Source organism: Raineyella fluvialis (assembly GCF_009646095.1).
In the GTDB taxonomy this organism is placed as follows: Bacteria; Actinomycetota; Actinomycetes; order Propionibacteriales; family Propionibacteriaceae; genus Raineyella; species Raineyella fluvialis.
Map to the genome: position 1 here is coordinate 458,208 of NZ_CP045725.1, position 226,780 is coordinate 684,987.

Below are 226,780 nucleotides of genomic sequence, written 5' to 3' on the forward strand. Positions count from 1 at the left end.
AGACGCTCCGCACGGTGATGACCCGCCTGATGGGCATGATCCTGGCCGCCATCAGCGTCGCGATGATCATCGCCGGCCTCCAGCAGCTCATCCCCGCCCTGCGCTGAGGCGCATCCGCCGCAGCCCATGCCATGGAGTGACCGGCCATAGGTTTGCCCTATGGTCGCTCAGTCGTACCCTGCCTGCGCCACGGTTCAGCCCCTGGCGGCGTGCCGACGGACCGCATCGCTCGGCTCAGAGCCGCCCGTGTGGCCCACGCCGCCCCACCACCATCGCCCACACCAGCGGCAGGACCGACAGACCCATCAGCCACCGGCCGAGCATCGGGTCGGTCCCCATCACCAGGGCCCCGGCGACCAGCACGGCCGCGAAGACGAGGATCCCGTTGGTGCGGTTGATGGTCCGCTCGAGCCGGCGCACCTGCCGGGTCAGCAGCGGCGTCTGGAGGCTCAGTTCGCCGCGTTCGGCCATCGTGAGGACGCGATCCGTACGCCCCGGCAGGCCCAGCGCCAGCGTGAAGATCTTGCCCGCCTCGGCGAGCACCGTCTGGGCGGCCGAGCCACCCTCCGCCGCCACGAGCTCACTGGCGTACGGAGTGATGGTCTCCCAGATGTTGAAGTCGGGATCCAGCCCCGTACACATCCCCGACAGGATCCCGATCGAGCGCCCCAGCATCAGCAGGTTCTCCGGCAGCTGGAAGGGCAGGTCGAGCATCAGCTCACGGAACTGCAGGCCGAACCGCATCATCTCCGCGTGGTCGATCCCGCGCAACTGGTTCATGCTCATCCCGCCGAAGCGTTCGAAGACCTGCAGCGTCGCACGTTCGATCAGTGGCAGGTCCGCGCCGGGCAGCAGTACGTCGAGGGTCTGCATGCTGTGCACCAGACGAGCGCCGTCCCGCGTCCCGACGGCGATGAGCGCCTCGGTCAGTCCCTCCCGCAGGGCGTCGGGCACGTGGCCGACCATTCCGAAGTCGACGAACGTCAGCGTCCAGTCCGGCTCCCCCGCCACTGCGTACGGTCGCGGGGTGACGAACAGGTTGCCCGGGTGCGGGTCGGCGTGGAAAAACCCGTCGACGAAGATCTGCTGCAAGTAGGTGTCGGCCAGTACGGTGGCCACCTCGCCGCGCTCGATGCCGGCGGCGGTGATGGCGTCGTGGTCGCCGATCCGGATCGCGCTGACGTCCTCGAGGGTGAGCACGCGGCGGGCCGTGAGTTCCCAGACCACCCGGGGCACTGACACCTGGGGGTGCTCGGCGAAGTTGGCGGCGAACGTCTCGGCGTTGCTCGCCTCCGCCAGGTAGTCGACCTCCGCCAGCGTGGTAGTGGCGAACTCCTCGACCAGCCCTCGTACGTCGGTCCGGGAGGCGACCGGCCTGTAGTGCGTCAGCCATCCCGCCACGCGCCGCAGCGCGGACAGATCGACCTCGATCACCCGCTGGATGTGCGGGCGCTGGACCTTGACGACGACGTCACCGAAGCCCAGCTCGGCGGCGTCGGCCTCTTTCAGCCGCGCCCGGTGCACCTGGCCCAGCGAGGCCGCGGCGAGCGGCTCCTCGTCGAACCAGGCGTAGTGCTCCGCGAGCGGCAGCGGGAGCTCGGCCGAGGCCACCTCGCGGATGGCCGCGAAGTCCTCGGCCGGCACCTGGTCCTGCAACCCGGACAGTTCCTGGGTGATCTCGACCGGCAGGACGTCCAGGCGGGCGGACAGGAACTGGCCGACCTTGATCATCAGGCCACCCATGGCGATGGCGAGCAGCCGGAACCGCGCGGCTGTCCGGGCGTTGCGCCGGGTCCTCGTACGATCCGCGAGCCGCCCCAGCCCGAGCCGCCGCACGACGATCTCCCACCAGATGAAGCTCGCCGTCACCCGGGCGAAGAACCACACGATGCGCCGATAACGGGCGCGCAGGACCGACTCCTTCATGCGACCTCCGGACGTGGCGGGACAGGACTGGGCGCGGGCGTCGGTCAGTCCTGGGAGAGGATGCCGTAGAGCTGCTTGCGCGCGGACTCCATGATCTCCTGTGCGGCGGCCCGCTGGGCCTCCGACCCGGTGGTGCCGACCTGGAAGACGGCCTGGGCCAGGTGTGCGGCGGCCTGGCGGTACTCGTTCAGCGCGGCGGCCGGGGATCCACCGAGCGGGCCGGTGTCCTCCCACGGAGCCCGCTTGCCCTCGTACTCGGCGGCGGCCGTCCGACCGGCGTCGGTCAGGTGGTAGACCTTCTTGCCTCCCGACTCCTCCGCGTCGACGAGTCCCTCGTCGGCCAGCATCTGCAGGGTCGGGTACACCGAGCCCGCGCTGGCCTTCCAGGCACCCTCGCTGCGGTCGGAGAGCTCGCGGATGATCTGGTAGCCGTGCATCGGCTCTTCCGCCAGCAGGCGCAGGATGGCCGAACGGACGTCGCCGCGGCGGCGGGCGCGACCGGCGCCGGGGAAGGAACCCGGACCCGGGCCGGCGAACCCCTCCCAGCGAGCGGCCATGTCGAAGAGAGGCTGGAAGCCGGGGCCCTTGGGGCCGGGGTGATGATGGCGATACATGACGTTCCCCTTTGATCGCGTCGCGACATATCGCGACCTGTCGTTACCGCCAGGGTAGATCGCCGGGCAAGGACACGGAAGGGCCGACCCGAGCACGGGCCGGCCCTCGCGACGACGGCGTCGCTCACGCGGTGACCGTCTGCAGGTCGTACTCCTCGGCCCTCTCCACCAGGGTGCTGCGGAGGAAGTCCGCCGCCGCGAGACGCTGCTCCACGCACCGGAACACCGCGCCGGAGAGCAGGAACGCGTCGTGGGTCATCCCGTCGAAGCGCTCCACGCTCGTCTCCACCCCTGCGGCGAGGAGCTGTTCGGCGAACTGCTCGGCCTCGTCGCGCAGCGTGTCGTACTCACTGGCGAGGATCAGGGTCGGCGGCAGACCGGTCAGGTCGGCGGCGTCGAGGGCGAGCCGCGGGTCGGCCACCTCCTCGGGACCGTTGAGGTACTGCGCGCCGAACCACGCCAGGTCGGCCAGTTCGATCACGTACCCCTCGGCGTACTCCCGCCGCGATGCGGTGTCGGCGACAGGGTTGATCAGGGGGTTCACCAGCAACAGGGCCGACAGCTCCGGTCCTTCCTGCTGCGCCCGGATCGCCGCGGCAGCCGCGAGCAGCCCACCGGCGGAGTCACCGGCGATCCCGAGCCGGCCGGGGTCGCCCCCGTACGCCTCGATGTTGGCCGCGGTCCAGGCGAGGGCGGCGTACGCGTCGTCGTGGGCGGCCGGGAAGCGATGTTCGGGAGCGCGACGATAGGTCGGGGCGACCACCATGACACCCGCCCGCGAGGCCAGGTCACGGGCCGGCTCGTCGACCACCTCAATGCTGCCGGTGACAAAGCCGCCGCCGTGCACGTAGACCAGCACCGGGAACGGTCCCTCGCCCTCGGGCACGAAGATCCGCAAGTGCTGCTCGGGATCAGCGCCGTACGACCGGTCGATCACCGCCCCGACCTCCTTGCGCGGCGCCTGCAGGTCCACGAAGCCCTCGACGGCGGCGCGGCTGCCCTCCACACCGGCGTTCGGGAAGCCGGTGAAGCCCTGCGCCCGCAGCGCCTCCACGATGAACATCAGGCAGGGGTCGAGCGCCGGCGAGGAGGTGGCGGCCGCCAGCCCTGCGCTCGTGGCGGCGAAGGCGAAGCCGCGGTAGTCGTTGCGCTGCACGTTGTCACAGATGGCCCGGTAGCGCGGGGCGCCACCGAGGTAGACCAGCACCCGGCGGGGCTTGCCCGGGATGTTGGCACCCATGTACCAGGACGAGGCGGACTCGGGGAGCAGGGTGAACTCGCACAGCGCGTTCGTCTCCGCCACCCACTGCTCCTGGGCCTGCGCGGTGGCCTCCATCACGGCGTGCCCATGCTCCTTCATGTACGCGATCGCGTCGCCGATGAAGTCGATGTGGTCCTCGATGGCCAGCGGCATGTTGTAGAGCACCGAGGGGCTCTGCGGACCGGTCACGGCGAAGAAGTTCGGGAAGCCGGCCATCGTCAGCCCGAGGTAGGTCTGCGGGCCGTCAGCCCACTCGTCGGCCAGCGTCACCCCGCCGCGGCCGGTGACGTTCATCGCGAGCAGCGGTCCGGTGCAGGCGTCGAAGCCGGTCGCGAGGATCAGTACGTCGAACGCGTACTCGGTGCCGTCGGACAGCCGCAGGCCGGTGGGTGTGACGGCCGCGATCGGGTTCGACTTCACGTCCACCAGGTGGGTGGACGGGCGGTTGTACGCCTCGTAGTAGTCGATCTCCAGCGGCGGGCGCTTGGTGCCGTACGGGTAGTCGGTCGGCGAGAGCAGCTCGGCCGTCGCCGGGTCGACCACGCGCTGCCGGATCTTCTCGCGGATGTAGTCCGCGGCGGTGTCGTTCGCCTCCTTGTTGCTCAGGATGTCCCCGAAGGAGTCGATGAAGAAGCGGAAGCCGCCCTTGTTCCACCGATCGTCGAAGACTTCCCGGCGCTCCTCGGGCGAGGCCGCCAGCGCGGACGGCTGGACGTCGGCGTACGGGACGCCGAGGAAGTGGTTCCGCGAGGCCTGGCGCAGCTCGGCGTAGCGCGCCTTGTCCGCCGCCTCTTCGACGGGGTCGGTCGGGTGGTTGCCGATCGGGGTGGCGTAGTTGGGGGTGCGCTGGAAGACGAAGAGTTCCTCGGCGAGCTTGCTGATCGTGCTGATCGCCTGGATGCCCGACGAACCGACGCCGATGATGCCGATGCGCTTGCCCGCCAGGTCGTGGTCCTCGCGCCAGTTACCGGTCAGCAGCACCTCGCCCGCGAAGTTCTCGATGCCGGGGAACTCGGGGGTCTTCGGCACCGAGAGGGTGCCCGCGCCGGAGACGAACCAGCGGGCGGTGTGCGTCTCGCCCTTGTCGGTGGTGACGCGCCAGTGACTGGCCTCCTCGTCCCAACTCACCGCGACCACGCGGGTGCCGAACCGGAAGCTGCGCCGGACGTCGTAGCGGTCGGCGCAGTGGTTGAGGTAGCGCAGGATCTCCGGCTGGGCGGCGAACTTCTCGGTCCAGTGCCACTCCTGCTGCAACTGCGGGTCGAAGGAGTAGGAGTAGTGCACGCTCTCGATGTCGACCCGCGCACCCGGGTAGCGGTTCCAGTACCAGGTGCCGCCGACGTCGTCGGCGGCGTCGAAGCCGAGGACGTCCAGCCCCATCTGGTCGCGGAACGTGTGGACGCCGTAAATACCGGCGAAGCCGGCCCCGACGATGATGACGTCGTGGTCGGCGCTTGCGGTGCGCCCGGAGGCGGTGGTACGGCCGGTGGCCTGGCGATCGGTCATGTGGGTGGTCCCTTTCTTCGGCTCGACGACTCTGTCGATGTGACCAGCCTCACGCCCGGGTATGGCCCCGCACACGCGTAGAACTACGCCATCACCCCGGCACGGCTACGTGTCCGCCGGCAGCGTGCCCGTCGTCCCGGCGCTCGGGTGGTCGCGGTGCCAGGCCGGCACCTCGGCGCGGGAGGACAGGCCCAGCTTGGTGAGGATCCGCTGGACGTGGCCCTCCACCGTCCGGGGGACACGACGAGGTCCTCGGCGATCGCCTTGTTGCTCTGGCCCTCCAGCAGGCGCCGATAGACCTCGTTCTCCCGTGGGGAGAGCCCCGCGATCGCCACCGGAGCGGCCGTGGGATCCGCGTCGCCCGCCAGCAGGTCGAGACCCAAGCGCACCGCGGCGAGCTTGCTCGAGGCGGGACGCCGGTCGTCGGGGCGTACGGCGGGGGTCCAGCGTGCGGCTTCCGCGGCCAAGTGGGGGCCGAACGCCTCGACCCGGGTGCCGAGCAGCGCCCACACCTGCTCGGCGGCCGCCGCGGCCCGGCCGGCTTCGTCGGGACGGGCCTGCTTGCCGCGGATCCACGCGATCAGCAGCAGGACGAGCGCGATGCAGATGCCGTCCTCGAAGGACCGCTGGATCCGCAGGGCCTCCGCGGCCGCCTGCTCGGCGCGGTCGAACCGGCCCAGGTGCCACTCGCACACACCGGTGACCCATTCCGCGTAGGCCCGGTCCCACAGCTCGCCGCGCGGCAGGCCGATCGCCATCTCGCGTCGGCAGGTGTCCAGTGCCTCCCCGTGGCGTCCGAGGTAGGTCTGCGCCATCGCCAACTGGAACAGCGCGGTCTGTGCGGCCGCCTGTTCGCCGGCGTCGAGGAAGACGGGGATGCAGCGCAGGTAGCCGGCGACGGCCTGCTCCAACTCGCCGCCGAACATCTGCAGCAGGGCACCGTACGAGTCGAGGTAGGCGTGCAGCACCGGATCGGCCGCCCGAGCGGCGAGGTCCTGGGCCTCGGTCAGGTGGCGGGCCGCCACGTCCCGATCGCCCTGGATCAGGCACACCCAGGAGGCCACCGCCAGGACGTGACCCCGGCGGGCGGGCGACAGGCCCGCCAGGCCCAGGATCCGGTCGGCCCAGCGCCGGCCGTCGCTCAGCTGACCGCCCGCGATCCAGTGGTAGCGCAGCAGGCTGAACAGCTCCGCCGCCGCGTCGACCATCGCAGGGCGCGCCAGGGCCCACGCGAAGGCCGCCAGCAGTGTCGGGTGTTCGAGTCGCCAGATCGCCAGAGACTCCGCCTGCTCCGGACCGCACCAGTCCTCGACCATCTCCCGGCTGCGGGTCATGCAGAAGTCGAGGAGGTAGGCCATCGTCGCCTCGGTCTCGCCGCGCTGCGCCAGCAACGCCGCACCGTAGTCGCGCAGCGTGGCGAGCTGCCGGTAGCGGACCTGCTCACCGACCCGCTCCACCACGACGATCGACCGTTCCACCAGCCCGGCCAGCACGTCGAGCACCCGCTCCCGGGCCAGGTCGCCGTAGGCGCCCACCGCCTCCACGGCTTCGAGTCGGAACGACCCGGGAAAAACCGACAGTCGCGCCCACAGCGTCCGCTCCTCGTCGGAGCAGCGCTCGTAGCTCCAGTCGACCAGGGCACGCAGCGTCCGGTGCCGCTCGGGCCCCTGCGCGCTGCCGCCGGTGAGGACGGCGAACCGGTCGTCGAGACGCCGGTTCAGGTCGGCGACGGACAGCACCCTCAGTCGCAGCGCCGCCAGCTCGATCGCCAGCGGGATGCCATCGAGCCGGCGGCACAGGTGCCGTACGTCGTCGACGGAGGCCGCGGTGACCGTGAACTCCGGCACCAGCTGCCGGGCCCGGTCGACGAGCAGGCGGACGGACGGTGACCCCAGCAGCTCGTCCACCCCGCCGCTGTCGTCCGGCACCGCGAGCGGTGCCAGGTCGTAGAGGCACTCCCCCGGCACGTCAAGTCGTACGGTGCTGGTGGCGAGCACCGCCACGTTCGGGCAGGCGCGCAGCACGGCGACGACGAGGTCTCGGACCGCGTCGCGGACATGTTCGCAGTTGTCGACGTAGAGCACCTGGGCGCGCTCGCCCAGGTGGCCGATCACCTGGTCCTGGGCGGATCGCGCGGACTGCTCCGCCACGCGCAGGACGCGGGCGACCAAGGCTGCCACCTCGTCACCGTCGCTGATCGTCGCGAGATCGATCGCGGCGATCGGGCGGCTCTCCCCCAGCAGGACCTGGCCGGCCAGGCTGGTCTTGCCCAGGCCGCCGGGCCCACTGATCGTCACGAGGCGATGTCCGGCGAGGAGGTCGGCGACCGCGCGTACGTCCGACTCCCGCCCGACGAAGCTCGTCAGCCGCGGGGCGAGCAACTCGGTCATGGACGACAGTCTTGCGGAACGGTCACGTCCCGAGCGCGAACTTCTGCAGATCGAGGCCGACCGTGGCCTTGCCCAGCGTGTAGCCGCCGGTCGCGTACCGCGGAGGCGAACACCGACGCCCGAGTCCGAAGCGCCTGCCGCCCCCTTCGGGTCCCTGCCACCATGGAGTCCAGCAGCACCCGCTGAGGAGCGACCGATGTCGGATCAGACGCAGCAGCACACGAAGCCCGGAGCAGATCCCTGGGCAGTGCGGTACGAGGGCTACGACCCCGACGACGAGGGCCGCCGGGAGTCACTGTGCACCGTGGGCAACGGATACCTGGCGACCCGCGGGGCCGCCGCGGAGTCCGTCGCCGACGGCATCCACTATCCGGGGACGTACGGCGCCGGGATCTACAACCGGCTCGAGGACCGGATCGACGACCGGGTCGTCGAGAACGAGAGCCTGGTGAACCTGCCGAACTGGTTGTCGACGAGCTTCCGGATCGAGGGCGGCCCGTGGTTCGACCTCGCCGCGGTCGAGATCCTCGACTACCAGCAGAAGCTCGATCTGCGCCGTGCCGTCCTCACCCGTCGGTTCCGGGTCCGTGACGAGGCGGGCCACACCACCGCCATCATCGAACGCCGCCTCGTGAGCATGGACGACAAGCACGCCTGCGCGCTGGAGGTCACGTACGTTCCGGAGGACTGGTCCGGCCGCCTCGAGATCCGCTCGGTGCTGGACGGCACCGTCACCAACGCACTGGTCGAGCGCTACCGGGCCCTGTCCGGGGATCACCTCGATCTCCTCCGCACCGCCGAGCTCTCCCCCGACTCCGTGCTGCTGGAGATGGTCACCAACCAGTCCGGCATCCGGGTGGCGATGGCCGCCCGGATCGAGGTCTGGGGCAACGGTTATCGCGTCGGGACCGAGCGCCACCTCGTGGAGGAGGGCGAGGTCGTCGGCTACCAGCTGGCCCTCGAGGCGCGGCAATCGGTGCCGGTGACGCTGGAGAAGATCGTCACGGTGTTCACCAGCCGGGACCAGGCCGTCTCCGAGCCCGCGGCGGAAGCCGCCACCTGGCTGCCTCGGCTCAGTCGGTTCGATGACCTCCTGGAACGCCACGTGCTGGTGTGGGCACACCTGTGGGAACGCTTCCACCTCGACCTGGCCGACGACGGCCCGGTGACACAGATCCTGCGGCTGCACCTGCTGCACCTGTTGCAGTCGGTCTCCCCCAACTCCGTCGATCTCGACGTCGGGGTGCCGGCCCGCGGCCTGCACGGCGAGGCCTACCGCGGCCACATCTTCTGGGACGAGCTGTTCATCTTCCCGGTGCTCAACCTCCGGCTTCCGCTGCTGACCCGGTCCCTGCTGCGGTACCGCTACCGCCGCCTGCCGGAGGCCCGGGTGGCCGCCCACCAGGCCGGCTATGCCGGTGCGATGTTCCCGTGGCAGTCCGGCAGCGACGGGCGGGAGGAGAACCAGCGCCTGCACCTCAATCCGATCTCCGGGCGGTGGCTGCCCGATCCCACCCTGCGCCAGCGGCACGTGGGGATCGCCATCGCCTACAACGTGTGGCAGTACTACCAGGTCACCGGCGACCGGGAGTTCCTCGTCCACTACGGGGCGGAGATGCTGCTGGAGATCGCGCGCTTCTGGGCCAGCATCGCCAGCTACGACCGGGCACGAGGCCGCTACGTCATCCGCGGGGTGATGGGACCCGACGAGTTCCACACCGGCTATCCGGGTCACGAGCAGGACGGCATCGACAACAACGCGTACACCAACGTGATGGCCTCCTGGGTGCTGCGGAAGGGACTGGAGACCCTGCGTCTGCTGCCGGCGCAGGAACGCCACGAGCTGGTGGAGCGTCTGGCGCTGCGACGCGAGGAGCTCCAGCGGTGGGAGGAGGTGGCGCGCCGGCTCTACGTGCCCTTCCACGACGGTGTCATCAGCCAGTTCGAGGGCTACGAGGACCTCGAGGAGTTCGACTGGGAGGGCTACCGGCACAAGTACGCAGACATCCAGCGTCTGGATCGCATCCTCGAGGCGGAGAACGACTCGGTGAACCGCTACAAGGTGTCGAAACAGGCCGATGCCCTGATGCTCTTCTACCTGCTCTCGGCCGACGAACTCCGGGAGCTCCTCGGACACCTCGGCTACCGGCTCGCCCCCGAGGACATCCCCCGGACGATCCACTACTACCTCGATCGGACCTCGCACGGGTCCACTTTGTCGGCCGTCGTCCACGGCTGGGTGCTGGCCCGCTCCGAGCGTCTGCGGGCCCTGGAGTTCGTGGGCCAGGCACTCGAGTCCGACGTGGCCGATCTCCAGGGCGGCACGACGCGCGAAGGCATCCACCTCGCCTCGATGGCCGGCAGCGTCGATCTCCTCCAGCGCTGCTTCTCCGGGCTGGAGCTGCGGCAGGACCAGCTGCACCTCACCCCGTTCTGGCCCGAGTCCCTCGGCACGATGGAGTTCACCATCCGTTACCGGGAGCACCCCCTGACCGTACGGGTCCGCGGGAGCTGTGCGGAGGTCCTGGCGGGCCCCGGCAGGCAGCGACCGATCGAGGTGGTCTGCCGCGGGCAGGTCGCCGAAGTCGCGCCGGGAGCACGGGTCAGCTTCCCGCTGTGATCGGGACCGGCGTCAGCCTCCCGCCCCGACCTCCTGGCCCTGTTCCACCACCGCCTGGGTGGCCATCTCGTGGCGACGCCGCATGGTCCGCCGGCCCAGCCACCGGGAGACGCCGAGGATCGCGATCAGCAGGACACCCCAGGCGAAGTCGGAGGCGAAGGACGCTCCGCTCCAGCCGCCGAGCACCATGTTCAGCCCGGTCTGCAGTTCCTGCGCGGCGATGGCCGCCAGGATCACCATCCCGATCCGGCCGGAGCCGCCGTACGGGTTCATGCCGGCGATGACGGCGATCAGCAGCGCCTGGGTCAGGTAGGACGACCCGAACGAGACGTTCGCCGCGTTCACCCCCGAGAAGAGCAGCAGTCCGGCGACGGCGGCCAGCAGGCCCGAGATCACGTACGTGACGACCTGGTCGCGCTCGACGGACATCCGGGCGAACCGGGCCACCTTTGTGGACTCACCGATCGCGTAGAGCCGGAAGCCGAGCTTGGTGCGCTGGGTGAGCACCAGAAGCAGCGCCACCGCGATCAGGAAGACCCAGAACGACAGCGGGAGGAGGACGAGGGTCTTCGTCGACACCCAACCCAGCGTGCCCTGGCCGAAGACGGTGCTGCCCTTCGTGATGCCGGTGAAGATGCCCAGGAAGACCGCTGACGTGCCCAGCGTCGTGGGGATCGGATGCACCCGCAGCACCGCGATCGCCACGCCGTTGGCGAGGCCCGCGACGGCGCCGACCAGCAGGCCGAGCAGCAGCGCGACGGACGTGGCGCCAGCGGGCCCCATCGATCCGGCCAGCGTGTTCATCGTCAGCGCGGCGACGATCGCGGAGCCGTTCGCCACATTCACGCACGAGAGGTCGATCCCCCGATCAGGAAGGTGATCGCGATGCACAACGCCAGGAGTCCCAGCGGCGCGATCTGCACCGCCATCGACTGGAGGTTGGTGATCGTCGGGAAGATGTGCGGCGCGAGGGCGCTGAGCAGGACGGTGAGCACCACCACCAGGCCGACCAGCGACCAGATGTGGGCCTTCGGGCCGAAGCGGGATTCCATCAGTCCGCCACCACCATTCCGCGCTTGATCCTCTGGCGCCGGTCCCTGACTGCGGGCATCACCACGCCGAAGAGCAGGAAGGCACCGACGAAGACCTGTTGCCACGCCGACGGGATGCCGACCAGCACGAGCGAGTTGCCCACGATCGTGATCAGCAGTACGCCCAGGACGGTGCCGAGCACCGTGCCGCGCCCGCCGGTGACGTTGGCCCCGCCCAGCACCACGGCGGCGAGGACGGACATCTCGAAGCCGACCAGGGTCGAGGGGTCGGCGGCTCGGTTCATCGAGGCGTAGTAGATGCCGGCCAGCCCCGCCAGCAGGCCGGACAGCACGAAGGCGGAGATCCGCACCCGGTCGGGTCGTACGCCCATCCGCTCGGCCGCCTCCTGGTTGTCACCGATGGCGTAGAGGTAGCGCCCCCACCAGCTGTGCGTCAGGACGATGCCGAGCACGACCGCCAGCACGAGCCAGACCAGCACGGCCATGTTCAGTGACGCGGTACGTCCTCCGGTCTCCACGGAGATGAGGGAGGCCTGCCCGAACTCGGCCATGTGCGCGGGGAGCACGCGGATGCGTTCGGTGCCGACGAAGGCCAGCAGACCACCACGGTAGAGGGTCAGCGTGCCGATGGTGACGATCAGCGCCGGCAGCTTCAGCCAGGCCACCAGGACGCCGTTGACGAGACCCAGGAACGCCCCGATCAGGCAGCCCACCAGGATCGCCACCAGGACGGTCCCCTGGAAGTTCACGGCATTGAGCGTGACGGTGGTGAGGTACATCGCCACCACGGCGGTCGCCGAGATCGAGATGTCGATGCCGTTGGTGACCAGGACCGTCATCACGCCCAACGCCATCAGCCCCAGCACCACGGCACTGCGGGCGATGCCGAAGACGTGGGCGGGCAGCAGGAAGCTCGGGTTGAGGGCGGCGAAGATGATGATCGTCACGACGATGACCCCGACCAGCAGGGATTCCCGTCGCGCCAGCAGAGACTTCACGATGCCGCCACCCCGCTCTGGTTGATGTCGATCACGCGTTCCTCGGTCAGTTCGGTCGCGGGATGGGTGGCCACCAGTCGGCCGTCGACGACGAACGCGACGTCGTCGCTGACCGACAGCACCTCGGCGGGCTCATCGGAGACCAACAGCACGGCCGCGCCGTCGTCCGCCACGGACCTGATCAGGTCGTGGATCGCCGCCCGGGAGCCGACGTCGACGCCGACGGTCGGGTTGTTGAAGATCACGACCACCGGCGCGGGCGCGAACGAGCGGGCCAGCAGCACCCGCTGCTGGTTGCCTCCCGACAGCGAGCTGACCGGCGCTTCGACGGTGGGGGTCTTGATGGCCAGGCGACCGCGCCAGGTGTCGGCCAGCTCCCGTTGCCGCGACGGGCTCTGCAATCCCGCCCTGCCCGCGTCTCCCGCAGGTCGTTCGGGATCACGTTCTCGGCGATCGACCAGTCGAGGAACAGCCCCTCGGTGAGCCGGTCGTCCGGCACGTACTGCAGTTCCGGGCGGCCGCGCATCGAGTCGACCCTTTCGCCCCGGAAGCGGATCTCGCCGCTGTCGACCGGGATCAGGCCGGCGATCGCCAGCCCGATCGACGTCTTGCCGCAACCGACGAGCCCGGAGAGGCCGAGGACCCGGCCGACGTGGAGGTCGAGGGAGACATCGGCGAAGGTGTCACCGAGGGAGATGCCGCGGGCGGCCAGGACCGGCCGTCCGGTCGGCTCGGGGACGTGCGCGCGCCGGACGTTGACCACGTGGCTGCCGGTCATCAGGTAGCTGATCCGATCGGTGTCGAAGTCGCTCGCCCGGCCGGTGGCGATGAGGGCGCCGTCGCGGATCACCGACACGTCGTCGGCGATCTCGACGACCTCCCGCAGCTTGTGCGAGATGAAGATGAAGGACACGCCGGTGGCGGCGAGGTTGCGCACCGAGGAGAGCAGGGAGTCGATCTCGTCCTGGGTGAGGGCGGCGGTCGGCTCATCCATCAGGATGATGTCGCCCTCGCTGGAGACGGCTCGGGCGATGGCGACCAGTTGGCGCTCAGCCGTGGACAGGTCGCCGAGCCGGATGTCCGGGTCGATCCGGCTGCCCAACCGACCCAGCGCCTCCTCCGCCGCCGCCCGGGCCCGCTGGCGCGGGACGCGCCCCAGGACGGATCTGCCGCCCTCGAACCCGATGTTCTCGGCCACCGTCATGTTCGGGAACAGGGCCAGGTCCTGGTAGATCACCCGCACGCCGTGCTCGATCGCGACGCGCGGAGTGAGGTGGGTCAGTTCGACGCCGTCGATCCACACCGACCCGGAGTCGGGGGCGTACGCGCCGGCGATGATCTTGGTCAGGGTCGACTTGCCCGACCCGTTCTCGCCCACCAGCGCGTGGACGGTGCCCCGCCGCAGGACCAGATCGACGGCGTCCAGCGCCTTCACGCTGCCGAAGGTCTTCGAGATCTGCACGCAGCGGATGGCGGGTGCCGACCCGTCGTCGGCACGGGGGTCCGGTGGGGGTGCAGGGGTACCCTCGGCCGAGCCGGCCGCGGGCACCCCAGCCTCCGCATCGCGATCAGAAGTCATACTCGTTCGCGTTGTCCTTGGTGACGTTGATCCAGGCGTTGTCACCGACGATCACCTTGCCGTCGATGGTGATCTTGCTGTAGCCCTTGGCCTTCAGCGACATTCCCGCCTCGATCTTCTGCTTGTCGAGCAGCATCTTGGCCGCGACGTTCTGGGCGTACGCCGCCATGCCGGGATCCCAGAACTGGATCAGGTCGATCGCCCCGCTCTGCAGGAGGGCCTTGGTGTCCTTCGGCGTCGACGTGCCGCAGACGACGACCTTGTCCTGCAACTTGGCCTCTTCGACGGCCTGCCCGACACCCACCACGTCGGTCGACGCGGAGCCCTGCACACCGGCCAGGTTGGGGAAGGCCGACAGCGCCTCCTGCATCTTCTGGTAGGCCTTCTGCGCGTCGTCGGACGTCTCGATCCGGTCCCCCACCCGCTTCATGTTGGGGAAGTTCGCCTTCTGGTACTCTTCGGCGGCATCCACCCACGCGACGTGCGTCGACGAACTGAGGGAACCCACCATCTGGATGTAATTACCCGTCTGGTTCATCCGCTTGGCGAGTTCCTTCATCAGGTTGATGCCGTAGTCCTTGTTCTGGAAGGCCTCCAGGTCATAGTGGGCGTTCTTGATATTCGGCGCCTCATGGGTGATGACGATGATGCCGGCATCCATGGCCTGCTTGAGCACCTGCTCGACGGCGTCGGGCTGGAAGGGGGTCACCAGCAGGGCCGCCACCTTGGACGCGATCAGGTCCTGGATGACCTTCACCTGGGCATTCGCATCGGCCTGGCTGGACCCCTGGTAGTAGGCGTTGTTGCCGGTGTCCTTGGCGTACTGCTGGACGCCCTGTTCCATCCGGTTGAACCAGGCGATGCCGGTCAGCTTCGGGACGGTGACCATCGCGCCGGCCTTCGAGGCGGCGCTGCCGGAGCTGGAGCTGCTGGCCCCCGGGCTGGCGCCGCTCTGGCCGCCGGTCGTGCCGCAGGCCGAGAGAGCACCGATGGCCGCCACTCCGGCCCCGACATGGATGAACTGGCGACGGCTGAATTGCCTTGACATGGGTAGTGCTTCCTTCCGGGGGGACGGGCCGACGGAGTAGCCGGCTCAGGAGACTGCTGCCTTGATCTGTTCGAGAAGTCGCAGGAATGCGACGGAGCCCGGATCGCGATGACCCACGGAGCGCTCCCCCACCCAGGCGGCGCGACCACGCTGGGACGTCTGGCCGGCCTGCCGCTCCACCACCCGCTCGGCCACCTGCACGGCTCCCGCCGCGAGGGCCGCGGCGTCGGCGGTGTCCGCCTCGTCCAGGTAGGTCGCGACGGCGTCGATGACGTCGACCACGGTCTTGTCGCCGATCTCGGCGCCGCCGCGGGTCCTGATGCGGTCCACCATCACGTGAGCCGCTTGCGCCAGACCGGCCAGGTCGACCGTGTCACCCAGCGCCGACGAGGCCCCGATCAGCCCGCCTCCGACCAGCGCGGCGTACGTCGAGGGATTGGCTGACGAGAACGCGACGCCCGCCGCCTTGAGCACCTCACCCGGCGCGGCGTTGTCCGGCAGGGCGGCGACGGCCTCGTGGGCGGCCTTCGCGCCCGCACCGACTGTGATGCCGAGGTCGCCGTCGCCGAGGGCGGCGTCCAGCTCCCGCAGCTCCTCGCTGTGGCGCGGCATGGCCTCGGTCACCGTCAGGGCCACCGCGCGGAGGGGCCCGGGGGAGGGCACCGTACGGACGCCTCCGCCGGTCGTCTCGCCGGTCGCCTCCTGGGCCGACTCGGCATGCTCGGCGGTCCGGCGGGTTCCGGCGCCGAGCTGGACCGCGCCGCGCTGGAAGAACGGCGACAGGGCCGGCGCGTCGAGCAGCTCGGCCAGTTCGTCGTCGAGCTGGCACAGCGACAGCGAAGCACCCGCCATCTCCAGTGAGGTGGCGAACTCCCCGATGAAGACCGCGCGGACCGTGGCGCCGCGCTCGGTGATGACCTGGTGGACCCGCCGGTAGATGACGTAGAGCTCCTCCAGGGGCGTGGCACCCAGCCCATTCACCAGCACCGCCACCTGGCGGCCGGCCGAGAGGTCGATCTCCTTCTCGAGCTCGCCGAGGAAGCGATCGGTGATCTGGTCGGCGGTCTCCAGGGGCCCGCGGAACTGGCCGGGCTCGCCATGGATACCGATGCCTATCTCCATCTCGCCCTCGTCGAGGGTGAAGGTCGGTTCGCCCGCGGCCGGCAGGATCGTCGGCGACAGCCCGACACCCATCGTCCGGGTGGCATCGCAGGTGCGCTGAGCGATCTGGGTCACCCGGTCGAGGTCGTACCCCTTCTCCGCTGCGGCACCGGCCGTTTTGTAGGCGAAGAAGAGTCCGGCGACACCGCGGCGGGTGTCCGCCTTGTCCTGCGGTGCGGAGAGGATGTCGTCGCGTCCCAGCACCGTGGTCGTACGGATCCCCTCGGCCGCCGACAGGTCCGCGGCGATGTCGAAGTTGAAGACGTCACCGCCGTAGTTGCCGTAGAGGTAGAGAACGCCGGCCCCGTCATCCGAGGCGGCGGTGGCGGCGTGGATCTGTTGGGGGACGGAGAGCTGAAGACGTTGCCCACCGCGCAGCCGGAGGCCAGACCGCGGCCGACGTAACCGAGGAAGAGCGGCAGGTGGCCGGAGCCACCCCCGGTGACGATCCCGACGCGGCCGTCGGTTCCCGCATCCGTCCGTACGAGGGCCCGGCGATCGGGATCGACCGCCTTGAGCTGATCGGGGTGGGCCCACAGGATCGCTTCCACCACTTCGTCGACGAAGCGATCCGGATCATTGATGATCTTGCGCACCCTGTTCCCCTTTGAACGCGGAGGGCCCGAACAATGGTGAGCCTAGGCTTCCCCATTGGTGTTTCGCCAGCGGTTGAGAGGATTTTCAGCAGCGGCCCATCACTATTGGTCGCCATGCCTGGAGCGTTCAGGACGCGGCATTCAGGCCAGCATTCCGCACGGCTTTTGAGAAAGCCGAATAAGCGCAGAGGTATATCGGAAAGCGTCCGGACTTCATCGCGTCGAACACTTCCCTCCTACTGTGGGCCGAGTCTAGCCACCGCGAGCCCCTGCCGGAGGGAGAATCGCGGGATCGCGGCGCGCGCGATGAGGCTCGCCAGATCGCGCCTCGCTCACAGATCCAGTGGCTCACCCTCGTCGAGATCGACGTCCGGCGGCGGGTCAGGCGGATTCTTCTTGCGCAGGATCCCCACGGCGACCGTCGCCAGCACGGCCAGGGCCAGCACGACCCACCACCAGGCCCAGCAGAAGCGACGGGCGGCACACCGCGGGATGGGCAGGGAATAGGGGCCCGGGCTGGTCTCGCTGGCGGAGACGAACCCCTCCGCGGCCGTGGGGCTGAAGCTCACCGGGTTGAGCAGTTTGTACCAGTCGCGGCACTCCCAGGCCCGCAGGATGCAGGTCACGTTCGTGTGGGGGGATTCGTACGGGGACGGGCCGAGCCGGCCGATCGGCCGGTGGAGCTCGTCGTAGACGGTGGCATGGCCGTGCTCGAGGTCATTGATGCCGACGTAGGGGTAGGCAGGATCCAGTCCCATGCTTGATTGTCACCCAGGTCACACCGCCCGGTCCGCTGAACGAAGCAGCGACGAGAGTCTGCTTGCCCTCTGCGCTGTGACCGCGCTAACATACAACCAAATGGTTGTATATCAAGTCATGAGCGACGACCTGGATCGCCTGTTCCACGCCCTGTCCGACGCGACGCGCCGGGACATCGTGGCGCGGGTGATGCTCCAGGAGCAGTCCGTCTCCGCTCTGGCCGCGCGCTATGCGATGAGCTTCGCCGCGGTGCAGAAGCACGTGACGGTCCTGGAGAAGGCGACGCTCGTGTCCAAACAGCGACGCGGACGGGAGCAGATCGTGTCCGGCAACCCGCACAGCATCCTCCGCGCCCGCGAGGCGCTCGAGACGTACGAGGAGATCTGGCGGGGCCGTACGGAGCGGATGCGCGATCTCCTCACCGACGACACACCCCCAGCACAAGCACCAGCAGCTACCAGCGATCCGGAAGGACCCACATCATGACCGTCACCACCACCCAGAAGGATCTCGAGGGCCTCACCCTCACCTTCGTGACCGAATTCGATGCGCCGGTCGAGCGCGTCTGGCAGCTCTGGGCCGATCCCCGCAAGCTCGAGCGCTGGTGGGGCCCGCCGTCCTGGCCCGCGACCTTCACCCAGTACGACTTCGTCGAGGGCGGCGCGGCGAGCTACTTCATGACCGGCCCGGACGGGTCGAAGCCTGCCGGCTGGTGGACCATCAGCTTCATCGACGCCCCGCACCGACTGGAGTTCGACGACGGTTTCGCCGACGAGGACGGCTATCCGGTCGAGGCGATGGGCGCCGTCCATGGCGTCGTGACCTTCGAGACCGTCGGGTCCGGCACTCGGATGACCGTCACCAGCCACTTCCAGTCCCGCGAGCAGTTCGACCAGATGGCCCAGATGGGTATGGAGGAGGGGATGCGCGAGGCCCTCGGCCAGATGGACGCGATCCTGGCGGACGTCGCCGTCTGAGGCAGGACGCGGCGGCCCGGCGGCGATCAGATCCCCAACCGGCGGGCCACCGCGTCCCCACCCATCGCCCGGACCACCTCGGGATCCCCCACGACGACCAGCCGGTCCGTCGCCCGGGACAGCCCCACGTACAGCCGCTCCTTGGCGCGATCCCGGGAGCCGTGCTCGTTGAGGCAGAGGATCACCGCGCGCCGCTCGAGCCCCTTGCAGCCGAGCACGTGCCCGTAGAAGACGTCGTCGCCCTCCCAGAACGTCCGCCAGTACCCCTCCTGGCCGTACTCCCGCTGCCGCTCCTCCTGCACCGGGTGCCGCTTGCCGGTGGCGAGCAGCATCACGTGCGCCGGGTCCCAGCCCTCGTCCAGCAGTCGCTCGACCTGGTCGTCGGCCGCCTCGATCGCGTCCTCGGTACGGGCGGGGATGAACTCGACCTGCGGCCCGTCATCGCCGCGCAGCTCCATCCGGGCGCCGGCCAGCGGCAGGAAGGTCTCGGCGATCTGCTTGGTGTTGCGCAGGTTGTGGTCCAGGACCAACGGCACCAACGTCACCGGAGGGCGCCCGAACCGCTGGAACACCCGCTGCTGCTCGTCGCTGTAGACGTGCAGCCGACCGGTCTCCTCGTCCCGCAGGGCAGCGAGCAACGACGGCCACCACGAGTCGGCGAAGTCCTGCCCTTCGTCGACGATGATCGCGTCGTACTTCTCGTGCCACGGAAGTCCCTCGGCCAGCTCCAGCATCTGTTCGGGCAGCCGGTGCTCCCAGAAGTCGCTGTCCTCGCGCGTGCCGTCCGGTGCGCCCCACTGCCGGCCGAGGGCGTGGAAGGTGCCGACGAAGTCCGGCCGGTGCTTGCGGCCGACCCGGCCCAGCTCGCGCTTGAAGTACTCGGCCAGTCCGATCGAGTAGCAGACCAGCGCCACGCGTTGCGGACCCAGGTCGCCGTGACCACGCGCCAGCTGCTTGGCCTGGGTGAGCGCGAGGATGGTCTTACCCGACCCTGCGCAGCCGCGCACCTCGGTGCGGGGGACGAAACGGGTGATGTCCAGGAGCATGGCCTGTTCCTTGGTGAGTCGATCGGCGCGGCCCTCCCGTTCCTCGGCGTCCGCCTCGACGTCCTCGACCGGGTGATGGCGACCCCGCAGGATCGACCGTACGACGTCGATGTCGTCGTCGGTGGGGATGCGGCCGCCGCCCCGGAGGGCGCACAGCTCGGTGAGCCGCGCACCGAGACGGCCCATCTCCCGCTTGCCGATCACCTGCCATCGCTCCAGCCCCGGGGCATGGAAGTCGTCCGGCCAGTCGGTGTGCGGGGTGACAAGGACGTGCTCGATCCGCAGCCGGGTCCGGCCACGCCACCGCTCGTCACACTCGAGGTAGTCCCGGACGGCGTACTTGTTGCGCAGGCCCTGCTCGATGTCGAAAGTCCGCCGCGTGGCCCCCGCCCCGACGAACCAGTCGCCGTGCGCGTGGTAGACACTGCCGCCCTTGACCTCGACCACCACCAGCCCGCTGCCCGGGATCAGGCAGAGAAAGTCGACCTCATGGTCGTACGGGCCGGTGAAGCGCAGCCCCGCGAAGACGACCGACCCGTCCGGCAGTTGCTCGACCAGCCGGCGACCCACCAGACGCTCCGATTCCGTGACGTACGTCGGCGACTCCGGGACGAGCTGGGCGGTCATGTCCGCACCGTAGCGGCTCATGGGCCCTCAGTCCTCCGCCTTCGAGCAGGCCGCCAGGATGGCGTCGCTCACTCGCTGCATGTGGGCCATGTCCCGATCGGGCCGGGTCATCGCCGCGGTCACGTAGCCGACCGCCAGTCCGCGATCCGGATCGGCCCAACCCAGGCAGACGTGGCTGCCGTTGTGTCCGAAGGTCCGGGGGCTGCTGGTGTTGCCCAGCGGGATCGGCAGGTGGCCCGGTCGTGGCCCGCCCAACTGGAAGCCCTGGGCCCACCGGATGTGGAGGTGCGCGAACCGGTCGAGTTCGATCTCGGTGGTGGGGCGGGTGGCCTCGGTGAGTGAGGGGAGGTCGAGCAGTCGCGGGCCTGAGGTGACCGAGGGGTCAGCCGCGACCAGAAGAGCGGCGTAGAACCGGGCCAGGTCCCGCGCCGTCGTCGAGATCCCTCCGGCCGGGATCACCGCCTCCCGGACGGCCCGACGATTGACCCACCTGCCGACCAGCACCCCGGCATCGCGCGTCACCATCCGCTGCGCCCGTCCGAGCAGATCGGCATCCAGGTTGGCGTACGTGTCCCGTAGCCCGGCCGGCCGGCAGACCTCATCCTCCAGCAGTGCGGGGAACCTCGCCCCGGTGACCCGCTGGGCCAGTTCGCCCAGCAGGAATCCGTACACGAGGTACTGGTACGCAGGCGTCGAGCCCGGTTCGTAGCGACAGGTTGCCCGCTCCAACCGCCGGACAGAGGCGTCCCAATCGGTCATCGCCAGGACGTCCGCCAGCCAGGATCCGGTGGTCGGGAGCCCCGAGCGGTGCTGCAGCACATGGCGTACCGTGACCCGCTCCTTCCCGCCGCCGACGAAGGCGGGCCAGTAGGTGTGGATCGGCGCGTCGAGGCTCAGCAGGCCGCGTTCCACCAGTCGCCAGACGATGACGCTCGTCATCGGCTTGCCCGCGGAGAAGGACCAGAACAGCCGGTCGGGCGTGGTCCTGGTGCACCGGTGCAGGACGACGTCGCCGCCCCGGATCACGCACAACTGCGCGGGCGCCCCACGGGCTTCCACGAGGTCCCACGCCGCTTCCGGCGCACGCTCGTCCATGACTCTTCCTCTCCCCTCCCCATGGTCCAGCAGACCGGGGGCACCATGGGAGCGGTGACAGGAGACAGCGATGACCGACTACGTGGTGGGGCTCGAGCAGCTCGACGCGACGATGCTCGCGACGGCCGGCGGCAAGGGCGCCAATCTGGGGGAACTGTCACGGATCGGCGGCGTTCGGGTGCCCGCCGGGTTCTGTGTCACCACCGGTGCCTATGAGCAGGCGGTCAGCGGTGACCCGGCCCTGGGAGAGCTACTGGAGGGGCTGTCCCGGGTCGCGGTGGACGACACCACCGGCATCCGGGTGGCCGGGATGCGGATCCGGGACACCATCGAGGGCATCACGGTCCCGACCGACATCGCCGAGGAGATCGGCCGACGCCTCACCGCCCTCGGCGCGGACGAGGCGTACGCGGTCCGGTCCAGTGCGACGGCCGAGGACCTGCCGACGGCGTCCTTCGCCGGACAACAGGACACGTACCTCAACGTGGCGGGGCGCGATGCGGTGCTGCAGCATGTAAGGCGGTGCTGGGCCTCGCTCTTCGCCGACCGCGCGATCACCTACCGGGTGCAGCACGGCATCGACCACCGCCACGTACGGCTCGCGGTGGTCGTCCAGCGGATGGTCGTCCCCGAGGTGGCGGGCATCATGTTCACCGCCGACCCCCTCACGTCCGACCGGAAGACGATCGCGATCGAGGCGGGCCTCGGACTGGGTGAGGCGCTCGTCTCCGGGCTCGCGAACCCCGACCGCTACACCGTCCGGGAGGGCCGGATCCTCAACCGCACGGTGTCGGCACAGGGGATCGCGGTCCGCCCGGCGCCGGAGGGCGGGACACGCGAAGAGCATCTCGACGCCGTCCAGGGCAGCGCCCAGAAGCTGCCGGATACCGCCATCCTGCACCTGGCCGGCCTCGGGCGGACCATCGAGGCCCACTTCGGTGGCCCGCAGGACATCGAGTGGGCATTCGCGGAGGGAGCGTTCTCCGTCGTCCAGAGCCGCCCGATCACCACCCTCTTCCCCGTCCCCGGCCCGCAGGACGGCGCGAACCATGTGTACATGTCCTTCGGGCACCAGCAGATGATGACCGACGCGATGACGCCGTTGGGGATGTCGTTCTTCCAGACCCAGCTGGGCCCGACCCCTCTGGTCGAAGCCGGCGGCCGGTTCTTCATCGACATGGCACCGGATCTGGCCGCACCAGTGGGGCGGCGGGTGGTGATGGCCTCTCTGCGCCGGATCGACCCGTTGATCGACAGTGCCGTCCGGGACCTGGCGCGCCGCCCGGGTTACCTGAAAGGGCTGTCGAAGGGGGGTCCACGATTCTTCAGCCTCACCAACAACGCGGGCTACTTCACCTGGCGGCTCCCGGTCGAGGCGGTCCGGCTCTACCGCCGCAACGACCCGGGCACGATCCCAGCCCTGGTCGCGGGTCACGATGCCACCCTCGAGGAGCTCAGGCGTCGGCTCGCGCGGCTGTCCGGGGACGCGGTGTTCGAGGCCGTCCTCGACGACGTCAAGGAGTTGGGAGTCGCTGTCACCGCCCCGGAGAGCATGGCCGTGGTCTATGTCGGGATGTACGCGCTGAGCTGGCTCAACCGGAAGATGGCGAAGTGGCTGGGGAGGAAGGGCGCCGGGGACGCCTTCGCCCAGTCGGTGGGCAACAGTGTCACCTCGTCGATGGGGATGGCCCTGCTCGACGTCGCCGATGCCGTCCGGAGCCGTCCTGCGGTGATGGCCGCGCTGCCCGATCTCCCGGATGCGACCTTCTTCGACGCGTTAGCGTCCGTGGCGGGCGGCGATGCTGTTGCCCAGGTGCTCCGCGACTTCCTCGAGGCGTACGGCATGCGGTGCTCCGGCGAGATCGACATCACGCGGCCCCGCTGGAGCGAAGCGCCCTCGACGCTCGTCCCGGTGCTCCTCAGCACGCTCAGGAACCTGGAGCCCGACGCCCGGACGACCCGCACGGAACAGGCCCGGCGCGAAGCGGACGCGTTGCAGCGCACCCTTATCGACGCCCTGCGCCGGCGTCCGGGGGACGACGGAAGGCGGCTCGGACCGTACGGATGATCGGTCGGCTGCGGAACTTCGTCGGCTACCGCGAGTACCCCAAGCACCTGATGATGCGTCACTACTAGGTGATCAAGCAGGCCCTGCTGACCGAAGCCCACGACCTCGTCGAGAAGGGAGTCCTGGCACGACCCGACGACGCCTATTTCCTGACCTTCGAGGAGTTCCGGGCGGCGGTCCGCACCAGCCAGGTGGATCGCGACCTGATCGCGCGACGGCGCGCGGAGGTCGACGCGTGGTCGCGGCTGACCCCACCGCGGGTGATCACCTCGGACGGCGAGGTCCCGCCCGCCACGTACGGCACCGGCGGTGGCCCGGCGGGAGCACTGGCCGGCATCCCGGCGTCGGCCGGCACGGTCGAAGGGCGCGCGCGAGTCATCCTGGACCTGACGGACGCCGACCTGCAGGAGGGCGACATCCTGGTCACGACGTTCACCGACCCGAGCTGGACCCCGGTCTTCCTGTCCGTCAAGGGGGTCGTCACCGAGGTCGGCGGAGCGATGACCCACGGCTCGGTCGTGGCACGAGAGTACGGACTGCCCGCCGTGGTCGGCGTCGAGGGCGCCACCCGGCGGATCCAGGACGGTCAACTGATCCGCGTCAACGGCACGGACGGCTACGTCGAACTCCTCCCAGGGGGACGCCCGCCCAGGGTCAGACGGCCTCGACCCGATGCTTGAGCGTCGCCAGGTCGGCGGCCACCGCGTCGGCGTCCGCCTCGAACTGCGCCTCGCTCATGCCCTCACGACGGCGGACGGTGAACACCACCTCGCACCCGGAGCGGCCGTCGGCGCCGCCGGGCAGGACCCGCATCGGGTTGTAGACCTGCTCCCCCGACGGCAGCGTCACGACGTGGTCGAGCACGCCGAGTTGGTTGCCCGGCGTGAAGGCGATCCGTACTCGGCCCATCGCCGAATCGGTGGCCCAGGCCTCGCCCTCAGGCTCGACGCTCGCACCGGCCAGGCCGGCCGCCCATTCCGGAAGGCGCCGCGGATCCGCGGCGTACGCGTACACCACCTCGGGCGCCTGGTCGATCCACAGACTGACGTGGCGGGACATCTCGGACGTGTCGGTCATCGCGGCCTCCTTCGGCGCTGGCCCTGTGGGTCGTACGCGCCTCGTTGCTCGTGTCGTTCTCGTGCTCGTCCTCCTACCACCGTAGGCGGCTGGATCGGCCGGGAAAACCCCGAGGCCTGAGTGGGCGTCCGGAGACGGGGCAAACCAGCGGACGGCGACGGGGACGGGTGGAAGACTCGATCCATGAGTGTCCTCGTGATCTACGAGTCCATGTTCGGCCACACGAAAGCCATCGCCGAAGCGGCCGCTGACGGCCTGAGCGACGCCCTCGCCCGAGGCGGTGCTCACGAGACCGTGACCCTCGTCCCGGTCACCGACGCCCCTGAGACGCTGCCGGACGACATCACCCTGCTCGTCCTCGGCGGGCCGACCCACGCGTTCTCGATGAGCCGGGAGAGCACCCGCGAGGACGCCCTGCAGCAGGCCCACGTCGAGGACGCCGCCCGCCAGTCGACCGGACTGCGGGAGTGGATCGAGGGTGCGACCACCAGCGGGTCCGTCGCGGTGGTGACGTTCGACACCAGGGTCAAGAAGCCGTTCATTCCCGGTTCCGCCGCGAAGGCCGCGGCGAAGGCACTGGCCGCGAAGGGATTCGCGGATGTGGAGCGGGGTGAGACGTTCTGGGTCGTCGACACCCCCGGACCTCTGGTCGACGGTGAACTGGAGCGGGCACGGGAGTGGGGAGCGAGCCTGGCCGATCACGTCTGACAGGCGGTCGCTACGACGGATCGTCGGACAACGGCACGCGGATCGCGGGACAATTCAAGCACTTCCCATTGCCCGATGAGGGTGGCCATCATGACGACCTCGTACACCCCTCAGGCCGCTCCCGCGACGGCCACGGCCCGGCTGCTCCTCTGGCTGGGCGTCGCCCTGGTGAGCCTCCCGCCACTGATGGGCCTGTCCACCGCTGTGTCGGCCCTCTCACTACCGATCGACGGCGCCCTCACCCAGGCGCTCACTGCCCTATGGTTCATCCCCGAAGAGGTCTTCCCGCTGGGCCTCGCCGGCGTCGTCCTCGTGCTCATCGCCGTCCGGCATGACGAGCGGGCCTGGCGGCTGGCCTGGGTCGGCACGGCGGCGGTCGTCATCGGCCTGGCCGGGACCTCGATCCTGGCCACAGCCACTGGCATCAACCGCAGCCAGGAGGCACTCACCGGGCCCGCGAGGACCGCCGTCGAGTCGGGCATGGCGGCTTTCGGTCTTCTGTACGTGCTCGGACTGGTCGGCCTGTTGGTGCTGGGACTGCGCCAGCTCCGACCCTCGACCGTCGCACTCGCCCGCCTGGCGATCGTGTTGGTGGCCGTCGCCCTGGTGATGGCGGCGTTCCAAAGCCTCGCGGGTTTCCTCCTCCGCCGCGCGAACTCCCGGGCGGGTGTCACCGGCGGAGCGCCGGTCGTGATGTCCGGGGTCGGCGACGCCCTGATCTGGGCCGCCCTCGGTCTGGTCGTGCTGGCGGTCCTGGCCGCCCGGCTGCGGATGATGCGCACCCTCGTCGCGGTCGCAGGGGCCGTGATGCTCGGCGCGATGATCGTCCTGAAGGTCCTCGGCGCGCTGTCCTTCCGGCTCCTCAACGGGCCCGAGACCACCGGTCCCGTCTCCATCCCCGCCGGCTTCACCACGGCGATGACCGTCTGCACCGTTCTCGGCCTGCTGGGCACGATCGCGCTCCTCATCGGCGCCATCAGGATCAGTGCCCGAGCCCGGGACGGACTCGCCCCCGTCTGATCCCCGCGTCAGTCCCCCGGCCACTCCTCGGCGTCCGCCGCGCCGAGCACGCCGTCGGAGGGGAACCAGGCGGGCGCCGCCTCCGCCGCGAGGCGTAGCCAGCCCTTCGCCCGCGCCACGTCCCGCGCCGTGTCGACGAAGGCGAGCACCTCCGAGCGCGTCTCGTCGGCCCGCCACAGCAGTGACCAAGCGAAGTACGGCTGGACGTCCTCGAACCATTGGAAGGTGAAGCCCTCGGCGCCCGGATAGTCCCGCAGGCCCTGCAACGCCACGACCGCCGGGTAGTCGCCGCGGATCTGTCCCTGGCCGATCGCCTCAAGCATCGTGATGTCGTGCGGGACGTGCTCGAAGACGACGTTCAACTCGTCCTGCACCACCGCACAGAACGCCTGCCAGCCGCGGAACCGCTCCCGGGAGGTGAACGCCTCCCCCAGCCGGGTGCTGCGCAGCGTCGGATGCTCGATCTCCCGTACGGTCATCACCATCAGCGGGTCGAACCGCAGCGGGGTCTGGGCGATCCCGGGCAACTGCGCGGTGAGCCGGTCCATGGCGATGTCGAGATGGCCGGCGAGGAGCGCCTCGACCTGTTCCTCACCGGTGAGGTCCTGGATGCTGACGATGTCCTGGGGCCGGTGCTTGCGATGGCTGGCCCAGACCTCCTGCATCATGTGCCGGCCGCGGATCTCCCCGACGCGGATGACGCCCTCGGCCCCCGTGCCCGCCGGAACAGCACATCGGTCGCCCGCACCAGCGCCTCCGCCTGGGGCCGCAGGTCGAACCCCTTGGCGGTCAGCGCCACACCCGCGCCGTGGCGGACGAAGAGCCGTTGGCCGAGCAGGTCCTCCAGCCGGCGGACCTGCTGGCTCACCGCCTGTTGGCTGACGCCGAGCACCCCGGCGGCCCGGGTGAACGTGCCGTGCTGGGCCACTGCCAGGAACGCCCGGACCAGCCGCGTGTCCACGTCGTCGCCGTCCATCGCCCGCTCCTTCCGCAGCCTCCACGACCCACCCACAACAATATCTTGTGAGCTGACAAGGCGTCCTTGTTCCTCGTGCCGGAACGCGACACAGGTCACACCCTGTGACTCACCTCACCCCACTATGGAGCTCATTCCCCTCAACGATGAAGGAGTCTCCCGATGACTGTGACCACTGACGTCCTCATCGCCGGCGCCGGCCCCGTGGGCCTGACCCTGGCGAACTTCCTCGGCAAGTACGGCGTGCGTGCGATCGTCGTCGAGCAGCTGCCCTCGCTGATCGACTACCCCCGCGGTGTCGGCCTGGACGACGAGTCGTTCCGTACGATCCAGTCCCTCGGCCTGGCCGAGGAGGTGCTCCCCTTCACCGTCCCCCAGCACGTGATGCGGCTGGTCAACGGCCACGGCGACGTCATCCTCACCAACGATCCCAAGGGCGAGCCGTACGGCTGGACCCGCAAGCACGGCTTCCTCCAGCCCGAGGTCGACAACGCCCTGTACGAGGGCCTGGCCCGTTACCAGGGTGTCGAGGTGCGTTTCGCCCACACCCTCACCGACATCGCTGAGGACGCCGACAGCGTCACGGCCACGGTCGAGCACACGCTCGAGGACGGCAGCACCGAGACCTTCGAGATCGTGGCGAAGTACCTGGTCGGCTGTGAGGGCGGCAAGTCCCCGACCCGCAAGTGGATGGGCGTGAACTTCGAGGGGAAGTCCCCGTCCACCCGCTGGGTCGTCGTCGACGTGAACAACGACCCGCTGGGCACGCCGAACGTCTACCTGGGCGCCGACCCCGCCCGTCCGTACGTCTCCATCGGCCTGCCGCACGCCGTGCGTCGCTGGGAGTTCATGCTCTTCGACGACGAGCCGTCGGAGAAGGTCGAGGACGACGCGTTCGTCGCCGAACTGCTCAAGGACCACGTCCCCGACTCCACCAAGCTCGATGTCATCCGCCGACGCGTCTTCACCCACCATGGCCGGATCGCCTCGTCGTTCCGTAAGGGCCGGGTGCTGATCGCCGGCGACGCCGCGCACCTGATGCCGGTGTGGATGGGCCAGGGCTGGAACTCCGGCGTCCGCGACGCCACCAACCTCGGCTGGAAGCTCGCCTCGGTACTCAAGGGCCACAGCGACGACCGGCTGCTCGACACGTACACCACCGAGCGCACCGACCACGCCAAGGCGATGATCGACCTGTCGATGACGTTCGGTTCCATCATCAAGCCGACCGACCGGAAGATCGCCTTCCTCCGCGACACCGCCGCCTCGGCGATGAACGTGCTGCCGCAGGTGAAGGAGTACTTCACCGACATGAAGTTCAAGCCCATCCCGCGCTACTCCAGCGGCGTCGTCGTCGACCAGAAGACGCTGGCCCCGGGCCGCGCGGATGCCAAGGTCGGCGGCGGACGGTTCATCCCCTTCCGCAACACCGTCGAGAAGAACTCCCCGGTCGGCCTGCAGATCATCCAGCCGCGGGTCAACACGGCGACGGCGACGAACGTACGACTCGACGACGTGATGGGCGACTGGTGGACCATCGCCGCCTGGGGCAACGACCCGACCCGGCTGCTCGACCCCGAGGACGTCAAGCTCTTCCGTCGTCTCGGCGGCACCTTCGTCACCTTCATCTCCGAGACCCAGCGGCCGTGGGCCGAGCAGGAGTTCGGCTACTCGTCGACCGTCGTCGGCGACACCACCAACGCACTGAAGACGTGGTTCGACGTGCGCTCCGTCGGCGCGGTGATCCTGCGTCCCGACCACTTCGTCGCCGCCGCCTGCCTGGCCCAGGACCTGCCGAAGGCCTTCCACGCCACACTGGAGGCCGCTCACGCCACCCTGGCGACCGTCTCCTCGGCCACCCCGACGGCGCCGGTCGAGACCACCCCGAGCACCACCGCGAGGGCCTGAACCATGTCGCTGTCCCTGCTGTGCATGTCGCACACGCCGCTGATGGGGTTCAACGACCCCGGCGCCGAGACGCGTGCCGACGTCGATGCGCTGTTCGACCGGGCCCGGGCCTTCGTCGAGGAGGTCGACCCGACCCTGGTCGTGTCGTTCGGCCCGGATCACTACAACGGCTTCTTCTACGAGCTGATGCCGCCCTTCGCGATCTGCTACGCGGGTCGCGGGGTCGGGGACTTCGACACGGCCGCTGACCCTTTCACGGTTCCCGAGGAGATCGCGGCGGGGATGGCGCAGTACGCCGCTGACGCCGGGATCGACATGACGATCAGCCGTGGGGCCGAGCTGGACCACGGCGCGGTGCAGATCCCCGAGCTGGTGCTCGGCGGCCTGGACCGCTACCCGACCGTGCCGGTCTTCGTGAACGGTGTCGCGGAGCCCTTCGTCCCGATGAGCCGGATCCGGCAGATGGGTGAGGCCCTCGGCCGCTACCTCGCCGGTCTCGACGAGCGGGTGCTGCTGATCGGCTCCGGCGGGCTGTCCCATGATCCGCCGGTGCCGCGCTGGGCCGAGGCGACCGAAGCACAGCGGGCGTTCCTGCTCAACGCCCGTCACCCGACGCCGGAGGCCCGGGCCGCGCGCCAGGAGAGGACCATCAGCACCGGTCTGGCCTTCGCCGCCGGTGAGGCCACGATCCAGGACCTCAACCCGGAGTGGGACAACGCGTTCCTCGACGTGGCCGCCTCCGGGCGGGTCGAGGACTTCGACAGCTACACCGCGGCGCAGATGACCCTCGACGCCGGGCACTCGAGCCACGAGGTCCGCTGCTGGGTCGCCGCCGCCGCGGCGATGCGCGCCGCCGGACCGTACGTGGTCCGGGAGCGCTACTACCGCGCGATCCCCGAGTGGATCGCCGGCTTCGGCGCCCTGTTCGCCACCACTGCCTGACACACCTCACGCCTGACACACCTACCGCCTGACACACCTACCGCCTGACACCCCCCACCCGACCCCCCAGACGACAACGCAGTCCACCCCCGTGGCCCGGCCCAGAAACCCGGGCCACGGAGATCCTGAGGAGCCACTCATGTCCACCGCCATCCCGTCGACGACGACCGGCGCCACCGGTTCGTCCGGCCAGTCCTTCCGCGCCCGTGCGTCGAGCTTCATCGGCTCGGCCGTTGAGTACTACGACTTCCTGCTCTACGGCGCGGCCGCCGGCCTCGTCTTCCCCAAGCTGTTCTTCGCGAACCTCGATCCGGCGCTCGGCACCACGCTGTCGTACGTCATCCTCTTCACCGGCTACGCGGCGCGTCCGCTGGGCGGTCTGCTCTTCGGGCACTACGGCGACAAGTTCGGCCGCAAGCGGATGCTCTTCATCACCCTGCTGGTGATGGGCCTGGTCTCGATCTCCATCGGCCTGATGCCGGGCTCGGCGATGATCGGGGCGGCGGCGCCGATCATCCTCGTGGTCCTGCGGGTCATCCAGGGCATCGCTGTCGGCGGTGAATGGGCCGGCGCCACGCTGATGTCGATGGAGCACTCGAAGCAGGGATCGAAGGGTCTCGGCGCCTCGCTCGCCGTCGCCGGTGCCCCGATGGGCGCGGTGCTCGCCACCCTGGTGCTCGCGCTCTTCTCCGGCCGCCATGACTTCATCGTCACGGACGCCTGGTGGGCCTCCTGGCGCATCCCGTTCCTGCTGTCCTTCGTCGTCGTGCTGGTCGGCCTCTACCTGCGCTCGCAGATCCACGAGTCGCCGGAGTTCGAGGAGGCCCGTCGCCGCGGCGAGGTGCACACCAACGTCCCGATCGTCGAGATGTGGACGAAGTACCGCAAGGAGGTCGTCCTCGGCACGCTGGCCGTCGGCGCCCCGCTCTTCCTTCAGGGCCTGCTGGCCGTCTGGGCAGTGCCGTACGTCGTCGCCGGCCACGCCGTCTCCCGGCAGGACGCGCTGATGATGCTCACGCTCTCCAACGCGTTGCACGTGTTCGCCATCCCGGCCTCGGCGTGGCTGTCGGACCGCCTCGGCCGTCGCCCGGTGATGATCGGTGGGGCGATCCTGTCCGCGGTGGGCCTGTGGGGGATGTTCGCCCTGTTCAACACGAACCAGCCGGTGCTGATCGCCCTCGCCTTCATCGTCGGCAACCCGATCCTGCAGGCCTCCATGTACGGCCCGATCGGCGCCTTCCTCGGCGAGAAGTTCGACGCCAACGCCCGCTACACCGGCGTCTCGCTGACCTACCAGTTCGGCTCGCTCATCGGTGGTGGCCTCGCCCCGCTGATCGCCGACCAGTTTGTCCGCCACCCCGGCCAGACGCAGAACCTGGCGCTCTACATGTCGGTCTTCTACGTGATCAGCGGCATCGCGGTGCTGCTGTCGCGGGAGACGCGGCACAAGCAGACCCACGCGGAGCGCTTTATCGAGGCGAACCTGGTGGACTGAGCCCCCGCGGCGCGGACCGCTGCTCAGCAGTCTCCTCGGCCAGGGCCGGCGGCATCTCACGGTGCCGTCGGCCCTGGCGTCGGTCCTGGGCGCTACGCTGGCGGCGGCCACGTACGCCCCGTCCGAGGAGGCCCCATGGCAGGCCACGCCGTCCGCGTCACCGGCACGATCGACGCCCCGCCGCAGGCCGTCTGGCGCGTGCTCACCGATCTGGACCGGGCCGCTGAGGTCCTCACCAGCGTCCACGAGATCGTCCGCCTGACGGACGGCCCGTACGACGTGGGGACCCGCTGGCGGGAGACGCGGACCATGCTGGGGCGTACGGAGAGCCATGAGCTGACCGTCACCGAATCGCTGCCCTGTGTGCGGACCGTGATCACCACCGAGGCGGGCGGCGTCACGTACGCCACGCGGATGGAACTGGAGGCGGTGGAGCCCGCCCCCGCGAAGGGCCGGACCCGGCTGACTGTCACCTTCGAGGCTCGCCACCCCCGGCCGACGACGCGCCAGCGGATCGCCTGGACGGTGATGGGGCCCGCCGGGACGCTGCTCACCAGGGCGATGTTGCGTCGCCAGGTCGCCGAGATCTCCGCGGCGGCCGGCGACGGGCGCCGCCGTGCGCGGACGTTCACGGCCGCGTCGATCCCCGACCTGACCGGGAGCGTCGCGGTCGTCACCGGCGCGAACGGCGGGCTCGGCCTCGAGTCGGCCCGCGCGCTCGCCGCGAAGGGCGCGCAGGTGGTGATGGCCGTCCGCAACACCGCCAAGGCCGAGGCGGCGGCCGACGCCATCCGGGCGGCCGTGCCAGGCGCCTCACTGGAGATCGTGCCGCTCGACCTCGGTTCGCAGGCGTCGGTGCGCCACGCCGCCCAGACCATCCTCGCCGCCCATCCGGTCATCGACCTGCTCCTCAACAACGCCGGGGTGATGGCCACCGCCGAAGGGCGGACCGTCGATGGGTACGAGACCCAGTTCGGCGTCGATCACCTCGGCCACTGGACCCTGACGTCACTCCTGCTCCCCGGTCTGCTGGCCGCGCCGGCCGCGCGGGTGGTGACGACGACGAGCATGGCCCGACTGCAGGCAGGCGGCCGCCTCGACCCCTCCGATCCGCTGCTCGAGCGGGGATATGACCCGTGGGCCGCGTACTCCCGGGCGAAACGCGCCAACTACCACTTCGCGCTCGGGCTGGATCGGGAGTTCCGCCGGGCCGGGGTGGGCGCGCAGAGCCTGGCGGCGCACCCGGGACTCGCCTACACCGACCTGCAGCCCACGGCCGTCCGCGGCGGTGGAGCGGGCCGGATGGGGCCGTTATGGGCGGGCCTCGCTCGGCTGATCGGGATGTCCGCCGCCGACGGTGCCCTGCCCCAGCTGCGCGCGGCCACCGATCCCGACGCCTCGGGCGGGGAGTTCTACGGCCCGCGGTGGAGCAGCCGCGGACCTGCCGTCCGGCTGCGCGTCGACCGGCGCGGGCTGGACCGGGCCATCGACGATCTGTGGGCGGTGTCGGAGCGGCAGACCGGCGTCCGTCTCGACCTGCGGCCGCGATGAGCGCTGGGGGCGTTCCCGGTGTCGGTGCCCCCGGCTAGGCTCAGAGGGACGCTGAACTCGAGGAAGGACAACGGCATGACCGACTCCGGACCGGCCCCGTACGTGGTGGACATCGAAGCCGCCACCCTCGCCAACACCTACTTCCGGGACACCTTGTGGACCGGCACATTCCTGCAGATGACCGTGATGGCGATCGAGCCCGGCGGCGAGGTCGGTGGGGAGATCCACGACGACCACGACCAGTTCATCCGGATCGAGGAGGGCCGCGCCCGCGTGGTGATGGGCCCGGCCAAGGACGTCTTCACCCTGGACCAGGAGGTCGAGGAGGACTGGGTGATCCTCATCCCGGCCGGCAGCTACCACAACGTCATCAACGTCGGCGACGGGCCGCTCAAGCTCTACTCGCTCTATGCGCCGCCGGAGCACAGGCCCGGCACCCGGCACGAGACCGCTGAGGACGCCCGGGAGGACCCCCAGGAGACCGACCTGGTGGACTGACATATGGCCACCACCTCCCCACGGGACTGGGACGCAGCCACGTACGGGGCGCTGCCGCTCCCCCACGTCGGCTGGGGCCGCGGCGTCCTCGACCGGCTCCACCCGGTCGACGGCGAGACCGTCCTCGAACTGGGCTGCGGCACTGGACGCGACGCCGCCGTACTGCTGAGCGAGCATCCGGGCTGCCGGGTGATCGCCCTGGATGCCTCCCCGCGGATGCTGACCGCCGCTGCCGAGACGCTGGCACCGTACGCGGACCGGGTGCGGCTCCGCGAGGCCGACCTGCGTGACGGTTTCGCTCTCGAGGAGCCGGTGGATGCGGCGATGAGCGTCGCCACCTTGCACTGGCTGCCCGACCATCCGGCGGTCTTCGCCTCGGTGGCCCGTGCGCTGCGGCACGGCGGGCGCTTCGTCGCGGACGCAGGCGGCGCCGGGCAACTCGAGCGCGTCCACCGGGCCCGCCGGCGCGTCGAGGGCGTGGCGGATCCCGCTGACGCCACCCACTTCGCCGGCATCGAGGAGACGCGGACGGCCCTGGTGGCGGCCGGCTTCGTGGACGTCGACGTACGGCTCCGACCGGATCCACTGGTGCTGGACGCGGAGACCCTTCGGCCGTACCTGGCCACGGTCATCCTCGGGCGGTCCTGCGCGGACTGCCCGAGGCGGACCGGGACGCGTACGTCGATGCCGTCGCGCGGGCGATGGACGAACCGGTGATCGACTACGTACGACTCGAGTTCGAGGCTCGCCGGGCCTGAGCGAGCCGGACCCGACAGGCGTCGTCAGGCGAGCATCAGGTCGTCGAGCTTCGCGAAGGTGTATCCGGCCGAGACCAGCTTCGGCAGTGCCACGGCGTACCCCTCGGCGGTCATGCCCTTGGGCTGGTTCATGTGACTGATGATGATCGACCCGTGCTTGGCGGTGCCGACGGCCTGGATGACCTGGTCCTTGGTGAAGGTGGCGCCGGCGTCCCCGTTGACGTCGAAGTTGACCGGGATCTCGCCGAGGTCACGGACGATTTTCACGGCGACGTCGTCGTAGTAGGCGGTGCCGGGGCGGAAGTAGCGGGGCTCCTTGCCGGTCAGCCGCGCCAGCACGTCGTGGTTGCCGGCCACCTCGTCGACGACCTCCTGGACACTGGTGGTGCCCTTGATCCCGTACGCCGACCGGCCGCTGACCGACAGCGGGAGGTGGCGGGTGCCGTGGTTGCCGATCTCGAACAGATCGTCGGCGGCGAGTTGCTCGGCGAGGGCGCGATTGGCCTCGATCCAGCGCGAGTTGAGGAACAGAGTGGCGGGGATCCGCTGGGAGTGCAGCAGTGCGATCAGGTCGGTGTCGACGCCGGCCCCACCCGGGCCGCCGCAGGCGTCGAAGGTCAGCGCGACGGCCGGCTTCGTGCTCCGCAGGACGACGCCGTCCACCTCCAGGCCCCAGGCCTTCGGCGTACGACCCTGGTAGCGCTGGGCCACCTCGGTGAGACGCTGCGGCGACAGGGCGGCGGCGGTCGGTGACGGCGTGGGCGCACTGGGCGGAGTCGTCGCCGCCGCAGTGGACGCGGCCGACCCCGCAGCCGCCCCACTGCTCGTCGCCCCCGGCGAACCGCCAGTCGGCCCAGCGCAGGCTGCCAGCACCGCAGCGGCTCCGACGGCCAGCGCCCCGCCGAGCACGGCCCGCCGGGACATCCCGAAGGATCGGCGGCGTCGGGGCGGGAGCGGTCGCGGGACGTCATGGTGACATCATCCGGTACCGAGCGTCAGAGAGCCCTTGGAGAGTGCCATCCGGACCAAGGACCGCCCGTCACTCCCGCAACGGCTCCAGGAGTTGCTCCGGAACCTCGAGCATCCCCTGTAGCAACTGGGCGGAGCGGACCGCGTAGAACCCCTCCGTTGCGCGCTCGTCGAGGGTGTGGACGATGTTCACGCACCGGCGGACGACCACCCGATCCGCGTCGTCGACGATGGCCTCCTTGCGGATCGCCCCGATGGCGACGAAAGCGCTGGCGGTCCCCTGCTGGTAGAGGTGGTGGAACGGCGCCTCAGCACCCAGGGAGCCGAGATTGACGAGGTAAGCGCTCGCATACAGCGGAATCGCCTCGCGAAGGAACCGCGGCAGCAGGTTGTGGAAGTCGAGGAAGAACGCGAACCACGCCACCGCCGCCAGAGCCGGACCCGGCCACGCGGCGAAGACATCGATGAGGCGATCGCTCCCGCTCGCTTCCTTGCCGCGGGCACGCGCGAGTTCGGCGTTAATCCGATCCCGGACCTCCACCACCGTCTCCCGGCCCGTGAAGGACACCTGCACCTGGGTCTCCGGCGCCTCGTCAGTCATCGCCTTCTTGACCACGAACGAGAAGCTGATGTCCTTGTGTACGTAGGTCCGACGCCCGGAGATGAACCGGTTGAGTTCCGGGCGGAGGTGGAACGTCCGGGCGAGCGCGGTCAGGAACACATGGAAGAAGGTGATCCGCTCGGCAGCGGGACGACCCTGGTTGTAGTCGGCCAGCCAGTCGAGCAAGTGGTCGACGTCGACCCGTTGCGGGTAGTAGACCATCGAGTCGATCCGTGTCGACGTCAGGAACGGCACCACGCGCCGCAGCGGCGGGATGTCGTCCACCCGGATGCCGTCGGCACGCCGAAAGAGGACCATGGCAACCTCCTGCGCCTGAGCGTACGATCGCCGGCGCCTGCCCGTCCCGTGCTCGGCGGAGTCCCTTCGATTGTCAGAGGGATTCCCTAGCGTGGGAACCATGAAGAGAAGCGGGTCGATCGGGCCGATCGGGTCGATCAGGCCGGATCCGAGCGGTGTGGCCGATTCCACCCCGTCGATGCTGGCGCGCGCCGTGGGAGAGGTCGCCACCTTCCTCGAGCGCGGGACGGTGTGCCTCACCGACCGGCAACTGCTCGCCGCGTCGACGGCCCTCCAGGGCCTCCTCTCCCGGGTGACGGCTGCGGAACTGGTCGTGGTCCAGGAGCTGGAGACCCGAGGGACGACGCTCGCACTGCTCGGTGTGTCCACGCCGGCATGGCTACGCAGTGCGAACCGGCGGACGGCTCGCCAGGCTCATCAGACCGTCCGCACGGCCGCCGAGCTGGCGGCTCACCCCGCCGTGGCCCAGGCCTTGGGAGCAGGCGAGGCCTCACCTGAGCAGGCCCGCGGCATACTGGCCGGTCTGGCCGTCCTGCCGCCCGATCTCGACCCGGTCACCGCCTCGACGATCGATCAGGACGTGGTCGAGCACGCCGCCCGTTTCGACCCTGACCAGTTGCGTCAGTTGGCGAATCACGCGGTGGAGGTGCACGCCCCCGAGGTCGCGGAGGAGTGGCTGCGGAAGTTGCTGGAGCAGCAGGAGGCCGAGGCACGCAAGAAGCGGAAGCTGGACTGGAGCCGCGACGGGCAGGGGGCCACCTTCTTCCGAGCGAAGTTGCCCACCGTCGAGGGGGACGAGTTCATCGCCCTGATCGAGGCGTACGTGTCGAAGGCCTATCGCAGTCAGGAAATCGAGGCGCTCGACCCTGCCTACACCGCCCCGACCGCGTCGCAGTTGCGCGCCGATGCCCTGATGAGCCTGGTCGACCAGTGCGCGGCGGAGGCTGCGGCACCCGTGCAGGGCGGGGACCGTCCGCGGATCACCGTCGTGATCGACGAGGCGCGGCTCCGCAGCAGGATGGGGACCGCCGAACTCCTCGACTCCGGCGAGACCGTCTCGGCGGGGGCTCTGCGCCGGCTGGCGTGCGACGCGGACATCCTTCCTGCCGTCCTCGGCGGGTCGAGTCAACTGCTCGACGTGGGCCGGACGATGCGCCTGGTGTCGGGCGATCTGCGCCAGGCCGTCCACCTCCGCGACCGCGGCTGCGCCTTCCCCGCTTGCGATCGTCAGGCCCGGTTCTGCGAGGTCCACCACATCGTCCCCTGGGCGTGCGGCGGTGTCTCGGCGCTGCCCAACCTGGTACTGCTGTGCCGCCACCATCACGCCATGGTTGAGCCGGATCCCCGGTCGGTTCCGGGGGCTCGCTGGGAGGTGCGGATGGCGGCAGACGGCATCCCCGAGTTCCTGCCACCGCAAGCTCGCGGCTTCGCCCGGACGCCGCAGCGCAACGCCCGCTACGAGTTGCGAGATCCAGGCCCGCCGTGATCCGCCCCGCCCCGGGCGGCGCCGGGGATCTCGTCGTCCACGTACGCCGGTCGCGCAAGCCGGAGGCCGGCGAGCGTCATCACGACGGCGGTGCCGATCAACAAGGCCAGGACCTGCGCCCACCCGCCGGTCACCTGGTGGAGCACGCCGACGAGCAGCGGCCCGAGACCCGCGAGCACGTAACCGACCGGCTGGATGAAGCCGGAGACGCGCGCGGTCACGTGCGGGTTGTGGGTGCGGGCGGTGATCATGGCGATGGCCGCCGTGAAGGCCCACCCGCCGAGACCCAGCAGCCCCGCCCACAGCCACGGCACGACAGCGGGGGCCAGCCACAGACCGACATAACCTCCGGCGGTGAGGACGCCGAAGACCACGATCCCCACGGTGAGGTCGCGCGCACGGGCGACCCAGACCGGCATCAGGAAGCCCCCGACAATCCCGAGCAGGGAAATCAGTCCCAGCAAGCCACCCGCGGCGGTCGCCGAGAGCCCGGCGTCGCGGTAGATCTGCGGCAGCCAACCGAACTGGGCATACGCGTTGAGAGCCTGCATCCCGAAGAACAGCGACAGCGCCACCGCCGTGGGCGAGCGGAGCAGTGATCCACTCGGCGCCAGGATCGGCGCCCCGGCCCGGTCGGCCCGGTCCCGGCGCTCCCGGATCGTCAGGACGGTCCACGGCACCAGGCCGACGCCGGCGGCGAGCCCCCACATGCCGAGGGCAGCACGCCATCCGCCGGGAGCGATGGCCGCGATCGGCGAGGCCAACATGGAAGCTGCTGCCGCCCCGACCAACAAGGTGACGCTGTAGGCGGTCATCAGCCGGGTGACGTACGTGCCGCCGTGCCTCTTGATCCAGGCGGGCACCAGCACGTTGCCGAGCGCCATCCCGGACAAGCCGACCAGCGTGGCGAGGAGGAAGGTGAGGGCCGAGGCAGTGAAAGTCCGCGCCAGGAATCCGACGGTGATGAGAACGAGACCGGTGAGGACGCCCGCGGTGAGGCCGATGCGACGTGACAGGGCCACCGCCGCCGCACCGATCGCCCCGAACGTCAGGCCCGGAAGCGCGGTGAGCATACCCGCGACGCCGCCTCCGAGGCCGAACTGCTGGCGGAGTTCGGCCATCACCGGCCCGACGGACGTCGCGCCCGGACGCAGCGCCGCAGCCACCAGGATCACGGCCACCAGGGCCAGGGCCGGGCCGACGAGTCCGACCTGCGTACGCATGGGCGAGGGGCTTGGGGCCGACGGACGGCCTCCCCGTGTGTTCTCACTCACAGGGGGAGGCTAGTCGTCGAACTGGTCGACCGCCGCACCGTACGGTCAGGCGTCTCGGACGATCGTGAGATCTTCGAGCGGCCGGCGGGTCCGCGGAGCGGCGTCGCGCTCACGGATGAGGTCAGGCAGGTCATCGGCCTCGGCGAGCTTGCCGACTGCCACGACGCTGACCGGCTCCAGTACCGGCGCGAGGTCGAACGCTGCCCGCAGCGCGTCCACGTGGAAGCCGCCCATCTGGCGCACATGCAGGCCGCGGGACGTGGCCTCGATGCTGAGGTGGGCGACGGCCTGGCCGAGGTCGTACTCGGCCCATCGCAGGCGCTTGCCGTCACGCTCACGTTCCGCCACGGCCACGATGAGGAGGGAGGCGCGAGGGGTCCAGGCGGAGTTGAAGTCCATCAAGGTGCCAAGGATGGCCTCGAACGTCTCGGTCCCCCGCGCCGCGACGATGAACCGGGTCGGCTGCAGGTTGCTCGCGGACGGCGCCCAGCGGGCCGCCTCGCCGAGGGCCTTCAGGTCCTCAGCGGCGACGACGTACTCGGCGTCGTAACCACGGGGGCTCCAGCGCTGGGCGAGGGCCTCGTGGATCGGCACCGAGGTCTCGTTGCGCTGCTCGTTGAGTGTCGTGCTCATGCTGTGTTGTCCGCCTCAAGAGTCGTTGAAATTGTGATCATTGACGTGATGAGGGTAGCAACCTTCCGCAAGCCGCTCGACCACGAGGGCCCGGGCGCCCTCAGGCGTCGGGGTAAGCAGCAGCGTGGCCGCCTCCGGACCTTCGGGCCGCAGCCGACGTCGCAATGTCGCCGGATCGATGTCGATGCCCCGCTTCTTGATCTCCAGTCGGCCGATCCGGCGGTCCCGGACCCAGGCACGCAGCACCTTCTCCTTCACCGCCATCACCTCGAGCACCTGGAAGGCCGTGGCGTACGGCGTTGGTCCTGCCCCGTCACTGACCAGGTAGGCGATTTCCGGCGCCACCCGCCCGGCGTCGAGCAGCCCCGCCAGAGTGTCGACCGCTCCGGCGCGGATGACGGCCGGGTCCGGCTCCCACAGCACGGTGCCAACGCCCGGCATCCGCAACGGCCGGGTGGCATCGTCGGCGACCAGTCGGTGCGCGGGCCCGGACTCTGCTCCCCCGAGCAGGGTGGCGCTTCGCGATCCGGCGCCCGGCAGCGCCCGGGCAGCCTCCGGGGTCGCCGGCCCGGCCCACAGGGCCACCTCGACCAGATCGCCGCGGTGACTGACCCATTCGGCCGCGACGTCCTCGGGGATCAGCCGGTACGGCAGACCCGGTCCGAGTTTGAGACACCCGACACCCCCGCCCCGACGGCCCGGTCCAGCAGCCCGAGGGCCCAGTCCCATGGCGGGGTGAAGTCCGACGGATTCCAGGTCCGACCCGCTCCCGTCCGGCGCGCCGGATCGGCGAAGACGGATACGCCCGGTAACCACAGCTCGTCGAGCAGCAGGGTGGCGTCGCCCTGCACCACGCGCGCCCGCCCGGAGGCCACGGCGGGGGCGAGGTTGGCAGCGGCGACCGAGGCCGTGAACGGGTCGATCTCCACCGCCACCACGTCGAGCCCGGCATCGAGGAACGCCCAGGCGTCCGTCCCGATGCCGCAACCCAGGTCGAGCACACGCGCCGCCCCCGCCGCCGCATAGGTCGCGGCCCGGTGGGCGGCGACGGCTGGCCGCGTCGCCTGCTCGAGCCCCGAGCGCGTGTAGAACCAGCGGTCTGCCTGCGCACCGAACTTCACCCGGGCGGCACGCCGCAACGCCACCTGGGTCAGCACGGCCGCGGCCCGCTCGCCGTAGCGGTCCCGCATCCGGGTGACGGTGCCCGGGGCCTCGGTGTCGGGCAGGCCATCCGCCTCCGCCAACGCCTGACGTCCCTCCGAGGTGCCCAGCCACGCGATGTCGTCCACCGGTCCATTGTGCTGCGGCCCCGTCCGCAACCCCCGCCGATTACTAGACTGAAGAGGTGGCCACGGATGCCCACCCCGCCTCCGCCCGTCCCGCACGAGAGTCCGCGCCGCGGTTGGGCGATCCCACGCTGCGGCCCGCCGAGGATCTGACCGCCGCCCTGGGAGTCCTCCCCGAGCACGGCCTGTCCGCCACCGAGGTGGCCACGCGCGCGGCGACGTATGGGCCGAACGAACTCGAGGGCAGCGCACCGGAGCCGGCCTGGCGCAGGTTCCTGCGGCAGTTCCAGGACCCGTTGGTCTACCTGCTGCTGGTGGCGGTGGGGATCTCCCTGCTCGCCTGGGTGGTCGAAGGTGCCGACGGGCTGCCGGTCGACGCCCTCGTCATCGTCACCATCCTCATCCTCAACGCGGCCATCGGCTACATCCAGGAACGCAAGGCCGTCGACGCCGTCGCGGCGTTGCGGACGATGACGGCGGCCCGGTCCACGGTGCTGCGCGACGGGCGACACGAGACGATCCCCTCGGCCGCTCTCGTCCCCGGTGACATCATGCTGCTCGCCGAGGGGACGCGGTCGGGGCCGACGCACGGCTGTTGTCCGCGGCCGCGCTGCACGTCCAGGAATCCTCCCTCACCGGGGAATCGCACGCCGTCGAGAAGCACGCCGCCGTCCTCGCCGCCCCGGTCCCGCTCGGCGACCGGGCCAACATGGTCTTCAAGGGCACCGCGGTCGCCCGCGGCGTCGGCAGAGCCGTCGTCGTCGCCACCGGCATGGACACCGAGATGGGCGCCGTCGCCGGGATGCTCAACCGGACGCAGGACACCGAGACCCCGCTCGACCGGGAGATCGCCCACGTCTCGCGGACCCTCGGCTGGATCGTGATCGCCATCGCGTTGGTGGTGATGGCCACGATCGTGCTCGTCAACGGCGTTCGCTCCCCGGCCGCCCTCGTCGACGTCCTGCTGCTCGGGGTCTCGCTCGCGGTCGCGGCCGTCCCGGAGGGGCTGCCCGCGATCCTGTCGGTGGTGCTGGCGATCGGCGTCCAGCAGCTCGCCCGGCACCGGGCGGTGGTCAAGCAGCTGTCATCGGTGGAGACCCTGGGCTCGGCATCGGTGATCTGCTCCGACAAGACCGGCACCCTGACGAAGAACGAGATGACCATCCAGAAGCTGGTCACCGCCTCGGGGACCGTCGACCTGTCCGGGACCGGCTACCACCCGCAGGGAGAGGCCAGCCACGACGGCAGACCGTTCGGCACGCCCGCCGCAGACACGTACGCCGCCGACACGGCCCTGCTGCATGAGGCGCGTACGTTGCTGCGGCAGGGGTCCCTGGCGAACAACGCCCAGCTCACCGAACGGGACGGCACCTGGACCATCCAGGGCGACCCCACCGAGGCGGCGTTCCTGGTCGCGGCCCGCAAGCTGGAGGGCGCCGACACGCTCGACGGCTATCACCGGCTGGCCGAGGTCCCCTTCACCTCCGAACGCAAGATGATGTCCACCCTCCACTCCCACCAGGAGCGCCGGCTGCTGCTGACCAAGGGAGCCCCCGACGTCCTGCTCGAGCACTGCGACAGCCGGCTGGTCGGGGAGGACGTCCGACCGCTCGACGAGGCCGCGCGACGACACATCCTCGACGAGGTCGAGGCGCTGTCGGCCCAGGCGTACCGGACGCTCGCGGTCGCCTTCAGGGCGGCCCCCGACGTCGCCGCCGAGCATCTCGACGAGGCGGACGAGCAAGGCCTGACGTACGTCGGCCTGGTCGCGATCATCGACCCCCCGCGACCCGAGGCCGAGGCCGCCATCCGGCAGGCGCATCGGGCGGGGATCCGGACGATCATGATCACCGGCGACCACCCGAGCACGGCGGCCCGGATCGGAGCCGATCTCGGCATCGTCGAGCCGGACGGGCCGGCGATCAGCGGCGCCCAGCTCGATGCGCTCTCGGAGCCCGAGTTCCGGGAGGCGGTCCGTCAGGTGTCCGTGTACGCAAGGGTGGCGCCCGAGCACAAACTGCGGATCGTCGACGCGCTCCACGCCGACGGCCGGATCGTGGCGATGACCGGCGACGGCGTGAACGACGCACCGGCCCTCAAAGCCGCCGACATCGGCATCGCGATGGGCCGGGCCGGGACCGAGGTCACCAAGGACGCCGCCCGGATGATCCTTGCCGACGACAACTTCGCCACGATCGTCGAGGCGGTGGAACAGGGCCGGGTGATCTTCGCCAACATCAAGAAGTTTCTGCGCTACCTGCTCAGCTCCAACATGGGCGAGGTCTTCACCATCTTCCTCGGCGTGGCCCTGGCCAGGCCGATCGGCCTCTACGCGGAGACGCCGGGAGAGATGGCCTTGCCGCTGCTGGCCACCCAGATCCTCTGGATCAACCTGGTCACCGACTCCGCGCCCGCCCTGGCGATGGGGGTCGACCCGCAGATCGACGACGTGATGGCTCTGCCACCCCGAGACCCGCGCGAGCGGGTGATCGATCGACGGATGTGGCTCGGGATCGGTCTGGTCGGGCTGGTGATGGGCGCGGTGACCCTCCTGACGATCGACCTCTGGCGCCCCGGCGGCCTCATCGAGGGCCACCACAGCTACGCCGAGGCACAGACCGCCGCCTTCACGACCTTGGTGCTGGCGCAACTGTTCAACGCGCTGAGCTCCCGGTCGGAGACGACGTCGGCGTTCCACCGGCTGTTCGTCAACCGGTGGCTGTGGGCCTCGATCGGGGTGGTCGTGGTGCTGCAGGTGATGGTCGTGCACGTGCCTTTCCTGCAGGCCGCGTTCAGCACCACCCCGATGACACCCGAGCAATGGCTGGTGTGCGCGGGGATGTCGTCGGTGGTGCTGTGGTTCAACGAGGTGCGCAAGGTGGTGTTGCGGGCCCGGGACCGGCGTCCACGCCAACCCATTTAACATGGGAGCGCCGAATCAATGAAAGGGTCAGTGTGAGCCGAGACTGGGACCCCTCCTCCCGCGATGTCCTCAGCGACCAGCGGGTGGCGTACGACCGGATGCGCGAGGCCTGTCCCGTGGCTCACGACGGCGCCGGCACCTGGACCCTGTTTCGGCACGCCGATGTCGTGGCTGCGGCGCACGACCCGGCCACGTTCTCCAGCCAGGTCTCCCACCACCTCACCCTGCCCAACGGGCTGGACGGCGCGGAGCACGCCACGTACCGTGCGATCGTCGAGCGCTACATGACCCCGCAGCGGGTCGAGGCCCTCGCCCCGGCCTGCCATGCGATCGCCGCCGAGGTCATCGCCTCCACCCCGCGGCACGAGACGTTCCGCGCGGTCGCGCTCGGCACGCGCTACGCCGTCCGCGCCCAGAGCGCCTGGCTGGGCTGGCCACCTCAACTGGAGGACACCCTGATCCAGTGGATGGCCGACAACCACGCCGCGACCCGGTCGGGCGACCACGAACTCACCGCGCAGGTGGCCGAGCGGTTCGACACCATCATCCGCGCCCTCCTCAGCCATGCCCGCCACACTCCCGGCCCTGGTGTCACCACCGAACTGCTGGCCGAACGCCTCGCCGGTCGCCCCCTGCACGAGGAGGAGATCGTCTCCATCCTCCGCAACTGGACCGCCGGCGACCTGGGGTCGATCGCTGTCTCCTTCGGCGTCGTCGTGCATTTCCTGGCCAGTCATCCGACGGTGCAGGGGGACCTGCGGGCGGCGGCCCGAGCCGGCGACCGCGGTGCGATCGCGACGGCTGTGGAGGAGATGCTGCGGATCGACGATCCGTTCGTCGCCAACCGTCGCGTCATCACCCGCGACGTCGAGGTCCGGGGCCGTACGATCCCCGCCAGCGACCGCGTGGTGCTCAACTGGACCGCCGCGAACCGGGACCCGAGGGCGTTCTCCGACCCGGAGGCGTTCCGGCCGCAGGTCAACGCCGCCCACAACCTGGTCTTCGGCACCGGCCCTCACGCCTGTCCCGGTCGGGCACTGTCCCTGATGGAGCTCGCCGTGATCACCATCGAACTGCTGATCGCGACCACCCGGATCGACCACGCACCGGGGCACTCCCCGGTCCGGGAGACGCCGCCCGTCGGTGGCTGGAGCTTCGTGCCGGTGCTGCTGTCCTAGCGCACCTCCGAAACCACCGTCCCGATCGTCAGCGCCCCGGCCTCCCGCGCGGCAGCGGCCACCGCCGCCACGTCCGCCAGGGTTCCCTCGACCAGCACCGGCTCGCCCGCCGCCGAGTCTCCCGACCACACGACGTCCAGCCCCGGCGGCGGCCGGAAGCCCACGCCGTACGGCATCCGGACCACCCCGGCGGCCCGGGCACCCGGGTCGTCGAAGGGGCGCAGCACCAGGGACTGGACGACGGTGAGGCGTTCGGCGGCCCGCCGCAACACCTGGCACTGTCGCGCCGTCGCGTCGAAGGTCAGCGCGATCGCGCCCGGCCGACCGTCGAGCGCCCCGGTCGCCAGCGAGGTGAAGTTGATCCCGCGCTCGGCGAACACCGAGGCCAGCGCCATCAGCGCCCCCGGCTGGTCGAGGCACTGGACGAGTGCCACCCAGGGACGCGGCGCGAACGGGTCGGTCATGCTTGCGTTCCTTCCGTGACGTACGGCTCGACGGTGGCAGCGATCCGCCGGGCCGACCGCGCCAGCAGGGCGTCCTCGTCGGGCGGAAGTTCGCCGAGCAGCACCTCGGTCCAGCCTTCCGGTCCCAGCACCACCGGGACGCCGAGCACTCCATGCACCGGCGCACCCGCCAACTGCGCCTCACCGGCCAGCGCCACCTGTCCGGCCATCACGATCTCGCGACCCTCGGCGATCGCCCGGATCAGGTCGACAGTGGCGTTGGCGGTGCCGACGGCCGTCCGGGCGCCCGACTGGTGCGTCAGCCACGGCCTGGTGACCGTGCGCAGATCGGGAGGCCATCCCTCGACCATCGCGAAGGCCCGGCCGGTGTCCCGCTCCGCCAGCAGCCGGGCCTGGGCAGCAGCGATCTCGTCGGGGAAGCCGGCCAGGGCACGCCCCGCACGCAGGGACGCCACGGTCCGCCGACGCTCCCCCGCGACCAGGCCCCGGACGCGGACCGTCGACCACAGCGGAACGGCATCGTCACCGTGCTGACCCGCGATAAAGCCGCCGACCCGCTGGCGTCGTACGCCCAGGCTGTGGGCGATCTCGCGCCGGAACCGTAGCGTGTCGAGCCAGGCGCCCATCCCGATCACCCGGTGACGGCCGAGCCGGGCGGCCATGGTGGCGACGCCGAGTTCGACGGGGTTGGTGACCACGATGACGACCTCGTCGCCCGAGCCGTGCTCCGCCAGCGCGTCCGCGTACGCGGCGAACATCGCGTGGTTGGCCTGGGCCAGCGCTGCCCGATCGACCGGCTGCCCGGGCCTGGTCCCGATCGTGGCGCCCGAGGCGACCACGATCACGTCGGCGACGACCTCATCGGGGCCAGCGCGACGTCGAAGAGCGGGGCGATCTCGTCGTAGGCGTCGATGAGGTCGGCCCGGTAGCCGTGCGTCGCCGCCTCGGAGCCGCCACCACGCCGGCCCACCAGCTGCAGCCGGGCGGTGGTGGGCAGCGCCCGGCGCTCGACCAGCTGGGTGCAGACCTGTCGGCCGACGGCACCCGTCGCCCCGATCACCGCGACATCCATGCCCCGAGCCTACGGACCGGTGGTGTCGAACGTGTTGCGGTCGGGCCGAACAGCCCCGGTCCGCAACCCACGAGCCCGACAATGGGTCCCACAGGGGTGCCAGGGCAGGGGGTGAGGTCGGTGTCCCGCAGTCCCGCATCCGCGGCCTTCGCGATCCCCAGGATCGCCAGGCTGAGTGCCAACGACCTGGTGTCCCTCGCCGAGGATGCCGGCAGCAGCGTCCCCTTGCAGGTCGGGCTCGTCGTGATGTTGCGGACGGAGCCGGGCTTCTCCGCCCAGGACGTCGTCCGGGCCCTCGATACCCGCCTGCCGAGCGTCCCGCGGATGCGCCAGCGCCTGGTACGGACGGCCTTCTGGCAGGGGCGCAGTTACTGGGCCGACGACCCCGACTTCCGACTCGACCGGCACGTCCGGGTGGTCGAGGCCAGGGGTGGGCGGGAGGCGGCCCTCGCGGTCGCCGATGAGCTCGTGACCACCCCAATGCCCGCGGATCACCCGTTGTGGGCGGCTCGCGTCGTCTCGGGCCTCGATGAGGGCCGGTCGGCCGCCGTGGTCTTCGCCTCGCACCACGTGATGGCCGACGGCGTCGCCGGGATGGCGCTGCTGCGCGGATTGACCGACGGTCCACCGCCCACCGTCGACCCGGCGCTCCCCGCGTTCCCACGTCCCGCCCCCTCCCGGTGGCAGCTCCTCGCGGACGCTGTCCGAGGCCTGCTGCAGTCGATGCGGTCGCTGCCCGCCACACTGCACGACGGCCTGCGCGAACTCGCCAGCCTGCTGCGGGCCCGACGCCCCCTGGTGGCGGCCAGCTCATTGACCCGTCCGACCGGACCACACCGGCGCTCGGCGGCGGTGAGCTGTGATCTCGAGGCCGCCCGTGCTGCCGCCCACGCCGCCGGAGCGAGCGTGAACGACCTGCTGCTGACCGCGATCGTGGTGGCGCTGGGCGACCTGCTCGCCTCCCGCGGGGAGCGGGCCGAGGACTTCTCGGTCGGTGTCCTGGTCTCCGGCCGGCCCCCTATCCTCCCGACCCACGACGGCCACTCGGGGTCCGGCAACCGGTCGGGCACGGTCCCGATCACCCTGCCGGCCACGGGCGCCCCGTACGATCGGCTGCGCCTCGTCGCGCAACGGACCGCAGCCGCCAAGAGCCGCCGACGAACCGCGGTGAACGCCTGGCTCGGTCCCGCCACCCGCCTGTTGGCCGGACTGGGACTGTTCGCGTGGGTGGCACGGCGGCAACGCTTCCTGCACACCTTCGCCAGCTCCCTGCGCATCCAGGGCGACCCGCTCACCATGGCCGGCTGCCCGGTGACCGAGATCATCCCGCTGTCGGTGGCCACCGGCAACATCACCGTGGTCTTCGCGAGCGTGTCGTACGCTGGCCGGCTGACGGCCTCGATCATGGCCGACGCGGTCGCCTGCCCGGACCTCGACGTCCTGCGCGACCGGCTGCAGGCCGCGCTCGAGGAGCTGCTGGAGGGGGCGGCTGGCCCCGCGATCCCCTACCGTTGACGCCATGCCCGGCTTCGAGATCCTGTTCGTCATCATCGTCGTGCTGCTGGTGGCCGGTCTGCTGTTCGGTGGCCTGCGCACCAGCATCTTCTTCACCGTGCACACCCAGGAGAACGTGCTGGTCGAGCGGTTCGGCAAGTTCCAGAAGGTCGCCGGCCCCGGCCTGAACATGAAGATCCCCTTCATCGAGACCACCACCAAGCCGATCTCGCTGCGGGTCAAGCAGCTCGAGGTCAACATCGAGACTAAGACCAAGGACAACGTCTTCGTGACGATCCCGGTCGCGGTGCAGTACGTGATCGACCAGCACGCCGTCGTCGACGCGTACTACAAGCTCTCCGACCCCGAGGACCAGATCCGCTCCTACGTCTTCGACACCGTCCGCTCCGCCCTGTCCGGGCTGACCCTGGACACCGCGTTCGAGTCGAAGGACGACATCGCCACGACGGTCGAGCAGCGGCTGTCGCAGTCGATGGCCGAGTACGGCTTCCGGATCGTCAACACCCTGGTCACCGACATCTCCCCCGACCCACGGGTCCGCGACTCGATGAACTCGATCAACGCCGCCCAGCGCGAGCGGGACGCCGCCCAGTCCCTGGCGGAGGCCGACAAGATCAAGCGGGTCACCCAGGCCCAGGCCGAGGCGGAGTCCAAGCGGCTGCAGGGCGAGGGGGTCGCGGCCCAGCGCAAGGCGATCGCCATGGGCATTGCCGAGCAGTACGAGATGCTGCGGGCCGCCGGCATCGAGGACACCGCCGAACAACTGCTGCTGATGACGCAGTACTTCGACACGCTGCAGGACGTCGCCCGCAACGGGCGGTCCAACGTCCTGCTGCTGCCCTCCAACCCCGGGGCCCTCGGGACCTGTCGCAGGAGATCCGTACGTCGCTGCTGACCGGCTACGAGTCGGAGCACGCCCGTCGTGACGGCGATGCCCGAGCCGAACGGGCGGCCGCCGAGCAGCGGGCCGCCGAGCAGCAGGCGGCCGCCCGGGCCGCGCAGCAGGAGGCGGCCTACCGGGCACGTGCCGCGGCGGCCCAGGTGCCGGGAGAGGACATCCCGGCGCCGGCGGAGCAGCTCACCAGCCGTCTCCCGCAACGCCTGCAGGACCAGGTCAACCAGTTCCTGCAGCAGCGCCCACCGCAGGTCTGATCACTGGCACCTCCAGGGTCAGCGCACGTCGGGGAGGACCATGACACGCGCGGATGGGCGGCTTGCGGCCTTATCGGGTGATAATCTCGCCCGCGGAGTGCCGGATCGGTGCACCGCTGAACGGGGGAACAGCATGGCATCCGCATCTCAGGACAAGGTCATCGAGAGGTACGGCCGACGTCCGGCCCGCTATGAGGCCGACGAGCACCGAACGACGACGTTGTCGGGCACCTGCTCCTGAACGCACCCTCGTTCACGAGAGAGTAGAGCCATCATGGTGGGCTTCTATGCGGTGCTGTCGTACGTCATCCTGGCTGCGGCGCTGCTGTTCATGGTCAAGGTCGCGCGTGGGAGCAACGGACCCGCGAAGTCGTGGGCGGACCTCCGCTCCTACGACCTCGAGGGCCAGATGTGGGCGGTCGTCCTGATCTCAGGCATGGCCGTCGGTGCGATCGTCCAGGCGGTAGGGGGTGGGGTCACCTCGTTCTCCGCGGTCGCTCTCGGGGTGGGGATCTGGTGCGGAGTGTTCCGGAAGCCGGATCGATTCTCCGGTCTGGTGCCCGGAACAGTGGGTGCAGTGGCTTCGGTGTACGGATCGATCGACTTCGTGACCCGTGCCTCCAGCGACGCGGACCGCATCATCCGAGGTGGGATCATGTTCTGCCTGGCTGCCCTTTTCGTGCTTGCCGCAGTGACGCGCGTCCAACCGCTCCGGGGATTGACGTGGTTCGCGGCACTCGATGTGATCGCCTTCCTGGCCGGACCCGGAGGAGCAAGTTGGGTGGAGAGCCACGGCTGGCACGTGGGTGCACTCTCACTGATCGGGATCGGTGCGGCGGTGACGCTCGCCCTCATGCCGACGTTCGTGATCGCCTTGGCCGCTCTGGCCGTGGCCGGGATCCAAGTGCTCGGCTCGGCCTTCGGCTACCTCCCCGGGGACCTGACCTATTCGTTCGGGCCCATTGTGATGGCGCTCGTCGGATTCTGGATCACCCGAGCGGCAAGGACCCGCATCGGCGTGTGAGGGTCGCCGCGATCAGTACCTGCCCGCGTTGTCTCTCGTCGGCTCCTACTCCCCGCCCATGATCCGGTGGATGTCGAGGCCGTAGCGGCGCACCAGGGTGTGCTTCGCCTGGTTGTATGCCCGGGTGCTGCCCTTGTCCTGGGTCCGGTCGACGTAGCGTCGGGCCAGCTCCCCGGCGATGACGTCCAGCAGGAGCTCGGCCAGTAGCAGCCGCGCTCCGTCGCGGAAGTGGCCGCGCCCGTCGATGTACATCCGGACGGTGGGCGCCTCGGTGTTGATCAGCACCAGCCGTTCGTCCGGGCTGTAGACCGCGCGGTCGATGTCGTTGTTGAGGTTGCGCAACTCGTACCCGACGAACATGTCGGTGGAGTTGTCCTGGTCCCAGGTATGAGGTGCCACCCCCGGGTGGCTCGGGCCGCGGCCCAGCCCGTGGCCCGAGCCGTGTTCGGCGATCACCACCTCGCAGGTGGCGCGCCACGGGCCGCAGCCGGCGGACAGGCGCCCGTCCGCGCCGATCTCGTGACCCGTCATCGCCCAGGAGAAACGACCGTCGGACGGGAGTTCGGCGACCGCGATCGAGCCCGCCGCCGGATCGACGGCGACCGACCCCGGCAGGTCGTACTGGAACTCCAGCAGTTCCTGGTCGAGCACCTGCTCGCGGTCGACAACGAGGGTGACGTGGAAGGGACGGCCCACCGTCCGGTAGTAGAACGGCGTGGTGAAGCGCAGCACCGCCGGGCGGCCGGTGGGGAACGGACCGTACGTCCCTGATCCGGGCCCGGGGGGCAGCACGATGCCGAGGTCGTCGACGGCCACCTCGTTCATCCGCGCGAGCACCAGCTCGATCAGTCCCTGGGTCCGCTTCGACGTCGACGCGTGGTCGACGTGGCTCAGCCGCAACCGCTCGCTGTGCACGGCTGGCGCGATCGCCTCACTCACCGCGGCCGCGAACGCCGCGACGAAGGGGTCCTTGGCGTTGAGCCCCTCCCGTTCGTCGCTGATCACCGGGTGTCCGCGCGCCAACATCAACGCCAGGCCAGGACACTCGACGGTCCCGAAGAGGTACTCGGTGCCGAGTTGGTTCTCGAATCGGAAGAACTGGCAGTCCAGCACCGCGGTGCCCGACAGCACCAGGAGCCCGTTGGTGCGCTCGTCGCCCTTGAGGACGAGTTCGGTCGCCAGGGCGCGGCGCAGGGTGAGCGTGAACACGTAGGAGGCTCCCCCGTACATGAACGTACGGGGGTCAGCCGGGCCGATCAGGACTTCGGAGGGAGGTGGCTCGTAGCCGAGGCGCAGCGGCGTGGCGGTCCGGCTCTCGTTGCGGTTCACCAGCTCGACCTGGCGGCGGCGTAGGACGTCGCGCAGGTAGACGTTGTGGCCGAGGGCGGTGACCAGCGTCCGGAAGTACGGCATGACGACGTCGCCGTTGTCGACGACGATGGTCACCAGGGTGCCGTTCGTGCCGGCCGGCACGCCGAGGCGAGTACGGTCCCGGGGAGTGGCCGGGCGGTCGGTGTCCCAGTCGTCGAAGACGTAGCCACCGAGTTCGGTGCGGAAGAGGTCGACCCGGGCGAAACGGCCGTCATGGATGGACTCGACCCAGCCGTGCCCCAGCCCGTAGACGGCCTGTTTGAGTCCCCGCCCGAAGTACCCGCGGCCCACTGCCTGGCCCCGCGACAACAGGCTGTGGGCACCCCCGTAGGACAGCACCGAACGGAGCCGGTCCAGTGACATCCCCTCGGAGCAGTCCGCCACGGTCAGCACGGCGCCGTTCAGGTGACGTTCGTAGCTGACGGTGATCCGGCCGCTGACCGGCAATCCGCGCTGCTCAAGACGGGTATAGCTGTCATCGGAGTTGGTGATCAGCTCGACGAGGGCCTTCTCGACCGAGGCGAAGCGGCGCGAATCGATGTCGATGATCCGTTGGTCGACCGGCAACGCATGGATCCCCATCGCCCTCGCCCCTCTGACGGCGTCGCTACATCCTCGTCTCCCGAGAATACGCCGGTCTGCGAGGGATCAGCCGACGATCGCGTCGGAGGTCAGGCCGCCGGCGCGACGTACGCCTGCGAGACCGGCATACCGGAATCCGCCCCGACCAGGATCGGTGACGGCGCGGCGCCCGCTTCGATGATCTGTGCCCCCAGGACGGCGATCATGGCGCCATTGTCCGTGCACAGCCCCGGACGCGGACGGCGCAGCGTGATGCCGGCCGCCGCCGTACGCTCCTCCAGCAACCCGCGCAGGCGTGAGTTGGCCGCGACACCACCGCCGAGCAGCAGGGTCTCGGCACCGAAGTGCTGGCAGGCGGCGACAGCCTTGGCGGTGAGCACGTCGCAGACCGCCTCCTGGAACGATGCGGCGACGTCGTTCACCGGGATCTCGCGTCCGGCGGCCTGTTCGGTCTCCACCCAGCGCGAGACCGCGGTCTTGAGGCCGGAGAAGGAGAAGTCGAAGGGGTGCTTCACCAGGTCGTGCTTCGCCGTCAGCCCCCGCGGGAAGTGGATCGCCGCCGGGTCGCCCAGCTGGGCCGCCTTGTCGATCACCGGACCGCCGGGGTAGGCCAGGCCGAGCACGCGGGCGACCTTGTCGTACGCCTCGCCGGCAGCGTCGTCGATGGTGGTGCCGACCTCCTCGATGTCGTCGGTGAGGTTGCCGATCCGCAGCAGCGAGGTGTGGCCACCGGAGACCAACAGCGCCATCGTCGGCGAGGCGGGATCCAGCGGACCGTGCTCCAACAGGTCGACGGCGACGTGGCCGACCAGGTGGTTCACCCCGTAGAGGGGCTTGTCCCAGGCCAGCGACAGGGCTTTCGCCGCGGAGATGCCGACCGCCAGCGCGCCCATCAGGCCGGGGCCGGAGGTGACGGCGATGCCGTCGAGATCGTCGGGCGTCACCCCGGCCGCCTCGAAGGCGCGCTGCAGGGCCGGGACGATCGCCTGGAGGTGCGCCCGGGAGGCGACCTCGGGGACGACGCCACCGAAGCGGACGTGTTCCTCGACCGAGCTGGCGACCTCGTTGGCCAGCAACTCGGTGCCGCGGACGATGCCGACGCCCGTCTCGTCGCAGGACGACTCGATCCCCAGGACCAGCGGTGCGCTCATGCGTTCATTCCTTTCAGGGCGGGCCCCGCGAGGGGCGGGAGGTCGGCCTCCACGGGGGCGCTCATCACCAGGGCGTCCGCGCCGGGGCCGTAGTAGCCGGGACGGGTGTGCAGGGTGGCGAAGCCGCAATGGGTGTACAGGGCGATCGCGGGGTCGTTGTCGTGACGGACCTCGAGCAGCACGGTGTCCACCCCTCGGGTCCGCAGGTGCAGCATGCCGGTGCGGACGAGGCCGCGACCGACCCGGCGGCCCCGCGACGCCGGCGCGACGACCACCCGCATCAGGTCCGCGGTGTCCGGACCCACCAGGAAGGTGATCACCCCGAGGAGTGCCGCCTCCTCCGGCTCGGTGGCGACGAGGACCAAGCGGTCGGCCCCCTCGACCTCGGAGCGCCAGGATGCCTCGCTCCACTGCTCTCGCTGGGGGAATCCGGCCCGCTCCAGCTGCATGATCGCGGGCAGGTCGAGCGCGGTGGCGCGGCGCAGGATCATGCCCGCCCGATCGTCAGGCGCTTGTGGCTGACCAGGGCCGACTTGCGCGTCGTCGGCGCGACCGCGTCGGGACGGCGCAGGTACAGCGGCTGGTCGCCCGCCGAGGGTAGGCCGAGGCCGACCCGGGCGAGCAGCCCGGGATCGAGCGCGCGGGGGCCGGCGTCGACGCGGCCGTGGTGGACGAGTGGGTAGAGGTCGGCCCCGGGGCCGACGACGACCAGGTCGGGCAGCGCGGCGGGGACACTCACCTGCGGCTCGCCGACCCGCGAGCCGTCGGCGGCGTAGCGAGCCCAGTAGAGCTCTTTACGGCGGGCATCCGCGGCGACGACGAAGTCGGCCTCCGGCTGGTGTTCGTGGGCGTGCTCGTACGCCACCACGTCGAGGCTGCAGACGCCGTGCAGCCGGACGTTCCCGGCCCAGGCGAGCGTCTCGGCGGTGGCGATCCCGACCCGCAGCCCGGTGAAGGGCCCCGGCCCGAGGCCCACCACGATGTCAGTGAGGTCACCCAGCGACGCCCCCGCCTCGGCCAGCACCTCGCGGATCCGGGCGGCAAGGTGCTCGACGTGGGCCCGCCGGTCGTCGTCCCGCCGGGTCGCCAGCACGGTGTCACCCGACGCGACGCCCACGCACATGTCGGTGGACGTGTCGATGGCCAGGACGAGAGGGGTGTCAGTCATGGAGTGGGCCTCCGGTGGGTGCGACGGATTCGATCTGGCGGTGCAGCTGCTCCCAGCGCTCGCCCTCACCGCGGAAGAAGACGAAGCGGGTGTCGTCGGCGGGGTCACCGGAGCGTTCGATGCTCATCAGCAGTCGGTCGCTGTTCAGCCGCTCGGCGATGCCTTCACCCCACTCGACCAGGGTGACCGCCCCGGCGGCGGTCTCGTCGAGGTCGATGTCGTCGAGCTCGTCGCCGTCGCCGAGGCGGTAGGCGTCGACGTGGACGAGGGTCGGGCGGCCCTCCGCGGCGCGGTGCACCCGGGACAGCACGAACGTCGGGGAGACCACGGGGCCCTCCACGCCGAGGCCCCGCCCGAGGCCCTGGGTGAAGGTCGTCTTGCCGGCACCGAGCTCGCCCTTGGCGATGACCAGATCGCCGGCGCGCACGACGCGGGCCAGCCACTCCCCCAGCCGGGTCATGTCCTCGGCGGTGGGCACCTCGAAGGCGACGGGCAGCTCACGGCCGACCTGCAGCAGGAGGTCGCCACGCGAGAGGATCTCGTAGCCCAGCCGACGCCACCACTCGAGCAGTTCGGGGAACTCGATCCGGACGCCGAGCTGGGCGAAGGAGCAGCCGCGCAAGGCGGCGAGTTCCTCGGCCAGGCCGATCATCGAGGTCGCGATCCCGTGCCGCTGGAAGTCGGGGTGCACGCTGACCCGGTGCCAGTGGGCCACGGCGGCCGGCAGGTCGGTCGAGGCATCCATCCCGATGCCCACGAGCACGGCGCCGGCCGGGCGGCCACCGACCCGGGCGATGATCCCGAACCCGTCCCGCAGTGCCTTGGCGACGGAGGCCTCCGTCTCGGACAGTCCGGCCGGGGGCGGCCCGACGACCCGGCGGGCGCCGAACGCCGCGTGGATGACCTCCACCAGGGCGGGGGCGTCGGCCTCCACGGCGAGGGCGAGGTCGAGCTGGGGCTCAGCACTCATTCAAGACTCCTCTCGGTGCACCGGGCATCCGGCACGACCGACCAACCATGCTAGCCGTGGCGGGAGAACGCGGGAATGGCTCGATCCGACGTCAGTCCCGACGGCGCCGATCACCACGGGGCCCGCGGTCGCCGCGGGGCCCCCGGTCACCGTACGATCCGCGACCGCCACCGAACCGCCGTCCGCCGCGGCGCTCCGGCTGCTTCGGCGCGATGAGCTGCTCGTACGCGGCGTCCTCGATCGGCTCGGCGGAGGGCTTGCGGGCGCCGGTGGCGCGGTACAGCCACTCCTCGTCCGGGGCCGCCTCCAGCGGCTTCGCCTGGACGCCGGCCTGGTGGGCCAGCCGGACCATCGCACGACGCTGGTGGGGCAGGATCAGCGTGACGACGACACCGTCGGTGCCGGCCCGGGCCGTACGTCCGGAGCGGTGGGTGTAGTCGCGGGGGTCGGCCGGCGGGTCGACCTGGAGGACCAGGCCGATGTCGTCGACGTGGATACCGCGGGCTGCCACGTCAGTGGCGACCAGGACCGGTACGGTCCCCTCCTTGAAGGCGGCCATCACCCGGGCGCGGGCGCCCTGGGTGAGCCCACCGTGCAGGGCACCGGCCATCACACCCGCGTCGCGGAGCTGGCCGGAGATCCGGTCGGCACCCTTCTGCGTCCGGGCGAAGACGATGGTCCGGCCGGGCCGGTTGGCCAGTTCGGCGGTGACGGTGGCCTTGTGCTCAGGCTTGACCAGCACCAGGTGGTGCTCCATCGTCGAGACCGTCGCCTGGCCCGAATCGACCTCGTGGACGGTCGGGTCGTGCAGGTAGCGCTTCACCAGACCGTCGACACCCTTGTCCAGGGTGGCCGAGAAGAGCAGCCGCTGACCGTCGGTGGGGGTCTCGTCGAGGATCCGGGTGACCTCGGGCAGGAAGCCCATGTCGGCCATCTCGTCGGCCTCGTCGAGGACCGTGACGCGGATGTCGGACAGGTCGGCGGCGCCCTGCTCGATCAGGTCGATCAGCCGGCCGGGGGTCGCGACGATGACGTCGACGCCCCGCGACAGGGCGCGGCGCTGCGGATCGTACGACATGCCACCGGCCACCAGCAGCGACCGCATGCCCAGGGCCCGCGCGAGCGGGGACAGCACGTCGGCCACCTGCATGGCGAGTTCACGGGTCGGTTCGAGGATGATCGCCTGCGGCTTGCGCATGCTGCCGTCGGGCAGCACGCTGCTCTGCAGCCGGGTCAGCAGCGGCAGCGTGAAGCCCAGCGTCTTGCCCGAGCCGGTGCGCCCACGGCCGAGCACGTCACGGCCGGCCATCGCGTCGGGGATCGAGGCCTTCTGGATCGGGAAGGGGTCGGTGATGCCCTTCTGGGCGAGCACGGCGACCAGGGCGGCCGGGACGCCCAACTGGGCGAATCCGTTCGCGCCGGTCACCGTCGAGGTGTCGACCTCGACGTCCTCGGCCTCCCGCCACTCCATCGTATCGAGCGGGGCGGCCGGTGCCTCGTCACGGTCGTGCCGGCGGTCGTTGCGACGGTCGTCGCGGCGGTCGTCGAACCGGCGCCGGCGCGGGGCGCTCTCGTCGTTCCAGCGCTGACCGTCGACATCGACGTCACGGCCCCACGCGGAGCTGCGGGGACGGTTCTCCTGGTAGGAGCTACCGCCGCGGCCGAAGCCACCCTGGGGCCGACGCTCGTCCCGGCTCCGGTCGTCACGGCTCCGGTCGTCACGGCGACGGTCGTCGCGGCCCCGGTCGTCACGGGCGTACGGCTTGCGGCCGAAGTCACGGTCCTCGCCCTCGCGGCGGCGACCCTGGGAGTCGTTGCGGGTGCGGCGCTGGGCCGCGGCGCGGCGGCGGTCCTCGCCGTAGGAACGGCCGTCTCCCTGGTACGCCTCCGGACCCCGGTCACGGTCGTAGCCACGGCCCTGGGGGCGGGAGTCCCGGTCGTACGATCCGCGACGCTCCTCGCGGGGCTCGCCGTCACGCTGGCCACCGCGGTGGCGCGGACCGTGGCCGCGCGCGGCGCGCTCCTCGGGGGACCAGCGCTTCTTGGGGGTGCCGTCGGCCTTCTGGCTCTTGGGCTTGCGGCCGGAGGGGCCGCCTGAGGACATGGAGGGGCGTCCGTTGTAGGGCACGGGGATGACTCGCTTCCGGACCTTCTGGTCCTGACCTGATAGGCGCGTCATCATGTTCGACAGTCGCCCGGCGGAAACGGGGCGCCCCGGTGTCCCGAGGTGGAGACGGCCCATGCGCCCGGCACTGGGCGACTACTTCCCGGACAACGCTGCGCTGCCGGGTGATTCATGCTACCTCGCGCGCGGCCCTCCCCACGAATCGTGATCCACCCCGGGGCACCACCCTGCGGAACACGTCCGCGACGCCTCCCGCACCCCTCCTCCTAGACTGGATCGCGAGGTGCACGTCGTTCGCCCACTCGTCACCCGATGTTGGGACGCTCGTCGACGTACGTCATCCTCCGGCCATCTGGTCCCCGCAGACTTGCCGGAGGTCAACGAAAGGGCATCACGTGCGGGTCGCGATCTTCACGGAATCCTTCCTCCCCGCCATCAACGGAGTCACCCACTCCGTGATGCGCGTGCTGGAGTACCTCCGCGACGAAGGCCACCAGGCCATGGTCATCGCGCCCGCCAGCGGGGGCCGCGAACCGTCCGAGTACGCCGGGTTCCCGGTGATCCCGGTCGCCGCCGTCGGCCTGCCGGGCTATCAGGACGTCCGGGTCTCCGGCACCACGCAGCTGCGGCTGGAACGCCTGCTGGAGGACTTCCACCCCGATGTCCTGCACCTCGCGGCGCCGATCGCGCTCGGCCACCGCGCCGCCCTGGCCGCGAATTGGCTCGGCATCCCCGTCGTCGCGATCTACCAGACCGACGTCCCCTCCTACGCCGCCCGGTACGGGTTCGCCGGCGCCGAGACCCTGCTCTGGTGGCGGGTCCGCCAGATCCACACGCAGGCCACGATGACTCTCGCCCCGTCCACGCACTCCCGGGCCCAGCTGCTCGAGCACAACATCCCGCGAGTCGGGCTGTGGGGGCGCGGCGTCGACTCGGTGCGGTTCGACCCGGCGAAGCGGGACGAGGACTGGCGACGCCGCGTCGCCCCGCACGGTGAGCGCATCATCGGCTGCGTCGGCCGCCTCGCTCCGGAGAAGCAGATCGGTGACCTGCAGGCGCTGGCCGATCTGCCGGACACGAAGCTGGTCATCGTCGGCGACGGTCCGCTGCGGGCCGACCTCGAAGCCTTCCTCCCGACCGCGCACTTCACCGGACAGCTGACCGGCACCGCCCTGCCCCGCGTGATGGCGAGCATGGACGTCTTCGTGCACCCGGGTGAGCTGGAGACCTTCGGCCAGTCGATCCAGGAGGCGATGGCCTCCGGTCTCCCGGTGGTGGCACCGGCCAAGGGTGGCCCGATCGACCTGGTCAACTCCTCGCGTACCGGCTGGCTCTACGCTCCCGGCGACCTGGCGACGATGCGTCGCCACGTCCGTGACCTGCTCGGCGACGACCGCAAACGGGCGGCCTTCTCGGTGGAGGCGCGTCTGTCGGTCAAGGACCGCACCTGGGGCCGGCTCTGCGATGACCTGATGGGGCACTACCGGGAGGCCATCGCCGAGGTGACGACCAGCCGGCAGCGGCTCAGCGCCTGAGCGTCAGCCGCGGAAGATCCGCGGCACCCGGTCACCGATGCGGGTGACGATCTCGTAGCCGATCGTCCCGCACCAGCGCGCCCAGTCGGAGGCCGTCGGCACGATCCCGTCGGCATCGGGGGCGCCGAACAGCACCACCTCGTCGCCGATCCGATCCTGCGCATCCTCGCCGAGGTCGACGATCAGCTGGTCCATACACACGCTGCCCCGCTGGAACACCCGGCGGCCCCCGGCCGCGAACTCCAGCCGCCCCGCCCCGTGCCGCGGGATCCCGTCGGCGTAGCCGAGCGGCACCAGGCCCAGGTCCGCCCCACCCTCGGGGGCCTGCCAGTGGAACCCGTACGACACCCCGGTGCCCGCCGCGACGTGCTTGCGGTTCACGAAGCGAGCCCGCAGCGTCATCACCGGCGTCAGCGCCACCCCGGCATCGGCGGCGATGGTGCCGTCCGCCGGATCGATGCCATAGCCGACGATCCCCAGCCGGACCAGGTCATAACGCGATCCCGGGATGCTGAGCGCGGCGGCGGACGCGGCGATGTGGCGGATCGGCACCCGCAGGCCCGCCGCCCGCGCCTGCTCGAGGGCCCACTCGAAGACCTCCAGCTGGGCGGTGTTGCCCGGATGGCCGACCTCGTCGGCGCAGGCGAAGTGCGACCAAACGCCGACCACCTCGAGGGCCCCGGTCTCCTCGGCCGCCTTCGCCGCGGCGAGTAGTGCCGGCCACTGCTCGGGCAGGCAGCCGTTGCGCGACAGGCCGGTGTCGATCTTGAGGTGGATCCGAGCCGTCCGCTCCACCCGGACGGCGCCCGCCAGCACCGCTTCGACCTGGTCGGGGCTCTGCACCGAGACGTCCACGTCCGCGGCGACCAGCGGCGTCAGGTCCTCACCCGGCCCGTACAACCAGCAGAACAGGCGCCCGGTGTCCCCCGCGGCGCGCAGCGCCAGCGCTTCCGCCGGCACGGCGACCCCGAGCCAGCTCGCCCCCGCCTCCCGCGCGGCCCTGGCGCACGGCAGCATGCCGTGGCCGTACGCGTCCGCCTTGACGACCATCATCACCTCGGCCGGAGCGACGAGGTCACGGATGGCGGCGATGTTGGCGCGCAGGGCGTCGAGGTCGATCAGGGCACTGGCGGTCTGGGGGTCGATGGTGGGCCCGGCGGAAGTCATGCCGGTCATTCTGCCCCGTTCGGATCACGGAGCCGTCAACGATCGCCCAGCAACCCCCGCAGCGTCACCCCGAACCGTTGTGCCAGGGCGTGGGGCGGCAGGGGCGGTTCGGCCGCCGCAGTGAGCGCCTGCAGGGACGCCCCGCAGACGGCCGCCTCCGCCGCCGGCAGTCCGGCCGCGAGGAGGCTGCCGCAGACCCCGGACAAGGTGTCGCCGGAGCCGGCCTGGGCGGTCCACCCCGGTCCGGGCACGGCGACGTCGACCGTACGTTCCCACGGCGTGGCGACGTACTGGGTCGCGCCCTTGAGCAGCACGGTGGCACCGAAGAGGTCCGCGGCCCGATGGATGTGGCCCAGCGGGTCCTCCTCCACCTCGGCGCGGGACACCTGGAGCAGGCGGGCCAACTCCCCCGCATGGGGGGTGAGCAGGTGCTCCGGCGACAACGTCACGTCGGGCACGTGGCGCAGCCCGTCCGCGTCGATCAGCACCGGCACCTCCTGGTCGAGGATCTCGGCCAGCCTGATCGCGCCGTCGTGGCGGTCCCCCCAGCCGGAGCCGACCACCCAGGCCTGCACCCGGCCCGGTGCCGTCACCACCGAAGGGATGGCAGCGAGCGTCGCCCGGGCCACCTCGGCGGCCCCGAGCGAACGGATCATCCCGGTCCCGGCGTAAGCGGCACCGTACGCCACCAGCACCCCGGCGCCCGGGTAGGTCGCCGATCCCGCATCCACGCCCACCACGCCGCGGGAGTACTTGTCCGAGCGGCAGGTCGGGACGGGCCAGCGGGCAGCCACGTCGGCCGCCTCCCACTGGCGCAGGATCGGCGCCCCCAGCTCCCCGATCGCCTCCCAGTGCAGGCCGATGTCCACCACGTCGATCTCGCCGCACCGCTCGGCGGCCGGCTGCAGCACCTGGCAGGCCTTGGCGCTGCCGAAGGTCACGGTCCGCTCGGCCCGGAAGGAGGGATGCGCGGCCGCACCGTCGGCGGCCAGACCGGACGGCAGGTCGACACTCGTCACCGGCGTCCCGGACCGCTCGGCCGCCTCCGCGAGTCGCAGACCCTCGCCCGTCAGTCCCGGATGGCCGCCGATGCCGAACACGCCGTCGACGATCCGGTCGACCCGGCCCATCAGGGAGATCGCTCCCTCCAGGTCCACGCTCGTCGCACCGGCCTCGGTGCAGGCGGCCCACCCGGCCGGATGCACCCGGCCCGGCACCACGGCATGGACCCAGACCCGCACGCCACGCCCCGCGAGCCGGGCCCCGGCCCAGAGCGCATCGCCGCCGTTGTTGCCCGGCCCGGCGAGGACGAGCAGAGTCGTCCCGTCGGTGTGGCCGAGGTCCCGCAGTAGGCTGGTGGCCAGCGCGTCGGAGGCGCGCTCCATCAGTTCGCCCGCCTCGGTGCGGGCGAACGCCTCCTCCTCGGCGGCGCGGATCGACTCCACGGAGTGGACGAGCAGCACGATGACCTCCTACGACTCCTGGCCGGCGTTCTCACAGACGACGAACGCGGTCGCGATGCCGCCGTCATGCGACATCGACAGATGGGTCCGGACGATGCCGAGGCGTTGCTCGAGCTCCGCGACGGTGCCGGTGGTGACGAAGTACGGCTGCCCGTCGGTCGTCTTGCGGACCTCGCAGTCGCGCCAGACCAGGCCGCCGGGTGAGCCGAGCGCCTTCGCGAACGCCTCCTTGGCGGCGAACCGGCCCGCCAGCGACGCCGGGCGGTGGCGGGCCTCCTCCGGGGAGAAGAGCCGCTCCACCAGCCCGGGCGTACGCAACAGCATCTCCTCGAAGCGGGAGATCTCGCAGACGTCGACCCCGATCCCGACGATGGTCATCCGGCGGTCCCGCCTTCGCTACTCGACCGTGACGGACTTGGCGAGGTTGCGCGGCTGGTCGACGTCGTGGCCGAGCACGGTGGCCAGTTCGCAGGCGAACAGCTGCAGCGGGATGACGGCGACGAGCGGCTGGAGGATCGTCGAGACCTTCGGCAGCCGGATCACCGTGGTGGAGAACTCCTCGACGGTCGCGTCGTCGGCCTCGGCGATCGCGATCGGCCGGGCGCCGCGGGCCCGGATCTCCTGGATGTTGGAGATGACCTTGTCGTGCAGCTGGTCGCGACCGCGCGGCGGCACCACGACGAACACCGGCATGCCGGGCTCGATGATGGCGATCGGGCCGTGCTTGAGCTCACCGGCGGCGAAGCCCTCGGCGTGCAGGTAGGCGATCTCCTTGAGCTTCAGCGCCCCCTCGAGTGCCACCGGGTAGCCGACGTGGCGGCCGAGGAAGAGCACCGACGGCTGGTCGACGAGGCGGGCGGCCAGGTCGAGCACCGGCTGGGCGTTGTCCAGCACCTGCTGCATCAGCGGCGGCAGGCTCTCCAGCTCCTTCACCACGGCGTGGATCTCGTCACCGTACATCGTGCCCTTCACCTGGGCGAGGTAGAGGCCGAGCAGGTAGCAGGCGGCCAGCTGGGTGGTGAAGCCCTTCGTCGAGGCGACACCGATCTCCGGGCCGGCGTGGGTGTAGATCACCGCGTCGGACTCGCGCGGGATGGTGGACCCGTTGGTGTTGCAGATGGCCAGCACCCGGGCGTGCTGCTCGCGCGCGTGCCGGATGGCCATCAGGGTGTCGGCGGTCTCGCCGGACTGGGAGATCGCGACGACCAGGGTGGTCGGGCCGACGATCGGGTCGCGGTAGCGGAACTCGGAGGCGAGTTCCACCTCGCAGGGGACCCGGCACCAGTGCTCGATGGCGTACTTCGCCACCATGCCGGCGTAGAAGGAGGTGCCGGCGGCGATGATGATGATCTTCGCGATGTTGCGCAGCTCGGTCTCGGAGATGCGGATCTCGTCGAGGGTGAGCGCGCCGTCGTCGGTGTGGCGGCCGAGCAGGGTGTCGGCGACCGCCTTCGGCTGCTCGTAGATCTCCTTGCGCATGAACCAGTCGAAGCCGCCCTTCTCCGCGGCGGACAGGTCCCAGTCGACGTGGAAGCGCGTCGCCTCGGCGGGCTGGCCGGTGAAGTCGGTGACCTTGACCTCGTGGTCGGTGATCTCGACGACCGAGTCCTGGCCGAGCTCGAGGGCCTCGCGGGTGTGCTCGATGAAGGCGGCGACGTCGGAGGCGAGGAAGTTCTCCCCCTCGCCGAGGCCGACGACCAGCGGCGAGTTGCGGCGTGCGGCGATGACCCGGCCGGGGGTCTGGGCGTCGGCGGCGACCAGGGTGAAGGCGCCCTCGAGTCGGTTGGCGACCGTGTGCATCGCCTCGGCGAGGTCGGCGCCCTTGGCCAGCTCGACGCCGAGCAGCTGGGCGGCCACCTCGGTGTCGGTCTCCGACCGGAAGGTGATGCCCTCGTTGGTCAGTTCGGCGCGCAGCTCGGCGAAGTTCTCGATGATGCCGTTGTGCACGACGGCGACCCGGCCGTCCTCGGACAGGTGCGGGTGGGCGTTGCTGTCGGTGGGGCCGCCGTGCGTGGCCCAGCGGGTGTGGCCGATGCCGGTGCCGGACTCCGGCAGCGGGTTCTCCGCCAGAGCCATCTCGAGGTTCAGCAGCTTGCCGGCCTTCTTCTCGGCGGCGATCCGCCCGTCCGCCACGATGGCCACGCCGGCCGAGTCGTAGCCGCGGTACTCGAGGCGCCGGAGACCCTCGACCACTACCTCACGGGCGCTGCGGGGCCCGACGTACCCAACGATTCCACACATGGGGACAGCCTAGCGGCCGACCGACCAGGGCCTCCTCAGGTCGCCCAACGTCCGGCCACGACCCGGCCGACTGGGTCATCGGCACGGGGAGCGGGCAGAATGGCGCCCATGCCAGACGCGACGCTGTCACCGGGCAATCCCGGCCCCGACCTGGGCGAGGCCGGCGGACCGTACGTGCACCGCAGCCGCGCCGACTGGGCGGAGCTGGCCAACGCGTTGCCCTCCCCGCTGAGCGAGGAGACCCTGGACCGGCTGCGTGGTCTGGGCGATCCGACGTCGATGCGTGACGTGATGGAGGTCTACCAGCCGCTGACCCGGCTGCTCAGCCTGCACTTCCGGCACCGGGGCAACCTCTACCGCTCGACGAACACCTTCCTGCGCCTCGACGTCAAGCGCACCCCCTTCGTCATCGGCATCGCCGGCTCGGTCGCGGTCGGGAAGTCGACCACCGCGCGACTGCTCACCGAGCTGCTGAGCAACTGGCCCGACCATCCGAACGTCGAGCTCGTCACCACCGACGGCTTCCTCTACCCGAACGAGGAGCTCAAACGCCGCGGCATCATGCACCGCAAGGGCTTCCCCGAGTCGTACGACCGCCGGGCGCTGCTGCGCTTCGTGATGGACGTGAAGTCGGGGCGGCCCGAGGTCACCGCACCGGTGTACTCGCACCTGTCGTACGACATCGTGCCCGGGGAGCGGCTGGTGGTGCGCCGGCCGGACATCGTGGTGGTGGAGGGCCTGAACGTCCTGCAGCCGGCCCGGGTGCACGCCGACGGGTCGACCGGGCTGACCCTGAGCGACTTCTTCGACTTCTCCGTGTACGTCGACGCCGCCTCGGAGGACATCCGTACCTGGTACCTGGAGCGGTTCATGTCGCTGCGGGAGACCGCGTTCCGCGATCCGCGTTCGTACTTCCGCCGCTACGCCGAGATGAGCCTGGAGGGCGCGACGCGGCAGGCGGCGAACATCTGGGACACCATCAACGGCCCCAACCTGGCGCTCAACATCCGCCCGACCCGCGGCCGGGCCACCGCCATCCTGCGCAAGGGCGCCAACCATGAGGTCAAGTGGGTCCGGATCCGCAAGATCTGACCTCTCGCACGATCCCCGATCCCCCGACCCTCCCAGGAGAAGCTCCATGACAGCCACCCCCGACGCGGACGTTCCCTCGGCCTCCGACCCGGTCGTCGCCAACGTCTGGTACGACCGCGACGAGGACGCGGTGCTCGGCCTGTTCGCCCCCGACGGGTCCGAACTCAGCGTCGCGGTCACCATCGGGGATCGCTGGCCGACCTTCGGCCGGCTGCTCACCCTGCTCGCACCGCACCTGGTCCGGTCGTCGGTCCGCGGTTTCCTGGAGCAGTTGGAGGGCGCCGGCATGCGCCTCGACGGCTACACCGCCCATGACCTGGCCGATTTCGAGCGGGGACGTACGTCCGGGTCCTGAGGCGCAGGCGAGCGGCCCGGTCAGCCGCGGGCGGTGCTGCGCGGGGTGGTGGTGCGCAGGGTGAGCCGTTCGGCGACGACGGCGGCCAGTCCCTCGGCGACGGCCCGGGACCGTTCGGCGTCCTCGCACTCGACCATGACGCGGACGACCTGCTCGGTGCCGGAGGGGCGCAGCAACACCCGGCCGCGGGCACCGAGGGCCGCGTTCGCCGCGGCGACCGCCGCCACCACGTCGGCGTCGGTCTCGACCCGGTGCTTGTCGACGTCGGGGACGTTGATCAGGACCTGCGGGATGCGCTGCACCACGGAGGCGAGCTCGGCGAGCGGCGCGCCGCTGTCGGACATCACGGCCATCAGCATCAGCGCGGTCAGGGCGCCGTCACCGGTCGTCGCGAGGTCCCGCAGGATCACGTGCCCGACCGGTTCGCCGCCCAGGTTGTAGCCGCCGTCGCGCATCGCCCGCATGACGTGCCGGTCCCCGACATCGGTCCGGATCACGTCGATGCCGCGGTCCTTGAGGGCGTGGTCCAACCCGAGGTTGCTCATCGAGGTGACCACGACGGCCCGGCCCTTGAGCAGACCTCGCTCCTGCATGGCGAGGGCGAGGATCGCGATCATCTGGTCGCCGTCGACGATCTCCCCGTCCGCGGCGACGGCGATGGCCCGGTCGGCGTCCCCGTCGAGGGCGATGCCGAGATCGGCACCGTGCTCGAGCACGGCCCGCTGGAGCTCCTCGGGGTGGGTCGACCCGCAGCGGTCGTTGATGTTGGTGCCGTCCGGCTTGCCGTTGATGACGACGACCTCGGCGCCGAGTTCACGGAAGGCGGCGGGGGCCGTACGATGCCCGGCACCGTTGGCGAGGTCGAGCACGACCTTCAGGCCGACCAGGGAGATGTTGTCCTGGGTGACGGTACGCAGGGTGGAGACGAGGTGGTGGACGTACTCCTCCACCAGCTGCGGGGCATCGGACACCCGTCCGACCGCCGCACCCATCGGGCGCTGCCACGGCTCGAGCAGCTGCGCCTCGATGGCGTCCTCCGCGGCGTCGTCCAGCTTCCAGCCGCCGGCGCGGAAGAACTTGATGCCGTTCTCCGGCATCGGGTTGTGACTCGCGGTGAGCATGACACCGAGGTCGGCGCCGCCGGCCCGCACGAGATGTGCGAGCCCGGGGGTCGGAATGACTCCGACCCTGACGACGTCGACCCCGGTGCTGGCAAGTCCGGCCACCACGGCGCACTCCAGGAACTGTCCGCTGATCCTGGGGTCGCGGCCCACGAGTGCCTTGAGGCGACGCTGGGCGCCGCTCTCGCCGAGGACGTGGGACGCCGCGACCGCCAGGTCGAGCGCCAATTCCGCAGTGAGGTCCTGGTTCGCGCGACCGCGAACACCGTCCGAACCGAAGAGTCGACCCATGGTGAGTCAGCCCCGAGGGGCAGTGATCAGCGCTTCGAGTACTGCGGAGCCTTGCGGGCCTTCTTCAGGCCGGCCTTCTTGCGCTCCACCGCACGGGAGTCACGGGTCAGCATGCCGGCCTTCTTCAGCGAAGCGCGGCTGGCCTCGGCGTCGACGGCGTTGAGCGCACGGGCGACACCCAGACGCATGGCGCCGGCCTGGCCGGAGGGGCCACCGCCGTGCACGCGGGCGATGACGTCGTAGGCGCCATCGACACCGGCGACGACGAAGGGCTCGTTCACCAGCTGCTGGTGGATCTTGCTCGGGAAGTAGTCCTCGAGCTTGCGCCCGTTGAGGGACCACTGACCGGTACCCGGGACGATGCGGACGCGGGCCACGGCCTCCTTGCGGCGGCCGGTGGCCATGCCGGGGGCGACGATGGCCTGGCGCTCACCCGGGGCGGAGGTGCCGGGGGCACCCTGTCCCTCGGAGCGGTAGGCGATCTCCCGATCACCCTCGGTGAAGGAGGAGTCGAGCTCCTCGGCGTTGTCGATCTCTGCGACGTTTTCAGACACTTGGTTGATCCTCGGCAATCAGTGGGTCACTGGGCGATCTGGACGATCTCGTACGGCTGCGGGTTCTGCGCCGCGTGCGGGTGCTCGGGGCCGCCGTAGACCTTGAGCTTGCCCATCAGCTTGCGGCTCAGGCGGTTCTTGGGGAGCATGCCCCAGACCGCCAGCTCCACGGCGCGACGCGGATCCTTCTGGAGGAGCTCGCCGTAGGCCACGGACTTCAGGCCACCCGGCTCACCACTGTGCCGGTGGGCCATCTTGTCGGTGGCCTTCTTGCCGGTCAGCCGGATCTGGGAAGCGTTCACGACCACCACGAAGTCACCACCGTCGATGTGGGGGGCGAAGGTTGCCTTGTGCTTTCCGCGCAGCAGGGTCGCGGCGGCGACGGCGAGGCGGCCAAGGGTCACACCCTCGGCATCAATGACATGCCAATGGCGCTCGATCTCGCCGGGCTTCGGGCTGTACGTAGACACGGTCGGGGACCACTTCCACTAGGTAGTTTTCGTTTCTCTGTACGCAGTGCGGCCGGGGAGCCGCGACCGCCACACCGGATCTCCGGGGCGACTGGCTCGCCGGCATGGCGTCGCCACGCGCAACATCGCAATAGATTACCGTCGCGGGAGGCCCCGGTCAAAACAGGCGGTCAAGCGCCCACGCCGGACGGCCCCTGATGTGTCGTGTCTACCACACCGCGTGATCATGGCCACGGTGCCCGGTAGGCTTTTCGGACCCTCGCGCACCCTATCGTGCCGCCATGGGAGAGACTCTGACCATTCGCGACAATCGCACCGGGGAGACGTACGAGCTTCCGGTCTCCGAGGGGACCATCCGGGCGAAGGATCTGTTCCAGATCCATGATGCCGAGGGCCGTGGCCTGGTGTCCTTCGATCCTGGCATGTTCAACACCGCCGTGTGCCACTCCTCCGTGGCCTACATCCACGGCGACAAGGGCATCCTCGACTACCGCGGCTATCCGATCGAGGAGCTCGCCGAGAAGTGCAGCTACCTCGAGGTGGCCTACCTGCTCACCTATGGCGAGCTCCCGGACAGCACCCAGCTGGCCGCCTGGGAGTACGACATCAACCACCACATGTTCATCCCGGAGAACGTCAAGAAGCTGATCGACGCGTTCCCCTACGATGCCCACCCGATGGCCAAGCTGATGTCAGCGGTCAGCTCGCTGCACGCCTTCTACCCGGAGTCCCGCGAGGCGGACCTGCACCTCAGCCCGCACCTGCAGATCCGCCGCCTGATCGCGAAGATGCCGACCCTGGCCGCCTTCTCCTACCGGCACTCCGCCGGCCTGCCGTTCGTCTATCCGCGCGACGACATCTCCTACGTCGAGAACTTCATGCGGATGCTCTTCATGATGGGCGAGCGGGACTACCGTCCCGACCCCCGGCTCGTCCACGCCCTCGAGGTGTTGTTCGTGCTGCACGCCGACCACGAGCAGAACTGCTCCACCACCACCGTGCGGACCGTCGCGTCCTCCGGCAACGGCCCCTACACCTGCGTGTCCGCCGGCATCGGGGCACTCTTCGGCCCGCTCCACGGCGGCGCCAACGAGGCGGTGCTGCGGATGCTGCGCGAGATCGGTGACGTGAGCAACGTGCCGGAGTTCATCGCGGGCGTGAAGTCGGGCCAGGCCCGGCTGATGGGCTTCGGGCACCGGGTCTACAAGAACTACGACCCCGGGCGCGGATCATCAAGTCCACCGCCCACGACGTCTTCGAGGTGACCGGCGTCAATCCCCTGCTCAAGATCGCCCTCGAGCTGGAGAAGATCGCCCTTGAGGACGAGTACTTCGTCAAGCGGCGTCTCTATCCGAACGTCGACTTCTACTCCGGGCTGATCTACGAGGCGCTGGGATTCAGCCCGCAGATGTTCACCGTACTGTTCGCCATCCCCCGCACCGCCGGCTGGCTGGCCCAGTGGCTGGAGGGCGCCAACGACCCGGAGCAGAAGATCTACCGGCCCAAGCAGATCTACACCGGGGCCCCCGCCGCCACTTCGTCCCGATGGACCAGCGCGGCTGACCGGCTACCCCTCCGGAACGCTCCGTCCGGGGTCCGCCGCAGATCCGCGGACCCCGGACGGCGCACCAGGCACGCGTACGGCCCCGTAAATTGGGCCCCATGTCCAGCGCACCCGACGACCGACCCCAGCGCAAGCGCCTCGGCGACCTCTCCCCCGCGGACCTCGTCGGGCGAGGCATCGACCGTGCCAAGCTCATCCGTGAGGTGGGCCTGTGGGTGGTCGCGCTCCTCTCGGCGGCGGCCGGCGCCCTCGCCCTCCAGTACACCGGGCAGTGGAGCTGGTCGATCGCGGCCTTCGCCGTCACGCTGACGGTGACGATGGTCGCGCGCTCGCTGCTCACCCGCCGCTGGACGGATCGCAGCCGGCAGCGAGCCGTCGACGCCATGGTCGCCGACCAGCTCGCCAAGGACGCCGAAGCAGCCCGGCGCCGCGAGGAACGTGCGGCCCACGAGCCCCGGTCCGCCCAGCCCGGTCGGCGCCGGCCCCGCGCCAATCCGTATCGGCGCCAGAGCCACCGATGACGCAGACCCCGGCCCGTCGCGACGTCGTCTCCTTCGTCCGGCGCAGCACCCGGATGAACGCGTCCCAGCAGCGCAACTGGGAGGCGCACCAGGCGCGGTGGGTGCTGCCCCTGGCGCACCGGGAGCTGTCGACCTCCGTGGCCCCGGGACAGCCGTTCGACGCGGAGGCGATCTGGGGGCGTACGGCGCCGCTGTGGCTCGAGATCGGCACCGGCAACGGTGAGGCCTGCGCCGCCATCGCCGGGCGCCATCCGGAGGTCAACTACCTCGGCTTCGAGGTCTTCCGGCCTGCCGTGGCCAGCGCCCTGGGCCTGGTCGCCCGCGAGGGGCTGACCAACGTCCGATTCGCCGAGGTGGACGGGGTCGAGGCCCTGGCCCACTGGATCCCTGCCGACAGCGTGGACCGGATCTTCACCTTCTTCCCCGATCCCTGGCACAAGGCGCGCCACCACAAGCGCCGGCTGGTCAACCCGGCCACCGCCGCCCTGATCGCCTCGCGGCTGCGTCCCGGCGGCAGCTGGCACCTGGCCACCGACTGGCCGGACTACGCCGAGCACATGCGCGAGGTGCTCGACGGCCGGACCGACCTCGTCAACGTGCACCTCAACGGCTCCGCGCATCGCGACGTCGATCCCGACGGCTGGGCGCCGCGACCGGAGGCGCGCCCGCTCACCCGCTTCGAACAGCGCGGCCTGGCCGCGGGGCGCGTCATCCGCGACCTGGTGTACGTCCGTCCGGCCGCCGGGCCGGCCCATGCCTGACACCCCGGCCCCAGCCACCACCCGGTGGCGGCTGGACATCGCCTACGACGGTGCGAGCTTCAGCGGGTGGGCGGCTCAGCCGGGGCGGCGTACGGTCCAGGGCGAGCTGGAGCACTGGATCGGCCAGGTGCTGCGGCTGGGCTCGGCCGCCACGCTGACCGTCGCCGGCCGGACCGACGCCGGGGTGCATGCCCGTGGCCAGGTGGCCCACGTCGACCTCCCCGACGACGCCCCGGTGGACACCCTGCTGCGGCGGCTGCGCCGGGTCCTCCCCGCGGACGTGGTCGTCCGTGACGTCCGTCCCGCCCCCGCTGGCTTCGACGCCCGCTTCGCAGCGCAGTGGCGCCGCTACGTCTACCGACTGGCCGACGCGCGCAGCTTCGCCGACCCCCTGCTCCGCGGCCATGTCGCCAGGATCCGTGGCACGCTGGATCTGGCCGCGCTCGACGCCGCCGGCCGGGAACTCCTCGGCCTGCGCGACTTCGCCGCCTTCTGCAAGCCGCGGGAGGGCGCCACCACGATCCGGACGCTGCTGGAGTGCTCGGCGGCCCGCCACGACGCCGCAGCGAGCGACGGGACCGTCGAGGTGACGGTGCGGGCCGACGCCTTCTGCCACTCGATGGTGCGCTCGCTGATCGGGGCGCTCACGGCCGTGGCGACCGGGCAGCGGGACCTCGACTGGCTGCGTGGCGTCCGCGACGCCACCAGCAGGCAGTCATCGATCCTGGTGATGCCGGCGCACGGGCTGACCCTGGAGGAGGTCGGCTACCCGGCCGACGACGAGCTGGCGGCCCGCGCGGAGCGGGCCCGGGCGGTGCGGGAACTCCCGCCCCCGACCACCCCCACCCCGGACGGAGACTGCGGCTGTGCCTGACGAACGCCTCGACCACTACTTCTCCACGCCCGACAGCGAGGAGCACCGCCGTACGATCCGGGTCTCGCTGCGCGGCCGGGAGGTGACGCTGCAGACGGCCAACGGCGTCTTCTCCGCCGGCCGGCTGGACCCGGCGACCGCGGTGCTGCTCAAGGAGGTGCCGCCGCCGGGACGCGACGTCCGCCGGGTGGCCGACGTCGGCTGCGGCTACGGCCCGATCGCCCTCAGTCTGGCCCTGGACTGCCCGTGGCTGAGCGTCGATGCGGTCGACACGAACGCGCGAGCGCTGGCGCTCACCCGCGACAACGCCGCCTCGCTCGGTCTGGGGGAGCGGGTGGCGACGTACGCTCCCGAGGAGGTGGACCCGTCGCAGGTCTACGACGAGATCTGGTCCAACCCGCCGATCCGGATCGGCAAGGAGGCCCTGCACGCGCTGCTGCTGACCTGGCTGGGACGCCTCGCCCCCGGTGGTCGCGCGGTGCTCGTGGTCGGCAAGAACCTCGGTGCCGACACCCTCCAGCGTTGGCTCGAGGAGCAGGGGTGGCCGACCCGTCGGCTGGCGAGCTCGAAGGGCTTCCGGGTGCTGGAGTCGCGGCGGGGTTAGCCCGCGGACGGGTGGGTATAGGTGTGCCTGTCCACACACCACGAGCTCAAGGAGATCATCATGGGCATCGGAGACAAGGCATCGAACAAGGCCGAGGAGCTGGGCGGCAAGGCCAAGAAGGTGACGGGTCGGGCGACCGACAACGAGGACCTCGAGGCCGAGGGCATGGCCCAGGAGACCAAGGCCAACGTCAAGCAGGCCGGCGAGGACGTCAAGGACGCCGCGAAGGACGTCGGTCACCACACGCGGAAGGCCAAGGACCGGTTCTGAGGCGGATCGCGTCCCACGACGCGCACCATCTTCAGGAAGAGTCATTGACCAGCTGGGCCACCTCGGTAGGGTGAGAAGAGACTGAAACTCGCCAACGAACGGCGTTCTGCCGCGTGAAGGAGTAGATCATGACCTACCAGCTGCCCGATCTCCCGTACGACTACAACGCTCTGGCCCCGGCCATCGTCCCGGAGATCATGGAGCTGCACCACGACAAGCACCACGCCACCTACGTCAAGGGCGCCAACACCGCCCTCGAGCAGCTGGCTGATGCGCGTGACAAGGGCAACTTCGGCGTCATCAACAAGCTGGAGAAGGACCTCGCCTTCAACCTGGGCGGGCACTTCAACCACTCGGTGTTCTGGACCAACATGGCACCCGGTGGCTCCGAGCCGACGGGCGACGTCAAGACGGCGCTGGAGACGAAGTTCGGCGGCCTGGACTCCTTCAAGAAGGAGTTCTCCGCGGTGGCCCTCGGCATCCAGGGCTCCGGCTGGGCGGTCCTCGGCTACGACGCGCTCTCGCAGGATCTGCGCGTCTACCAGGTCTTCGACCACCAGGGCAACCTGCCGGTCGGCCAGACCCCGCTGCTGCTGCTCGACATGTGGGAGCACGCGTTCTACCTGCAGTACAAGAACGTGAAGGCGGACTTCGTGAACGCGTGGTGGGACGTCGTCAACTGGGACAACGTCAACGAGCGCCTCACCAAGGCTGTCCAGGCCTGAGGCCAGCAGCCTGACGAACGCCACGAGGGCGGGTTCCCCTGGGGGAACCCGCCCTCGTGTATGTCCGGAGCAGACGGTCAGGCCCTGATCAGGCCTTCGTGGCCTTGCCGGCCTCGGGCTCCTCCGGGGTGGCGGCGGCGTCAAGGTCGGCCTGGGCGGCGTCGGCCTCAGTGACCTCGGCCTCCTCAGCGAGGTCCTCGTCCGTGGTCACGTTGGCGGTGTCGCCGGTGATGCCGGACTCGGGCTCGGACAGCTGGGTGGCGACGGCCTGGGACTCGTCCTCCTGCGGCCCGGAGGTGACGTCGGCGGCCTTGGCCGGGGCGGCCTCGCCCTTCGGGGTCACCTTCTCGGTGATGACCTCGATCTTCGCCATCGGGGCGTTGTCGCCCTGACGGTTGCCGATCTTGGTGATGCGGGTGTAGCCGCCGTCGCGCCCCTCCATCGCCGGGGCGATCTCGGTGAACAGCACGTGGACGACGCTGGGGTCGGTGATGGTCTTCAGCACCACGCGGCGGGCGTGCAGGTCGCCCCGCTTGGCCTTGGTGATCATCTTCTCGGCCAGCGGCCGGACCCGCTTGGCCTTGGCCTCCGTGGTCACGATGCTGCCGTGCTCGAACAGCTGGGTGGCCAGGTTGGCCAGGATGATCCGCTGGTGCGCAGCGGTGCCGCCCAGACGGGGGCCCTTGGTGGGGGTAGGCATTGTTGTCTCTCCAGTTCAATCAGAAGCGGTACCCGGGACTGCTCGTACGGAGCGGTGCTCAGTACTGCTCGGTCTCCGCGAAGTCGGTGTCCTCGTCCTCGTCCTCGCCACCCGCACCGGCGTAGGTGTAGGGGTCGAAGCCGGGAGCGCTGTCCTTGAGCGACAGGCCCATCGTGGCCAGCTGCTGCTTGACCTCGTCGATGGACTTGGAGCCGAAGTTGCGGATGTCGAGCAGGTCCTGCTCGGAACGCGAGATGAGCTCACCCACGGTGTGGATGCCCTCACGACGCAGGCAGTTGTAGGAACGCACGGACAGGTTGAGGTCCTCGACCGGCAGGGCCAGGTCGGTGGCGTACTGGTCGTCGACCGGCGACGGGCCGATCTCGACGCCCTCGGCCTCGACGTTGAGCTCCCGGAACAGGCCGAAGAGCTCGACGAGCGTCCGACCGGCGGAGGCGACCGCGTCACGCGGGGTGATCGACGGCTTGGTCTCCACGTCGACGACGAGGCGGTCGAAGTCCGTCCGCTGCTCGACGCGGGTGGCCTCCACCTTGTAGCTGACCTTCAGGACCGGGGAGTAGATCGAGTCGACCGGGATGCGGCCGATCTCGTGCTCCGTCTCCTTGTTCTGGTCGGACGACACGTAGCCACGGCCGCGCTCGACGACGAACTCCATGTCGATGGCGCCGTCGCGGTTGAGCGTGGCGATGTGCAGGTCGGGGTTGTGCACCTCGACACCAGCCGGCGGCTGGATATCGGCGGCGGTGACCTCACCGGCACCGGCCTTGCGCAGGTACATGACCACCGGCTCGTCCTCCTCCGAGGTGAGCACGAGGCCCTTGAGGTTGAGGATGATCTCGGTGACGTCCTCGACGACCCCGGGGAGGGTCGAGAACTCGTGCAGGTTCCCGTCGATCTTGATGCTGGTCAGGGCAGCACCGGGGATCGAGGACAGGAGCGTACGACGCAGCGAGTTGCCGAGGGTGTAACCGAAGCCGGGCTCGAGGGGCTCGATGACGAACCGCGAACGGTGCTCGTCGAGGACCTCTTCGCTCAGGGTCGGGCGCTGGGCGATCAGCATGGTGTGTTCCTTTCCGCGTCCACCACTATTTGAAGACGCGATTCCGAGTGGGGCGACGGCGAGGTGCCGTACGGCCCCGGGTGCGGGAGAGACGCCCGGGCAGGTGCTCCCCCAGGGTGAACCACCCGGCAGGAGAGGCGGCGGACCGCCCCTCCTGCCATCGGGATCACTTCGAGTAGAGCTCGACGATCAGCTGCTCCTGCACGTCGACCGTGATCTGCTCACGGACCGGCAGCTGGTGCACGAAGATCTTCATCTGGTTCGGGCGAGCCTCGAGCCATGCCGGCACGCGGCGCTCGGAATGGGTCTCGCGGGCGACCACGAACGGGTCGATGTTGAGCGACTTCTCCTTGACCTGGATGATGTCGTGCTCGGCGACGCGGTACGACGGGATGTTGACCTTCTTGCCGTTCACCAGGAAGTGCCCGTGGTTCACGAGCTGACGGGCCTGGCGACGGGTCGAGGCGAACCCCGCGCGGTACACCACGTTGTCGAGACGCGACTCGAGGATGCGCAGCAGGTTGTCACCAGTGCGGCCGGCCTGGCGGTTGGCCTCCTCGTAGTAGCGGGAGAACTGCTTCTCCAGCACGCCGTAGGCGAAACGCGCCTTCTGCTTCTCGCGCAGCTGCAGCGAGTACTCCGAGTCCTTGGTACGGCCGCGGCCGTGCACGCCCGGCGGGTAGGGCCGACGCTCGAAAGCCTTGTCGTTGCCGACGAGGTCAGTCCCGAGACGACGGGACTTCTTGGTCATGGGGCCGGTGTAACGGGCCATTCTTCTTCAGTCCTTTGCTAGTTCGTTCGGGGTCAGACGCGGCGGCGCTTGGGCGGGCGGCAGCCGTTGTGCGGGACGGGGGTCACGTCGGAGATCGGGCCGATCTCCAGACCGATGGCGCCCAGCGAGCGGATCGCGGTCTCACGACCGGAACCCGGACCCTTGACGAACACGTCGACGCGCTTCACGCCATGCTCCATGGCGCGACGACCGGCGGCCTCGGCGGCCATCTGCGCGGCGTACGGGGTGGACTTGCGGGATCCCTTGAAACCGACGGTGCCGGCGGACGCCCAGGCGAGGACCTGGCCGGTGGGATCGGTGATCGAGATGATCGTGTTGTTGAACGTGGACTTGATGTGCGCCTGGCCGGCGACCACATTCTTCTTTTCCTTGCGGCGCACCTTCTTGCCGGTGCTACGGCCTGCAGTAGCCATGAGTGTGTTTCTGCTCCTCGAAGAGTCTGTCAGTCAGTGAGCGGGGGAAGTGAGGGTCACTTCTTCTTGCCGGCGACGGCCTTGCGCTTGCCCTTGCGCTGACGCGCATTGGTGCGGGTGCGCTGGCCGTGGACCGGCAGACCGCTGCGGTGACGACGACCCTGGTAGGAGCCGATCTCGATCTTGCGGCGGATGTCGGCGGCGACCTCGCGGCGGAGGTCACCCTCGGTCTGGTAGTTGGCCTCGATGAAGTCACGCAGGGCGACCAGGTCGTCCTCGGTGAGTTCGTGGACCCGCTTGTCACCGGAGATGCCGGTGGCGGCGAGGGTCGCGAGAGCGCGGGTGTGGCCGATGCCGTAGATGTAGGTGAGGGCGACCTCGAGGCGCTTCTCGCGCGGCAGGTCGACACCGATCAGGCGTGCCATGTGGCGGGTTCCTTTCCCGTGGGACGGACGACGGAACGGGTCTCCCGACCCGCATGACCTCCGTGGTCCGCGAAGGTGTGTGGCGTGAAGCGTCCCTGGCCGCCTGGTGCTGGCTGCGGCAGGGCCTCGGCCTTCGTCCGAGGGTGGATCCGGGACGTACGTCCCGGGGTTGCGTTCACACTGTGTGCATGGTCCCCGTCACGTGGTGAGGGGATATTCAGTTGTGGAGCGGTGCGGCGAGGCGTCGAGCGTGGACCGGGGCGTCAGCCCTGGCGCTGCTTGTGGCGCGGGTTCTCGCAGATCACCATCACGCGACCGTGCCGTCGGATGACCTTGCACTTGTCGCAGATCTTCTTGACGCTCGGCTGAACCTTCATCGATCGTCTTTCTGAATCGGCGCAGGGCGTGGCCCGTCAACGGACCCCGCCCGACTGGATGGATGGGTGTGGGTGGGCCGGAACCCACCCGGGTGTCACTTGTGTCGGTAGACGATGCGCCCGCGGTTGAGGTCGTACGCGGAGACCTCGACAACGACACGGTCGGTCGGCAGGATACGGATGTAGTGCTGCCGCATCTTGCCGCTGATGGTGGCCAGCACCTTGTGGCCGTTGGACAACTCGACCCGGAACATCGCGTTCGGCAGCGCCTCCACGACAGTGCCCTCGAGTTCGAGAACGCCTTCCTTCTTTGCCATGACCCTCACATCGTCAGATCCGCCCCACCGGACGATGGGCGCGTTGGTGCACCGACACAGGTGACCAAGGAGTCACTCTACCCGGGTGGACACAATTGCCCAAATCCATGCACCGGCTGCCGCGGGCCGGATCAGAGCAGGACCAGCAGCAGGAGGATGAGCAGCACCACGGCCGCCGCACCAACCCCGAGCACCACCAGGCCGGCCCGACCAGGACCCTTGATCTCGGCGAGCTCGCCCGGCTTGGTCGTCCCGGTCGACCCGACGATCGCCGGGGTCTGGTAGCTGGGCACCGGCCCGACCGCCTCGATCACCGGCACCAACTCCCCCAGCGTCCGCGCCGCGAACACCCGGTCGAGCGTCGCGTGGTAGGCCTCGTCGTCCAGCCTGCCGTCGGTGTAGGCATCGTTGACCCGCGCGGCGAGATCCTCCCGCTCCTGGTCGGGCACCGGCGCGCCGGACTCCGTACGGTAGCGGCGCGGCACGGGCAGGTTGCTGCTCATGTGCCCAGCCTAGCCGGGCGGCGGGACATCGCCGCCGCTCCGGCTCTCCCCTGGCATGCTGGGCCGGTGCTGATCCTGCTTCCCCCGTCGGAGACCAAGACGCCGCGGACCAGCGGCCACCCCACCGACCTGGGCGGCCTGTCGTTCCCCAGCCTCACCGCCGCCCGACGCAGCGTTCTCACCGCGCTGGCGCAGGTGTCGGCCCGCCCCGATGCGCACGAGGTGCTCGGTGTCCCTGCCTCCCTCGCCGCCGAGGCGGCGGCCCACAACACCGGCGTGCTGGACAGCCCCGCCACGCCGGTCGCCGGCCTCTACACCGGTGTGCTCTACGACGCCCTCGACCTGGCGACCCTCAGCGGGGCGGCCCGGCGACGCGCGAACGCGTGGCTCGTGGTGGTCTCGGCCGCGTACGGCGCGCTGCGACCGACCGACCGGGTCGGCGCCTACCGGCTCGCGATGGACGTGGACCTGCCTGGGGTCGGCCGGCTCGGCGCCTGGTGGCGCGACCGGCTCGCCGACGAGTTGTCACTCGCCGCTGGCCAAGGCCTGATCGTGGACTGCCGGTCGACGACGTACGTCCCGGCCTGGCAACCCACCGGGGCGCAGGCGCGACGCTGGGTCCGGATCGTGGTGCCGGGCGCGAGCCACCACGCCAAGCACACCCGCGGCCTCCTCGCCCGGCACCTGTGCCTGCATGGCTGCGCCGCCCGGACCCCGATGGCGCTGGCCGACGAGCTCGCGACGGCCTTCCACGTCCGGCTGGACGCCCCGGTCCGACCGGGGCGTCCCTGGCAGCTCGGCGTCACCGCGCCGGTGCACTAGCCTCGGGGCCGCCCGGCTCGGACGCTCAGGCCAGTTCCGGCTGGAGGCCGAGCTCGCCCACCATCCCGCGGCGGTACTCGTCCGACGAGACGCGGGCCAGCTCGGCCCGGGCCCGGGCCAGTCGCTGCGTCAGGTCCAGCCGCTCGGTCACCTCGGCCGCGTCGGCGCCCCCGACGAACGTCTCGAGGTGGCGCACCGCGGCGGCGGCCCGGCGGATCCGCGCGGCCTGCTGGGCATCGAGGCGCGCGGCGTACCACTCGCTGGCCAGCACGTTCTCCCGGGTGAACAGCTCGCGCACCGAGGGGTCCTCGAGCGTACGACCGTCGGCGGTCGTCCCGTGCGCCATGATCTCCAGCACGGCCCGCAGCGGCGGGCAGGCCAGGTCGGCGGTCCCGTCGGCGAAGTAGGCGCTCGCCACCCGCTCGTGGGTCCGCACGATGGTGTCGACGCTCTCGGCGAAGACCTCGGGGTCCTGCAGTTCGGGCCGCAGCATCGCGTCGGTGAAGACGACGTCGGGGTGCATGAAGATGCGCCCGAAGTAGGCGGTGGCGAACCGCTTGGTCATCCGGTGGCCGAGCCGGCCAGCCCGCACCGTACGGCCCTCGAACTCGTAGTCCTCCACCTTCTCCAGGAAGCCGCCCTCCACCAGGGTCCGGGCGTCGCGCTCGGCCACGCTGATCCGGGAGAAGACCTCCGGCACCAGCAGGCTGATGTCGTGGTCGACCCGTACGTGCGGGCCGACGTAGCCGGCGCAGGACAACCAGCCGTCGTAGCCGGTGAGGACGTACGACAGCAGGGCGGCGTTCAGGTCGTAGACCGCCGGCAACGCGTTGAACGGCCCCTTGGTCAATGCCCCCTCGGAGCCGGCCCCGGTGGTGGACGGGGACTTGCCGGTCATCGAGCTGATGAACTCCATGAAGAGTTCGGGCAGCTCCAGGTAGTGCAGCGGATTGAATGCGCACAGCGGCGGGATGCCCGGCTCCGGCGGGTTGTTGCGCCGCCCGGCCGCGACGATGTCCACCGGCACCGGGGCCGGTCGGGAGGTGGGGATGCGGCGGTTGAGGTGGACGGTCAGGTCGGCCTCTGCGGTGGCCCGCGGGTCCGCGATGTCGGGCCGCACCTGGAGGTAACGCGGGTTCTTGGAGGGCTTGCCGTCGACCAGCCGGGGCTGCGCGGAGCAGACCCACCAGGCCGGCGACGCGTCGTCGGCCAGGTCGGCGACCCCGCTGGCGAGCTGCTGGACCGGCGCGCTGAAGGTGCTGAAGCCGACGGCGTCGTCGCGCAGGTCCCGGGCGTCCTGGTGGTCGAGCGGCTGGAAGTTCGACAGGAAGGTGTCCAGCCCGGCGATGTCGCGCTCCGCCTGCTTGTCGTAGCCGCGGTGGATGGCGTCGTCGGGCCGCTGGAAGAGCAGCCGCTCGCAGTTGGCGACGATCTTGCGCGACAGCTCACCGGGCAGGCCCAGCACGGCGGCGGGGACCACGGTGCTCGCGGTGATGTCGTCCTCGGTCTGTACCTTGACGGCGGGGCTGAAATCCGGGCGCAGGCTGAACAGCCGCCAGGAGCCGTCCTGGTCGAAACCGACCCGCAGCATGTTGACGATGACCTTGTCACCGTCGAGGCGCAGGGCATTGCCGGAGCGGCCGTTCATGATGCCGACACTGAAATGGCGGCGCCAGTCGGCGCCCCACTCGGGCCGGTGGAACCGCTTGACGACGAACACCAGTTCCTTGATGTGTTGCGGGATGGAGCGCAACCACTCGTTGTACTCCCAGGTGTAGTCGTCGGAAGGGGTGAGCAGCTTGATCACGCTGCCCATGCTGCGGCGGTCGCTCAGCACCTCGCGGTGGTCGGTGCCGTTGCGGGCCGGGTCGGCGAAGCGGTTGGCGAAGTCCCGGGCCAGGATCGAGGCGACCGTCTCCATGTCCTGGTCGAAGTCCTTGACGTACGCGTTGCCGTAGACGAACGCGTCGGTGAGGGCCTTGGAGATCTCCGACTTGCCCCCGCCCGACACCGTGCTCGGCTTGTGACAGGCCGTCGAGACCGCCGAGGTGCCGATCAGTGCCCACTGGGTGGGATCGGTCTCGGACTGCGCCATCCGGACCCGGTAGCCGTGCGGGCCGATGTAGGTCCGGTCGGCGCGCAACGGGATGGCGGCCCGGCCACCGTGGTCGTCGGCCCAGGAGACGGACCGCTCCCGCAGGCTGAAGAACGCCTTGCCCGGCACCAGGACGATGGTCGGGTCGGCCGGATCGAGGGCGTGTCCCTCGGGCTGGCGGACGAAGCGACCCTCCTCCCGGACGAGCACCTCCTCGAGGCTCCAGTCGTCCCCGGCGTACCTGTCGTAGAACTCCTGGCCCTCCAGGTAGCTCGGGAAGACGAGTGCGCCCCCGGAGTGCTCCTCCTCGGCGCCGCCGACGAGGTTGGCCGAATAGCCGATCTGGGTCTTCACTTCCTTTTTGCAGTACCCGAAGTAGTTGTCCGCGATGACCGTGACGATCACGCCGGCCGCGGTCCGGGCACAGATCTTGAAGGCCTTGCCCCCGTTGTAGCGCTCGTCCTCGCTCTGCCAGCACTGGCCGTCGCGACGCTCCCGGTCGGTGGCGTCGTTCCAGTGCGGCAGGCCCAGTTCGCGCTTGGTGAGGTGGATCAGGTGCGGGGCGAGGATCACGCAGCCCGTGGTGCCGGTCCAGTGCTCGGGGTCGAGGGCGGCGTCGTTCTCCGGCAGCTGGGGGTCCCCGGCGTTGCCGAAGATGCCCTCGACGAAGTCGAGGTTGCTGACCAGGCCGCCGGGGACGATGAAGCGGACCTCCATCGTCCGCTGCGGCGCGACGCCGGGCACCTCGGGCACCACGATCGGTCGCATCAGCAGGGAGACGAAGGTCCGGGCCGGCTCGTCGGAGCCAGCCGACCACGGCAGCTCGAGCGCGTCGGCCGGGGGCTGCAGGGCCTGGTCCAGGAGCCGGGCGAAGACGTCCTTGCGGACGCTGATCTTGTCGTCGGGGATCGGCAGGCCGCCCTGGGCGATGTGGAAGACGCCGGCGGTGGTACGCCGGTCGTTGACCGGGTTGTGCAGCACCCCGTTGGCCAGCCGGTAGCTGTGGACGTACGCCGACGTGAAGGAGTCCCCGAACTGCGGCAGCGAGAGCCCGCGGGCGAGCCCGGCGCGGTCCAGCACGAGGGTGGACGCGGGCAGGGCCGGGCGCAGCGGCGCATCGGCGAGGTACTCATCGAGGAAGGCCTGGATGCGGGAGTCGACCGGGCACAGCCGGTCGGTCAACCGGCGGCCGAGTTCACGCTGCCGGGCGAGCAGGGGCGCGACGAGCCGGGTCTCCGCGCCGCCAGCGCTGCCCTCGGCGACGGGGAGGCCGAGCAGCGCAAGGCGCACGTTGATCGCGGCATGCACGTCAGAATTCACCATACGACCATTGTTCTCGGGCTCCCTCACTCGATGATCGGGCACCCCGCCACTGGTCTGATCCACGCAGGGCGTAGGGTACGCCGCCCCTCACCGGAGTGTCAGGCGATCAGACCTACCCCAGCAGCGTACGGTCGCTCAGCGCCTCCGTGGCCCCACGGATCTTGCCGAACTCCTTCATCAGGTCGGGCACCGTCGCCTTGGCCTTGGCCTCGGCGTCGATCTCGAAGATGATGTCGCCCTCGTGCATCATGATGAGCCGATTGCCCAGGTGCAGCGCCTGCTCCATGTTGTGGGTGACCATCAGCGCGGTGAGCCCGTGGCGCCGGACGGCTTCCCCGGTGAGCCGGGTGACGAGCGCGGCCCGCTGCGGGTCGAGGGCGGCGGTGTGCTCGTCGAGCAGCAGGATCTCGGGTTCGGAGAAGGTGGCCATCAGCAGCGACAGGGCCTGCCGCTGGCCCCCTGACAGCATCCCGACGCGGACGCCGAGCCGATCCTCCAGGCCGAGCTCGAGCGTGGCGAGTTCCTCGCGGAAGCGGTCCCGCTTGCGGGCGGAGACGCCGCGGCGCAGCCCGCGCCGGCTACCGCGGGCCAGCGCCATCGCGAGGTTCTGCTCGATGGTGAGATGGGGGGAGGTGCCCGCCATCGGGTCCTGGAAGACCCGGCTGATGTAGCGGGCGCGCTGGAAATCGGCGTAGCGCGACACCTCGCGCCCGTCGATCCGGATGCTGCCGGCCTCCGGGCGGTGGACACCGGCGATGACGTTCAGCAGCGTCGACTTGCCGGCGCCGTTGGAACCGATGATGGTGACGAAGTCACCCTCCCTCAGCGAGAGGGACACCGCCTTCAGCGCGACGCGTTCGTTGACGGTGTGCGGATAGAAGACCTTGGTGACGTTGGTCAGGTCGAGCTTCGCCTGTGGGGTGCTCATCGCGCACTCTCCTCCCCGGCGGTGACCGCCTCGGCGGTGTGGTGTTCCTCGTACGGCTCGGTGAGCTTCTGCAGCCGCTCCTGGCGTCGGGCGGCGATCCGGCGCACCACGTCCCAGCGCGGCAGCAGCAGGGCGACGACGACGAGCACGGCGGAGATGAGCTTCATGTCGTTCGGGTTGAGGCCGATCATCAGCGCCAGTTGGATGACGAGGCGGTAGATGACCGACCCGGCGACCACCGCGACGGCGGCGATCAGGACCGTACGCTGCCCGAAGATCGCCTGACCGATGATCACCGAGGCCAGACCGGCGACGATCAGGCCGATGCCCATCCCGATGTCGGCGAACCCCTGGTACTGGGCGATCAGCGCTCCGCACAGCGCGACCAGGCCGTTGGAGAGGGCCAGGCCGATGATCTTCATCCGATCGGTGTTCACCCCCAGCGAGCGGATCATCGCCTGGTTGTCACCGGTGGCCTGCATCGCCAGCCCGAAGTCGGTCGAGAGCAGCCAGACCAGCACGGCGGTGAACAGGAGCGCCAGGCCGAGGAAGATCAGCGCCGAGACCGGCGTCCCCAGGAGCTTCGCCCCCCGCAGCGGCGTCATGATCGTGTCGGTGCGCAGCAGGGGCACGTTCGCGCGGCCCATGATCCGCAGGTTGATCGAGTAGAGAGCGATCTGGGTCAGGATGCCGGCGAGCAACGGGTTGATCCCGCCCTTGGCATGCAGCAGGCCGGTGATCGCACCGGCCACCAGGCCGACGACGATCGAGGCCCCGGTGGCGAGCCAGGGGTTGACCCCGGCGACGATCAGCGCCGCCGCGGTGGCGGCCCCGCTGGTGAACGACCCGTCGACCGTCAGGTCGGCGAAGTCGAGGATCCGGAAGGAGATATAGACCCCCAGCGCCATCACGGCGAAGACGAATCCCAGGTCCAGGGCGACGATCATCCGCCCTCCTCCTTCTCTCGTGGAACGGCGCCGCCGGTCGGCGGCCCCAGGGACGGCGGACCGGGAGCCGGTCCGCCGCCGCCAGGATCAGTTGTAGGTCTGGCCGGCCTGCTTGGCGACCGCATCGGGGATGGTGATCCCCATCCGGGCGGCCGCGGCGGTGTTGATCACCAGCTGGACGTCGGACTGGGACTCGACCGGCATGGTGCCCGGCTTCGCCCCGGTGGTGAGGATCTTCACGGCCATCTGGCCGGTCTGGTAGCCCAGCTTGGCGTAGTCGATGCCGTACGTCGCCACGGCGCCGCGCTTGACCGAGTCACCCTCACCCGCGATCACCGGGATCTTCTTGGTCTCACCGACCTGGATCACCGACTCCAGGGCGGACACGACGACATTGTCCGTCGGCACGTAGATCGCGTCCACGCCGCCCAGGCTCTGGGCGCCCTGCTGGACCTCCGAGGAGTTGGAGACCGCGGCCTCCTTGACGGTGAGTCCTTCCTTGGCGGCGGCTTCCTTGGCCATCTTCACCTGCACCTGGGAGTTGACCTCCCCGGAGCTGTAGATGATGCCCACGGAGGTGGCGCCCGGCTTGAGCTGCTTGACCAGCCCGATCTGCTTCGCGACGGGGTTGAGGTCGGTGGTCCCGGAGACGTTGCCACCCGGGGCGTCCAGGGACTTCACCAACTGGGCGGAGACCGGGTCGGTCACCGCGGTGAACAGGATCGGCGTGTCGGTGATCGACTGGGCGGCGGCCTGCGCCGTCGGCGTCGCGATCGCGAGCACGAGGTCCTTCTTGTCGGCGGCGAACTTGGTGGCGATCGACGTCGCGGTCGCCTGGTCACCCTGGGCGTTCTGCTCGTCGTAGGCCACCTTCACCCCGGCGTCCGCGAGGGCCTTCTTGAAGCCGTCCCGCGAGGCGTCGAGCGAGGGGTGCGCCACGATCTGCGTGATCCCGATCGTGTAGGTCTTGCTCGCCGACTGCTGCCCCCGGCGGTCGAGCCGGCGGAGCCGCCGCACGCGGCGAGGAACATCGAGGCGGCGGCGATGGCGCCGGCCACTCCGAAACGTGCTGCCTTCATCGGACTGAGTCCTTCCTCTGGGCACGTTCCCCCCGGAACGTGGTCACTGCCGGCTCATTCTGCCGCGCCGCCGACCCCTGATCGGGCCGGTAAGACGGTCAGAACGTACCAATCGGATGACGTCCGGCCCGTCTGAGGGTGCCCTCACCATCCTCCGACGTGCCACGGACCGGTCCGCCCCACCCTCGCCGCTATTGACTCTAATGAAGCAACCTATAAGCTTGCCGATAGTTCAAACCGATACTATCTCGAGGACCTGCCATGGCCACCACCGCCGCCCCGACCCGGACGTCAGCGCGGATCGACCCCCGCGGACCACGCTTCGGGGCCATCATCACCTCCGTCCTGCTCGCGGCCACCCTCGTGCTCGGGCCCGGGTGGGGACTGGTCACGCTGGGAGTCCAGACGCTTGCCTTCATCGGCGGCGCGGTCTTCGGTCTGTCCCGACAGCCCTGGGGCTGGATCTACAAGGCCTGGGTCCGGCCCCGGCTGGCTCCGCCGGCGGAACTGGAGGACGAGGCACCGCCGCGCTTCGCCCAGGTCGTGGGCCTCGTCTTCGCCGTGCTCGCGCTGGTCGGTGCCCTGAGCGGGCTCACGCCCCTCTTCTGGGTGGCCACCGGCTTCGCGCTCGTCGCGGCCTTCCTCAACGCCGCCTTCGACTTCTGCCTCGGCTGCGAGACGTACCTGCTCATCCAGCGCCTCCGGGCCGCCACGTCCCACCGCACCGCCTGACCCCGGGAGGATCCCCTGTGACCGGCCTCATCGTTCTCATCGTCGCCCTGGCGGCCGCGACCGCCATCGGCCTCTACCGCAAGGCCACCGACGGCCGCGCCCGCGCCGCCGCCGGACCCCGCGCGCCCCGCCTGACGGCGGCGACCCTCGGTGTCGGACTCGGCGCCACCCGGACCTTCGTCCAGTTCTCCTCGGCGGTCTGCACCCCCTGCCGCCGGACCCGTAGCCTGCTCGAGGCGGTCACCGCCGAGCGGTCCGACGTGGCGTACGTGGACCTCGACGCGGAGCACCGACTCGACCTCGTCGAGAAGTTCGGGATCCTGCGTACGCCCACCGTCCTGGTCCTCGATGCCGAGGGCACGCTCGTCCAGCGGATCGTCGGTCAGCCCCGACGCAGCGACGTCCTGGAGCTCCTCGACCCGGCCCAGCCGCTCACCTCCAGCGAGCCGGCCGAGCTGGGCGCGCGCTGACCCGGATCTAGTCGGGCGGGAGCGCCCCCAGCGCGCGCAGATCGAGCTCGATGTCCAGCAGCGTGAGATCAGTCTCCGGACGTCGGCCCGCCGCCAGGTCGAGCTCGCGCAGCTGGCGGTGCAGCGCGCGGAAGCAGCTCACCGCCTCCGCACGCCGTCCCACCTGGCTGGCCAACCGGGCGTACGCCAGGCCCACCTCGACCGCGATCTCGCCGTGCCGACCGCCGGGGCCGCCGGCCCAGTCGCACAGCTCGGACAGACCCGTCAGGATCTCCCGCCACATCTCCATCGGGCGTGCCCGGCTGACGCCGTGCCCCGTGAGCACCGGCACCAGCTCCCGGTAGATCCCCACGGCCCGCAACGGCCCGAACCGCGCGCGTTCCCCACCACAGCTGACCATCCAGAAGGCGAAACGCGACCTGATCGGCAGACCCCCCTCGTCCTCGGGTGACAGCCAGATGACGGCCGGCTCGAGCAGCTTCCCCAGCCGCCGTACGGACGCCCCGGTCTGGGCATGCCGACGGGCCACGTACCACAGCGCGGTGACCTCGGCGGCGTCGCGGATCGGTTTGTCCGCGACGAAGGCGGCCAGGGCCCAGCACGCCTCCCGGGCCAGCGGATCGGACGTGTCGATCTCGTACGGCGCCGTCGTGTGGGCCGCGACGAAGGCCCGTAGCCGCTCGGCCAGCTCTATCAGCTCGAGGGGCGACGGCTCGGCGGGAAGGTCGCGACCGAGGTGCTCGGCGCCCTTCCGGGGCTGTGGGACCCACGGCAGACCGACGGCCTCGCCGTGGTCCGGCTCGTGCGGATCAGGGTCATGCGGGTGGTGGGACACGGGGACCTCCCCGGGATCCGGCCCGCCCATCGTGCGACGGGCCTCGTCCCGCCAGTGTGCCAGCAGGGCGCGCCGGAAGCCAGCGTCGCCGGTGGCGCGGTCAGTCCGCCAGCGGACCGAACGGCACGCCGAGACGACCCAGCATCTCCTCGCCGCCGTCGGGCGCGGTGAGCACCCAGACCCCCTTCGGGGTGCAGGTGACGGTGTGCTCCCAGTGCGCGGCGGGGCTCCCGTCCACGGTGACGACCGTCCAGTCGTCGTCGAGCACCTGGTTGTCCGCCGATCCGAGGGTGACCATCGGTTCGACGCAGAAGGCCAGGCCCCGGCTGATCCGGGGGCCCTTGCCGGGGCGTCCGTAGTTGGGCACGTCCGGCGGCTGGTGCATCTCGGTACCGATGCCGTGCCCGACGTATTCGCGCACGATGCCGTACGGCCCGGCGTTCTCGACGTAGGCCTCGACGGCGGCGCCGACGTCCCCGATCCGGCCGTTGAGGCGCGCGGCGGCGATGCCGGCCCACATGGCCCCCTCGGTGACGTCGCTCAGCCTCTGCCGGGTCGGGTCGGCGGTGCCGACCTGGACCGTCCGCGCCGAGTCCCCGTGCCAGCCGCCGACGATGGCGCCCCCGTCGACGGAGAGGGTGTCACCGTCGGCCAGGACGTAGTCGTTGGGCATCCCGTGGACGATCACCTCGTTGACCGACAGGCAGACGACGCCCTTGAAGCCACCGTGGCCCCGGGAATCAGCGCCGTACTCGAGGAAGTTCGAGTCCGCCCCGTGCCGGGCGAGGGTGTCGCGCCCGATCTGGTCCAGCTCCCGCAGCGTCACCCCCGCCCGCGCCTCGGCGGTGATGGCGTCCAGCAGGTCGGCGACGACCAGCCCCGCCCGGCGCATCAGGCGGAGCTGGTCGTCGGTCTTGATCTCGATACCGCGGTTGCCTCGGAACACTCAGGCCCTCACGGCATCGAGCGCCGCGGCGATCCGCTGCCCGACCTCGTCGATCTCGCCCAGGCCGTCGACCTCGACCAGCAGCCCCCGCTGGGCGTACGTCGCCAGCAGCGGAGCGGTCTCCTCGTCGTAGACGCGCAAGCGGGTCCGGATGGTCTCCTCGTTGTCATCGGCGCGACCCTCGATCTCGGCCCGCTTGAGCAGCCGGGCGACGACCTCGTCGGTGTCCGCGGTGAGGGAGACGACGGCGTCCAGGGTGACGCCGAGCTCCTCGAGCATGCCGTCGAGGGCCTCCACCTGGGCCAGCGTGCGCGGGTAGCCGTCGAGCAGGAAGCCCTGCGCGGCGTCCTCCTCGGCGAGCCGGTTACGGACCAGGCCGTTGGTGATGTCGTCGCCGACGTAGCCGCCGGAGTTCATGATCTCCTTGACCTTCAGACCGAGCGGGGTCTCGTTCTTCACGTTGGTCCGGAAGATGTCGCCGGTGGAGATCGCCGGGATGCCGTAGCGGGCGGCGATGCCCTTGGCCTGCGTACCCTTGCCCGCGCCGGGCGGACCCATGATCAGAAGCCTCATCGGAGGAACCCTTCGTAGTTGTGCTGCTGGAGCTTGGACTCGATCTGCTTGATGGTGTCCAGGCCGACTCCCACGATGATCAGCAGCGAGGTGCCGCCGAAGGGGAAGTTCTGGTTGGCCTGGAAGAGGATGAACGCGATGGAGGGGATCAACGCGATCAGCGCCAGGTAGAGCGACCCGGGGGCGGTGAGTCGGCTGAGGACGTACGACAGGTACTTCTCCGTCGGTCTGCCCGCCCGGATGCCCGGGATGAACCCGCCGTACTTCTTCATGTTGTCGGCGATCTCCTCGGTGTTGAAGGTGATCGCGACATAGAAGTAGGCGAAGAAGATGATCAGCACCGCGTACGTCGCGACGTAGACGGGGTGGGACATCGAGCCGAAGTACTTGCTCACCCACTGCGCCGCCGCCCCGGTCGGCCGGAACGTCGAGAAGAGGACCGGCAGGTAGAGCATCGACGAGGCGAAGATGACCGGGATGACGCCGGCCTGGTTGACCTTCACCGGGATGTAGGTGGAGGTGCCGCCGCGCAGCTTACCGCCGATCATCTTCTTGGCGTACTGCACGCCGATGCGCCGCTGGCCCTGCTCGATGTAGACGACCGCGGCCATCACGGCGAGGCCGACCAGGATGACCAGCCCCATGATCACCCAGCCCTGCTGACCCGGACGCGACTGGCGCACGGAGGCCAGGCCGTTGGGGAACTGGGCGGCGACGGAGGTGAAGATCAGCACGGACATGCCGTTGCCGACGCCCTTCTCGGTGATCAGCTCGCCGAGCCACATCACCAGGCTGGTGCCGGCGGTCATCGTCAGGATCATCACGATGATCGGGAACAGGCCGGTGCCGTAGACCAGGCCGGTGCAGCCGGGGATCAGCTGGTCGTTCACCGCGAGCGTGACGAAGGCGGTGGACTGCATGACCGCCAGCAGGATGGTCAGGTAACGGGTGTACTGGGTGATCTTCTCCTGGCCCTGGCCACCCTCCTTGCGCAGCGTCTCCAGCCGCGGGATCACCACGGTGAGCAGCTGAAGGATGATCGAGGAGGTGATGTAGGGCATCACGCCGAGGGCGAAGATCGCCAGCTTCAGCAACGCCCCACCGGAGAACATGTTCAGCATCGACGCGAAGCCGGCCTGTCCGCCCGCCGCCAGCGCGCGACACGTGTCGACCTGCTGGACGTTGACGTTCGGGATCGGGATCGCCGATCCGAGCCGGAAGATGACGATGATCCCCAGTGAGAAGAGGATCTTGTTCCGAAGATCGGGCGTCCGGAAGGCATTGGTGAATGCGGAGAGCACCGTGCCCCTCTCTTGTACGACGACATCTGGTGCCGGGCCGACACGAATCGTACGACCGGCGCGTCGGACACGCTCCGGACGGAGCATGCCGCTCGACTCTATCAACTGTGGGCCCCGGCCAGCTCGGGACCAAATCCGGGGCACGCCGCTGGCGCTGGGCGGCACGGCCACTGCCCCGGAACGACCACAGGGGCGGCCCCCTTTTCGGGGACCGCCCTTGTCGTCAGTCAGGTGTGGATCAGAGGGACTCGGCGGTGCCGCCGGCGGCCTCGATCTTCTCCTTGGCGGATGCCGAGAACTTGTCGGCCTTGACCTGGAGCTTCACCGACAGTTCGCCGGCGCCCAGGACCTTGACCGGCCAACCGTCACGGACGGCGCCCTTGGCGACCAGGTCCTGGACAGTGACCTCGCCACCCTCCGGGAAGAGGGTCGCGAGCTTGTCCAGGTTCACGACCTGGTACTCGACGCGGAACGGGTTCTTGAAGCCTCGCAGCTTCGGGACCCGCATGTGCATCGGCATCTGGCCACCCTCGAAGTTCTCCGGGGTGTTCTTGCGAGCGCCGGTGCCCTTGGTGCCACGGCCCGAGGTCTTACCCTTGGAGCCCTCACCACGGCCGACACGGATCCGATCCCGCTTGGATCCGGGAGCCGGCTGGAGATCATGCAGCTTGATCGCCATGGTCAGTCAACCTCCTCAACGGTGACCAGGTGGCGGACCGTACGGACCATGCCACGGATGGCCGGGTTGTCGGGCTGCTCGACGGACTGGCCGATCTTCCGCAGGCCGAGACCCCGGAGGGTCTTGCCCATCTGCGGCTTCTCGCCGACGACGCCCTTGATCTGGGTGATCTGCAGCTTCGACATCAGGAAGCCACCTCCTGCTTGGCCTCTTCGCGAGCCCGCAGCAGCGCGGCCGGAGCCACGTCCGCCACCGGCTTCGTACGACGCTTGGCGACGTCCTCGGGCTCCTCCAGCATCTTCAGCGCGACCTCGGTGGCGTGCACCACATTGATCGCGTTCGACGAGCCGAGGGACTTGGCCAGAACGTCCTGGATACCGGCGCACTCGAGTACGGCGCGGACGGCACCACCGGCGATCACACCGGTACCGGGCGCGGCCGGGCGCAGCATGACCACGCCGGCGGCCTTCTCGCCCTGGACCGGGTGCGGGATCGTCTTCTGGATGCGGGGGACGCGGAAGAAGTTCTTCTTCGCCTCCTCGACACCCTTGGCGATCGCCGCCGGCACCTCCTTGGCCTTGCCGTAGCCGACACCGACCGTGCCGTCACCGTCGCCCACCACGACCAGCGCGGTGAAGCTGAAGCGACGGCCGCCCTTGACGACCTTGGCAACGCGGTTGATGGTCACCACGCGCTCGATGAACTGGTTCTTTTCCTCGGTGTTCCGGCCGCCTCGACGATCGTCACGGCCGCGACGCTCGCCACGGCCGCCGCTGCGGCCCTGGTTCTCACTCATCGCTTTCTATTCCTCTCGTCGTTGCTCAGAAGTCCAGACCGGCCTCGCGCGCGCCATCGGCGAGCGCAGCGACACGACCCTGGTACTTGTAGCCGGCGCGGTCGAAGACGACCTGCTCGACCCCTGCGGACTTCGCACGCTCGGCGACAAGTGCGCCGACCTTGCGAGCCTTGGCCGACTTGTCGCCCTCGAGAGAGCGCAGATCGGCTTCCATCGTCGACGCCGACGCGAGGGTACGACCCTGCGTGTCGTCGATCACCTGAACGAACATGTGCTTGGTCGAACGGGTGACGACGAGGCGCGGACGCTCCGCCGAACCGAAGATCTTCTTGCGACCGCGCACCTGGCGGCGCTGCTTCGAGGCAGCCTTCGGCGCGGCGTTCTTGTTGTGCGTCAGGGAGATACCCATCGTCACTTACCTGCCTTTCCGGCCTTGCGGCGGACGTGCTCGCCCTCGTACCGGACACCCTTGCCCTTGTACGGCTCGGGCTTGCGGATCTTGCGGATGTTCGCGGCGACCTCGCCGACCAGCTGCTTGTCGATGCCCTGCACCGCGAAGTGCGTCGGGTTCTCGACGGTGAAGGTGATGCCCTCGGGGGCGTCCACGATCACCGGGTGCGAGAAGCCGAGGTTGAACTCGAGCTGCTTGGGGCCCTTGGCCTGGACGCGGTAACCGACGCCCTGGATCTCGAGCTTCTTCTCGTAGCCCTGGGTCACACCGGTGACCATGTTGCTGACGAGGGTGCGGGTCAGGCCGTGCAGCGAGCGGTTCATCCGCTCGTCGTCCGGGCGCTCGACGATCAGCTCGCCGGCGTCGTTGCGGCCGACGGTGATCGGCTGGGCGACCTGGTGGGCGAGTTCGCCCTTCGGACCCTTGACCGTGACCTGCTGGCCGTCAAGGGTGACCTCAACGCCGGACGGGACGCTGATCGGGAGCCTTCCAATTCGGGACATGGTGTTCTCTCCTCTCGGTCTCGTCCGTCACCACACGTAGGCGAGGACTTCCCCACCCACGCTCTTGGCCTTGGCCTCGCGGTCGGTCAGCAGACCCTGCGAGGTGGAGATGATGGCGATGCCGAGGCCACCGAGGACCTTCGGCAGGTTGGTCGACTTGGCATAGACCCGCAGACCCGGCTTGGAGATACGGCGGACACCGGCGATGGAACGCTCGCGGTCCTCTCCGTACTTCAGGGTCACGGTCAGGGTCTTGCCGACCTCGCCTTCGGCGGGATCGGCGACCTTGTAGTCGTCGATGTAGCCCTCCTGCTTGAGGATCTCGGCGATACCGGCCTTGATCTTCGAGTGGGGCATGGACGCCTCGTCATGGAACGCCTGGTTGGCGTTACGCAGACGCGTCAGCATGTCTGCGATCGGATCGGTCATGCTCATGGCTCAGGAAGCCTCTTTCTCACTGCGGTTTCCGGAGCGGCGCTCCGGACCTGCGGCGTTGGAGTGTGAAATCGTGGGATGCGGTGCCGTACGGGCGGCTGCCCGCCAGTGGCCCGCGTACGCGGCGCGGGCCCGCTCCGGGGAGCGGGAGCACACCGCGTACGCGCGGCTCACCAGGACGACTTGGTGATGCCGGGAAGCTCGCCCTTGTGCGCCAGGTCGCGCAGGCAGATCCGGCACAGGCCGAACTTGCGGTACACGGAGTGCGAACGGCCGCACTTCTGGCAGCGGGTGTAGCCCTGGACGCCGAACTTCGGCTTGCGGGACTGCTTGACCTTCAGACCAGTCTTTGCCATCAGTTACTCACTTCTTCCCACGGGAGTAGCGCGGGCCCTTGGCCTTGGCCTTGGCCTTCTTCGGGGTGTCGTTGAAGGGGAAGCCGAGCTGCTTGAGCAGCGCGCGACCCTCCTCATCGTTGGTCGCCGAGGTGACGATCGTGATGTCCATGCCACGGGTGCGATCGATCCGGTCCTGGTCGATCTCGTGGAACATCACCTGCTCGGTGAGACCGAAGGTGTAGTTGCCCTTGCCGTCGAACTGCCACTGGTTCAGCCCGCGGAAGTCGCGGATACGCGGCAGTGCGAGGGTGAGCAGCCGGTCGAGGAACTCCCACATCCGGTCGCCGCGGAGGGTGACGTGCGCGCCGATGGCCTGGCCCTCGCGGAGCTTGAACTGGGCGATCGACTTGCGGGCGTTGGTGACCTGCGGCTTCTGACCGGTGATCGCGGTCAGGTCCTTCAGGGCACCGTCCATCACCTTGGAATCACGAGCGGCGTCGCCGACACCCATGTTCACGGTGATCTTCACCAGGCCCGGGATCAGCATCGGGTTGGCGTAGCTGTACTCCTGCTGGAGCGCCGGGGCGATCTGCTCGCGGTACTTCGTCTTCAGCCGGGGCACCTCACGGGTGACGGCTTCGGTCGTGGTGGCTTCGGTGGTCGACATCAGAACTCCTCCCCCGTGGCCTTGGCGATGCGCACGCTGCGGGTGCCCTCGTACGTCGTGCCGTCGGCGCGGGTCTTGGTGACCGTCTCGCGCTTGTGACCGACGCGGGTGACGACCTCGACACCGTCCTTCTTCACGACGGGCTGCACGTTCGAGACGTGGATCGGGGCCTCGGACGACACGATGCCGCCCTTCTCCACCCGCCCACCGGCCTGACGGTCGGTGAGGTGGCGCTTGACGATGTTGACACCCTGGACGGTGACGCGATCGTTGCTGGGATCGACGGCGATGATCTCGCCGACGGTGCCCTTGTCCTTGCCCGAGATGACCTTGACGCGGTCACCCTTCTTCACGTGGAGCTTCTTCTGGGCTGCCATGTCAGATCACCTCCGGAGCGAGCGAGATGATGCGCATGAACTTCTTGTCACGCAGCTCACGGCCGACAGGCCCGAAGATGCGGGTGCCGCGGGGCTCCCCGTCGTTCTTCAGGATGACGGCGGCGTTCTCGTCGAACTTGATGTACGAGCCGTCGGGGCGACGGGTCTCCTTGACGGTACGGACCACGACGGCCTTGACGACCTCACCCTTCTTGACGTTCCCACCGGGGATGGCGTCCTTCACGGTGCAGACGATGGTGTCGCCGAGGCCGGCGTAGCGACGACCGGAACCGCCGAGAACACGGATGCAAAGGAGTTCCTTCGCACCAGTGTTGTCGGCGACCTTCAGTCGCGACTCCTGCTGGATCATCTTCTATCTCCTGGTTGTCCCACCGGTTCCCCCGTTGCCGAGGGCCTGGTGGAACTCGATGTGGTTACTTGGCCTTCTCGACGATCTCGATGAGACGCCAACGCTTGTCACGCGAGGTGGGTCGGGTCTCCATGATGCGAACGCGGTCACCGATGCCGGCTTCGTTGTTCTCGTCGTGGGCCTTGTACCGCGCGGTCTGACGCATCACCTTGCCGTAGAGGGAGTGCTTCTTGCGCTCCTCGACGGTGACCACGATGGTCTTCTGCATCTTGTCGCTGACGACGTAACCGGTCAGCACCTTGCGGCGACCGCGCTCGACGGCGCCGGCCTCGTTCTGGGTCTGCTCGCTCATGCGTCTGCCTTCTCATCCTTCTCGGCCGCACCGGCGGCGACCGCCTGGTCCGGGTCGTCCACGATCCCGAGGTTGCGCTCCTGGAGCACGGTGTAGATCCGGGCGATGTCCTTGCGGACCTCACGCAGACGACCGTGCGACTCGAGCTGCCCGGTCGCATGCTGGAAGCGGAGGTTGAAGAGTTCCTTCTTCAGCTCCACGACCTTCTCGTTGAGGGCCTCGCGGCTCATCTGGCGCAGATCGGCTGCGCTGGTGGTCTTCGCCATCAGTTCTCACCTGCCTCGCGCTTGATGAAGCGCGCCTTCATCGGGAGCTTGTGGATCGCCAGGCGCATGGCCTCGCGAGCCACCTCCTCGGCAACACCGGAGATCTCGAACATCACGGCACCGGCCTTGACGTTCGCGATCCACCACTCCGGGGTGCCCTTACCGGAACCCATCCGGGACTCGGCGGGGTGCTTGGTCATCGGGCGGTCCGGGTAGATGTTGATCCAGACCTTGCCGCCACGCTTCATGTGACGGGTCATGGCGATACGAGCGGACTCGATCTGCCGGTTGGTGACGTAGGCGTTGGACAGTGCCTGGATGCCGTAGTCACCGAAAGCGAGCGCGGTGCCACCCTTGGCGGCGCCGGAGCGCCCCGGGTGGTGCTGCTTGCGGTACTTCACTCGACGGGGGATCAGCATGGCTATCAGGCTCCTGCGTTCTCGGTCGCGGAGGCAGCGTCCCCACCCTGGGCGGGAGCTGCCGCAGCATCCTGGCGACGACGGCCACCGCGGTCGGGGCGATCCCCACGGCCACGGCCACCGCGCGCCGGGCGCTGACGCTGGCTGGTGTTCTGACGGGCGGCCTTCTGGGCGGCGCGCTCGGCGCGGGTCCCGGAGACGTCACCCTTGTAGATCCAGACCTTCACGCCGATCCGGCCGAAGGTCGTCCGGGCCTCGTAGAAGCCGTAGTCGACATCGGCACGCAGGGTGTGCAGCGGCACGCGACCCTCGCGGTAGAACTCCGAGCGGCTCATCTCGGCGCCGCCGAGACGACCGGAGCACTGGATCCGGATGCCCTTGGCACCGGCGCGCATGGCCGACTGCTGGGCCTTGCGCATCGCGCGGCGGAAGGCCACGCGGGCGCCGAGCTGCTCGGCCACGCCCTGGGCGACCAGCTGAGCATCGGTGTCGGGGTCCTTGACCTCGAGGATGTTCAGCTGCACCTGCTTGCCGGTCAGCTTCTCCAGCTGGCCACGGACGCGCTCCGCCTCGGCGCCGTTACGGCCGATGACGATGCCCGGACGAGCGGCGTACAGGTAGATGGTCACCCGCTCGGAGCGACGCTCGATCTCCACATTGGAGATGCCGGCGCGCTCGAGGTTGGAGTGGATCCACTCGCGGATCTTGGTGTCCTCGCCGACGAACTCGGCGTACTGCTTGTCCGCGTACCAGCGGCTCACGTGATCGGTCGTGACACCGAGTCGGAAGCCGTTCGGGTTGATCTTCTGACCCATGCTCAGGCCTCCTTCTTCTTGGACTCGGTGCCGTTCGAGCGGGGCTCGACGACGACAGTGATGTGGCTGGAACGCTTCAGGATGCGGCTGGCCGACCCCTTGGCGCGGGGGCGGATCCGACGCATGGTCATGCCCTCGTCCACGAACGCCTGCGAGATGTACAGGTCGTTGCGGCGCAGACCATCGGTGTTCTCCGCGTTGGCGGCGGCCGAGGCCACCACCTTGGAGACCGGCAGTGCGGCCGCCTGCGGGGCGAACTTCAGGGTGTCCAGGGCGGTGTTGACGTCCATCCCGCGGACCATGTCCACCACGCGGCGGACCTTCTGGGCCGACATCCGGACCTGCTTGGCGATCGCGTAGTTACCGGGGCGATCGCCGAGCAGGGCCGCGCGACGGCTCGGCCGTGCCTTGTCAGTGTTGCTCATTGGCTCTCAACTTCCTCGGTCTCAGCGCCGACGCGACTTGCGGTCGTCCTTGATGTGGCCCTTGAACGTACGGGTGGGCGCGAACTCACCCAGCTTGTGGCCGACCATCGCGTCGGTGACGAACACCGGCACGTGCTTGCGACCGTCGTGCACCGCGATGGTGTGCCCGATCATGTCCGGCAGGATCATCGAGCGGCGCGACCAGGTCTTGATGACGTTCTTGGTGCCCTTCTCGTTCTGCGCGTCCACCTTCTTCCACAGGTGGTCGTCGACGAAGGGGCCCTTCTTCAGACTGCGAGGCATGTTCTACCTTCCCTTCCTCGATCAGCGCTTCTTGCCGGACTTGCGACGCCGCACGATGTCGCGGTTACTGGCCTTGTTCTTGTCACGCGTACGACCCTCGGGCTTGCCCCAGGGCGACACGGGGTGACGGCCACCGGACGTACGGCCCTCACCACCACCGTGCGGGTGGTCGATCGGGTTCATGACCACACCGCGGACGGTCGGGCGCTTGCCCTTCCAGCGGTTGCGGCCGGCCTTGCCCCAGTCGATGTTCGACTGCTCGGCGTTGCCGACCTCACCGACGGTGGCGCGGCAGCGGACGTCGACCATGCGCATCTCGCCCGAGGGCAGACGCAGCGTGGCCTTCTTGCCCTCACGGGCGACCAGCTGGACCGACGCGCCGGCGGAGCGGCCCATCTTGGCGCCGCCACCGGGACGCAGCTCCACGGCGTGAACCGTGGTGCCGACCGGGATGGAGCGCAGCGGCAGGTTGTTGCCGGGCTTGATGTCGGCGCCCTCACCGGCCACGACCTGGGCCCCCTGGAGGAGGTCCTTCGGTGCGATGATGTAGCGCTTCTCGCCGTCGGCGTAGTGCAGCAGTGCGATGCGGGCGGTGCGGTTCGGGTCGTACTCGATGTGAGCGACCTTGGCCGGCACGCCGTCCTTGTCGTAGCGCTTGAAGTCGATCAGGCGGTAGGCCTGCTTGTGCCCGCCACCGATGTGGCGGGTGGTGATCCGGCCGTTGTTGTTACGGCCGCCGGTCTTCGGCTTCGCGACGAGCAGCGACTTCTCCGGCGTCGACCGGGTCAGCTCGACGAAGTCGGCAACCGACGAGCCACGGCGGCCCGGCGTTGTCGGCTTGTACTTACGGATACCCATAGGATGCGTTCCTTGTCTCAGCGAGGAGCCCCGGTCAGTCGACCGAGCCTCCGAAGATGTCGATGCGCTGGCCGTCGGCGACCGTGACGATTGCACGCTTGGTGTCGGGGCGCTTGCCCACGCCGAACTTGTTCCGGCGCGTCTTGCCCTGGCGGTTGATGGTGTTCACCGCGACGACCTTGACGCCGAAGACCTTCTCGACCGCGATCTTGATCTCGGTCTTGTTGGCACCCGGGCTCACCAGGAACGTGTACTTGTTCTGGTCGATCAGGCCGTAGCTCTTCTCGGAGACCACCGGCTCGAGCAGCACGTCGTGGTGGTCACGGATCTTCAGGGGCTCGGTCACTTCTGCTCCTCTTCGACGTTGCGCGTGCCGACGAAGGACTCCAGGGCGGCCTGGGTGAAGACCACGTCGTCCGCGTTCAGCACGTCGTACGCGTTCAGCTGGTCGGGGACCAGCAGGTGCACGCTGGCGGCGTTGCGGAGGCTCAGCTGGGCCATCTCCTCGTCGCGGTTGACGACGACGAGCAGCTTGCGGGCCTGCGACACGGTGCCGAGGGACTCGACGGCGGTCTTGGTGGACGGCTTCTCGTCGAGGCCGAATCCGGTCACGACCAGCAGGTTGCCGTCACGGAAACGATCGGTCAGCGAGCCGTAGAGGGCCGCGGCGATCATCTTCTTGGGCGTCCGCTGGGCGTACGAGCGCGGCTGCGGGCCGTGCGCGACGCCACCACCGGTCCACTGGGGAGAGCGGATCGAGCCCTGGCGAGCGCGGCCGGTGCCCTTCTGGCGCCACGGCTTCTTGCCGCCGCCGGAGACCTCGGCGCGGGTCTTGACCTTGTGGGTGCCCTGGCGGGCAGCGGCCAGCTGGGCGGTCACGACCTGGTGGATCAGTGCGATGTTCGGCTCGACGTCGAAGATCTCGGCGGGGAGATCAGCGGTGCCGGCCTTCTTGCCCTGGGCGTCCAGGACGTCGATGGTCAGGGTGCTCATGCGGCCTTCCCTTCCGTGGCAGCCTTCTTGGCGGCGCTGCGGAGAACGACCAGACCACCCTTGGTGCCAGGGATCGCGCCCTTGACCAGGATGAGGCCCTTCTCGACGTCGACCGCGTGGACCTTGAGGTTCTGCACCGTCTTCTTGTCCACGCCCATCCGGCCGGCCATCCGCATGCCGCGGAACACGCGACCCGGGGTGGAGCAGCCACCGATGGAACCCGGCGAGCGGTGCTTGCGGTGGACACCGTGGCCGGCGCCGAGGCCCTTGAAGCCGTGGCGCTTCATCACACCGGCGGTGCCGTGACCGCGGGTGATGCCGGTGACATCGACGAACTCGCCGTCAGCGAAGACGTCGGCGGTCAGCTCCTGGCCGACCTCGTACTCGGCGGCGTCGACGGTGCGCAGCTCCATCAGGTGCCGGCGCGGCGTCACGCCGGCCTTCTCGAAGTGGCCAGCCATCGGCTTGGTGACCTTCTTGGCCTTGACCGCGCCGAAGCCGAGCTGGACGGCGGAGTAGCCGTCGCTCTCGGGCGTACGGACCTGGGTCACGACACAGGGGCCGGCCTGGATGACGGTCACGGGGACGATCTTGTTGTCGGCGTCCCAGACCTGGGTCATGCCGAGCTTGGTGCCCAGCAGGCCCTTCACCTTGCGTTCAGTGCTCATGATTCAGACGTCCTCAGAGCTTGATCTCGATGTCGACACCGGCGGGAAGGTCGAGGCGCATAAGCGAGTCGACCGTCTTCGGCGTCGGATCGATGATGTCGATGAGCCGCTTGTGCGTACGCATCTCGAAGTGCTCGCGGCTGTCCTTGTACTTGTGGGGCGAACGGATCACACAGAACACGTTCTTTTCCGTGGGCAGCGGCACCGGGCCGGCAACCTGGGCACCAGTTCGCGTCACCGTATCGACGATCTTGCGCGCCGAGGAGTCGATGACCTCATGGTCATAGGCCTTCAGCCTGATGCGGATCTTTTGTCCCGCCACAGTTCGTCCTTCTCTCGTGCTTCGGCGGCCACTCGGGTGAGCAGTACCGGTCTACGTTCCTCCACCGCCCTTTCCGGCCGGCGGATCCGCACGATCCGGACGATCGAGCGACCCACGCGGTCGGGCGTGTCGCGTATCCGGGACACAAAAGGGCACAGTTTCCTGGTTCCCAATGCATTTCCCGGGTCGGACGCCTCGATCATCGGAGCCGATGCCTGCGCATCTCCGATGCCCGAGCCGCACCCGCGAACGCGGCGGCCGGACAGCGTGCGCCATCACCCATTACCCTGGGCCCCTGAACGGGACCGACTCCCATGTCGCCCACCGAACCTTCGGTGCGGCGAACCTGCGTGGAGACCCTATGGAATGTAGATGACACCTGCTGCCCAACGGAGCAACCCCACTATGTTGTCATCTCTGGCCGAATGGGGCAAATTGCCCGGGTGGAGGTGGCACGCCACCGGCAACGGTATGGTCGCCCCGTGCAGCAGCGCCCCTCCGTGCCCCAGCGCCTGGCCCTCGTCACCGACACCGAGATCCCCGAGGCGGCCGTCGACGCCGCCCGGGCACTCTTCCCCGGAGGGACCACGCTACGTCATCGCGAGGAGGCGGTGTGGCGGGCCGTCTACCTCGAGGGTGAGGCCCCGGCGCCCGTCGACGTGCGTCCCGTCACCACCGCGTACGCCCTCTCCGGTGCCGTCGTGCACGGCCCCTGCTGGAGGGCCCCCAACTGGTCGTGATGGACGTGGACTCCACTTTCATCAGTTGCGAGGTGATCGAGGAGATCGCCGACGCCGCAGGCTCCCGCGAGGAGGTCACCCGGGTCACCGAACAGGCGATGCGCGGCGAGATCGACTTCGCCGAGAGCCTCGCCGCCCGGGTCGCCACCCTGGCCGGAGTGCCGGCCTCGGTGCTCGACGACGTCACCGCGCGGGTCTCCTACACCCCGGGGCCGAAGCGCTGGTCCGCACCGTGCAGGACGCCGGCGGTCACGTCGGGCTGGTCTCCGGGGGCTTCATCGAGATCGTCGCCCCCCTCGCCGCCCGGCTCGGTATCGACCTGGTCCGCGCGAACCGCCTCGAGGTCGACGACCACGGGCTGCTCACCGGCCGTACGGTCGGCGAGGTGGTCGACCGCAGGGTCAAGGAGCACCAGTTGGGCGTGTTCGCGCAGGCCGTCGGGGCCGACCCGCGTCGTACGGTCGCCATGGGTGACGGGGCCAACGACCTGGCGATGATCGCCGCCGCCGGGCTGGGGGTGGCTTTCTGCGCCAAGCCGGTGGTCCGGGAGCAGGCGCCGGCGCAGATCACCTTCCGTCGGCTCGACGCGCTCTGCGGGCTGCTCGACCTGTGAGGTCGGCCCACGGCTGCCGCCGTGGAGAAAATTCCTGTGTGTGATCTCGACCACCCTGCGAAGCCCAAGCGGCTGACCTAGAGTCCCCCCATGGACGCGGTCCCGTTTGATGCCATCATCCTCGCGGGCGGCCGGGCACGCCGCCTCGACGGCATCTCCAAGCCCGACCTGCTGCTGCGTGGGCACCGCCTGCTCGACCACTCGCTGCGGGCCACCGGCACCGCGCGCCGCCGGGTCGTGGTCGGACCGCCCGAGCTGACCCTGCCCCTCGACGTCCTCCGCACCCAGGAGAGCCCGCCGCACGGCGGCCCGGTGGCGGGGATCGATTCCGGGCTCGGCGTCCTGGATCGCAGCCGGCACCACTCCTCGGGCGCCGACGACCTTCCCGTGCTCGTGCTGGCCTGTGACATCCCACACATCTCCTCGGCCCTGCCGCGCCTCCTGGCGGCCTGCTGCGACGGCACCGACCTGCCGCCCGACGGCGCCCACCTGGTCGACGCCGACGGCCGGGCGCAGTGGCTCGCGGGCGTCTACCGCCCCGCCGCCCTACGCCGCGCGCTGGCCCTGCTGGCCTGCGACGGCGGCATCCGCGATGCCTCGGTCCGCCGGCTGACCGCACACCTCACCCTCACGGCGGTGCCGGTCGAGGGTTCCGAAGCCGCCGACGTCGACACCTGGGCCGACCACGCACACCTGGAGGCACTGGCCCGCGCCGCCGCCCCCGTTCTCCACGGAGTACCCACGGGGGACGCAGATCACACATTTGATTCGGATTTCGGCTGGTAAATACCCCGCCCGTGCCTCAGGATGTGACCCGAAGAAAGAACTCACCGCGTCGTACTACCCACCGTTGAGCAGCGTCGAGGGAGCAGCACCATGGCAATCGGCAGCACCACACTGGCCCCGGATCTCTCGAACTGGGATCCCAACAACGAGGAGACCTGGGACAGCCGGCTCGCTTGGCGCACCCTGTGGATCACCACCTACTCGATGATCCTGGCGTTCTGCACCTGGTACATCGTGTCGACCGTCGCCCCGCAGTTGAACAAGGTCGGTTTCCACCTCACCAAGGAACAGCTGTACTGGATGGTCGCCATGCCGGGTCTGGCCGCCGGCATCTTCCGGCTGATCTGGATGTTCCTCCCGCCGGTGCTGGGTACCCGCAAACTCATCACGCTCTCGTCCCTGCTGCTGCTCATCCCGATGGGCGGCTGGACGCTCGCGGTCCGTGACCAGACCACCCCGTACTCGACGCTGCTCCTGCTCGCCTTCGCCTGCGGCATCGGCGGCGGGATCTTCTCCGGCTACATGCCCTCGACCGGGTACTTCTTCCCCAAGTCCAAGGCCGGCACCGCACTGGGCATCCAGGCCGGCGTCGGCAACTTCGGCATGTCGATCATCCAGATCCTCGGCCCCTGGGTGATGGGCTTCGGCCTCTTCGGCACGGCCTTCCTCACCCCGCAGCAGGCCGCGGGTCACCCGATCTGGCTGCACAACGTGGGCCTGGTGCTCATCCCGTGGACGTTGCTCGCCGTCGTGCTGGCCTGGCTGTTCCTCAAGGACGTGCCGATCAAGGCGAACTTCCGCCAGCAGATCGACATCTTCGGCAACCGGAACACCTGGTTCATGATGCTCATCTACCTGATGACCTTCGGCACCTTCTCCGGTTTCGCCGCACAGTTCGTCCTGCTGATCAACAACACGTACGGCATCACGTCGAGGTTCGTCCCGGCCAGTGGTGACGTGAAGGGGCTGGTGGCCGGTGCCACGTACGCCTTCCTGCCGCCGATGATCGCCTCTGCCGTACGCGTCCTGTGGGGGCCCCTGTGCGACCGCTTCGGCGGGGCGATCTGGACCTTCGTCTCCGGCGTCGGCATGACGGTGTCGATCTTCGTCGCCGCCTCGTTCCTCAACCCGACCTCGCCCGACCAGTACAAGGGCTTCCTCTGGGCGATGTTCGCGATGTTCTTCTTCGCCGGCATCGGCAACGCCGGCACGTTCAAGCAGATGCCGATGATCATGGGGCCGCGCCAGGCGGGCGGCGCGATCGGCTTCACCGCCGCCATCGCCGCGTTCGGCCCGTTCATCGTCGGCGTGGCCCTGGCCAATATCGACAACCTGGCCTTCTTCATCGGCTGCGGCATCTACTTCGTCTTCTGCACCGTCCTGACCTGGGTGTTCTACGCCCGCCCGAAGGCCCCCTTCCCGGGCTGACGCTTTCCCCCTCCCCCGCGACTCCCGGATGATCCACGCATCCCGCGAAAGGATTCCCATGACGACCACCGCAGGTTCCCCAGGGTCGCGCGAGCGCGCGGGCGGCCCACCGAGTGACGACAACGGTCTGCTCGGCCTCGGCACCTTCTTCCGCCGTGGCACGGCCTCGTCCGACAAGCGCCAGTTGTTCCTCACCGGTGGGCGCGAGGGGGACGTCTTCTACCGGGACCGCTGGTCGCACGACAAGGTCGTCCGCTCCACCCACGGCGTCAACTGCACCGGATCCTGCTCCTGGAAGGTGTACGTCAAGGACGGCATCATCACCTGGGAGGCGCAGCAGACCGACTACCCGGACACCGGTCCGGACATGCCGGACTACGAGCCCCGGGGCTGCCCGCGCGGTGCGGCGTTCAGCTGGTACACCTACTCCCCCACTCGGGTCCGCTACCCGTACGCGCGCTCCGTGCTGCTCAGCCTCTGGCGCCGCGCCAAGGAGGAGCACCCCGACCCGGTCGACGCCTGGCAGTCGATCGTCGAAGACCCGCAGAAGGCCCACTCCTACAAGTCGCAGCGCGGCAAGGGCGGTCTGGTCCGGATCAGCTGGCAGACGGCGACCGAGATGGCGGCCGCCGCGCACGTCTACACGATCAAGCGCTACGGGCCCGACCGGCTCGCCGGGTTCTCGGTGATCCCCGCGATGAGCCAGGTCTCGTACGGCGCCGGCACCCGCTTCTACTCACTGCTCGGCGGCACGATCCTGTCGTTCTACGACTGGTACGCCGACCTGCCGATGGCCTCGCCGCAGGTCTTCGGTGACCAGACCGACGTGCCGGAGTCGGGCGACTGGTACAACAGCTCCTACCTGATGATGTGGGGCTCCAACGTCCCGGTCACCCGGACCCCGGACGCGCACTTCATGACGGAGGTGCGCTACCGCGGCACCAAGGTGGTCGCGGTCTCCCCCGACTATGCCGACAACACCAAGTTCGCCGACGAGTGGGTGGCGATCCACCCCGGCACCGACGGCGCCCTGGGTCTGGCGATGGGCCACGTCATCCTCCGCGACTTCCACGTCGCCGAGGGCACCCCGTACTTCCACGACTACATGAAGCGCTACACGGACGCGCCCTACCTGGTCTCGCTCGACGAGCACGCGGCTCCGGACGGCACCACCGCGTACGTTCCCGGCAAGTTCCTCACCGCCGAGGACCTGCCGGAGGAGGCCGGTCAGGAGAACGCGGCCTTCCGTACGGTCGTCCTCGACCGCTCGGGGGTCCCCCGGGTGCCGAACGGATCCCTCGGTCACCGCTTCGGCGAGTCGGGCGTCGGGAAGTGGAATCTGGAGCTGGGCGACATCGACCCGGTGCTGTCCGTGATGGACACCGGGTCCTACCGGAGCGCCGCGCTGTTGCTGCCCCGCTTCGATGTCGTCCCCGAGCCGGGTGACGAGGACTCGCAGCACCTCGGCGCCGCCGGCGTCCTCAGCCGGGGCGTCCCGGCCGTGCAGGTGGGCGACCGCCTGGTCACGACCGTCTACGACCTGATGCTCGCCCAGTACGGTGTCGAGCGGGCGGAACTGCCCGGCAGCTGGCCGCAGGGCGACGACGATGTCGATGCCGTCGGCACCCCGGCCTGGGCGGAGTCGATCACCGGTGTCCCGGCGGCCCAGATCACCCGGGTGGCCCGCGAGTTCGCGCGCAACGCCGCGGACAGCGGTGGCCGGTCGATGATCATCATGGGCGCCGGCACCAACCACTACTTCCACTCCGACACCATCTACCGCACGATGATCGCCCTGGTGATGATGTGCGGTTGCCAGGGGCGCAACGGTGGCGGCTGGGCGCACTACGTGGGCCAGGAGAAGGTCCGCCCGATCACCGGCTTCCAGCAGTACGCCTTCGCCCTGGACTGGCAGCGGCCGACCCGCCACATGACCACTGCCTCCTACTGGTACCTGGCCACCGACCAGTGGCGCTACGACGGGCTGCCCGCCGACGCGCTTCTCTCCCCGCTCGCCGGGGACCGGCTGCGCAACCGGACCACCGCCGACACGCTCATCGAAGCGAACAAGCGCGGCTGGATGCCCTCGTACCCGACCTTCGACCGCAGCTCCCTGCAGATCACCGACGACGCGGCCACCGCGGGCATGGAGGTGCCGGCCTACGTCATCGACCAGCTGGACAAGGGCACGCTGCACTACGCGTGCGAGGACCCGGACAACCCGGACAACTTCCCCCGGGTCGTCACCAACTGGCGGACGAACCTGCTCGGTTCCTCCGCGAAGGGCGCCGAATACTTCTACAAGCACCTCCTCGGCGCGACGAACGCTGTCCGGGGGGCCGAGTGCGGCCCGGAGCGGCGACCGAACGACATGGTCTGGCATGACGAGGCGGCCGTCGGCAAGGTCGACCTGTTCATGACGATGGACTTCCGGATGACGTCGACGACGCTGCATTCCGACCTCGTCCTGCCGGCCGCGACGTGGTACGAGAAGCACGACATCTCGACCACCGACATGCACCCGTTCATCCACTCGTTCAATCCGGCGATCGCCCCGCCGTGGGAGTCGCGCACCGACTACGAGGTCTTCCGCGACCTCGCCGGCGCCGTGTCCGCGATGGCGGTCACCCACCTGGGGACGCGCCGCGACCTGCTGGCGGCACCGCTGAACCACGACACGCCCGACGCCATGGGGATGCCCCACGGGGCGACGAAGCCGTTCGAGGAGACGCCCAAGATCCCCGGCGTGACGATGCCCAAGCTGATCACGATCGAGCGCGACTACACCGCGATCCGGGCGAAGTTCGACACCATCGGCCCGCTGCCCGAGAAGGCCGGGATGGGCATCAAGGGCGTCGTCCTGCACCCGGAGCAGGAGATCGCCGAGCTCCCGCGGATGAACGGCGTGGCCCGGTCCGGCCCGTGCGCCGGCCGGCCGCTGGTGGACACCGACGTCAAGGCCGCCGAGATGATCCTGCGGCTGTCGGGCACCTCCAACGGACACCTCGCCACCCAGGGCTTCCACACCCTGGAGAAGCGCACCGGCACCAAGTTGGCCGACCTCGCGGCGGAGAACGAGGGCCGCCGGATCACCGTCGCCGACACCCAGCAGCAGCCGCAGCCGGTGATCACCTCACCGGAGTGGTCCGGGTCGGAGACCGGCGGGCGCCGCTACTCGGCCTTCGTCCAGAACGTCGAGCGGGACAAGCCGTGGCACACCCTGACCGGGCGGATGCACTTCTTCCTCGACCATGACTGGATGGCCGATCTCGGCGAGAACATGCCGACCTTCAAGCCGCCGCTCGACATGCATCGCCTCTTCGGGGACGCCAAGCTCGGCTCCGGCACCACCGGTCATCCGAGCGCCGCGGTCGAGGTCGCCGTCCGCTTCCTCACCCCGCACAACAAGTGGTCCATCCACTCCGAATACCAGGACAACCTGTACATGCTCTCGTTGAGCCGTGGCGGCCCCAACATCTGGATGTCGCCGGCGGATGCCGCGAAGATCGGCGTCCAGGACAACGACTGGGTCGAGTCCTACAACCGCAACGGCGTCGTGGTCGCCCGGGCAGTGGTCTCGCACCGGATGCCCGAGGGAACGGTGTTCATGCACCACGCCACGGAACGTACGGTCGACGTGCCCCGCTCGGAGACCTCCGGCACGCGTGGCGGCATCCACAACGCGCTGACCAGGGTGCTGATGAAACCCAGCCACCTGATCGGCGGCTACGCCCAGCACGCCTACGGCTTCAACTATGTGGGCCCGACCGGAAACCAACGCGACGAGGTCACCGTCATCCGTCGCCGCAGCCAGGAGGTGCAGTACTGATGCGGATCATGGCCCAGATGGGGATGGTGATGAACCTCGACAAGTGCATCGGGTGCCACACCTGTTCGGTCACGTGCAAGCAGGCGTGGACGAACCGGAACGGCCTCGAGTACGTCTGGTTCAACAACGTCGAGACCCGCCCCGGGCTCGGCTACCCCCGCTCGTACGAGGACCAGGAGCGCTGGAAGGGCGGCTGGGTCCGGCTGCCGAACGGGCGGATCCGGCCGCGTGCCGGCGGACGCCTGCGCAAGCTGGCGACCATCTTCCACAACCCCGACCTGCCGACCATCGCGGACTACTACGAGCCGTGGACGTACGACTACGACATGCTGCTGAGGGCCCCCGCGGACTCCCCGCACGTGCCGGTCGCCCGGCCCCGCTCGCTGATCACCGGCGACGAGATGAAGATCTCCTGGTCGGCCAACTGGGACGACGACCTCGCCGGCTCCCAGGAGATCGCGGTCAACGACCCGATCCTGGCCAAGATGAACGAGCAGGTCCGGCTCGAGTACGAGAAGACCTTCATGTTCTACCTGCCGCGGATCTGCGAGCACTGCCTCAACCCGTCCTGCGTCGCGTCCTGCCCCTCGGGCGCGATGTACAAGCGGGTCGAGGACGGCATCGTGCTGGTCGACCAGGACCAGTGCCGAGGCTGGCGGATGTGCATCTCGGGCTGCCCCTACAAGAAGGTCTACTTCAACCACCGCACCGGCAAGGCGGAGAAGTGCACCCTCTGCTACCCGCGCCTCGAGGAGGGGCTGCCGACGGTCTGCTCCGAGACCTGCGTCGGGCGCCTGCGCTACCTCGGGATCGTGCTGTACGACGCCGACCTGGTCACCGAGGCCGCCTCGGTCGCCGATGAGAAGGAGCTCCTCGCGGCCCAGCGGCGCTGCTTCCTCGACCCCCGCGACCCGGCCGTGCAGACCGCGGCGGCCGCGGCGGGCATCCCCCACGACTGGATCGAGGCGGCCCAGCGCTCCCCGGTGTGGCGGCTGATCCACGACTACGAGGTCGCCCTGCCGCTGCACCCGGAGTTCCGTACGTTGCCGATGGTCTGGTACGTCCCGCCGCTGTCCCCCATCGTCGACGAGGTCTCCCGGACCGGCAACGACGCCGAAGACCACCAGGTGCTGCTGACCGCCCTGTCGACGATGCGGATCCCGCTGGAGTACATGGCGGAACTGTTCACCGCGGGTGACACCCGGCCGGTGGAGCTGGCCCTGCGCCGGATGGCCGCGATGCGGTCCTACATGCGCGACGTCAATCTCGGGGTCGAGCCCCAGGAGGAGATCGCGGCCGCGGTGGGGATGTCAGGTCAGGACATCGAGGACATGTACCGCCTGCTCGCCATCGCCGACTACGACGAGCGTTACGTCATCCCGACCACCCACGGTGAGATCGGGCGGGCGATGGCCGAGGTGGACCCGATGGGGTGCTCGCTGGACGAGCCCGGCGGCATCGGGATGAACGGTCCGGGCATCGGCGGGCGCGCCCCGACCCATGCGGAGTCCGGCGAGACGCCCGGCGTCGCGCACCGGGTGCGTCTCACTCTGAGCCGGCGCGACGACCTGGACGGCTATCCCGGCCAGCAACCGGGCCTGGCGGGAGGTGTGCTGTGAGCCTGCCAGGAATCGGCCGCGGCGGTTTCCTGGGGCGGCCACGACGCAAGCCCCGCCCGCCCGTCCCACACACCGCGCGGCAACGCGCCGTCACGCACATGGCGGCCTCGGTGCTGCTGGACTACCCCGACGAGGCCCATCTCGACCTGTACCCGAGCGTGGCGGCCGAGCTGGACGGTCTGCCCGGACCTATCGCCGACCGGATCGCCACCTTCCTTGCCCGCGCGCAGCACGTGGGCCCCGACGAACTCGCCCAGGAGTACGTCCGGACCTTCGACCTGAAGCGGAAGTGCTCGCTCTACCTGTCCTACTTCCTCACCGGCGACACCCGCCGACGGGGCACCGCACTGGTGACGTTCCTGGAGGCCTACCGGGCCTGCGGTTACGAGCTGGACGCGGCCGAACTGCCGGACTACCTCCCGGTCGTCCTGGAATTCTCGGCGGTCGGCGACCCCGAGGTGGCCGGCGTCCTGCTGGCCTCCCATCGCGAAGGGCTGGAGGTGCTCCGGGAGGCTCTGACGGAGATGGCCAGTCCCTGGGCGGGGATCGTCGAGGCCGTCACGCTCACGCTGCCGCACGTCGACGAGGCCACCCGCCAGCGCACCCTCGACCTGATCGCGGGCGGGCCGCCCGCCGAGATGGTCGGCGCCGACGTCCTCGGCCCGCACCCCGTCCCGCTCGGCGAACCAGGCTTCGCCGAGCCCCCCGCCGGACCCCAGGAGTAACGGATCATGAGCGCGCTGACAGTGTTGCTGTGGATCATCTTCCCCTACATCAGCCTGACGATGCTGGTCGTCGGCACCTTCTGGCGCTGGCGTCACGACAAGTTCGGCTGGACCACGAAGTCCTCCGAGCTGTACGAGAGCCCGATGCTGCGGCTCGGTTCGCCGCTCTTCCACTACGGCATCCTCGCCGTGGGGGCCGGGCACGTGATGGGCCTGCTGATCCCCAAGTCGTGGACCGAGGCGGTGGGCCTGCCCGAAAGCGGCTACCACCTGCTGGCGACGGTGGGGGGCGGCCTGGCCGGCGTCGCCGCCGTGGTCGGACTGGTCCTGCTGATCGTCCGGCGCCGACTCAACCACGGCGTGTTCCAGGCCACCTCCCCCAACGACAAGGTGATGTACGTACTGCTGGCGCTGCCCGTCGTTCTCGGCATCGTCGCGACGCTGCTGCACCAGGTCTTCGGCAGCGGGGACGGCTACGACTACCGCGACACCATCTCGCCGTGGCTGCGCTCCCTGTTCATCCTGCAGCCGCAGGCCCAGTTGATGGCCGACGTCCCGCTGTCCTTCCAGCTCCACGTCGTCGCGGCGTTCCTGCTCTTCGCGGTCTGGCCGTACACCCGGCTGGTCCACGCGTTCTCGGTGCCGCTGGGCTACCCGACCCGGCCCTACATCGTCTACCGCTCCCGGGCGGCCGACCACGTGATCCGCCGGCCCGACCGCGGCTGGGAACCGATCGTCGGTCCGGTCTCCCTCGACCGGTCGCGAGGCGGCACGGTGCGCCCCGAACCGGAACCGCAGGATTGAGCCCGGGGTACCCTGGGGGGTATGTCACGCCACCTGTACCTGATGCGCCACGGCGAGGCCGAGGCGCACTCCTCCGCCTCGGACAAGGATCGACCCCTCAGCGCCTTCGGCCGCCGCCAGGCCGCTGACGCCGGGCAGTTGCTGGCCGGACGAGGCATCGGCGTCGTGATGAGTTCCACCGCCGAGCGCTGCCGCCAGACCGTCGCCGGTCTGGACCTGCCCGGCGGGCCGCGGCTGGAGTTCCAGGAGGCGCTCTACCTGGCCGACAGTGACACCCTGCTCCAGCGCATCGGCGAGATCGAGGACGACGTCGACGCGCTGCTGGTGGTGGGCCATTCCCCCGGTCTGCCCACGCTCGCCTCGGAGTTGGCGTACGACGCCGGCCACGGCGACGCGGACGCCCAGCGGTGCGCCTTCCCGGTCTCGTCCGTCACCGAGATCGAGGTGCCGTGCACCTGGTCGGAGCTGGCGGACGGCGAGCGGGGTGGTGTCCGCATCGTCGGCACCGTCGGCTCCGACGAGCTACCGGCCGTCTGCTGACGCTGGCCTCCCCGCGCCGCGCTCCCTCAGGGGCGTGGCGCGGCCGGCTTCTCGGGCCGTGATTTCTCCGGCCGCGGCTTCTCCGGCAGTGGCTCCTCGGGCACGTCATGCGACTCGTGGGACTGGACATGGACGTAGACGTCACTGCGGCCCAACTGCGCGCCGATCGCGACCTTGACCTCCTCGGCCAGGGTCCGGGCCTGCCCCACAGTCCACTCGTCCGGGACACACATGAAGGAGTGCACCACCGCGAGCTGCCCCTGCTGGACGGTCTGATTGGCCAGGAAGTGGACCGGCTCCCGGGACGCGATGTCGGCCTCGACCGCGCGGATCCTGGCGACGTCGTCCGGGTCGAGGGAGGAACTCAGCAGCAGGGTCCCGGAGCGCCGCAGCAGCCCCCACCCGGTCCAGAGGATGTTGCCACCGACCAGGAGGGCGACGATCGGGTCGAGGGGCTGCCACTTGGTGAGCCAGACCAGTCCGATGCCGACGAGCACTCCCGCCGAAGTCCAGACGTCGGTCAGCAGGTGCTTGCCGTCCGCCTCGAGCGCGATCGATCGATGCCGACGACCGGCCCGCCGCAGCACGAGGGAGACGACGAGATTGATCAGCGAGGCACCGGTGGCCAGGATGAGGCCGAACTCGAGCTGTTCGACCGGCGCCGGAGTGATCAGGCGCTGCACCGCCGTGTAGATGATCAGGGTCGCGGCGACGAGGATCATCGCCCCCTCGGCGAGGGAGGAGAAGTACTCAGCTTTGCCGTGGCCGAACGGGTGCCCCTCGTCGGCGGGCTTGGCGGCCAGGCTCAGCGCCCACACCCCGATCAGCGCCGCGGCGAGGTTGACCATCGACTCCATCGCGTCCGAGAGCAGACCGACGGACCCCGTCATCAGGGCGGCACCGCCCTTGATGCCCATGGTGGCGAGGGCCGCCGCCACCGACAGCCACATGAAACGTCGCAGGTAGCGGGTGTCGACCGTCAGCCCTGCGGATTGTGGGGTGCTCATGTGGTTCGAGGGTAACCACTCGGGGGTCGCTCGGATAGCGAGGAAAGGCTAGCGAAACGCAGGTAAGGCTTGGGAAACCGACCCTCGTCCACGGGGTCAGTGCCCGAAGCGGAGCGGGTCCAGCAGGTCAGCAGCCGGGTCCTCCAGCGCGGCGATGGCCGCCATCTGCTCGTCGGTCAGGGAGAAGTCGAACACTGACAGGTTCTCCAGCTGGCGACGCGGATCACCTGACTTCGGGACCGCGACGATGTCCTGCTGGACCTCCCAGCGCAGCACGATCTGGGCCGGGGTCCGCCCCAGTTCGCGAGCGGCGTCGGCGACGGCCGGTGCGCTCACCAGGGCGTCGCGGTGGTCGCGCCCGAGCGGGCTCCACGCCTCGGTGACGATGCCGTGCTCGCGGCCCAGCACCACCAGCTCACGGCGCGGCCGGGTCGGGTCCAGCTCGATCTGGTTGACGTCCGGGGTGTAATCGTGGGCGAAGAGGTCGGTGAGGAACTGCTCGGTGAAGTTGGAGGTGCCGATGGCCCTGGCGAGGCCGGCCTCCTGGACGGCGAGCATGCCCTCGAAGGCCTCCAGGTAGCGACCCTGGTCAGGGTTGGGCCAGTGGATCAGCAGCAGGTCGACGTAGTCGAGGCCCATCCGCTCCAGCGCGGCCTCGAGGGCCGGGCGGACGAGGTCGCGGCCATGCCACTTCTTGTTGAACTTGGTGGTCACGAACACCTCGTCGCGCGGGACCGACGCCTGGCGGACGCCCGCCCCGACGGCGTCCTCGTTGTCGTAGTTCTCGGCGGTGTCGACCAGGCGATAGCCCGCTTCGATCGCCGTCGCGACGGCCTCGGTGCACTCCGCTCCGGTCATCGGCCACGTCCCGAGCCCGATCAAGGGGATGGCTCCGCCACTGCGCAGGGGAACGGTGGGAGCCAGCTGGGGGACGGTCATGGAATCCTCCTCGGTACGAACGCGTGGACTGCCGGGTCGGCGACTCCACCTTACGCAGGCTCCCACGGCGGATAGTCTGAGGCAGGCTCGACGGAAGGAAACCCTGTGCGAACCCCCAGCTCGACCTACCGGCTCCAGATCACCGGAGAGTTCACCCTCCGGGACGCCACGGCCATGATCGGCTACCTGCGGGACCTCGGCGTGGGCGCGCTCTACCTGTCGCCGGTGCTGCAGTCGAACGACGGCTCGGAGCACGGCTATGACTGCGTCGACCCGACCACGATCGACGCCCAGCGCGGCGGGGAAGAGGCCTGGGCCGAACTGGTCGAGGCGGCCCACGCGGCGGGCATCGGCATCGTCGTCGACATCGTCCCCAACCACCTGGGCGTCGCCGAACCCGACCAGAACCCCAGTTGGTGGAGCGTCCTCAAGGAGGGCAAGGACTCCCCGTACGCCTGCTGGTACGACATCGACTGGAGCCGCTACCCGATCCTGCTGCCGGTGCTCGGCGAGGACCGCGACGAGCACCTGACCCTGGTCGTCACCGACGGCGAGGCGCAGCTCGACTACTACGGCCACCGCTATCCCGTCGCGGACGGCACCTGGGAACCCGGTGATTCCGCGGCCGCGGTGCACGGTCGCCAGCACTACCGGCTGATCTCGTGGCGGCGCGGGGACACCGAGATCACCTACCGCCGCTTCTTCAGCGTCACGACCCTGGCCGGTCTACGCCAGGAGGACCCCCAGGTCTTCACCGCGACCCACGAGCGGATCGCCCGCTGGATCGCCGAGGGACAGGTCGACGGGCTGCGGGTCGACCATCCCGACGGCCTGCGCGACCCGGGCGGCTACTTCGTACGGCTGCGCGAACTCGCCCCGGACGCCTGGATCGTCGGGGAGAAGATCCTCGAGCGCGACGAGCAGCTGCCGACCTGGCCCATCCAGGGGACCAGCGGGTACGACGCGATGTTCGATGCCGGCGCGGTCTTCCTCGACCCCCAGGCCGAGAAGCAGTTCAGCCGGATCTACACCTCGATCACCGGTGACAAGGTCGGGATCGCGGACCACGTGCTCGAGGGCAAGCTCACCGCGGCCTACGACCTCCTCGAGGCGGAGCGGCGCCGGATCGCCCGGCTGGCGCCGGAGATCGAGCAGGAACCGCTCGAGTCCGCGCTGGCCGAGATCGCCGCCCGCTTCGAGGTGTACCGGTCCTACCTGCCGCATGGCGACGGTTACCTGGTCGCCGCCGAACGGGCCGCCGCCGAGGCCCGGCCCGACCTGGCCGAGACGATCGGCCAGATCAGCGGCCGCCTGCACGACCGCACCGACGAGGTGGCCTGCCGCTTCCAACAGCTGTGCGGTGCGGTGATGGCCAAGGGCGTCGAGGACACCGCCTACTACCGCTACTCCCGGTTCATCGCCCTCAACGAAGTGGGCGGCGACCCCGGCACCTTCGGGATCAGCACCGACGAGTTCCACCGGCGGCTGGCCACCCGGCAGGCCCACTGGCCGGACTCGATGACCTCCCTGTCGACGCATGACACGAAGCGCAGCGAGGACGTCCGCGCCAGGCTCAACGTCCTCTCCGAGATCGGCGACATCTGGGGTCCGTTCGCCCAGGGCGTGGTCGACCGGATGGACATCGCCAACCGTTCGCTGGCCTACCTGCTCGCCCAGACGTTCATCGGCGCGGCTCCGATCGCCCGGGAGCGGATGCACGCGTACGCCACGAAGGCCATGCGTGAGGCCTCCGACGAGACCAGCTGGACCGACCCGAACGTCGAGTTCGAGCACGAGGTGCACGCGGCCATCGACCGGGCCTACGACGACCCGGATACCGTCGAGCTCATGCGTACGGTCCTCGGGCTCGTCGCCCGCCCCGGATGGTCGAACTCCCTCAGTCAGAAGCTGGTCCAGCTCACCATGCCCGGGGTCCCCGACGTCTACCAGGGCACCGAGCTGTGGGACGAGTCGCTGGTCGACCCGGACAACCGCCGGCCGGTCGATTTCGCCGCCTGCGCCGAGCTGCTCCGCCGCAGTGACGCGCCGCCACTGGACGCCAGCGGGGCGGCCAAGCTGTGGGTGACCTCCCGTGCCCTGCGGCTGCGACGGGAACGGCCCGACCTCTTCACCGGGTACACGCCGCTGTACGCGGAGGGACCGGCCGCCGAGCACCTCGTCGCCTTCGACCGCGGCGGGGCGATCACCCTGGCGACGCGGCTGCCGTACGGACTCACGCACCAGGGCGGCTGGCGCGACACGGTGCTGCACCTCGACGGCACCTACCGCGGGCAGCTCCAGGGCCTGGAGTGGTCGGGTACGGTCGCCTTGTCGACGATCCTCGTCGACTACCCGGTGGGCCTGCTCGTCAGGCAGTGAGAGAGAAGGTCGCCATGACCCTGCGCGTGGACATCTGGTCGGACATCGCCTGCCCCTGGTGCTACATCGGCAAGCGACGTTTCGAGGCGGCGCTGGCGGACTTCGCGCATCGCGACGACGTCCGGGTGACCTGGCGTTCCTACCAGTTGGACCCGGAGCTGCCGGAGCGTTTCCAGGGCAGCGAAGCGGAGTACCTCGCGCAGGCCAAGGGGATCTCGGCCGAGCAGGCGGAGCAGATGATCGCGGTGGTCTGCGACCAGGCGGAGACCGTCGGCCTCACGTACGACTACGAGCACCTCGTCCCGGCCAACTCGCTGCGTGGCCATCAACTGCTGCACCTGGCCAGGCGGACCCCCGGCATCGATGTCGCGGCGGTGAAGGACGACCTCCTCGACGCTCACTTCGTCCGTGGCGAGGCGATCAGCGATCCTGACGTCCTGGTGGCCATCGGCGCACGGCACGGCCTCGACGAGGACGCGGTCCGCACGGCTCTGGAGGACGACGCGATCCGCGCGGAGGTGCTCGCCGACTTCCGCACGGCGCGCTCCATCGGCGTCACCGGGGTGCCGTTCTTCGTCCTGGAGGACAAGTACGCCATCTCGGGCGCGCAGCCGACCGAGCTCTTCGCCCAGGCGTTGCAGAAGGTCTGGGAGGAGACCGAGCCGGCGCCCCGCAACTTCATCACCATCGACGCCACCGACGCCCCGGCCTGCGGGCCGGAGGGCTGCGCCTGACCCTGCGCCCACCACGGCAACTGTTGGCATCAGCCGCCGCCCGCCCGACTCCTGACCGTACCGTGAATGTGTTCCCGCGCGAGACAGCGCTGACACAACGAGGAGTCAGAAGTGGTGGATCTGAGGGCCATTCCCTACAACCTGGATGATGACGGGGTCGCCTGGGTCGAGCGGACGCTGGCGTCCATGTCGCTGGACGAGAAGATCGGCCAGCTCTTCATCAACATGGGCTCGAGCCGGGACCCGGAATACCTCAAGGGTGTGCTCCGCGACTACCACATCGCCGGCGTGCGTTACCAGAAGGCCCCCGCCGCCGACATCTGGGAGCAGAACAAGGTCCTCCAGGACAACGCCACCATCCCGCTGCTGATCGCCGCGAACACCGAGGCCGGCGGCAACGGCGCGGCCAACGACGGCACCTACGTCGGCCACGAGATCAAGATCGCCGCGACCGGCGACGAGCGCTACGCCTACGAGATGGGCCGGATCTCCGGTGTCGAGGCGGCCGCCATCGGCTGCAACTGGTCCTTCGCGCCGATCGTCGACCTCAACAACAACTGGCGCAACCCGATCATCTCGGTCCGTACCTGGGACAGGACCCGGGCATGGTGCTGCGGATGAGCCTGGCATACATGAAGGGCATCCAGGAGGCCGGCATCATGCCCGCCGCCAAGCACTGGCCCGGTGACGGCATCGACGAGCGCGACCAGCATCTGTCCTCCGCCCCGAACTGGCTCTCCACCGAGGACTGGGACGCCACCTTCGGCACCGTCTACCAGGGCCTGATCGACGCCGGTCTGCCGTCGATCATGGCCGGCCACATCGCCCTGCCGAGCTACCAGAAGCACTTCGACCCGTCGATGACCGACGAGGACATCCTGCCGGCGACGCTCTGCAAGGAGATCACCACCGATCTGCTCCGCGGCAAGCTGGGCTTCAACGGTGTGGTCGTCACCGACGCCTCCCACATGGTCGCGATGAGCGGTGCGATGCCGCGCCGCGAGTTGCTGCCGGCCGCGATCAACGCCGGCTGTGACCTGTTCCTCTTCTTCAACGACCCCGACGAGGACATCGCCTGGATGAAGCAGGCCGTCGAGGACGGCACCCTCTCCCGGGAACGGCTCGACGAGGCCATCACCCGGACGCTCGGCCTGAAGGCCCGCATCGGCCTGCACCGCACCCCGCGCGAGCAGCTGCTGGCGCCGAAGGACGAGGCGCTCGCCAGCATCGGCCGCCCGGAGAACCGGGCCATCGCCGTGGAGGTCGCGGAGAAGGCGATCACGCTGGTCAAGGACCGGGACGAGCGCTTCCACCCGTTGCCCATCTCGCCGGAGAAGTACCGGCGGATCCTCGTCGTGCCCGTCGAGGGTGCCCCGAACCCGATGGCCTCCCTGGGCGGTGGCGCCGGACACCCCGCCGACCGACTGGCCGCCAAGCTCTGCGAGCGCGGCTACCAGGCGAGCGTCTACGAGTCGCTCAAGCGCAAGGCCGCCGGCAAGGGCGAGGAGGAGCTCGCGAAGCTGGTGATGAGCGCGTACGAGGGCAAGGCGCCGATCTCCGACCTGACCGACAACTACGACCTGGTCATCTCCGCCGCCAAGGTCGAGGGGCTGATGCAGCCGATCGAGCGGGTCTACTGGCCCTCCACCAAGGGGACCCTGGACATCCCGTGGTACGTGCACGAGATCCCGACGATCTTCGTCTCGTTCCACTCGCCCAACCACCTGCCGGACGTTCCCCAGGTGAAGACCTTCATCAACGCGTACGACGACAAGGACTTCACCCTGGACGCGGTGCTCGACAAGCTCGAGGGCCGCTCTGAGTTCACCGGGGTATCCCCGGTCGATGCCCTCGGCGGCCTGCGCGACAGCCTCATCTGACCTCCTTCTCCCCACCAGCGCTCGGACAGGACGACTCCCATGACCCCCAGGCCCATGCCCGGCACCGCACCCGCGGCCGCCCAGGTGCTGCTCGACTTCGTTCCCACCAAGGATTTCTTCGTCGGCATCGACTCCGACGGGTGCGCCATGGACGCCATGGACATCAAGCACCAGGAGTGCTTCACCCCTGCCTACATCAAGGCCTGGGACCTGCAGCCCATCTCCACCCTGGCGCGCCAGACCGCGCTGTTCGTCAACCTGGGCTCCATCACCCGCGGCCTCAACCGCTGGCTGGCCCTGCGGCAGGTGCTCGACCTGCTGCGGGACCGCACCGAGGTGGCCGAGCGGGGCGTGGTGATCCCCGAGTACCCGGAGCTGACCGCGTTCATCGAGTCGGACCACCCGCTGTCGGACAAGGGGTCGCCGCCTTCGCCGCCGAGCACCCCTCCCCCACCGTGGACCGGATGATCGCCTGGGGCAATGACGTGAACGCCCGGATCGCCGACATGGTGCACGGCTGTGGCCCGTTCCCCGGCGTCCGCGAGGCGATGGCGACGATGTTCGACAGCGTCGACGAGATGACCGTCTCCGCCACGCCGCTCGACGCCCTCAAGCGGGAGTGGACCGAGCACGGCCTGGCCCCGTACATGCACGTGATCGCGGGCCAGGAGATGGGCTCGAAGGCCGAGCACGTCGAGTACGCCGCGAAGGGCAAGTACGCCGACGACCACATCATGCTGATCGGGGACGCACCGGGCGACCGGGACGCCGCCGCCAAGGTGGGTGTGCAGTACTACCCGATCCTGCCGGGTCGGGAGAAGGAGTCCTGGCTCCGGTTCACCGCGGAGGCGCTGCCGCGATTCCTCGCCGGGACGTACGCCGGCGCCTACCAGCAGCAACTGATCGACGAGTTCAACGCGATGCTGCCCGCAGAGGTGCCGTGGGAGACGATCTCCGGCCATCGCGCCATCAGCATGCCGACGGTCAAGTAGTCCACCCGAACCACGAAGGGAACAGCCCATGCCCCGACTCGTCGACCTCACCGCCAAGCCCTATGCACTCGATGCCGACCAGATCGGATGGGTCGAGGACACCATCGCCTCGATGACCGACGAGGAGAAGGTCGGCCAGCTCTTCACCAATCTGTTCTTCTTCGGCGGGGACCCGTTCTCCGGCAACACTCTGAGCAACAAGGAGATCCTGGACCGCTACCACATCGGCGGCGCGCGCTACAACGGCGGCACGTCCGACCAGGTCCAGCAGCTACTCAACGAGCTGCAGCGCGACTCGAAGATCCCGCTGCTGATCGCGGCCAACTGTGACGCCGGGGGGAACGGCGCCTGCAAGGACGGCACGTACGTGGCCTCCGGCGCGCAGTGCGAAGCCTCCCGCGACACGGCCGTGGCCCGCGCCGCCGGCTACGTCTCGGGGCGCGAGGAGTCCGCGCTGGGGTCAACGTGAACTTCGACCCCTGCGTGGACATCCTGTCCAACTGGCGCAACACCATCGTCAACACCCGGGCGTACGGGACGAACGCCGAAGACGTGATCACCTACACCTCGGCATACATCGAGGGCCTGAAGCAGTCGGAGGTCATCTGCTGCATCAAGCACTTCCCGGGCGACGGCGACGAGGAGCGCGACCAGCACCTGGTGCTGGGCAACAACTCGCTGAGCGTCGACGAATGGGACGCCTCCTACGGGAAGGTCTACCGGCACCACATCGACAACGGCGTGGAGATGTTCATGGCCGGCCACATCGCCGTCCCCGCCTACCAGAAGGCCCTCGTGCCCGGTCTGCAGGACAAGGACATCCTGCCCGCCACCCTCGCCCCTGAGCTGGCCACCGGTCTGCTCAAGGAGAAGCTCGACTTCAACGGCATGCTGATCACCGACGCCTCGCACATGCTCGGCATGACGTCGGCCATGCGGCGCGAGGACTACGTGCCGGCCGCGATCGCGGCGGGCTGTGACATGTTCCTGTTCTTCAACGACATCGATGAGGACTGGAACTTCATGCTCAAGGGCTACCGCGACGGGGTGATCACCGAGGAGCGGATGACCGACGCGCTGCGCCGCATCCTCGGCCTGAAGGCCAAGCTGCGGCTGCACGAGAAGAAGGCGGCCGGCACACTGCTCAAGCAGCCCGAGGACCTCGCGGTCGTCGGCTGTGCGGAGCACCTGCAGCTGCGCGCCGAGGCCGCCGACAAGGGCATCACCCTGGTCAAGAACACCCTCGACCAGCTCCCGCTCAACCCGATCGACCACAAGCGGATCAGGCTCTACTACCTGAGCGGCGAGAAGGGCGGCATCATCGACGCCGGCGACGCGACGGTCGAAGCCGTCAAGGCCGAGCTGGAGTCCCGCGGCTACCAGGTCACCGTCAACGACGGCACCACCCGGATCAAGGGCCCCACGCTGACCTATCGGGCCGAGGTCGACGCAGCGCTCATCGTCGCCGAGGTGATCGGCTACGGAGCGCAGAACACCTACCGGATCCAGTGGAAGACCGCGATGAGCAACGAGTGCCCGTGGTACGTCCACGAGGTGCCGACCTTCATGGTGTCGTTCAACTACACCACGCATCTCCACGACGCGACGATGGTGAAGTGCTACGTCAACGCGTACGCCGCCAACGAGGAGACCATCCGCCAGACCCTCGACAAGCTCGAGGGGAAGTCGCCATTCAAGGGCACGCCGAACGAGCTGGTCTGGACCGACAAGTGGCAGGCCCGCGTCTGACCAGCCCTGAAACCCTTTAGGCTTCGGCTCATGAAGCCGACGCCTGATCTGTACGACGAGTACGGGGACACCCTCGCCAGCTGCTGGCTGCAGTTCCGCCAGTTCGGGCGGAGAAAGGCCTTCGAGGGCACCGTCACGACCGTCCGCTGCTTCCAGGACAATGTGCTGCTGAAGTCGGTCCTGGGTGAGCCCGGTCGCGGCAGGGTGCTCGTCGTCGACGGCGGTGGCTCCCTCGAGGCCGCGCTCGTCGGGGACGTCATCGCGGGCCTCGGGGCCGACAACGCATGGGAGGGCGTGATCGTCAACGGCGTCGTCCGGGACAGCCCGGCGCTTGCCGAGGTGGACCTCGGCATCAAAGCCCTCGGTACCAACCCTCGCAAGAGCCGCAAGGACGGCATCGGCGAACGTGACGTGCCGGTCACCTTCGGGGGCGTCACGTTCGCTCCGGGTGCTCATCTGGTCAGCGACGAGGACGGCATCGTCGTCTTCCGCTGACCGATCACGGTCAGTCGGCGATCAATCAGCGATCAGTCCGCGATCAGTTCGCGGTCCGGATGCGCCTGCTGCCAGCCGTCGATCGCCCGGGTCCAGTCCTGGCCGTCGAAGGTCACCACCGAGGCGGGGAACAGCGAGTCCTCCTCGCGCAGCATGTGCTCGTGCAACTCGAGCACCTCGTCGGCGAAGGCCTGGCGGTGGCTGGCGTCGGTGACGTCCAGGGTGGCGAGGAACGCGGCGAGAGCACGATGTTCCTCGACGAGCGGGCGGATGTAGTCGGCGAAGTCGTCGGGGTAGCGCTCGACCATCACCGCGAACAGGCCGCCCTCCTCCCCCTGCCAGTGGTCCTCCAACTCAACCGCCAGCCGGGCGACCTCCTCACGGGCCAGGTCGTACTCCCCCGCGTCCATCGCCCGCCTCGCGGCGTCGGCCAGATCACGGGAGCTGTTGTGCTCCGCGTAGTAGTCGCGGATCAGCGTCATGTCCTGGCAGCCGCAGTAGTTGCACATGCCGCGATCCTCACACGTCGATTTCTGACGGTCAAGGACGCAGTAATGGCGCGGCCCCCGAACGCCAGTAGGCCCGCCCCCTTGCGGGGACGGGCCTACTGTGCTGCGATCAGCGGTGCCTGATCAGCGCGACGAGTGCGCCAGGATCACTTGAGGATCTTGGTGACGTTGCCGGCGCCGACGGTGCGGCCACCCTCACGGATGGCGAACTTCAGGCCCTCTTCCATGGCGATGGGGTGAATGAGCTTCACCTTCATGTCGGTGTTGTCACCAGGCATGACCATGTCGACACCCTCGGGCAGCTCGATGGCCCCGGTGACGTCGGTGGTGCGGAAGTAGAACTGCGGGGAGTAGTGCGCGAAGAACGGCTTGTGACGGCCGCCCTCCTCCTTGTTCAGGATGTAGACGCGGCCCTCGAACTCGGTGTGCGGGGTGACCGAACCGGGCTTGCAGACGACCATGCCGCGCTGCACGTCTTCCTTCTTGGTGCCACGCAGCAGCAGACCGACGTTCTCGCCGGCCTCGCCGGTGTCGAGCAGCTTGCGGAACATCTCGACGCCGGTGACCGTGGTGGTCTGGGTGGCGTCGTGGATGCCGACGATCTCGACCTGCTCGTTGACCTTGATCACGCCGCGCTCGATACGACCGGTGACGACGGTGCCACGACCGGTGATCGTGAAGACGTCCTCGACGGGCATCAGGAAGGGCTTGTCGGTCTCACGGGCCGGGGTCGGGATGTAGTCGTCGACGGCCTCCATCAGGTCCTCGATGGACTTGGTCCACTTCGGGTCACCCTGCAGCGCCTGGTAGGCGGAGATCTGGACGACCGGGCAGTCCTCGTCGAACTCCTGGGACGCCAGCAGCTCGCGGACCTCCATCTCGACGAGCTCGATGAGCTCGGGGTCGTCGACCATGTCGCACTTGTTCAGCGCGACGACCATGGCCGGCACGCCCACCTGGCGGGCGAGCAGCACGTGCTCGCGCGTCTGCGGCATCGGGCCGTCGGTCGCGGCCACGACCAGGATGGCGCCGTCCATCTGGGCAGCACCGGTGATCATGTTCTTGACGTAGTCGGCGTGACCCGGGCAGTCAACGTGCGCGTAGTGCCGCTTCTCGGTCTGGTACTCGATGTGAGCGATCGAGATGGTGATACCGCGCTGACGCTCCTCGGGGCCTTGTCGATGGAGTCGAAGGGGGACTCCTCGTTCAGGTCCGGGTACTTGTCGTGGAGCACCTTCGAGATCGCCGCGGTCAGAGTGGTCTTGCCGTGGTCGATGTGCCCGATGGTGCCGATGTTGACGTGCGGCTTGGTCCGCTCGAACTTGGCCTTTGCCACTGGGGCTCCTTCTTGATGGTCGCCTCACTGGTTGCGAGGCGCGCGTTGATTTCTACCGGTCTGACGACTTGCCGGGTCCCCGGAGGGTGACCCGGACAAGTTTTCTGCACCGGCGCCGCATAGTCAAACCGCGGATATACTACCCGGTCAATCGTATGCGGCGCCGAACAGGAGCGCAGGCGATCACTCGCCGCCGCGGGCCTTCTGGACGATCTCGTCGGAGACGTTCTTCGGCGTCTCCGCGTAGGAGTTGAACTCCATGGAGTAGGACGCCTGGCCCGAGGTCTTGGAGCGCAGGTCACCGACGTAACCGAACATCTCCGACAGCGGGACGAGGGCGTGGACGACCTTGTTGCCGTGCTGGTCCTCCATCGACTGGACCTGGCCACGACGGGCGTTCAGGTCACCGATGACGGTGCCGAGGTAGTCCTCGGGAGTGGTCACGTCGACGGACATGACCGGCTCGAGCAGCACGGGGTTGGCCTTCTTCGCGGCCTCCTTGAAGGCCATCGAACCGGCGATCTTGAACGCGAGCTCCGAGGAGTCGACGTCGTGGTAAGCGCCGTCGACCAGGGTCACCTTGACGTCCTCGACGGGGTAGCCCGCGAGGACACCGAACTGCATGGCCTCCTGGACACCGGCGTCGACCGAGGGGATGTACTCCTTGGGGATGCGGCCACCGGTGACGGCGTTGACGAACTCGTAGCCCGAGCCCGGCTCCTGCGGCTCGAGGTTGATGATGACGCGACCGTACTGGCCCGAACCACCCGACTGCTTCTTGTGGGTGTACTCGAACTTCTCGACCGCCTTGCGGAGCGACTCGCGGTAGGCCACCTGCGGCTTGCCGATGTTGGCCTCGACGTGGAACTCACGCTTCATCCGGTCGATCAGCACGTCGAGGTGGAGCTCGCCCATGCCGGCGATGATGGTCTGGCCGGTCTCCTCGTCGGTGTGCACCTGGAAGGTCGGGTCCTCCTCGGCGAGACGCTGGATCGCGATGCCGAGCTTCTCCTGGTCGGCCTTCGACTTCGGCTCGATCGCCTGTTCGATGACCGGGGCCGGGAACGTCATGGACTCGAGCACGACCGGGTTGGCCGGATCGCAGAGGGTGTCGCCGGTGCCGGTGTCCTTCAGGCCCATCACGGCGACGATCTGACCGGCACCGATGGAGGCGATCTCCTCACGCTTGTTGGCGTGCATCTGGTAGATCTTGCCGATCCGCTCCTTCTTGCCCTTGACCGAGTTGAGCACGGTGGAGCCGGTGTCGAGACGACCGGAGTAGACCCGGATGTAGGTCAGACGGCCCAGGTGCGGGTCGGCGGCGATCTTGAAGGCCAGCATGGCCAGCGGCTCGCTGTCGGCCGGGTGACGCTCGATCACCACGGACTCGTCATTCGGCTTGAAGCCCTGGATCGCGGGGATGTCCAGCGGCGACGGCAGGTAGTCGACGACCGCGTCGAGCAGCGGCTGGACGCCCTTGTTCTTGAACGCGGTGCCGCAGAACACGGCGGTGATGGAGCTGGACAGCACGGCCCGACGGACGGCGGCCTTGAGCTCGGGGACGGTGAACTCCTCGCCGCCGAGGTACTTCTCCATGAACTCGTCGTCGTTCTCGGCGATGACCTCGAGCAGCTCGGCGTGAGCGGCGTCGGCCTTGTCCTTGAGGTCGGCCGGGATCTCCTCGACCTCGTAGTCCTCGCCGACCACGGTCTCGCCGCGCCACACGAGGGCGCGCATCTCGACCAGGTCGATGACGCCGTAGAAGCCACCCTCGGAGCCGAGCGGCAGCTGCATCACGGCGGCGGTCGCGCCCAGGCGGGTCCGGATGGTCTCGACGGCATGGTCGAAGTCGGCACCCGTACGGTCGAGCTTGTTGACGAAGCAGATGCGCGGGACACCGTACTTGTCGGCCTGACGCCACACGGTCATCGACTGAGGCTCGACACCGGCGACGCCGTCGAACACGGCCACCGCGCCGTCGAGGACGCGCAGCGAGCGCTCCACCTCGACGGTGAAGTCCACGTGGCCGGGAGTGTCGATGATGTTGATCTGGATGTCGTGCCAGTGGCAGGTGGTGGCGGCGGAGGTGATGGTGATGCCGCGCTCCTGCTCCTGCTCCATCCAGTCCATCGTGGCGCCGCCCTCGTGCACCTCACCGATCTTGTAGTTGATACCGGTGTAGAACAGAATGCGCTCGGTGGTGGTGGTCTTACCGGCGTCAATGTGCGCCATGATCCCGATGTTGCGGACCTTGGCGAGGTTGGTTTCAATCTCGACAGCCACGAAGGGTACCTCTCGTCATGTGTGCGGTCATCTCCCGGATTGACCGCACGTGGCGGCGCGACCGGTGGTCAGTGAAGTGGTGGCCGACGCACGTCTCGAGGACGACGCGGCCGGATAGGCGTGCGACACGCGACCCTGCACAGGGTACGACGACGGGCGCCGACGACCCAACCCGCGTGGTACGCGAGCGCTGCGTACCTCCGCTGTGGATCATCAGCGCCCGGCGCCGTGAAGCAGGGTGTGTCACCAACGGTAATGAGCGAAAGCCTTGTTGGCCTCGGCCATCTTGTGGGTGTCCTCGCGACGCTTCACCGAAGCGCCCAGGCCGTTGGAGGCGTCGAGGATCTCGTTCATCAGGCGCTCGGCCATGGTCTTCTCGCGGCGGTCGCGAGAGAACCCGACGAGCCAGCGCAGCGCGAGGGTGGTGGCACGGGCGGGCTTGACCTCGACCGGGACCTGGTAGGTGGCGCCACCGACACGGCGGGACTTGACCTCGAGGGCGGGCTTCACATTGTCCAGCGCGCGCTTCAGGGTCTGTACGGGGTCGACGCCGGACTTGGTCCGGGTGCCCTCCAGAGCGGTGTAGACGATGTTCTGCGCGACGGACTTCTTGCCGTCGACGAGCACCTTGCTGACCAGCTGGCTCACCAGGGGCGAGCCGTAGACCGGATCGGCGGGCATGGGGCGACGGGGCGCGGGACCCTTACGAGGCATTACTTCTCCTTCTTCGCACCGTAGCGGCTGCGGGCCTGCTTACGGTTCTTGACGCCCTGGGTGTCCAGCGAGCCGCGGATGATCTTGTAGCGAACGCCCGGGAGGTCCTTCACACGACCGCCACGCACGAGCACCATCGAGTGCTCCTGGAGGTTGTGGCCGACACCCGGGATGTACGCCGTCACCTCGACGCCGCTGGAGAGGCGCACACGGGCGACCTTCCGCAGGGCCGAGTTCGGCTTCTTCGGGTGGTGGTGTAGACGCGGGTGCAGACGCCACGACGCTGCGGAGAGCCCTTGAGGGCAGGCGTCTTGCTCTTCGTCGCCTTGTCGGTCCGGCCCTTGCGGACCAGCTGCTGGATAGTTGGCACCGGCTGGTATCTCTTTCCGTTGTCGGGCTCACCCGAAGCCCGGGCCCGCCCTGTGTCGTACGACCCCTGTGCGGGGGTCTGGATGACTCCTCTGCTGCGATCCCCTGCCCGGGAGAGCACGACCCGCGCGGGGTGGAAACCCACACGCGACGTCGGCTCCTGGAAGCGGGACGACCGCGGATCGCGGCTCTGCCAAGGGTGTTCCGGAGGGCCTACGGCGGCCGACACCGCGTACGACGCGATGCGGCTCCTCGCCGGGGTTCTTCCTCGATCGGCCTAGGTTCGGCCGACCACCTCATGTGCGGGCGCTGCGACTGGTCCGGTCATGCCGGACACAGGTACCAAGGTTACCGACTTCTACGGCTCTGGTCAAAACGTGTGTGCCGGTGCCCCTCAGCTTACCGGAAACGCCGTGGGGGCGCCCCTTTCAGGGCACCCCCACGGCGTTGTACTGCGTGACGCTTCAGCAGCGGATCAGCGGTAGCCACCCATGTCGAAGTCGTCCAGCGGCGGGACCGAGGTCCCGGCGCCCGACATGAGGTCGTAGTCGTACGCCTCGTAGCTCGCCATCGTGTAGGCCGCCGCCTTGGCCTCCGGGGTCGGCTCGACCCGGATGTTGCGGTAGCGGTCCAGACCGGTGCCGGCCGGGATGAGCTTGCCGAGGATCACGTTCTCCTTCAGGCCCACCAGCGAGTCCGACTTGCCGTGGATGGCGGCGTCGGTCAGGACCTTGGTGGTCTCCTGGAAGGAGGCCGCGGACAACCACGAGTCGGTGGCGAGCGAGGCCTTCGTGATGCCCATCAGGACCGGACGGCCCTGGGCCGGCTGGCCACCCTCGGCGACGACCTTGCGGTTGCGCGCGACGTACGACGGACGATCGACGAGCTCACCGGGGAGCAGATCGGTGTCGCCCGACTCGAGGACCGTCACCCGACGCAGCATCTGGCGGATGATGATCTCCAGGTGCTTGTCGTGGATCGGAGCGCCCTGGGTGCCGTACACCTTCTGGACCTCGTCCACGAGGTGCTGCTGCACCGCCGCGACACCGAGGACCTCGAGCACGTCCTGCGGGTCGAGCTGGCCGTTGCTCAGCTGCTGGCCGACGCCGACGTGGTCGCCGTCCTCCACCAGCAGACGGGCACGACGGCCGAGTGCGATCTCGATCTCCTCGGCGCCGTCGTCCGGCACGATGAACATCCGGCGGCCACGATCGGTCGTCTCCATCCGGATCCGGCCGGCCGACCCCGCGATGGGTGCCTTCGCCTTCGGGGACCGCGCCTCGAAGAGCTCCACGACACGCGGCAGACCCTGGGTGATGTCGTCCCCGGCCACACCACCGGTGTGGAAGGTACGCATCGTCAGCTGGGTGCCGGGCTCACCGATCGACTGCGCCGCGACGATACCCACGGCCTCGCCGACGTCGACGAGCTTGCCGGTGGCCAGCGAGCGGCCGTAGCACATCGCGCAGGTGCCGGAGGTGGACTCACAGGTGAGCACCGAACGGACCTTGACGTGCGTGATGCCGTTGTCGATCAGCATCTTGATGTTGACGTCGCCGAGGTCCACACCGGCCTGCAGCAGCACCTCGCCGTCGGCATCGGTGATGTCGGTGGCCAGGCACCGGGCGTACACCGCGGTCTCGATCGTCGGGTCCGCCACCAGGACGCCGTTCTTCTCCAGCGCGATCCGCTTGGTCAGGCCCGACTCGGTGCCACAGTCCTCCTCGCGGATGATGACGTCCTGGGAGACGTCGACCAGACGACGGGTCAGGTAACCCGAGTCGGCCGTCCGCAGGGCGGTGTCGGCCTGTCCCTTCCGGCCACCATGGGTGGAGATGAAGTACTCCAGCACGGTCAGGCCCTCACGGAAGTTGGACTTGATCGGCGAGGGGATGATGTCGCCCTTCGGGTTGGCCACCAGGCCTCGCATGGCGGCGATCTGACGCATCTGCGTCATGTTCCCTCGAGCACCGGAGTGCACCATCATGTAGATCGGGTTGGTGTGGGAGAAGTTCCGCTCCATCGCATCGGTCAGCTCGGCGGTCGCCTGCTGCCACAGCTCGATCAGGTTGGAACGACGCTCCTCGGCGGTGGACTTGCCGCGCTCGTACTGCTTGTCGATCGCGGTCGCCTTGGCCTCGTAGCGGGCGATCAGCTCGGGCTTGCTGTCCGGGGTCTGGATGTCGGAGACCGACACCGTCGCGCCCGACCGCGGGGCCCAGCCGAAGCCGAGGTCCTTCAGGTTGTCCAGGGCGGTCGCGACGTCGACCTTCGGGTAGCGCTCGGCCAGGTCGTTGACGATCCGGCCCAGCGGCTTCTTCGAGACCTCGTAGTTGACGAACGGGAAGTCCGCCGGCAGTGCCTCGTTGAAGATCGTCCGCCCGAGGGTGGTCTCCAGCATGATGGAGCCGTCCTCGCGCAGCTGCAGGCCCTCCGGCGGGACGATGTCCTTCATCCGGATGGTCACCTTGGAGCCGAGCTTGATCTGGCCGAGGTCGAAGGCCATCCGCGCCTCCGCCGGATCGCGGAACACGCGACCCTCCCCGATCAGGCCGTCGCGCTCCTGGGTGAGGAAGTACATGCCGATGATCATGTCCTGGGTCGGCAGGGTGACGGGGCGACCGTCGGCCGGCTTCAGGATGTTGTTCGTCGACAGCATGAGGATCCGGGCCTCGGCCTGGGCCTCCGCGCTCAGCGGGAGGTGGACGGCCATCTGGTCACCGTCGAAGTCGGCGTTGAAGGCCGTGCAGACGAGCGGGTGGAGCTGGATGGCCTTGCCCTCGATCAGCTGCGGCTCGAAGGCCTGGATGCCGAGGCGGTGCAGCGTAGGTGCACGGTTGAGCAGCACCGGATGCTCGGTGATGACCTCTTCGAGGACGTCCCAGACGCGCGGGTCCTTGCGCTCGACCATGCGCTTGGCCGCCTTGACGTTCTGCGCGTGGTTGAGGTCGGTCAGCCGCTTCATCACGAAGGGCTTGAACAGCTCCAGGGCCATCGTCTTGGGCAGACCGCACTGGTGCAGCTGCAGCTGCGGGCCGACCACGATGACCGAACGGCCCGAGTAGTCGACGCGCTTGCCCAGCAGGTTCTGGCGGAACCGGCCCTGCTTGCCCTTCAGCATGTCGGAGATCGACTTCAGCGGGCGGTTGCCCGGGCCGGTCACCGGCCGGCCGCGACGGCCGTTGTCGAACAGCGAGTCGACGGCCTCCTGCAGCATCCGCTTCTCGTTGTTGACGATGATCTCGGGCGCGCCGAGGTCAAGGAGTCGCTTGAGGCGGTTGTTGCGGTTGATGACGCGACGGTAGAGGTCGTTCAGGTCGGAGGTCGCGAAGCGGCCACCGTCGAGCTGCACCATCGGGCGCAGGTCCGGCGGGATGACCGGGACGGCATCCAGCACCATGCCCTCAGGCGAGTTGCCGGTCTGCAGGAACGCGGAGACGACCTTGAGGCGCTTCAGCGCGCGGGTCTTCCGCTGGCCCTTGCCGTTGCGGATGATGGTGCGCAGGTTCTCCGACTCCAGCTGGAGGTCGAAGTCACGCAGCCGCTGCTGGATCGCCGCGGCACCCATGGAGCCGGAGAAGTAGCGGCCGAAGCGCGTCTTCATCTCGCGGTAGAGCACCTCGTCACCCTCGAGGTCCTGGACCTTGAGGCCCTTGAACCGGTCCCAGACGGCGTCGAGCCGGTCGATCTCGCGCTGGCCGCGATCGCGCAGCAGCTTGATCTCCTTCTCGGCCTGGGCCCGGACCTTGCGGTTCATGTCGGCGGAGGCGCCCTCGGACTCCAGCTTCTCGAGGTCCTCCTCGAGCTTGCGCATCTTCTGCTCGATGGCGGAGTCGCGCTGCTTGCCGCGGTTGGCCTTCTCCTGGTTGATCTTCGCCTCGAGCGAGGGCAGGTCGCGGTGACGCGCCTCCTCGTCGACCTTCGTGATCATGTACGCGGCGAAGTAGATGACCTTCTCCAGGTCCTTCGGCGCGATGTCGAGGAGGTAGCCGAGCCGGCTCGGGACGCCCTTGAAGTACCAGATGTGCGTCACCGGGGCGGCCAGCTCGATGTGGCCCATCCGGTCGCGGCGGACGTTGGAGCGGGTGACCTCCACGCCACAGCGCTCACAGACGATGCCCTTGAACCGGACTCGCTTGTACTTGCCGCAGTAGCACTCCCAGTCCCGGGTGGGACCGAAGATCTTCTCGCAGAAAAGGCCGTCCCGCTCCGGCTTCAGGGTGCGGTAGTTGATGGTCTCCGGCTTCTTCACCTCGCCGTGGGACCAGCCGCGGATGTCCTCGGCCGTGGCCAGGCCGATCCGTAGTTCGTCGAAGGAGTTCGCGTCGTGCACGATGTATCTCTTCCTCCCGCCTCGTCAGACGGGCTGATAGTCCTGAAAGAGTTGCTGGTGGGTGAGGGAAGTCAGCCCTGGGCCATGACGTCCGGTCCCGGGCGGCGACGCAGGTCGACACCCAGGCCGTCGGGCACGCGGTAGCTCTCGTCCTCGGCGTCGCGCAGGTCCTGCACGACGCCGTCCGAGGAGAGGACCTCCACGTTCAGGCACAGCGACTTCATTTCCTTGATCAGGACCTTGAAGGACTCGGGGATGCCCGGCTCGGGGATGTTCTCGCCCTTGACGATGGCCTCGTAGACCTTCACACGACCCGACACGTCGTCGGACTTGATGGTGAGCAGCTCCTGCAGTGCCCAGGCGGCGCCGTACGCCTCCAGGGCCCACACCTCCATCTCACCGAAGCGCTGACCACCGAACTGCGCCTTACCACCCAGCGGCTGCTGGGTGATCATCGAGTACGGGCCGGTGGAGCGGGCGTGGATCTTGTCGTCCACCAGGTGGTGCAGCTTCAGCATGTACATGTAGCCGACGCCGATCGGCTCGGGGAACGGCTCGCCGGAGCGACCGTCGAAGAGCCGCGCCTTGCCGCTCCCCTGCATGACCTTGAGCCCGTCGCGGTTCGGCAGGCCGTACTCCAACAGGCCGGCGAGCTCCTTGTCGGTGGCGCCGTCGAAGACCGGGGTGGCGAGGCGCTGGTCGCCCTCCACCCGGCCCAGACCGACGGACCGCAGGCGCTCGGCCCACGGCTCCTCGACCTCGGTGACGTCCCAGCCGGTCTTGGCGATCCAGCCGAGGTGCAGCTCCATCACCTGACCGACGTTCATCCGGGAGGGAACGCCGAGCGGGTTGAGGATGATGTCGACCGGGGTACCGTCCTCGAGGAACGGCATGTCCTCGGCCGGCAGGATCTTGGAGATGACGCCCTTGTTGCCGTGACGGCCGGCGAGCTTGTCACCGATGGAGATCTTGCGCTTCTGGGCGACGTAGACGCGGACCATCTGGTTCACGCCGGGGGCCAGGTCGTCACCGTTGTCGCGGTCGAAGACCTGGATCCCGATGATGGTGCCGGACTCACCGTGCGGGACCTTCATCGAGGTGTCGCGGACCTCGCGGGCCTTCTCGCCGAAGATGGCGCGCAGCAGGCGCTCCTCGGAGGTCATCTCGGTCTCGCCCTTGGGCGTGACCTTGCCGACCAGGATGTCGCCCGTGGTGACCTCGGCGCCGATGCGGATGATGCCGCGCTCGTCGAGGTCGGCCAGCATCTCGTCGGAGACGTTGGGGATGTCGCGGGTGATCTCCTCGGCACCGAGCTTGGTGTCGCGGGCGTCGACCTCGTGCTCCTCGATGTGGATCGAGGTGAGCACGTCGTCCTGCACCAGGCGCTGGGACAGGATGATCGCGTCCTCGTAGTTCAGGCCGTTCCACGGCATGAACGCGACGAGCAGGTTGCGGCCCAGCGACAGCTCACCGTTGTCGGTGCAGGGGCCGTCGGCCAGCGGAGTGCCGACCTCGACGCGCTGCCCGACGGCCACCAGCGGGCGCTGGTTGACGCAGGTGCCGGCGTTGGAGCGGACGAACTTCTCCAGCTTGTACGCCGACAGGGTGCCGTCGTCGTTGGAGACCTCGATCACGTCGCCGGTGACGGAGGTGACCCCACCGGCCTTCTTGGCCAGGGTGACGTCGCCGGCGTCGACCGCGGCGCGGTACTCCATGCCGGTGCCGACGAACGGGGACTCCGAGCGGACCAGCGGCACCGCCTGGCGCTGCATGTTCGACCCCATCAGGGCCCGGGAGGCGTCGTCGTGCTCGAGGAACGGGATCAGGGCGGTGGCCACCGACACCATCTGGCGCGGGGACACGTCCATGTAGTCGATCTGCGAGCTGGTCAGGGTGTCGACGTCACCGTGACGCTTGCGGACCAGGATGCGCTCGTCGACGAAGGAACCGTCCTCGCGCAGCGGCGCGTTGGCCTGGGCGATGACGTAACGGTCCTCGACGTCCGCGGTCAGGTAGTCGATCTCCTCGGTCACCTTGCCGTCGACCACGCGACGGTACGGGGTCTCGATGAAGCCGAACGCGTTGACCCGGGCGAACGACGCGAGCGAGCCGATCAGGCCGATGTTCGGGCCTTCAGGGGTCTCGATCGGGCACATCCGGCCGTAGTGCGACGGGTGGACGTCACGGACCTCCATGCCGGCGCGGTCACGGGACAGACCACCCGGCCCCAGGGCGGACAGGCGCCGCTTGTGGGTCAGTCCGGCCAGCGGGTTGTTCTGGTCCATGAACTGCGACAGCTGCGAGGTGCCGAAGAACTCCTTCAGCGCCGCCACCACCGGACGGATGTTGATCAGCGTCTGCGGGGTGATCGCCTCGATGTCCTGGGTGGTCATCCGGTCCCGGACGACGCGCTCCATGCGGCCCAGGCCGGTGCGGAGCTGGTTCTGGATCAGCTCACCGACCGTACGCAGACGACGGTTGCCGAAGTGGTCGATGTCGTCCACCTCGACCAGGACGTCCTCGACCTCACCGTTGGCGTCGACGCCAGGCAGCGAGGTCTGGCCGTCGTGCAGCGCCACGACGTAGCGGATGGACGCGACGATGTCGTCGATCGTCAGCACCTGCTGGTCGAAGGCCAGGCCGACGCCGAGCTTCTTGTTGATCTTGTAGCGACCCACCTTGGCCAGGTCGTACCGCTTCGGGTTGAAGTAGTAGTTCTCCAGCAGGTTCTTGGCCGCCTCGACGGTCGGCGGCTCACCCGGACGCAGCTTGCGGTAGATGTCCAGCAGGGCATCGTCCTGGCCGGTGGTGTGGTCCTTCTCCAGCGTGTGCCGGATGGATTCGAACTGGCCGAACTCCTCGAGGATCCGCTCGTTCGTCCACCCGAGAGCCTTGAGCAGCACGGTCACCGACTGCTTGCGCTTGCGGTCGAGCCGGACGCCGACCTGGTCACGCTTGTCGACCTCGAACTCCAGCCACGCGCCGCGCGAGGGGATGATCTTGCAGGTGTAGATGTCCTTGTCGGACGTCTTGTCCGGGGTCTTCTCGAAGTAGACACCCGGGGAACGGACCAGCTGCGACACGACGACGCGCTCGGAACCGTTGATGATGAAGGTGCCCTTCTCCGTGACCAGGGGGAAGTCACCCATGAACACCGTCTGCGACTTGATCTCGCCGGTGTCGTTGTTCATGAACTCCGCGGTGACGAACAGCGGCGCGGAGTAGGTGGCGTCCTTCTCCTTGCACTCGTCGACCGAGTTCTTCGGGTCCTCGAAACGGTGGTCGCGGAACGACAGCGACATCGTCTCGGAGAAGTCCTCGATGGGCGAGATCTCCTCGAAGATCTCCTCCAGGCCGGACTTGGTGTTGATATCGGTGCGGCCCTGCTCGAGGGCCTCTTCCACCGACGCCTTCCAGGCGTCGTTACCGACCAACCAATCGAACGACTTGATCTGGAGATCAAGCAGGTGGGGCACCTGCAAGGGTTCGTGGATCTTCGCGAACGAGATACGTCCCGTCGAGGAGATGACGTCGGTGTTCTTCGAGGCAATGCGCGCGGCGGCCAACAGTTTGGTCCTTCCAGAACTGGCAGGCGATGTGGTGCCAGTGCCACGCAACCAGGGACAGCGCCGCCCACACACACTCCCTCGTGAACAGGGGAAGGTGCGGGGAAGGCTCTCTATGGCGGCAGGCGACAACAGGCAAACGCCGACACTACCCGCACATGCGGAAAAACGCAAACGCAAAAGCATAGCTCATGCTCGGTGCGTCGCCCAGACTACCCTCCAGCGTGTCGGCCTGCCAGCCGGACCAGAATGAACACCGGGCAACGCCTGAGGGACGACCCGCACAGCAGTCGCGCGGCCGGCCCCCGTACGACCCCTAGGGGGCCGTACGGGGGTCATGCTACGCCACCGGGCGACGCCGGGGACAGTCGATCATCGCTGCCGGACGCGTCACGGACCTGCTCGGGCCCGACTCGGAGCTGGCCTCGGCCACGGCCTCAGGCGTTGGGCGCGAGGTCGGTGCCGGCACCGCGGCGGCGGACCGTCGGGGCCGCCGCGGGCGCGACGTAGGCGGGGTCATCCTCCGCCCCGACCGGCACGAACCCGGCGTCGGCGATCATCTGCAGGTCGGCGGCGCCGGCCTGCCCCTCGGACGTCAGGTAGTCACCGAGGAAGATGGAGTTCGCCACCTCCAGGCCGAGCGGCTGGAGCGAGCGCAGATTGTCCTCGCGCCCGCCGGCGATCCGGACCTCCGTGTCCGGGTTGACGAAGCGGACCATGGCCAGGATCCGCAGGCAGTCCAGCGGCGTGAGGGCATGCGTCCCCGCCAGCGGCGTGCCCTCGAAGGGCATCAGGAAGTTGACCGGGACCGAGTCGGCATCCATCGCCCGCAGCGCGAACGCGACATCGACGAGCTCCTCAGGGGTCTCCCCCATCCCCGCGATCAGCCCCGAGCAGGGCGAGAGGCCGGCCTGGCGCGCCTTGCGGACGGTGTCCGCCCGGTCCTCGTACGTGTGGGTGGAGCAGATGTCGTCGTAGTGCGACTCCGCAGTGTTGAGGTTGTGGTTGTACGCATCGGTGCCGGCGGCCGCGAGCTTCTCGGCCTGGCCATCCTTGAGCAGGCCGAGGCAGGCACAGATCTCGAGGTCGGGATCCTCCTCCTTCAGGCCGTCGATGATGGCGCTGACGCGGTCGATGTCGCGGTTGGAGGGGCCCCGGCCGGAAGAGACCAGGCACACCCGGCGAGCGCCGGCATCCATGCCCGTCCTCGCCACCGCGACCGCCTCCTGTGTCGACAACCAGGAGTACGTCAGCACGTCCGCCTCGGAGCCCAGTCGCTGCGAGCAGTAGCCGCAATCCTCCGCACACAGGCCGGACTTGAGGTTGACCAGGTAGTTGAGCTTGACCGAGTTGCCGAACCAGTGCCGGCGCAGCCGCCCGGCGGCCTGGACAAGCCCCAGCACATCGCCGTCGGGAGTGCCGAGCAGAGCCAACGCCTCGCCCCTGGTGACCTTCCCTCCGGCGAGAATCCGGTCGGCGAGTGCCACCAGGTCGACGGTGTCGACGGTGCGCGCGGGCGTGAGCGTGTCCTGGGGTGCCATGGGATCTCCTCGTACGACAATGTCTCGACTTGAACGGCGTTCACTATACGGTGTTCAACTCGGGATCACTGCCGGGTTCACGAACGGGACGGATAGTCTCGTGGGGCGGCCCGCTCGGGCAGCGGTGGAAGCAGCCGGATGAGGAGGATCCATGGCACTGAGCCGGGCGGACGTGCTGGCCAAAGCCCTCGAGATCCTCGACACGTACGGCTTGGCCGACCTGACGATGCGTCGACTCGCGACCGCTCTCGCGGTGCAACCCGGGGCCCTTTACTGGCACTACGCGAACAAGCAGGAACTGCTCGCGGCGGTGACGGACAGCATCCTCGCCGAGGTCCCCGACCCCGGTCCCGATGCCGCCTGGAACGATGCGCTGCCTACGTGGGCACTGTCGCTGCGTTCTGTCCTGCTGGCCCACCGGGACGGTGCAGAGCTCACCTCATCGGCCGTAGCCCTGAGCCTCGGCACCCTCCGACCCCAGGAGCCACTCGTCCGGCTCCTGTCATCGGCCGGGGTGCCGCCCGCGGACGCCGAGGCCATCGCGGAAACGGCCCTGCACCTGACCCTGGGGCTGGCCCTGGACGAGCAGTCACGAGCCCAAGCGGTAGCACTGGGCGTGATCGGCGGGGATGCGCCCGACGACCAGGACCGGTTGGCGTTGGGCATCGACCTGGTGGCTCGTGGGGTATCGGCGCGTTTCGGCATCTGAGGCGCCGGACCCGCGCTCATGACGCGCGGCCAAGGGCGGCCTGCTCGTACTTCGCCCGCATCCTTCCCCGCGCCAGGGCGTGCCGGATGTGTGCCGCCAAGGCCTCGGGGTCGTCGAGATCTGCCCATCCCCACCGCACCATCTCCCAGCCCAGTCCTCGGATGGCATCCTCGCGCCGCTTCTCCTCGTAGACGATCCGTCCGGGATCGACGTCCCTCGTCGAGGCACCTCGGCGGTACTTGAGCGCTCCGTCGAACTCCCCCACCGTACGATCCTGCGGCCAGGCCATGTCCGTCCGCGCCACGAACTCCCCCGCCGGTGTCCTGATCTCGTACTGCAGGACCGGTTCCGGGATCCCCATCTCCTTCAGAACCGCACGGCTGACGGACTCGCCGCCCGATTCGGCCAGCGGCGAGGCGTACGCGGTCACCGCGCGGGCGACGGCGACCTGGTGGCGGCCCTTCTGGGCCAGCAGCGCGGAGTCCAGCTGCGCCAGGTGCTCGCGTCGACACGGCTCGGTGATGAGACTCCGCAGCGCACTGTCCGCGACCGCCAGGCCGGACCGGAAGCCCAGCAGCCTTGCGCAGTCCACCACGGTCCAGGCCAAGGAGGTGAGCCACAGGCCCTCGACCTCGACGATGTGTTGCGGGGGACAAGCGCCGTGTGACTGACCAGCCGCCGGCGCCGGCTGGCACCGCCCGAGGCCCGCGTCACGTGGATGCCCTCGCCCAGCTCCCTCCACGGCACCTCGAGGCCGTGCCACACGGCGGCCGAGATGTGGCTGATCAGGGTGCCGGCCGCCAGTTGATCGCGCGTCGCCTCGATCCTCAACCGGTGCTTCACAGCGGGATCGTCGGGCAGGCTCGTCACATAGAGGCCCCGTCGCAGGCGGATGAGCGAGCCAGCACGCACACGCCGCGTGATCTCCTGCACGGTCAGGCCCTGCGCCGTGAGTTCGGCGGTCGACACCAGGCGGGCGGGAGACGCCTCGTGAGGTTCCATGGTCTTCACGCCACCAGTGAAGCCGCCGCGGGGCGCACCGGGACACCGGACAACGAACCGGCCAACACCACCCGCGGAACGGACAACACCAGCTGGTCGGGGTCGGGGGGCGACTGAGCACGCGGGCCGACGATTCCCAGCCTCTGCTTCAGATCCAAGGCTCGCCGACGATTCTCAGCCTGGCCGACCTTGCGCACTGGGTGCAACGTCGGCGAGCTTCGGAAACGTCGGCCAACCTCAGAACCATCGGCCGCCTTCCGCCCGGCCCCAACCTCCACGCCGGCCCCCGTCCCGGTCCCAGGCCAGCCGTCGCCCATCACGCAGCAGGCGTAGACCGGCCACCACCCCACAACGCCCGAGGGGCGGGCCCCTGGTGGGACCCGCCCCTCGGGACGGATGTCAGCTCCTCGGGACCCGCGGGTCCCGAGGCCGTACTCACTTGACGGAGACGGACGCGCCGGCAGCCTCGAGCTTCTCCTTGGCGGCCGCAGCGGCCTCCTTGGTGGCCTTCTCCAGGACGGGCTTCGGGGCGGCCTCGACGAGCTCCTTGGCCTCCTTCAGGCCGAGGGAGGTGAGGGCGCGCACCTCCTTGATGACCTGGATCTTCTTGTCGCCGGCCGACTCGAGGATGACGTCGAACTCGGACTGCTCCTCCTCGGCCTCGGCGGCAGCGCCACCAGCGGCCGGGGCGGCAGCGGCGACGGCGACCGGGGCGGCGGCGGTGACCTCGAAGGTCTCCTCGAACAGCTTCACGAACTCGGAGAGCTCGATCAGCGACATCTCCTTGAACGCGGCAATCAGCTCGTCGTTGCTCAGCTTGGCCATGATTGGTTCCTCACTTCTTGATGTGTGATGCAGTCTGGCCGTACGGGCCACGCCTGCGGTGTGGTTGATCCGTACGGATCATTCGGCAGCAGGCGCTGCCTCGTCGGCCTCCGCAGCCGGGGCTGCATCGGTGGTCTCGGGCTCCGTGGTCGCCACCGCGGCCGGCGCCTCGCCGGCACCCGCGATGAGGGAGGGGTTCGCCTCGGCCGCGGTCTGCAGCGCGCCGAAGGCACGAGCAGCAGTCTGCAGCGGAGCGGCGAACAGTCCGGCGGCCTTGGAGAGGTTGCCCTTCATGGCGCCGGCGAGCTTGGCGAGGTAGACCTCGCGCGACTCGAGGTCGGCCAGCGCGCCGACCTGCTTGGCGTCGAGGAAGTTGCCCTCCATGACGCCGCCCTTGATGACCAGGAGCGGATTGTCCTTGGCAAAGTTCTTGAGGCCCTTGGCCACGGTCGCGATGTCGCCCTTGATGAAGGTCAGGGCGTTCGGGCCGGTCAGGATCTCGTCCAGCATGTCGATGCCGGCCTTGTTGGCCGCCAGCTTCATGAGGGTGTTCTTTGCCACGGCGTAGGTGGCGTCCTCGCCCAGCGCGCGCCGAAGGTTCTTCAGCTGCGCCACGGAGAGGCCGCGGTACTCGGTGAGCACAACAGCGTCAGAGCTCTCGAACTGCTCCGTGAGCTGGGCGACAGCTGCTGCCTTGTCCTCCCTCGCCATGGTTCTCCTTCCACTTCTGTCGTATGTACGTCCCGACGGGACGTACGCCTCGATCGCGGGGAGTTCCTGGCGGTGGCACGGGGCATGAAAAAAGCCCCGGTGCGCAGGCGCACGGGGCACATGATGACCCGCCACTCCCAGGACTGACCTGGGACGACGGAACGACATGGATCTCGTCTCACCTGCGCGGGCCTCCGGATGGAGCTTAGGGCGTACGACGGGCGTACGACCACCTGCGGTCTTCGGCGTCGACCAGTCTAGGACGACTCGACCGGGGAGTCCAATCGGGCCGGACGCGGCAGGGCCCCGCCCCCGTACGTACGGGAGCGGGGCCCTGCCGGCAGGACGTGCAGGCGGATCAGGCCGTCGCCTCGACCTCGACGGTTGATATCAGGCCGTCGCCTCGACCTCGGCCTTCACCTTGGCCGGGTCCATCAGGACACCCGGGCCCATGGTGGAGGACGCGGAGATCTTCTTCACGTAGCGACCCTTCGACGTGGTCGGCTTGAGACGCATGATCTCGTCGACGGCGGCGAAGTAGTTCTCCAGCAGCTGGTCGATCCCGAAGGACGCCTTGCCGATGATGAACTGCAGGTTCGAGTGACGGTCGACGCGGAACTCGATCTTGCCGCCCTTGATGTCGGTGACGGCCTTGGCGACGTCCATGGTCACCGTGCCCGTCTTCGGGTTCGGCATCAGGCCGCGCGGGCCGAGGACGCGACCGAGCTTGCCGACCTTACCCATCATGTCCGGGGTCGCGACGACCGCGTCGAAGTCCAGGTAGCCACCCTGGATCTTCTCGATCAGTTCGTCCGCGCCGACCTCGTCGGCGCCCGCGGCCGTGGCGGCCTCGGCGTTCGCACCGGTGGCGAAGACGAGGACCCTCGCCGTCTTACCGGTGCCATGGGGAAGGTTGACCGTGCCGCGGACCATCTGGTCGGCCTTGCGGGGGTCGACGCCGAGGCGCATCGCGACCTCGATCGTCTCGTCGAACTTGGCGGAGGCGTTGTCCTTGACCAGGGTCAGGGCCTCACGCGGGGAGTAGAGGGCCTGTTCGTCGCGATTGGCGGCGGCTGCCCGGTATGCCTTGCTGCGCTTCATGAGCTGGTTTCCTTGGTTGCTGATACCAGTGGTGGTACGGACCGCGCAGGTCCTCCCACATCCGGTGGATGGAGCCCCGATCCGTCACGTACGGACCGGAACGGGGTCAGTCCTCGACGGTGACACCCATGGAACGGGCGGTGCCGGCCACGATCTTCATGGCGGCCTCGACGTCGTTCGCGTTGAGGTCGGGGAGCTTGGTGGTGGCGATCTCGCGCACCTGGTCGGCGGTGAGCTTGGCGACCTTGTCCGTGTGCGGCTTGGACGAGCCCTTCTTGATGCCCGCGGCCTTCTTGATCAGCTCGGCGGCCGGCGGGGTCTTCGTGACGAAGGTGAAGGACCGGTCCTCGTAGATCGTGATCTCGACCGGGATGACGTTGCCACGCTGGGATTCCGTCGCAGCGTTGTACTGCTTGCAGAACTCCATGATGTTGACGCCGTGCGGGCCGAGGGCGGTGCCGACGGGCGGCGCGGGGTTCGCCGCACCGGCGTTGATGGCGATCTTGACGATCGCCGCGACCTTCTTCTTGGGAGGCATGCGGTGGGTCCTTTCAGTGCATGCTCAATGGGCGTACGCGGACGCGCGTCCATTTCTTCGAACGGCGGCACGAGGACGTGCGGCCGGTTTGGGCACGGCCGACGCGAGGAGCCTGGCTGGGGTACTCGGCGTGCGGCCGGCGTGCCGGATCTCCACCCCGAAGGGTGGTCGCGAGACGGCACAGTGTCAAAGCATAACCCGAGGACCCCTCCGCCGCGTAATCGCGGTCCGGAGGGGTCCTCGGGTTGCTGGCGTCCGACCCGAGGGTCAGGACTTCTGGATCTGCGGGAAGGTGAGGTCGACCGGGGTGTCGCGGCCCATGAACTCCACCGTCGCGATGAGGCGCTGGGTGTTCGGGTTGATCTCGGTGATGGTGCCCGGGACACCGGCGAAGGGTCCCTCGATGACCATGATCGAGTCGCCGACCCGGTAGTCCTGCACCTCGACCTTCTTGGCCGGGCGCTTGCCCTTGCCCACGGCCGAGGCCGCGACACGAGCCACCACGGAGGGGCGCATCATGTTCTCGACCTCGTCGAGGGTGAGCGGCGTCGGGTCGTTGGCGTTGCCGACGAAGCCGGTCACGGCCGGGGTGTGCCGGATGCAGCCCCACGACTCGTCGGTCAGGTCCATCCGGACCAGGACGTAGCCGGGCAGGTAGACCCGGGTGACTTCCTTCTTGTTGCCGTTCTTCATCTCGACGACCGTCTCGGTGGGGACGACGGTCTCGTAGATGTAGTCCTCCATGTTGAGGGAGGTGACGCGCTGCTCGATGTTCTGCTTGACGCGGTTCTCCATGCCGGCGTACGTGTGCACGACGTACCAGTCGCCGAACTTGCCCTCGAGGTCGTCACGCAGCTCGGCCATCGCGGTGGCGACGGCGGTCTCCGCGTCGAAGTCCATCACCGGCGCGGCGGGAGTCTCCTCCTCCTGGTCCGCGTCGAAGTTGAGGTTGATCTCGAAGTCGTCGTCCAGACCGCGGGCTGCGCCAGTGGGGGCGAAGACCTCGGCGGACTCGGCCTCGGGCTCCGCCTCGAGGTCCTCCTCCGCTGCGGCGTCCTCCTCGTCGAGGGCGGGCACCTCGCCCTCCTCCTCGGACGATTCGTCGCCGGTCTCCTCGACGGAAGGCTGGGCCGCGGACTGCTCGTCGGTGTCGCCACCGAACAGGTCGGCCGCGCTCAGCTCCTCATCGGTCGGCTCCGCGGCGTCGAGGTCGAAGTCCAGGTCGGGCTCGTCACCGACGGTGTCGTCCTCGAACGCGTCCAGGTCGATCTCCACCTCGGACTCGTCGAACTCGTCGTTGTCTGCCACGTTTCCCTCTCGGTCGTTGTCGTACGTCGTCATCCGCCGAACACCTTCAGCACCACCCAGCCGAGCCCGGTGTCGAGCAGGCTGACGAACACCATGATGAACGCGACGAAGAGGAGCACGGCGATGAACGAGCCACCCATCTCCTGACCGGTCGGCCAGGTGACCTTCTTGAGTTCGTCGACGGACTGGCCCACGAAGGCGACCGGACCGGACTTCTGCTCGTACGGGGGCAGGGCGGGACGCGAGGAGGCATCATGACTCCGCCGCACCGGGCGCCGGCCACCGAGGCCACGACCGGGGGTGCGCTCCTCGGCGGCGTCGACATCATCCGAATCGCGGGGATCCGTCAGGTCCTCTGCCACACATCGTCCTTCGTCTCGCCAGGTCAGCGACCTGTTCGGTCTGGGTGCCCCCCGGCGGTCGAGGCGTGCCTCGACAAGGCAGCGCGATGACCAGTTCGGCGATGGACCAGCACGGCCATCGACCGGCTCGGACGACATCACCGACTCTAGCGCCAGCGAGGACTGCTCGTCGCGCCCGTCGCGCCACGGCGTGAGCCGCAGCGTTCAGGACTCGCACGGCACGAGGGACTTGAACCCCCAACCTTCGGTTTTGGAGACCGATGCTCTGCCAGTTGAGCTAGTGCCGTCCGTCGCACGGTTCCCCGTCCGACAAGATCGGTAGTTTACGCAGATCCGCGATCGGATGTCGAACCGGGGTCGATCCGCCCCGTCCTGCGGCACGGCCCTCGGCGCTCAGGCCCGGTCGACGATCACCGCGGACCGGGCTCCCAGCCGCAGGCCCACGGCGGTCGGCTCCACCTCGCCGACCGCCAGCAGCAGCGTCCCCCAGACCGCGCTCAGCACCGCCTCGTCGCCGAGGTTGACCGCCACGACGATCCGTTCACCGCGTTCGACGACGAGCAGGTCACCGTCGGCGGCGAGCGACGCGTGGGTCCGGTCGAGCCGCGGGTCACCGAGGTCGGGCCAGGCCTTCCGCAGGGCGATCAGGTCCCGGACCAGGGCGAGGTGGGTGGCGTACGGCTCGGTGAGCGGCTCGGACCAGTCCAGTCTCGAGGCCGTGAACGTCGCCTCGGCCTGCGGGTCGGGCACCGCGTCGTCGTCCCAGCCCATCCGAGCGAACTCGGCCCGGCGCCCCTCGGTCACCGCCCGGGCGAGGTCGGGCTCCGGGTGGGAGGTGAAGAACGCCCACGGGGTCGATGCGCCCCACTCCTCCCCCATGAAGATCATCGGGGTGTAGGGCGAGGTCAGGGTGAGCACCGCCGCCAGAGCCAGGGTCCGGTCGTCGACCCTCGTGCGCAGTCGGTCCCCGGCCGCCCGGTTGCCGATCTGGTCATGGTTCGCGGCGCACACCACGAGCCGCCAGCCGGGCATGCCGGGAGGCAGCGGACGGCCGTGCGTACGTCCCCGGAAGGACGACCAGCGACCGTCGTGCAGGAACCCGTGGCCGATCACCCGGGCCAACGCCTCGGGGTCGGCGAAGTCCGCGAAGTAGCCGACGTCGTCGCCGCTCAGGGTGGCGACCACGGCGTGGTGGAAGTCGTCGGCCCATTGGGCGGTGAGCCCATAGCCGCCGGCTTCCCGGGGGTGAAGAGCCGGGGGTTGTTCTGGTCCGACTCGGCGATCAGGGTGAGCGGGCGGCCGAGGAAGGCGCTGAGGGCGTCGACCTCGGCGGAGAGCTCCTCGAGGATGTCGACGGCCCGGCCCGGATCGAACAGCGCGTGCACGGCGTCCAGCCGCAGCCCGTCCACGTGGTAGTCGCGCAGCCACAGCCGGGCGTTGTCCAGGATGTAGCGCCGGACCTCGTCGGAGTCGTGCCCGTCGAGGTTGACCGGGCTGCCCCAGGGCGTGTCGGTGGTGTCGTCCAGGTAGGGGCCGTAGCGCGGCAGGTAGTTCCCGGACGGCCCGAAGTGGTTGTAGACGACGTCCTGCACCACCGCCAGGCCGTGGGCGTGGCAGGCGTCGACGAAGGCCTGGTAGGCACGCGGGCCGCCGTACGCCTCGTGCACGCTGAACCAGTCGACCCCGTCGTACCCCCATCCCCGCGGCCCGTTGAACGCGGCGACGGGGAGCAGTTCGACGGTGTCGACCCCCAGTTCGACGAGGTGGTCGAGCCGCTCGATGGCGCTGGTGAGGGTGCCCTCGGGGGTGAAGGTGCCCAGATGGAGCTCGTAGAGGACCGCACCGGCGAGCTGGCGTCCGGTCCAACCCTCGTCGGTCCAGGCGAACGAGGCCGGATCGTACGTCCGCGACACGTCGTGCACGCCGTACGGCTGGCGCAGCGACCGGGGATCGGGCAGCGGCGTCGGGTCGTCGTCGAGCAGGTAGCCGTAGTCCAGCTCCCCGCCGTCCGGCACCGGGACGGGCGTCTCCGGATCCCACCACCCGTCCTGGTCGCGGACCATCGCCGTGATCAGGGGCTCGGGCGGCTCGACCTGCTCACCCGGCAGCGGCGGCTCGGCCGGTACGGGCCGGGTCCACAGTCGCACCCGCTCCGGCCGGGGCGCCCAGACGGAGAAATCGGGGCCCGGTCGGGCGACGGAGGTGTCGGGGACGGGGCTGTCGGTCACGGGACCTCCTCAGACGCGGACGTCGTCCAGGCTGCAGTTCACCAGGTTGGGTTCGGGCACCAGCGTGACGCCGTACGCCTCGCGAACGCCCTCGCGGACCGCACGGGCCAGCTCAAGGACGTCGGCGGTCGAGGCCGTGCCCCGGTTGGTGAGCGCCAGGGTGTGCTTGGTGGACAGGGCGGCCGGCGCCTCGGCGTCGGAGTGGCGCGGCAGGTGCCAGCCCTTGGCGAAGCCGGCATGCTCGATCAGCCAGGCGGCGGACGTCTTCACCTGGCCGGGACCGGCCGGGTAGCGCGGAGCGCCCGCCGGCAGCCCGGCCGCCAGGGCCTCGGGAACGATCGGATTGGTGAAGAACGACCCGGCACTCCAGGTGTCGTGGTCGGCGGGGTCGAGCACCATGCCCTTGCCTGCGCGCAACTCCAGGACGGCCGCCCGGACCTGGGCGGCGCGCGCCGGTTCACCGAGCCCGACGCCGAGCTTGTCGGCGAGCTGCTGATAGCGCACCGCCGGGGACAGGTCCCCGAGCAGGAACTGGAAGGCGACGTCGAGGATGATCCAGCGGCCCGGCTCCTGCTTGAACCGCGAGGTCCGGTAGCCGAAGCCGCACTCGAAGGGGAAGAACGTCTTCTGCGCCCGTTCCTTGCGGTCCCAGGTGCGCACCCTGACGATGTAGTGGCCGACCTCGCTGCCGTACGCCCCGACGTTCTGGATCGGGACGGCCCCGACCTGGCCGGGGATGCCGGACAGCGCCTCCAGACCCCGCCACTCGTGGGTGATGGCCTGCTGGACGAACCCATCCCACGACTCCCCAGCGGCGACCGTCACGTTGGCACCGGCGCAGCAGGACTCCTCCTCGATCGTCAGCCCCCGGGTGGCGACCTGGACGACGAGCCCGTCGAACCCTTCGTCGCCGACCAGCAGGTTGGAGCCACCGCCGAGGACGAGGACGGGCTCACCCTTCGCGTCGGCCTCGGTGACCAGGTCGATCAACGTACGGTCATCCCGGGCGACCTCGTAGCGGGCCGCCGGGCCGCCGAGGTGGAAGGTGGTGTGGTCGGCGAGCAGTTCAGCCACGGTCGACCTCCGCGACGGCCTGCCCGAGGACCTTGACGTCCTCGCCGTCGGGGCCGGTGATCACGGCGGAGATGGTCACGGTCGCCGTCTCGTCGGTGACGCCGGTGACAGTGGCGCTGATCCGCAGTTCCGTGCCGACCTCGTCATCGGGCACCGGGACGGGGCTGGTGAACCGGCAGGAGTAGCTGCGCACCTTCGCCGGGTCCCCCACCCACTCGGTGACGACGCGCAGGGCGGTCGCCATGGTGAGCATGCCGTGGGCGATGACGGAGGGCATGCCGACCCGCCGTGCCATCCGGTCGGACCAGTGGATCGGGTTGAAGTCGGTGGAGGCACCGGCGTAGCGGACGAGATCGGCGCGGGTCAGCGAGACCGTGAGCGGCGGCAGCGCCGTGCCGATGGTCAGCGGAGTGGGATCGGTCATCATCGGGCGGCCTCCTCGGCAGCGGCATCGGATGCGGTGCTCTTCGCCGATTCCTTCGCCGCCGGGTCCTTGGCGGCAGGGTCCTTGGCGGCCGCGACCTCGCGGTTGTGGATCAGGTTGGCGGTCACGGTGCACACCGGCTCACCGGCGACGGTTCGCACGGCGACCGAGGTGGTGATGAACTCCATCGGCCCCCGCAGCCGGATCTTGTCCAGTGTCAGCACGCCGACGACCTCGTCACCCGCACGCAGGGGCCGGTCGTAGGTGAAGCGCTGCTCGCCGTGGATGATCCGCTCCAGGCGCAGCTCCAGCTCGGGGTCGGCGAACATCGCTTCCCATGCCGTCGAGGCGATGACGAACGCGAAGGTCGGCGGGGCGATCGGATTGGGGCCACCGTACGAGGGGTTGTCGTCGCCGATCGCCCGGGCGAACTCGTGGATCTTGGCACGGGACACCTGGTAGGGCTCCGTGGCCGGGTAGGTCCTCCCGGCATGCTCAGACGTGATGGCCATGCCTCCACGCTACCGGGTCGGGCGAGGGGCAGGGGAGGCCAGACGCCGGGCGGTCCGGGAAACGCAGCAGGGCGCCACCTCGCGGTGGCGCCCTGCTGGGAAGACTGTGTCGTACGAGAGCTCAGCGGGTCTCGCGGTGTGCGGTGTGACGGCCGCACTTCGGGCAGAACTTGTTCATCTCCAGACGATCCGGGGTGTTGCGCCGGTTCTTCTTGGTGATGTAGTTCCGCTCCTTGCACTCGGTGCAGGCAAGCGTGATCTTCGGGCGAATATCAGCAGCCTTGGCCATGATCGATCCTCTGTCTGTTCAATGTCACTGGTCTGAATGGTAGCGAGGGCGGGATTCGAACCCGCGACCTCACGATTATGAGTCGTGCGCTCTCACCAACTGAGCTACCCCGCCATTGTTCCGGACCAGTCACCTGGCTGGCATCCACGGTGTCAACGACTGCGGTTGTCGTGGACCGTGGATCCGGAGTCCGAGCCCCCAAGCAGAATCGAACTGCTGACCTTCTCCTTACCATGGAGACGCTCTGCCTACTGAGCTATAGGGGCTTGCACCCTGTCCCGGACGGCGAGTTCCGGCACAGCTGCCGGGGAACTAACTTACACAACCTCGACCCTGTTGCCAAACCTTGGTTCGACGGGCCGTGCTGTGCAAATCGGAACTCCGACCGTGCGTGGCAGGTGCTGGATTCGAACCAGCGTAGGCGAAGCCGACGGTTTTACAGACCGCTCCCTTTGGCCGCTCGGGCAACCTGCCATGCCCTGATCCACCCGGTCTCCCGGGTTTCTTGGGGCGACGGAAACCTTAGCAAGCTTCCGCCACCGAGCGCAAAACGTCCCTCAGCAGCCTGTCCGGCCGGCCGTGGCACGGCAGAATGGTCGGACACCGGGGACCCGTCCCCGAGCAGAGTGGAGAGCATCGTGGCCAGTGAGAACTCGTTCGACGTCGTCAGCAAGGTCGACCACATGGAGGTGGCGAACGCGGTGAACCAGGCCGCCAAGGAGGTCGGCCAGCGGTTCGACTTCAAGGGCACCGACGCGAAGGTGGTCCTCAGCGGCGAGAGCGTCATCGACCTGGAGGCCTCCACCGAGGAACGGGTGACGGCGGTGCTGGACGTCCTGCAGTCCAAGCTCGTCCGCCGGGGTATCAACCTGAAGTCCCTGGACGCCGGCACCCCGCGGTCCTCGGGGAAGGTGTGGAAGATCACGGCCACCGTGCAGGAGGGGATCAGCCAGGACAACGCCAAGAAGGTCTCCAAGCTGATCCGCGACGAGGGCCCCAAGGGCGTGAAGGCCCAGATCCAGGGCGACGAACTCCGGGTCTCCTCCAAGAGCCGCGACGACCTTCAGACGGTCCAGTCACTGATCAAGGCGCAGGACTTCGACTTCGCGGTCCAGTTCACCAACTACCGGTGAGGGGCGCGCCGCGCCGGGCCGGCCGACACAAGGTCAGCCGACCCGGAACTCGGCCATGTCCGCTTCCCGCCACCGGATCCCGAGGCCCGGCTCGTCGCCGAGCACGAGCCTGCCGTCCTGGACCGCGGCGGCCGCGTCGAGCGCTGCCGCCTCGATCCTGACGTGGTCGTGGAACCACTCGAGGTGGCGCAGGTTGGGCACCGCAGCGGCCACGTGGGCGTGCAGGTGGGGGGCGCAGTGGCCGGAGATCTCCAGGCCGAAGGCAGCCGCCACCGCAGCCACCCGTAACCACTCGGTGATGCCCCCGCACCGGCTGACGTCGGCCTGCAGGCAGTCCACCGCCCCCTCCTCGCAGAGCCGGCGGAAGTAGACCAGGTCGTAGCCGTACTCCCCCGCCGCGACGTCGGCGCTGACGGCGTCGCGCACCTCCCGCAGTCCGGCTGGGTCATCGGAGGAGACGGGCTCCTCGAACCAGGCGACGTCGAGGTCGCCGACCCGTTCCATCACCCGGATGGCCTGTTTGCGGGTGTAGCCGCCGTTCGCGTCGACGAACAGTTCCCGGTCCGGGCCGAGCAGGGCCTTGGCCTGGCGCATCCGGAGGATGTCCCGGTCGACCCGGCGGCCCCTGTCCTCGCCGATCTTGATCTTGCCGGCCGTCATGCCCACGGCCAGCCACTCCTCGACCTGCTGGGACAGCCGGTCGTCCGAGTAGGTGGTGAAGCCCCCGCTGCCGTACAAGGGGACACTGTCGCGGCACGCGCCGATCAGCCGGTGGACGGGCAGCCCGACCACCTTGCCCTTGAGGTCCCACAGCGCCGTGTCGACGCCGGAGATCGCCTCCCCCACCAGACCGGGGCGACCGGCGTTGCGCCCCGCCCGGATCATTGCCTGGTTGGTGCCGCCGACGTCCAGCAGGTCGGTGCCGAGCACCACGTCGGCGAGGAACCCGGAGATCACCTCGCCCGTGGCCGCCGGGGCGTACGTCCACCCGAGCCCCACCTCGCCCCCGCCGGCGACCTCGACCCGGACCAGTGTCGTCGCGTTCCAGGCGTACGTGCCGTCGGCCTCCGGGCGGTCGGTCGGGATCCGGTACGCCGAGGCGCTCAACCGTGTGACCCGGGTGTCCCCGATGTCCCGGGTGCTGGTGGTCATCACTGGTGCCCGGGCTCGTCCCGGTCGGTGTGATGGGGCCTGACCTCGGCGGCCTTGGTCTTGATCCCTTCCCGCACCAGGCCCCAGGCGTCCTCGTCGCCCTGGACGAGGGCCTTGGTGACGCTCTTGACCTGCTCGAAGGTGGAGTGCGGCGGGACGGGCGGCACGTCCGGGTCGACGTGGACGTCGAGGACGGTCGGACGGTCCGCCGTCAGTGCCCGCTCCCACGCCTGGGCGAGCTCCTCCGGGCGGAGCACGGTGATGCCGAGCAGTCCGAGGTCGGTGGCGAAGCCCGCGTAGTCCACCTCGGGGATCGTCTGGGTCTGCGGGACCTTCGGCGAGTCGGTCATCGCCCGCAGTTCCCAGGTCACCTGATTGAGGTCGTTGTTGTGCAGCACGGCGACGACCAGGCGTGGATCGGCCCAGTCCCGCCAGTAGCGGTCGATGGTGATGAGCTCCGCCAGCCCGTTCATCTGCATCGCCCCGTCGCCCACGAACGCGACGGCCGGACGGTCCGGGTGCGCGAACTTCGCCCCGATCACGTACGGCACACCGGGACCCATCGTGGCCAGCGTGCCCGACAGCGAGCCGCGCATGGGGGCCGGAACCGGAGCTGGCGGGCGTACCAGTTCGCGGCCGAGCCCGAGTCGGCCGCCACCATGACGTTCGGCGGCAGCTTCTTCGACGCCGCATGGAACATCAACTGCGGGTTGATCGGGTTCGCGTCGACGTGGGCCTCCGCGTCCATCGACTCCCACCACTCGGCGACGTTCTTCTCGACATGGTGGCGCCATGACCCGTGGTCACGCTGCCGCAGCAGCGGGATCAGGGCCCGCAGGGTCGCGGCCGCGTCGCCCACGAGGTTGACCTCGTAGTCGTACCGCATCCCGATGAATCGCCCGTCGATGTCGATCTGGACGGCTCTGGCCTGGCCGCTCTCCGGCATGAACTGGGTGTAGGGGAAGTTCGAGCCGACAGTGAGCAGCATGTCGCAGTGCTTCATCATCTCGTAGCTGGCGCGGGTGCCGAGGAGACCGATGGAGCCGGTCACCCACGGCAGGTCGTCGGAGAGGACGTCCTTGCCGAGCAACGCCTTGGCGGCGCCGGCGCCGAGGAGGTCGGCGACCCGCTCGACCTCGACCCGTGCGCCACGGGCACCCTGGCCGATGAGGATGGCGGGACGTTCGCCGCTGTTGAGGACGTCGGCGGCACGCCGGATGGCGTCGTCGTCGGGCACCGGCGTGGCCCACTCGATCCCCAGACTGGACGGCACCATCTTGAAGGCGTGGGTGGGGGCGACGTACTCCAGTTCCTGGACGTCGGCCGGGATGATGATCGCGGTCGGGGCGCGCTGGGCGACGGCCACGCGGATGGCCCGGTCGAGGACGCCCGGCAGCTGTTGGGGCACGGTGACCATCTGTACGTAATCGGAGGCCACGTCCTTGAACAGGGTGATCAGGTCGATCTCCTGCTGGTAGGCACCGCCCATCGCCGACCGGTTCGTCTGCCCGACGATGGCGACGGTGGGGACGTGGTCCAGCTTGGCGTCGTACAGCCCGTTGAGCAGGTGGATGGCGCCGGGGCCCGAGGTGGCGAGGCAGACGCCGAAAGGTGCGTCGCCGTACTTGGCGTAGCCGACCGCTTCGAAGGCGGACATCTCCTCGTGCCGGGCCTGGACGAAGGTGGGATGGTCTTCGGAGCGCCCGAGGGCGGCGACGATCCCGTTGATGCCGTCACCGGGGTAGCCGAAGATGTGCGAGACCCCCCAGGCCCGCAGGCGCTCGAGGAGGTAGTCGGCAACCGTTTGCTTGGACATGCGTGTTCCTTTCTGGCCGTCACGGCGCGGCGGCTCCGCGCCTCAGCAGGTCGGCGGCGCGGGCGGCGATCGCCATGATGGTGAGCGCCGGATTCGCGCTGCCCTGGGTCGGCAGGACACTGCCGTCGGTGACGTAGAGGTTGGGCACGGCGAAGGTGCGGCAGGTGGCGTCGACGACGCCGGTCGTCTCGTCGGCGCCCATCCGGGCGCCCCCGACCAGGTGCGCGAAGCGTTCGAAGGTGGCGAGATCCTGGGCGCCTGCGCCCCGCAGGATGTCCTCCATCGTCAAGCGTGCGGCCCGCATCAGCTGCCGATCGTTCTCCCCCATCGAGTAGGTGAAGCGGGCGACCGGCAGTCCGTACGCATCCTTCTGCTCGTCGAGGGTGACCCGGTTGTCGGGCAGGGGAAGGAACTCGCACAGGGCGCCGAGGCAGGCCCAGTGCGGATAATCACTCATCACCCGGCGCAGATCGGCGCCGAAGTGCCCTTGCCCTGCCATGTGCTCCGCCCAGGTGATCGGCAGCGGGGACACGGTCTGGATCGAGAACCCCCGCTTCCAGGGCTTGCCCGGATCGGTCTCGTAGAACTGTTCGGTGCTCACCTCGGGAGGCGGGCCCTTCCACATCCGCACCTCGGACTCGAAACGTCCCGCGGTCTGGGGGGCGCCCTGCACCATCACGTAGCGCCCGACCAGGTCGTGGTCGTTGCCCAGGCCGTCCGGGAAGCGCCGCGTCGCGGAGTTGAGCAGCAGCCGGGGGGTCTCGATCGAGTAGCCGGCGACCGCGACCATCCGGGCCCGCTGGAACCGGTGGACGCCGTCGTGCACGTAGTGGACGCCGGTGGCCAGGCCGGTCCGGTCATCGACTCCGATCCGGGTGACCATGCTGTCCGCGCGGATCTCGGCCCCGTGGGCGAGTGCGTCCGGGACGTGGGTGATCAGCGGTGAGGCCTTCGCGTTGACCTTGCAGCCCTGCAGGCAGAAGCCGCGGTAGATGCAGTGCGCGCGGTGGCCGAAGCGGCCGTTGGAGATCGCCACCGGCCCCACCCGGGTCTCGATGCCGCAGGCGAGCGCGCCGCGCTGGAGGATCTCGCCGTTGCCCGAGACCGGGTGCGCGGACTGCGGATAGCGGTGCGGATCGCCCCAGGGCCAGTCCTGGCCGGCGACGGGCAACTCCGCCTCGATCGCCTGGTAGTAGGGCCGCAGGTCCAGGTAGTCGATCGGCCAGTCGTCACCGACCCCGTCGAGCGTACGGGTGGCGAAATCGCTGGGATGGAACCGCGGCGTGAAGCCGGCGAAGTGGATCATCGAGCCCCCGACGCCACGGCCCGAGTTGTTGGACCCGAGCGGCACGGGGGTCTCGCCGTCGACCACACGCGGCTCGGTCCAGTACAGGTGGTGCGAGCCCGCCTCGTCGCTGACCCAGTCCTTCTCCGGATCCCAGAAGGGACCGGCGTCGAAGGTGACGACGCGCCAGCCGGCCCGGGCGAGTCGCTGCATCAGCACCGATCCGCCGGCACCGCACCCGACGATGGCGAGATCGACCTCGTCCTCGTCGGCGAACCGGCGCATCTCCTCGCGCAGCCGGCCATCGACGGCGCCGTACGGGGTCAGCAGCCAGGCCGAGTCGTTGCGCGCACGGACGTCACCGTGGAAGCCCTTGATCACAACTCCGGCCTTCCCGGCCTCGCCATCGGGTCGTACTCCGGCCAGTGGTCGGCGACCTCGCGGGGATCCCTGGCGTCGAGGCCGAGGTTCTTGTACCCCTGGGGATAGGCGGGGCCGGCGAAGCCGATCTCCTCCCACGCCCAGGGGTGCGCATAGAAGGCGGTGCAGGCGTAGCGGGTCCACAGGCTCCAGACGTGCCCCGCCGGCAGTCCGTGCCAGTCGCCCGACGCCTGTCGCTGGATCCGGGAGAGCAGGTCGTCCTGCTGGTCGGGCTCGAGTCGGTGGAAGCGCCGACCGTGCTCGGCCTCGGCATCCGCGTCCAAGGCGGCAAGGCTGCGGCGCCAGGCGACGTCGTCGTGTGGCATGTCGTGGTAGTGCCAACCGTCGGTCAGTCCGTCGGCGAGACGCCCGTCGATGGGCTCCACCACCGGGACGCGCCGGCGGCTCTTCTTCCGGTCGGCCTCGTCCTGGTCCAGCAGCCGGTCGCAGAGGGCACGCGCCGTGTCGGCCTCCTCGGCGGTGAAGAACCTCAGCTCGCCCGGGGCGTCCAGCCTCGCGGCGACCGTCGCGGTGGTGGCGGCGTCCCAGTGGCGCGCCTGACCCATCACGTCGAACCCCGGGAACCGCTGTGGGGTGGGATTCCCCGTCGCCGGACGCGGAGTGTTCATCATTCCCTCCGCAGCAGCGCGGCGAGCAGTCCCATCCCGCCCACCATGGTCATCATCAGGGGAGCCAGCAGGGGTGGGCCCATCTCGAGGTTGTAGCGGGTGTTGCGCCACCCCCCGGGCTTCTGGGCGATCCCGCGGGCGTGCAGATAGGTGCCCTGGAGCCCGTTCGCCACGATGGTCGCGGAGGCCATCGGGAGCAGTGTCCGGGCCATCCGCCGGCTGAAGAAGCCGGCGATGCCGGCGGTGGCACCGACCGGCCCCAGGACCACGGGCGCCCACATCCAGGGGTTGCCGAAACTCGCCCGGTCGTGTTCGAAGTAGATCTCCCCGGCGGTGACGAGCGCTCCCGCGGCCGTCAGGGCCGCGAGGGTGCGCTCGAAACGGCCGGTGCGGATGTCCTGGGCGAAGCGCTCGACCTCGCGGACGGGACGGCGGAATCGAGGGGCCATCACGACCTCCTGCCTCGGCGCAGCGCCGGCAGGGCGCCGGCCAGGCCCAGGCCCGCGGCGAGGGCGCCGAGCAGACCGTGATGGTGCGAGGCCCACAGCTGCAGGGACCGGTCGCGGGATTGCGAGTCGAACTCCCCACGGGTGCCGAAATCGCGGTGCCGGTCGGCCGGTTCCCACAGGTTGACGGGCTGATCGGGGTCCTTGGGCTGCGACGTCTGCTGGGAGTCGAAGCCGGACCGGGCCAGATAGCGGTCGAGCAACCCGGGCACCACGGCGTTCGCGGCCAGGGTGAGGGCGGTGCTGCCGCCGACCCAGTACTCCCGTCGCTGCGGGTGATCGGCGGCGTACACCACGGCGCGACCGGCGACCTCGGGCTGGTAGATCGGCGGCACCGGCTGCGCGTGCCGAGGCAGGCGGGACAGCACCCAGGAGAACTGGGGGGTGTTGACCGCCGGCATCTGCACCATCGTCACCCGTACGGGGCTGCGGTCGTGCAGGAGCTCACAGCGCAGCGCCTCGTGGAAGCCCTGGATCGCGTGCTTGGACCCGCAGTAAGCCGTCTGCAAGGGGATCCCCCGGTAGGCCAAGGCCGAGCCCACCTGGACGATGGTCCCGTGCCCGCGGGCCTTCATCCGGGGCAGGACGGCCATCGTCGCGTAGACGAAGCCCAGATAGTTGACCTCGGTCACCCGGGCGAATTCCTCGGGTTTCACGTCGTCGAACCGGGCGAAGACGCTGGTGAAGGCGACGTTGACCCAGGTGTCGATCGGACCGAGTTCGGTCTCGATGCTTTCGACGGCGGCGGCCACCGCCTCGTGGTCGGCCATCTCCGTCGGCACGACGAGGGCCCGGCCCCCGCGCTCTCCACCTCCCGCGCCGCATCCTCCAGACCGGTGCGGCCACGGGCCAGCAGCGCGACGGTGGCGCCGCGGCGGCCGAACTCGATGGCCGTCGCGCGGCCGATCCCGGCACTGGCCCCGGTGACCGCGACGATGCGGTCACCGGACGCCGCTGTCTGCCGCGCGGCGCTCATCGGTCGTCGGACCGGCGAGGCCTCTCGCCACCGAAGTCGGATCCCGAAGGCGGCACCTCACCGGGGCGACCCGGGTCGACGCGGCGGGGGTCCGACTCGCGGTAGCCGGAGCCGCGGGGGTCCGACTCGCGGTAGCCGGACTCCTCCCGGCCGACGGTCGGCTCCGTACGACCGCTCCCGTACGCGCCGGCACCGCCGCCGGGCTCGACGTCGTTCCTGGGACCTACGTCGTAGGGCTCGGTCCGACCGGTCCGTGGATCAGCCTCCGCGCGGGGATCGTTGCCGCCCGCACGGGGGTCGAGATCGTCGGCGCGGCGCAGGTGCTCGTCCGCCCTGCTTCGCGCCTCACGTGCCTGGTCCGCCGCGCGACGCGCGGCGGCCTGCTGTTCTTCCGCCTCCACTCGCGCCTGCTCGGCGCGGGCATGGGCCAGCTCCGCTTCGGCCTGGCCGCGGTGCGCCTCCAGGGAATGTTCCCGGCCGCGTTCCCGCAGTTCCTCGGCCTTGGCGATCTTGCGCTCCTGCCCTGCGCGGGACCGTTGGGCCGCGAGAACGGCGATGACCACGACCACGATCACCACGACGGCGATGACTACCCAGATCCAGGTGCTCATAGCGAGACCTCTTCTGTCGGTGTTGGGACTTGACTTGTCAGCCTCTTACCCACTGCCGGCTCGGATCACACCGAAGTGACGCAGGTCACACCGCTTCCTCCGAGTCGAACACGGTCCTGTCCCCACTGTGCGGACGTCTAGTCTGGCTCCCGTGTTGCGCATCGCCACCTTCAACGTGAACGGCATCCGGGCCGCCGAACGGCGCGGTTTCCCGGGCTGGCTGGCCGAGCGCACCCCGGACGTCCTGGCGGTGCAGGAGATGCGCTGTCCCTCGGGTGAGGTGCCCGACGTCTTCGCGGGCTACCACCTCGTCCACGACGCCGGGATGATCGCCGGTCGCAACGGCGTCGCCCTCGCCACCCGTACGGCCCCCAGCGCGGTGCGGATCGGCTTCGGCAGCAAGGAGTTCGACCGCGAGGGCCGTTACGTCGAGGTCGACCTCGATCCCGCCGACGGCCCCCTACTGCGCGTCGCCTCGGTCTACGTCCCCAAGGGCGGCACCCCCTTCGAGGACGAGGCCTCGCTGGCGAAGATGCAGCGCAAGTTCCGCTTCCTGCGCTCGTTCGCCCGCCATCTGAGCGCCACCCGGCGGGAGGCGGCCCGCGAGGGCCGGGAGTTCGTCGTGATGGGCGACTGGAACATCGCCCCGACCGAGCTGGACCTGCGCAACTGGCGCACCAACCGCCGCTCGGAGGGATTCCTCCCCGAGGAGCGTGAGTGGATCGCCGGCATCCAGTCGCCGCGCACCCTCGTGGACGTCGTCCGTCACCATCGCCACGGCGAGGACGGCCCGTACTCATGGTGGTCCTGGCGCGGGAAGGCCTTCGACAACGACGCCGGCTGGCGGATCGACTACCAACTGGCGACCCCCAGGCTCGCCCGTTCGGCGATCGTCACCGGCACCGATCGTGATCTGTCGTACGACACCCGGATCTCCGACCACGCCCCGGTCGTGGTCGACTACGACGTGTGACCGTCCCTCCCCTCGACCGACCTGGAGGTAGCACCCCCATGGAGCTGACCAGCCGCACCACCGACGACGTGCTCTTCGGGACCGATGGGCCGGTGGCCCGGATCGTGCTCAACCGGCCCCGGGCCATCAACGCCCTCACCCTGGCCATGGTCGGCGACGTCCGGGACCAGCTCGAGGAGTGGGCCGCCGACGACGGCATCGGCGCCGTCGTCATGCAGGGCGCCGGGGAGCGGGGGCTGTGCTCCGGCGGGGACGTCCGGTCGGTCCGCACCCACGTCGTGCAGGACGGCGACGCGGGGCCGTTCTTCGCCACCGAGTACGCCATGAATGCCGCCATCGCCGACTTCCCCAAGCCGTACGTGGCGCTGATGGACGGGATCGTGATGGGCGGCGGCGTCGGCGTGTCCGGCCACGGCTCGATCCGCCTGACCACGGAGAACACCCGACTGGCCATGCCGGAGACCATCATCGGCTTCACTCCCGACGTCGGCGCCCAGTGGCTACTCGCCACGGCCCCCGGCCAGATCGGCGCCTGGATGGCGATGACCGGCACCACCATCGACGGCGCGGACGCCGTGGCGGCGGGCTTCGCCGACGCGATGGTCGCGGCCGATCGGATGGCCCAGATGGCGTCTCTGGACGGGCGGCGTGACCCTTGGTTGTACGCGCTCGCGGAGGGTGCCCCCTTCACCGGCGTGGAGATCTCCTATCCGGCCCTGTCCGCTCTGCACGACGGTGGCCCGTCGCGCGCCTGGATCGACGAGTGCTTCGAGGGGCGCGACGCCGCGGTCGTCGTCCGCCGGCTGCTGGACCACGAGGAGTCGGCCGCGCGTCAGGCCGGCGCGGACCTGCGAGCGCGCAGCCCGCTGTCCGTGGTGACCAGTCTCGAGGCGCTGCGGCGGGCGCAGGCGATGTCCGGGGTGCACGAGGTGCTCGACCAGGACCTGCGCGTCGCCTACCGGATGGCGCTGCTGCCGGACTTCGCCGAAGGGGTGCGCGCCCAACTGGTCGACAAGGACCGGGCGCCGCGCTGGAGCGACGCCTCGATCGAGGACGTGGACCCGGCGCAGGTGGCGGCGCTGTTCGCCGCCTGAGCGCACTGTCGTGCCTGACTAAGGCAGGGCTGACTCCGGCAGGGCTGACTCAGGCAGGGCTGGCTCAGGCCGGGAGGCTGATCCCGAAGGGCGTCCGCCACGCCGCCCGGTCGTGGCGGACCATCAGCGCCGCGTACGGCACGAGGGAGAGGACGGCGAGCCAGCCGGCCTGGTTACGGAAGGCGAGGTTGGTCGCGTAGTAGACGACCATGCCGACGGTGACCCAGACGGCCGCCCTGACCAGCCGCGGCGACGGACGGGTGGCGGGCAGCAGCAAGCCGCCCCAGAGCAGGTACCAACCATGCAGGGCCGCCCCACCGATGGCCGCGGCCAACAGACCCCAGGAGACGAAGCGGATCGGGCGATGCAGCGCGATCCGCGCGGCCATCCAGCTGATGAACGCGACGGTGCCGAGTCCGAAGACGGTCTCCACGGCCCCCGTGATCACACCACCCCACTCGTAGTAGCCCCACTGCAGCACCAGCGCGTTGACCCCCTGGGCGACCAGGCTGCTGGGCGCGATCGTGGGCACCGATCCCGGCACGGTCATCGCGTGCAGCCAGCCGAACCCGAGCCCGGTGAGCAGTGACACCGCGGCGAACGACGCCAGCGCGATCGCGGCGGTGAGAGCGGTCCGTCGCAGGATCTCCCGCCAGGCCGACCAGCGGCGGGCCTGGGACGGCAGGAACATGAACGCCACCGCCAGACCGGCGAGCGCCGCCGGCTGTTTGGCCGCGGTCGCGACACCGACCAGCACGGCGGCGGTGACGAAACGGCCCCGACCGGCGAACCACAGGGCGAGCACCATCAGTCCCACCATCAGCGCGTCGTTGTGGGCGCCACCGACGAAGTGGACGATCATCAGCGGGTTGGCGACGGCCAGCCACATGCCCCGCTCGTGCTCGGTCCCGGTGGCACCGACGTGCCGCATCAGGGCGGGCAGGCAGGCAGCGATCAGCACCACCCCGACCAGGGCCGGCAGACGCATGGCGACGGCCGCGACGTAGGCGTGCAGCGGGCTGCCGGCGACCGGCGCCAGGAGATGCCCACCGGTCGCGTCGACCAGTAGCCGCTGGATCTGCAGACTGAGAGGTCCGTACGGTGCGGGGGTGTAGAGCCAGACCCGGGACACGTTGTCGGCGAATGCCCCGGGCAGGGCGGCGGGGCCGACCTGGTAGGGATCGATCCCTCGCGACACCAGCCAGCCCTGGGCGGCGTACGAATACGCGTCCTGGCTGAAGACCGGCGGGGCGAGCAGGAAGGGCGTCGACCACAACGTCAGCACGGCCCGGAAGTCGTGGCGCCCGACACCCGTGGGCCGCAGCCGCAGCCAGGCGTCGAGGACGAGCCAGATCCCGGCGAGCGCGACGAGGGAGACGAAGGTGCTGCCGACCGTGGTCCGGAGGGCAGCGCTACCCGGCACCGACCACAGCGGCGCAGCGTCAGGCAGGAAGGCGGGGCTGAGCGACCCGGCGACGACGAGGACGAGTCCGAGCAGGCCCTGGCGGACCATCGGGTCATACCACTCGGCTCGTAGCGCCGCGACGGCGTCCGCGCCCCGTACGCGCAGCGGTCGGCGGGTGCGCGTGTCCGCCGGTAGCGTCACCACGGGCATCTGTTCACCTGCCATCCGGATCTTTCCCTTCACGCTGCCGCCGTCGGGGGAGCACCCCACTCTGCCAGGGTAGGCGCCGGGTCAGGTTCCGGGCCAATCTTCGGGCGCTCGGGGGCGCGTGTCACGCCGTCGGGCGGCCCCCCGGATCGGGGGCGAGCCGGTCGCGCTGGTGCACCAGATCGGGGAGCGACGCCCCGGGCGAGACGTGCTCGCCGTTCCACTCGAGGGCGTCGAAGGGGCACTCGTCGACGCAGATGCCGCAGTACATACAGACGGACCAGTCGATCGCGAAGCGGTCCAGCACGTTGTGCAGCCGGGGGCGACGGGAGGCCTCCGAGGCCGGATCCGGTTCGGTGTGGGCGTCGATGCTGATGCACCAGACGGGGCACTCGCGGGCGCAGATCATGCACGAGGTGCAGCGGTCCTCGATCAGCCGGATCCGGCCATGGGTTGCGGTCATCGCCCCGCTCCCCGGTCGCGGGACCGTCGCACCCGGCCACCGGAGGTGCTGGTGGCGACGTCCTCGGGATCGGCCTGCCCGTCGGAGGGGTCGCGCTCGCCCCAGATCGCCGGGTCGGGAACCCCGGGAGGGACCATCCGGCGGCGGGCGCGCGCCCCTTCCTCCGGCTCGTCGGCGCCGGGCCACGGCACGGCGGCGCGGGCCGCGAGCGGGTGGTCCTTCAGCAGTGGCGCCTCCGGAGCATCCGGCCCGAGCAGGAGTCGCCGGCCGTCCCCGCCACCGAAGTCGACGGCGTAGCCCTCCCCCGCCTCGCGCTCGCACCAGGCGGCCCCCGGGAAGACGCCGGCGAGACTCGCCAGCACGCCACCGCGGCGCGGTACGCGAGTGCGCAGGCGCACCGGCGCCCCGTCGCGGGCCCGCAGTTGGCAGACCACGCTCACCGTGTCGGTCCGGCCGATGTCGTCGGTCGCGTCGAGCCAGTCGAAGCGGTCGAAGCCTTCATCCCGAGCGGCGCTCACCGCCGCGACCCATGCGGCGGCCTCGACGCTGCGGGTCACCTCGTCACTCATCGTGCCTCCTCCAGGTCCGTGGCGAGACCGGCCAGGGCCTCCTCCAGCGAGCCGGGGGGTGGCGGGCACCCCGGCACGACGACGGAGACCGGGACGAACTGGGCGATGCCGTCGGCCACCGCGTACGAATCCCAGTAGGGGCCGCCCGAACTGGCGCAGGCACCGTAGGCGATCACCTGGGCAGGCCGACCGACGCGGTCCGCCAGGGCATCGATGGCCTCCCGGACCACCGGGACGAGGGCGTCCGGGACCGTGCCGGACACCACGACGGCCAACGCCTGCGGTGGTGCCGCGAGCGGGCCGGGACCGGGCGGGAGCTCGGCCTCACGGCGCGCCAGCACCGCCGCCTCGAACTCCAGGCTGCAACAGGCCAGACCGAGGTCGGCGACGAGCAATCGGCCGTCGCCGTACCAGTCGTAGACGCGTATGCCCTCTGCCATGACGGACAGCCTATCCGCCGGTCGCATTCCACCCCTCGGACCGCTCTGAGGCATAAGGACTTGCGCCTAGACTCATTAGAAGATCCAATAAGTGAGGCTCAGCTGACGCCGCACTAGACTTGACCGGCGGCCGGCCCCTCCTGGGCGGCCGGTACGACGAGAAACGAGGCATACCGACGTGGCAGACGTCCAGATGCTCAACCGAGTGGTCATCCGCTTCGCGGGCGACTCCGGCGACGGGATGCAGCTTACCGGTGACCGGTTCACTGCGGAGGCCGCGTCGTTCGGCAACGACATCTCCACCCTGCCGAACTTCCCGGCAGAGATCCGCGCCCCCCAGGGGACCATCCCCGGGGTGTCGAGCTTCCAGGTGCACTTCGCCGACTTCGACATCATGACCCCGGGCGACACCGCGGACGTGCTGGTGGCGATGAACCCGGCGGCCCTGAAGGCGAATCTCGCCCAGGTCAAGCGCGGCGGCCTGATCATCGCCGACACGGCGGAGTTCACCAAGCGCAACCTGGCGAAGGTCGCCTACCCGGCCAACCCGCTCGAGGACGGTTCGCTGGACGACTACCAGTTGCACGCCCTCGACCTCACCGGGATGACCGTCGCCGCCGTCCACGACTTCGGCCTGAGCCGCAAGGACGCCTCCCGCGCGAAGAACATGTACGCGCTGGGCCTGCTCAGCTGGCTGTACAACCGCGACACCGAGACCACGCTGAAGTTCCTCAGCGAGAAGTTCGCCGGCAAGCCGCAGCTGCGCGACGCCAACATCACCGCCTTCCGGACCGGCTACGCCTTCGGCGAGACGACCGAGACGTTCGGCGTCACCTACCAGGTCGCGCCGGCCCCGATGCCGGCCGGGCGCTACCGCCAGATCTCCGGCAACGTCGCACTGGCGTACGGCCTCGTCGCCGGGGCCCAGAAGGCCGGGCTCCAGCTCTTCTTCGGCGCCTACCCGATCACCCCGGCGTCCGATGTGCTGCACACGCTGTCGAAGCTGAAGCGGTTCGACGTGATGACCTTCCAGGCCGAGGACGAGATCGCCGCCGCCGGCTCCGCCCTCGGGGCCAGCTTCGCCGGCCGGCTCGGCGTCACCGCGTCCTCCGGCCCAGGCATCGCCCTGAAGTCGGAGACGATCTCGCTGGCCGTGATGACCGAGCTGCCAATGGTGATCTGCGACGTCCAGCGATCCGGCCCCTCGACAGGCATGCCGACGAAGACCGAGCAGGCCGACCTGCTGATGGCCCTGTACGGCCGCCACGGCGAGGCCCCGGTCCCGGTGATCGCCGCCCAGTCCCCCTCGGACTGCTTCAACGCGGCGATCGAGGCCGTCCGGGTCGCGGTCGAGTACCGTACGCCGGTCTTCGTCCTCACCGACGGCTACCTCGCCAACGGCGCCGAGCCGTGGAACGTCCCGCACCTGGACACGATCCCCGCGATCGACCCGGGCTTCGCCACCGAGCCGAACGGCCCCAAGGGTGAGTTCCTGCCCTACGTACGGGACGAGGAGACACTGGCCCGCCCGTGGGCCATCCCGGGCACGCCTGGCCTCGAGCACCGCCTCGGCGGCATCGAGAAGGACTCCCGCACCGGCAACATCTCCTACGACCCGGCCAACCACCAGCTGATGACCGACACCCGCCAGGCCAAGATCGACCGCGTCGGCCGGCTCGTCCCGCCGCTGCTGGTGGACGATCCCGGCCGCGAGGACGGCGAGGGTGCCCGCCTGCTGGTGCTGGGCTGGGGGTCGACGTACGGCCCCGCGCTCGCCGCGATCCGCCGGATGCGCAAGACCGGGGCCAAGGTCGCCCACGCCCAGCTGCGCTGGCTCAACCCGTTCCCGGACAACCTCGGCGACGTGTTGCGGTCGTACGACCGGGTCATCGTGCCCGAGATGAACCTCGGCCAGCTCGCCATGCTGCTCCGAGCCAAGTACCTCGTCGATGTCCGGAGCTACTCGCGGGTCCGCGGCCTGCCGATCTCCGTCGACGAATTCGAAGCCGACCTGTTCGAGGTCCTCCGCGAGCTCGGCAGCCGGGAAGGAGTCCTCCAGTGACCGCGACGCAGAACCCCACCGAGTCGCCGGCGGCGGCCGGGTCCCGAGCCATCGGACGCGGCCTGGCGCATGTCCCGCTGGCCATCGAGCCACTCAACCGCAAGGACTTCGTCTCCGACCAGGAGGTGCGCTGGTGCCCCGGCTGCGGTGACTACGCCGTGCTCGCCGCGTTCCAGGGCTTCATGCCGGAGCTCGGGATCAAGCGCGAGAACACCGTGATCATCTCGGGGATCGGCTGCTCGTCGCGCTTCCCGTACTACGTCGACTCGTACGGGATGCACTCGATCCACGGCCGTGCCCCGGCGATCGCCACCGGCGTCGCCGCGACCCGGGAGGACCTCGCGGTCTTCGTGATCACCGGCGACGGTGACGCCCTCTCGATCGGCGGCAACCACCTGCTGCATGCCCTGCGCCGCAACGTGAACATCACCGTCCTGCTCTTCAACAACCGGATCTACGGACTGACCAAGGGCCAGTACTCGCCCACGTCCGAGATGGGCAAGGTCACCAAGTCGACGCCGATGGGGTCGCTCGACCAGCCGCTCAACCCGGTGTCGCTGGCACTCGGATCCGAGGCCACCTTCGTCGCCCGCGCCATCGACTCCGACCGCAAGCACCTCAGCGAGGTGCTCAAGGCGGCGGCCGCCCACCGGGGCGCCTCGCTGGTCGAGATCTACCAGAACTGCCCCATCTTCAACGACGGCGCCTTCGACGCCCTCAAGGGCGGCGAGGAGTCGGCCGAGGCGATCATCCCGCTCGTCCACGGCGAGAAGATCATCTTCGGGGTCGGCGGTCACCTGGCCGTCGTCCGCGACCGGGCCGACGGTGCGCTGCGGATCGCCGAGCGGGACAGCGTGGCCGAGGACGACATCGTCGTCCACGACGCCCATGCCGACAACCCGTCGTACGCCTTCGCCCTGTCCCGCCTGAGCAGCGCAGGGCACCTGCAGCGCTCCCCGATCGGCGTCTTCCGCGATGTGCAGCGGCCGACGTACGACGACGAGGCCCGCGAGCAGGTCCGCACCGCCCGTGGGGACGGCGCGGACTCCGAGGCCTCCCTGCAGGACCTGCTGTACGGGCAGGACACCTGGGAAGTCACCGCCTGAGTGGCGGCGACCTGAGTCGCTTCTCAGCAACGACACGCCGCGGGCGGCACCGGATTCCGGGTTCGTCCGCGGCGCGCCTACGCTTGGGAGGACGCGCTCCGGAGGAAGTCTTCATGACCCACGTCCACTCGTCGTCCCGTCGTCCCGCACTGGCCCTCGTGCTGCCGCTGCTGGTCACCGCCGTGCTGGCGGCCTGCGCGCCGCCGCCAGGTGCCCACAACGCGAACTCTCCGGCGCTCAGCCCGACGCCCCCACCGACTCCCCATGTCGTCGCGGGGACGAACCACAACACGGCCGCGCAGGCGTACGCCTACCCGGCGGCGAAGGTGCACGACTGGCTGGAGAAGGGCAAGAACGCGCCCGACTACCCGCAGCAGAAGATCGCCTTCCTGACGTTCGACGACGGCCCCAGCAGCGACGCCACGCCGGCGGTGCTCGACGCCCTGAAGGCCAACAACGTACCGGCGACCTTCTTCCTGATCGCCGGTCCGCTGGGGATCGGGCGCACCGGTCCGGTCCTCGTGCAGCGGGAACTGGACGAGGGCAATGCCGTCTGCATCCATTCGTTCAGCCACGACTACGGCTACCTCTACCCCCAGCGCGTGGGCAACACCGACCACATCCTCGCCGACGAGGCCCGGGCCGCCGACATCGTCAAGGGCGCCGCGGGGCCCGGTTACACCGCCGACTGTTTCCGTTACCCCGGCGGCCACATGTCCTGGAAGGGCCTGGCCGACTCCGACACCCAGCTCGGTGCCCGGGGGCTGTCCTGGATCGACTGGAACGCCATGACCGGCGACGCGGAGGCCAAGAAGAAGGAGCCCAAGACCCCCGACGAGGCCGCCAAGAACGTCCGGGACGACATGGCCCTGGTGAAGAACCCCAACGTCGTCGTCATCCTGATGCACGACGCCACCGGCAAGAAGATCTCCACCGAGGCGCTGCCGCAGATCGTCTCCGACCTGCGGGGCGCGGGCTACTCGTTCGGCGTGATCGCCTGACCCTGGTCCACTGTGGCCCGGGTCTCCAGCCGGGCGGCGAGGCGGTCCAGAGCCTCGGTGAAAGCCGGGTCCGCCAGGGTCGGGATCACCGCCAGCGCCTCGCCGGACAGCGACGCCCGCACGTCCGGGTGACGGGTGACAGCGATCAGCGGGGCATCGGCCGCCCGCGCCGCCAGGAGATCGTGCGGGGTGTCCCCGACGACCACCAGGACGTCGTCACCGGAGAGCCCACGGGCTTGTCGGCCCAGGTCACGCCGGTCACTGACGAACCCCCGGACACCGACGTGGCCGGGTCGAACAGGTCCGGATCGATGCCCGCCGTCGCCAGCTTGGTCCGTATCCTCGTCGGCGTGTTGCCACTCATCACCGCCTGCCGCCAGCCGCGGCCGGCGACGTCCGCCACCGCCGCCAGCGCGCCGGGCATCTGCTCGCGCGGATGTTCGACGTAGTACGCGACCGACTGGCGGTCCAGCTCGGCCAGGAAGTCGTCGATCAGGGCCAGCGGCATGCCGGCCGCGTCGAGGTACAGCTCGCCGACACGACGGTCGGTGAGTCCGTCGCGCGGCTGGGACGGCAGCACCGGGGTGCCGCCGAGGCTCGCGATCGTGCTCCGGTAGAGATCCGCCCGACCGGGAGGCGAGAGCAGGAGGGTTCCGTCGATGTCCCAATAGACCGCGATGCGCATGTGACGACCCTAACCGCCGTCCCGACGGACGCCTCCGGCGCCTCGGGGAGTGATTGATAGATTGATGAGCGGCGGTGGGTCGCTGGGCAGCGCTCGCCCTCCCGGAGGTTCCCCGGTCGCGGTCCCCGACGTACGCCACTGACCGTGAGGAGACCCGATGCCCGAGCCGACCGCCACGACCGCCGCGCCCGGTCTGCGGCGCGGGCTCCTCGGCGGGCTGGCCGCCTACCTGCTGTGGGGATTCTTCCCGCTCTACTGGCCGTTGTTGTCCCGCGCGGGTGCCGTCGAGATCCTGGCCCAGCGGGTGGTCTGGTCCCTGGTCTTCGGCCTGCTCGGGTGCCTGCTGCTGCGCCGGAGGTTCTGGCGGGGGCTGGACGGGCCGCGCGCCTGGGCCACCCTGCTCGGCGCCGGGGTGCTGATCAGCGTCAACTGGGGCACCTACATCTGGGCGGTCAACAACGGCCATGTGCTCGACGCGGCGCTGGGCTACTACATCAACCCCATCCTGTCGATCCTGCTCGGCGTGGTGTTCCTGAAGGAACGGCTCTCCCGCCTGCAGTGGCTGGCGGTGGGCCTCGCTGCGATCGCCGTTATCGTTCTCACCATGGAGGTCGGCGGCCTGCCGTGGGCGGCGCTGGCCATCTCGGTCTCCTTCGGCCTCTACGGGCTGCTGAAGAAGTCCGTCCGGATCGACGCCCTCTCCGGGATGGTCGTCGAGGGCCTGGGTATCAGTGTCGTCGCCGTCGCCTTCCTCGGCTGGCTGCAGACGAGTGGGCACAGCAGTTTCACCGCGTACGGCCCCTGCACACCTTCCTCCTGGTCGCCTCGGGTCTGGTCACCCTGGTGCCGCTGCTGTTCTTCGCCGACGCCGCCCAGCGGCTACCGCTCACGGCGCTGGGGTTGCTCCAGTACCTGGCGCCGACGATGCAGTTCCTGATCGGCTGGCTGGTCCGCGGCGAGTCGATGTCCCCAGGCCGGTGGGCGGGCTTCCTGCTGGTCTGGATCTCGGTGGTGATCATCAGCACGGAGGCGCTGGTCGCCTGGCGTCGGCTCAACCGGGTACGCCGCAGGGCCGCGACTACGATCGGCTCATGACTGTTGAGGAGACGCCCGTCGTCCTGGACCTGACCGCTGTGGACGCCGCGGTCCCCGCCCGCACCGACTTCTACCGGCATGTGAACGGCAGTTGGCTCGACCAGGCGGTCATCCCCGATGACAAGCCGCTCACCGGCGCCTTCAGCGATCTGCGGGACCGCTCCGAGGAGGCCGTCCGCGACATCATCACCGGTCTGGGAGACGCTCTCGAGGACCATGAGGGTCCCCAGACCGACGCGGACCGGATCGCCGGCCTCTACGCGAGCTTCATGGACACGGCGACGATCGACCGGCTCGGCACCGACCCGTTGCAGGAGGAACTGGCGGCGATCGAGGCCGTGTCGGACGTCGACGATCTGGTCGACCTGCTCGGAAGCAACAGCCGCCGGGGGCTCGGCACCTTGCTGTACGGCGGGGTCGACGCCGACCCCGGGGATCCCGAGGCGTACGCCCTGTTCGTCGGTCAGGGCGGACTCGGACTGCCGGACGAGGAGTACTACCGGCTCGACCAGTACGCCGACATCCGCGCCGCGTACGTCGACCACATGGAACGGATGTTCGGGTTGGCCGAGTTGGCCGAGCCGCGTGTCCAGGCGGAGGCGGTGCTCGCGCTCGAGACGGCGATCGCGGCCTGCCACTGGGACAAGGTCCGGCGTCGCGAAATGGTCGCCTCGTACAACCCGATCGAGATCCGCTCCTTGGTAGACCGCGTCGCGGCGATCAACCCGTCCGTCGACCTGCGCCGCTACCTCGGTGCCCTGGGAGTCGACCTCGACAAGGTCACCACCCTGATCGAGTCGCAGCCGTCGTTCCTCGACGACGTCGCCCCGCTGCTGGTCACCGACCGGCTGCCCGCGTGGCGCTCCTGGGCCCGCTGGCGGCTGCTGCTCGGCACGGCTGCGTACCTGCCCGAGGCGTTCACGGCCGAGAACTTCGCCTTCTACGGCACCACCCTGTCCGGCACCCCGACGATCAAGCCCCGCTGGAAGCGCGGTGTCGCCCTCGTCGAGGGGTGCGTCGGTGAGGCGGTCGGGCGGCTGTACGTGGAGCAGTACTTCCCACCGGCGGCGAAGGAGCGCTGCGACGAACTCGTCGGCAACCTCCTCGAGGCCTACCGGCGCTCGATCAGTGCGCTGGACTGGATGACCGACTCGACCCGGACCGAAGCCCTGGCGAAGCTCGCCAAGTTCACCCCCAAGATCGGTTACCCGGGCAAGTGGATCGACTACTCCAAGCTCTCGATCCGCGCGGACGACCTGATCGGGAACGTACGGAGGACCGCCGAGTTCGAGACGCAGCGCGAGCTGGACAAGCTCGGGGCCCGATCGACCCCGAGGAGTGGTTCATGACTCCGCAGACGGTCAACGCCTACTACCACCCGCTGCGCAACGAGATCGTCTTCCCGGCCGCGATCCTGCAGCCGCCCTTCTTCCACCCGGAGGCGGACGATGCCGTCAACTACGGCGGCATCGGCGCGGTGATCGGCCACGAGATCGGCCACGGCTTCGATGACCAGGGCTCGACCTGTGACGGCGACGGGCGGCTGCGGAACTGGTGGACCGACGAGGACCGCGAGGCCTTCACCGACCGTACGAAGGCGCTGATCGAGCAGTACAACGGGCTCTCGCCGGAGGGAGCCGACGGGCTGACCGTCAACGGCGCCCTCACCATCGGGGAGAACATCGGCGATCTCGGCGGGGTGTCCATCGCGTACGCCGCCTGGCGCATCGCCCTGACCGATCCGGACACCGGCGACGTGGCGGAACCGTCGCCGATCGACGGGCTGACCGGTGCGGAGCGGTTCTTCATGAACTTCGCCCGGATCTGGCAGCAGAAGACCCGCCCCGAGATGGTCCGGCAGCGGCTGGCCACCGACCCGCACTCCCCCTCGGAGTTCCGCTGCAACCAGACCCTGAAGAACGTCGATGCCTTCCACGCGACGTTCGCCACGCAGGCCGGTGACGCGATGTGGCTCGCCCCCGAGGAGCGCGTCCGGATCTGGTGAGGTCCGCGGGCCCGGCGGGCCCTCTGCCGCATCGGCTCGGGGCCCCGGCCGATGTCTGACCCCTGTTCTAGCGTGGGGGTCATGGACGAGGGCAACGCACCACCGCTGCCGGGCCTGCCGGACTGGCCCGAGATGACGACCGTGCCGCCGGCGCGTCCGGTGGCCGAGGGCGCCACCCTGCTCACCGACGGCGTGATGGTCACCCTGGGCGGGACATCGATGGGGACCCGATCGCGGTCACCGCCGGCTACGGCCTGCCCGAGGACCCCTGCGACCACATCGGCCAACTCGCCGAGATCGAGGCCCTCGCCCGCTTCGCCGACATCCGCCGCCTCGCCCTGGTCGCCGACCTCGTCGAGGCCGCCCCGCCCGTCGGGCGCGAACGCCGCCTCCCCCTGGGCGGGGACGGCACCCCCGCGGTGCCCGAGTTCCTCCACCTCGAGGTCGGCGGCGCGCTCGCCCTCGCCCCCGACCGGGCCAAACTCCTGATCGGCGACGCCCTGGACCTGAAATGGCGCCACCCCCGCCTGTGGAACCAGATGATCCACGCCCGCCTACCCGTCTGGCGCGCCCAACACGTCGCCCGCCGCTGCCACCACCTGCCCGCCAGCACCGCCCTGTGGATCGACGACCGGATCGGTGACGTCCTGCCCGGCCTGTCCTGGGCCCGCGCCCAACGCCTCCTCGACGGCGAGATCACCGCCGCCGACCCCGCCACCGCCGAGAAGGACGCCGCCGCCCGCGACCGGCGCCGCGTCGACCTCTTCCCCCGCCCCGGCAGCGGCGCCGCCACCGGCATGTTCGCGATCCTCGACACCACCGACGCCGCCCAACTCGACCAGACCCTGGCCGTCATGGCCGCCCGCCTCGCCGAGACCGGCGACACCACCGACCTCGACACCCGCCGCGCCCGCGCGCTGGGCCTGCTCGCCCGCGGCCACCACCCCGACCAGACCCCGCTGGTCCACCTCTACGTCCACACCACCCCCGACGCGACCCTCGCCCGCGTCGAGGACCACGGACCCCTCGGCCCCACCGGCCTGGCCCACCTCCTCCAGGGCTGCCGGGTCCGCTACACCCGCGTCATCGACCACGCCGACACCCTGCCCGTCGACGCCTACGAGGTCCCCGACCGGATGCGCGAACAACTCATCCTCACCCAACCCGTCGACATCGCCCCCTACGGCACCCTCACCGCCCGCCGCGCCGACGCCGACCACACCATCCCCTGGGACCGCGGCGGCCCGACCGCCCTGCCCAACCTCGGCCCCCTCTCCCGCACCGCCCACCGCGCCCGCACCCACGGCGGCTACCACCTCACCCAACCCGTCCCCGGCCAATGGCACTGGCACACCCCCGCGGCCAACACTTCATCGTCACCAACCACGGCACCATCCGACTCCGACAATGAAGACGAAGACCCCCGCACCACCGAGCAGGTGATGGGGGTCTTCGGGGACGTCTCGTGGACTCGCGGCCGAGGGCTTCAGACCGAGCGGGTCACCACCGTGTCGCAGAGTTCGCTCAGCGCCTCGCGGGCCATGCCCTCGGGCAGGACGGCGAGATGGGCACGAGCCACCTCGGCGCGGCGCGCCACCTCGGCGCGGGCCTTCTCGATCACCTCGTGCTCACGCAGCCGCCGCAGGGTTTCGGCGAGAGTGGCGTCGTCGGTCAGGTCGCCCTCGACCAGCCTGAGCAGGTCGCGGGACTCCGCATCGTCGTAGTCGGCGAGCATCAGGGTCGGCAGGGTCGCCACCCCTTCGCGCAGATCGGTGCCGGGCGTCTTGCCGGTGGACTCCGAGGTGATGTCGATGATGTCGTCGCTGAGCTGGAAGACCACACCCAGTTCCTCACCGAAGCCGGCGAGGGCCTCGATCTGGTCGGCCGGCAGGCCGGCCACCATGCCGCCGAACATCGCCGATGAGGCGATCAGGGAACCCGTCTTGTCGGCCACCACCGCGAGGTAGGCCCCGACGGCGTCCTGGTCCTCGGCGGGGCCGAGGGTCTCCGCGATCTGTCCCTGCACCAGCCGGGAGAAGGTCCTGGCCTGCAACCGGACGAAATCGACGCCGAGATCGGCCACGATGTCGGAGGCCCGGGCGAACAGGTAGTCACCGACGAGGATCGCGACGCTGTTGTCCCAGACGCTGTTGGCACTGGGGGCGCCGCGGCGCATGTCCGCCTCGTCCATCACGTCGTCGTGGTAGAGGCTGGCCACGTGGGTCAGCTCCATGACGAGCGCGGCGCGCGTCAGGTCCTCCGCCGACCGGGGCGTGCCGAGGGCGGAGGCGAGGATGACGAGCAGCGGACGGAACCGCTTGCCGCCGGCGGCGATGACGTGCCGGGCCGCTTCGGTGACGAACGGCATCTTGCCGGTCGCAGCGGTGGCGAGAGCGGTCTCGATCACATCGAGCCGCTCCCGCACGTACGCTTCGAAAGCATCCCGGGTCTGCGGGGTGGAGATGGGGTCACAAGGCTCACATCATACTCACACGCAGGAACTCACCGGCACCGTGGAAGAAGCCCATCGCGGGCCGGGGATGATGCCCAGCACCACGGTCGCCACCAGCCCGAGGACGACCACGACCAGGGTGGCCGCGGAGGTGTCGGTGACCTCAGGTCCCTCGACGGGCTCGCGGAAGAACATGATCGCGATGACCCGCAGGTAGTAGACGGCCGCCACCAGGCTGAGCAGCACGCCGACCAGGGCCAGCCAGCCCCAGCCACCCTGGAAGGCGGCCGCGAAGGCCGCCCACTTGCCCATGAAGCCGGCGGTCAGCGGGATGCCCGCGAAGCTGAGCATGAACACCGCCATCACCGTCGCGAAGACCGGGTTCTTCCGGCCGATACCGGCCCATCCGGACAGCTGGGTCACCTCGGCGCCGTTGTCGCGGACCATGGTGACCATCGCGAAGGCGGGGATCGTCGCCACACCGTAGGTGAGCAGGTAGAACGAGGTGGCCGACACCGAGGTCAGCCCGCTCATCCCGTTCGCCGCCTGCGCGGCACCGGCCACGGCCACCAGGAGGTAGCCGGCGTGGGTGATCGACGAGTAGGCGAGCAGGCGCTTGATGTCGGTCTGGGCCAGGCCGATGACGGCACCGATCAGCATGGTGAGGATGGCCGCGACGGCCAGCACCGGCTGCCAGTCCCAGCGCTCGGCGCCGAGGCCCACGTACAGCACCCGCATCAGACCGCCGACGGCGGCGATCTTCGTGCAGACCGCCATGAAGGCGGTGACGGGCGTCGGTGCGCCGGTGTAGACGTCGGGGACCCAGCTCTGGAACGGCGCGATGCCGACCTTGAAGAGCAGGCCGACCAGCATCATCAGCAGACCGGCGATCAGCACCCCCTCCGACAGACTGCTCTGGCCGACCATGACGTCGATCACCGCCAACTGGAAGGACCCCGCGTACGCGAAGACCAGGGCGATGCCGAACAGGAAGAACGCCGAGGAGAGCGCGCCGAGCAGGAAGTACTTCATCGCGGCTTCCTGGCTGAGCAGCCGGCGCCGACGCGCCAGTCCCGAGAGCAGGTACAGCGGAAGGGACATGATCTCCAGCGCGACGAACATCATCATCAGGTTGTCCGCGGCGAGGAACAGCATCATGCCGGTGAGCGAGAACAGCAGGAGGGTGAAGACCTCACTGTGCTCGTGGCGCGCCTCACCCGCCGCCTTCTCGTCGAGCGAGCCGGGGATCGCGGCACCGGACGGGGTGAAGGCGCTCACCCCCCGGTACACCTCCCGCTCGGCGAAGAGCAGGACCGAGAGCACGCCGAACAGCGCCAGCAGCATCCACAGGCCGAGGGCCGGCCGGTCGACCATCACCATCAGGGTCTGGTCCCCGGCGAGCATGCCGGACGAGGGCGCGGCGTACATGACGACCGACGAGGCGAACGCCAGGGCGAGCACGACGATCGACAGCCCCAGCTGAGTCCCCCAGCGGGATCGCCGCGGGAGGACGGCCTCCGCGAGCAGGCTGAGCGAAGCGCCGGTGAAGACGATCACCACGGGAAGGATCGCGGTCAGCAGACCCGCGTAGTTGATGCTGGTGTTCATCAGTTCTTGCCCTCCGGGATCTGCGGCTTGGGTTCGGAGATCCCGACGCTCTGCATCGCCGTCACCGTCTGGGCCCCTTGGGGCTCAGCCAGCTTCAGCGCGGGGCGTGGGAAGAAACCGAGCACGAGGATGATCGCGAGCAGCGGGACGACGGCCACCCGCTCGCGCAGGGTGAGGTCGGCATGGACCGTACGGGTCACCTGTTCGGTCACCGGACCGGTCATCGTGCGCTGGTAGACCGCCATCACGTACACCGCGGACAGCAGCAGCGCCACAGCCGCGAAGGCGGCGAGCCAGCGGTACTTGCTGAACGTCCCGGCCAGCACCATGAACTCCGAGACGAAGCTCGACAGCCCCGGCAGGGCCAGCGCCGACAGACCGGAGACCAGCAGGAACCCGGCCATCACCGGGGCCACCTTCTGGACACCGCCGAACGCGGCGATATCCGCCGACCCACGCCGCTTCACCATGTAGCCGACGACGAGGAACAGCGCCGCCGTCGAGAGGCCGTGGTTGAACATGTAGAAGATCGACCCGGAGATGCCCGAGGTGGTCATCGCGAAGATGCCCAGCACCATGAAGCCGAAGTGGCTCACCGAGGTGAACGCGACGAACCGCATCAGGTTGCGCTGCCCGATCGCCGCGACGGCACCGTAGATGATCGAGATCAGCGCCAGCACCAGCACCAGGGGCGTCGCCCACACGCTGGCCTCCGGGAAGAGCCCGAGGCAGAAGCGCAGCATCCCGAAGGTGCCGATCTTGTCCAGCACCGACACCATCAGGGTCGCGCTGCCGGGGTTCGAGGCCTCGGCGGCGTCGGCCAGCCAGGTGTGCACCGGCACCATCGGCGCCTTCACCGCGAACGCGATGAAGAATCCGGCGAACAGCCACTTACCGACCGGCGTGTTGAACAGGCCGGAGGCGGCGGCCGGCTGCAGCGACTGCAGCGCGTACGTCGGCTGGCCGACCCCGGCCTGGACCGCGTAGACCCCGATCACGGAGACCAGCATGACCAGACCACCGGCGAGCGAGAACAGCAGGAACTTCATCGCCGCCGCGCTGCGCTTGTGGGCCCCGAAGCCGCCGATCAGGAAGTACATCGGGATCAGCGTGGCTTCGAAGAAGAGGTAGAAGAGCAGTACGTCGGTGGCCATGAACACATAGAGGGAGAGACCCTCCAGCAGCAGCGCGAGGCCGAAGAAGGACTGCGAGGTCCACCGGCCGGCGTTGGCATCCGGGTCGTCCCACACCGCGATCAGCACGACCGGGACGAGGATGGCGGTGAGCAGCACCATCAGCAGGCCCATGCCGTCGACGCCGAGGGAGTAGGAGGCCCCGATGGCCGGGATCCAGGACTGCGTCTCAACCAACTGCAGGCCGGCGGTGCCGGTGTCGAAGCGGAACGCGACCACCACGGCGACCACCAGGGTCACCAGGGCGAAGGCGAGCCCGACCGTACGGGCCAGCGGGCCCTTGATGAAGACCAGTGTGAGCGCACCGATCAGTGGCAGCACCGCGAGCACGGTGAGCCAGGGGAACGTCGTCATGTGATTTCTCCTCGTGTCAGGCCAGCCGGCCCAGGATCAGCACGACGGCGATGAGGACGGAGCCCGCCACCATCGTCAACGCGTACGAACGGACGTAGCCGGTCTGGACCCGCTTGAAGAGCTGGCCGAGGCCGCCGAAGGCGGTGCCGGTGCCGTTGGCGACGGCGTCGATGCCGTGGTCGTCGACAGCCATCACAGCCGTCACGACGCCGTTGCCGGTGTTGGTGAACGCGGCGGCGTTGATCGTGTCGCCGTAGAGGTCGTTGCGGCCGATCCGGGTCATGACGGACACGTTCTCCGGGGCGCGGTCGGGGACGTCCTCGCGGAACAGCCACCAGCCGAGGGCCACGCCCGCCGCGACCACCAGAATGGTCAGCCCGCCGATCAGGGTGAAGTGGAACAGCCCGGTGGGCTCCACCTCGCCGTTCACGGCCGGGGCCAGGAAGCGGCCGATCCAGTTGTTCATCAGCAGGCCGCCGATCACCGACAGCGCGGCGAGCACCACCAGCGGCACCCACATCACCATCGGCGACTCGTGCGGGTGCACCTCGTCACGCCAGCGCTTCTCGCCGAAGAAGGTCATCATCATCAGCCGGGTCATGTAGAAGCCGGTCACCCCGGCGCCGAACAGCGCCAGCACACCGACGACCGGGTTGAAGGCGAACGCCGCCTCGATGATGTGGTCCTTCGAGTAGAAGCCGGCGAAGAACGGGAAGCCGATGATCGCCAGGTAGCCCATCGCGAAGGTCAGGAAGGTGATCCGCATCGCCTTCGCCAGGCCACCGTAGTGGCGCATGTTGACGTCGTCGTTCATGCCGTGCATGACCGACCCCGCCCCGAGGAACATGTTGGCCTTGAAGAAGCCGTGGGTCAGCAGGTGGAAGATGGCGAACGCGTAGCCGGCCGGGCCGATACCCGCGGCGAGCATCATGTAGCCGATCTGCGACATCGTCGAGCCGGCCAGGACCTTCTTGATGTCGTCCTTCGCGCTACCGATCCAGGCACCCGCCAGCAGCGTGACGGTGCCGACGATCACCACGATCGTCGAGGCCACCTGTGACATCGCGTAGATGGAGCCGGAGCGGACGACCAGGTAGACACCGGCGGTGACCATCGTCGCGGCGTGGATCAGCGCGGAGACGGGGGTCGGGCCCTCCATGGCGTCCAGCAGCCAGGCCTGCAGCGGGACCTGCGCGGACTTCGCGCAGGCGCCGACCAGCAACAGGACCCCGAGCAGGGTCGCGATCGCCGGGGTCATCTTCGGCGAGCCGGCGTTCACCGCGTCGAACGAGGTCGACCCGAAGAGGGCGATCATCAGCATCAGCGCGATGGACATTCCGACGTCACCGACGCGGTTCATCACGAACGCCTTGGTCGCGGCCTTCGCGGCGCTCGGACGGTGCTGCCAGAAGCCGATCAGCAGGTAGGACGACAGGCCGACACCCTCCCAGCCGAAGAACAGCAACAGGTAGTTGTCCGCCAGCACCAGGATCAGCATCGCCGTGACGAAGAGGTTCAGGTAGGCGAAGAACCGGCGCCGGTTGGGATCGTGCGCCATGTAGCCGATCGAGTAGACGTGGATCAGCGACCCGACACCCGTGATCAACAGGGCGAACAGGATCGACAGTTGGTCGATCCGTAGCCCGAAGCTCGCGGTCCAGGAGCCGGCGTTGATCCACTCGTAGAACGGCGCGCTGACCACGCGCTGGTCCGTGGGCCGCAGCAGCATCTCGGCGAAGAGGCAGGCCGCGATCGCGAAGGACCAGATCGGCATCGCGGTCGCGAGGTAGTGGCCCCAGCGGTCGGTGACCCGACCGAGGACGAGCAGCAGCAGGGCACCGAGCGCGGGGGCGGCGATCATCGTCCAGCCCCAGGTGAACATGCCCACAGCCGGGACCGAGGCGATCACTTCTTGCGGAATCATCGGCGCGCCCCTCAGAACTTCAGCAGGTTGGCGTCGTCGACCGAGGCCGACCGACGCGTACGGAAAATGGACACGATGATCGCGAGGCCGACGACGACTTCACAGGCCGCCACCACCATCACGAACAGGGCACCGACCTGGCCGTCGAGGACGCCCCAGTAGTGGGAGAACGTGACCAGCAGCAGGTTGGCGCTGTTGAGCATCAGCTCGATCGACATGAACGCGACGATGGCGTTGCGGCGCAGCATCACGCCGGCGGCGCCGATGACGAACAGCAGCGCTGCCAGGATGAGGTAGTTGTTCGGGCTCATCGTTGTTCGGTCCCCTCCGCGGAATCGGTCCCGGTGCCCGCCGATGCGGCGGTCTCCAACTGCTCACGATCGGCTCGCGCGGCCGCGACCGTCCGGCCACCGACGGCGTCGGTGGCTTGCGGCTCGATCGCGGCGAGGCTCTCCCGCACCGGGTCGGCCAGGGTGTCACCCTGCAGCATCACGCCCCGCAGCTTCAGGGTCCGCGAGACGGAGGGCTCGGAGACCGAACCGTCCGGCAGCAGGGCGGGGGCGTCGACGCCGTTGTGGCGGGCGAAGACACCGGAGGCCGGCAGACCGCCGGGGTGGGCGCCGGTCCTGGCGTACGCCTGCATCCGCTCGCGCGACTGCTCGGGCTGGGACTTCTTCGGCGTCGTACGCTCCCGGTGCGCCAGCACCATCGCACCGATGGTCGCGATCAGCAGCAGGGCGGCCGCCGCCTCGAACACCAGCACGTACGGGCCGAAGAGCAGGGCGGCGATGCCCTGCGCGTTACCGATCGAGTTCGCATCAGCCAGCCCGCGGGGCGCACCGCCCACGGCGTGACCGATCCCGACGACGACCAGGACCAGCAGCGCGAGCGCGGCCAGCGCCGCCAGCACCCGCTGCCCCTTGATCGTCTCGACGATCGAGTCGGTGGTGTCGACACCGACCAACATCACGACGAAGAGGAACAGCATCATGATCGCGCCGGTGTAGACGATGATCTGCACGGCCAGCAGGAAGGGCGAGTCGAGGGCGCCGTACTGGATGGCGAGCGCGATCATCACGAACGCCATGAACAGCGCCGAGTGCACCGGCTTGCGTGACAGCACGATGCCGAGGGCGCCCAGCACCATCAGCGGCGCGAGCAACCAGAAGGCCACCGCTTGGGCGGTCACCAGGGTGATCATCGTTCGACTCCCTTGCTCTGCGTCGGCTCGGCCTCGAGGGCCGGATCCGACGGCATGCTGTAGTCCGGGTGGAACTGCTTGCGCATCTCCTTGCGCGCCTCGGACCCGGCACGGATCCACGGCGTGCCCACTGGGCGTGCCTCAGACTCGTCGACGTACGTGTCCTGGTGGCCCTCCGGCATCCGGGTGTCCGGAACACCGGTGTCGGGCAGGCCGAGGAAGTAGGCCCGCTCGGTGTCGCCGAGCCGGCGCGGGTGCGGCGGCTGCTCCATGCCGGGCAGCAGCGGGGCGAGCAACTGGTCCTTCTCGAGGATCATCGCCTCCCGCGTGGTGTCGGCCAGCTCGAACTCGTTCGTCATCGTCAGCGCCCGGGTGGGGCAGGCCTCGATGCAGAACCCGCACAGGATGCAGCGCAGGTAGTTGATCTGGTAGACGGCGCCGTAGCGCTCACCCGGGGAGTACCGCGCCTCCTCGGTGTTGTCCGCGCCTTCGACGTAGATCGCGTCGGCCGGGCAGGCCCATGCGCACAGCTCGCAGCCCACGCACTTCTCCAGCCCGTCCGGCCACCGGTTGAGCTGGTGCCGCCCGTGGTAGCGCGGCATGATCATCGCCGGCCGCTCGGGGTACATCCGGGCCTGGTCGCCCTTCACCTGGGTCTTCCGGAACAGGGTGGAGAACGTCACCCCGAACCCGGCAACAGGATTCACCATCAGGAATCAGCCCTTCGCTGGGAGTCGGACGTTTCGGACAGGGCCGGGCCGGTCGGTTCGTCCGCCGCCGAGCTGACCACGTCCACCAGGCCGGGGACCTGCTGGTCCCCATCGGCGGGACGGGGTAGCCACCGGCGTACGGATCGAACTCCGCCGGCTCCTCCTCGGTCTGCGGGGCTTCCTGCGGGCCGCCGAAGAGCAGCAGCGCGATCAGCGCCGCGGCCACGACGATGGCCGCGATCCAGAAGCCGCGGCTGCCGATCCAGCCGTCGGCCACGCCGACGCGGAAGACCGCGACGAGCATCGTCCAGCCGAGGGAGACCGGGATGAGCCACTTCCAGCCGAGGCGCATCAGCTGGTCGTACCGGATCCGCGGGACGGTCGCCCGGGTCCAGATGAACAGGAACATGAAGAAGTACGCCTTGAGCAGGAACCACACCGGCCCCAGCCACGGGTTGTTCAGCACACCGATGTTGTTGAACGGCCAGATGGGCAGGTAGCCACCCATGAACAGCGTCGTCGCCACGCACGACACCATGAACATGTTGATGTACTCGGACAGGAAGAACAGCGCGTACGTCATGCCGGAGTACTCCGTCATGTAGCCCGACCCCAGCTCGCCCTCGGCCTCGGGGAGGTCGAACGGCTGGCGGTTGGTCTCGGCGAACATCGAGATGACGTAGATGATGAACGACGGGATGAGGAGCAGGAAGTACCAGCCCATCGACCCGGCCCACACCACGGAGCCGAACTGCAGTGGCTTCGCCTGCGCCAGGACGATCTCGCTGGTGGACAGCGTCCCGGCGTAGAGGAAGACCGACACCAGCGACAGACCCATGGCGATCTCGTAGGAGATCATCGACGCGGTCGAGCGCAGACCACCGAGCAGGGCGTACGTGGACGAGGACGACCAACCGGCCAGCACCACGCCGTAGACCGCGACCGAGGTCAGCGCCAGGTAGAGCAGCACCGCGGCCGGGGTGTCCACCAGCTGCAGCTGGGTCGTGACCCCGAACATCTTCACCGTGCCGCCGAAGGGGATCAGCGAGAAGGTGCCGAAGGCGACCACCGTCATGATGAACGGCGCCAGCTTGAAGACGAATCGATCCGCCAGCTTCGGCGTCACGTCCTCCTTGAACAGCAGCTTGAGGCCGTCGCCGAGGGCCTGGATCAGGCCGAACGGACCGGCGAAGTTCGGCCCGATGCGCTGCTGCATGCGACCCAGCGTGCGGCGCTCCAGCCAGACGTTGAAGATCGTCGCGAGCAGGATGAACACGAACCAGATGACGACCTTGATGATCACCAACCACACCGGGTCGTGACCGAACAGGTCCAGGTTCTGCGGGATCATGCCATGCCTCCAGTCGAGTCGTCGGAGCGAGCAATCGAGTCGGCGAGGAGTCGGACCCGGTCACCGGCGCCGACACCGAGGGCCTCTGCCGGAGACAGCCCGGGCGCGTTGCGAGGCACCCACACGACGTCGTCGACCATCGAGGCCTCGACCACCAGCGGGTAGCGCAGTTCTGCTCCGCCGGCCTGCAGGGCCACGGTCTCACCGGCGCCGATCCGCTCCGCGGTCGCGGCCGAGACACGGGCCACCGGGAGGGGCCCGGTCCCGGCGAGGTAGGGCTCGCCGTCCTGTCCACGACCGGCGTCCAGCAGGGTGCGCCAGGTGGCGAGCACGACGTCGCCCTCCTGGGCGGTCGGCGCGGGGGCGGCGGTGGTGGCCGGAGCGGCGGCTCGCTGACCCTCCCAGCGGCCGAGCTGGTCGAGCTCGGCCCAGGCGGCGTCGGCGTCCGGGATGCCGAGGTCGGCCCCCAGCCCGTCGGCGAGGGCGACCAGGATGCGCAGGTCGTCGACCACGGTCCGCGGCGAGACGACCTGGGCGATCGGGCGCTCCCGGCCCTCCCAGTTCAGGAAGGTGCCGCGGCGCTCCTCGAACAGGCTCACCGGGAAGACGACGTCCGCCCGAGCGGTCACCTCGGACAGGCGCTGCTCCAGGCTGATCACGAAGCCGGCGTTCTCCAGGCCGAGGCGAGCAGCCGCGGGGTTGCGGAAGTCGGTCGGCTCCACGCCGCCGATCACCAGGGCCTGGATCCGTCCCTCGGCCGCGGCGGCGAGGATCGCGTCGGCGTCCAGGCCGGCCTGGGTCGGCAACTCGTCGATCTCCCACGCTGCGCGGACGTCGACCAGCGCCTCGGCGGCGTCGGCCGGACGACCACCGGGCAACAGGTTCGGCAGCAGACCGGCCTCGAGGGCCCCCCGCTCCCCCGCCCGACGCGGGATCCAGGCGATCCGCGCGCCCGTACGCTCCGCCAGACCAAGAACGGCGCTGAGGGTGCCGGCATCGGCACCGGCCCGCTCGCCGACGAGGATCACCCCGGCACCGCCGAGGTCGACCTCGTCACCGAGCCCGTCGAGGCGGGCGGCCTCGCCACCCGGCACCGTCGGGACCAGCGTGGCACCCAGCTTCACCGACCCGTTGCTGAGGAAGGGAGCGACGGTGAAGACCCGCAGCTTCTTCTTGCGCCAGGCCTTGCGCAGGCGCAGGAACACGATCGGCGACTCGTCCTCCGGCTCGAAGCCGACCAGCAGCACACCGGAGGCCTTCTCCAGGTCGGTGTACGTCACCGACTCCTGGAGCGACCGGCCGGCCACCGCGTGGGCCAGGAAGCCGGCCTCCTCGGCACTGTGCGGGCGGGACCGGAAGTCCACGTTGTTGGTGCCCAGGGCGACCCGGGCGAACTTGGACCACGCGTACGCGTCCTCCAGGGTGACCCGGCCGCCGGGCAGCAGGCCGACGTTGCGGCCAGCGGCGCGCAGGCCCTCGACGGCCGCATTGACGGCCTCTGGCCAGGAGGCGGGACGCAGGACACCGTCCTCGCGGATCAGCGGGTGGGTGAGCCGGTCGTCGCCGCGTCCGGAGACGAAGGCGAAGCGGCCCTTGTCGCAGTTCCACTCCTCGTTGACGTCCGGATCGTCTCCGGCGTAGCGGCGCATGACCTCGTTGCGGCGGTGGTCGACCCGCAGTTCGCAGCCGGCCGCGCAGTGCTCACACGTCGTCATCGTCGACACCAGGTCGAACGGGCGGGCGCGGAAGCGGTAGGCGGTGCTGGTCAGGGCCCCCACCGGGCAGATCTGGATGACGTTGCCCGAGAAGTAGGAGTTGAACGGCTGCTCGCGGTAGATCGCGACCTGCTCCACGGCACCACGCTCGGCCAGATCGATGAACGCGTCGCCGGCGATCTGGTCGGCGAACCGGGTGCACCGGGAGCAGAGCACGCAGCGATCACGGTCGAGCAGGATCTCGGTGGAGATCGGGATCGGCTTGGGGTAGGTCCGCTTCACGTCGTTGAACCGGGTGTCGGCGTTGCCGACCATCACGGCCTGGTTCTGCAGCGGACACTCGCCGCCCTTGTCGCAGATGGGGCAGTCGAGCGGGTGGTTGATCAGCAGGAACTCGTTGATCCCGTTCTGCGCCTTGGCGGCGACCGGCGAGGTCATCTGCGTCTTGATCACCTGGCCCGGCATCACGGTGGTGGTGCACGACGCCTGCGGCTTCGGCATCGGACGCCCGCGGCCGTCGTCGCTGATCTCCACCAGGCACTGACGGCAGGCACCGACCGGGTCGAGCAGCGGGTGGTCACAGAAGCGCGGGACGGGGTGACCGATCATCTCGGCGGCGCGGATGATCAACGTGCCCTTGGGGACGTTGACCTCGACGCCGTCGATCGTCACGGTGATCAGGTCGGCCGGGTCCATCTCGGCGATCTGGCGCGACAGCGGGTTACGGTTCAGCGCCAGCGCGGCGTCCGCCGTGTTGGTGTTGGCGCCGCCCGACATCAGGGCGCCACCCTGCGGGTCACCGGCCGGGGTGGCGAGCTTCTCGGCTTCCTTCGTCGTCTCACTCATGCGGTGGCTCCGCTCTCGGCAGCGACGCCCGGGCGGTACCAGGCGGTCGTCTTCTCGTACGGGAACAGCTCCCAGGCGGGGGTGTGCAGGCCCGCCTCGAACTCGGATCGGAAGTGATGGATCATCGACTTCACGATCGTGGCGGTGCCGTCGGCCAGGGCACAGAAGGACCGGCCGGCGATGTTGTCGGCGAGGTCCAGCAGCTTCTCGACGTCGCCCTCCTCGCCCTTGCCGGCCTCGAGCCGCGCGAGGATCTGGACGAGCCACCACGAACCCTCACGGCACGGGGTGCACTTGCCGCAGGACTCGTGCTTGTAGAACTCGACGTAGCGGGCGCAGGCGCGGACCGCCGAGGTGGTCTCGTCGAAGCACTGCAGGGCCTTGGTGCCCAGGCCGGCGCCGGCCTTCGCCGGGCCGTCGTAGTCGAGCGGCACGTCGAGGTGTTCGGCGGTCAGGACGCCGAGCGAGGAGCCGCCGGGGGTCCAGAACTTCAGCTCGTGCCCGTGCCGGATCCCGCCGGCGAGGTCGAGCAGCTGGCGCAGCGTGATGCCCATCGGGGCCTCGAACTGACCAGGGTTGGCCACATGGCCGGACAGCGAGTACAGGGTGAAACCGCGCGAGCTCTCCGGACCCATCGAGGTGAACCAGTCGACGCCCTTCGACACGATGGACGGCACCGTGGCGATCGTCTCGACGTTGTTGATCACCGTCGGGGAGGCGTAGAGGCCTGCGACCGCCGGGAACGGCGGCTTCAGGCGCGGCTGGCCGCGCCGCCCCTCGAGGGAGTCGAGCAGGGCCGTCTCCTCGCCGCAGATGTAGGCACCGGCACCGGCGTGCACGGTGACCTCGAGGTCGAAGTCGGTGCCGAGGATGCCCTTGCCGAGGTAGCCCGCGGAATAGGCCTCGCGGACCGCCTGCTGCATCCGGCGGATGACGTGCAGCACCTCACCACGGATGTAGACGAACGCGTGGTGGCAACCCACCGCGTACGAGCTGATGATGATGCCCTCCAGCAGCGTGTGCGGGGAGGCCATCACCAGCGGGATGTCCTTGCAGGTGCCCGGCTCGGACTCGTCGCAGTTGACGACCAGGTAGACCGGGTTGGGGTTGTCCTTGGGCAGGAAGCTCCACTTCACACCCGCGGGGAAGCCCGCGCCGCCACGGCCGCGCAGGTTGGAGGCCTTGACCTGGCCGGCGATGTCGGCCGGCGCCTGCTCCAGGGCCGTCCGCAGCGCGGAGTAGCCACCGGTGCGCTCGTAGTTGGTGAGCTTCCAGGCCCGCTCATCGCCCCAGTTGGCGCTGAGGACCGGGGTCAGCATGTCGGTCACTTGCCCTCCTCCTCGGCTGCCACGCCCGGCAGGTCCGCCGGGTCGGGGGCCTGCCAGCCATTGCGCTCGGCGATCTTCAGCCCGAGCAGGGACTGCGGTCCGGCGGCCGGACCCTCGTCCGCCCGCCCGTCGGGGAACCCGGCGAGGACGCGCTCGGCCTCGCGCCACGAGGTGATGGTGGCGCCACGGGGAGAGACCACCACCTCGTCGTGACGCAGCTTCTCGACCAGCTCGACGGCCTTGCGGGGCGTCATCGTGTCGAAGAACTCCCAGTTGACCATCACCACCGGCCCGTAGTCACAGGCCGCGTTGCACTCCACGTGCTCGAGGCTGATCATGCCGTCCTCGGTCGTCTCGTCGTTGCCGATGCCGAGGTGGTCGTGCAGGGCGGCGGCGATCTCGTCACCGCCGAGGATGGCGCACAGCGAGGTGGTGCAGACACCGATGTGGTGCTTGCCCATCGGCTTGCGCTTGTACATCGTGTAGAAGGTGGCGACGCCGTTCACCTCGGCCGGGGTGAGACCGGTGACCTGCGCGCAGGCCTCGATCGCCGCCGGGGTGATGCGCCCCTCCACGCTCTGCACCAGGTGCAACATCGGCAGCAGCGCGGAGCGCTTCTGCGGGTAGCGGGACGCCAGCTCCTCCATCTCCGCGATGGTGTCAGCACCGATCAAGGTCTCCGCGGTGGTGTCGAAGTCGACACCACCGGTGTGGTCGAAATGGCTCCGGAAACCGCTCATCGGTCGACTCCTCCCATCACGGGGTCCAGGCTGGCGCCGGCGACGGAGACGTCGGAGAGCATGGCGCCCTTCGCCAGGACCGGGAAAGCTTGCAGGTTGACGAAGCTGGGGTCGCGGAAGTGCGCGCGGTACGGCCGGGTGCCGCCGTCGGAGACGACGTGCGCGCCCAGCTCGCCCTTCGGGCTCTCCACCGGGATGTACACCTGGCCCGGCGGGACACGGAACCCTTCGGTGACCAGCTTGAAGTGGTGGATCAGCGACTCCATCGACTCCCCCATGATGTGGCGGATGTGCTCGTTGGAGTTGCCCTGGCCGTCCGGCCCCACGGTGAGCTGCGAGGGCCAGGCGATCTTCGGGTCGGCGACCATGACGGGCTGCCCGTCCAGCTTCTCCAGCCGGTCGATGGCCTGGTCGACGATCTTCAGCGACTCGAACATCTCGTCACGGCGGACCACGAACCGGGCGTACGCGTCGCAGCCGTCGTCGGTGATGACGTCGAAGTCGTACGTCTCGTAGCCGCAGTAGGGCTGCTTCTTGCGCAGGTCCCAGTCGAGGCCGGTGGCGCGCAGCGGCGGTCCGGAGGTCCCCAGAGCCATGCAGGTCGACAGGTCGAGGAAACCGATGCCGTTGTCGAGCCGGGCCCGGAAGATCGGGTTGTCGTCACACAGCAGGCCGACCTCGGGCAGGTGCGCGTGCAGCCAGGCCGACATCTCCCGCAGCTTCGGGATCGCGCCCGCCGGCAGGTCGTTGGCGACCCCACCGGGCCGGACGAAGCCGTTGTTCATCCGCAGGCCGGTGATCATCTCGATCATGTCGAAGATGACCTCGCGCTCGCGGAAGGCGACGGTCATCACCGTGGTGGCGCCCATCTCGTTGCCGGTCGTGCCGATGGCGACGAGGTGGTTGATGATGCGGTTCATCTCCATCAGGAGGACCCGCATCACGGTGGCCTTCTCCGGGATGGCGTCCTCGATGCCGAGCAGCCGCTCGACGCCGAGGCAGTACGACACCTCCTGGTAGAAGGGCGTCAGGTAGTCCATCCGGGTGCACAGGGTGACACCCTGGGCCCAGGTGCGGAACTCCATGGACTTCTCGATGCCGGTGTGGAGGTAGCCGATACCGACCCGGCAGTCGGTCACCGTCTCGCCGTCGAGCTCCAGGATCAGCCGCAGCACGCCGTGGGTCGACGGGTGCTGGGGGCCCATGTTGACCACGATGGTCTCGTCGCCCCGCTCGGCCTGGGCCTCCGCGATGTCTTCCCAGTCCCCGCCGTCGGCGTAGTAGACGGCGTCGACGTCCGGGTCACCGGACTGGCGGAACGGGTCCTCGCCGGCCGCGGTCGTGTCGTCGAGGATGTCCTCGTCGTGGAATTCGGTGCTGCTCATGAGTTGTAGTCCCTCCGCTCGTGGACCGGGGAGTTCGTCGCGCCGTGGAACTCGATCGGGATGCCGCCCAGCGGGTAGTCCTTGCGCTGGGGGTGGCCGGGCCAGTCGTCCGGCATCTCGATGCGGGTGAGCGCGGGATGGCCGTCGAACACGATCCCGAAGAAGTCGTACGTCTCCCGCTCGTGCCAGTCGGCCGTCGGGTACGTCGCCACCACCGAGGGGATGTGCGGGTCGGCGTCGGGGCAGCTGACCTCGAGCCGGATCCGCCGGTTGTGCGTCATCGACAGCAGGTGGTAGACGGCGTGCAGTTCGGCGCCGCGGTCCGTCGGGTAGTGCACGCCCGACACGCTGGAGCACCACTCGAACCGCAGCATCGGGTCGTCGCGCAGCACCCGGGCGACCTCGGCGATGTGCTCGCGCGCGATGAACAGGGTGATCTCGCCGCGGTCGATGAGGACCTTGCGGATCGCGGCCGCCGGGTCAGCGACCCCGGCACGCAGCCGCTCGACCGCATCGTCGTACCAGCCGCCGTACGGCGGACGGCTCCCCTGCGGCATCTCGACGTACCACGTCATGTCGTTGTAGCCGGAGACGTCGGAGGTGGTCGACGCGTGGAACAGACCCTGGCGGACGTCGAGGACCTCACGCGCCTCGCCGGGGCCCTGCCGGTCCTCGGGGAGGGCGGGGACGTTCTCTTCACTCATCGCAGCAAGCCCTTCTGCTCGGCGAGGGGCGAGGCGACCAGCTGACGGGCCTCGCGGGCGATCGCGGCGTCACGCTCGTCGGCACCGATCGGTGCGTTCTGGACGATGGTGCGCAGCTTCATGATGCCGTCGATCAGCATCTCCGGCCGCGGCGGACAGCCGGGGACGTAGACGTCGACGGGGACGATGTGGTCGACACCCTGCACCAGCGCATAGTTGTTGAACATGCCGCCGGAGGAGGCGCAGACGCCCATCGAGAGAACGCGCTTGGGCTCGGCCATCTGGTCGTAGATCTGACGCACGACCGGAGCGAACTTCTGACTCACCCGGCCCGCGACGATCATCAGGTCGGCCTGACGCGGCGAGGCCCGGAAGACCTCCTGGCCCCACCGACCGGCGTCGTGCGGGGTGGCCCCGAACGACATCATCTCGATCGCGCAGCAGGCCAGGCCGAAGGTGGCCGGCCAGAAGGACGCCTTGCGCGCCCAGCCGAACAGCTGTTCGGCGGTGGTCAGCAGGATCCCCTGCGGGATCTTGTCCTCGAGACCCATATCAGCACCTCACAATTCGGCGACGGTCGGACGGAGTGGTCTGTGTCAGTCCCACTCCAGGCCCCCGCGCCGCCACTCGTAGACGTAGGCCAGGAACACCAGGCCGATGAAGATGAGCATCTGCACCAGGGCGAAGGACCGCAGCCCCGGGTTGTTCAGGGAGACGGCCCACGGGTAGAGGAAGACCACCTCGATGTCGAAGATGATGAAGAGCATCGCGGTGATGTAGTACTTCACCGGGAACCGGCCACCACCGATGGGCTGGGGCGTGGGCTCGATGCCACACTCGTACGAATCGGACTTGACCCGGTTGTACCGGGACGGCCCGATGATCGCTGACACCAGGGCGACGGTCGCCATCACGGCGCCCATCACCAGCATCAGGATCAACGGAAGGTACATGTTCATCGGCAGGTCCTTTCCTGTGCCGTGTCCATCCTCGCAGCCCTCTCTGTCATCGCTGTCGTCGCCCCGGGCCGAATGTACTCAGACCGACGGGGCGATCGTCACGAGGGTGTTGATCACGCGATCGAAGGCGTCTCCGTCGCGCTGGTCGGTGAGCCCGGCCAACAACTTGTGCACCAGTCGCATCAGGGTGCGACGTGGCAGTCCGTGGTGCACGGCGATCCGCATCACCGTCGGATGGCCGATCAGCTGGGCGAAGACCGCGCCGAGACGGTAGTACTTGCCCAGTTCGTCCTTCATCAGCAGCGGGTAACCCTGCAGCGCGCGCTCGGCCGAGGAGGTGCCGAAGCCACGGGACTTCGCGTCGACGATCACCCCGGCGGCCACCCGGCCGGCCTGCATCGCCGAGTCGATCCCCTCGCCGTTGAACGGGTTGACCATGCCGCCGGCATCACCGACGAGCAGCAGCCCGTCGCGGTAGTGCGGCTTGCGGTTGAAGGCCATCGGCAGCGCCATGCCCTTGATCGGGACCTGCAGGTTCTCCGGCCGGAACCCCCACTCCTCGGGCGTGTTCTCCAGCCAGGTCCGCATCATCCGGCGATAGTCGGTCTTCGCGAACGCGGGCGAGGTGTTGAGCATGCCCAGCCCGACGTTGACCGAGCCGTCCCCCATCGGGAAGGCCCAGCCGTAGCCGGGCAGCAGGTTGGAGGCCCCGGGCTCGCCGTCCCACAGCTCGAGCCACGACTCCATGTACTCCTCGTCGTGACGCGGTGAGGTGACGTACGAGCGGACGGCGACACCCATCGGCCGCTTCTCGTCGCGCTGGATCCCCATCGCCACCGCGAGGCGCGAGGAGGTGCCGTCGGCGGCGACGACGACGGGGGCCCGGAAGGTCCGGCCGTCCTTGGTGCGTACGCCGACGATGCGCCCGGCCTGCAGGACCGGGTCGGTGACATGGGCACCCTCGATCAGGTGGGCACCGCGGGCCACCGCGTGCCGGGCGAGGATCTCGTCCAGTTCAGTGCGGCGCCGGGTCATGCCGTAGTGAGGGAAGTCGGCCAGCTCGGGCCAATCCATGGTGAACGGGCGTCCGTTCCCGCCGTAGACGCGCAGGCCCCTGTTGTGCACCCAGCCGGCATCCTCGGAGGTGTCGATGCCGAGACGCACGATCTCCTTGACCGCGCGGGGGGTGAGGCCGTCACCGCAGATCTTGTCGCGCGGGAAGGTCGACTTCTCCAGCAGCGCGACGTCCAGGCCGAGGGCGGCCAGGTGGGCGGCGGTCGTGGACCCCCGGGTCCCGCGCCGACGACGACGACATCGTACGAACCGGCCTCGTGCGAAGCCGACAGTCCCCCGCGGCGTTCGGTGCTGCCTCGCTGGCGGGGACATGGACACACTCCTGTGAGGTCGGGCCATCCGGCTCGCGCGGAGCTTTTGGCCCTGCGACATGCCGAGTCTACGACTCTCTCCGTGCTGGAGCTAACCCCCACTATTGGGCATCCCCCCTTGTCGGAGCACTGTTGAGAGTTTCATTACCGCAACGATGATGTGGCGTTATTCTTTCGTGACTCAGCTGGCGGGCGTCTCCGGACGAGCACTGCGGGTAGGCGCCGACGGGCTACAGTGCCGGGGTGACGCTGCCCGCCTCGCTCCCCGCCGTCCCCCGTCTGCGCGCGATCACCACCACGATCGACGATCCGGGGCCACTGCAGGACTTCCTGCCGCCGCACGGCGCCAGCGCGTGGTTCCACCGGGAGGACGGCGTGATCGGGCTCGGCGTCGCGGCCCGCTGCGACGTCGCCTCGCTGGCGCAGGCCGATGCCTGGTGGCGAGCGGTGGTCGCTGCTATGCCCGAGGAGTCGAGGGCTGACGATCTCCCGTCGGGCGTGGGGCCGCTGGCCTTCGGCTCGTTCGCCTTCGACGCCACCCACACGCATCGCACGTCGGTGTTGGTGGTCCCCGAGGTCGTCCTCGGCAGTCGCGACGGTCACCACTGGATGACCCGGATCGCCCTCGCCGACCGGCCGCTGCCCTCGGCCGCCCTTCCCCCGCGGACGCAGTCCCCCGTGGGGCCGGGGCCGGTGGCCTGGTCCGACGGCGCGATGTCCGGCCCGGACTGGGAGGAGACCGTGGCGACCGCGGTGCGTCGGATCGCCGACGGTCGACTGCAGAAGGTTGTCCTCGCCCGCGACGTCGTCGCCAGCACCCGCTCCGTGATCGACCCCCGCTGGCTGGTCGCCCGCCTCGCCCCCCGCTATCCCCGCTGCTGGACGTTCTGGGTCGACGACATGGTCGGGGCGACGCCGGAGATGTTGGTCCGGGTGGACCAAGGCCTGGTCACCTCCCGCGTGCTCGCGGGCACCATCTGGCGCGGGGCGATGGGTCCGAAGCGGCGCACCACCGGGGAGACCGGCCGCCGCAGCGCGGAGGACACGCTGTCGTCCAGCGCGATCGCCGAGGTGCTCTCCCAGTCCGAGAAGAACCTCGGCGAGCACACCCTGGCCGTCGAGTCCGTGGCCCGGGCCCTGGCCCCGCACTGCACCAGCATGAACGTCCCCGAGACGCCGTACGTCCTCGAACTGCCCAACGTCATGCACCTGGCCACCGACGTGAATGCCGCGGTGCGCCCCGGGACCACCGCCCTCGCCCTGGCGGCGGCCCTGCACCCCAGCGCCGCCGTCTGCGGCACCCCGACCGACGTCGCCCGCGCCACGATCGCCGAGATCGAGGGCCTGGACCGGGGTCGCTACTCCGGCCCGGTCGGCTGGATCGACTCCCACGGCAACGGTGAGTGGGCCATCGCGCTGCGCTGCGGCAGGCTGCTGCCTGATGGGCGGTCGATGCAGCTGTTCGCCGGCTGCGGGATCGTCGCGGACTCCGAACCGGCCAACGAGCTGGGCGAGTCGAACGCGAAGCTGGTCCCGATGCGGGACGCCCTCGAGGAGCAACGGGACTGAGCGGCGCCCCCTGGGTCGGTGCAGGGTCGGTGACCGATAATTTCGTCATAGGTCTGCCCTATGGAAGAGGCGACGAAGGCGACGACCCGCCATCCCTTCCATAGGGCAGACCTATCACGTTTTTTCGACAACCGACCTCCCGCTGCGCAGGTCAGCGGAAGGGCAGCGCCCGGCTGTACTGCACCGGGAACCGCGTCGGTGCCCCGTCGAGGTGGGCCTGCCAGCGTGCCGGCGCGTACGGGTCGCGGAGGAGCTCCCGGGCGACCATCACCGCGTCGGCGCGACCTTCGACCAGCACCTCCTCGGCCTGGTCGGCGTCGACGATGATCCCGACGGTGCTGACCGGGATGCCGACGGCCTGCTTGACGGCCTCGGCGAAGTGCACCTGATACCCGGGGCCCAGGCGCGTGGGCCGCGACCTCGGGGTGAGGCCACCGGTCGAGACATCGATCAGGTCGACACCGCGCTCCTCCAGCAGCGCCGCGAAGCGCTGGGTCTGCTCGACGGTCCAGCTCTCCTCCTCGATCCCGTTCTCGCTGAACCAGTCGGTGGCCGACACCCGGTAGAGGACCGGGACGTCGGGGCCGACCTCCTCACGTACCGCGTCGACAACGGCCAGCGGCAGCCGCACCCGCCCCTCGAAGTCGCCGCCCCATTCGTCGGTCCGCTGGTTGGTGAGGGGCGAGCAGAACTGGTGCAGCAGATAGCCGTGGGCGCCGTGGATCTCGACCACGTCGAAGCCCGCCTCCAGGGCACGGCGCGCGGCGGAGCGGAACCCCTCGACCACCGACACCACGTCGGCGGCGGTCATCGCCCGCGGCGTCGCGTGCTGGTCGTCGAAGGGGCGCGCGCTAGGGGCGACCGGGAGCCATCCCCCGTCGCGGGCGGGGACGCTACCGGCCCCGGCCCACGGCTGCCAGGTCCCGGCCTTGCGGCCCGCGTGGTTGAGCTGGACACCGACCGCGGCACCGAGCCGGTGACACAGGTCGACGATGGGGGCGAAGGCGTCGGCCTGCGCGTCGTTCCACAGCCCCAGGTCCCACGGGGAGATGCGGCCCACCGGCAGCACCGCCGTCGATTCCACCATCACCAGACCCGCCCCACCGCCGGCCCGGGAGGCCAGGTGCTGGAGGTGGAAGTCCGTCGGACAACCCGCCGAGGCCCCGGACGGTTCCGCCGAGTACATGCACATGGGGGACATCCAGACCCGGTTGGGGAACGTCGTGCCCTCAGGGTGAGGGGCGTGAAGAGCTGAGACATGGCATGAGGGTAGCCCGGGCCGCAGCCACGGGGCGGCCGTCGCGGAGGACTCGGGCGGGCAGCGCGGACACCTCCCGTCCGTGGCATATTGGGGCCGTGCCCCGAGGAGACGAGAAGACCGACTACCGCGCCACGCTGGCGAAGCGCCGCCACGACGTGGCGATGATGTTCGACGGGGTCGCCCGCCGCTACGACCTGGCCAACGACGTGCTCTCCCTCGGGCAGGTGAGGTGGTGGCGGGAGGCCACGAAGCGGGCACTGGACCCCCGGCCCGGTCAGCTCATCCTCGACCTGGCCGCCGGCACGGGCACCTCGAGCCTGTCGTTCGCCGAGTCGGGCGCGACCGTCGTGCCCACCGACCTGTCCCTCGGCATGTTGGCGGTGGGCAAGGAGCGCCACCCGCAGCTGCCGTTCATCGCGGGTGACGCGCTGTCACTGCCGTACGCGGACGGCGCGTTCGACGCCGTCACGGCGTCGTACGGGCTGCGCAACATGGAGGACACCGTCGGCGCGCTCGCCGAGTTGCGCCGGATCACCAAGCCGGGCGGCCGGATCGTGATCTGCGAGTTCTCCACACCGACCTGGCCGGCCTTCGCCACGGTCTACAAGGAGTACCTGATGGAGGCGCTGCCTCGGATCGCCACCGCGGTCTCCTCCAATCCCTCGGCGTACGTCTACTTGGCGGAGTCGATCCAGGCGTGGCCCGACCAGGAGCACCTGGCCGAACTCTTCGTCCAGGCGGGCTGGCGCGATGTGCAGTGGGAGAACCTCACCGGCGGCATCGTCGCGGTCCATCGCGCCTGGGCCTGACCCACCCCGCCCATGGCCGGACTCGTCCTCGACGCGTACGCCGCGCGCAGTTGCGCGGTGAAGACGCACAACCTCTTCGATCCCCGGGTCAAGCCCGCGACGGCAGCCGTGGACCCGTCGGTCGAGGAGACCTTCGACGCCGGGCCGAGTCACGCCGATCGGGTCGTCGCGGCCATCCTCGCCGGGGCCCGCGCCATCGGCGGCCCCCGGGTGGTGGACCTGCGGGACAGCGTCCAGGCACCGTGGGATCAGCAGGAGGCCGAGTGCCGCGCCGCCATGCTCGCCGGTGCCGACGTGATCATCCACGGGATCCTGCCGCTCGACCTGGCCGGGCACCGGGTGGGCCGGGCGGACCTCTGGGTGCGGGGGGCTGACACCGCTGACGGTCGGCCCGGCTACCACCCGGTGGCGATCAAGGCCCACAAGGTGCAGGAGCTGCGCCGCTCGGGGCGCGACAACACGTTCACCGTCCCGGTCTCCGCGCTGGAGGCGCCCTCACCGCTGCGGTCGTGGCCCGCCGACTCGCGCGCCATCCGGGTGAACAGCCGCGAAGGTGACCTGCTGCAGGTGGCGCACTACTGGCGCCTTCTCGAGTCGGCCGGGTTCGCGGCATCAGGACGCCGGCTGGCGGGCATCATCGGCACCGACGACCTGCCGGGACACGGCGTGGGGATCACCTGGGTCGACCTGGACGAACCGATGATCCGGACCTTCTCCCGCCACGCGCCCGAGGGCTGGGCCCGCCGCAGCGTGCTGGAACGCTACGACCACGAGCACGGCTTCCGGGTGCGGGTGGCCCAGGTCGCCCTCGCCCAGGGCCAGCCGGATCCGCCCGACCCCCTGGTGCTTCCGATCGTCAACAAGGAGTGCCCGCGCTGCGACTGGTGGGAGACCTGCCGGCCCCAGCTCGACGACCATGACCTGAGCCTGAAGATCGACAAGTCGCCCCTCGACATCCGTGAGATCTCGGTGCTGCGCCGGCTGGGGATCAACACCATCGACGACCTGGCCGCGGTCGATCTCGACGCCCTGCTTCCCCACTACCTGCCCGAGGTGCAGCACCGACCGGGGGCCGAGCGGCGGCTCGACCTCGCGGCCCACCGGGCGCGCCTGATGGCTGCCGGCAAGACCCTGGAACGGATCACCACCGGCCCGATCACCGTGCCGCGGGCCGACCTCGAGATCGACCTCGACATCGAGAACGCCGAGGACGACCGGGTCTACCTGTGGGGGTTCCTGGTCACCGACACGGCCACCGGCGAGCGCTACTACCGCCACTTCAGCTCCTTCACCGACCTCGACGACGACGCCGAGGACCGGCTGGCGAGCGAGGCGATGGCCTGGCTGCTGGGCCTGGCCGAGGGGCCGCGGACGGTCCTCGTCTACCACTACTCGGCCTATGAGGTCACCCGGCTGGGCCGGCTGGCCGAGCGCAGCGGCGACGACGCGCTGGCTCGGGCCCGCGAATTCGCCCAGGACCACTTCGTCGACCTCTTCACCATCGTGCGGGAGCACTGGTTCGGCACCCAGGGGCTCGGGCTCAAGGTGGTGGCCCACGAGGGGCCAGGGTTCAGCTGGCGTGATGACGACCCGGGCGGGCTCAACTCCCAGGCGTGGTTCGACGAGGCCGTCCATGCCGACGACGAGGACGACCGGGACGCGTCGCGCAGCCGGGTGCTGGAGTACAACGAGGACGACGTACGGGCCACCGCTGCACTACGCGACTGGCTGGCCACCGACCCGGCCCCCACGGACTGAGGCGGCCGGTCAGTCCGTGGAGCGCACCAGCTCGCGGAGCCGGTCCTCGAGGTCGCGGCGGTCGGCCCGGTCGAGCGGCACCTCGATGAGTTCCCGGCCGCGGACAGGCGCGGCCAGGGCGGCCGACAGATCCTTGCGTGCGGTGATCCGCCGGTGACTCCAGCCGTACGCCGCGGCCAGGGCGTGGAAGTCGATCCCGTGGGGGGTCGCGAAGAGTCGCTCGAACGCCCCCTCGTAGAGCCCGTGGTTGAAGCGGGGGTCGCCCTGTTCGAGGGTGTGGAAGATCGACCCGCCGTCGTCGTTGACCAGCACCACCCGCAGGTCGGGCGCGTTCTCCCCCGGTCCGATCAGCAGCCCTCCGGCGTCGTGGGCGAGTGAGACGTCCCCGATCAGGGCGGTCACCGGGCGTCCGGCGCCGAGCCCCGCCCCACTCGCCGTGGACACCAACCCGTCGATGCCGGACAATCCGCGGTTGCCGAGCACCATCGCCGGCGCCTCCACCGTCGGAGCCAGGTCGGCGTCGCGCATCGGCTGGGAGTTGCCGAGCAGCAGCAGGTCCTCCGCGGGCACCGACGCGACCACGGCCGCGGCGACCTCCGGGCCGGTCAGGGCCGGCTCGGCGGCGAGCATCGCGGCCAGGTCGGCCCCGACGCGCCGGTCGGCCTCGCGCCACTGCCCCAGCCAGGCGGGATCCCCGGCGGGCAGCAGCACCTCGTCGGTCACCGCCGCGGCGTGCAGGCCGACGTCGCTCCACTCCGAACCGTCGGCGACCACGATGACCTCGACGTCGGCGCGGGAGAGCAGCCGCATCACCGGGCGAGACAGGGTGGGGCGTCCGTACACGACGACCCGTTGGATCCGCTCGGCGAGCGGCGTCTCGAGCAACAGGCGGTAGGTGGCCAGAGCCTCGCCCGTGCGGGCGTTCGAGGCGGGGCCGGCGAGCAGCGGCAGGCCCGCCTCCTCGGCGCCGCGGCGGGCCCGGGCGCCGGTGGCCTGCGTTCCGCTGCCGACCAGCACGACGGTGCGCGGTCCGGGGTCCAGTTCGGTGAGCATCCCGGCGCCGAGCGGCGCGATGGTCGGCGCCTCGACATCGAGCCAGTCGAGGTCGTCGTCGGCTGCCTCGGGCACCAGCGGTTCGGCCAGGCGGACATTGAGGTGGCCGGGCCCGGGTTGGCGGTTGCGGATCCCGGTCGCGGCGGCGAGCACCCGGGCCACCTGGTGACGGACCGATCGGGCACCGGAGTCGGCCTCGAGGTTGGCCTCAGCGCGCACGAACGTCCCGAAGATCCCGAGCTGGTGGGTCGTCTGGTTGGCGCCGGAGTCGAGCATGCCGTTGGGCCGGTCGGCCGACAGCGCGATCAGCGGGACCCCGGTGTGGGAGGCCTCCATCATCGCGGGGAGGAGGTTGCCGACCGCGGTGCCGGAGGTGGTCAGCACCGGCACCGGGCGCCCGGTGACCCGGGCGATGCCGTAGGCGGTGAAGGCGGCCACCCGTTCGTCGTGTCGCACGTGCACGCGCAGCCGCCCGGCGACCGTCGCCCGGTGCGCGGCGAGCAGCAGCGGGGTGTTGCGGGAGCCGGGGGCGACGACCAGATGCTCGACACCGTTGGCGACGAGCTGGCCGATGACGGCGCGGGCGAGGACGGTGGACGGGTTCATGCGACCTCCCTGGGGGACCTGTACGGCGCCGCGGTGGCGCACGATCGAGGACTCATCGGCTCAGGGTAACGGTCTCCTCCAGCCTGCGGGCCCAGCGCGCGGAAACCTCCGGGGCCGCGGCGAGAGCGGCCAGCCGGGCCGGGGAGGGTGCGGGCCGGCGGACCGTCATCCAGCCGTCGAGCGCCACCAGTGGCTCGTCGACCACGTCGTCGGTGAGCAGGCGGGAGGTGTTCAGGCCGCAGGCGTACGGCAGTTCTGGCAATGCGGCGGCCAGGGCGAGACCGGCGGCCAGCCCCACGGAGGTCTCCAGGGCGCTGGACACGACGACCGGCAGACCGAGGCGTTCGGCCAGTTCGAGGCAGGCACGCACCCCGCCGAGGGGCTGCACCTTGAGGACCGCCACGTCGGCCGCCTCCAGTGCGACGACCCGCTCGGGGTCACCGGAACGCCGGATCGACTCGTCGGCAGCGATCGGCACGTCGAGGCCGTCGTGGGCCAGGTGGCGACGCAGGGCGGCGAGGTCCTCGGTGCTGGGGCAGGGCTGTTCGGCGTACTCGAGGCCGAACCGGGCGAGCTCCCGCAGGTGGCGGCGGGCGGTGGGGACGTCCCAGGCGCCGTTCGCGTCGATCCGGAGCCGGCCGTCGGGCCCCAGGGCGTCACGGACGGCCTCGAGGCGGGCGATGTCGTCGGCGATGGCGGAGCGCGGGTCGGCCACCTTGACCTTGGCGGTGCGGCAGCCGGAGCCGGTGACGATCCGGTGGGCCTGTTCCGGCTCGACCACCGGCACGGTGACGTTCACCGGCACCCGGTCGCGCACCGGTGCCGGCCAGTCCTGCTCGGCGGCCTCCCGGGCCGCGCGCAGCCACGGCACCAGCTCGCTGCCGCCGTAGTCGAGGAACGGGCTCCACTCCGCCCAGCCGGCGGGACCCTGCCAGAGCAGCCCCTCCCGCACCTCGATCCCCCGGAACCGGGTGCGCAGCGGGATCGACCAGGCGTACGTCTCCATGCGTCTCACCCTAGGCGTCCGGCGTCGTACGCTGGGGCCCGTGCCCACGCCACTGCGACTCCTGCCCACGGCCGGACTGTCCGCGGAGGAACTGACGGCGGCGTTCGCCGGCGCGCTGGACGGGGCGTACGTGCTGGCCCCGCTGCCGCCCGATCCCGTCGAGGCGGCCGGGGTGCGGCGGATGCTCGCGGCGGCCGAGACGCCGGGCGCGGTGCCGGACGACGTCGCCCTGGTTGTTTCCACGTCGGGATCGACCGGCACCCCCAAGGGCGTGATGCTGTCCGCGGCCGCGATCCGGGCCGGCGCCGCCGCGACCGATTCCCGGCTGGGTGGCCCGGGCGAGTGGTCGCTGGCGCTCGGGGCGCACTACGTCGCCGGCGCGATGGTGGTCTGCCGGGCCCTCCTCGCCGGCGAGGCGCTGCACCTGGTCTCGCCGCACCTGGCGGGCATCGCGGCGGCGACGAGCCGTCCCGGCGCCCGGCACTACCTGTCGGTCGTCCCCACCCAGCTGGCCCGTCTTCACGAGGACGCGGCCACCCTCGCCGCCCTGGCCGGGTTCGATGCGCTGCTCCTGGGCGGCGCCGCGGTCGACCCGGCCCTGTTGGCGCACCTGCGGGCGGCCGGGCTGCGGCTCGTCACCACGTACGGGATGAGCGAGACCAGCGGCGGGTGCGTGTACGACGGCCGCCCTCTCGACGGCGTCGACGTCCGCGCGCAGGCCGACGGACGACTCGCCATCTGCGGCCCGGTGCTCTTCTCGGGCTACCTCGGACGTCCCGACCTGACGGCGGAGGTGCTGCGGGTCGACGACGGACGCCCGACACTGCTCACCGGCGACCGGGGCGAGGTCGCCCCCGATGGGACCGTACGGGTGCTCGGCCGCCTCGACGACGTCGTGATCTCCGGTGGGCTCAATGTCGATCTCGCCGCGGTGCAGGTCGCGGTCCGGCGGGTCCTGGGCACGAGTGACGCGGTCGCCCTCGGCGTGCCCGACTCGGTCTGGGGCACCCGGGTGGTGGTCGTTACCACCGTACGGACCTCGCTGGCGCAGCTGCGGGACGCGCTCTCCCCTGTGCTGGCACACCACGCTCTGCCCCGCGGACTGTCCCGCCTCGATGTGCTGCCGACGACCAGCAGTGGCAAGATCGACCGTCGGGCCCTCCTGGCGGCCTGGGAGTCGACGGACAAGGAGCTGGCGTGACCACGGTGGGCGATTGGGTCGAGGGGGCCCGGCTGCGGACACTGCCGGCCGCGTTCAGTCCGGTGTTGGCCGGGACCGGGGCCGCGCTCGCCGCGGGATCCTTCCGCCCGGTGAACGCCGTCCTCGCCCTCGTCGTGTCGCTGGCCCTCCAGGTGGGTGTCAACTACGCCAACGACTATTCCGACGGCATCCGGGGCACGGACTCCGCCGAGCGCGTCGGCCCGCAACGGCTGGTCGGTTCCGGAGCGGCACCGGCGGCGACGGTCAAGCGGGCGGCGTTCCTCAGCTTCGGCGTGGCCGGGCTGGCGGGCCTCGCGCTGGTCATCCTCACCCAGCAGTGGTGGCTGCTGCTCGTCGGCGTGGCGTGTGTGCTGGCCGCCTGGTACTACACCGGCGGCAAGCACCCCTATGGCTACCTCGGCCTGGGCGAGGTCTTCGTCTTCGTCTTCTTCGGGCTGGTCGCCGTCTGCGGAACGACGTACGTGCAGCTGTCTGCGGTGACCTTGGCGAGCCTCTTCGCGGCTGTCGCGATCGGGGCGCTGGCCTGCGCCATCCTCGTGACGAACAACCTGCGCGACATCGACACCGACGTCGTCAGCGGCAAACGCACCCTGGAGACGCGCCTCGGCGACCGGGGCAGCCGCGTGTTCTTCGTGGCGCTGCTCGCGCTGGCGGGCGTTGCCGTCGTCGCCGTGTCCGCGGCTTCCGGGCGCTGGTGGTCCCTGCTGGGACTGGCCTTCGTGCTGCCGCTCGCGGCCCCCACCCGGTCGCTGCTGTCCGGGGCGAGCGGGCTGGCGCTGGTCCGGGTGCTGAAACTGACCGGTATCGCCGAACTTCTCGCCGCCCTCGGCCTGCTGATCGGCCTGTCGATCCCGGCCTGATCTTCCCCTGTCGTCCCCGCTGCCTACAATTCCCGCATGATGCGCTACCTGCCCATCCTGATCGCCATCATGCTGGCGATCTACTGCATCACCGACTTGGCCCAGACCGAGCCCGTGAGGGTGAACCTCATGCCGAAGTGGATGTGGTTCGTGGCGATCGTCGTGCTTCCCTTCGTCGGCCCGGTGGCCTGGCTGGTCTTCGGCCGGGGCAGCTTCGGGGGCGGCGGTGGTGGCGGCGACCCCCGCGACCAGGCACCGGACAACGATCCCGAGTTCCTCCGTCGGCTGTGAGGGTCCCTCAGGCCGTCCGGACGGACTCCATCAGCGCTGAGGCCGTGGCGTCGTCCGGGGCCTCGGCCGCCGCACGCTGCGCCTCCACCTGACGGCGGTAGGCCTCCTTCTCCCGCTCCAGGATGGCGTCGTCCCAGCCGAGAAGCGGGGCGACGATGGCGCCGACCTCGTCCAGGGCGGCACAGCCGCCGTCGGGCTGCTCGTACGCCAGCCGGACCCGCTGCCGCAGCACGTCCTCCAGGTGCAGGGCGCCCTCGTGCGTGACGGCGAAGGCGACCTCCGCCCGCAGGTACGTCGGCGCCGCGGCGAGCGGTCGCCCGAGATCCGGGTCGGTACGGACCATCTCGGCGATCACCGGTAGTTCGGAGCCGTAGCGGTAGAGCAGGTGTTCGGTGCGGTGCCGGTCCCAGCCCATCCGCCCGGCCACGGGGCCCGCCTGGGCCCGGGTCGCCTCGTAGCCGACGGCCCCGACGAGCTGGATCCGCCGGGTGATCGAGGGCTGCGCCTTGGCGCGTTCGGCGCCGAGAGCGAAGTCGACGGCATCCTCGGCCATCGTGCGGTACGTCGTCAGCTTGCCCCCGGCGATCGCCGACATCCCCGGCGCGACCCGGGCGACGGTGTGTTCCCGGGACACCTTGGCGGAGTCACCGGCGACGGCGAGGGGCTGCAGCAGGGGCCGCAGGCCGGCGTAGGAGGCGAGGATGTCGTCCCGTGTCAGCCGGGAGCGCAGGACGGCGTTGGCGTGGTCGAGGATGTAGTCGATGTCGGCGGCGGTGGCGACGGGGTGCTCGCGCTGTTCGGACCAGGCGGTGTCGGTGGTGCCGATCACCCAGTAGTCGGGCCACGGGATGATGAATAGGACCGACTTCTCGGTGCGCAGGAACAGGCCGGTCCGGCCGCGGATCCGCTCCTTCGGCACGACGATGTGGACGCCCTTGGACGCCAGCACCTTGAGCCCCTTGGGCGTCGGGGCGGCGAGTGCCTGCGTCTGCTCGGTCCACACTCCCGTCGCGTTGACGACGTGGCGGGCCCGTACGGTGATCTCCCGATCCGCCTCCAGGTCATGCAGCACGGCCCCTGTGACGACCCCGTGGTGCCGGACGAGGCCCACCACGCGGGTCCGAGAGGCCGCGAAGGCACCGTACGACACGGCCGTGCGGACGAGGTCGATGACCAACCGGGCGTCGTCGACCCGGGCATCGTAGAACCGGATCGCCCCGGTCAGCCGGCTGGGTCGGATATCGGGGAAGAGGCCGAGCGCCCCCGCCTTGTCGTAGTGTCGCTGGATCGGCACGTGGCCGCCCCGGAAGCGGGCGATCAGGTCGTAGAGGCCGACACCGAGCGCACTGTAGCCCCGCTCGATCAGCGGGATGCGCAGCGGCCAGAGGAACGGCTGGGCGTGGACGAGGTGCGGAGCGATGGTCTCCATCAGCAGTCCCCGCTCGGCCAGCGCCTCCGAGACCAGGTGCAGGTCGAGCTGGTAGAGGTAGCGCAGTCCGCCGTGGACGAGCCTCGACGACCGGGACGACGTGCCCGCCGCCCAGTCCTGCATCTCGACGATGCCGGTCCGCAGCCCCCGGGTGACGGCATCGACGGCGATGCCCGCGCCGGTGACGCCCCCACCGATGACCAGCAGGTCGAGACCCGCCCCATCACTCATCTCCTCGAGGGCGCGTGCGCGGGACTGTGCGGTGAGCATCGACTCCTTCACGGGCACCACTATGCCCGAAGCGCCCTGCGGGCGTTCGGGACACGGGAGTCAGCGACGTGACGATCCGGGGGTGCTGGGTGGCACCACTGGGGCGGGGACGGCGGTCACCACCGAGTTCGAGGCGAACTCCTTGCCGTCCCAGTCCTCGCAGGTGACGAGGAGCAGGCGGTGGGGCCCGTCCTGGCTGAACAGTCGCCCGGCCTCGGCGGCCATCCGGTCCTTGGTGAGGACGCGGACGTCCTGCACCACGTACGCGTACGATCCGGACGCGCCGCCGACGACGACCGTGGCACCCGGTTTGAGCTCCACCAGGTGCTCGAACACCGCGGACCCGCTGTGCACCTTGTGGGCGGTCAGCAGGGTCGTACCGGTCGCGGCGCCCGCGTCAGCGGACTGGTTCCACCAGCCGACCAGCCGCGGATTGTCGGGTGGGTTGAGGGCACCGTGCTTGAGTGCCATCGGCAGTACGCCGACCCCTCGCAGCCCGAGTGAGTCGATGGTCAGCGTGGTGGGGTCGGACGCTTGGACGGCGGGCACCGGTGGGGTCCGGGTGCCCAGATAGGCGGCCCAGACGACGCCGGACGGCCCGCCGACCAACGCGACGAGCGTCACCGCGAGGATGAGCCACGTGGGCACGAGCGGTCCACGGTTGCGGCGCGTACGCACGGGCCCTCCCTCGCGGCGCCGCCTCGTCAGCGCCCGGAGCGCCGGCGCAGACCCAGCGCGCCCAGTCCCACGACGGCCAGACCACCCAGACCCAGGGCGACGGCGCCGCCGGTGGTGTCAGCCTCCAGGCCGGAGTTGACCTTGCCGGGGACCGAGGGGGTGGCCGACGGCGTGGTCGGCGGCTTCGGCTGGCACTCCAGCCAGAAGACCTTGAAGTCCACGACCTTGCCGTCCTGCGCGGCTACGTTGACCTTGACATGCCAACCCTGGTTGGGCTGGGGTGTCCCGGTCACGGACTCGAGCGTGTAGTGGTTGCGAACGGTGCCCTCCGTGACGACCACGTCAGTGTCCCCGGAAATGCCGAGCTTCGCATCGCCGGTGGGGGGCTGGGCCGTGAACGAGGTGACAAACGTGCCGGCGGGGAAGTTCTCGGCGATCACGTCGAAGTTGCAGCCCTCGATGTGGGCCTCATTGTCCTTGCCCACACCATTGGGCTCGGAGACCTTGATGTCGCCCTTGTTGGGCGCCGCGAACGCGGCGGGTGCGGCGATCGGGGAGGCGACCAGACCGAGGACACCGGCCACGGCGAGCGTACGGAGGGAACGGGAGCGGAAAGCGGCGTCAGTCATGTTCGTCTCCTTTGAAGAACGGACTGTGGGGAAGGGAACGCCGGATCGAAGATCCACTCCACAGCCTGCCCCAGGAGCACCTGAAGGCTCGGCGACACGCCAACCCTCAACCGAAGATTGACGGTTGGCGCATCACGATTCAGCAACAATCGGACGTACGTTCCCCGAGTGAGCCGAGGGAGGGCTAGCCCTCAGAGCACCGCCAGGACGTGCACGATTCCGAAGACGACAGCCACCGCCGCCGCTCCGTAGCCGGTCGCCAGCGTCGTGAGGACCGTACGCGTGCCCGCGCCGGCCGATCCGGTGCGGGTCAGGGCGACGTGACCCGCGACGATGCCCGGCACCGGCGCGAGGATCAGGATCCAGGCCAGACCACCCGACAGGCCTGCGAGGCCGCCGGGGCCGGCGAGCCGCATGACGGTGACGACGGCGATGGCCAGGGCTGCCACCCCGACGAGGACAGCGGCTGCGAGGCCCCAGGGCCCGGCGGAACCGTCGCCCTCAGCCTGCAGGGCCTGGTCCTGGCGAGCCCGCGAGTTGCGGTAGCTGTAGGCGAAGTACAGGGTGAGGCCGAGCAGCAGCCACACGACGAACCGCAGCCAGGTCTCGACCGCCAGGTTGGCCATCAGCCACAGGCACAGCACGCCGGAGATGATCGGCAACGTCGGGGACCACGGCACCGTGAAACCTCGCGGCAGGTCGGGGTGACGGCGCCGGAGCACCGGGATCGCGAAGCTGACCAGAACGAAGGCCGACAGGGTGCCGATGTTGATCATCTCGGCCAGCTGGTCGACGTTCGCCAGACCGGCGATGACGGCGACGATCACGCCGGAGATGATCTGCAGCCGTGCCGGGGTGCCGCGGCGCGAGGTGTGCGAGAGACCCCGGGGCAGCAGACCGTCGCGGCTCATCGCGAAGACCACCCGGGCCAGGCCGAGCAACAGCACCATGATGACAGTCGTCAGGCCGATCAGGATGCCGATCGTGATGATCGTGCCGACCCAGTTGGCACCGACCAGCCGGAACGCCGTGGCCAGCGAGGGGGACTTCTCCGCCGCGAGCTGCTTGTAGCTCACCATGCCGGTGACCACGAAGGTGACCGCCACGTAGAGCACGGTGACGAGCGCGAGGCCGCCAAAGATGCCGCGCGGCAGGGTCCGCTGCGGGTTCTTGGCCTCCTCGGCGGTGGTGGCGACGACATCGAAGCCGATGAAGGCGAAGAAGACCAGGGCCGCCGCGCTCAGCAGACCGAACGCCCCGTAGCGCGTGGGCTCGGCGCCGGACAGGAACGCGAAGAGGCTCTGGGTCATCACGCCGGTCGCGTCGGAGCCCGACGGCTGGGACGGCGGCACGAAGGGCGTGAGGTTGGACAGCTTCACGTAGAACGAGCCCGCGACGATGATGAACAGCGTGATGGCGATCTTGATCACCGTCAGGACGCCGTTGACCCGGGACGTGAGCTTGGTCCCGAGCACGAGGAGCACGGTGAACAGGGCGACGATCAGCACGGGAGGCCAGGAGAAGGCCAGGCCGCCGGGCAGCGGGATGTCCGTCGGCAGGTCGACGTGCAGGAACTGGAAGACGTTGCTCAGGTAGATGCCCCAGTACTTGGAGATGACCGAGGCGGCCATCATCATCTCCAGGATCAGGTCCCAGCCGATGATCCAGGCGATCAGCTCCCCCAGCGACACGTACGAAAACGTGTAGGCGGATCCCGACACGGGGATCGTCGAGGCGAACTCCGCGTAGTTCATCACCGCGAGTCCACACACCACCGCGGCGATGATGAACGAGACGATCACCGACGGACCGGCGTACTTGGCCGCCGCCTGGGCGCCGACCGAGAAGATGCCGGCGCCGACGGCGACGGCGATGCCCATCACGGCGATGTCCCAGGCGGAGAGCACCCGCCGGAGGCTGCGCTCGGGATCCTCCAGGTCCTCCTGGACCTCACCGATGGTCTTCTTCACGAAAAGACTCATTGACCTCACCTCGTTCTGGGCACCGGACGTCACTACTACGCACTCCGGATGGGCGGAACGCTACCGGGTGAGCGTTCAGGGGTGGAGCCGTCTCGCCCGGGACCTCACCTGGATGCGAGGGCCACGCTCTCACGAGATGGTGCTCCAGGGGAACAGCTGTCAGGCGGCGAGGTGGAAGCCCTGGGCCACCGCTCGCATGATGCACGCCTGCACGGCGATCCAATCGTCGACGACCTGGGAGTACGTCACCCGGACGACGTGGAAACCCTGGAGCGCCAGGAGGGCGTCATGCTCGACGTCCGCGGCTCGCTGGGCACCGACGTGGTGCCCACCGTCGATCTGCAGCACCAGTCGCTCGCCGATGAGGAGATCCACGGGTCGCCCGAGGATCCAGGCCTGCTGAAGGAGCGGCACGCCGAGCCACCGCAGCCGAGTGATGACCAACGTCTCGAGCCCGGAGTCGGAGAACGGCGATGCATCGGCACAGAGGGTCCGGGCTGCCGGGGGAAGGCGCAGTCTGCCCAGTTCCTCACGCCGGACCAACCCCTGACGCAGCGCAGACTCCCAGATCACCCGCGCGCGTTCGTACGGCTGACATCGGGCGACCGCCGCGAGCACGTTCTCGACCGGATCGACCAACTGATCGGGCGGACGGGGAACGATCGGCAGGTGCCAGTGCACCGTCGCGTTCCCCACAGTCACGCCACCGGCATGGGGCGGCGCCGCCACATGGGCTCGGTCCTCCGACTGCACCCAGAGGCCGAGGCGCTTGGCCTGGGTGACGCAGGTGAGGACGACACCTGCCCGTGCTGCCGCCACGAGGAACGGATCCGCCCCGGGGAGGGCGACCCAGCCCCGGCGCACCCGCACCCGCACCAGTGCTCCCGCGCGGATCCCCTGATCAACCGCCGGTCGACCGATCCCCGCCGCGAAGAGCGTCGGGGTCCGCGCGACGCCCCCCCGAGCCCCGACCGCAGCGACAACGCATGCCCACTTGTCCTCCTCATCAGACACCATGCCTGAGTGTGGAGCGCCTGGTCGGGCGAAAGGTCGTCGCCCCAGGTGATGGTGGAGGGAGCGCAGGAGGCCCAGACCCTGTGGACAGTCGAGGAGCCGCAGCACCGCTCCGCAATCTGAGGGGATATGCACAACTGAGGAGGAATCCAGTCAGAACCCTCCTCAGAACTGCATATCCCCTCGGTTGGGAGCAGGGCCCCCAGGACGCCTGCCCCGCTCGCGGTGTCAGACGGCGAGGGGTGCGCCTGCCGCCTAGTGGTTCACGTCCACGACGGTGCGACCACGCACCTTCCCGGTCAGGATCTGCTGGGCGTACGGCAGGGTGTCGGCAAGCCCGATCGTCGTGGTCATCCCGTCCAGCAGGTCCGTCGCCAGATCGGTCGCCAGCGCATCCCAGGCCCGCTGCCGCAATGACAACGGCGCCTCGACGGAGTTGGCACCGGTGAGGGTGACATCGCGCAGGATGAAGGGCATCACCGTCGTCGGCAGGTCGATGCCCTGCGCCATGCCGCAACAGACCACCGTTCCGCCGTAGCGGGTCTGGGCCAGCACGTTGGCGAGCGTGGTGCTGCCGACCGTGTCGTACGCTGCCGCCCACCGTCCCTTCTGCAGCGGCTTGCCGGCTTCGTCGGACAGCTCATGGCGGTCCAGGAGATCGTCGGCGCCGAGCCGGGTGAGGTAGTCGCCCTCAGCGGCGATCCGGCCCGACGACGCGGTGACGTGGTAGCCGCGCGCCGCGAGCAGGGCGATGGCGATGGACCCGACGCCGCCGGCGGCACCGGTGACCAGGACCTGCCCGTCGTCGGGACCGACGCCGGCGTCGACGAGCTTGAGCACGCCGATCATCGCGGTGAACCCGGCGGTTCCGATCGCGGCGGCGTGTTCGGGGCTCATCCCCTCGGGCAGCCGCACCAGCGCGTCGGGTCGGACTCGGGCCCGCGTCGCGAACCCGCCGTTCAACCGCTCACCGATGCCGTCGCCGTTGAGGACGACGAGGTCGCCGTCGGACCACTCGGGCACGGCCGAGCGGGTGACCCGGCCGACGATGTCGATGCCGGGGATGAGGGGCCAGTTGCGGACGATCCCACCGGTCCCGGCGACCGCGAGCCCGTCCTTGAAGTTGTAGGAGGAGTAGAGGACGTCCAGTTCCACCGGCCCGTCCAACACGGTGGCCTCATCGACCTCCGTCAGGCGTCCCGGGGTTCCCTTGGCCTCCACGATGACTGCGCGCATGGCTCGATACTTCCATCACCGACCAGCCAGGGCCAGCGTTTGCTCCGGGCAGGGCAACGACGAAACGGCTCCAGCGCCGGGGAGGCCATCCCCAGTACTGGAGCCGTTCGTCGTGGGCCCTGTGGGAATCGAACCCACAACCCGCGGATTAAAAGTCCGCTGCTCTGCCAATTGCGCTAAGGACCCTGGTCGCGCCCATAGCTTACCGACAGGCCTCCCGCTCAGGCGGCGATGGACACCTCTTCGGAGAGAAGCACGCGGATCCGGCGCTCCAGGTCGTCGGCGACCTCGCGGACGACCTCGAGTCCCTCCCCCTCGACGGCGGGGATGTCCCAGTTGATCCACCGCTTGCCGGCGAAGTCGCAGAACTCAGGCACCCCCAGGGTGACGACCACATCGGCGGCGCCCAACAGGCTCGAGGTGAACGGCATCGGATACGGGTACTTCAGTGCGATCCCCCGCTCGGCGAGGACCGTGACCACGTCGCGCTCCAGACCCCCACGGGGGTGGCGGCCGGCGCAACGTACGTTCACCTTGCCGGCAGCAATGTGGCGGGTCAGCGCCGCGGCCATGTGCGACCGGGCACTGTTGTGCTCGGAGACGAACAGGATCTCCGGCAGCGCCTTGGCGATCCAGCCCTCGGCCTGGGCGCGGGCGAGCAACCCTTCCTTGGCCATCCGGGAGACCAGGAGCGGCAGGAAGTCGGTCACCGTCGCCTGCTTCTCCAGGTGCACTCGCGCAACCTTGACCGCGTCGGCGACCTCTTCGGGGGTGAAGACACCTTCGTAGTGGTCCGCCAACTGGGCAGTGTCGTACGCATACCGCGCTTCGAGTTCCTGTGGGGTCAACATGAAGACCATCTCCTCTCACGCAGCTCGTGCGTGTCCCTGGGTACAGATGCCGCGGGGCCTCTTCACCCGCAACACCCCAGGTTACCCCGTCAGGACATCTTCCGTTCACCTGACGTTCACTTTTCTCGGACTCGACCCTGTGGCACTCGTCACAGCAGGTCGCTCGCCCCGCACGACCAGGCCGGGCCGAAACGACTTACAGTCGTGTTATTTCCCCTTGTCAAGTCAAGGTCAAGTCGAGCTTCAGGGTTCCCGCGAAGGCCGCCGACCCCTAGTGTCGGCTACGGAGGTCGTCGTACGCGGGTGGGACTCCCTGTCGGGGAAGGGCAGGAGGTCCGGGGAAGCATCCGCGACGACCACTACGGGCACCGGCCTCGGCGCCCGTGTGTCACGGCGGCTCGGGAAGGTCGCCGGGGAGGGGAAGGCGACATGGGCTTCTTCGGACGCGCCCTCGGGCGGACCGTGGGCACCGCGACGCTCGCTGGCCTCGTGACGACGTCGAGCATCGTCTTCGGCGCGTGGTCACAGTCGGCGCAGGGCGATCGCTTGACGGCCACCACCGGGGTGAACCTCCGGTCGGGGCCGGGGCTCAGTTATCCCGTCGTCGGGGCCTCAGCACCGGACAACGGATCACCGCCCTCGGGTCGTCGGTCGACGGATGGACGCCGGTGGATCTCAATGGTCGGCGGGTCTACGTCGCGAGTCGCTATGTCACCGGAGACAGCGACATGCCCTCGGCCGCGCCGTCCGGCGCGGCCGGCTCCGCGGTCACCACCGTCAACCTCAATGTCCGCACCGGCCCCTCCACCGCCTACACGGTCGTCACGACCTTGGGCAAGGGCACGACGGTCACACTCACCGGGACGACCTCGGGCGACTGGACCCAGATCTCCCGCGACGGCCATGCCTACTGGGTGTCGAGCGTCTACCTCAGCTCCGGGGCAGGCAGCGGCTCATCCTCCACCGGCAGTTCCGGCACCGCGTACACGACCACCAGCCTCAACATCCGCACCGGTCCCTCGACCTCGTACGCGATCGTCACGACACTCCCCGCGGCAGCAAGCTGACCACCACCGGCGTGGAGCAAAACGGCTGGACGCAGGTGCAGTACGACGGAGCGCTCCGCTGGGCCTCGAGCAGCTACCTGACGACCACCGGCTCCGCGACCAGTCAGCCGGCCCCGACCACAGTCAGTGGCTCCGGCGTCAAGTACGCCACCACGTCGGTGAACGTACGGACCGGCCCCTCGACCGGCTACAGCATCGTCACCACGCTGGAGCAGGGCCAGCAGGTCAGCACCACCGGCAACACGTCGAACGGCTGGACGGAAGTCGTCTGGCAAGGTGCTGCGCGCTGGGTGTCGAGCCAGTACCTCTCCTCGAGCAACCCCGGCAGCTCGACGGTCGTGCAACCCGTCAGCGATGGATCCATCATCGCCTCCGCCCTGCCCGGTTCGGTCGGCCTGGCCGGCCTGGTGCCGAACGCCAAGCGCATCGTCAATCTGGTGGAGACGAACTGGCCGGTCGTCGGCCCCTATTACGGGGTCCGAGCGGAGCCCGGCTCCGACCACAATGACGGCCACGCGGTCGACAACATGATCCCGGACTGGTCGGGGGCCAACAAGGTGGTCGGTGACGAGATCGCCTCCTATCTGCAGGCCCATGCCCAGGAACTCGGCATCACCTACATCATCTGGCGCCAGCACATCTGGTCGGTCGCCCGCTCCTCCGAGGGGTGGCGCTACATGGCCGACCGTGGCTCGTACACGGCCAACCACTACGACCACGTGCACGTCAGCGTCAACTGATCTCGTAGCGGCAGCCGGATCGCCCCGGACCGCCGGCTGGGCTATGCTGATCGTCGGCTCTCCGCCGTGGGGCGGGTGCCGCGGTGGTCATCACCGGGTCCCCTTCGTCTAGTGGCCTAGGACACCGCCCTTTCAAGGCGGCAGCGCGGGTTCGAATCCCGTAGGGGATGCTCATCATCCAAACCCTTCCCTACAAGGGGAAGGACCTCCGGGGAGGTAGCCCTGTCAGGGGTCTGGTCCGGGTCGGATGTGCACAAGATGTGCACACTCGTGTCGACGGACGATCCGGACCGGGCAGTCAGGGCAGCCCGACGGGCGGCGCTCATCGCGTCGGCGACCGTACCGAGTTGGTCGGGGAACAGGTGCCCGTAGTTGTCCAGGGTCAGCTTCGCCGACTTGTGACCGAGCATCTGCTGCACGACCTTGACGTCCGCACCACTGGCGATCCCCAACGAGGCGGCGGTGTGGCGGAACTCGTGCGGATGGAAGTGGTCCGTGTAGATCCGTTCCCCCGCCTTGTGGACTTCACCTGTCCATTCGGCCAAGCCCATCTCCTCGGCTGCGCGGTTCAGCGCGGCACGCTGGAAGGTCTGCGACCGCAGGTAGGAGCCGTCGGGACGACAGAAGACCAGGTCGTTGGGCCCCCTACCTGCCCCCTGACGGGAGAGGGCCTCGATCAGGAAGTCGCGGAGTGCGACCTGCCGGGGCTCGTGGCTCTTGGTGTCCCCATGGACGAGACCACCCCGAGCCCAGGTGACCGAGTCGCGCACGTCGATGCGGCGGCGCAGGAAGTCGATCCTGCGGACGGTCAGCGACGCCATCTCCCCCCACCGCAGTCCGGTGTATACGAGGAAGTAGACGAGGAGCTCGTACTCGGACCCACAGCGCCAGGCCATCTCGGCGACCTGTTCATGGGTGAGGTAGCGGAGCTCTTCGCCTCGGATCCGGGGTAGCTGCACATTCTCGGCCACGTTGCGGACCAGCCGGTCGTCCCTGACTGGCGTACTTCAGGATCGCCCGCAGGACGCCGTGGGTTTTGGTGACCGAGGAGGCGGACAGCTCCCGACGTCGACCGTGGCCTCGGTGAGACGATCAGAGGCTACGAGCAGTCCGATTCAGGCGCAGGCAGGCCGTCGCGCCACGGGTGTCCGGCGGGCAGGCCGAGGCGGGGGATGAGTGCGACCAGCCGGTCGGCGATCATCACGCCGGCCTCGGTCGTCGGGTGGTCCAGCAAGTCCCACCGATCCCGATAGCGGGCGAAGGTCTCCTCGTGTGTCCGGGACTGGGGCATCTGTGCGTTGCGTTGGCCCGGTGCCGCGGCAGGATCGGTCAGCCACTCCTGGTGCTCCAGGTAGGTACCCGCCGAGACGTGATCGCGGGGAACGACGTAGGCATACGGCGAGTCACCCACCTCCGGAATGACCACGAGCACGAACCACTCGGCGCCGGACACGTCCTGCAGCCCGACGGTCTTCCCGAGCGGCCACGACACCTGTCGCGGGCTCGTCTTCGTGGCTGCCTTGACCTGAACCTCGATTCGAGGTCTACGAGGCAGGATCATGGATACCGCCAGGATGTCCGTGCGGGCCAGTCCATCACGGGTCAGCGCGGGCGCCCAGCCCCGCCGGGCGAGTTCGGAGCAGACCCAGTGCTCCCCCACCAACTTGGCCATCTTCGTGTCGACCACGAACGAACTGTCCCACACCTTGTGACCAGCGAGGAGCCGAGGCCATCGACCAACCGGAGAACGTGTCCGGTGACCTGCTGCGGTGCGGCGGATCGATGGTTTCGGCGCCGCGGCGCACGCGGCTGCACGTGCCGACGAAACGAGAGCTGGAGATCGGGAGGCGCCGCCAAGCAGTCAGCCCAGCGGCGCCTCCCCTACTCACGCCTCTAGCTCACCTCCTGTCAGCTGTGGACGATGATTCTCTGGCCTTTCCCATGTGGGTGCCTACGCTGCTGCCTCACGCGGCTCAGGCAGCTAGATCAATGGATGCAGGGCTGCCCCGATTAGGGGAGAGTCGGGGCACTGCGGCCTAGCAGGTGGTCGCGGATCACGGCGAGGTCGGTGTCGGTTAACCGGTGCCGGTCAAGGTTCCAGGAGGGGTTGTCAGCACCGGGCGGGATAAGGTGGATCGTGAACGCGTCCATCAGAATGGCGTTGCGCTCAAGGGCTTGGCCGTATCCCGCTGCTTGCATGAAGTCGGCGCAGTCGGCCCAGGCACCGGACTTCGGCCTCCGCACTCGCAACTTCACCTCGATGACGCATGTCGGATCCTCCCCGCGTATCACCGCGTAGTCGACCACCTTCGGACCAATGGAGAACGCCTTCCGTGTGGACACGTCCGGGTCGTCACACAGGGCGAGACGCAGGAGCGGCTCGACGAGGTATCTCTCCACATGGGCCTCCAGCGCCAAGGAACCGGCGGCCAGCTCTCGCCAAGCCGTCAGGTCCATCGACGCGGGATCCGGCTTGTCTGCCTGTCCCACCACTGGACGCAGTACGCGTATTAGATCTCCGGCATCCCTGGCATGGAGCGGACGAACCAATGCGGCGAGCTCGTTCGCGTGGCTGGGGTGCATGAACCGGCCCGAGCGGCCCGTCATGACTGTCTTGCCGATCACCGACTGGAGTTGCGTCAGAGTGATCGGTTCGATCTGCACGGGAGGCGTGGTGTGGCACCACCACTGCTTCCCCTGCCACGACTCGCCCGTCTCGCCGATGTCTTCGAAGTAGGCGTAGTCGACCGCTCTAGCGACGAAGTGGATCGCCTTGTACGGCTCAGTGAAGTAGTAGAACAACAGGTCGCCCGGCTCGGTCTGCTTGGCAGCCGTCCAATCTGACTCGAAGATCCCGCAGAGCGCGTCGGCTCGTGCGGGCGTCAGGTCCCCCGTGGTGAAGAACGATGCCTCGGCACCCATCAGCAGCCACGCGTTGACAGGGCCTATCCGCGTCGGATCGTCCGGCATGAACGGCACCCCGCAGGCAGTCTTGTCGGGCTCCAGGTCGTCATTGCCCCACCAGGAGTCGAACAACGCCACAGCCTCCTCCAGGAGCGGGTCATTGTCGGAAATGGCCGACGGATTCAGGGGCCTCTCGAACAGGACGCGGATCAGGACTTGCTCCACGCCTTCCACCACCTCGCCCGTGAATGCCACGTCCAGGCGACAGGACGAGGCAGTGAACTGGCGTTGCCGCCATTCCTCGGCCTCCTCGAACACCACCGGCTCGTCAGAGTCGGAGATGAACACGGAACCACGAAGCCGCCCTCCTGGCTGAACGGAGGCGAAGGCGGGGATGTCGTCCAGGCTGAAGTCAACTGTGAGGGGTCCCGAGGGGGACACGTCTCGACCGCCCAGCTTCTCGACACAGGAGATCAGCAATGCGAGGGGATCCATGCGTTCATCCTTGCGGACCCTCGGACCATCTTCAGCGATGACTCGCATCGTTAGGTTCGCTCACTCGTCGACATCGCCTCCGCGTCCAGCCACCCGGGCACCCTCCAGGCCTCGAATGGCAGACATGATCGGAGAACCGATCCGATGCGCCCTTCTGGCCACGTAGGGAACAGAGGTTCGGACTCGTAATCGATGCTCTCCGTCGTGAGGGGAAGGCAGCATTTTCGCCCATTAGATCCCCGAGTTCGCATACGCATGCGACACCCACATCGAGGCCCACAGGTGAACTCTTCCCCACAAGCCATTCCTCCAGGCACCTCCCGTCGGACCCGCCCCAACACCCTCAGTCGGGGATCTGACGGTAGATGTGCCATGTTCTGCCATCAGCCTGACCAGCTAGGTTGTCACACAAACTAGATAGGGCTACCATCTTGATGTGATTTCGGACCGGTGGCCCGCGGAATGGTTGCGGGGGGTGTTGTCGGTCACGGTGCTGGCCGTCATCGCCGAGGGTGAGACGTACGGCTACCTGATCGGACAGCGGCTCGACGATGCCGGTCTCGGCCGCATCAAGGGCGGCACGCTGTACCCCCTGCTGAGCCGTCAGGAGGCCAGCGGTCTGGTGTCGTCCACATGGCGTGAGGGCGACGGCGGGCCGGGACGCAAGTTCTACCGGATCACAGCGGAGGGCACTCGTGAACTCGAACGCCTCCGGAGCGAATGGGCGGCATTCACCACGATCACCGCGACCCTGATCGGGTCCCGGGCGGAGGAAGGGGACCTGCGAGGGTGAAGAGGGACTATCGGGTACAGCCGCCGCAGGCGACCGTCGGGGAGAACGTGGCGCGGGTCGCTGATGTGGTCGGTGCGCACCTGATCAGCCTGAAGGGCATGTTCCCCGTACCGTCGGACTACCGCGGCCTGCGCCACTCCTGGGTCAAGGACCTCACGTCCGGGCTCACCGTCGGTGTCGTCGCCCTGCCGTTGGCGCTCGGCTTCGGGGTGGCGTCCGGGGCCGGTGCGGCCGCGGGGCTGATCACCGCGATCATCGCGGGCCTCGTCGCCGCGATCTTCGGCGGCAGCAACGTCCAGGTGTCCGGTCCCACCGGCGCCATGACCGTGGTCCTGATGCCGGTGATCGCCCAGTACGGCGTGGAGACCGTCCCTCTGCTCGGCATCATGGCCGGCGTCATCGTGATCCTGATGGGCCTGACCGCGATGGGACGCTCCATCGAGATGATCCCCCTGCCGGTGGTGGAAGGCTTCACGTTCGGCATCGGGATCATCATCATCCTGCAGCAGTTCCCCCTCCTGCTGGGCACACCCAAGGGCACTGCAGAATCGACCCTGGTCTCGTCATGGCTGACCCTCAGCCACACCGACTGGACGAGCGCCGTCGCGCCGCTGCTGGTGGCGGCGCTGGTCATCGTCCTGCACGTGGTCGGACGACGCTTCCTGCCCCGACTGCCGATCGCGCTGGTCGCGATCGTGATCGCCACCCTCGTCGCCGAGCTGGCCCACCTCGACATCGCCCGGATCGGCACCCTGCCCGGCGCGCTGCCGACCCCCCGCGTGCCGGCCGTCAGCGTGGACATCCTGCGCCAACTGCTCCCCCCGGCGCTGGCCGTCGCAGCCCTGGCCGCGCTGGAGTCGCTGCTGTCGGCCCGGGTGGCTGACGGAATGGTTCCGGGAGCCCGCCGGACCAACCCGGACCGGGAACTGTTCGGGCAGGGCCTGGCCAACGTCGCCGCCGGCATCTTCGGCGGCATCCCCGCCACCGGAGCCATCGCCCGCACCGCCGTGAACGTCCGCGGCGGGGCCCGAACGCGCGTGGCGTCGATCGCGCACGCCGGTGTGCTCCTCGTGGTCCTGGTCGCCCTCGGCCCGATCGTGGCGCGCATCCCGATGGCCGCTCTCGGCGCCGTTCTCGTCATGACCGCGGTGCGCATGGTCAGCCCGGCCGTCTTCCGGACCCTGGTCCGGGCCACCCGCGCCGACCGGAACACCTTCCTGGTGACCCTGGCGGCGACTGTCGTCCTCGACCTGGTGATGGCCGTCCTCCTCGGCATCGCGATGGCGGCCCTGATGAGCCTGCGCCATATGGCCGCCTACGCCGTCGTCCGCCGCCAGTACCTGCCCGCGGACACCCGCGAAGGCGTCATCGACTGGACCGATGCCACCGCACACCTCCGCGACCGCGTCGCCATCTACCGCCTCGACGGGGCGCTCTTCTACGGCAACGCGCGGCGCTTCGCCGACCTGGTCCTCGAGGTCGAGGACGTCGATGCCGTCATCATCCGCTGCCACCGCATGAACATCCTCGACGCTTCCGGCGCCGACGCCGTCAAGGACGTCGTCGGACAGCTCCACCGGCGCGGCATCCCGGTGATCATCCAGGGCATGACGGACGCCCAACGACGTACGGTGACCACGATGAACGCCGTCTCGCCCGACGCGCACGTCCTCGAACTCTCCGAAGCCCTCGCCGCCGCGGAACGGATCTGCGCCACGACGCCCCCCACAGCAACTCCGACAACGGATCATCCTGACGGCGAGCACGGCTGACCTGCCCTGCCGGACTGGCGACCCAGGTCTATGGAGGCCGGGCGGCCGGACGGGCACGATGTCGGGGACCGGGTCGTGACAGGCCCCCCAGCGCATGATCGGAGACCCTGTGATCCACGCAAAGCCCCTCGTCCGAGCGGCTACGGCTGTCGCGCTGGTGTCCCTGATGACCGCCTGCGCCGCTGCCCCGGCTGCTCCGTCGGGAAGCGCCACCGGCACACCCTCGAGCGCCCGACCTTCTGCCTCCGCCTGCGTGGCCGACCCACAGGCCGTCGCCCAGCGCGCCCTCCCCGCCCAGGCCACGGCCACGATGCCGGAGCAGACCGCCGCGGCCCTCGACACCGCGGCGGCCGCCGGGCTCAAGGAAGCGGCCGCATCGGGGGCGGTGGTGGCCGTCCGCAGCCCGCAGGGCACGTGGATGAAGGCGTACGGGGTGGCCGATCCGACCACGAAGGCGCCGATGACGACCGACGTCTACCAGCGGATCGGATCGGTCAACAAGACCTTCACCGGCACCTTGGTCCTCCAGCTGGCGGCGAAGGGCAAGCTGACGCTGGACGACCCGATCAGTACGTACGTGCCGGGGGTGCCGAACGGCAAGGACGTCACGCTGCGCATGCTGCTGAACATGACGAGCGGGCTGGCCAGCTACACGATGGACCAGCACTTCACCGACCAGTTGTTCGCCGAGCCGCAGAAGGTGTGGACACCGGACCAGCTGCTGGCCGTCGGCCTCGCCCTGCCCCCCTGTTCGCCCCCGGGGAGAAGTTCAACTACTCCAACACCAACACGATCCTCCTCGGCAAGGTGATCGAGAAGGTCACCGGACAGCCGTACGCCGATGTCCTGAAGGCACAGATCATCGAGCCGCTCGGGCTGACGAAGACGTCCATGCCGTCGGCCACGGACACGTTGCCGTCGCCCCACGCCGACGGGTTCACCCTGCAGGGAACGGCCGACTCGTCCACGACCCCGCTGAACACGACGGACTGGAACCCGACCTGGGCCTGGACCGCGGGCCAGATGGTCTCCTCCACCCAGGACCTGCTGACGTACGGACGGGCGCTGGGCACGGGTCAGGGTCTCCTCGACACGAAGGCGCAGGTGGACCGTCTCTCCTCGGTCCCGGGGCAGGCCGGCTACGGTCTGGCCGTCGGCTGCATCGACGGATGGGTGGGCCACACCGGCGAGCTGCCCGGCTACAACACGTCGCTGTTCTACGACACGACCAGCGACACGACGGTGGTCGTCCTCGCCAACAGCGACATCCCCTCCGGTGGGTGCACCGAATCGAAGACCCTGCCGGACACCGACAAGGCGCTGCCCTGCATGGATCCGGCGGTGCGTATCTTCACCTCGGTCTCCGGCGCCACCGGGCACGTCTTCACGCCCAATCCCAAGTCCTGAGGTGCTGGCTCCGGCGTCGGGTCAGGCGACCATCCCAGCGAAGGCGCGGCCGCGCGGCTGGGTGCGGGCTACATTGCCGTTCATGCGCCCCCTGGTCGTACGGTCTCCCCTCGCCCGTTCGCTCGACCGGGCCCTGTTGGCCATCCTCGGTGCCGGTCTGGTGCTGATCGGAGTGGAGACTGCGCTGTTGCCGTGGGGCGAGCCAGGAGCAAGCGTGCTGTTGCTGTTCCCGGTCGTCTGCCTGGCGTATCTCGGTGCCGGGATCCGCGCCTGGTACCGGCGTCCCAGCAACCGTCTCGGCCCGGTGATCCTGTTCGGCGGTGTCGCCGTGTGGCTCAGCAGTCTGCAGGCCACCGCGGTCCCGGGGCTCGTCGACGTCGGCACGATCGGGGCGACGCTCATCCTCGCCGTCCTGGTGCACCTCCTCCACGCCTTCCCCTCCGGCCGGCTGCCCGGTCCGGTATCGGTGACGACGGTGGCGGCGGCGTACGTCACCTCGCTGGTGCTGCAGGCGCCCAAGTACCTCTTCGATCCGAACGTACGCGCGCAGGCGCTGTTCGTCGCCGACGATCCCATCGCCCTGGCACTCGGTGCCGGTTTCCAGAGCCTCGTCGGCGCCGCCGTCATGGTCGCGACCGCCGTCGTCCTGGTGGGGCGACTCATCCGGGCGGATGTCGCCGGGCGGCGGGTCCTGGCGCCCCTCTTCGCGTACGGGGTCGGGGCCGCCCTCTTCATCCCGGTGAGCACCTTGGTGCTCACCCCCGTGTTCGGCCTGAGTGTGGAGGCAAGAGCGCTGCTGCAGTTGCTGGTCCTCGGCGGCGTTCCGCTCGTGTTCCTCGTCGGCATGCTGCGTGGCGGCTTCGCCAGGACAGGGGAACTCGAGGAACTCGGTACCTGGTTGGGAGCCTCCGACGGGACCCGGCCGGCGCTGACCCTGGCACTGTCGAGGGCCCTGGGCGATCCCTCCCTGACCCTGACGTTCTGGGTCACACGGCAGCGCATCTTCGTCGATGATCATGGCGTGCCAGTCGTCCCGGGCTCGGGACCGGACCGTGGCTTGGTCCTGATCGAGTTGGAGGGCCGGACCGTCGGCGCCATCGACTATGACTGCCAACTCATCGCGGACCCTGACCTGGTGCGGACCGCTGGTCAGGTGATCGCCATCGCCGTGGACAGGGAACGGCTGACGGCGGAGCTGCGCGAGAGCCACAGCGCCCTGCAGCGGTCCAGGGAGCGCCTCGTCGACGCCGAGGACCGCGAGCGACGCCGGATCGCGCAGGATCTGCACGACGGTCTGCAGATGCAGCTGGTGCTGCTCGCCCTCGAGGCACAGCAGTTGGCGAATGCCGCCGGGACGGACACCGCGTCCCGGTCACGAGCCACCGAGCTGCGCCGCCGGATCGACGCGGCGGCGGCGGATCTGCGCCGGACGGTGGCGGCGGTCATGCCGGCCGCGTTGATCGAGCACGGCCTGGCCGCCGCCGTCGAGGACCTCGCCGACCGGATGCCGATCCCGACCGCGCTCGAGTTGCGCATCGACGAGATCCCCCCGTCGTCGGCCCTGGAGAGCACTGCCTACTTCGTCACGGCGGAGGCCCTGACGAACGCCGTCAAACACGCCCAGGCATCGTCCGCCTCGGTCCGCCTGACGTCGAACGACGGATGGCTGAGGATCGAGGTCTGCGATGACGGTGTCGGCGGTGCCAACCCCGGCCACGGCCGGGGCCTGCGCGGCATGACGGACCGGATCGACGTTCTCGGCGGACACCTGCGCATCGCCAGTGAACCCGGCCACGGGACACGCATCGAGGCGGCCCTGCCGTGCGCGTGATCATCGCCGAGGACGAGACCCTGCTGCGCCGCGGGCTGCAGCTCCTGCTGGAGGAAGGAGGCGTGCAGGTCGTCGGCGTGACCCCCGATGCTACGGCGCTGGAGGAGGCGGTCGACCGGTGCCGCCCCGACCTGGTCATCACCGATATCCGGATGCCCCCCACCCATACCGATGAGGGATTGCAGGCGGCGCTGCGGATCCGCCGGAAGTACGCCGACATCGCGGTGGTCGTCCTCTCCCAGCACGTCCAGCGCCGTTACGCGAACGAATTGCTGGCCTCGCCGCAGGGCAAGGTGGGTTACCTCCTCAAGCAGCGGATCGCCGATGTCGACACATTCCTGGACGATCTGCGTCACGTCGCGGCGGGGGGAACTGCGCTCGACCCTGACGTCGTGGCCGTGATGGTCGCCCGCGCCAAGCTCTCCGACCAGGCCGTACGTGACCTCACGCCGCGCCAGCAGCAGGTCCTCGCGCTGATGGCCGAAGGGCGCAGCAACGCGCGGATCGCGGCCGAACTGTTCCTCACCGAGAAGGCCGTCGTCCAGCACACGTCGCGGATCTACGACGCGTTGGGTCTGCCGGTCGACGCCGATTCACATCGGCGCGTACTCGCGGTGATGCGTTACCTGAGCGGGAGCTGACCCCCGACCCGCGCGACTGGCGACCCAGGTCCATTCCCCGCCGCCGAGCGCCTCCGTAGCGTGCCAGGAGGACCGCGTTCCGCTGGTCCTTGAGATCGCGGGAGGATCCCCATGATGACGAGAGCACGGCGGTCAGTGGTGGCCGCCATGGTCGTGCTGGCACTGGGCGGGCAGGCGATGATCAGCACATCCGCCGCCGCAGCACCGAGGGACGGCATGCCGGCCACCGCCAATAACGACAAGGCCCAGAACGACAAGGCCCAGAACGACAAGCAGAACACGGCGCACGGGAACGTCCCCCTGGGGCTGACCACGCCTCCGCGGAAGTCACTCACGGCAACGCAGGTCCAGACCGGTCCGAGCGTCGCCTTCGACACCATGGCGGTGGACGGCAACGGGCGCCCTGGCATCAGGATCGGCACTTCCTTCCACCCGGCCCCCTTCCTGTCGGGGACGTCGTACAGCGACGCGAGTGGCGCGCATGCCGAGTGGCAGATGCTCGTCCTGAACACGCAGGACCTGACCGTCAAGAAGAACGTGACCTACTCCACCGCTTCGGCCACCACCCTGACCAAGGACTTCCAGGCCCTTGTTGACGGGAGTGCCGACCTGAACTACCGCGTGATCATCACGAACCACCCGGTCAACGGCTGGGCCGTGGGCGAGGGACTGCTGAGCACCTTCGGGCCGTTGGGCTACACCTTCCCCGACGCCGCACGTTTCCCGACGCAATACCTGTACCAAGGCGACTTCTCGATGGTCGTGAGTGTGACCAAATCCGGGGGCCAGCCGGTGCAGAAGAACATCCAGTCCAAGTGGAGCGACAAGTACGCCGGTGGTCGGATCCAGGCACAGTTCATGTTGAACTCCTGGGGCAACTACACGTACATGTCGAACCAGTTCGTGACGATCGACACCCGGAACGTGTACGAGTGTGACAAGGCCGCCAACAACTGCGCACTCCGGATCCGCGTCGGCGATCCCGCCAACGACGTCGTCAGGTCCATCCCGGCCGGCCGTGCCGGCTATGTCGTCGCCGTCTACGACAAGCTCACCCTGGCCCACAAGACTGACTCGGTCTTCGAGACCAGCGCCTACGACCCGCAGGACGCCGACGTCTCCAACGCTCAGGCCCGGAAGATGACCGACTACCTCGCCGGGCTGGCCAAGACCAACCCCGGCGACGTCGTCGTGATCTCGACGATCCGCAACCCCACTCCGCCTTCGGTGCCCAGCCCCGGCAACGTCATCGTCGCTTCCGACCTCCGCTACGACGTGATGTCCGCCCTGGCCAAGCAGATCGCCGCCCTGGGCGGTACCCGCGACCAATTCAACCGCGCTGCAGCCGCGGACGGCGCCGACTACAGCCTGGTCAGCTGGATCGACACGTCGGACCGGATCGCTCCGCGCGAGGGGACGGGAGTCGAGAACATCGGTCCGGATGCCCGACTGTCCACAGAAATGTCGCTCAACCAGGAGTCGCTGTTCCGCCCGTCGGTCAGCTCACCCGTTCCACTGCCGGTCGACGGGCTGCGGGATGTGGCCTACCGCCCCAACTCGTACGAATCCTGGCCCGAGGTGAACACCGCCGCGATGGCCGACATCGCCCGCCGGCTCAACCTGCCGGAGACCGACATCCGGCAGGCGTACTGGCGTTCCACCGATCGCCGCTGGGCCAACGACAGTGCTGCTCTGGCGAGGCAGACGTATCTCCCGACGACGGCGTACACCGAGGCTGAGTTCAACCGGACGAAGCAGGTCCTGCAGGACGAGTTCACCAAGGTCCAGCTCATCAGGGACAAAGCGGCATTCCTGGGGAAGCCCTACGGAGACGCCGCGGCTCAGGCGCAGACGGTCGCCGATCGTGTGGCCGGGCAGATCGCCGTGGACAAGAACACGAATGTCCAGTGGAGCTGGATGAAGTTCGGCGACCAGTTCGTCGGCATGCTCGGATCACTCATGGGCTTCGGGAACGCCTCACACCTGGCGACTGCCGGGACGAAGCTGGTGGCCGCAACCGTGGCAGCAGCCTCGAGGTCGATCTCGGCCGCCAGTGCCATGGGGCAGTACGGCAAGGACACCAACGTCCCCACGTACGAACAGATCTCAATCACGGCCGACCAATTGGCCGGCCAGATCCAAGCGGCCATGACCGAGACCCAGGCAGGCTTGTCCCGGGAGGCCGACATGATCCTCGCCGATCACGCGAAGTTCGCTGCGGTCACCGGGTGGGACTGCAGCCAGGCCGATGATCCCGCCTCGGCCCAGGGTGCGTGGGCGTGGTGTCACGCCGAGGAGCTCACCCAGTACCGCACGCCGACCTACTCCGCGGCGCTCCGCTCCGCCGAGCGGGTGTCCTGGAGCGGACTGGCACCCCTGGAGTTCGGGGTGTACCAGTTGGACATCAGCCAGGACACCAACCTGAACGACTACGGGCTGCCGATCGGTCTGGACGAGTACAACTGCGGCCCCTACATCACGGGCGCACGAGGCATCTTCCAGATCCCGGGGGCTGGCCAGACGAGACCGTGGTGACGATGCAGCAGAACAACGGCGACCTGACGCCCAAGGACCGGCGCTGGCTGGACCAACCCGAGTACCAGATCTACGTGATGGGCAAGATCAAGGTCGGCTCCCCCTGGGGCCCTGAGGTGAACGCCCCGCAACCGGTGCCCGCGGCGATCTACCAGCGGATGTTCGACCCCGTCTCCACCTCCAACCTCGACCCGGCGGTGGGTGGACTGGGCATCCGGACGGACAAGTACATCCCGACGCTGCCCCACAATCCCCTCCAAGGCTGCCACTGGACGTGGGGCCGGTGAGCCACCTGTAGACGAGGGGGTGGCGACCTGGGTCTATTCCCCGGCGCCACCCCCGCCGCCTAGCCTCCAGGCAGATCATCGTTCGCTCCGGAAGCCGTCCTCGAGAGGTGTCAGATGCCGCAGGGTCCAGACAAGGCAAGCCGGCACTCTCCGGGACGTCGCAGCGTGCTGAAGGCGCTGGGTACCGGCGCCCTGGGGTTGGCGGCTCTACCGGCGCTGTCCAGCTGCTCCGATCAGGCGGCAGCCGGCGCAGCGGGAGGGTCACCGTCGCTGCTTCCTGCTCCCGAACAACAGGTGCCGCCACTGCTCGACGACCACAAGGTCGGCCAGGCGCTGGCAGCATTGGATCGGCTCATCCAGGACGCCATGACACGGACGGGCGTGCCCGGGATCGCCGCCGCCGTGGTCCACCAGGACAAGGTCGTCTACCTCAAGGGCTTCGGGGTCCGCGAGGTGGGCAAGCCGGACGCGGTCGGCCCCGACACCGTCTTCCAGCTCGCGTCGGTCTCCAAGCCACTGGCCTCCACCGTGCTGGCCGCCGTGGCGGGGCAGGGGAAGATCGCGTGGACGGATCCCGTGGTCCGTCACCACCCGGCCTTCTCGCTCCACGACCCCTCCGTGACCAGCCAGGCCACCTTCGTCGACCTGCTGTCCCACCGCAGCGGACTGCACACCGGGGCCGGCGATCTGCTGGAGGATCTCGGCTTCGACCAGGACTACATCCTCGGCCACCTGAACCAGGAACCGCTGGACACCTTCCGCTCCAGCTACCACTACAGCAACTTCGGCTACACCTGGGCCGGGGTCGCCGGTGCGACGGCGATGGGGATGTCGTGGGAGGACCTGGCCAGCAAGGCCCTGTTCACGCCGTTGGGCATGACCTCGACCAGCTACCGCCATCGCGACTACGAAGCGGCGCCCGACAAGGCGCGCCCCCACGTCCGGGCCGACGACAAGTCCTGGGTGGCTCGCTACACCCGCGACGCTGACGCCGAGGCGCCGGCCGGCGGCGCCAGCTCCTCGGTCCGGGACCTGGCCGAGTGGATCCGCCTGCAGCTCGGCTCCGGCTCGTACGCCGGCAAGCAGGTCGTGGACGCCGACGCACTCGCGCAGACCCACGTTCCCCAGAACGTCACCGGAGCGCCGGCTACGCCCGGCGGACGGACCCACTTCTACGCCATGGGCTGGAACGTCTCCTACGACGACAAGGCCCGCCTCCAGCTCAGCCATGCCGGGGCGTTCAACCTCGGTGCCGCGACCTCGGTGTCCCTGCTACCCGGCGAGCAACTGGGCATCGTGGTCCTGACCAACGGGCGGCCGGAAGGCATCCCCGACGCGATCAGCAGCGGTTTCTTCGACATCGCGCAGAACGGCAAGGCGACGGTGGACTGGCTCGGATTCTTCGGCGGGCTCTACGGCAAGCTGGACGCATCCGAGAAGCCGGAGGTCGACTACTCCCAGGCGCCGGCCACGGCCACGCCAGCCCGAGCGAACAGTGCCTACGTCGGCACGTACGCCAACTCCTACTACGGTCCGCTGACCGTCGCCGAGGACGCCGGTGCGCTCGTCGCGCGGCTGGGGCCAGCCGCTTCTCCGACGACCCTGCGCCTCACCCACTACACCGCGGACACATTCTCCTTCGCCTCGATCGGGGAGAACGCCAACGGGCTCGCCGGGGCGATCTTTGCGGCCGACGCGAGCGGGCGGGCTTCCAGCGTCAGGCTGGACTTCTACGACCGGACGGGCCTGGGCACGTTCGTACGGAGCACGGGCAGCAATGCGTGAGCGAGGCCCGGCCGGGATCCGCACCCTGGCCGCGGTGGGCACATCCTTCATCCTGGCCCTGACGCTCGGCGCCTGCACCGCGGCCCGACCATCGTCCGCCCCGCCGCGGCATCCACCTCTCTATCCACGGCTGACGCGGCGCTGGCCGGGCAGGTGCGCGACATCGTGACCCGGACGATGACCGAGGACCACCTGCGGGCCGTCATCGTCCGGGTCACGATCGACGGACGACCCGTCATCACCGAAGCGTTCGGCGAGTCCTTGCCGGGAGTGCCGGCCAGCACCGCCATGCATTTCCGCAACGGGGCGGTCGCGATCTCGTACGTCTCGACGGTGTTGCTCCAGTTGGTCGACGAGAAGAAGGTCAGCCTGGACGACAAGCTCTCGACCTGGCTGCCGCAGGTGCCCCACAGCGACCAGGTGACGCTGGGGCAACTGGCGCAGATGACCTCGGGCTACGCCGACTACGTCCAGGACCCCGGGCTCATCGCGGCGGTCTATGCCGACCCGCTTCGTACCTGGACCCCGGAGGAACTGGCCGCCAAGGCGACTTCGAAGCCGCTCTTCTACACCCCGGGCACGAACTGGGACTACGCGCACACCAACTACGTCCTGCTCGGCCTTGCTCTGGAGAAGATCACCGGCACCCCCTTGGACCAGCTGATCCAGCAGAAGGTGCTCGACCCGCTCGGCCTCGTCAACACCCGAGATCCCGGCACAGCCGCCATCCCGGAGCCTGTCCTGCACGCGTACACGGCCGAACGGCGGGAGGCCTTGGGCATCCCCGCCTCCACCGCCTTCCTGGAGGACTCCACTTACTGGAACCCGTCCTGGACGCTCGCGCGGGGAGCCATCCAGACCACGGACATCACCGACATGACCGCCACAGCGGAGGCCATCGGCTCCGGCAGGCTGCTGTCGAAGGAGTCCCACGCCCTGCAGGTCAGCACAGGCCTGCGCGGGCGTACGACCCCTCTCGACGGGTGTCCCACCTGCATGGCGCAGGGCGAGGGGTACAGCTACGGGATGGGCGTGGTGACGAGCGGCAACTGGGTGCTCCAGAACCCGATGTTCGGCGGCTACTCCGCGGTCGAAGGCTCCCTGCCCTCGAAGCGGATCGCGATCGGGGTCGTCGCGACGTACGAGGCGGCAGCCTTCGATTCCTCCGGCTCGGTACCCAACCGGGCGCAGGACCTGTTCAGACTGATCGGTGCCGCGGCGGCACCCGAGGATGCGCCGCCGACACCGCACCGCTGACCGGCGTCTGCGGCGCCGGGTGGTGCCGCACCGTGGGGTTGTGGGTCCCGGCGACCGCCACGAGCTCGGCCGCGATCCCCCGGGGGGCTGCCCGGTCCGCCACACCGCCTGAAGCGGCCGGGTCAGATCGAGTCCTTCGATCGGCACGACGGCCAGTTCGCCCGTCCGTGCCGGGCCGGCCACGACCAGATCGCTGAGGACGCCCGGGGCGACCCCGGCCTGGACGGTCGCGCGGACACCGGCGTTGCTGTTCAGGACAGCTGCTGCAGGTGCCAGCGTCAGGGGTGCCAAGGCGTGCTCCAGGACGGCCCGGGTGCCCGAGCCCACCTCGCGGATGACCAAGGGGTCCTGGCCAGTTCGTCGGGATCCACACTCGTCTTCCGGTGCCAGGGGTGGTCGGGCGTGACCACCAGCACGAGGCGGTCCCGGGTCACCTCGCGATGGACCAGCCCGGGAGTGGGGCTAGGGTCCTCGATGAAGCCGAGGTCGAGCTCACCGGCCAGGACGAGCCTGGTGACCTCGGCGGAGTTCTCCACTCTGAGCCGCACCCGGTCCTCCGGATGCCGACGCCGCAGCTCGGCCAGCCAGGCCGGGAAGAGGTGTTCGGCGATCGTCATGGACGCCGCGACCTCGAGGTGCCCGGGGGCGGCCGATTCCAGCGATCGAAGGGCCAGTGCCAGGGCATCCGCCTGCTGCACCAGCGGCCTCGCCCAGGCGACCACTGCCTGTCCCGCCTCGGTCGGTTCACTGCCGCGGGGCGTTCGGCGGAAGAGCACGACGCGCAACTCCCGCTCGAAGCGGCGTACGGTTCGGCTGGCATTGGCCTCCGCCATGCCGACCCACCGCGCACCGGCGCCGACACTTCCCCGATCGGCGATGGCGACCAGCAACTCGAGGACCTCGAGGCTCGGATACTTGGTCACCCCAGGATGATACGGAGCCGGCGGCACGGCCGTCAGGCGGTGAGGCCCCGACGCGCAACGGCATGGATGGAGGCGATCAGACACAAGGTCACAGTGCCGGCGAGAATCAAGGTGGCGGCCTCACCGGTGGTGGTCAGGAACGGCTGCCCGGTGCCCCTGCCCAGGAGCACGGCGCCCAAGGCCAGCGTGCCGATCGGAAACGTGAGGGCCCACCATCCGGGACTGAACGGCATGCGCAACAGGAAGCCTCGCCCGGTCACCACGACCGCCCAACCGACGAGGGGTATCCCGACGCCCAGCATCAGGTAGCCGTACGCATTTGCCGCCTGCTGGACGATGTGGACGACCGGCAGTGCCAGCAGGGGTTTCGCCTGGGCCGCGATGGACTGCACCGCGGCTGTCGACTGCCCGACCATTCCCAGCGGGATCCACGCGGAGGCGGATGCCACGAGGGCGATCGGGGCGACGCGCCAGTGGTGGTGGTACGCCACGGTGAAGACGATCGTGCCGAGGCACAGGGACAGAAAGAAACACGTGATCGTGGTCATGAGCAGCCAGATCTGTGCTGAACCGACCAAGCGCGGCACCAGCGCGGCACCAGTCGTTGCCGAGACCATCGGGCCGACCACGGCGAGGCCCCAGACCGTCGTGGGCGCACCGCAATCACGTCCGACCAGCCGGGCCCCGAACCCCAGGGCCGCCAGCAGACCGATGAGGGTTCCGATCGACCACAGCACACCGTCGAGCAACCAAGCCGTGGACGTGAGCTCCGGCCACCACGCAGGGACGACGGTGGCGGTGCAGGATCCCACGGCGAGGAGCCCCATCGACACGGTCCCCCACATCGGCGCTTTGTCGGTGTCGCGAACTGTCACCGTGAAGTTGCGGCGGTCGTGGGCGACGCGGCGGAGGAATCCTGCGGTGAGGACGATCAGCACCGTCCACGCCAGGACCATCGCGACCCCGGCCATCGCCTGCGCCCCGGGGAGCCGCTCGGCGAACGTCTGGAGCAACGTGCCCAGGATGCCCGTGCCCATGACGGCCGGATACCACGACGGTCCGAGTGGCGGCAGGGCAGCGACGGGAGCACAGGGGGATCCCGTCGCCGGCGGGACGGGGCGGGCAAGGGAGACTGTCACACCTGACATCCTTCGCGCCGAGCCCGACCGGCGGTAGCCCCCGGCGAGGCAGCAGGTCCTATCAGCCTGATAGGACCCATCGAAGGCGAGAGTTCCCGGGAGCGCAGCACCGTCCGGCCATGCGCTACCGGGCGATCTCCCGGCGCTCGGACGCCGGCGCGAGGAAGGGGATCCGCGGCATCAACAGGTCGACGCCGACGACCCTGACAGCGGGTGCCACCGCCAGGGACCAGGCGACGGACGCCAGGACATCGGTCGGGAAATGCATCGCGTCGATCATGATCGCCAGGGCCACGACGATGACGAGCACCGTCCCGATGACCTTCCACGGACGCTGCCAGCGGGTGCCTCGCAGCAGGTACGCCACCGCGATGAC

At 69.6% G+C, this 226,780-nt stretch carries 209 protein-coding genes, 6 tRNA genes and 16 pseudogenes (2 of these 231 only partly in view); 79 read left to right on the plus strand and 152 right to left on the minus strand.

Going from position 1 to position 226,780, the window contains the following annotated elements:
- A protein-coding gene (locus Rai3103_RS02015; RefSeq protein WP_153571185.1) for a MarC family protein crosses the window boundary here: on the plus strand, positions 1–107 show its end. Its footprint begins 646 nt before the window's first position; 107 of the gene's 753 nt are visible here — the last part of the coding sequence; its start codon lies off the left edge, out of view; it ends in the stop codon at positions 105–107.
- A 127-nt stretch (positions 108–234) separates the two neighbouring features.
- On the opposite strand, the gene Rai3103_RS02020 is transcribed toward Rai3103_RS02015, so the two are convergent.
- From Rai3103_RS02020 to Rai3103_RS02035, 4 genes are all read right to left on the minus strand, one after another.
- Positions 235–1,926, minus strand: coding sequence for an ABC1 kinase family protein (locus Rai3103_RS02020; RefSeq protein WP_153571186.1), 1,692 nt, complete (start codon positions 1,924–1,926; stop codon positions 235–237).
- 44 nt (positions 1,927–1,970) lie between these two features.
- On the minus strand, positions 1,971–2,540 hold the full coding sequence (locus tag Rai3103_RS02025) for a PadR family transcriptional regulator (RefSeq protein ID WP_153571187.1): 570 nt from the start codon (positions 2,538–2,540) through the stop codon (positions 1,971–1,973).
- Between the two features lie 124 nt (positions 2,541–2,664).
- Positions 2,665–5,307: a flavin-containing monooxygenase gene (locus Rai3103_RS02030; RefSeq protein ID WP_153571188.1), complete on the minus strand. Its 2,643-nt coding sequence runs from the start codon at positions 5,305–5,307 to the stop codon at positions 2,665–2,667.
- A gap of 83 nt (positions 5,308–5,390) precedes the next feature.
- Positions 5,391–7,697 carry an ATP-binding protein gene (locus Rai3103_RS02035; protein ID WP_153571189.1) on the minus strand — a complete coding sequence of 769 codons (2,307 nt, stop codon included), beginning with the start codon at positions 7,695–7,697 and terminating at the stop codon, positions 5,391–5,393.
- A 196-nt stretch (positions 7,698–7,893) separates the two neighbouring features.
- Here Rai3103_RS02035 and Rai3103_RS02040 point away from each other — a divergent pair, with 196 nt between their 5' ends.
- Entirely contained in the window at positions 7,894–10,317 is a 2,424-nt protein-coding gene (locus Rai3103_RS02040) for a glycoside hydrolase family 65 protein (protein ID WP_228489088.1), read from the plus strand.
- A 12-nt stretch (positions 10,318–10,329) separates the two neighbouring features.
- Here the strand turns inward: Rai3103_RS02040 and Rai3103_RS02045 are convergent, their stop codons facing one another.
- The 9 genes and pseudogenes from Rai3103_RS02045 to Rai3103_RS02075 all read right to left on the minus strand — a co-directional run bounded on the left by Rai3103_RS02045 (position 10,330) and on the right by Rai3103_RS02075 (position 17,509).
- On the minus strand, positions 10,330–11,157 hold the full coding sequence (locus Rai3103_RS02045; RefSeq protein WP_194793229.1) for an ABC transporter permease: 828 nt from the start codon (positions 11,155–11,157) through the stop codon (positions 10,330–10,332).
- A 2-nt stretch (positions 11,158–11,159) separates the two neighbouring features.
- The gene (locus Rai3103_RS16865; protein WP_194793230.1) at positions 11,160–11,369 is read right to left on the minus strand and encodes a hypothetical protein; all 210 of its coding nucleotides are present in this window, start codon (positions 11,367–11,369) and stop codon (positions 11,160–11,162) included.
- Entirely contained in the window at positions 11,369–12,367 is a 999-nt protein-coding gene (locus Rai3103_RS02050; protein WP_153571192.1) for an ABC transporter permease, read from the minus strand. The genes Rai3103_RS16865 and Rai3103_RS02050 overlap by 1 nt, the downstream gene beginning before the upstream one ends.
- A complete protein-coding gene (locus tag Rai3103_RS02055) occupies positions 12,364–12,651 on the minus strand; it encodes a hypothetical protein (protein ID WP_153571193.1) in 288 nt (95 codons plus the stop codon). Before Rai3103_RS02055 ends, Rai3103_RS02050 begins: the two co-directional genes overlap by 4 nt.
- Positions 12,609–13,946: an ATP-binding cassette domain-containing protein gene (locus tag Rai3103_RS02060; RefSeq protein WP_153571194.1), complete on the minus strand. Its 1,338-nt coding sequence runs from the start codon at positions 13,944–13,946 to the stop codon at positions 12,609–12,611. The genes Rai3103_RS02055 and Rai3103_RS02060 overlap by 43 nt, the downstream gene beginning before the upstream one ends.
- Positions 13,936–14,994 carry an autoinducer 2 ABC transporter substrate-binding protein gene (locus tag Rai3103_RS02065; RefSeq protein ID WP_153571195.1) on the minus strand — a complete coding sequence of 353 codons (1,059 nt, stop codon included), beginning with the start codon at positions 14,992–14,994 and terminating at the stop codon, positions 13,936–13,938. The genes Rai3103_RS02060 and Rai3103_RS02065 overlap by 11 nt, the downstream gene beginning before the upstream one ends.
- 45 nt (positions 14,995–15,039) lie before the next feature.
- The gene (locus Rai3103_RS18920; RefSeq protein ID WP_422396028.1) at positions 15,040–15,846 is read right to left on the minus strand and encodes a DAK2 domain-containing protein; all 807 of its coding nucleotides are present in this window, start codon (positions 15,844–15,846) and stop codon (positions 15,040–15,042) included.
- Positions 15,832–16,751, minus strand: a pseudogene (locus Rai3103_RS18925) (dihydroxyacetone kinase subunit DhaK); the annotation flags it as partial. The gene Rai3103_RS18920 and the pseudogene Rai3103_RS18925, both read right to left, overlap by 15 nt.
- 332 nt (positions 16,752–17,083) lie before the next feature.
- Complete coding sequence (locus Rai3103_RS02075) at positions 17,084–17,509, minus strand: hypothetical protein (RefSeq protein ID WP_153571196.1); 426 nt, start codon at positions 17,507–17,509, stop codon at positions 17,084–17,086.
- 118 nt (positions 17,510–17,627) lie between these two features.
- Between Rai3103_RS02075 and Rai3103_RS02080 the strand changes: the two genes are divergently transcribed.
- Together Rai3103_RS02080 and Rai3103_RS02085 are read left to right on the plus strand one after the other, a co-directional pair.
- Positions 17,628–17,996 (plus strand): ArsR/SmtB family transcription factor, encoded by a 369-nt coding sequence (locus Rai3103_RS02080; protein ID WP_228489090.1) that lies wholly within the window; start codon positions 17,628–17,630, stop codon positions 17,994–17,996.
- Positions 17,993–18,487: an SRPBCC family protein gene (locus tag Rai3103_RS02085; RefSeq protein WP_153571198.1), complete on the plus strand. Its 495-nt coding sequence runs from the start codon at positions 17,993–17,995 to the stop codon at positions 18,485–18,487. The genes Rai3103_RS02080 and Rai3103_RS02085 overlap by 4 nt, the downstream gene beginning before the upstream one ends.
- Positions 18,488–18,513: 26 nt before the next feature.
- Here the strand turns inward: Rai3103_RS02085 and Rai3103_RS02090 are convergent, their stop codons facing one another.
- Both Rai3103_RS02090 and Rai3103_RS02095 read right to left on the minus strand, forming a co-directional pair.
- Complete coding sequence (locus tag Rai3103_RS02090) at positions 18,514–20,181, minus strand: nuclease-related domain-containing DEAD/DEAH box helicase (protein ID WP_228489091.1); 1,668 nt, start codon at positions 20,179–20,181, stop codon at positions 18,514–18,516.
- 6 nt (positions 20,182–20,187) lie between these two features.
- Complete coding sequence (locus Rai3103_RS02095) at positions 20,188–21,255, minus strand: serine hydrolase domain-containing protein (RefSeq protein WP_153571199.1); 1,068 nt, start codon at positions 21,253–21,255, stop codon at positions 20,188–20,190.
- 70 nt (positions 21,256–21,325) lie between these two features.
- On the opposite strand from Rai3103_RS02095, the gene Rai3103_RS02100 reads away from it, so the two are divergent.
- Positions 21,326–23,323 (plus strand): PEP/pyruvate-binding domain-containing protein, encoded by a 1,998-nt coding sequence (locus Rai3103_RS02100; RefSeq protein ID WP_228489092.1) that lies wholly within the window; start codon positions 21,326–21,328, stop codon positions 23,321–23,323.
- Positions 23,324–23,391: 68 nt separating this feature from the next.
- Positions 23,392–24,003, plus strand: coding sequence for a PEP-utilizing enzyme (locus tag Rai3103_RS17300; RefSeq protein ID WP_228489093.1), 612 nt, complete (start codon positions 23,392–23,394; stop codon positions 24,001–24,003).
- Here Rai3103_RS17300 and Rai3103_RS02105 read toward each other — a convergent pair.
- Entirely contained in the window at positions 23,978–24,400 is a 423-nt protein-coding gene (locus Rai3103_RS02105) for an SRPBCC family protein (RefSeq protein WP_153571200.1), read from the minus strand. The two genes, Rai3103_RS17300 and Rai3103_RS02105, sit on opposite strands and share 26 nt — an antisense overlap.
- Positions 24,401–24,583: 183 nt before the next feature.
- Between Rai3103_RS02105 and Rai3103_RS02110 the strand changes: the two genes are divergently transcribed.
- Both Rai3103_RS02110 and Rai3103_RS02115 read left to right on the plus strand, forming a co-directional pair.
- Positions 24,584–25,108 carry a flavodoxin family protein gene (locus tag Rai3103_RS02110; protein WP_153571201.1) on the plus strand — a complete coding sequence of 175 codons (525 nt, stop codon included), beginning with the start codon at positions 24,584–24,586 and terminating at the stop codon, positions 25,106–25,108.
- Between the two features lie 75 nt (positions 25,109–25,183).
- Positions 25,184–26,128 (plus strand): hypothetical protein, encoded by a 945-nt coding sequence (locus tag Rai3103_RS02115; RefSeq protein WP_153571202.1) that lies wholly within the window; start codon positions 25,184–25,186, stop codon positions 26,126–26,128.
- Positions 26,129–26,136: 8 nt separating this feature from the next.
- Here the strand turns inward: Rai3103_RS02115 and Rai3103_RS02120 are convergent, their stop codons facing one another.
- Together Rai3103_RS02120 and Rai3103_RS18345 are read right to left on the minus strand one after the other, a co-directional pair.
- On the minus strand, positions 26,137–26,796 hold the full coding sequence (locus Rai3103_RS02120) for a LysR substrate-binding domain-containing protein (protein WP_153571203.1): 660 nt from the start codon (positions 26,794–26,796) through the stop codon (positions 26,137–26,139).
- Positions 26,793–27,104, minus strand: a complete 312-nt coding sequence (locus Rai3103_RS18345) for a LysR family transcriptional regulator (RefSeq protein ID WP_153571204.1) — start codon at positions 27,102–27,104, stop codon at positions 26,793–26,795. The genes Rai3103_RS02120 and Rai3103_RS18345 overlap by 4 nt, the downstream gene beginning before the upstream one ends.
- 162 nt (positions 27,105–27,266) lie before the next feature.
- Here Rai3103_RS18345 and mhpA point away from each other — a divergent pair, with 162 nt between their 5' ends.
- The 6 genes from mhpA (at position 27,267) to Rai3103_RS02155 (ending at position 34,215) form a co-directional block, all read left to right on the plus strand.
- Positions 27,267–29,012, plus strand: a complete 1,746-nt coding sequence (gene mhpA / locus Rai3103_RS02130; protein ID WP_153571205.1) for a bifunctional 3-(3-hydroxy-phenyl)propionate/3-hydroxycinnamic acid hydroxylase MhpA — start codon at positions 27,267–27,269, stop codon at positions 29,010–29,012.
- 3 nt (positions 29,013–29,015) lie between these two features.
- Complete coding sequence (locus Rai3103_RS02135; protein ID WP_153571206.1) at positions 29,016–29,954, plus strand: 3-carboxyethylcatechol 2,3-dioxygenase; 939 nt, start codon at positions 29,016–29,018, stop codon at positions 29,952–29,954.
- 139 nt (positions 29,955–30,093) lie between these two features.
- Positions 30,094–31,449 carry an MFS transporter gene (locus tag Rai3103_RS02140; protein ID WP_153571207.1) on the plus strand — a complete coding sequence of 452 codons (1,356 nt, stop codon included), beginning with the start codon at positions 30,094–30,096 and terminating at the stop codon, positions 31,447–31,449.
- 135 nt (positions 31,450–31,584) lie between these two features.
- Positions 31,585–33,000: an oxidoreductase gene (locus Rai3103_RS02145; protein ID WP_153571208.1), complete on the plus strand. Its 1,416-nt coding sequence runs from the start codon at positions 31,585–31,587 to the stop codon at positions 32,998–33,000.
- Positions 33,001–33,075: 75 nt separating this feature from the next.
- A complete protein-coding gene (locus tag Rai3103_RS02150; RefSeq protein ID WP_153571209.1) occupies positions 33,076–33,498 on the plus strand; it encodes a cupin domain-containing protein in 423 nt (140 codons plus the stop codon).
- Between the two features lie 3 nt (positions 33,499–33,501).
- Positions 33,502–34,215 carry a class I SAM-dependent methyltransferase gene (locus Rai3103_RS02155; protein ID WP_228489094.1) on the plus strand — a complete coding sequence of 238 codons (714 nt, stop codon included), beginning with the start codon at positions 33,502–33,504 and terminating at the stop codon, positions 34,213–34,215.
- Between the two features lie 65 nt (positions 34,216–34,280).
- Here the strand turns inward: Rai3103_RS02155 and Rai3103_RS02160 are convergent, their stop codons facing one another.
- Entirely contained in the window at positions 34,281–35,180 is a 900-nt protein-coding gene (locus Rai3103_RS02160; protein ID WP_153571210.1) for a polysaccharide deacetylase family protein, read from the minus strand.
- 115 nt (positions 35,181–35,295) lie between these two features.
- Positions 35,296–36,144 (minus strand): 2-oxo acid dehydrogenase subunit E2, encoded by an 849-nt coding sequence (locus Rai3103_RS02165; RefSeq protein ID WP_194793231.1) that lies wholly within the window; start codon positions 36,142–36,144, stop codon positions 35,296–35,298.
- Positions 36,145–36,244: 100 nt separating this feature from the next.
- Between Rai3103_RS02165 and Rai3103_RS02170 the strand changes: the two genes are divergently transcribed.
- Positions 36,245–37,630 carry an HNH endonuclease signature motif containing protein gene (locus Rai3103_RS02170; RefSeq protein WP_153571212.1) on the plus strand — a complete coding sequence of 462 codons (1,386 nt, stop codon included), beginning with the start codon at positions 36,245–36,247 and terminating at the stop codon, positions 37,628–37,630.
- Here the strand turns inward: Rai3103_RS02170 and Rai3103_RS02175 are convergent.
- From Rai3103_RS02175 to Rai3103_RS02190, 4 genes are all read right to left on the minus strand, one after another.
- On the minus strand, positions 37,600–38,853 hold the full coding sequence (locus tag Rai3103_RS02175; RefSeq protein ID WP_153571213.1) for an MFS transporter: 1,254 nt from the start codon (positions 38,851–38,853) through the stop codon (positions 37,600–37,602). The two genes, Rai3103_RS02170 and Rai3103_RS02175, sit on opposite strands and share 31 nt — an antisense overlap.
- Positions 38,854–38,949: 96 nt before the next feature.
- Positions 38,950–39,537 carry a nitroreductase family protein gene (locus Rai3103_RS02180; protein ID WP_153571214.1) on the minus strand — a complete coding sequence of 196 codons (588 nt, stop codon included), beginning with the start codon at positions 39,535–39,537 and terminating at the stop codon, positions 38,950–38,952.
- Between the two features lie 15 nt (positions 39,538–39,552).
- The gene (locus tag Rai3103_RS02185) at positions 39,553–40,266 is read right to left on the minus strand and encodes a THUMP-like domain-containing protein (protein ID WP_153571215.1); all 714 of its coding nucleotides are present in this window, start codon (positions 40,264–40,266) and stop codon (positions 39,553–39,555) included.
- Positions 40,176–40,826 (minus strand): class I SAM-dependent methyltransferase, encoded by a 651-nt coding sequence (locus Rai3103_RS02190; RefSeq protein ID WP_153571216.1) that lies wholly within the window; start codon positions 40,824–40,826, stop codon positions 40,176–40,178. The genes Rai3103_RS02185 and Rai3103_RS02190 overlap by 91 nt, the downstream gene beginning before the upstream one ends.
- A 56-nt stretch (positions 40,827–40,882) precedes the next feature.
- Here Rai3103_RS02190 and Rai3103_RS17310 point away from each other — a divergent pair.
- From Rai3103_RS17310 to Rai3103_RS02200, 3 genes and pseudogenes are all read left to right on the plus strand, one after another.
- Positions 40,883–41,095: pseudogene (locus Rai3103_RS17310) on the plus strand (cation-transporting P-type ATPase); the annotation flags it as partial.
- 323 nt (positions 41,096–41,418) lie between these two features.
- The gene (locus Rai3103_RS02195; RefSeq protein WP_228489095.1) at positions 41,419–43,746 is read left to right on the plus strand and encodes a cation-translocating P-type ATPase; all 2,328 of its coding nucleotides are present in this window, start codon (positions 41,419–41,421) and stop codon (positions 43,744–43,746) included.
- Between the two features lie 32 nt (positions 43,747–43,778).
- Positions 43,779–44,924: a cytochrome P450 gene (locus Rai3103_RS02200; RefSeq protein ID WP_228489096.1), complete on the plus strand. Its 1,146-nt coding sequence runs from the start codon at positions 43,779–43,781 to the stop codon at positions 44,922–44,924.
- Here the strand turns inward: Rai3103_RS02200 and Rai3103_RS02205 are convergent.
- Genes Rai3103_RS02205 through Rai3103_RS17315 form a run of 3 tightly spaced genes read right to left on the minus strand, consistent with a single transcriptional unit; the run spans position 44,921 to position 46,460 of the window.
- Positions 44,921–45,388 carry an ACT domain-containing protein gene (locus Rai3103_RS02205; protein ID WP_153571217.1) on the minus strand — a complete coding sequence of 156 codons (468 nt, stop codon included), beginning with the start codon at positions 45,386–45,388 and terminating at the stop codon, positions 44,921–44,923. The genes Rai3103_RS02200 and Rai3103_RS02205 overlap by 4 nt on opposite strands.
- Positions 45,385–46,233, minus strand: coding sequence for a Rossmann-fold NAD(P)-binding domain-containing protein (locus Rai3103_RS02210; RefSeq protein ID WP_228489097.1), 849 nt, complete (start codon positions 46,231–46,233; stop codon positions 45,385–45,387). Before Rai3103_RS02210 ends, Rai3103_RS02205 begins: the two co-directional genes overlap by 4 nt.
- Complete coding sequence (locus tag Rai3103_RS17315; RefSeq protein ID WP_228489098.1) at positions 46,230–46,460, minus strand: hypothetical protein; 231 nt, start codon at positions 46,458–46,460, stop codon at positions 46,230–46,232. Before Rai3103_RS17315 ends, Rai3103_RS02210 begins: the two co-directional genes overlap by 4 nt.
- A gap of 120 nt (positions 46,461–46,580) precedes the next feature.
- Between Rai3103_RS17315 and Rai3103_RS02215 the strand changes: the two genes are divergently transcribed.
- The 3 genes from Rai3103_RS02215 (at position 46,581) to Rai3103_RS02225 (ending at position 50,151) form a co-directional block, all read left to right on the plus strand.
- A complete protein-coding gene (locus Rai3103_RS02215) occupies positions 46,581–47,975 on the plus strand; it encodes a wax ester/triacylglycerol synthase domain-containing protein (RefSeq protein WP_194793233.1) in 1,395 nt (464 codons plus the stop codon).
- 4 nt (positions 47,976–47,979) lie between these two features.
- Complete coding sequence (locus Rai3103_RS02220; RefSeq protein WP_228489099.1) at positions 47,980–48,870, plus strand: SPFH domain-containing protein; 891 nt, start codon at positions 47,980–47,982, stop codon at positions 48,868–48,870.
- Between the two features lie 531 nt (positions 48,871–49,401).
- Complete coding sequence (locus Rai3103_RS02225) at positions 49,402–50,151, plus strand: hypothetical protein (RefSeq protein WP_153571219.1); 750 nt, start codon at positions 49,402–49,404, stop codon at positions 50,149–50,151.
- Between the two features lie 45 nt (positions 50,152–50,196).
- Here Rai3103_RS02225 and Rai3103_RS02230 read toward each other — a convergent pair whose 3' ends face one another.
- From Rai3103_RS02230 to Rai3103_RS02255, 6 genes are all read right to left on the minus strand, one after another.
- Positions 50,197–52,104: an ATP-binding protein gene (locus tag Rai3103_RS02230; RefSeq protein WP_153571220.1), complete on the minus strand. Its 1,908-nt coding sequence runs from the start codon at positions 52,102–52,104 to the stop codon at positions 50,197–50,199.
- A gap of 89 nt (positions 52,105–52,193) precedes the next feature.
- On the minus strand, positions 52,194–53,255 hold the full coding sequence (gene tsaD / locus Rai3103_RS02235) for a tRNA (adenosine(37)-N6)-threonylcarbamoyltransferase complex transferase subunit TsaD (RefSeq protein WP_153571221.1): 1,062 nt from the start codon (positions 53,253–53,255) through the stop codon (positions 52,194–52,196).
- Positions 53,252–53,743, minus strand: coding sequence for a GNAT family N-acetyltransferase (locus Rai3103_RS02240; protein ID WP_422396029.1), 492 nt, complete (start codon positions 53,741–53,743; stop codon positions 53,252–53,254). The genes tsaD and Rai3103_RS02240 overlap by 4 nt, the downstream gene beginning before the upstream one ends.
- Positions 53,743–54,423, minus strand: coding sequence for a tRNA (adenosine(37)-N6)-threonylcarbamoyltransferase complex dimerization subunit type 1 TsaB (tsaB, locus tag Rai3103_RS02245; protein ID WP_153571223.1), 681 nt, complete (start codon positions 54,421–54,423; stop codon positions 53,743–53,745). The genes Rai3103_RS02240 and tsaB overlap by 1 nt, the downstream gene beginning before the upstream one ends.
- The gene (gene tsaE, locus Rai3103_RS18665; protein WP_338420049.1) at positions 54,416–55,393 is read right to left on the minus strand and encodes a tRNA (adenosine(37)-N6)-threonylcarbamoyltransferase complex ATPase subunit type 1 TsaE; all 978 of its coding nucleotides are present in this window, start codon (positions 55,391–55,393) and stop codon (positions 54,416–54,418) included. The genes tsaB and tsaE overlap by 8 nt, the downstream gene beginning before the upstream one ends.
- A gap of 91 nt (positions 55,394–55,484) precedes the next feature.
- Positions 55,485–57,497, minus strand: a complete 2,013-nt coding sequence (locus Rai3103_RS02255) for a DEAD/DEAH box helicase (protein WP_153571224.1) — start codon at positions 57,495–57,497, stop codon at positions 55,485–55,487.
- Between the two features lie 416 nt (positions 57,498–57,913).
- On the opposite strand from Rai3103_RS02255, the gene Rai3103_RS02260 reads away from it, so the two are divergent.
- A complete protein-coding gene (locus Rai3103_RS02260) occupies positions 57,914–59,053 on the plus strand; it encodes a glycosyltransferase family 4 protein (protein ID WP_153571225.1) in 1,140 nt (379 codons plus the stop codon).
- A 3-nt stretch (positions 59,054–59,056) separates the two neighbouring features.
- On the opposite strand, the gene alr is transcribed toward Rai3103_RS02260, so the two are convergent.
- From alr to glmS, 4 genes are read right to left on the minus strand one after another with little or no spacing between them, the layout of a single operon-like run.
- Positions 59,057–60,220 (minus strand): alanine racemase, encoded by a 1,164-nt coding sequence (gene alr / locus Rai3103_RS02265; protein ID WP_153571226.1) that lies wholly within the window; start codon positions 60,218–60,220, stop codon positions 59,057–59,059.
- Positions 60,221–60,255: 35 nt separating this feature from the next.
- Positions 60,256–61,683, minus strand: a complete 1,428-nt coding sequence (locus Rai3103_RS02270; protein ID WP_153571227.1) for a bifunctional ADP-dependent NAD(P)H-hydrate dehydratase/NAD(P)H-hydrate epimerase — start codon at positions 61,681–61,683, stop codon at positions 60,256–60,258.
- 9 nt (positions 61,684–61,692) lie between these two features.
- On the minus strand, positions 61,693–62,061 hold the full coding sequence (locus Rai3103_RS02275; RefSeq protein WP_153571228.1) for a holo-ACP synthase: 369 nt from the start codon (positions 62,059–62,061) through the stop codon (positions 61,693–61,695).
- A gap of 18 nt (positions 62,062–62,079) precedes the next feature.
- On the minus strand, positions 62,080–63,924 hold the full coding sequence (gene glmS / locus Rai3103_RS02280; protein ID WP_153571229.1) for a glutamine--fructose-6-phosphate transaminase (isomerizing): 1,845 nt from the start codon (positions 63,922–63,924) through the stop codon (positions 62,080–62,082).
- Positions 63,925–64,032: 108 nt separating this feature from the next.
- Between glmS and coaA the strand changes: the two genes are divergently transcribed.
- Both coaA and Rai3103_RS02290 read left to right on the plus strand, forming a co-directional pair.
- Positions 64,033–65,016 carry a type I pantothenate kinase gene (gene coaA / locus Rai3103_RS02285; protein WP_194793234.1) on the plus strand — a complete coding sequence of 328 codons (984 nt, stop codon included), beginning with the start codon at positions 64,033–64,035 and terminating at the stop codon, positions 65,014–65,016.
- Between the two features lie 46 nt (positions 65,017–65,062).
- Entirely contained in the window at positions 65,063–65,371 is a 309-nt protein-coding gene (locus Rai3103_RS02290; RefSeq protein WP_153571231.1) for a hypothetical protein, read from the plus strand.
- A 20-nt stretch (positions 65,372–65,391) separates the two neighbouring features.
- Here the strand turns inward: Rai3103_RS02290 and glmM are convergent, their stop codons facing one another.
- Genes glmM through rplM form a run of 3 tightly spaced genes read right to left on the minus strand, consistent with a single transcriptional unit; the run spans position 65,392 to position 67,807 of the window.
- A complete protein-coding gene (gene glmM, locus Rai3103_RS02295) occupies positions 65,392–66,783 on the minus strand; it encodes a phosphoglucosamine mutase (RefSeq protein ID WP_153571232.1) in 1,392 nt (463 codons plus the stop codon).
- Between the two features lie 26 nt (positions 66,784–66,809).
- Positions 66,810–67,337, minus strand: coding sequence for a 30S ribosomal protein S9 (gene rpsI, locus Rai3103_RS02300; RefSeq protein ID WP_153571233.1), 528 nt, complete (start codon positions 67,335–67,337; stop codon positions 66,810–66,812).
- 26 nt (positions 67,338–67,363) lie between these two features.
- Positions 67,364–67,807, minus strand: coding sequence for a 50S ribosomal protein L13 (gene rplM, locus Rai3103_RS02305; RefSeq protein WP_153571234.1), 444 nt, complete (start codon positions 67,805–67,807; stop codon positions 67,364–67,366).
- Positions 67,808–68,229: 422 nt separating this feature from the next.
- Between rplM and Rai3103_RS02310 the strand changes: the two are divergent.
- From Rai3103_RS02310 to Rai3103_RS02340, 7 genes and pseudogenes are all read left to right on the plus strand, one after another.
- Positions 68,230–69,254, plus strand: a pseudogene (locus Rai3103_RS02310) (citrate/2-methylcitrate synthase); the annotation flags it as partial.
- Positions 69,255–69,469: 215 nt separating this feature from the next.
- Positions 69,470–69,892, plus strand: coding sequence for a hypothetical protein (locus Rai3103_RS02315; protein ID WP_153571235.1), 423 nt, complete (start codon positions 69,470–69,472; stop codon positions 69,890–69,892).
- A complete protein-coding gene (gene trmB, locus Rai3103_RS02320; protein WP_153571236.1) occupies positions 69,889–70,653 on the plus strand; it encodes a tRNA (guanosine(46)-N7)-methyltransferase TrmB in 765 nt (254 codons plus the stop codon). The genes Rai3103_RS02315 and trmB overlap by 4 nt, the downstream gene beginning before the upstream one ends.
- The gene (truA, locus tag Rai3103_RS02325) at positions 70,646–71,527 is read left to right on the plus strand and encodes a tRNA pseudouridine(38-40) synthase TruA (protein ID WP_153571237.1); all 882 of its coding nucleotides are present in this window, start codon (positions 70,646–70,648) and stop codon (positions 71,525–71,527) included. Before trmB ends, truA begins: the two co-directional genes overlap by 8 nt.
- Positions 71,520–72,131 (plus strand): class I SAM-dependent methyltransferase, encoded by a 612-nt coding sequence (locus Rai3103_RS02330; RefSeq protein ID WP_153571238.1) that lies wholly within the window; start codon positions 71,520–71,522, stop codon positions 72,129–72,131. The genes truA and Rai3103_RS02330 overlap by 8 nt, the downstream gene beginning before the upstream one ends.
- Positions 72,132–72,191: 60 nt before the next feature.
- Positions 72,192–72,401, plus strand: a complete 210-nt coding sequence (locus Rai3103_RS02335; protein WP_153571239.1) for a CsbD family protein — start codon at positions 72,192–72,194, stop codon at positions 72,399–72,401.
- Positions 72,402–72,526: 125 nt separating this feature from the next.
- The gene (locus Rai3103_RS02340; protein ID WP_153571240.1) at positions 72,527–73,126 is read left to right on the plus strand and encodes a superoxide dismutase; all 600 of its coding nucleotides are present in this window, start codon (positions 72,527–72,529) and stop codon (positions 73,124–73,126) included.
- An 88-nt stretch (positions 73,127–73,214) separates the two neighbouring features.
- On the opposite strand, the gene rplQ is transcribed toward Rai3103_RS02340, so the two are convergent.
- The 8 genes from rplQ to Rai3103_RS02380 form a co-directional block, all read right to left on the minus strand.
- Positions 73,215–73,826, minus strand: coding sequence for a 50S ribosomal protein L17 (rplQ, locus tag Rai3103_RS02345; RefSeq protein ID WP_153571241.1), 612 nt, complete (start codon positions 73,824–73,826; stop codon positions 73,215–73,217).
- A 58-nt stretch (positions 73,827–73,884) separates the two neighbouring features.
- Positions 73,885–74,907: a DNA-directed RNA polymerase subunit alpha gene (locus Rai3103_RS02350; protein WP_153571242.1), complete on the minus strand. Its 1,023-nt coding sequence runs from the start codon at positions 74,905–74,907 to the stop codon at positions 73,885–73,887.
- Between the two features lie 166 nt (positions 74,908–75,073).
- Positions 75,074–75,679 (minus strand): 30S ribosomal protein S4, encoded by a 606-nt coding sequence (rpsD, locus tag Rai3103_RS02355; protein WP_153571243.1) that lies wholly within the window; start codon positions 75,677–75,679, stop codon positions 75,074–75,076.
- A 32-nt stretch (positions 75,680–75,711) separates the two neighbouring features.
- Positions 75,712–76,113: a 30S ribosomal protein S11 gene (gene rpsK / locus Rai3103_RS02360; protein WP_153571244.1), complete on the minus strand. Its 402-nt coding sequence runs from the start codon at positions 76,111–76,113 to the stop codon at positions 75,712–75,714.
- Positions 76,114–76,169: 56 nt separating this feature from the next.
- Positions 76,170–76,538: a 30S ribosomal protein S13 gene (rpsM, locus tag Rai3103_RS02365; protein ID WP_153571245.1), complete on the minus strand. Its 369-nt coding sequence runs from the start codon at positions 76,536–76,538 to the stop codon at positions 76,170–76,172.
- Between the two features lie 263 nt (positions 76,539–76,801).
- Positions 76,802–76,915 carry a 50S ribosomal protein L36 gene (gene rpmJ / locus Rai3103_RS02370; protein WP_020575560.1) on the minus strand — a complete coding sequence of 38 codons (114 nt, stop codon included), beginning with the start codon at positions 76,913–76,915 and terminating at the stop codon, positions 76,802–76,804.
- A gap of 95 nt (positions 76,916–77,010) precedes the next feature.
- Positions 77,011–77,232: a translation initiation factor IF-1 gene (gene infA, locus Rai3103_RS02375; protein WP_153571246.1), complete on the minus strand. Its 222-nt coding sequence runs from the start codon at positions 77,230–77,232 to the stop codon at positions 77,011–77,013.
- Positions 77,233–77,363: 131 nt separating this feature from the next.
- Positions 77,364–77,735, minus strand: a complete 372-nt coding sequence (locus Rai3103_RS02380; protein ID WP_153571247.1) for a DUF1707 SHOCT-like domain-containing protein — start codon at positions 77,733–77,735, stop codon at positions 77,364–77,366.
- Between the two features lie 66 nt (positions 77,736–77,801).
- Here Rai3103_RS02380 and Rai3103_RS02385 point away from each other — a divergent pair, with 66 nt between their 5' ends.
- Entirely contained in the window at positions 77,802–78,557 is a 756-nt protein-coding gene (locus Rai3103_RS02385) for a YaaA family protein (RefSeq protein ID WP_153571248.1), read from the plus strand.
- Positions 78,558–78,582: 25 nt separating this feature from the next.
- Here Rai3103_RS02385 and Rai3103_RS02390 read toward each other — a convergent pair whose 3' ends face one another.
- From Rai3103_RS02390 to Rai3103_RS02405, 4 genes are all read right to left on the minus strand, one after another.
- On the minus strand, positions 78,583–81,975 hold the full coding sequence (locus Rai3103_RS02390; RefSeq protein ID WP_153571249.1) for a PPi-type phosphoenolpyruvate carboxykinase family protein: 3,393 nt from the start codon (positions 81,973–81,975) through the stop codon (positions 78,583–78,585).
- Between the two features lie 112 nt (positions 81,976–82,087).
- Positions 82,088–82,903: an ABC transporter ATP-binding protein gene (locus Rai3103_RS02395; RefSeq protein WP_153571250.1), complete on the minus strand. Its 816-nt coding sequence runs from the start codon at positions 82,901–82,903 to the stop codon at positions 82,088–82,090.
- Entirely contained in the window at positions 82,900–83,850 is a 951-nt protein-coding gene (locus Rai3103_RS02400) for an ABC transporter permease (protein WP_153571251.1), read from the minus strand. Before Rai3103_RS02400 ends, Rai3103_RS02395 begins: the two co-directional genes overlap by 4 nt.
- A gap of 87 nt (positions 83,851–83,937) precedes the next feature.
- Positions 83,938–84,867, minus strand: a complete 930-nt coding sequence (locus Rai3103_RS02405) for an ABC transporter substrate-binding protein (protein WP_228489100.1) — start codon at positions 84,865–84,867, stop codon at positions 83,938–83,940.
- 323 nt (positions 84,868–85,190) lie between these two features.
- On the opposite strand from Rai3103_RS02405, the gene Rai3103_RS02410 reads away from it, so the two are divergent.
- Together Rai3103_RS02410 and Rai3103_RS02415 are read left to right on the plus strand one after the other, a co-directional pair.
- Positions 85,191–85,661, plus strand: a complete 471-nt coding sequence (locus Rai3103_RS02410) for a DUF4395 domain-containing protein (RefSeq protein WP_153571252.1) — start codon at positions 85,191–85,193, stop codon at positions 85,659–85,661.
- 17 nt (positions 85,662–85,678) lie between these two features.
- The gene (locus Rai3103_RS02415) at positions 85,679–86,131 is read left to right on the plus strand and encodes a thioredoxin family protein (RefSeq protein ID WP_153571253.1); all 453 of its coding nucleotides are present in this window, start codon (positions 85,679–85,681) and stop codon (positions 86,129–86,131) included.
- 7 nt (positions 86,132–86,138) lie between these two features.
- Here the strand turns inward: Rai3103_RS02415 and Rai3103_RS02420 are convergent, their stop codons facing one another.
- The 25 genes from Rai3103_RS02420 to rpsJ form a co-directional block, all read right to left on the minus strand.
- Positions 86,139–86,966, minus strand: coding sequence for a hypothetical protein (locus Rai3103_RS02420; RefSeq protein ID WP_153571254.1), 828 nt, complete (start codon positions 86,964–86,966; stop codon positions 86,139–86,141).
- Positions 86,967–87,066: 100 nt separating this feature from the next.
- Complete coding sequence (gene map, locus Rai3103_RS02425) at positions 87,067–87,912, minus strand: type I methionyl aminopeptidase (protein WP_153571255.1); 846 nt, start codon at positions 87,910–87,912, stop codon at positions 87,067–87,069.
- Positions 87,913–88,485 carry an adenylate kinase gene (locus Rai3103_RS02430; protein WP_153571256.1) on the minus strand — a complete coding sequence of 191 codons (573 nt, stop codon included), beginning with the start codon at positions 88,483–88,485 and terminating at the stop codon, positions 87,913–87,915.
- Positions 88,482–89,786, minus strand: a complete 1,305-nt coding sequence (secY, locus tag Rai3103_RS02435; RefSeq protein WP_153571257.1) for a preprotein translocase subunit SecY — start codon at positions 89,784–89,786, stop codon at positions 88,482–88,484. The genes Rai3103_RS02430 and secY overlap by 4 nt, the downstream gene beginning before the upstream one ends.
- 238 nt (positions 89,787–90,024) lie before the next feature.
- Entirely contained in the window at positions 90,025–90,465 is a 441-nt protein-coding gene (gene rplO / locus Rai3103_RS02440) for a 50S ribosomal protein L15 (RefSeq protein ID WP_153571258.1), read from the minus strand.
- A gap of 2 nt (positions 90,466–90,467) precedes the next feature.
- A complete protein-coding gene (gene rpmD, locus Rai3103_RS02445) occupies positions 90,468–90,650 on the minus strand; it encodes a 50S ribosomal protein L30 (protein WP_153571259.1) in 183 nt (60 codons plus the stop codon).
- On the minus strand, positions 90,650–91,261 hold the full coding sequence (gene rpsE, locus Rai3103_RS02450; protein WP_153571260.1) for a 30S ribosomal protein S5: 612 nt from the start codon (positions 91,259–91,261) through the stop codon (positions 90,650–90,652). Before rpsE ends, rpmD begins: the two co-directional genes overlap by 1 nt.
- A 25-nt stretch (positions 91,262–91,286) precedes the next feature.
- Complete coding sequence (rplR, locus tag Rai3103_RS02455) at positions 91,287–91,670, minus strand: 50S ribosomal protein L18 (RefSeq protein ID WP_153571261.1); 384 nt, start codon at positions 91,668–91,670, stop codon at positions 91,287–91,289.
- Between the two features lie 2 nt (positions 91,671–91,672).
- Complete coding sequence (gene rplF / locus Rai3103_RS02460; RefSeq protein ID WP_153571262.1) at positions 91,673–92,215, minus strand: 50S ribosomal protein L6; 543 nt, start codon at positions 92,213–92,215, stop codon at positions 91,673–91,675.
- Between the two features lie 27 nt (positions 92,216–92,242).
- Complete coding sequence (gene rpsH, locus Rai3103_RS02465) at positions 92,243–92,650, minus strand: 30S ribosomal protein S8 (protein WP_153571263.1); 408 nt, start codon at positions 92,648–92,650, stop codon at positions 92,243–92,245.
- A 170-nt stretch (positions 92,651–92,820) separates the two neighbouring features.
- Positions 92,821–93,006 (minus strand): type Z 30S ribosomal protein S14, encoded by a 186-nt coding sequence (locus Rai3103_RS02470; RefSeq protein WP_153571264.1) that lies wholly within the window; start codon positions 93,004–93,006, stop codon positions 92,821–92,823.
- A 7-nt stretch (positions 93,007–93,013) separates the two neighbouring features.
- Complete coding sequence (gene rplE, locus Rai3103_RS02475; RefSeq protein ID WP_153571265.1) at positions 93,014–93,655, minus strand: 50S ribosomal protein L5; 642 nt, start codon at positions 93,653–93,655, stop codon at positions 93,014–93,016.
- Positions 93,655–94,032 (minus strand): 50S ribosomal protein L24, encoded by a 378-nt coding sequence (gene rplX, locus Rai3103_RS02480; RefSeq protein ID WP_153571266.1) that lies wholly within the window; start codon positions 94,030–94,032, stop codon positions 93,655–93,657. The genes rplE and rplX overlap by 1 nt, the downstream gene beginning before the upstream one ends.
- A gap of 1 nt (position 94,033) precedes the next feature.
- Complete coding sequence (gene rplN, locus Rai3103_RS02485) at positions 94,034–94,402, minus strand: 50S ribosomal protein L14 (RefSeq protein ID WP_153571267.1); 369 nt, start codon at positions 94,400–94,402, stop codon at positions 94,034–94,036.
- 64 nt (positions 94,403–94,466) lie between these two features.
- Entirely contained in the window at positions 94,467–94,754 is a 288-nt protein-coding gene (rpsQ, locus tag Rai3103_RS02490) for a 30S ribosomal protein S17 (RefSeq protein ID WP_153571268.1), read from the minus strand.
- Positions 94,751–95,020 carry a 50S ribosomal protein L29 gene (gene rpmC, locus Rai3103_RS02495; RefSeq protein ID WP_153571269.1) on the minus strand — a complete coding sequence of 90 codons (270 nt, stop codon included), beginning with the start codon at positions 95,018–95,020 and terminating at the stop codon, positions 94,751–94,753. The genes rpsQ and rpmC overlap by 4 nt, the downstream gene beginning before the upstream one ends.
- Positions 95,020–95,439: a 50S ribosomal protein L16 gene (gene rplP, locus Rai3103_RS02500; RefSeq protein ID WP_153571270.1), complete on the minus strand. Its 420-nt coding sequence runs from the start codon at positions 95,437–95,439 to the stop codon at positions 95,020–95,022. Before rplP ends, rpmC begins: the two co-directional genes overlap by 1 nt.
- Positions 95,440–95,444: 5 nt before the next feature.
- The gene (rpsC, locus tag Rai3103_RS02505) at positions 95,445–96,254 is read right to left on the minus strand and encodes a 30S ribosomal protein S3 (protein WP_153571271.1); all 810 of its coding nucleotides are present in this window, start codon (positions 96,252–96,254) and stop codon (positions 95,445–95,447) included.
- A 2-nt stretch (positions 96,255–96,256) separates the two neighbouring features.
- Positions 96,257–96,679 carry a 50S ribosomal protein L22 gene (gene rplV, locus Rai3103_RS02510; RefSeq protein ID WP_153571272.1) on the minus strand — a complete coding sequence of 141 codons (423 nt, stop codon included), beginning with the start codon at positions 96,677–96,679 and terminating at the stop codon, positions 96,257–96,259.
- Between the two features lie 21 nt (positions 96,680–96,700).
- Positions 96,701–96,982 (minus strand): 30S ribosomal protein S19, encoded by a 282-nt coding sequence (gene rpsS, locus Rai3103_RS02515; RefSeq protein WP_153571273.1) that lies wholly within the window; start codon positions 96,980–96,982, stop codon positions 96,701–96,703.
- Positions 96,983–97,003: 21 nt separating this feature from the next.
- Positions 97,004–97,840, minus strand: coding sequence for a 50S ribosomal protein L2 (rplB, locus tag Rai3103_RS02520; protein WP_153571274.1), 837 nt, complete (start codon positions 97,838–97,840; stop codon positions 97,004–97,006).
- A 34-nt stretch (positions 97,841–97,874) separates the two neighbouring features.
- Positions 97,875–98,186, minus strand: a complete 312-nt coding sequence (gene rplW, locus Rai3103_RS02525) for a 50S ribosomal protein L23 (RefSeq protein WP_228489101.1) — start codon at positions 98,184–98,186, stop codon at positions 97,875–97,877.
- Positions 98,183–98,833, minus strand: a complete 651-nt coding sequence (gene rplD / locus Rai3103_RS02530) for a 50S ribosomal protein L4 (RefSeq protein ID WP_153571275.1) — start codon at positions 98,831–98,833, stop codon at positions 98,183–98,185. Before rplD ends, rplW begins: the two co-directional genes overlap by 4 nt.
- Positions 98,830–99,501 carry a 50S ribosomal protein L3 gene (rplC, locus tag Rai3103_RS02535; RefSeq protein ID WP_153571276.1) on the minus strand — a complete coding sequence of 224 codons (672 nt, stop codon included), beginning with the start codon at positions 99,499–99,501 and terminating at the stop codon, positions 98,830–98,832. Before rplC ends, rplD begins: the two co-directional genes overlap by 4 nt.
- Before the next feature lie 13 nt (positions 99,502–99,514).
- Complete coding sequence (gene rpsJ, locus Rai3103_RS02540) at positions 99,515–99,823, minus strand: 30S ribosomal protein S10 (protein ID WP_091414454.1); 309 nt, start codon at positions 99,821–99,823, stop codon at positions 99,515–99,517.
- Positions 99,824–100,305: 482 nt separating this feature from the next.
- Here rpsJ and Rai3103_RS02545 point away from each other — a divergent pair, with 482 nt between their 5' ends.
- The 9 genes from Rai3103_RS02545 (at position 100,306) to Rai3103_RS02585 (ending at position 110,907) form a co-directional block, all read left to right on the plus strand.
- A complete protein-coding gene (locus Rai3103_RS02545) occupies positions 100,306–100,563 on the plus strand; it encodes a hypothetical protein (protein WP_153571277.1) in 258 nt (85 codons plus the stop codon).
- A complete protein-coding gene (locus tag Rai3103_RS18930; RefSeq protein WP_228489102.1) occupies positions 100,517–101,176 on the plus strand; it encodes an HAD family hydrolase in 660 nt (219 codons plus the stop codon). The genes Rai3103_RS02545 and Rai3103_RS18930 overlap by 47 nt, the downstream gene beginning before the upstream one ends.
- A gap of 90 nt (positions 101,177–101,266) precedes the next feature.
- Positions 101,267–101,962, plus strand: coding sequence for a molybdenum cofactor guanylyltransferase (gene mobA, locus Rai3103_RS02555; protein WP_228489103.1), 696 nt, complete (start codon positions 101,267–101,269; stop codon positions 101,960–101,962).
- Positions 101,963–102,052: 90 nt separating this feature from the next.
- Positions 102,053–103,390 carry a nitrate/nitrite transporter gene (locus Rai3103_RS02560; protein ID WP_153571278.1) on the plus strand — a complete coding sequence of 446 codons (1,338 nt, stop codon included), beginning with the start codon at positions 102,053–102,055 and terminating at the stop codon, positions 103,388–103,390.
- 58 nt (positions 103,391–103,448) lie between these two features.
- Positions 103,449–107,219: a nitrate reductase subunit alpha gene (locus tag Rai3103_RS02565; RefSeq protein ID WP_153571279.1), complete on the plus strand. Its 3,771-nt coding sequence runs from the start codon at positions 103,449–103,451 to the stop codon at positions 107,217–107,219.
- Positions 107,219–108,838 (plus strand): nitrate reductase subunit beta, encoded by a 1,620-nt coding sequence (gene narH / locus Rai3103_RS02570; RefSeq protein WP_153571280.1) that lies wholly within the window; start codon positions 107,219–107,221, stop codon positions 108,836–108,838. Before Rai3103_RS02565 ends, narH begins: the two co-directional genes overlap by 1 nt.
- Positions 108,835–109,563, plus strand: a complete 729-nt coding sequence (narJ, locus tag Rai3103_RS02575; protein WP_153571281.1) for a nitrate reductase molybdenum cofactor assembly chaperone — start codon at positions 108,835–108,837, stop codon at positions 109,561–109,563. Before narH ends, narJ begins: the two co-directional genes overlap by 4 nt.
- 6 nt (positions 109,564–109,569) lie before the next feature.
- The gene (gene narI, locus Rai3103_RS02580; RefSeq protein WP_153571282.1) at positions 109,570–110,367 is read left to right on the plus strand and encodes a respiratory nitrate reductase subunit gamma; all 798 of its coding nucleotides are present in this window, start codon (positions 109,570–109,572) and stop codon (positions 110,365–110,367) included.
- A 21-nt stretch (positions 110,368–110,388) separates the two neighbouring features.
- On the plus strand, positions 110,389–110,907 hold the full coding sequence (locus Rai3103_RS02585; protein WP_153571283.1) for a SixA phosphatase family protein: 519 nt from the start codon (positions 110,389–110,391) through the stop codon (positions 110,905–110,907).
- A gap of 26 nt (positions 110,908–110,933) precedes the next feature.
- Here Rai3103_RS02585 and Rai3103_RS02590 read toward each other — a convergent pair whose 3' ends face one another.
- Both Rai3103_RS02590 and Rai3103_RS02595 read right to left on the minus strand, forming a co-directional pair.
- Positions 110,934–111,914 (minus strand): cation diffusion facilitator family transporter, encoded by a 981-nt coding sequence (locus tag Rai3103_RS02590; protein WP_153571284.1) that lies wholly within the window; start codon positions 111,912–111,914, stop codon positions 110,934–110,936.
- A 96-nt stretch (positions 111,915–112,010) separates the two neighbouring features.
- Complete coding sequence (locus tag Rai3103_RS02595) at positions 112,011–112,853, minus strand: aldo/keto reductase (protein ID WP_153571285.1); 843 nt, start codon at positions 112,851–112,853, stop codon at positions 112,011–112,013.
- 105 nt (positions 112,854–112,958) lie between these two features.
- Here Rai3103_RS02595 and treY point away from each other — a divergent pair, with 105 nt between their 5' ends.
- From treY to rraA, 8 genes and pseudogenes are all read left to right on the plus strand, one after another.
- A complete protein-coding gene (gene treY / locus Rai3103_RS02600; protein ID WP_153571286.1) occupies positions 112,959–115,232 on the plus strand; it encodes a malto-oligosyltrehalose synthase in 2,274 nt (757 codons plus the stop codon).
- 14 nt (positions 115,233–115,246) lie between these two features.
- Positions 115,247–115,966, plus strand: coding sequence for a DsbA family oxidoreductase (locus Rai3103_RS02605; protein ID WP_228489104.1), 720 nt, complete (start codon positions 115,247–115,249; stop codon positions 115,964–115,966).
- Between the two features lie 225 nt (positions 115,967–116,191).
- A pseudogene (locus Rai3103_RS02610) lies at positions 116,192–117,846 on the plus strand (glycoside hydrolase family 3 protein).
- Between the two features lie 39 nt (positions 117,847–117,885).
- Positions 117,886–118,314 (plus strand): hypothetical protein, encoded by a 429-nt coding sequence (locus Rai3103_RS17325; RefSeq protein WP_228489105.1) that lies wholly within the window; start codon positions 117,886–117,888, stop codon positions 118,312–118,314.
- Entirely contained in the window at positions 118,311–118,838 is a 528-nt protein-coding gene (locus Rai3103_RS17330) for an HAD family hydrolase (protein ID WP_228489106.1), read from the plus strand. The genes Rai3103_RS17325 and Rai3103_RS17330 overlap by 4 nt, the downstream gene beginning before the upstream one ends.
- A 28-nt stretch (positions 118,839–118,866) precedes the next feature.
- Positions 118,867–119,307, plus strand: a complete 441-nt coding sequence (locus Rai3103_RS17335) for a glycoside hydrolase family 3 protein (RefSeq protein ID WP_228489107.1) — start codon at positions 118,867–118,869, stop codon at positions 119,305–119,307.
- Positions 119,304–120,587 (plus strand): glycoside hydrolase family 3 N-terminal domain-containing protein, encoded by a 1,284-nt coding sequence (locus tag Rai3103_RS02620; protein ID WP_228489108.1) that lies wholly within the window; start codon positions 119,304–119,306, stop codon positions 120,585–120,587. Before Rai3103_RS17335 ends, Rai3103_RS02620 begins: the two co-directional genes overlap by 4 nt.
- A 30-nt stretch (positions 120,588–120,617) precedes the next feature.
- On the plus strand, positions 120,618–121,082 hold the full coding sequence (gene rraA, locus Rai3103_RS02625) for a ribonuclease E activity regulator RraA (RefSeq protein ID WP_153571287.1): 465 nt from the start codon (positions 120,618–120,620) through the stop codon (positions 121,080–121,082).
- Positions 121,083–121,114: 32 nt separating this feature from the next.
- Here the strand turns inward: rraA and Rai3103_RS02630 are convergent, their stop codons facing one another.
- From Rai3103_RS02630 to bioB, 8 genes and pseudogenes are all read right to left on the minus strand, one after another.
- Positions 121,115–121,591, minus strand: coding sequence for a hemerythrin domain-containing protein (locus tag Rai3103_RS02630; protein WP_228489109.1), 477 nt, complete (start codon positions 121,589–121,591; stop codon positions 121,115–121,117).
- A 146-nt stretch (positions 121,592–121,737) separates the two neighbouring features.
- Positions 121,738–122,927: pseudogene (tuf, locus tag Rai3103_RS02635) on the minus strand (elongation factor Tu).
- A gap of 183 nt (positions 122,928–123,110) precedes the next feature.
- The gene (fusA, locus tag Rai3103_RS02640) at positions 123,111–125,210 is read right to left on the minus strand and encodes an elongation factor G (protein WP_153571288.1); all 2,100 of its coding nucleotides are present in this window, start codon (positions 125,208–125,210) and stop codon (positions 123,111–123,113) included.
- Positions 125,211–125,453: 243 nt separating this feature from the next.
- On the minus strand, positions 125,454–125,924 hold the full coding sequence (gene rpsG, locus Rai3103_RS02645) for a 30S ribosomal protein S7 (RefSeq protein WP_153571289.1): 471 nt from the start codon (positions 125,922–125,924) through the stop codon (positions 125,454–125,456).
- Positions 125,924–126,294, minus strand: a pseudogene (gene rpsL / locus Rai3103_RS02650) (30S ribosomal protein S12). Before rpsL ends, rpsG begins: the two are co-directional and overlap by 1 nt.
- 474 nt (positions 126,295–126,768) lie before the next feature.
- Positions 126,769–130,626, minus strand: coding sequence for a DNA-directed RNA polymerase subunit beta' (locus Rai3103_RS02655; RefSeq protein WP_153571290.1), 3,858 nt, complete (start codon positions 130,624–130,626; stop codon positions 126,769–126,771).
- A gap of 71 nt (positions 130,627–130,697) precedes the next feature.
- On the minus strand, positions 130,698–134,192 hold the full coding sequence (gene rpoB, locus Rai3103_RS02660) for a DNA-directed RNA polymerase subunit beta (RefSeq protein WP_153571291.1): 3,495 nt from the start codon (positions 134,190–134,192) through the stop codon (positions 130,698–130,700).
- 437 nt (positions 134,193–134,629) lie between these two features.
- Complete coding sequence (gene bioB, locus Rai3103_RS02665; protein WP_153571292.1) at positions 134,630–135,733, minus strand: biotin synthase BioB; 1,104 nt, start codon at positions 135,731–135,733, stop codon at positions 134,630–134,632.
- Between the two features lie 151 nt (positions 135,734–135,884).
- Between bioB and Rai3103_RS02670 the strand changes: the two genes are divergently transcribed.
- A complete protein-coding gene (locus Rai3103_RS02670) occupies positions 135,885–136,442 on the plus strand; it encodes a TetR/AcrR family transcriptional regulator C-terminal domain-containing protein (protein WP_153571293.1) in 558 nt (185 codons plus the stop codon).
- A gap of 16 nt (positions 136,443–136,458) precedes the next feature.
- Here Rai3103_RS02670 and Rai3103_RS17340 read toward each other — a convergent pair whose 3' ends face one another.
- From Rai3103_RS17340 to Rai3103_RS02755, 18 genes and pseudogenes are all read right to left on the minus strand, one after another.
- Positions 136,459–137,049 carry a hypothetical protein gene (locus tag Rai3103_RS17340; RefSeq protein ID WP_228489110.1) on the minus strand — a complete coding sequence of 197 codons (591 nt, stop codon included), beginning with the start codon at positions 137,047–137,049 and terminating at the stop codon, positions 136,459–136,461.
- 272 nt (positions 137,050–137,321) lie between these two features.
- Positions 137,322–137,444: pseudogene (locus Rai3103_RS18935) on the minus strand (hypothetical protein); the annotation flags it as partial.
- A 435-nt stretch (positions 137,445–137,879) separates the two neighbouring features.
- Positions 137,880–138,269, minus strand: a complete 390-nt coding sequence (gene rplL, locus Rai3103_RS02685; protein WP_153571296.1) for a 50S ribosomal protein L7/L12 — start codon at positions 138,267–138,269, stop codon at positions 137,880–137,882.
- Between the two features lie 78 nt (positions 138,270–138,347).
- Positions 138,348–138,980: a 50S ribosomal protein L10 gene (gene rplJ, locus Rai3103_RS02690; RefSeq protein WP_153571297.1), complete on the minus strand. Its 633-nt coding sequence runs from the start codon at positions 138,978–138,980 to the stop codon at positions 138,348–138,350.
- A 390-nt stretch (positions 138,981–139,370) separates the two neighbouring features.
- A complete protein-coding gene (rplA, locus tag Rai3103_RS02695; RefSeq protein WP_153571298.1) occupies positions 139,371–140,081 on the minus strand; it encodes a 50S ribosomal protein L1 in 711 nt (236 codons plus the stop codon).
- A 106-nt stretch (positions 140,082–140,187) separates the two neighbouring features.
- Positions 140,188–140,619 (minus strand): 50S ribosomal protein L11, encoded by a 432-nt coding sequence (rplK, locus tag Rai3103_RS02700; RefSeq protein WP_153571299.1) that lies wholly within the window; start codon positions 140,617–140,619, stop codon positions 140,188–140,190.
- Between the two features lie 267 nt (positions 140,620–140,886).
- The gene (gene nusG, locus Rai3103_RS17345) at positions 140,887–141,798 is read right to left on the minus strand and encodes a transcription termination/antitermination protein NusG (RefSeq protein WP_422396030.1); all 912 of its coding nucleotides are present in this window, start codon (positions 141,796–141,798) and stop codon (positions 140,887–140,889) included.
- Between the two features lie 158 nt (positions 141,799–141,956).
- Positions 141,957–142,289 (minus strand): preprotein translocase subunit SecE, encoded by a 333-nt coding sequence (secE, locus tag Rai3103_RS02710; RefSeq protein ID WP_194793236.1) that lies wholly within the window; start codon positions 142,287–142,289, stop codon positions 141,957–141,959.
- A 214-nt stretch (positions 142,290–142,503) separates the two neighbouring features.
- Positions 142,504–142,576 (minus strand) — tRNA-Trp (locus Rai3103_RS02715).
- 106 nt (positions 142,577–142,682) lie between these two features.
- The gene (locus tag Rai3103_RS17350) at positions 142,683–143,474 is read right to left on the minus strand and encodes an alpha-amylase family protein (protein WP_228489111.1); all 792 of its coding nucleotides are present in this window, start codon (positions 143,472–143,474) and stop codon (positions 142,683–142,685) included.
- Positions 143,459–144,517: an alpha-amylase family glycosyl hydrolase gene (locus Rai3103_RS17355; RefSeq protein WP_228489112.1), complete on the minus strand. Its 1,059-nt coding sequence runs from the start codon at positions 144,515–144,517 to the stop codon at positions 143,459–143,461. Before Rai3103_RS17355 ends, Rai3103_RS17350 begins: the two co-directional genes overlap by 16 nt.
- A gap of 9 nt (positions 144,518–144,526) precedes the next feature.
- Entirely contained in the window at positions 144,527–145,591 is a 1,065-nt protein-coding gene (locus Rai3103_RS02725; RefSeq protein WP_153571302.1) for a UDP-N-acetylmuramate dehydrogenase, read from the minus strand.
- Positions 145,584–146,018: a MaoC/PaaZ C-terminal domain-containing protein gene (locus tag Rai3103_RS02730; protein WP_338420050.1), complete on the minus strand. Its 435-nt coding sequence runs from the start codon at positions 146,016–146,018 to the stop codon at positions 145,584–145,586. Before Rai3103_RS02730 ends, Rai3103_RS02725 begins: the two co-directional genes overlap by 8 nt.
- Before the next feature lie 98 nt (positions 146,019–146,116).
- Positions 146,117–146,527 (minus strand): annotated as a pseudogene (locus tag Rai3103_RS02735) (FAS1-like dehydratase domain-containing protein); the annotation flags it as partial.
- Between the two features lie 121 nt (positions 146,528–146,648).
- A complete protein-coding gene (rpmG, locus tag Rai3103_RS02740) occupies positions 146,649–146,816 on the minus strand; it encodes a 50S ribosomal protein L33 (protein WP_153571304.1) in 168 nt (55 codons plus the stop codon).
- A 37-nt stretch (positions 146,817–146,853) separates the two neighbouring features.
- Positions 146,854–146,930 (minus strand) — tRNA-Met (locus Rai3103_RS02745).
- Positions 146,931–147,009: 79 nt separating this feature from the next.
- Positions 147,010–147,082 (minus strand) — tRNA-Thr (locus Rai3103_RS02750).
- A gap of 126 nt (positions 147,083–147,208) precedes the next feature.
- Positions 147,209–147,290 (minus strand) — tRNA-Tyr (locus Rai3103_RS02755).
- A 164-nt stretch (positions 147,291–147,454) separates the two neighbouring features.
- On the opposite strand from Rai3103_RS02755, the gene Rai3103_RS02760 reads away from it, so the two are divergent.
- On the plus strand, positions 147,455–147,949 hold the full coding sequence (locus tag Rai3103_RS02760) for a YajQ family cyclic di-GMP-binding protein (protein WP_153571305.1): 495 nt from the start codon (positions 147,455–147,457) through the stop codon (positions 147,947–147,949).
- Positions 147,950–147,982: 33 nt separating this feature from the next.
- On the opposite strand, the gene Rai3103_RS02765 is transcribed toward Rai3103_RS02760, so the two are convergent.
- The 8 genes and pseudogenes from Rai3103_RS02765 to Rai3103_RS02795 form a co-directional block, all read right to left on the minus strand.
- Positions 147,983–149,101: an enolase C-terminal domain-like protein gene (locus Rai3103_RS02765; RefSeq protein WP_153571306.1), complete on the minus strand. Its 1,119-nt coding sequence runs from the start codon at positions 149,099–149,101 to the stop codon at positions 147,983–147,985.
- On the minus strand, positions 149,101–149,664 hold the full coding sequence (locus tag Rai3103_RS17360) for a thiamine pyrophosphate-dependent enzyme (RefSeq protein WP_239022378.1): 564 nt from the start codon (positions 149,662–149,664) through the stop codon (positions 149,101–149,103). Before Rai3103_RS17360 ends, Rai3103_RS02765 begins: the two co-directional genes overlap by 1 nt.
- On the minus strand, positions 149,640–150,917 hold the full coding sequence (locus tag Rai3103_RS02770; RefSeq protein ID WP_228489114.1) for a thiamine pyrophosphate-binding protein: 1,278 nt from the start codon (positions 150,915–150,917) through the stop codon (positions 149,640–149,642). Before Rai3103_RS02770 ends, Rai3103_RS17360 begins: the two co-directional genes overlap by 25 nt.
- A 19-nt stretch (positions 150,918–150,936) precedes the next feature.
- Positions 150,937–152,583: a GMC family oxidoreductase gene (locus Rai3103_RS02775; protein WP_228489115.1), complete on the minus strand. Its 1,647-nt coding sequence runs from the start codon at positions 152,581–152,583 to the stop codon at positions 150,937–150,939.
- Complete coding sequence (locus Rai3103_RS02780; protein WP_228489116.1) at positions 152,580–153,254, minus strand: gluconate 2-dehydrogenase subunit 3 family protein; 675 nt, start codon at positions 153,252–153,254, stop codon at positions 152,580–152,582. The genes Rai3103_RS02775 and Rai3103_RS02780 overlap by 4 nt, the downstream gene beginning before the upstream one ends.
- A complete protein-coding gene (locus Rai3103_RS02785) occupies positions 153,251–153,700 on the minus strand; it encodes a hypothetical protein (RefSeq protein WP_153571307.1) in 450 nt (149 codons plus the stop codon). Before Rai3103_RS02785 ends, Rai3103_RS02780 begins: the two co-directional genes overlap by 4 nt.
- Positions 153,700–154,733 (minus strand): annotated as a pseudogene (locus Rai3103_RS02790) (SDR family oxidoreductase). Before Rai3103_RS02790 ends, Rai3103_RS02785 begins: the two are co-directional and overlap by 1 nt.
- Positions 154,730–155,344 carry a hypothetical protein gene (locus Rai3103_RS02795; protein ID WP_153571308.1) on the minus strand — a complete coding sequence of 205 codons (615 nt, stop codon included), beginning with the start codon at positions 155,342–155,344 and terminating at the stop codon, positions 154,730–154,732. The pseudogene Rai3103_RS02790 and the gene Rai3103_RS02795 overlap by 4 nt, the downstream one beginning before the upstream one ends.
- A 154-nt stretch (positions 155,345–155,498) precedes the next feature.
- Here Rai3103_RS02795 and Rai3103_RS02800 point away from each other — a divergent pair, with 154 nt between their 5' ends.
- Both Rai3103_RS02800 and Rai3103_RS02805 read left to right on the plus strand, forming a co-directional pair.
- Positions 155,499–156,317: an exodeoxyribonuclease III gene (locus tag Rai3103_RS02800; RefSeq protein ID WP_153573573.1), complete on the plus strand. Its 819-nt coding sequence runs from the start codon at positions 155,499–155,501 to the stop codon at positions 156,315–156,317.
- Positions 156,318–156,355: 38 nt separating this feature from the next.
- Entirely contained in the window at positions 156,356–157,411 is a 1,056-nt protein-coding gene (locus Rai3103_RS02805) for an enoyl-CoA hydratase/isomerase family protein (RefSeq protein WP_153571309.1), read from the plus strand.
- 64 nt (positions 157,412–157,475) lie between these two features.
- On the opposite strand, the gene mptB is transcribed toward Rai3103_RS02805, so the two are convergent.
- From mptB to Rai3103_RS02825, 4 genes are all read right to left on the minus strand, one after another.
- Complete coding sequence (gene mptB / locus Rai3103_RS02810; protein ID WP_153571310.1) at positions 157,476–159,041, minus strand: polyprenol phosphomannose-dependent alpha 1,6 mannosyltransferase MptB; 1,566 nt, start codon at positions 159,039–159,041, stop codon at positions 157,476–157,478.
- A 106-nt stretch (positions 159,042–159,147) separates the two neighbouring features.
- Positions 159,148–159,486: a 4Fe-4S binding protein gene (locus tag Rai3103_RS02815; RefSeq protein ID WP_153571311.1), complete on the minus strand. Its 339-nt coding sequence runs from the start codon at positions 159,484–159,486 to the stop codon at positions 159,148–159,150.
- Positions 159,483–160,055 (minus strand): NADH-quinone oxidoreductase subunit C, encoded by a 573-nt coding sequence (locus Rai3103_RS02820; RefSeq protein WP_153571312.1) that lies wholly within the window; start codon positions 160,053–160,055, stop codon positions 159,483–159,485. Before Rai3103_RS02820 ends, Rai3103_RS02815 begins: the two co-directional genes overlap by 4 nt.
- Entirely contained in the window at positions 160,052–160,495 is a 444-nt protein-coding gene (locus Rai3103_RS02825) for an NADH-quinone oxidoreductase subunit B family protein (protein ID WP_194793237.1), read from the minus strand. The genes Rai3103_RS02820 and Rai3103_RS02825 overlap by 4 nt, the downstream gene beginning before the upstream one ends.
- A 193-nt stretch (positions 160,496–160,688) precedes the next feature.
- Between Rai3103_RS02825 and Rai3103_RS02830 the strand changes: the two genes are divergently transcribed.
- From Rai3103_RS02830 to Rai3103_RS02840, 3 genes are all read left to right on the plus strand, one after another.
- Positions 160,689–162,557, plus strand: a complete 1,869-nt coding sequence (locus Rai3103_RS02830; protein ID WP_153573574.1) for a 2-oxoacid:acceptor oxidoreductase subunit alpha — start codon at positions 160,689–160,691, stop codon at positions 162,555–162,557.
- 50 nt (positions 162,558–162,607) lie between these two features.
- Positions 162,608–163,663, plus strand: a complete 1,056-nt coding sequence (locus tag Rai3103_RS02835) for a 2-oxoacid:ferredoxin oxidoreductase subunit beta (RefSeq protein ID WP_153573575.1) — start codon at positions 162,608–162,610, stop codon at positions 163,661–163,663.
- A gap of 113 nt (positions 163,664–163,776) precedes the next feature.
- The gene (locus Rai3103_RS02840; RefSeq protein ID WP_153571314.1) at positions 163,777–164,664 is read left to right on the plus strand and encodes a polysaccharide deacetylase family protein; all 888 of its coding nucleotides are present in this window, start codon (positions 163,777–163,779) and stop codon (positions 164,662–164,664) included.
- On the opposite strand, the gene Rai3103_RS02845 is transcribed toward Rai3103_RS02840, so the two are convergent.
- Positions 164,640–164,870, minus strand: coding sequence for a hypothetical protein (locus Rai3103_RS02845; RefSeq protein WP_153571315.1), 231 nt, complete (start codon positions 164,868–164,870; stop codon positions 164,640–164,642). The genes Rai3103_RS02840 and Rai3103_RS02845 overlap by 25 nt on opposite strands.
- Complete coding sequence (locus Rai3103_RS02850) at positions 164,810–165,349, minus strand: HAD family hydrolase (protein WP_153571316.1); 540 nt, start codon at positions 165,347–165,349, stop codon at positions 164,810–164,812. Before Rai3103_RS02850 ends, Rai3103_RS02845 begins: the two co-directional genes overlap by 61 nt.
- Before the next feature lie 157 nt (positions 165,350–165,506).
- On the opposite strand from Rai3103_RS02850, the gene rarD reads away from it, so the two are divergent.
- The 3 genes and pseudogenes from rarD to Rai3103_RS02860 all read left to right on the plus strand — a co-directional run bounded on the left by rarD (position 165,507) and on the right by Rai3103_RS02860 (position 168,449).
- Complete coding sequence (gene rarD, locus Rai3103_RS02855; RefSeq protein WP_228489117.1) at positions 165,507–166,286, plus strand: EamA family transporter RarD; 780 nt, start codon at positions 165,507–165,509, stop codon at positions 166,284–166,286.
- Positions 166,193–166,444 carry an EamA family transporter gene (locus Rai3103_RS17365; protein ID WP_239022380.1) on the plus strand — a complete coding sequence of 84 codons (252 nt, stop codon included), beginning with the start codon at positions 166,193–166,195 and terminating at the stop codon, positions 166,442–166,444. Before rarD ends, Rai3103_RS17365 begins: the two co-directional genes overlap by 94 nt.
- Positions 166,441–168,449, plus strand: a pseudogene (locus Rai3103_RS02860) (M13 family metallopeptidase). The gene Rai3103_RS17365 and the pseudogene Rai3103_RS02860 overlap by 4 nt, the downstream one beginning before the upstream one ends.
- 1,486 nt (positions 168,450–169,935) lie before the next feature.
- Here Rai3103_RS02860 and Rai3103_RS02865 read toward each other — a convergent pair.
- The 16 genes and pseudogenes from Rai3103_RS02865 to Rai3103_RS02940 form a co-directional block, all read right to left on the minus strand.
- Entirely contained in the window at positions 169,936–170,913 is a 978-nt protein-coding gene (locus Rai3103_RS02865) for a polyprenyl synthetase family protein (RefSeq protein ID WP_422396031.1), read from the minus strand.
- 24 nt (positions 170,914–170,937) lie between these two features.
- The gene (gene nuoN, locus Rai3103_RS02870) at positions 170,938–172,509 is read right to left on the minus strand and encodes an NADH-quinone oxidoreductase subunit NuoN (RefSeq protein ID WP_153571317.1); all 1,572 of its coding nucleotides are present in this window, start codon (positions 172,507–172,509) and stop codon (positions 170,938–170,940) included.
- A complete protein-coding gene (locus Rai3103_RS02875) occupies positions 172,509–174,056 on the minus strand; it encodes an NADH-quinone oxidoreductase subunit M (RefSeq protein WP_153571318.1) in 1,548 nt (515 codons plus the stop codon). The genes nuoN and Rai3103_RS02875 overlap by 1 nt, the downstream gene beginning before the upstream one ends.
- A 16-nt stretch (positions 174,057–174,072) precedes the next feature.
- On the minus strand, positions 174,073–175,980 hold the full coding sequence (gene nuoL, locus Rai3103_RS02880; protein ID WP_153571319.1) for an NADH-quinone oxidoreductase subunit L: 1,908 nt from the start codon (positions 175,978–175,980) through the stop codon (positions 174,073–174,075).
- Positions 175,981–175,991: 11 nt separating this feature from the next.
- Positions 175,992–176,291 carry an NADH-quinone oxidoreductase subunit NuoK gene (gene nuoK / locus Rai3103_RS02885; RefSeq protein ID WP_153571320.1) on the minus strand — a complete coding sequence of 100 codons (300 nt, stop codon included), beginning with the start codon at positions 176,289–176,291 and terminating at the stop codon, positions 175,992–175,994.
- Positions 176,288–177,181, minus strand: coding sequence for an NADH-quinone oxidoreductase subunit J (locus tag Rai3103_RS02890; RefSeq protein WP_153571321.1), 894 nt, complete (start codon positions 177,179–177,181; stop codon positions 176,288–176,290). The genes nuoK and Rai3103_RS02890 overlap by 4 nt, the downstream gene beginning before the upstream one ends.
- Before the next feature lie 182 nt (positions 177,182–177,363).
- Positions 177,364–177,888: pseudogene (gene nuoI / locus Rai3103_RS02895) on the minus strand (NADH-quinone oxidoreductase subunit NuoI); the annotation flags it as partial.
- A 151-nt stretch (positions 177,889–178,039) separates the two neighbouring features.
- A pseudogene (gene nuoH / locus Rai3103_RS02900) lies at positions 178,040–179,242 on the minus strand (NADH-quinone oxidoreductase subunit NuoH); the annotation flags it as partial.
- Positions 179,239–181,662 (minus strand): NADH-quinone oxidoreductase subunit G, encoded by a 2,424-nt coding sequence (locus Rai3103_RS02905; RefSeq protein WP_422396032.1) that lies wholly within the window; start codon positions 181,660–181,662, stop codon positions 179,239–179,241. The pseudogene nuoH and the gene Rai3103_RS02905, both read right to left, overlap by 4 nt.
- A 137-nt stretch (positions 181,663–181,799) precedes the next feature.
- Positions 181,800–183,131 carry an NADH-quinone oxidoreductase subunit NuoF gene (gene nuoF, locus Rai3103_RS02910; protein WP_153571322.1) on the minus strand — a complete coding sequence of 444 codons (1,332 nt, stop codon included), beginning with the start codon at positions 183,129–183,131 and terminating at the stop codon, positions 181,800–181,802.
- Positions 183,128–183,871 carry an NADH-quinone oxidoreductase subunit NuoE gene (gene nuoE, locus Rai3103_RS02915; RefSeq protein ID WP_153571323.1) on the minus strand — a complete coding sequence of 248 codons (744 nt, stop codon included), beginning with the start codon at positions 183,869–183,871 and terminating at the stop codon, positions 183,128–183,130. The genes nuoF and nuoE overlap by 4 nt, the downstream gene beginning before the upstream one ends.
- Complete coding sequence (locus Rai3103_RS02920; protein ID WP_153571324.1) at positions 183,868–185,256, minus strand: NADH-quinone oxidoreductase subunit D; 1,389 nt, start codon at positions 185,254–185,256, stop codon at positions 183,868–183,870. Before Rai3103_RS02920 ends, nuoE begins: the two co-directional genes overlap by 4 nt.
- The gene (locus Rai3103_RS02925) at positions 185,253–185,960 is read right to left on the minus strand and encodes an NADH-quinone oxidoreductase subunit C (RefSeq protein ID WP_153571325.1); all 708 of its coding nucleotides are present in this window, start codon (positions 185,958–185,960) and stop codon (positions 185,253–185,255) included. The genes Rai3103_RS02920 and Rai3103_RS02925 overlap by 4 nt, the downstream gene beginning before the upstream one ends.
- Complete coding sequence (locus Rai3103_RS02930; RefSeq protein ID WP_153571326.1) at positions 185,957–186,511, minus strand: NuoB/complex I 20 kDa subunit family protein; 555 nt, start codon at positions 186,509–186,511, stop codon at positions 185,957–185,959. The genes Rai3103_RS02925 and Rai3103_RS02930 overlap by 4 nt, the downstream gene beginning before the upstream one ends.
- A 45-nt stretch (positions 186,512–186,556) precedes the next feature.
- Positions 186,557–186,919, minus strand: a complete 363-nt coding sequence (locus Rai3103_RS02935) for an NADH-quinone oxidoreductase subunit A (RefSeq protein WP_153571327.1) — start codon at positions 186,917–186,919, stop codon at positions 186,557–186,559.
- 78 nt (positions 186,920–186,997) lie between these two features.
- A pseudogene (locus Rai3103_RS02940) lies at positions 186,998–188,265 on the minus strand (NAD(P)/FAD-dependent oxidoreductase).
- Between the two features lie 282 nt (positions 188,266–188,547).
- On the opposite strand from Rai3103_RS02940, the gene Rai3103_RS02945 reads away from it, so the two are divergent.
- Complete coding sequence (locus tag Rai3103_RS02945) at positions 188,548–189,873, plus strand: isochorismate synthase (RefSeq protein ID WP_153571328.1); 1,326 nt, start codon at positions 188,548–188,550, stop codon at positions 189,871–189,873.
- A gap of 151 nt (positions 189,874–190,024) precedes the next feature.
- On the opposite strand, the gene Rai3103_RS02950 is transcribed toward Rai3103_RS02945, so the two are convergent.
- Positions 190,025–191,065, minus strand: a complete 1,041-nt coding sequence (locus Rai3103_RS02950) for an NADH:flavin oxidoreductase/NADH oxidase (protein ID WP_239022381.1) — start codon at positions 191,063–191,065, stop codon at positions 190,025–190,027.
- A 230-nt stretch (positions 191,066–191,295) separates the two neighbouring features.
- On the opposite strand from Rai3103_RS02950, the gene Rai3103_RS02955 reads away from it, so the two are divergent.
- The gene (locus tag Rai3103_RS02955; protein ID WP_239022421.1) at positions 191,296–191,943 is read left to right on the plus strand and encodes a demethylmenaquinone methyltransferase; all 648 of its coding nucleotides are present in this window, start codon (positions 191,296–191,298) and stop codon (positions 191,941–191,943) included.
- A 12-nt stretch (positions 191,944–191,955) separates the two neighbouring features.
- Entirely contained in the window at positions 191,956–193,701 is a 1,746-nt protein-coding gene (locus tag Rai3103_RS02960) for a TM0106 family RecB-like putative nuclease (protein WP_153571330.1), read from the plus strand.
- A 9-nt stretch (positions 193,702–193,710) separates the two neighbouring features.
- On the opposite strand, the gene menD is transcribed toward Rai3103_RS02960, so the two are convergent.
- Positions 193,711–195,360, minus strand: a complete 1,650-nt coding sequence (menD, locus tag Rai3103_RS02965; RefSeq protein ID WP_153571331.1) for a 2-succinyl-5-enolpyruvyl-6-hydroxy-3-cyclohexene-1-carboxylic-acid synthase — start codon at positions 195,358–195,360, stop codon at positions 193,711–193,713.
- A gap of 52 nt (positions 195,361–195,412) precedes the next feature.
- A complete protein-coding gene (locus Rai3103_RS02970; protein ID WP_153571332.1) occupies positions 195,413–196,366 on the minus strand; it encodes an o-succinylbenzoate synthase in 954 nt (317 codons plus the stop codon).
- 40 nt (positions 196,367–196,406) lie between these two features.
- Here Rai3103_RS02970 and Rai3103_RS02975 point away from each other — a divergent pair, with 40 nt between their 5' ends.
- From Rai3103_RS02975 to Rai3103_RS02985, 3 genes are read left to right on the plus strand one after another with little or no spacing between them, the layout of a single operon-like run.
- Entirely contained in the window at positions 196,407–197,567 is a 1,161-nt protein-coding gene (locus Rai3103_RS02975) for an AMP-binding protein (protein WP_228489120.1), read from the plus strand.
- Positions 197,564–198,448, plus strand: a complete 885-nt coding sequence (locus Rai3103_RS02980; RefSeq protein WP_153571334.1) for a 1,4-dihydroxy-2-naphthoate polyprenyltransferase — start codon at positions 197,564–197,566, stop codon at positions 198,446–198,448. Before Rai3103_RS02975 ends, Rai3103_RS02980 begins: the two co-directional genes overlap by 4 nt.
- A 36-nt stretch (positions 198,449–198,484) precedes the next feature.
- A complete protein-coding gene (locus Rai3103_RS02985) occupies positions 198,485–198,739 on the plus strand; it encodes a PLD nuclease N-terminal domain-containing protein (RefSeq protein ID WP_153571335.1) in 255 nt (84 codons plus the stop codon).
- A 7-nt stretch (positions 198,740–198,746) separates the two neighbouring features.
- On the opposite strand, the gene Rai3103_RS02990 is transcribed toward Rai3103_RS02985, so the two are convergent.
- The 8 genes from Rai3103_RS02990 to Rai3103_RS03025 form a co-directional block, all read right to left on the minus strand.
- Positions 198,747–200,450, minus strand: coding sequence for a glycerol-3-phosphate dehydrogenase/oxidase (locus Rai3103_RS02990; RefSeq protein WP_338420053.1), 1,704 nt, complete (start codon positions 200,448–200,450; stop codon positions 198,747–198,749).
- A 48-nt stretch (positions 200,451–200,498) separates the two neighbouring features.
- On the minus strand, positions 200,499–201,086 hold the full coding sequence (locus tag Rai3103_RS02995) for a class F sortase (RefSeq protein WP_153571336.1): 588 nt from the start codon (positions 201,084–201,086) through the stop codon (positions 200,499–200,501).
- A 56-nt stretch (positions 201,087–201,142) separates the two neighbouring features.
- The gene (locus tag Rai3103_RS03000; RefSeq protein ID WP_153571337.1) at positions 201,143–201,745 is read right to left on the minus strand and encodes a hypothetical protein; all 603 of its coding nucleotides are present in this window, start codon (positions 201,743–201,745) and stop codon (positions 201,143–201,145) included.
- Between the two features lie 191 nt (positions 201,746–201,936).
- Positions 201,937–203,727, minus strand: a complete 1,791-nt coding sequence (locus Rai3103_RS03005) for an amino acid permease (RefSeq protein ID WP_153571338.1) — start codon at positions 203,725–203,727, stop codon at positions 201,937–201,939.
- Between the two features lie 159 nt (positions 203,728–203,886).
- Positions 203,887–204,744: an endonuclease domain-containing protein gene (locus Rai3103_RS03010; RefSeq protein ID WP_153571339.1), complete on the minus strand. Its 858-nt coding sequence runs from the start codon at positions 204,742–204,744 to the stop codon at positions 203,887–203,889.
- A gap of 252 nt (positions 204,745–204,996) precedes the next feature.
- The gene (locus Rai3103_RS03015; RefSeq protein WP_153571340.1) at positions 204,997–205,977 is read right to left on the minus strand and encodes an MDR family oxidoreductase; all 981 of its coding nucleotides are present in this window, start codon (positions 205,975–205,977) and stop codon (positions 204,997–204,999) included.
- Between the two features lie 113 nt (positions 205,978–206,090).
- Positions 206,091–206,163, minus strand: a tRNA-Lys gene (locus Rai3103_RS03020).
- Positions 206,164–206,198: 35 nt separating this feature from the next.
- Entirely contained in the window at positions 206,199–206,828 is a 630-nt protein-coding gene (locus tag Rai3103_RS03025) for an arsenate-mycothiol transferase ArsC (RefSeq protein ID WP_194793238.1), read from the minus strand.
- A 668-nt stretch (positions 206,829–207,496) separates the two neighbouring features.
- Here Rai3103_RS03025 and Rai3103_RS16870 point away from each other — a divergent pair.
- The 3 genes from Rai3103_RS16870 (at position 207,497) to Rai3103_RS03035 (ending at position 208,805) form a co-directional block, all read left to right on the plus strand.
- A complete protein-coding gene (locus Rai3103_RS16870) occupies positions 207,497–207,895 on the plus strand; it encodes an SH3 domain-containing protein (RefSeq protein WP_194793239.1) in 399 nt (132 codons plus the stop codon).
- Positions 207,896–207,906: 11 nt separating this feature from the next.
- The gene (locus tag Rai3103_RS16875; protein ID WP_194793240.1) at positions 207,907–208,635 is read left to right on the plus strand and encodes an SH3 domain-containing protein; all 729 of its coding nucleotides are present in this window, start codon (positions 207,907–207,909) and stop codon (positions 208,633–208,635) included.
- 97 nt (positions 208,636–208,732) lie between these two features.
- Positions 208,733–208,805 (plus strand) — tRNA-Glu (locus Rai3103_RS03035).
- 198 nt (positions 208,806–209,003) lie between these two features.
- On the opposite strand, the pseudogene Rai3103_RS18940 reads toward Rai3103_RS03035, so the two are convergent.
- From Rai3103_RS18940 to Rai3103_RS03050, 3 genes and pseudogenes are all read right to left on the minus strand, one after another.
- Positions 209,004–209,606, minus strand: a pseudogene (locus tag Rai3103_RS18940) (tyrosine-type recombinase/integrase); the annotation flags it as partial.
- A 128-nt stretch (positions 209,607–209,734) separates the two neighbouring features.
- Positions 209,735–210,322, minus strand: coding sequence for a hypothetical protein (locus tag Rai3103_RS03045; RefSeq protein ID WP_228489121.1), 588 nt, complete (start codon positions 210,320–210,322; stop codon positions 209,735–209,737).
- A 323-nt stretch (positions 210,323–210,645) separates the two neighbouring features.
- Positions 210,646–212,034: a hypothetical protein gene (locus Rai3103_RS03050; protein WP_153571343.1), complete on the minus strand. Its 1,389-nt coding sequence runs from the start codon at positions 212,032–212,034 to the stop codon at positions 210,646–210,648.
- 436 nt (positions 212,035–212,470) lie between these two features.
- On the opposite strand from Rai3103_RS03050, the gene Rai3103_RS03055 reads away from it, so the two are divergent.
- The 9 genes and pseudogenes from Rai3103_RS03055 to Rai3103_RS03095 all read left to right on the plus strand — a co-directional run bounded on the left by Rai3103_RS03055 (position 212,471) and on the right by Rai3103_RS03095 (position 224,342).
- Positions 212,471–212,827, plus strand: a complete 357-nt coding sequence (locus tag Rai3103_RS03055) for a PadR family transcriptional regulator (protein WP_153571344.1) — start codon at positions 212,471–212,473, stop codon at positions 212,825–212,827.
- Positions 212,824–214,599, plus strand: a complete 1,776-nt coding sequence (locus tag Rai3103_RS03060) for a SulP family inorganic anion transporter (RefSeq protein WP_194793241.1) — start codon at positions 212,824–212,826, stop codon at positions 214,597–214,599. Before Rai3103_RS03055 ends, Rai3103_RS03060 begins: the two co-directional genes overlap by 4 nt.
- Positions 214,600–214,909: 310 nt before the next feature.
- Positions 214,910–216,006 (plus strand): annotated as a pseudogene (locus Rai3103_RS03065) (serine hydrolase domain-containing protein).
- A gap of 82 nt (positions 216,007–216,088) precedes the next feature.
- Positions 216,089–217,837: a sensor histidine kinase gene (locus Rai3103_RS03070; protein WP_153571346.1), complete on the plus strand. Its 1,749-nt coding sequence runs from the start codon at positions 216,089–216,091 to the stop codon at positions 217,835–217,837.
- Positions 217,828–218,478 carry a response regulator gene (locus Rai3103_RS03075; protein WP_153571347.1) on the plus strand — a complete coding sequence of 217 codons (651 nt, stop codon included), beginning with the start codon at positions 217,828–217,830 and terminating at the stop codon, positions 218,476–218,478. The genes Rai3103_RS03070 and Rai3103_RS03075 overlap by 10 nt, the downstream gene beginning before the upstream one ends.
- A 111-nt stretch (positions 218,479–218,589) precedes the next feature.
- Positions 218,590–221,013: a hypothetical protein gene (locus Rai3103_RS03080; protein ID WP_153571348.1), complete on the plus strand. Its 2,424-nt coding sequence runs from the start codon at positions 218,590–218,592 to the stop codon at positions 221,011–221,013.
- Positions 221,010–221,300: a hypothetical protein gene (locus tag Rai3103_RS03085; RefSeq protein ID WP_153571349.1), complete on the plus strand. Its 291-nt coding sequence runs from the start codon at positions 221,010–221,012 to the stop codon at positions 221,298–221,300. Before Rai3103_RS03080 ends, Rai3103_RS03085 begins: the two co-directional genes overlap by 4 nt.
- A 114-nt stretch (positions 221,301–221,414) precedes the next feature.
- Entirely contained in the window at positions 221,415–223,085 is a 1,671-nt protein-coding gene (locus Rai3103_RS03090) for a serine hydrolase (protein ID WP_153571350.1), read from the plus strand.
- Between the two features lie 165 nt (positions 223,086–223,250).
- Positions 223,251–224,342, plus strand: a complete 1,092-nt coding sequence (locus Rai3103_RS03095; RefSeq protein ID WP_228489122.1) for a serine hydrolase domain-containing protein — start codon at positions 223,251–223,253, stop codon at positions 224,340–224,342.
- A 144-nt stretch (positions 224,343–224,486) separates the two neighbouring features.
- Here Rai3103_RS03095 and Rai3103_RS17370 read toward each other — a convergent pair.
- The 3 genes and pseudogenes from Rai3103_RS17370 to Rai3103_RS03110 all read right to left on the minus strand — a co-directional run.
- Positions 224,487–225,349, minus strand: a pseudogene (locus tag Rai3103_RS17370) (LysR substrate-binding domain-containing protein); the annotation flags it as partial.
- Positions 225,298–226,413 (minus strand): TDT family transporter, encoded by a 1,116-nt coding sequence (locus Rai3103_RS03105; RefSeq protein ID WP_153571351.1) that lies wholly within the window; start codon positions 226,411–226,413, stop codon positions 225,298–225,300. The pseudogene Rai3103_RS17370 and the gene Rai3103_RS03105, both read right to left, overlap by 52 nt.
- 115 nt (positions 226,414–226,528) lie before the next feature.
- A protein-coding gene (locus Rai3103_RS03110; RefSeq protein WP_153571352.1) for a phosphatase PAP2 family protein crosses the window boundary here: on the minus strand, positions 226,529–226,780 show its 3' end. It continues 492 nt past the right edge of the window; only the last 252 of its 744 coding nucleotides appear in the window; its start codon lies beyond the right edge, outside the window; the stop codon is at positions 226,529–226,531.

What these genes read in the sequence shown, in the direction of transcription:
- Rai3103_RS02020 (WP_153571186.1), bottom strand. Translation starts at nt 1,926, where the DNA reads ATGAAGGAGTCGGTCCTGCGCGCCCGTTATCGGCGCATCGTGTGGTTC.
- Rai3103_RS02025 (WP_153571187.1), bottom strand. Translation starts at nt 2,540, where the DNA reads ATGTATCGCCATCATCACCCCGGCCCCAAGGGCCCCGGCTTCCAGCCT.
- Rai3103_RS02030 (WP_153571188.1), bottom strand. Translation starts at nt 5,307, where the DNA reads ATGACCGATCGCCAGGCCACCGGCCGTACCACCGCCTCCGGGCGCACC.
- Rai3103_RS02035 (WP_153571189.1), bottom strand. Translation starts at nt 7,697, where the DNA reads ATGACCGAGTTGCTCGCCCCGCGGCTGACGAGCTTCGTCGGGCGGGAG.
- Rai3103_RS02040 (WP_228489088.1), top strand. Translation starts at nt 7,894, where the DNA reads ATGTCGGATCAGACGCAGCAGCACACGAAGCCCGGAGCAGATCCCTGG.
- Rai3103_RS16865 (WP_194793230.1), bottom strand. Translation starts at nt 11,369, where the DNA reads ATGGAATCCCGCTTCGGCCCGAAGGCCCACATCTGGTCGCTGGTCGGC.
- Rai3103_RS02060 (WP_153571194.1), bottom strand. Translation starts at nt 13,946, where the DNA reads ATGACTTCTGATCGCGATGCGGAGGCTGGGGTGCCCGCGGCCGGCTCG.
- Rai3103_RS02065 (WP_153571195.1), bottom strand. Translation starts at nt 14,994, where the DNA reads ATGTCAAGGCAATTCAGCCGTCGCCAGTTCATCCATGTCGGGGCCGGA.
- Rai3103_RS18920 (WP_422396028.1), bottom strand. Translation starts at nt 15,846, where the DNA reads ATGGCGGGTGCTTCGCTGTCGCTGTGCCAGCTCGACGACGAACTGGCC.
- Rai3103_RS02075 (WP_153571196.1), bottom strand. Translation starts at nt 17,509, where the DNA reads ATGGGACTGGATCCTGCCTACCCCTACGTCGGCATCAATGACCTCGAG.
- Rai3103_RS02080 (WP_228489090.1), top strand. Translation starts at nt 17,628, where the DNA reads ATGAGCGACGACCTGGATCGCCTGTTCCACGCCCTGTCCGACGCGACG.
- Rai3103_RS02085 (WP_153571198.1), top strand. Translation starts at nt 17,993, where the DNA reads ATGACCGTCACCACCACCCAGAAGGATCTCGAGGGCCTCACCCTCACC.
- Rai3103_RS02090 (WP_228489091.1), bottom strand. Translation starts at nt 20,181, where the DNA reads ATGAGCCGCTACGGTGCGGACATGACCGCCCAGCTCGTCCCGGAGTCG.
- Rai3103_RS02095 (WP_153571199.1), bottom strand. Translation starts at nt 21,255, where the DNA reads ATGGACGAGCGTGCGCCGGAAGCGGCGTGGGACCTCGTGGAAGCCCGT.
- Rai3103_RS02100 (WP_228489092.1), top strand. Translation starts at nt 21,326, where the DNA reads ATGACCGACTACGTGGTGGGGCTCGAGCAGCTCGACGCGACGATGCTC.
- Rai3103_RS02105 (WP_153571200.1), bottom strand. Translation starts at nt 24,400, where the DNA reads ATGACCGACACGTCCGAGATGTCCCGCCACGTCAGTCTGTGGATCGAC.
- Rai3103_RS02110 (WP_153571201.1), top strand. Translation starts at nt 24,584, where the DNA reads ATGAGTGTCCTCGTGATCTACGAGTCCATGTTCGGCCACACGAAAGCC.
- Rai3103_RS02115 (WP_153571202.1), top strand. Translation starts at nt 25,184, where the DNA reads ATGAGGGTGGCCATCATGACGACCTCGTACACCCCTCAGGCCGCTCCC.
- Rai3103_RS02120 (WP_153571203.1), bottom strand. Translation starts at nt 26,796, where the DNA reads ATGATGCAGGAGGTCTGGGCCAGCCATCGCAAGCACCGGCCCCAGGAC.
- Rai3103_RS18345 (WP_153571204.1), bottom strand. Translation starts at nt 27,104, where the DNA reads ATGGACGGCGACGACGTGGACACGCGGCTGGTCCGGGCGTTCCTGGCA.
- mhpA (WP_153571205.1), top strand. Translation starts at nt 27,267, where the DNA reads ATGACTGTGACCACTGACGTCCTCATCGCCGGCGCCGGCCCCGTGGGC.
- Rai3103_RS02135 (WP_153571206.1), top strand. Translation starts at nt 29,016, where the DNA reads ATGTCGCTGTCCCTGCTGTGCATGTCGCACACGCCGCTGATGGGGTTC.
- Rai3103_RS02140 (WP_153571207.1), top strand. Translation starts at nt 30,094, where the DNA reads ATGTCCACCGCCATCCCGTCGACGACGACCGGCGCCACCGGTTCGTCC.
- Rai3103_RS02145 (WP_153571208.1), top strand. Translation starts at nt 31,585, where the DNA reads ATGGCAGGCCACGCCGTCCGCGTCACCGGCACGATCGACGCCCCGCCG.
- Rai3103_RS02150 (WP_153571209.1), top strand. Translation starts at nt 33,076, where the DNA reads ATGACCGACTCCGGACCGGCCCCGTACGTGGTGGACATCGAAGCCGCC.
- Rai3103_RS02155 (WP_228489094.1), top strand. Translation starts at nt 33,502, where the DNA reads ATGGCCACCACCTCCCCACGGGACTGGGACGCAGCCACGTACGGGGCG.
- Rai3103_RS02160 (WP_153571210.1), bottom strand. Translation starts at nt 35,180, where the DNA reads ATGTCCCGGCGGGCCGTGCTCGGCGGGGCGCTGGCCGTCGGAGCCGCT.
- Rai3103_RS02165 (WP_194793231.1), bottom strand. Translation starts at nt 36,144, where the DNA reads ATGGTCCTCTTTCGGCGTGCCGACGGCATCCGGGTGGACGACATCCCG.
- Rai3103_RS02170 (WP_153571212.1), top strand. Translation starts at nt 36,245, where the DNA reads ATGAAGAGAAGCGGGTCGATCGGGCCGATCGGGTCGATCAGGCCGGAT.
- Rai3103_RS02175 (WP_153571213.1), bottom strand. Translation starts at nt 38,853, where the DNA reads ATGCGTACGCAGGTCGGACTCGTCGGCCCGGCCCTGGCCCTGGTGGCC.
- Rai3103_RS02180 (WP_153571214.1), bottom strand. Translation starts at nt 39,537, where the DNA reads ATGAGCACGACACTCAACGAGCAGCGCAACGAGACCTCGGTGCCGATC.
- Rai3103_RS02185 (WP_153571215.1), bottom strand. Translation starts at nt 40,266, where the DNA reads ATGGGACTGGGCCCTCGGGCTGCTGGACCGGGCCGTCGGGGCGGGGGT.
- Rai3103_RS02205 (WP_153571217.1), bottom strand. Translation starts at nt 45,388, where the DNA reads ATGACCGACCCGTTCGCGCCGCGTCCCTGGGTGGCACTCGTCCAGTGC.
- Rai3103_RS17315 (WP_228489098.1), bottom strand. Translation starts at nt 46,460, where the DNA reads ATGGATGTCGCGGTGATCGGGGCGACGGGTGCCGTCGGCCGACAGGTC.
- Rai3103_RS02220 (WP_228489099.1), top strand. Translation starts at nt 47,980, where the DNA reads ATGCCCGGCTTCGAGATCCTGTTCGTCATCATCGTCGTGCTGCTGGTG.
- Rai3103_RS02225 (WP_153571219.1), top strand. Translation starts at nt 49,402, where the DNA reads ATGGTGGGCTTCTATGCGGTGCTGTCGTACGTCATCCTGGCTGCGGCG.
- Rai3103_RS02230 (WP_153571220.1), bottom strand. Translation starts at nt 52,104, where the DNA reads ATGGGGATCCATGCGTTGCCGGTCGACCAACGGATCATCGACATCGAT.
- tsaD (WP_153571221.1), bottom strand. Translation starts at nt 53,255, where the DNA reads ATGAGCGCACCGCTGGTCCTGGGGATCGAGTCGTCCTGCGACGAGACG.
- tsaB (WP_153571223.1), bottom strand. Translation starts at nt 54,423, where the DNA reads ATGACTGACACCCCTCTCGTCCTGGCCATCGACACGTCCACCGACATG.
- tsaE (WP_338420049.1), bottom strand. Translation starts at nt 55,393, where the DNA reads ATGAGTGCTGAGCCCCAGCTCGACCTCGCCCTCGCCGTGGAGGCCGAC.
- Rai3103_RS02255 (WP_153571224.1), bottom strand. Translation starts at nt 57,497, where the DNA reads ATGTCCTCAGGCGGCCCCTCCGGCCGCAAGCCCAAGAGCCAGAAGGCC.
- alr (WP_153571226.1), bottom strand. Translation starts at nt 60,220, where the DNA reads ATGACTTCCGCCGGGCCCACCATCGACCCCCAGACCGCCAGTGCCCTG.
- Rai3103_RS02275 (WP_153571228.1), bottom strand. Translation starts at nt 62,061, where the DNA reads ATGACCATCGTCGGGATCGGGGTCGACGTCTGCGAGATCTCCCGCTTC.
- glmS (WP_153571229.1), bottom strand. Translation starts at nt 63,924, where the DNA reads ATGTGTGGAATCGTTGGGTACGTCGGGCCCCGCAGCGCCCGTGAGGTA.
- coaA (WP_194793234.1), top strand. Translation starts at nt 64,033, where the DNA reads ATGCCAGACGCGACGCTGTCACCGGGCAATCCCGGCCCCGACCTGGGC.
- Rai3103_RS02290 (WP_153571231.1), top strand. Translation starts at nt 65,063, where the DNA reads ATGACAGCCACCCCCGACGCGGACGTTCCCTCGGCCTCCGACCCGGTC.
- glmM (WP_153571232.1), bottom strand. Translation starts at nt 66,783, where the DNA reads ATGGGTCGACTCTTCGGTTCGGACGGTGTTCGCGGTCGCGCGAACCAG.
- Rai3103_RS02315 (WP_153571235.1), top strand. Translation starts at nt 69,470, where the DNA reads ATGTCCAGCGCACCCGACGACCGACCCCAGCGCAAGCGCCTCGGCGAC.
- trmB (WP_153571236.1), top strand. Translation starts at nt 69,889, where the DNA reads ATGACGCAGACCCCGGCCCGTCGCGACGTCGTCTCCTTCGTCCGGCGC.
- truA (WP_153571237.1), top strand. Translation starts at nt 70,646, where the DNA reads ATGCCTGACACCCCGGCCCCAGCCACCACCCGGTGGCGGCTGGACATC.
- Rai3103_RS02335 (WP_153571239.1), top strand. Translation starts at nt 72,192, where the DNA reads ATGGGCATCGGAGACAAGGCATCGAACAAGGCCGAGGAGCTGGGCGGC.
- rplQ (WP_153571241.1), bottom strand. Translation starts at nt 73,826, where the DNA reads ATGCCTACCCCCACCAAGGGCCCCCGTCTGGGCGGCACCGCTGCGCAC.
- Rai3103_RS02350 (WP_153571242.1), bottom strand. Translation starts at nt 74,907, where the DNA reads ATGCTGATCGCCCAGCGCCCGACCCTGAGCGAAGAGGTCCTCGACGAG.
- rpsD (WP_153571243.1), bottom strand. Translation starts at nt 75,679, where the DNA reads ATGGCCCGTTACACCGGCCCCATGACCAAGAAGTCCCGTCGTCTCGGG.
- rpsK (WP_153571244.1), bottom strand. Translation starts at nt 76,113, where the DNA reads ATGGCTACTGCAGGCCGTAGCACCGGCAAGAAGGTGCGCCGCAAGGAA.
- rpsM (WP_153571245.1), bottom strand. Translation starts at nt 76,538, where the DNA reads ATGGCACGCCTGATCGGTGTCGACCTGCCGCGCGAGAAGCGCCTCGAG.
- rpmJ (WP_020575560.1), bottom strand. Translation starts at nt 76,915, where the DNA reads ATGAAGGTTCAGCCGAGCGTCAAGAAGATCTGCGACAAGTGCAAGGTC.
- infA (WP_153571246.1), bottom strand. Translation starts at nt 77,232, where the DNA reads ATGGCAAAGAAGGAAGGCGTTCTCGAACTCGAGGGCACTGTCGTGGAG.
- Rai3103_RS02380 (WP_153571247.1), bottom strand. Translation starts at nt 77,735, where the DNA reads ATGAGCAGCAACCTGCCCGTGCCGCGCCGCTACCGTACGGAGTCCGGC.
- Rai3103_RS02390 (WP_153571249.1), bottom strand. Translation starts at nt 81,975, where the DNA reads ATGGTGAATTCTGACGTGCATGCCGCGATCAACGTGCGCCTTGCGCTG.
- Rai3103_RS02395 (WP_153571250.1), bottom strand. Translation starts at nt 82,903, where the DNA reads ATGAGCACCCCACAGGCGAAGCTCGACCTGACCAACGTCACCAAGGTC.
- Rai3103_RS02400 (WP_153571251.1), bottom strand. Translation starts at nt 83,850, where the DNA reads ATGATCGTCGCCCTGGACCTGGGATTCGTCTTCGCCGTGATGGCGCTG.
- Rai3103_RS02410 (WP_153571252.1), top strand. Translation starts at nt 85,191, where the DNA reads ATGGCCACCACCGCCGCCCCGACCCGGACGTCAGCGCGGATCGACCCC.
- Rai3103_RS02430 (WP_153571256.1), bottom strand. Translation starts at nt 88,485, where the DNA reads ATGAGGCTTCTGATCATGGGTCCGCCCGGCGCGGGCAAGGGTACGCAG.
- rplO (WP_153571258.1), bottom strand. Translation starts at nt 90,465, where the DNA reads ATGGCGATCAAGCTGCATGATCTCCAGCCGGCTCCCGGATCCAAGCGG.
- rpmD (WP_153571259.1), bottom strand. Translation starts at nt 90,650, where the DNA reads ATGTCGAAGCTGCAGATCACCCAGATCAAGGGCGTCGTCGGCGAGAAG.
- rpsE (WP_153571260.1), bottom strand. Translation starts at nt 91,261, where the DNA reads ATGAGTGAGAACCAGGGCCGCAGCGGCGGCCGTGGCGAGCGTCGCGGC.
- rplR (WP_153571261.1), bottom strand. Translation starts at nt 91,670, where the DNA reads ATGGGTATCTCCCTGACGCACAACAAGAACGCCGCGCCGAAGGCTGCC.
- rplF (WP_153571262.1), bottom strand. Translation starts at nt 92,215, where the DNA reads ATGTCCCGAATTGGAAGGCTCCCGATCAGCGTCCCGTCCGGCGTTGAG.
- rpsH (WP_153571263.1), bottom strand. Translation starts at nt 92,650, where the DNA reads ATGAGCATGACCGATCCGATCGCAGACATGCTGACGCGTCTGCGTAAC.
- Rai3103_RS02470 (WP_153571264.1), bottom strand. Translation starts at nt 93,006, where the DNA reads ATGGCAAAGACTGGTCTGAAGGTCAAGCAGTCCCGCAAGCCGAAGTTC.
- rplE (WP_153571265.1), bottom strand. Translation starts at nt 93,655, where the DNA reads ATGTCGACCACCGAAGCCACCACGACCGAAGCCGTCACCCGTGAGGTG.
- rplX (WP_153571266.1), bottom strand. Translation starts at nt 94,032, where the DNA reads ATGGCAGCCCAGAAGAAGCTCCACGTGAAGAAGGGTGACCGCGTCAAG.
- rplN (WP_153571267.1), bottom strand. Translation starts at nt 94,402, where the DNA reads ATGATCCAGCAGGAGTCGCGACTGAAGGTCGCCGACAACACTGGTGCG.
- rpsQ (WP_153571268.1), bottom strand. Translation starts at nt 94,754, where the DNA reads ATGAGCGAGCAGACCCAGAACGAGGCCGGCGCCGTCGAGCGCGGTCGC.
- rpmC (WP_153571269.1), bottom strand. Translation starts at nt 95,020, where the DNA reads ATGGCGAAGACCACCAGCGCAGCCGATCTGCGCCAGATGAGCCGCGAG.
- rplP (WP_153571270.1), bottom strand. Translation starts at nt 95,439, where the DNA reads ATGCTGATCCCCCGTCGAGTGAAGTACCGCAAGCAGCACCACCCGGGG.
- rpsC (WP_153571271.1), bottom strand. Translation starts at nt 96,254, where the DNA reads ATGGGTCAGAAGATCAACCCGAACGGCTTCCGACTCGGTGTCACGACC.
- rplV (WP_153571272.1), bottom strand. Translation starts at nt 96,679, where the DNA reads ATGAGCAACACTGACAAGGCACGGCCGAGCCGTCGCGCGGCCCTGCTC.
- rpsS (WP_153571273.1), bottom strand. Translation starts at nt 96,982, where the DNA reads ATGCCTCGCAGTCTGAAGAAGGGCCCCTTCGTCGACGACCACCTGTGG.
- rplB (WP_153571274.1), bottom strand. Translation starts at nt 97,840, where the DNA reads ATGGGTATCCGTAAGTACAAGCCGACAACGCCGGGCCGCCGTGGCTCG.
- rplD (WP_153571275.1), bottom strand. Translation starts at nt 98,833, where the DNA reads ATGAGCACCCTGACCATCGACGTCCTGGACGCCCAGGGCAAGAAGGCC.
- rplC (WP_153571276.1), bottom strand. Translation starts at nt 99,501, where the DNA reads ATGAGCACTGAACGCAAGGTGAAGGGCCTGCTGGGCACCAAGCTCGGC.
- mobA (WP_228489103.1), top strand. Translation starts at nt 101,267, where the DNA reads ATGGACGCGGTCCCGTTTGATGCCATCATCCTCGCGGGCGGCCGGGCA.
- Rai3103_RS02560 (WP_153571278.1), top strand. Translation starts at nt 102,053, where the DNA reads ATGGCAATCGGCAGCACCACACTGGCCCCGGATCTCTCGAACTGGGAT.
- Rai3103_RS02565 (WP_153571279.1), top strand. Translation starts at nt 103,449, where the DNA reads ATGACGACCACCGCAGGTTCCCCAGGGTCGCGCGAGCGCGCGGGCGGC.
- narH (WP_153571280.1), top strand. Translation starts at nt 107,219, where the DNA reads ATGCGGATCATGGCCCAGATGGGGATGGTGATGAACCTCGACAAGTGC.
- narI (WP_153571282.1), top strand. Translation starts at nt 109,570, where the DNA reads ATGAGCGCGCTGACAGTGTTGCTGTGGATCATCTTCCCCTACATCAGC.
- Rai3103_RS02585 (WP_153571283.1), top strand. Translation starts at nt 110,389, where the DNA reads ATGTCACGCCACCTGTACCTGATGCGCCACGGCGAGGCCGAGGCGCAC.
- Rai3103_RS02590 (WP_153571284.1), bottom strand. Translation starts at nt 111,914, where the DNA reads ATGAGCACCCCACAATCCGCAGGGCTGACGGTCGACACCCGCTACCTG.
- Rai3103_RS02595 (WP_153571285.1), bottom strand. Translation starts at nt 112,853, where the DNA reads ATGACCGTCCCCCAGCTGGCTCCCACCGTTCCCCTGCGCAGTGGCGGA.
- Rai3103_RS02605 (WP_228489104.1), top strand. Translation starts at nt 115,247, where the DNA reads ATGACCCTGCGCGTGGACATCTGGTCGGACATCGCCTGCCCCTGGTGC.
- Rai3103_RS17325 (WP_228489105.1), top strand. Translation starts at nt 117,886, where the DNA reads ATGACCCCCAGGCCCATGCCCGGCACCGCACCCGCGGCCGCCCAGGTG.
- Rai3103_RS17330 (WP_228489106.1), top strand. Translation starts at nt 118,311, where the DNA reads ATGATCGCCTGGGGCAATGACGTGAACGCCCGGATCGCCGACATGGTG.
- Rai3103_RS17335 (WP_228489107.1), top strand. Translation starts at nt 118,867, where the DNA reads ATGCCCCGACTCGTCGACCTCACCGCCAAGCCCTATGCACTCGATGCC.
- rraA (WP_153571287.1), top strand. Translation starts at nt 120,618, where the DNA reads ATGAAGCCGACGCCTGATCTGTACGACGAGTACGGGGACACCCTCGCC.
- Rai3103_RS02630 (WP_228489109.1), bottom strand. Translation starts at nt 121,591, where the DNA reads ATGTGCAACTACTGCGGCTGCCAGGACATGACGCTGATCCGCGACTAC.
- rpsG (WP_153571289.1), bottom strand. Translation starts at nt 125,924, where the DNA reads ATGCCTCGTAAGGGTCCCGCGCCCCGTCGCCCCATGCCCGCCGATCCG.
- bioB (WP_153571292.1), bottom strand. Translation starts at nt 135,733, where the DNA reads ATGGCACCCCAGGACACGCTCACGCCCGCGCGCACCGTCGACACCGTC.
- Rai3103_RS02670 (WP_153571293.1), top strand. Translation starts at nt 135,885, where the DNA reads ATGGCACTGAGCCGGGCGGACGTGCTGGCCAAAGCCCTCGAGATCCTC.
- rplL (WP_153571296.1), bottom strand. Translation starts at nt 138,269, where the DNA reads ATGGCCAAGCTGAGCAACGACGAGCTGATTGCCGCGTTCAAGGAGATG.
- rplJ (WP_153571297.1), bottom strand. Translation starts at nt 138,980, where the DNA reads ATGGCGAGGGAGGACAAGGCAGCAGCTGTCGCCCAGCTCACGGAGCAG.
- rplA (WP_153571298.1), bottom strand. Translation starts at nt 140,081, where the DNA reads ATGAAGCGCAGCAAGGCATACCGGGCAGCCGCCGCCAATCGCGACGAA.
- rplK (WP_153571299.1), bottom strand. Translation starts at nt 140,619, where the DNA reads ATGCCTCCCAAGAAGAAGGTCGCGGCGATCGTCAAGATCGCCATCAAC.
- Rai3103_RS02730 (WP_338420050.1), bottom strand. Translation starts at nt 146,018, where the DNA reads ATGATGACCGATCCCACTCCGCTGACCATCGGCACGGCGCTGCCGCCG.
- rpmG (WP_153571304.1), bottom strand. Translation starts at nt 146,816, where the DNA reads ATGGCCAAGGCTGCTGATATTCGCCCGAAGATCACGCTTGCCTGCACC.
- Rai3103_RS02765 (WP_153571306.1), bottom strand. Translation starts at nt 149,101, where the DNA reads ATGACCACCAGCACCCGGGACATCGGGGACACCCGGGTCACACGGTTG.
- Rai3103_RS17360 (WP_239022378.1), bottom strand. Translation starts at nt 149,664, where the DNA reads ATGGGTCCCGGTGTGCCGTACGTGATCGGGGCGAAGTTCGCGCACCCG.
- Rai3103_RS02770 (WP_228489114.1), bottom strand. Translation starts at nt 150,917, where the DNA reads ATGTCCAAGCAAACGGTTGCCGACTACCTCCTCGAGCGCCTGCGGGCC.
- Rai3103_RS02780 (WP_228489116.1), bottom strand. Translation starts at nt 153,254, where the DNA reads ATGATGAACACTCCGCGTCCGGCGACGGGGAATCCCACCCCACAGCGG.
- Rai3103_RS02785 (WP_153571307.1), bottom strand. Translation starts at nt 153,700, where the DNA reads ATGGCCCCTCGATTCCGCCGTCCCGTCCGCGAGGTCGAGCGCTTCGCC.
- Rai3103_RS02795 (WP_153571308.1), bottom strand. Translation starts at nt 155,344, where the DNA reads ATGAGCACCTGGATCTGGGTAGTCATCGCCGTCGTGGTGATCGTGGTC.
- Rai3103_RS02805 (WP_153571309.1), top strand. Translation starts at nt 156,356, where the DNA reads ATGGAGCTGACCAGCCGCACCACCGACGACGTGCTCTTCGGGACCGAT.
- mptB (WP_153571310.1), bottom strand. Translation starts at nt 159,041, where the DNA reads ATGGCAGGTGAACAGATGCCCGTGGTGACGCTACCGGCGGACACGCGC.
- Rai3103_RS02815 (WP_153571311.1), bottom strand. Translation starts at nt 159,486, where the DNA reads ATGACCGCAACCCATGGCCGGATCCGGCTGATCGAGGACCGCTGCACC.
- Rai3103_RS02820 (WP_153571312.1), bottom strand. Translation starts at nt 160,055, where the DNA reads ATGAGTGACGAGGTGACCCGCAGCGTCGAGGCCGCCGCATGGGTCGCG.
- Rai3103_RS02825 (WP_194793237.1), bottom strand. Translation starts at nt 160,495, where the DNA reads ATGGCAGAGGGCATACGCGTCTACGACTGGTACGGCGACGGCCGATTG.
- Rai3103_RS02830 (WP_153573574.1), top strand. Translation starts at nt 160,689, where the DNA reads ATGCTCAACCGAGTGGTCATCCGCTTCGCGGGCGACTCCGGCGACGGG.
- Rai3103_RS02840 (WP_153571314.1), top strand. Translation starts at nt 163,777, where the DNA reads ATGACCCACGTCCACTCGTCGTCCCGTCGTCCCGCACTGGCCCTCGTG.
- Rai3103_RS02850 (WP_153571316.1), bottom strand. Translation starts at nt 165,349, where the DNA reads ATGCGCATCGCGGTCTATTGGGACATCGACGGAACCCTCCTGCTCTCG.
- rarD (WP_228489117.1), top strand. Translation starts at nt 165,507, where the DNA reads ATGCCCGAGCCGACCGCCACGACCGCCGCGCCCGGTCTGCGGCGCGGG.
- nuoN (WP_153571317.1), bottom strand. Translation starts at nt 172,509, where the DNA reads ATGAACACCAGCATCAACTACGCGGGTCTGCTGACCGCGATCCTTCCC.
- Rai3103_RS02875 (WP_153571318.1), bottom strand. Translation starts at nt 174,056, where the DNA reads ATGACGACGTTCCCCTGGCTCACCGTGCTCGCGGTGCTGCCACTGATC.
- nuoL (WP_153571319.1), bottom strand. Translation starts at nt 175,980, where the DNA reads ATGATTCCGCAAGAAGTGATCGCCTCGGTCCCGGCTGTGGGCATGTTC.
- nuoK (WP_153571320.1), bottom strand. Translation starts at nt 176,291, where the DNA reads ATGAGCCCGAACAACTACCTCATCCTGGCAGCGCTGCTGTTCGTCATC.
- Rai3103_RS02890 (WP_153571321.1), bottom strand. Translation starts at nt 177,181, where the DNA reads ATGATCACCCTGGTGACCGCCCAAGCGGTGGCCTTCTGGTTGCTCGCG.
- nuoE (WP_153571323.1), bottom strand. Translation starts at nt 183,871, where the DNA reads ATGAGCGGTTTCCGGAGCCATTTCGACCACACCGGTGGTGTCGACTTC.
- Rai3103_RS02920 (WP_153571324.1), bottom strand. Translation starts at nt 185,256, where the DNA reads ATGAGCAGCACCGAATTCCACGACGAGGACATCCTCGACGACACGACC.
- Rai3103_RS02925 (WP_153571325.1), bottom strand. Translation starts at nt 185,960, where the DNA reads ATGAGTGAAGAGAACGTCCCCGCCCTCCCCGAGGACCGGCAGGGCCCC.
- Rai3103_RS02930 (WP_153571326.1), bottom strand. Translation starts at nt 186,511, where the DNA reads ATGGGTCTCGAGGACAAGATCCCGCAGGGGATCCTGCTGACCACCGCC.
- Rai3103_RS02935 (WP_153571327.1), bottom strand. Translation starts at nt 186,919, where the DNA reads ATGAACATGTACCTTCCGTTGATCCTGATGCTGGTGATGGGCGCCGTG.
- Rai3103_RS02950 (WP_239022381.1), bottom strand. Translation starts at nt 191,065, where the DNA reads ATGTGCATGTACTCGGCGGAACCGTCCGGGGCCTCGGCGGGTTGTCCG.
- Rai3103_RS02955 (WP_239022421.1), top strand. Translation starts at nt 191,296, where the DNA reads ATGATGTTCGACGGGGTCGCCCGCCGCTACGACCTGGCCAACGACGTG.
- Rai3103_RS02960 (WP_153571330.1), top strand. Translation starts at nt 191,956, where the DNA reads ATGGCCGGACTCGTCCTCGACGCGTACGCCGCGCGCAGTTGCGCGGTG.
- menD (WP_153571331.1), bottom strand. Translation starts at nt 195,360, where the DNA reads ATGAACCCGTCCACCGTCCTCGCCCGCGCCGTCATCGGCCAGCTCGTC.
- Rai3103_RS02970 (WP_153571332.1), bottom strand. Translation starts at nt 196,366, where the DNA reads ATGGAGACGTACGCCTGGTCGATCCCGCTGCGCACCCGGTTCCGGGGG.
- Rai3103_RS02985 (WP_153571335.1), top strand. Translation starts at nt 198,485, where the DNA reads ATGATGCGCTACCTGCCCATCCTGATCGCCATCATGCTGGCGATCTAC.
- Rai3103_RS03000 (WP_153571337.1), bottom strand. Translation starts at nt 201,745, where the DNA reads ATGACTGACGCCGCTTTCCGCTCCCGTTCCCTCCGTACGCTCGCCGTG.
- Rai3103_RS03005 (WP_153571338.1), bottom strand. Translation starts at nt 203,727, where the DNA reads ATGAGTCTTTTCGTGAAGAAGACCATCGGTGAGGTCCAGGAGGACCTG.
- Rai3103_RS03010 (WP_153571339.1), bottom strand. Translation starts at nt 204,744, where the DNA reads ATGGTGTCTGATGAGGAGGACAAGTGGGCATGCGTTGTCGCTGCGGTC.
- Rai3103_RS03015 (WP_153571340.1), bottom strand. Translation starts at nt 205,977, where the DNA reads ATGCGCGCAGTCATCGTGGAGGCCAAGGGAACCCCGGGACGCCTGACG.
- Rai3103_RS03025 (WP_194793238.1), bottom strand. Translation starts at nt 206,828, where the DNA reads ATGTTGACCCCACAGGAACTCGAAGCGCGGTATGCGTACGACACTGCC.
- Rai3103_RS03050 (WP_153571343.1), bottom strand. Translation starts at nt 212,034, where the DNA reads ATGGATCCCCTCGCATTGCTGATCTCCTGTGTCGAGAAGCTGGGCGGT.
- Rai3103_RS03070 (WP_153571346.1), top strand. Translation starts at nt 216,089, where the DNA reads ATGCGCCCCCTGGTCGTACGGTCTCCCCTCGCCCGTTCGCTCGACCGG.
- Rai3103_RS03080 (WP_153571348.1), top strand. Translation starts at nt 218,590, where the DNA reads ATGATGACGAGAGCACGGCGGTCAGTGGTGGCCGCCATGGTCGTGCTG.
- Rai3103_RS03090 (WP_153571350.1), top strand. Translation starts at nt 221,415, where the DNA reads ATGCCGCAGGGTCCAGACAAGGCAAGCCGGCACTCTCCGGGACGTCGC.
- Rai3103_RS03105 (WP_153571351.1), bottom strand. Translation starts at nt 226,413, where the DNA reads ATGTCAGGTGTGACAGTCTCCCTTGCCCGCCCCGTCCCGCCGGCGACG.